Raw genomic sequence first — 225769 nt, forward strand, 5'->3', positions numbered from 1 at the left:
TTGATCAAGGGGTTTGTGTCGGGGTTGATCTCCACTTGGGACACAAACTCCTTGATCACCGACCGCGGCGGCGGGTCGGTCCGGCAAGAGGCGGCCGGGTCGGGATGGCGATCATGAGGTTGGCGGGGGTTGGGGTCCGGAATGTCGGGGTTAACTTCATGATCGACTTCGAAGTGCGGAGGCGGCCGGAGGTGGCGGGTGTGGGTGTCTCGGGATTCGGGAGAGGGCTCTGGGGTGACGGCGGGTGATGGCTGTCATTTCTTGCGCAAGGAATGCTTGACTCTTGCAGGGCCGTGGCGGCATCCTTCTCAGACACCCTGCGCCGCACCAGAAGCCGCCACAGAACGGGATCGACAGCGATGACCTCCGCCCCCAGCACCACCCCACGCACCGCCGACGACGACTGGTGGCGGTCCGCTGTTGTCTACCAGGTGTACGTCCGCAGCTTCGCCGACGCGAACGCCGACGGTGTGGGTGACCTCCAGGGCATCCGGCAGCGCCTGCCGTACCTGCGCGATCTCGGCGTGGACGCGCTCTGGCTGACGCCGTTCTACACCTCGCCGCAGGTCGACGCCGGCTACGACGTGGCCGACTACCGGGACGTCGACCCGCTGTTCGGCAACCTGACCGACTTCGACGAGATGATCACCGACGCGCACGCGCTCGGCCTGCGGATCATCGTGGACATGGTGCCGAACCACACCTCCAGCGCGCACCCGTGGTTCACCGCGGCGCTCGCCGCCGGACCCGGTTCGCCGGAGCGGGAGCGCTACCTGTTCGCCGACGGCAGGGGCGAGCAGGGCGAACTGCCGCCGAACGACTGGGAGAGCATCTTCGGCGGCCCGGCGTGGACGCGCGTGGTCGACGGCCAGTGGTACCTGCACCTGTTCGACCCGGCCCAGCCCGACCTGAACTGGCGACACCCGGAGGTGCGGGCCGAGTTCGAGGACGTGCTGCGCTTCTGGCTGGACCGGGGCGTGGACGGCTTCCGGATCGACGTGGCGCACGGCATGATCAAGGCCGAGGGCCTGCCGGACGTCGGCTTCAACTCGATGACCACCGGCCAGCGCCAGTCCGAGCTGCTGGGCAAGGGCCGGCTGCCGTACTTCGACCAGGACGAGGTGCACGACATCTACCGCGCCTGGCGGCCGATCCTGGACAGCTACCCGGGCGGCCGGATGGCCGTGGCCGAGGCGTGGGCCGAGACGCCGCAGCGGCTGGCCCGCTACATCGGCCCGGACGAGCTGCACCAGGCGTTCAGCTTCGACTTCCTCGACGCCACCTGGTCGGCCGACTCGTTCCGCAAGGTGATCGACACGGCGCTGGCGGAGTCCACGATCGTGGGCGCGCCGACCACCTGGGTGCTCTCCAACCACGACCGGCAGCGGCACGTCACCCGGTACGGCGACGGCGAGGTCGGCCTGCGCCGCGCCCGCGCCGCCGCGCTGCTGATGTTCGCGCTGCCCGGCTGCGCGTACGTCTACCAGGGCGAGGAACTGGGCCTGCCGGAGGTGCTGGACCTCCCCGACGAGCTGCGTCAGGACCCGGCGTTCCGGCGTACCGGGGAGAGCCGGGACGGCTGCCGCGTGCCGATCCCGTGGGGCGGCGAGCTGCCCCCGTACGGCTTCGGGCCGGAGGGCAGCGAGCGGAGCTGGCTGCCGGCGCCGGCGACCTGGCGGTCGCTGTCGGTGGCCGCCCAGACCGGTGCCGCCGGGTCGACGCTGGAGCTGTACCGGGCCGCTCTGCGCATCCGGCACGAGCACCCCGCGCTGGCCGGCCTGGACGGCATCACCTGGCTGGAGACCGAGCCCGGCGTTCTGGCGTTCCGCCGCACCGCCGGGGACGCCGAGGTGACGTGCGTGGTGAACATCAGCGGCGCCGCCGTGACGGTGAGCGGCCACGGCCGCCCGCTCGTCGCCAGCGCCGACCTCACCGAGCGGGGCGACGGGTACGTCCTGCCGGTGGACGCGGCTGCGTGGTTCGAACGGCGCTGAGCCGGGTAACCCGCCAACGACCTGGCCGTCCGTTGTGCCCCGCGCCGACGGGCGGCTGGGCTGCCGACCCCTTGTGGTGGGGGGTGAGGTGGCCCCGGCCCCTCGGGATGCGCTCCCGGGGGGCCGGTGTCCATCGGGGAGCACGGGGTACCACCGGGGGATGACCGCACACGTGGCGCAGTACACCCTCGACGTCACCGACCTGGAACTGATGGCCCGGTTCTGGTCCGCCGCCCTCGGCTACACCGTCTCCCAGGGCGGCGACGGCAACGCGAAGCTGTATCCGCCGCCCGGCCGGGCGGGCCCGACCGTCTGGTTGCAGGGCTGCGGCACGCCGAAACCGGGCAAGAACCGGCTCCACCTGGATCTGGTCGCCGACGGCGGCCAGGCCGCCGAGGTCGACCGGCTGATCGGACTCGGTGCGCGGCGCGCCGACGTCGGCCAGACCGGCGCGGAAGGCTTCGTGGTGCTCGTCGACCCGGAGGACAACGAGTTCTGCGTGCTCGACGGGCCGCCGCGCTGAGCGTCCTCAGCCGCCCTTGGCGGTGAGCAGTGCGGCGATCCGGGCGAACCCGGCCCGGATCTCCTCCCGGTCGGGCGCCTTCGCCGGCTCGGGCTCCGGCTCACGCTCGGCGGCCAGCTCCAGCTCCTCGTCGATGACGTCCTCGAAGTCGCCGTAGAGGTCCGCCTGGTCGATCTCGGCCGCCTCGTCCTCGGCGGCGATCTGCGCGGCGGCGATCTCGCCGCGGATCTCCTCCGGCGTGAGCGCCGGCAGCAGCGGCTCCACCACCGCCATCAGCTGCTCGTCGGCCACCACCGCCTCGGCGAGCGCCAGCGCGTGCGGTCGCTCGTACGGGCCGCAGACCACCGGCTCCCAGTCGTCCTCGGTGCCGAGCGGGCCGAACGTGATGATCCACGGCAGGCCCCGGATCGGGGAGTCGTCCGGCAGGTCCAGTGTCACGAGTGCGCCCACCGGCCCATCATGGTCGCCACGCGTCGGCCCGGGGAACGCAAACATCGGACTCTCCCCGCTTCGGGGACCACGCTCAGCCACGCGTACCGGCGTCCAGCGCCGCACGGACCAGCGCCACCGCACGCTCCGGCGGGACGCCCAGGCGACGTGCCTCGTCGGCGTACCCGGCCGCGGCCCGCTGCAGCCGGTCGGTGGCGTCGTCCCGGCCGGGGGCCACCACCGTGCCGTGCCGGCCGCGCGTCTCGACCAGCCCGGCGCCCTCCAGTTCCCGGTACGCCCGCGCCACGGTGTTCACCGCCAGCCCCAGGTCGGCGGCGAGCTGCCGCACGGCCGGGAGCCGGGTGCCCACCGGCAGCCGCCCGTCGCCGATGCGCGCGGCGAACTGCGCCCGCACCTGCTCGTACGGCGGCACCGCCGAATCGGCGTCGATCCGGATCCGCGCGCTCATCCCGCTCCTCCCGGCGTCCCCGGTTCGGTTTCCTCGTCGAGCAGGTCGGCCTCCACGTCCACCTCCCGGGCCCCGCCCTCGGCCAGGTCCACCACCCGGCCGTACCGGCTGGTGGCGGCGAGCGCGGCGCCGAACAGCACCAACTGGTTGAGCAGGTAGAGATAGAGCAGCAGGCCCACGGCGGTGGCGACCACGGTGTACGCGGGGTTCCGCTCGGTGCGTACCACGTAGTAACGCCCCACGGTGTTGAGCAGGGTGATCCCGACGGCGATGGTCAGGATCGCCGGACGCAGCCGGCGCCGGCTCATCCGCAGCCGGGGCACTGCGAGCAGCAGCGCGGCGGCGAGCACGGCGTTGACGAGCACGCTCAGCACCGCGCTGATCGTGGTCAGGCCCACCGAGCCGGTGCTGCGCAGCAGGAAGCGCAGCAGCGACTCCAGCGCGTCCACGGCCGCGACCGAGACGAACAGCAGCACGAAGACCGCGACCAGCACGCCCAGGTCGACCAGGCGCCGCACGACCAGGTTGCCGGGCTGCTGGTTGAAGCCGTACATCAGCCGCTGCGAGGAGCGGATCGCCTCCACCCAGCCGATGCCGGTGAAGACCAGGATGACCAAGCCGACCACGCCGACGGTGCCGCTGCTCTCGGCGATCTGCGCCGGGTCGAGGAAGGGCAGGTTCTCCTCCAGGAAGTGCGCCGCGCCGCGGCTGACCTCCTCGTTGTCGCGCAGTACCGCACCGAAGATCCAGTACGCGACGAGCGCGAGCGCGAACACGGCGAAGAAGCCGTAGTACGCGATGGCGGCGGCGAGCCGCCCGGCGAGCAGGTCGGCGTAGAGCGTCCCGGCCCGCCAGACGTGGTCGAAGACCGACGAGCGGCTCCGGGCCGCGTCGATGCGGCGCCCCACCGCCGCCTCGATCCGGCCGAAGACGTTCACCCCGTCATCCTCGCCGATCTCCGCCCGTGACGGAGGTGGCCCGGCCGGTCGGATGTTCAGTGCCGGCCGCCGAGCCGGAAGTCGCGGCGGGGCTGCCACCGGGTCGCCTCGCTGTGCGAGAACAGCGTGAACGCGTCCACCTGGAACAACGCGGAGAAGTCCGCCAGATCCTCGTACGCCTTGTCGAGCACCTCGGGCGGTACGTCCTGCGCCACCGTGACGTGCGGGTGGTACGGGAAACGCAGCTCGCGGCGCAGCTCGGGAGCGGAGTTGATCGCGGCGGCCAGCAGTTCGCACTCGCTGATCCCGGCCGCCACCGCCACGAAGACCACCTGGGTGACCGGGCGGAACGTGCCGGTGCCGCGCAGGTGCAGCGTGAACGGCAGGTGCGCGGCGGCGACCCGGGCCAGGTGCTCCTCGACGGCGGGCAGCGCGCGTACCGGGATCTCGGTGGGCCCGAGGAGGGTGACGTGCGCGGGGACGGCGAGCGGGTCGCCGGCCTCGACCCGGCGGCGGGTGAGCATCCCGCCCCAGGGCTCGGGGACGTCGACAGCGATCCCGATCTGGATCGTGTCCGCGCCGCCCGGCGCCGTGTCACTGCCCGCCACGTCGCGCGCCACCCCTCCGGCCACCGGCTGCGTCACCCGTCTCCGCCCGTCCGGGCCGTTACTCGAACCGCACCGGCGGGAAGAAGCCGACCCGCTCGTACACGTCCCGCAGCGTCCCGGCGGCCACCGCCCGGGCCTTCTCCGCGCCCCGCACGAGCAGCTTGTCGAGCTGGGCCGGGTCGTTGAGGTAGGCGTTCGTGCGTTCCTGGATCGGCGTGACGAACTCCCGCACCACCTCGGCGAGGTCCTTCTTCAGGTCGCCGTAGCCCTTGCCGTCGTACGCGGCGACCAGGTCGTCGATGGACCGGCCGGAGAGCGCGGAGTAGATGGTGAGCAGGTTGGTGATGCCCGGCTTGCCCTCGGCGTCGAAGACGATCTCGCGGCCGGTGTCGGTGACCGCCGAGCGGATCTTCTTGGCCGAGCGGGCCGGGTCCTCCAGCAGGTCGATGATGCCGGCCGGCGAGGACGACGACTTCGACATCTTGGCCGTCGGGTCCTGCAGGTCGGTGATCTTCGCGGTGTCCTTCACGATGTGCGGGGCGGGCACGGTGAAGGTGCGGCCGAACAGCGAGTTGAAGCGCTGCGCCAGGTCGCGGGAGAGCTCCAGGTGCTGCCGCTGGTCCTCGCCGACCGGCACCGCGTTCGCCTGGTAGAGCAGGATGTCCGCGGCCTGGAGGATCGGGTACGTGAACAGGCCGACGCTGGCCCGCTCGCTGCCCTGCTTCTGCGACTTGTCCTTGAACTGGGTCATCCGGCCGGCCTCGCCGAAGCCGGTGATGCAGCCGAGCACCCAGGCCAGCTGCGAGTGCTCGGGCACCTGCGACTGCACGAACAGCGTGCTGCGTTCCGGGTCCAGGCCGAGCGCGAACAGCTGCGCGGCGGCCACCCGGCTGCGACGCTTGAGCACCTTGGGGTCGTGCCCGGCGGTGATCGCGTGCAGGTCGACGACGCAGTAGTAGGCGTCGTGGCTGTCCTGCAACGCCACCCAGTGCCGCAGCGCGCCCAGGTAGTTGCCGAGGTGGAACGAGTCGGCCGTCGGCTGGATGCCGGAGAAGACGCGCGGGCGGGCGGGTACGTCGGACATGGCGGCAATTCTGTCAGCAAGCCCCGGCGTCCGTCATGACGGGCCGGTGGATCGGGCGGGTACGGGCGGAAGCGGACCGTTCACCTCACGTCGGGGCTCGGGCAGCCGCGCGGCGGAGACCGCCAGGCGGGACACGCGGCGGCCGTCGAGCGTGAGCACCCGCAGCAGCCAGCCCGCCGGATCGGCGGGCACCGATCCGGTGGCCGGGTCGACAGCCACCGGCACCTCGTCGCCCGCCACCGGCAGCCGGCCCAGCGCGGCCATCACGTACCCGCCGACCGTCTCGTACGGCCCGGCGGGCAGCGACACCCCGGTGCGCTCGGCGAAGTCGGTCAGGTTGAGCCGGCCGTCGACGACCGCGGGCAGGCCGGCGGGTTCCGGTTCGAGCGGGCCGTGCCCGTCGTCCCGGATCTCCCCGACCAGTTCCTCGACCAGGTCCTCGCAGGTGACGATGCCGGCCGTGCCGCCGTACTCGTCGACGACCACGGCCAGGTGGTGGCCCTCCCGGCGCATCTCGGTGAGCGCAGCCAGCACGCGCTTGCTGTCCGGCAGGCGTTTCACCTCCCGGATCAGCTCGCCGACCAGCAGCGGCCGGTCCGCGTCCGGACGCAGCAGCACGTCGCGCAGGTGCACCAGGCCGACCACGTCGTCGTGGGTGCCGTCGACCACCGGGTAGCGGGTGTGCGGGTCGGCCCGGACCAGCCGCTGCGCCTGCGCCAGCGGGAGCGCGGCGCTGAGGAAGACCACCTCGGTGCGGGGCACCATCACCTCGCGGACGAGCCGCGCGCCCGCGACCAGCACCTCGTCGATGATCCGCCGCTCGTCCGGATCGAGCAGGGTGTTCGCCGCGACCAGGTCCCGCAGCTCGGCCTCGCTGATCCGCTCCCGCCCGGCGGTGGGGCTGGCCCCGAGCAGGTCGGTGACCAGGCGGGTGGCGCCGTCGGCGCCGCGCACCACGAGACGGGCCACGCTGCGGGCCAGCGGGCCGGGTTCGCGTCGAGGCCGCCCCGACGGTCGCCGCCGGGGCCCGGGACCACCACCCTCCCGCATGAGAAGGATGGTAGACAGCGACCACCGTACGCTCGGGCGAATGTTCGGATCTGTTCAATCGTGGAGGATTATGATGGAATAGAGGAGGGCTCGACTCGACAGCCGCGACACAGTCCCCGGCCGTAGGGTGAGCGCGGGACGGCCGCCGCGGGACGCGGCCCAGGCAGGAGGACCGACGTGAAACTGCTCGTCACCGGCGGCGCCGGCTACATCGGCAGCGTGGTGACCCGGATGCTGCTCGACCACGGCCACCAGGTGACCGTGCTGGACGACCTGCGCACCGGTCACCGGGAAGCCCTCGCCCCCGACGCCACCCACGTCGAGCTGCCGGTGCACGAGGCCGCCCAGGTGCTCACCCCCGACGCCGGGTTCGACGGCGTGCTGCACTTCGCCGCCCTGATCGCCGCCGGCGAGTCGATGATCCGCCCCGAGCTGTACTGGCACACCAACACCGTCGGCTCGATCGCGCTCATCGACGCGGTCCGCGCCGCCCGGGTGCCGCGGATGGTCTTCTCCTCCACCGCCGCCGTCTACGGCAACCCCACCGAGCTGCCCATCCCGGAGACCGCCGTCAAGGCCCCCACCAGCACCTACGGCGCCACCAAGCTGGCCGTCGACATGGCGCTCACCTCCGAGGCGATCGCGCACGACCTGGCCGCCGTCTCGCTGCGCTACTTCAACGTCGCCGGGGCGTACCTGCGCGACGGGCAGGCCATCGGCGAGCGGCACGACCCGGAGACGCACCTCATCCCGATCGCGCTCGACGTGGCCGCCGGCCGGCGGGAGAAGCTCCAGCTGTTCGGCGACGACTACCCCACCGTCGACGGCACCTGCGTCCGCGACTACATCCACGTCGAGGACCTGGCCCGCGCCCACCTGCTCGCGCTCGACGCCGCCACCCCGGGCCGGCACCGCATCTACAACCTGGGCAACGGCAACGGCTTCACCAACCGGCAGGTGGTCGACGTGGTCCGCGAGGTCACCGGGCATCCGGTACCGGTCGAGGTGGCCCCGCGCCGCGAGGGCGACCCGGCCGAGCTGGTCGCGTCCTCCGCGCTGGCCCGCGACGAGCTGGGCTGGACGCCGGCCAAGCCGACCCTGCACGACATGGTCGGCGACGCCTGGGCGTTCTACCGCGAGCACGTGGCGGGCCGGCCCTCATGAGCGTCGCCGACCGCGCCACCGCCGGCTTCCGGCAGCGGTACGGCGCCGAGCCGGCGGGCCGCTGGGCGGCTCCCGGCCGGGTCAACCTGATCGGCGAGCACACCGACTACAACGACGGCTTCGTGCTTCCCTTCGCGCTGCCGCTGCGTACCGTGGTCGCCGCCGCGCCCGCCCCCGACGGGCGCTGGACCGTCTGGTCGGAGCTGGACGACGAGCCGGTCGAGTTCGGCGCGGCGGAGGCCGACGAACCCGGCCGGGTCGACGGGTGGGCCGCCTACGTGGCCGGGGTGGTGTGGGCGCTGCGCGCCGACGGCCACGACGTGCCGGGCGCGCGGCTCGCCGTGGCCTCCGACGTGCCGGTCGGCTCCGGGCTCTCCTCGTCGGCGGCGATCGAGTCGGCGGTGCTGGCCGCCCTGGTCGACCTCGGCGGGCTCGACCTGCCCGCCGGGCGGTGGCCGCGGCTCGCCCAGCGGGCCGAGAACGACTACGTCGGCGCGCCCACCGGGATCATGGACCAGTCGGCGGTGATCCGCGGCCGGGCCGGGCACGCCCTGTTCCTCGACTGCCGCACCGAGGAGATCGAGCAGATCCCGTTCGACCTGGACGACGCCGGGCTGGCCGTGCTGGTGATCGACAGCCGGGCGCCGCACCGGCACGCGGACGGCGAGTACGCGGCCCGGCGCCGTAGCTGTGAGCAGGCCGCCGCGACGCTCGGGGTGACCGCGCTGCGCGACGTCGGCGTGGCCGACCTCGACAGCGCGCTGACTCGCCTCGACGACGACGAGACCCGCCGCCGGGTGCGGCACGTGGTGACCGAGAACCAGCGGGTGCTCGACACCGTCGCGCTGCTGCGCGCCGGGCGGGTCCGCGACACCGGTCCGCTGCTGACCGCCTCGCACGCCTCCATGCGCGACGACTTCGAGATCACCGTGCCGGAGATCGACACCGCGGTCGAGGCCGCGCTGGCCGCCGGGGCGTACGGCGCGCGGATGACCGGCGGTGGCTTCGGCGGCTGCGTGCTCGCCCTGGTCGACGCGGGCGCCGCCGACGCGGTGGCGGCCGCCGTCACCCAGGCGTACGCGAAGCGCGGCTTAACCGCCCCCGGCACGCTCACGGTGCTCCCGGCCGGCGGCGTCACCCGGCTGTAAGGAAGGGCCCCTTCTTAACGCCTGCGGTAGAGGAAGGGCCCCTTGTTAACAGCAGCTGTCAACAAGGGGCCCTTCCTTGCACGCAGGGGTCAGCCGGCCTCGACGATCATGCCGGCACCGACCGTACGGTTCGTCGACTCGTCGATGATCACGAAGCCGCCGGTGGTGCGATTGCGCCGGTACTCGTCGGCGAGCAGCGGAACCGTGGTGCGCAGCCGCACCCGGCCGATCTCGTTGAGCTTCAGCTCAGCGGCCGTCTCGTCGCGGTGCAGCGAGTTGATGTCCAGCCGGTAGTGCAGCCCGCGCACGATCGCCCGCGCCGAGCGGGTCGTGTGCTTGATCGCGTACCTGCCGCCGACCTGCAACGGCCGCGTCTCGTCCATCCAGCAGACCATCGCCTCGATGTCCTGCACGGGCGTCGGGGCGTTGTTCGGCCGGCAGATCATGTCGCCGCGGGAAATGTCCAGCTCGTCGGTCAGCCGGACCGTCACCGACATCGGCGGGAACGCCTCGTCGACCGGGCCGTCGGCGGTCTCCACCGCGGCGATCCGGCTGGTGAACCCGGACGGCAGCACCATCACCTCGTCGCCCGGCTTGAGCACGCCCGAGGCCACCTGGCCGGCGTAGCCCCGGTAGTCGGTGACGGTGGTGGACTGCGGCCGGATCACGTACTGCACCGGGAACCGCACGTCGACCAGGTTGCGGTCCGAGGCGATGTGCACCCGCTCCAGGTGGTGCAGCAGCGACGGGCCCTCGTACCAGGGCATGTTCTCCGAGCGGGTGACGATGTTGTCGCCCTGCAGCGCGGAGACCGGCACCACTGTCAGGTCCGGCACGTCGAGCTTCGCGGCGAACGCGGTGAACTCGTCCGCGATCCGCTCGTAGACCTCCTGCGACCAGTCCACCAGGTCCATCTTGTTCACGCACAGGACCAGGTGCGGCACCCGCAGCAGCGAGCAGAGGAACGCGTGCCGGCGGGACTGCTCCACCAGGCCCTTGCGCGCGTCCACCAGGATCAGCGCCAGGTCGGCGGTGGAGGCGCCGGTGACCATGTTCCGGGTGTACTGGATGTGCCCCGGGGTGTCGGCGATGATGAACTTCCGCCGCGGGGTGGCGAAGTAGCGGTACGCCACGTCGATGGTGATGCCCTGCTCCCGCTCGGCGCGCAGGCCGTCGGTGAGCAGCGCCAGGTTGGTGTACTCGTCACCCCGCGCGGCGCTGACCGCCTCGACCGCGGCGAGCTGGTCGCTGAACAGCGACTTGGTGTCGTAGAGCAGACGGCCGATCAGCGTCGACTTGCCGTCGTCGACGCTGCCCGCGGTGGCGAACCGCAGCAGGTCCATCGGCCGGGTGGTGTCGCTCTCGGCCGGGGCCAGGGTCTCGACGCTCATCAGAAGTAGCCCTCTCGCTTGCGGTCCTCCATGGCGGCCTCGCTGACCCGGTCGTCGCCGCGGGTAGCGCCGCGCTCGGTGATCCGCGTGGCGGCCACCTCCTCGATCACCTTCTCCACCGTGTCGGCGTCCGAGCGGACCGCCGCGGTGCAGGAGGCGTCGCCCACGGTCCGGTACCGCACCTGTTCGGTGAACGGCTGCTCACCGGCGCGGGCCCGGAAGAACTCGTTCACCGCGTAGAGCATGCCGTCGCGCTCGATCACCTCGCGCTCGTGCGCGTAGTAGATCGACGGCAGCGGGATCCGCTCCCGCGCGATGTAGTGCCAGACGTCCAGCTCGGTCCAGTTCGACAGCGGGAACACCCGGATCGACTCGCCCGGGTGGTGCCGGCCGTTGTAGAGCGCCCACAGCTCGGGACGCTGGTTCTTCGGATCCCACTGGCCGAACTCGTCGCGGAAGCTGAACACCCGCTCCTTGGCCCGCGCCTTCTCCTCGTCGCGCCGGGCGCCGCCGAACAGCGCGTCGAAGCGGTGCTTCTCCACCGCCTCCAGCAGCACCGGCGTCTGGATCCGGTTGCGCATGCCGTCGGCGGACTCGCGGACCAGGCCCTTGTTCAGCGCCTCCGGCACGCTCGCCACGATGAGCTGCAGGCCCAGCTCGGCCACCCGCTGGTCGCGGTAGGCGAGCACCTCGGGGAAGTTGTGGCCGGTGTCCACGTGCATCACCGGGAAGGGGATGTTGGCCGGCGCGAACGCCTTCTGGGCCAACCGGAGCATCACGATCGAGTCCTTGCCGCCGGAGAACAGCAGCACGGGCCGTTCCATCTCGGCGACGACCTCACGCATCACGAAGATGCTCTCCGCCTCGAGCGCGTCGAGGTGCGACACCTGGTACGCGGCGGGGGACGTCATGACACGAACTCGATTCGCACGGATCCGTACATCGGATTCCAGACCTTTCAGGTCGGACTCGTGAAGAAGAACGCTCAGGTTACCCGGAATGCCGCTGCAACGCTGCAAGCAACCGACTCGCGAGATCCTTGCGGCAGACCAGCAGATCCGGTAGGCGCGGGTCGGCCCCGTTGTATTTCAGCGCAGAACCGTCGATCCGGGAAGCATGCAGACCGGTGGCCGTCGCCACAGCGACCGGAGCGGCCGAATCCCACTCGTACTGACCGCCCGCGTGGATGTACGCGTCGACCTCACCGGTGACCACGGCGGCGATCTTCGCGCCCGCCGAGCCCATCGGAACCAGATGAGCGCCGACGTCCTCCGCCAGGTCGGTCAGGAAAACCGGCGGACGGCTACGGCTGGCCGCCAACCGGATGACCCGCGCGCCGGCCCCGGTGGCCGCCTCCACAGTCATCGGCGGGTACGCCGGCGGGTGGTCCGTGCCGAGCACCCGGTGCTGGGCCGGCAGGGCCACCGCGCCCGCCACCAGGCCGTGCGGCGTCGACGCGTTACGCGACCAGAGCGCCACGTGCACCGCCCAGTCCGCGCGCCCCTCCTCCGCGTACTCCCGGGTGCCGTCCAGCGGATCGATGATCCAGACCCGGTCGGCGTTCAACCGCGACGACGCCTCGTCCGTCACCTCCGCCGTCCAGGCCAGCCGCGACCCCTCGTCCTCCTCGGACAGCACCGCGTCGGCCGGCCGCCACTTCGCCAGCTCGGTCCGGATCACGTCGTGCGAGACCTTGTCCCCGGCCGACCGGAGCGCGCCCGCGTCGGCGAACCCCATCTCCGCGCGCAGGGCCGTCAGCGCCTGACCGGCCCGGGCCGCCAGCCAGCGGGCGAAGCCGCCGTCGATCATCGGAGGACTACCCATGCTGCTCCCGTCGCCCGCTCCCGTCACCAGAGCCGCAGACTACCGATCGCCGCTCAAGCCCCGTGGTAGAGGTTCTGCGTCGGTTCCACGCCCTTGAGAACGACGGACTCCACCACGTCCGCCGCGCGGTCCACCAGGAACTCCAGCTCCTTGCGCTCCGCCGAGGAGAAATCCGAGAGTACGTAGTCAGCCGGGTCCTGCCGGCCCGGCGGCCGGCCGATGCCGAACCGCACCCGCACGTAGTCCTTGGTGCCGAGCGACTTCGACATCGACCGCAGGCCGTTGTGCCCGCCCTCGCCGCCGCCGCACTTCACCCGCACCTGCCCGTACGGGATGTCCAGCTCGTCGTGCACCGCGATCACGTGCGCCGGCGGGATCTTGTGGAACTGCGCCAGCCCGGCGACCGGGCCGCCGGAGAGGTTCATGTACGTCAACGGTTTGAGCAGCACCAGCTTCGGGCCGCCGAACCCCAGCCGCCCCTCGGCGGCCTCGGCCATCGCGCGCTTGTGCCGCCCGAACTTCGCGCCCACCCGGGCCGCCAGCAGGTCGGCCACCATGAACCCGACGTTGTGCCTGTTGTTCGCGTACTCCCGGCCGGGGTTGCCCAGGCCGACCACCAGCCACGGCCCCGCCTCGTCCGTCACCCGACGCCCCTTCCCGCTCGTTCGCCCGACCAGCCGTCCCGATACGCCGACAGGCGCCCCCGGGAACCGGGGACGCCTGTCGCACAGCCTTGCGGACCGGTCAGGCCTCGGTCTTCGCCTCGGCCGGGGCCTCCTCGCCCTCGGCGGCCGGAGCGCCCTCGGCACCCTCGGCGGTCTCCTCGCCGGCCTCGGCCTCGGCCTCCTCGGTGGCCTCCTCGACCTCGGGGAGGGTGGCCTCGAGCTGCTCGGCGGTCGGAGCGGCGGTCACCGAGGCGACAGCGGTCTCCTCGTCGGTGGCCAGCTCGACGCCGGACGGCAGCTGGACGTCGGCGGCGGTGATCGTGGTGCCCGGCTCGGCGCCCTCGATCGACGCCTCCAGGTGGTCCGGCACCTTGGTCGCGTCGGCGGTCACCGACAGCGTGTCGTGGTCGTGCACGATCAGCGTGTCCTTCGCGGCCTCACCGGTCAGCTGGACCGGGACCTCGACGGTGACCTTCTCGCCGCGGCGGACCAGCAGCAGGTCCACGTGCTCGAAGGTGTCCTTGATCGGGTCACGCTGGATCGCCTTCGGCAGCGCCAGCACCTGGGTGCCGTCGCTGACCTCGATCGCGAAGAGCTGGTTCGCGCCGCCCTTGCGGATCGCGGCGGCGAACTCCCGCGCCGGAAGCGCGATGTGCTTGGGCTTCTCGCCGTGGCCGTACAGCACGGCGGGCACCTTGCCGGCCCGGCGGGTACGACGGGCACCACCCTTGCCGAACTCGGTACGGGGCTCGGCGCTGATCTTTACCTCGGACACGGGGAAACTCCTGATGCTTCGCTGCGGCGGCTTGTCGTCTGGCGGTGCTGGGGCGAGGGGCTCGCTGGGGCTAGGGTCATGAACGACCGCCCGGAGCACCGCGTCGATGACGGCGCCTCCGTGCGGTGCTTGTCAGCAGCCCGCCGGGCACCCTCGCCGTGGCAACCGCACCAGTCTACCCGAGGGATTTCCCGGCTCTCCGGCAGTCCCCCATATCACCGCTCCACCGGTTCCGCAGGGCATCGGCCCGGCCGCCGGAGCACCGGCGGCCGGACCGGCGCGCTCAGCTCAGGCCACCGAACAGGGTGGTCACCGAGCCGTCGTCGAAGACCTCCCGGATCGCCCGCGCCAGCAGCGGGGCGATCGACAGTACGGTCAGCTTGTCCAGCTGCTTCTCCGACGGCAGCGGCAGCGTGTTCGTCACGACCACCTCGCTGATCGGGCTGTTCTTCAGCCGCTCCGTCGCCGGGTCGGACAGCAGCGCGTGGGTCGAGGCGACCACGATCTCCGCCGCGCCCTGCTCCTTGAGGATGTCCGCCGCCTTGGTGATCGTGCCACCGGTGTCGATCATGTCGTCCACGATCAGGCACACCCGGCCCTCGACCTCACCGACCACCCGGTTCGCCACCACCTGGTTCGGCTTGAGCGGATCGCGGGTCTTGTGGATGAACGCCAGCGGGCAGCCGCCCAGCCGGTCGGTCCAGCGCTCCGCCACGCGTACCCGGCCCGAGTCCGGCGCGACCACAGTCATCGGCCGGCCCGCGTACTTGTGCTCCACGTACTCGGCCAGCACGTCCATCGCGAACAGGTGGTCCACCGGGCCGTCGAAGAAGCCCTGGATCTGCGCGGTGTGCAGGTCGACGGTCAGGATCCGGTTCGCACCGGCGGTCTTCAGCAGGTCGGCGATCAGCCGCGCCGAGATCGGCTCCCGGCCGCGGTGCTTCTTGTCCTGCCGCGAGTACGGGTAGAACGGCAGGACCACGGTGATCCGCTTGGCCGAGCCGCGCTTCAGCGCGTCGACCATGATCAGGGTCTCCATGACCCAGGTGTTCACGCCGTGCGTCACGGACTGCACCACGAAGGCGTCCGAACCACGGACCGAATCCTTGTACCGTACGAAGATCTCGCCGTTGGCGAAGTCGTACGCGTCGGCCGGCGTCGGCGCGACGCCGAGCACCTCACCGATCTCCTTGGCCAGCTCCGGAAAACCCCTCCCGGAGAAGAGCATCAGGCTCTTGCGGTTTTCGGCGACGATGCTGCCCATGGGCCCGTCTGCTCCCGTATGTCGGTGGTGCCCGGCGGCGGTGGGGCCGGGGACTGTTCGGTTGCAGTATGCCCCCGGTTCAGCGATCCACCCACGGCCCGGCGATCCCCGTGGAGTCAGTCACCTTCGCTTGCGGCGCCGCCCGTGTCGGGCGCACCCTCACCGGCCCGCCGCGCCGCCTCCGCGGCCTCCGTACCGGCCCGCTTGCGCAGCACCCAGCCCTCCACGTTGCGCTGCTGACCCCGCGCCACCGCCATCGCACCCGGCGGCACGTCCCCGGTGATCACCGAACCCGCAGCGGTGTACGCGCCGTCGCCCACCCGCACCGGCGCCACGAACATGTTGTCCGCTCCGGTACGCGCGTGGCTGCCGATGGTGGTGTGGTGCTTGCGTACCCCGTCGTAGTTGACGAAGACGGTCGCCGCGCCGATGTTGCTGTGGTCCCCGATCGTCGCGTCGCCCACGTACGACAGGTGCGGCACCTTCGAACCGTCACCGATCGACGCCTTCTTGGTCTCCACGAACGTGCCGACCTTCGCCTTGCGGCCCAGCCGCGACTCGGGCCGCAGGTACGCGTACGGGCCGACGCTCGCCTGCGGGCCCACCTCGGCGCCGAGCGCGTGGCTGCGCACGATGCTCGCGCCCGCCCCCACCACCGTGTCCACCAGCGTGGTGTCCGGGCCGACGAGCGCGCCCTCACCGACCACGGTGGCGCCCTGGAGCTGCGTGTTCTGGTCGATCACCGCGTCCCGCTCGACGGTCACCGTCACGTCGATCCAGGTGGTGTGCGGGTCGAGGATGCTGACCCCGGTCCGCATCCAGCCCTCGTTCACCCGGTCGCGCAGCAGCCGGCGCAGCGCGGCCAACTCGACCCGGTCGTTGCAGCCGAGCGTCTCCACGTGGTCGGCGGCGCAGTGCACCGCCACCGGCTCCCCCGCGTCGCGCAGCAGCGCGAAGACGTCGGTCAGGTACTCCTCGCCCTGGTCGTTGTCGGTGGAGAGCTTGCCCAGCGCCTCCCGCAGCCGGGCCGCGTCGAACGCGTAGATCCCCGCGTTGATCTCCCGCAGCGCGCGCTGCTGGGGGGTGGCGTCGCGCTCCTCGACGATCTGCTCCAGCTGCCCCTGCACGTCCCGCACGATCCGGCCCAGGCCGGTCGGGTCGGGCACCTCGGCGGCGAGCACCGTGGCCGCGGCCGCGGCCTCCTCGTGCGCCTCGACGAGCGCCTGGACCGTCTCCGGCCGCAGCAGCGGCACGTCCCCGTTGATCACCACGACCGTGCCGGCCGCGTCCGGCACCGCGTCCAGCGCGATGCGGACCGCGTGGCCGGTGCCGAGCTGGCGTTCCTGGAGCACCGGCGTGGCACCGGGGGCGACGTCGGACAGGTGCTCCCGGACCTGGTCGGCGCCGTGGCCGACCACGACCACGGTGCGGTCCGCGCCCAGCGGCCCGGCCGCGGCCAGGACGTGACCGAGCAGGGTACGGCCGAGCAGCGGGTGCAGCACCTTGGGCAGGGACGACTTCATCCGCTTGCCCTCACCGGCGGCGAGCACGACAACGGTGCGGAGGTGGGGCTGGGACACGACGTGGCTCCCGTCGGGACGGCGACAGTCTCGCGGTCATGCTAACCAGAGCAGCCCGCAGGTTGCCGCGTACCCCAAGAAGGGCACCTATACCTGGAATTGCTCGGCCGCCAGGATTCGAACCTGAAACACAAGAACCAAAATCTTGGGTGTTGCCAGTTACACCACGGCCGAAGGGACGCAGACAGCTTAGCGGGTGTCGTCCACCTCGGGAGGTCTCGGATCGGGGGCAGAGGCCGCGGCCATGCCCTCCACCACGCCGGTCATCCACAGGTACAGGTCGCGCGACCGCGGCACTCTCACGACGAGACATCCCCGGTAGTCCGCCCCGACATTGGTCCGCGTGGTCCGGGGATGGTGTCTCTTCAACGTCGGGCGCTGGAAACCACCGACGTCCACGCCCAGTTCGGCCGCCCACCATCGACCGGCCGCCTCGGCGTCCGCGTTCTCATGGATGGCCACGCGGTATCTCAGCTCATGGCGGCTTCGCCCGGTCGTCTCGACGAAGCGGACGAACAGTTCCACCAGGCGGATGTCGCTGTTGGTGAACGTCAGGTCGTATCGGGGATTGGCCGGTTTACTCTTCGTGCCCTCGCACATGTAGAGCACCGCACCGACGAGTAGCAGTTCCCGCGACGCGAGCGCTCCGACCCAGTCGGCCGCCCGTCTCCGCGCCTCGCACTCGGCCGCCTCGCGCAGCGTCCGCTTCCCCGCCCATCTGAGCGCACGCCGGGCACCGGCCGCCCGACGGCGCTGCGCTGCGGAGTCGGAGGAGGCGTCGAGCGGTATGTGTCCCACCCAGCGATAGGCGGTCGACTTGGCGACGCCGAGCCGGTCTGCGATCTCCCCGACGGTGCAGCCCTCCTCGCGCAGCCGATCTGCGGCCACCTTCAGCTCCGCACGCCGGCCGCGGTCACCGTTGGCATCCGGCCGATCACTCATCTCGCGCCTGTTCCACCGCGCGCCCGACTTCGGCCATCACGCCCTCGATGCGCCAGTAGAGCCACCGGCTGCGCGGAACGGTGATCACCAGGCAGCCGTGGTAGTCCGCCCCGTTGTTCCGCCGCACCGTCGCCGGATTGTGCCGCTTGAGGGTCGCCCGGCCGAACCGCGCCGGCGGAAGAGCCAGTCGCTCCACCCACCAGCGCTCCGCCGCCGCGACATCGGCGGACTCATGGATCAGGAGCCGATAGGCCGGCAGGTCGCGTTCGATCCCACAGCAGGCCAGAAACGCGAGGAACAGGGCGAGCAGCCCGGGGTCGCTGTTGACGAACTCCAACCGGCCCTGGGACCGCCAGGGCTTCGACTTGGCGCCCTCGCACCAGTAGATCGCCGCGCCCAGCATCAGCAGATCCCGCTCGCTGAGCCCGCCGACCATCACGGCCGCCCGGGCGTGTTCCGCGGCCTGCGCGGCGTCCCGCGACTCCCGGTACGCGCTCCAGCGCGCCTCCGTCATCACCTTCGAGTGCTCACGGCGCCGCTCCGCACTCGCGTCGTCGGGATCCAGCGGCAGGTGCCGCACCCACTGGTAGGCGGTCGACTTCGCCACCCCTAGCCGCACCGCGATCTCGTTGACCGACCGGCCCATCGCGCGCAGCCGCAGGGCCTCGGCACGGGCATCGTCCCGGGCTCGCGGCCGCCGGGTCCACTCCGGCGGCGGGATGCCGCGCAGCAACGCGTACACCCGGTCGCGGCCGATGCCCAGGCGAGCCCGGATCTCGGCGACGGAGAGCTGCTCGTCCACGCGTAGGCGCCGCGCCTCGGCGGCGAGCGGGTCGGTCACCGGCACAACGTAGAACGTACGTACGACAGCGGCCGGTCGGACCGGGGACGCCGCGCCTGGCAGGATGGACGGGTGACCGACGTTTCCGGCAGCGACCGCACCCGTCGGCGGCCCGTGCCGGCGACGAAGCCCTCCCGGGTGCGGATGTCCGCGACGCAGCGGCGCGAGCAGCTGATCTCGATCGCCCGGCAGATCTTCGCCGAGAAGGGCTTCGACGCGACCTCGATCGAGGAGGTGGCGGCGCGCGCCAAGGTCTCCAAGCCGGTGGTCTACGAGCACTTCGGCGGTAAGGAGGGGCTCTACGCGGTCGTGGTGGACCGGGAGGTCCGCGCTCTGCTGGACCGGATCACCACGGCGTTGACCGCGGGCAACCCGCGGGAACTGCTGGAGCAGGCCGCGTTGACGCTGCTGACCTACATCGAGGAGGAAACCAGCGGTTTCCGGGTGCTGGTCCGGGAGTCGCCGCTGATGTCGGCGACGGGCAACTTCAGCAGCGTGATGAACGACGTGGCGCACCAGGTGGAGCACATCCTGGCGGGCGAGTTCTCCATCCGGGGGTACGACCCGAAGCTGGCGGAGCTCTACTCCCAGGCGCTGGTGGGCATGGTGGCGCTGACCGGCCGCTGGTGGCTGGAGGTACGCAAGCCGCGCAAGGAGACGGTGGCTGCGCACCTGGTGAACCTGGCGTGGAACGGGTTGTCGCACCTGGAGTCGAAGCCGGGCCCGATCCCCCGCGGCTGAGGCCGCTTCAGCACACGACGACAGCCGCTCAGCGCTCGCCGATCGGGTGGTAGCGGCGCTGCCGTTCCTCCTCGGCGTGCTCGGCGGTGCCGACCTTGTCGTAGAGGCCGGTGGCGAGCAGGACCAGCCCGAACAGCAACGACACGATGACCGTCGACATCGAGAAGTTCAGGAAGTTCGCCGAGGTCTGGAGCACCGACATCATCAGGATGCCGGTGACCAGGAAGACCACGCCGGCGGTGAGGTTCATGTAGTGGCCGAGGTTGTTGCGGCGGGACGCGCCGACCAGCAGGACCGCGCCGAAGACCACCGAGACCAGCGAGAAGGCCAGGTTGGTGCGCAGGCCCAGCGCCCAGTTGCTGCCCCGGCCGAACAGTCCCTCGCCCCAGGTCAGGAAGACGCCGTAGACGCCGAAGACCAGGATGTAGAGGCCGATGAGCCCGGACAGCACCCGGTACAGCGGCCGCGCGGGGTGGTTCACCGGGAAGTGCGCCATGATGCCCTCCAGCCGTATGACTGATTCGGGGCAATTGTCGCTTGGGTTGTCCGCTCCCGTCCGGAAAACACCGAAGGCCCGGCGCGCCGCGCCGGGCCTTCGGTGGGAGACGGGATCAGAGCACCAGGCGGGCCTTCTGCCAGGCCTCGTGCTCGTCGTCGGAGCCGACCTTGCCGTACATGCCGACCATCAGGAGCACCAGCGACAGGGTCAGGACCACGACGTCGGTCATGATCGAGAAGTTGAAGATGTTGGCGTCGGTCTGCAGGAACGCCAGCGCGGCCAGGCCGATCACCATCAGCGTGTAGGCCAGCCACTGGTTGATCGCCACGTCGAGGTTGCGGCCGATCGCGGTGCCGACCAGGATCACGACGCCGAACAGCACCGACAGCAGCGAGAACGCCATGTTGGTGCCCTGGCCGAGGACCTTGGTGTCGTCCTGGGCGAGGAAGTCGTTGCCGGCGCTGGCGATGATGCCGAGGCCGCCGAAGACGACGAAGTACAGACCAACGAGCCCGCCGATCGCCCGGTAGATCGGCCGCGCGGGGTGGTTGACGGGGGTGTGGGCCATCTCTGCGTCTCCAAAGACCGTTCGGACGAGGGTTCCACCGGTGATTGTCCCGTACGCCGGTCAGTGACGCCGCACACCCCCCACCCCGGCGGCAGGTCAGCCGCCCGGCAGTTCCTCGGCGAGAGCCAGCCAGGTCTCCTCGGTGCGGTCCCGCTCGGCCCGTACCTCCTTGAGCTGTGCGTCCAGCTCGGCGACCCGGGCGTAGTCGGTGGCGTTCGCGGCGAGCTGCTCGTGCAGGCCCGCCTCCTTCTGTTCGAGCTTGGCGATCTGCCGTTCCAGCCGGTTCAGTTCCTTCTTCGTGACGCGTACCTCGGCCGCTGACATGCCCTCGCGCGCCGGCGCCGCCGTGGCCGGGGTGAGATCGGCGGGCGCCGGGCCGCCGGCCGCGGCGGCGCGTGCCAGGTACTCGTCGACGCCGCCGGGCAGGTGCACCAGCCGGCCGTCACCGAACATGCCGTACGCGACGTCGGTGACCCGCTCGATCAGGTAGCGGTCGTGGCTGGCCACGACGATCGTGCCGGGCCACGAGTCGAGCAGGTCCTCCAGCGCGGCGAGCGTGTCGGTGTCCAGGTCGTTCGTCGGCTCGTCGAGCAGGAGCACGTTGGGTTCCCCGGCGAGCAGCCGCAGCATCTGCAGGCGGCGGCGCTCGCCACCGGACAGGTCGCTCACCGGGGTCCAGAGCCGCCTGTCGTCGAAGCCGAAGATCTCGGCGAGTTGGGAGGCGCTGATCTCCCGGTCGCCGAACTGCACGCGCCGGGCCACCTCCTCGACGGCTTCCAGCACGCGCAGGTGGCCGGGAAGCTCGGCGAGTTCCTGGGACAGGAACGCGGGCCGCACGGTCTGCCCGGCGGCGAAGCGCCCACCGTCGGGGCTCGTCACCCCGGCGAGCAGCCGCAGCAGGGTGGTCTTGCCGGCGCCGTTACGGCCGAGGATCGCGACCCGGTCGCCGGGACCGACCTGCCAGGTCGTGTCGTGCAGGATCTCCTTCGGACCGGCGTACAGCCGGACGCCTTCGAGGTCGTACACCTGCTTGCCGAGCCGGGCGGTGGCGAGCCGTTGCAGCGACATGGTGTCGCGGGGTTCCGGCACGTCGGCGATGAGCGCGTTCGCCGCGTCGATGCGGAACTTGGGCTTGGAGGTGCGGGCCGGCGCCCCGCGGCGCAGCCAGGCGATCTCCTTGCGGAGCAGGTTCTGGCGGCGGGCCTCGGTGGCGGCGGCGACGCGCTGCCGCTCGACGCGGGCGAGCGTCCACGCGGCGAAGCCGCCCTCGTACGCCCGGACGGTCTGGTCGGCGACCTCCCAGGTAGTGGTGCAGACGGCGTCGAGGAACCAGCGGTCGTGGGTGACCACGACGAGCGCGCCCTTGCGGGTGACGAGGTGCCGGGCCAGCCAGTCGACGCCGCCGACGTCGAGGTGGTTCGTGGGCTCGTCGAGGACGAGCAGATCGGCGTCGCGGACGAGCAGCGCGGCGAGCGCGACCCGGCGGCGTTCCCCGCCGGACATCGGGCCGACCGGGGTGTCCAGGCCGAGGTGGGGCATGCCGAGGCCGTCGAGGATCGCGCGCACGCCGGCGTCGCCGGCCCACTCGTGTTCGGCGCCCATGCTCTCGCCGAGCCAGGCGGTGCCGAGCACCACGTCCCGCACTGTCAGTTCGGGGGCCAGGTCGAGGCGCTGCGGCAGCCAGGCCACCCGCAGGTCGCGGCGGTGCGTGACGCGGCCGTCGTCGGGTTCCTCGGTGCGGGTCAGCAGCCGCAGCAGCGTCGACTTGCCGGCGCCGTTGAGGCCGACCACACCGACCCGGTCGGCGTCGTCGAGGCCGAGCGAGACGTCGGTGAGCAGCGGCCCCGCGGCGCCGTACCCCTTGGACACCCGGTCCAGGTTGACGATGTTGGCCACTGACCCACCCCTCACGACTCAGGCGTCCCGGGGGCCCGGGACGCCTGAGTCAAGGGTACGGGGCGTCAGACCACGCGGGCGCCGGCGACCGGACCGTGCGCGACGCGGGCCTCCCGGCACACCCCGGCGGCGGTGATCTCGGCGGCGATCCGGACCGCGTCGGACTCACCGGTGGCCAGGAAGACACAGGTGGGCCCGGAGCCGGAGACGAGGCCGGCGAGCGCCCCGGCCGCCTCGCCGGCCTTGAGCGTCTCGGCCAGCGACGGGCGCATGGTCAGCGCGGCGTCCTGGAGGTCGTTGCCGAGCGTGGCGGCGAGCACCCGCGGGTCGCGCTGACGCAGCGCGGCGAGCAGCGCGTCGGTACTGCCCAGCGGCGTGCCGGCGGCTCCGGTGTCGCGCAGCCGGTCCAGTTCCCGGTACGCGGCCGGGGTGGACAGGCCGCCGTCGGCGATCGCCACCACCCAGTGCCAGGAGGTGGGGCGGGCCAGCACCGGGCTGACCGCCTCGCCCCGGCCGGTGCCGAGCGCGGTGCCGCCGTGGATCAGGAACGGCACGTCGGAGCCGAGGTCGGCGGCGATGCCGGCGAGTTCGTCGCGGGACAGCCCGGTGCCCCAGAGCGTGTCGCAGGCGACCAGCGCGGCGGCGGCGTCGGCGCTGCCGCCGGCCAGCCCGCCGGCGAGCGGGATCTGCTTGCGCAGGTGCAGCCGGGCGTGCGGGGCGACGCCCGCGTAGCCGGCGAGCGCGTGCGCGGCCCGCAGCACCAGGTTGGTGTCGTCCAGCGCCAGTTCGCCGGCGCCCTCGCCCTCCATGGTGAGGGTGAGCGTGTCGCCGCGACGGGCGGTCAGCTCGTCGTAGATGGAGATCGCGTGGTAGACGGTGTTCAGCTCGTGGTAGCCGTCACGCCGCAGCGGCCCGACCCCGAGGTGCAGGTTGACCTTGGCGGGCACCCGCACCTTCACCGGGCCGCTGGACCCGCGCCGCTGCCCGTCCTCGTCCTCCGGTCGCCATGCCTCGGTCACCGGGCGGACTCCACCGGACGTGGGCGGATGTCGAACGGCTTCGGCACGGTCAGCTCCTCGGCGAGGGGTCGGGCAACGGCGCCAGCCTACTGCTCGCCGCCGTGGGCGTCCGGGGCCGACGCGGCGATGGCGGCGAACTGCTCGACGGTGAGCGATTCGCCCCGGGCGCCCGGATCCACGCCGGCGGCGGTGAGCGCCGCGGCGGCCCGGTCCGCGCCGCCGGCCCAGCCGGCCAGGGCGGCGCGCAGCGTCTTGCGGCGCTGCGCGAACGCGGCGTCGACGACCGCGAACACGGCCTTCCGGGGTACGTCCGGCCGGGGCGGCTCGCGCCGGGTGAACGCGACCAGGCCGGAGTCGACGTTCGGCACCGGCCAGAACACGTTCGGCGGGACCTTGCCGGCGGCGCGGGAGCGGGCGTACCAGGCGAGTTTGACCGACGGGATGCCGTACACCTTGGAGCCGGGACCGGCGACGAGCCGGTCGGCGACCTCCTTCTGCACCATCACCAGGCCGTGCCGCAGCGTGGGCAGCTCGGCGAGCAGGTGCAGCACGACCGGCACGGCGACGTTGTAGGGCAGGTTCGCCACCAGCGCGGTCGGCGCCGGGCCGCCCAGGTCGGCGGCGGTGACCCGCAGCGCGTCGGCCGGGTGGACGGTGAGCCGCCCGGCGGCCTCGCCGGCGAAGCGCGCGGCGGTCTCCGGCAGCGCGGCGGCGAGCGCCAGGTCGAGTTCCACGGCGTGCACGTGCGCGGCGACGGGGAGCAGGGCGAGCGTGAGCGAGCCGAGCCCCGGGCCGACCTCCAGCGCCACGTCGTCGGGGGTGAGCCCGGCGGTGGTGACGATGCGGCGGACCGTGTTGGGGTCGTGCACGAAGTTCTGGCCGAGCTTCTTGGTCGGCGTGACGCCGAGGCGCGCGGCGAGTTCCCGGATCTCCGCCGGGCCGAGGAGTCCGGTCACGCCCCGTAGCGTAAGCGCCCCCGGCCGCGGGGAAGGAAGGGCCCCTTCTTAACGCCTCGCGATATGGAAGGGCCCCTTCTTAACGCCACGGCCCGAACGCGCGCTCACCGTTCGTGGAGATGGTGGCGCAGAGGGTGTCCAGGTCGGCCCCGGTGGTCTCGGCGAGGAAGCGGACCGTCAGCGGGATCAGGTACGACGCGTTGGGCCGTCCCCGGTGCGGCATCGGGGTGAGGTAGGGCGCGTCGGTCTCCACGAGCATCTGCTCCGGCGGGGTGACGGCGGCGGCCTCGCGCAGCGCGGCGGCGCTGCCGAACGTGACCGTGCCGGCGAAGCTGAGCAGGAACCCGCGCCGGACGCACTCGCGGGCGAAGTCGGCGTCGCCGGAGAAGCAGTGCATGACCACGGTCTCCGGGGCGCCCTCGTCGTCGACGATGCGCAGGACGTCGGCGTGCGCGTCCCGGTCGTGGATGACGAGTGCCTTGCCGTGCCGCTTGGCGATGGCGATGTGCGCCCGGAAGCTCTCCTCCTGCGCGGCGCGCCCCTCGTCGCCGGTACGGAAGAAGTCCATCCCGGTCTCGCCGACGCCGCGGACCCGGTCCCGGCCGGCGAGCGTCTCGATCTCGCGCAGCGCCTCGTCCAGGTCGGCCAGCCGGGGCGCCTCGTTCGGGTGCAGCGCGACGGTGGCGAGCACCGGGGCGTACCGGTCGGCCACGTCGGCGCTCCACCGGGACGACTCGACGTCCACCCCGACCTGCACGAGCCGGTCCACGCCGACGCGGGCGGCGACGTCGATCGCGGCGGCCACCGGGTCGTCGCCGGGGGTGCCGCCCGGCGGCGTGCCGAACTCGCCGACGGTGATGTCGAGGTGCGTGTGGCTGTCCAGCACGGGCACGGGCAGCGGCTCGGGGGCGGGCGGGAACTCCCCGGCCCGGCGGGCGGCGCGCTGCTTGCGGGTCTCGGTCTGCTCGGTCATCGCGGCCAGCATCACACACCGGCCCGGTGCGGCGTTCCCGGACCGCCACCGCCTGTTCACGTGCCCCACATCTGGCGGGCTTAGCGTCTTGGAGTGACAGTCACCGACCAGGCCGGCGGGCCCGCCTCCGACCGGGCCGGGTTGCGCGTGACGTACGGCGGCCGGGTGCACCCGGCCGAGGAGATCGCCCGGGGCGCGGCGTACGAGTTGTTCAGCGCCGACGAGGCACCCGGGTTCGAGTGGTGTCCCCGGCCCGGGGGCGGCTATCCGTGGCGCCGGTTCGTGCACGCGACCGAGGTGGACGCGGTGCACGGGGGCGCCGGGCCGGCCGACGACACGGACGCGCCGCTGCTGATGCCGGTGCACCGGGACCGGGGCTGGGCGTACGTACACCGGCTCAGCCAGCAGCCTGGTGCGGCGGCCGATCCGACGCTGGCCGCGGTACGGGCGTCGGCGGTGATCCGGCCCGGTACCCGGATGGTGAAGGTGCTCTCGGCCCGGCAGTTCGCCGGGTACGTGCGGGGCTGGCTGCCGCACGGCTTCTGCTACCGGGAGCACGACGTGGCGCACCTGCGGACACCGGCCGGGATGGCGGTGCTGCGGGGCGATTCCGAGGGCGGTGACGTGGCGTACGCGCTGCGCTGGCGGGCCGCCGACCCGGCCGACTACGACGTGCCGGTGGGCGCGGCGCACCGGGGGCTGATGGCGTTGCCGCCCCGGGACCGGCTCGGGCCGCCGGTGCTCGGTACCGGGTTCGTGCCGAGCAGCGCGCAGCTCGTGCCGGAGTTCGTCACCCGGGAGTTCGCCGACCTGCCGATGCCGGCGAACGCCACGCTGCTGGCCTACCCGGCCGAGGGGGTGGAGGTGGTGCTCTACACCTACCAGGCGGAGCAGCGGGGCTGGCTGCGCCTGGCGGGTCCGCAGTGGCGGCACCTGCTCGCCGCGGTGCCCGGGCTTTCCGCCGACCAGGAGTACGTGCCGACCGGCGACGCGCCGCGCTCCACCCGGCTCGTCGGCACGTACGCGGGTTCGGAGTACGAGGCGGTGGCCGACCAGCCGGGCGGGTTCCGGGTGCTGGCGATGACCCGGGCGGCCCGGTACCCGGTGGACGCGGCGGCCCGCCGGGTGCGCACGGCGGCGTGGCGCGGCGCGCCGTGCCTGGTGCTGCGGGAGGAGGGCGGCTGGTTGCGGTTGCGGCTGCGCCGCCCGGATCCGGACGCGGTGGCCGCGACGGGTGCGCAGTGTCTGGAACGTGGCGTGTACGAGGTCTGGGCGCCGGGCGCCGAGCTGACCGACGACCGCGTGGTGGACCTGCCGTATCCGGCCCGGCACGCATAGACGGGGGCACGTCGGGAAGGCGTGGGGCGTCCGAGAAACCCGCGCGAGGGGGAATCCCGACATGCCTTTCGTCACCGTCGGTACGGAGAACTCCGCACCCATCGACCTGTACTACGAGGATCACGGTTCCGGTCAGCCGATCGTGCTGATCCACGGTTTCCCGTTCAACGGGGCGACCTGGGAGAAGATGAGCGGTCCGCTGCTGAACGCCGGATACCGGGTGATCACGTACGACCGGCGGGGGTTCGGCAACTCCGCCCAGCCGGCCATGGGCTACGACTACGACACGTTCGCCGCCGACCTGGACGTGTTGATGACCGAGCTGGACCTGCGCAACGCGATCCTGGTCGGGCATTCCATGGGCACCGGTGAGGTGACCCGCTACCTGGGCGCGTACGGGTCGGACCGGGTGGACCGGGCCGTCATGATGGCCCCGTTGGCGCCGTACCTGCTGAAGGCGCCCGAGGACCCGGAGGGCGTCGACAAGAGCATGTTCGAGGGGTTCCAGAAGGCGATCATCCAGGACCGGTTCGCCTACCTGACCCAGTTCTGCGACGCGTTCTTCAACGCCAGCGAGAACCGGGGGAAGCTGGTCAGCGACGAGGCGTACCACGCGCACTGGCAGATCGGCGCGCAGGCGTCGGCCAAGGGCACCCACGACTCGGTGGACGCCTGGCAGACCGACTTCCGCGGTGACCTGCCGAACATCGACGTGCCGGTGCTGATCATCCAGGGCGACAAGGACAACGTGCTGCCGTACCCGGTGACGGGCCAGCGGCTGGTGAACATGCTGCCCGACGCCAAGCTGGTCACGCTGAAGGGTGCGCCGCACGGCACGCCGTGGACCCATCCCACCGAGGTCAACAAGGCCATCATGGAGTTCATCGGCAAGCCGAGCATGGCGACCGCCTGACCCGGCGGACGACCGCGGCCCCGGGGAGATCCCCGGGGCCGCGGTTCGCGCGCGTGTTCAGCCGGCCAGGCGGGCCAGCTCCTCCTCGACGATGGACGGGTCGAGCTTGCGGAACACCGGCTTCGGCGCCGCGAGCGGCCGGCCCACTTCCAGGGGTACGGACTCCCAGCGCGCGCCGACCGTGTAGTCACCGGTCAGCACCGGGTACGACGGTCCGCCGTCGAGGTCGTCGACCTCCTCGATCACCGGCATCGGGGCGTGCGTGCCGGTGCCGCCGAGCAGCTCGTGGATCTTCTGGGCGGAGTGCGGCAGGAACGGGGTGAGCAGCGTGTTGGCGTCGCTGACCACCTGGAGCGCGACGTGCAGGATGGTGCCCATCCGGGGCTTGTCGTCCTCGCCCTTGAGCTTCCAGGGCGCCTGCTCGGAGAGGTACTTGTTGGCTTCGGCGACGACCTTCATGGCTTCGCCGATGGCCTGCTTCTGCCGGTGCCGGGCGATCAGGTCGCCGACGGTGGCGAAGCCGGCCTTCGCGGTGTCCAGCAGGGCCTGGTCGGCCTCGGTGAGCCCGGCCGGGTCGACCGGCGGGATCGCGCCGAAGTTCTTCGCCGCCATCGACACCGACCGGTTGACCAGGTTGCCCCAGCCGGCGACCAGCTCGTCGTTGTTGCGGCGCAGGAACTCGGCCCAGGTGAAGTCGGTGTCGTTGCTCTCCGGGCCGGCCACCGCGATGAAGTAGCGCAGCGCGTCGGCGTCGTAGCGCTCCAGGAAGTCCCGGACGTAGATGACCACCTTGCGGGAGGACGAGAACTTCCGGCCCTCCATGGTCAGGTACTCGCTGGACACGACCTCGGTGGGCAGGTTGAGCCGGCCCAGCTCGCCCGGCTCGCCGTCGCGGGCGCCCTCGCCGGAGTAGCCGCCGAGCAGCGCCGGCCAGATCACCGAGTGGAAGACGATGTTGTCCTTGCCCATGAAGTAGTAGGAGCGGGCATCCTTCCCCTCCCCGTCGGCGGACCACCACTTGCGCCAGGCCTCCGGGGCGCCGGTGCGCCGGGCCCACTCGATGGAGGCCGACAGGTAGCCGATGACCGCGTCGAACCAGACGTAGATCCGCTTGTCCGGGCGGTCGCGCCAGTCGTCGAGCGGGATCGGCACGCCCCACTCCAGGTCGCGGGTGATGGCCCGGGGCTGGAGGTCGTCGAGCAGGTTGCGGGAGAACCGCAGTACGTTCGGGCGCCAGCCCTCGCGGTTGTCCAGCCACTGCCGCAGCGCGTCGGCCAGGGCGGGCAGGTCGAGGAAGAAGTGCTCGGTCTCGACGAACTCCGGCGTCTCCCCGTTGATCTTCGACTTGGGGTCGATCAGGTCGATCGGGTCGAGCTGGTTGCCGCAGTTGTCGCACTGGTCGCCGCGCGCGCTGTCGTAGCCGCAGATCGGGCAGGTGCCCTCGATGTAGCGGTCGGGCAGCGTCCGGCCGGTGGACGGGGAGATCGCCCCGGTGGTGACCTTCGGGACGATGTAGCCGTTGCGGTAGAGACCCGTGAACAGCTCCTGCACGACCGCGTAGTGGTTGCGCGTGGTGGTGCGGGTGAACAGGTCGTACGACAGGCCCAGCGCCCGCAGGTCCTCGGCGATCACCCGGTTGTAGCGGTCGGCCAGCTCGCGTGGGGTGACGCCCTCGGCGTCGGCCTGCACCTGGATCGGGGTGCCGTGTTCGTCGGTGCCGGACACCATGAGCACGTCGTGACCGGCCATCCGCATGTACCGGGCGAAGACGTCGGAGGGAACGCCGAATCCGGATACGTGGCCGATGTGGCGCGGGCCGTTGGCGTAGGGCCAGGCGACCGCGGCGAGAACGTGACTCATGAGCAGCAAGCCTAGTGATTGCCGTGGGTGCGCCGCGAACCAATGGGCGGCAGGCTCCGACCGTACGTCCGATTTGTCGCCGACACGCGGCGTGAGCTTCACCGCAAGCCGGGCGTATCGGTGTGAAATGAACATCGTGACCAACAGACCAGCGGCGCCGGAGCCGTCGGCGGCGACCACCCGGCGGGCGCGGCCCGCTCCGGCGGGCGCGCCCGTCGCGCCGCAGCCACGGCTCGACCCGGCGGATCCGCCGGTCGAGGTGGAGCCGACCACCGGGGCGCCGGTGGACGCGGTGCCGAGCCGGGTGCCGGTACGCCAGCCGCGCTGGCAGCGCGCGGCCGCGCCGTCCGGCGGCTGGGCGCCGATCGAGGAGGTGCACTGGGACGGCACCCCGCTGCGCGACGAGCCGCGTCCGGGTCCCGACCGGCTCCCGGCGCGGCGGGAACGCGCCCGCCCGGTCGCGCCGCCGAGCCCGCCCGCCGGCCTGGCCGTGCTACTGACGCTGAGCCTGCTCGCCGCGTTCTTCGCCTGGGTGAGCGCGGGCCCCTTCTGGCTGGCGGCCGGGCACTCGACAGGCGGCACCGTGATGATCACCGAATGCGCGGGGAGCGGGCTCACCCAGCGCTGCCGGGGCATCTTCTCGGCCGACGGCGACCGGTTCCAGGCCCACGGGGTACGGGTCAGCGGCGTACCGGCCGCTCGCACCGACACCGGCAGTTCCCTGCGGGCGCGGATGACCGGGCCGGACGGGTCGACCGCGTACGCGGACACCGGCGTCGGACGGCACCTGCGCTGGCTGCTGGGGCTGGCCCTGGTGGCCGGTTGCGCCGCCGGGATCGCCCGGTGGACCGGCGCGACCCGGCTCGCGGACGAACGGCAGCGGCGCTGGGCGGTCGGCCTGGCGCTCGCCGGACCGGCGTTGATCACCGTCGGTTTCCTGGCGGCCGCCTGGTGAGGCGGGGTGTTAAAAGGGGGCCCTTCCTCTACCGCAGGCGTTAAGAAGGGGCCCTTCCTTTCAGCTGTGCACGACGGCGTACACCTCGCGCCGCCGCAGCCCGTACGCGGTGGCGACCTCGGTGATCGCGTCGCGGCGGGACAGGCCGCCCGCCTCGCGCTCGGCCACCGCGGCGCGCAGCGTCTCGTCGTCCGGCCGGACCGCGGGCGTGGCCGGTGCGCCCGCCACGACGAGCGTGATCTCGCCCCGGGGATCCCCCTCGGCGGCCCACTCGGCCAGCTCACCCAGCGGCCGGCGGACGACCTCCTCGTAGGTCTTCGTCAGCTCGCGGCAGAGCGCGGCGGGCCGGTCCGGACCGAACGTCTCGGCCAGGTCGGCGAGCGCACCGGCGATGCGGTGCGGCGCCTCGAAGAACACGAGCGTGCGCTCCTCGGCGGCGAGCGCGCGCAGCCGGGAACGGCGGGCCCCGGGGGTACGCGGCAGGAAGCCCTCGAAGCAGAACCTGTCGCAGGGGAGCCCGGACAGCGCCAGCGCGGTGGTGACGGCGCTCGGCCCGGGCGCGGCGGTGACCGGCACACCGGCGTCCAGCGCGGCCCGCACCAGCCGGTATCCGGGGTCGGAGACGCTCGGCATGCCGCCGTCGGTGACCAGCGCGACCGTGTAGCCGGCGGCGAGCACCTCGGCCAGTTCGGGGGTACGCCGCTCCTCGTTGCCCTCGAAGTACGAGACGATCCGGCCCGGCACCGTCACGTCCAGGTCGCGGGCCAGCCGGGTGAGCCGCCGGGTGTCCTCGGCGGCGACCACGTCGGCGGCGGCCAGCACCTCGCGGAACCGGGCGGACGCGTCGGCCGGATTACCGAGCGGCGCACCGAGCAGCACGAGTCGCCCGACCTCGGACATTTCCCCCACGGCGTGTGCTCCTTCATCGAAGGTCGTACCAATTTCGGAGACGACAGACGCCACCGGGCACCCTCGCAGCCTACGATCGCCGGGTGACGAGTGCGTCGACAGCACAGAGCGCGAACCCGGACCCTTCCACCACCGACCGGGGCGACGGCGCCGGGCGCGGGCTTCCCGCCGCCGTACGGCGCCGGCTCGCCACCGTCGACGACCGCATCGGCAGAGGTCAGGCGTGGCTGGCGACCGCGGTGGTGGTGGCCGTCGCGGCGATCCTGCGCTTCGTGGGGCTCGGTTTCCCGCCCGGGAAGATCTTCGATGAGACCTACTACGCCAAGGACGCGTACGGGCTGATCGACCGCGGCTTCGAGTGGAACTACAAGGACAACGGCCCGTCGTACGTGGTGCATCCACCGCTGGGCAAGTGGATGATCGGCATCGGCGAGTGGGCCTTCGGCTACCAGGACGCCGACAGCGGCGTCTCGGTGCCGGGCCACCTGATCACCACCTCACCGGAGTTCGGCTGGCGCTTCGGCGCGGCGGTGGCCGGCACCCTGTCGGTGCTGCTGCTGGTCCGCATCGGGCGGCGGATGTTCCGCTCCACGGTGCTCGGCTGCGCGGCCGGTCTGCTGCTCGCACTCGACGGCTACCACCTGGTGCTGTCCCGCACGGCCATCCTCGACATCTTCCTGCTGCTGTTCGTGCTCGCCGCGTTCGGCGCGCTGGTGCTCGACCGGGACGCCCGGCGGCGGCGCTGGGCACGGGCGCTGGAGGCCGGGCTCGACCCGACACAGCCGGGCCGGGCCGGACGGCCGTCGTCGGGCTGGCGGGACTGGCCGTGGTGGCGGCTGGCGGCCGGTGTGCTGCTCGGCTGCGCCTGCTCGGTGAAGTGGAGCGCGGTCTACTTCGTACCGGCGTTCGCGTTGCTGGTGCTGCTCTGGGAGGTCGGTGTCCGCCGCTCGTCCGGGGTACGCCGGCCGTGGCGCGACGCCGTGCTCGACGAGCTGCCGTGGCTGCTCGCCGCCGGCGTGCTGATGCTGGTGACCTACGTGGCGACCTGGTCGGGCTGGCTGCTCGGCCAGGACGGCTACTACCGCCTGGCGGAGCGCTACCCGAACAACCCGGAGCTGAGCGACACCCCGTTCGTCGGGGCGCTGATCAACCTGTGGGAGTACCACAAGGCCGCGTACGGCTTCCACACCCAGCTCGACGACCCGCACAAGTACCAGTCCTGGCCGTGGCAGTGGCTGCTGCTCGGCCGCCCGGTGGCGTTCCACTGGTCCGGGGACGGCAGTTGCGGCGCGCCGAGCTGTGCCTCGGAGGTGCTGCTGCTGGGTACGCCGCTGCTGTGGTGGTCGTTCCTGCCGGCGATCGCCGCGACCGCCTGGCTCGGCCTGGCCCGGCGCGACTGGCGGGCGGGCGCGATCCTGCTCAGCGTCGCGGCCGGCCTGCTGCCGTGGTTCTGGTTCGCCCTCGACGGCCGGACGATGTTCTCCTTCTACGCCGCCCCGGCGGTGCCGTTCCTGGTGCTCGCGGTGGTCTACGTGCTCGGCGCGATCGCCACCCCGGCGCCGGTGACGAACCCGGCCGCGCCACCGGACCCGCAACAGGTCCACGACCGGCGGTTGGTGGGCGGGATCATCGCGGGCGCATACGTGTTGCTCGTGGCGCTCTGTTTCGCCTACTTCTACCCGATCTTCGTGGGCCGGGTGCTGCCGTACGCGGACTGGTCGGCCCGGATGTGGCTGGACGGCCGCTGGATCTGAGGCGGGGCGCCGGGCACTGCACGGCGCCGGGCACATAGAAGCGCGCCCCGATCGCCTGCCACGGGGGAAGCGGGCGATTGGGGCGCGCAAGACAGAGCTTAACCACACTCCGGCAACCGCACAACGGGTGCGGGCCGGTCAGATTTCCGACGAGTACCCCACCGGCCGAAAGGTTTACATGGTGCAGCTAACGGTGGGTGGCCGAGCGCGGCCGTGACGGCCCCGGCGGACGCCGGAAACCGGGCTTCGGCGGGCACCCCGACCCGGATGATCTTCCAAAGTGGATCTCACTACACTTCGCCCGGTGATCAACAAGAGACGATCGACGGCTGTCCTCATCGGACTGCTGGCGGCGGCCGCGCTGATCGGGCCGAGCCCCGCCGGGGCCGACGACGAGACCACCGAGCCCGTCGCCGAACCACCGAAGGTCGAGCTGGTCCTCGACGTCAGCGGATCGATGCGGGCCCGCGACATCGACGGGCGCAGCCGGATCTCCGTCGCGCAGCAGGCGTTCAACGAGGTGGTCGACGCCCTGCCGGACGAGACACAGCTCGGCATCCGGGTGCTCGGCGCCACCTACCGGGGCAAGGACAAGAAGCAGGGCTGCCTGGACACCCAGCAGATCGTGCCGGTCGGCCCGGTGGACCGCACCCAGGCCAAGGCCGCCGTCGCCGGGCTGCGCCCGACCGGCTTCACCCCGGTCGGGCTGGCGCTGCGCTCCGCCGCGCAGGATCTCGGCACCGGCAGCACCACCCGGCGGATCGTGCTGATCACCGATGGTGAGGACACCTGCGCCCCGCCCGACCCGTGCGAGGTGGCTCGCGAGCTGGCCGCCCAGGGCACCCGCCTGGTGGTCGACACGCTCGGCTTGGCGCCGGACGAGAAGGTACGCAAGCAGCTGCTCTGCATCGCCGGCGCGACCGGAGGCACCTACACCGCCGCGCAGAGCGCCGACGAGCTGACCGGCCGGATCAAGCAGCTGGTCGACCGCGCCCGGGACACGTACACCGCCACCCCGGCGGTGGTCGGCGGCGGCGCGGCGTGCGAGGGCGCCCCGCTGCTCGCCCCCGGCGTCTACAGCGACCGGGAGGCGTTTTCCGAGCACCGCTGGTACCGGGTGCCGGTGCGTGCCGGGCAGGAGCTGCGCGCCTCGGTCAGCGTCGCGCTGGACCGGCCGGTCAACCCGGACTACGGCGTGCTGCTGCGCGCCACCGCGCCGGACGGGCGGGAACTCGTCCGGGGCGTCGACGCCGGCAGCGGGCGTACCGACGTGGTCTCCGCCGGGCTGCGCTGGTCGGCCGCCGACGAGGACGAGGACGGCCCGAGCCCCGAGCCGAGCGCCGGCGCGGAGCAGACGACCGTCTGCCTGGTGGTCAGCAACTCGTTCGCGGCCAAGCCCGGCACCCGGGCCCGGCCCGGCATGCCGGTCGAGCTGACGGTGGACGTGGTTCCCGCCTCCCCCGCGCCGGACGGGCCGGACCTCGGCCGCGGCTGGGTGCTGCTGCTTCTGCTCACGCTGGCCGGACTGCTCACCGGGCTGGTCGCCGGGCTGCTCACCCGCTGGTGGGTGCACACGTGGAGGGTGAACTGAGCATGCGTACGCTGATCCGCGCCGCGGCGGCCACGACCGTCGCGGGACTCGCCCTCACCCCGGCGGCGGCCCTGGCCGCGCCCACCCCGTCGCCGGGCGCGACCCCGGTGACCAAGGCCGGCACCTCGTTCCTCACCGCCACGACCGTCACCGCCGGCCAGCCGGTGCAGGTGGGCGCGTCGACGGGTGACCACCTGTACTGGTCGTTCCGCGCCGACGCCGGGCAGGTGCACGAGATCACCGCCACCGTCACCTTCCCGAAGGCACGCGGCGGCGCGTCCACCTGGACCGTCGACGTCTTCGACGGGTTGCGCCGCCGGCAGGCGTGCACGGCGGGCGCGCAGACCCCCACCGCGGACGCCACCGCGACGAGCGTCGCGCTCGGCTGCACGCTGCGCCGGGTACGGCCGTGGGCCGAGCCCTGGTCGGGTGACCCGCTGCCCGGCACCTACTACGTCCGGCTCTCCGTCACCGACCTGCCCGAGCCCGACCTGGGTCAGCCGATCGAGGTGGAGATGCTCGTCGGCGCGACCGACGAGGGCGGAGCGTCCGGCGACGACGGCGAACTGGCCGCGCCGCTGGTGCCGAACACCAGGGCCGGCACCGTGCTCGGCGCGGAGCCGACGCCCGAGCCGGTGGCCGACGAGGAGATCGACCTGACCGGATGGCTCCCCGAGGCCGGATCGCGCTGGGTGTGGACAAGCGTGGGCGGCGTGCTCGCCGCCGTGGCCGGCGTGGTCGGCTTCGCGCTCACCCGGCGGCCCCGCCGCCCCTGAGAACCGCCGCCCCTGAGACCGCAGCCGGTGGCCGCCGCGAACCCGACGCGGCGGCCACCGGACGCGCTCACGCCTCGGCGATACGCGGACCGCGCGGCACCCAGCCGATGAACCGGTCCTGGAGCGCGGTGACCGGCACGGAGCGCAGATCCTGCGTCGCCGCGGCGAGGCAGGATCCGAGATAGACGCTCAACGACGCCCGGTCCACCTGGTACTCGCGCAGCAGGTGATGACGTTTCGTGGCACAGGGCCAGTCGTCACCGCACGAGCCGCAGGTCCAGTCCGGGGTCACCGGCACGTGCTCGCCGTCGGTACTCCCCGAAACCTCCGCGCCAGGCGTCATCGGCCGCTCCTTCCGAGTCAGGAATGGTGGTGATGGACCGGTTGCCTCCCCGCAACGTTCCTTCAGCGCCGCGGCACGCCCCACCGTTACGGTACGTTCACCGCGTGTCCCCGTCATCCACCTCTCGTGCGTGATCTGCTTCCGGCCGTGGTCGCCGTGGCGGTGGCCGGGCCGGCCGACTGGGCCGGTGACCTGCTCCCGGCCGAGCTGGCGGCCCTCGGCGAGCGCGCGGTGTCCGGCCGTCGCCGCGACTTCACCGCCGGGCGGGTCTGCGCCCGCCGGGCACTCGCCGCGCTCGGCCTGCCCGCCACGCCGGTACCCGCCGGCGCCGACCGGGCCCCGATCTGGCCGCGCGGCGTGGTCGGCGCGATCACCCACACCCGCGACTACTGCGCCGCGGCCGCCGCCCGGGCCGCCGACGTGCGCGCCGTCGGCATCGACGCCGAGCGCCACCGGCCGCTCTCCCCAGGGGTACGACGAAAGGTGTGCCGCCCCGACGAGGAGGCGGACCTGGCCCGGCTGCCGTCCGGCACGCCCTGGCCGACGGTGCTGTTCAGCGCGAAGGAGACCGTCTACAAGGTCTGGCACCCGCTCGTCGGAACGTGGCTGGGCTTCGCCGACGCGCGCGTCACGCTTGACCCGGAGGCGGGCACGTTCCACGCCGAGATCGCACCGGCCCGGCTCGCCGCCGCGCCGGTGCCGGATCCGCCGTCAGCGGTGACGGGGCGGTTCGCCGTGGACGACGACCTGGTCCGCACCGCTGCCGTCCTGCCACACCGATGAGGCACCACCGGCCGGTTGCCCCCTGCCGGTACCGTCGTTGCGACTGAAAATCCAAAGGCGCCCCTAGGAGTACGGTGAGCCACCCTCAGCCTCCATCCGGGTCACCGGACCCGAACCAGCAGCCGCCGGAACCGCCGACGCAGGCGTTCCCCACCACACCGATGCCGCCGGCGCCGGACAGCCCGTACGCGCCACCGCCCGTCTCCGGTCCGCCGCAGCCGCCGGTGTCCGGGGCGCCCTATCCGCCGCCGGGCAGCGAGTACCAGCCCCCGGGCGGTACGTACCCGCCGCCGGGGTCCGAGTACCAGCCCCCGGGTGGCGCGTACCCGCCGCCGGGTTCCGAGTACCAGCCCCCGGGCGGGACGTACCCGCAGGCGGGGTCCGGATACCCGCAGGCGGGTGGGGCGTACCAGCCGCCGGGCGCCTATCCGCCTCCGGGCGGTTACCCGCCGCCGGGTGGTGGCGCGTACCCGCCGCCGCCGGGAGCGCCGTTCGGGCCGCCGGCGAAGAAGTCGAACAAGAACGTCTGGATCACGATCGGCGTCGTCGCCGTGATCCTGCTGCTGCTGTGCTGCGGTGGCGGCATCTTCGCCATCTACAGCGGCGCGCAGAAGACGCAGGATGCGATCGACTCGCTGCCCACCCCGGGCGTCACCGAGGGCCAGCCGACCACTGCCGCCCCGACGGGTGCGCCCGCCACCACGTCGCCGGGCAACTCCGACGGCAAGACGTTCAACCTGCCGGCCGGCGAGAAACTGTCCGTCAACGACGACCGGGGCACCATCGAGATCACCGTCGGCAACTTCCGGACCCGGAACGCCGCCTGCAGTGAGGTCATGCCCGGGCCGAAGAACGGCATGTTCCTGATCGCCGACGTGACCGCCGAGATCGTCGAGGGCACCGGCTCGATCAACCCGTTCTACTTCACCTGGGTCGCCGCGGACGGCACCGAGGAGAGCGGCATCGGCGGCGCCTTCTCCGGCTGCGGCAAGCTCATGACCTCGGGCACCAACCTGCCCGCGGGTTCCAAGCGCAGCGGGCAGCTCATCTTCGACGTGAAGGACCAGAACGGCGTCGTCGAGTACCGGCACCTCTTCCGTCCCGCCGGTTCCTGGAAGCCCTGACCCACACGTGACCCCGCACGGGGGGCCGGTCCGCAGCGGACCGGCCCCCCGTGTCCGTTCGGACGGCGCCGACAGCCGTTCGGACATTTCCATGGGCGCATCACGGCTCTCGTTCGCCAGGCTCGGAGCATGGCGAACGAGACGACAATTCCCCTGCTGCCCTGCCGCTCTGTGGACGACGTGGCGCCCTTCTACCAGGCCCTCGGCTTCGAGGTCACGTACCGGCAGGAGCGCCCGAACCCGTACGTGACGCTGCGGCGGGAGGACCTGCACCTGCACTTCTTCGGGGTGCCACAGTTCGATCCCGCCGACTCGTACGGCTCCTGCCTGGTCCTGGTGGACGATCTGGTCGACATCCACAGTGCCTTCGCCGACGGCATGCGTGCCACGTACGGCAAGGTGCTCGTCTCCGGCGTACCCCGGATGACCCGGCCCCGGCCCCGCCGCAACCAGGAGGGCCACTTCGGGTTCAGCATCGTCGACCCCGGCGGCAACTGGATCCGGTTCGTCGGCCGGGCCACCCCGCCGGAGACCGACGACAGGGGCGGTCTGGCCCGTACGCTGCACAACGCGGTGGTGCAGGGCGACTCGCGCGGCAATCCGGCGCAGGCCGCGCGGATCCTCGACGGCGCGCTGGGCCGCCCGGAGGCCGACGACGACCCGGCCGTCCGGGTGGAGGCGCTGGTCTACCGGGCGGAGCTGGCACTGCAACTCGACGAGCCGGAGTCCGCGCGGGAGCTGGTGCGGCAGGCCCGTTCGATCCCGCTGGACGACGGCGCGCGCGACGCGCTGGCCGACACCCTGCGGCACGCCGAGGACCTGATCGCCGGCCTGCCACCCGCATGACGTCAGCCGGGCCGGTGGCGGCGGTTTGCCGTCCGGGTCAGCGGGGACGCGAGGCGGCAGGCGGCGAGCGCCGCCACGCGACGATCCGGGGAGGCGGCATGAGCGTCGAGCGCGCGAGGAACGACCTGGAAGACCTGGCCGGTCCGGCCCGGGCCCGGCTCGGTGACCTGAACCAGGACGAACACGCCGAAGCGGACCGGGTACGCGAACAGGACGAGATCCGGGGCAAGCGCCCCGGCGAGCACATCCAGGCGGACGCCCGCGACGCCGACGACAACTTCTCCACCTGACCCGGTGCCGCCAGCGATCTGGCGTGGAGGAGCGGTGTCGGGGGTGGTTCCTATCCTGGGGCGATGGTTCTCACCGACGTCACCGGGGCCTGGGCCGGCACCAACGGGTTCCGGCTGATGCCCGCCGATCCGCTCGCCGAGTCGCCGGCCGCGCTCACCGTCGCCACCGCCGCCGGCGGTCACCTGACCACCGTGTCGTACTCGTGGGCCCATCCGGACGACGGCCCGCAGGACGGTCTGCTGGTGATCGCCGCCGGCGACCGGCCGGGCTCGCTCGTCGCCTGGTGGGGCGACTCGTGGCACCAGCAGCCGACGCCGATGACGCTCACCGGCACGGCGGGCGGCGCGGCGGCGGTCCAGCTGAGCGCCGGCTACGGCGACGGCTGGGAGTGGCGGGTCGTCCTCGACACCGCCGACCCGGCCCTGCTGCGGCTACGGATGGAGAACGTCGTCCCCGCGGACCAGGCCGGGCCCGGCACACCGGCCGGGCCCTACCCCGCGATGCTCACCGAGGTGCGCCGGGCCTGAACTCGATCAGGCGTCGAGGATCTCCCGCAGCCGGCGCGCGAACGCCTCCGGCTGCCCGGCGTAGCCCATCCCCTCGCCGAGGAACCCGCCGTGGTGGCTGGGGAAGACCGCGGCCTTCCCGCCGAGCAGCTCGGCCGTGGCCACCGACGTGCGTCCGGTGAGGGTGTCCGCCGATTCCTCGCCCACCGCGACGACGACCCGGGTACGCGCCGCGCGCAGCGCGTCCACGTCCGGCCGGAAACGGGTGACCGCCGCCGCACGGTCGGAGAGCAGCGGGTCGTCCCGGCTGCCGTCGTCCTCGGTCGGCATGCCGAACGCGGCCGGGTCGGGCAGCGGCTGGGCGAAGTACTCGTCGGTGAACTCGCCCCGCCACGACGTCATGGCCACGAACGCCGCCATGCCCGCGCCCCAGCCGCTCTTCTGGTACGCCTCCTGGCAGACGGCCGTGGCTCGGCGGGCAGCCTCGGCGTCGGGCAGCACCTGGATCAGCGGTGGCTCGTGCGCCACGAGCGTGGCCAGCGCGTCCGGGTACGCGGCCACCAGGGCGAGCGCCGTGACCGCGCCGCCGCTGCTGGCGAACATGTCCACCGGTCCCGCGCCGAGGGCCTCGATGATGTCGCGTACGTCCCGGGCCTGGACCTCGGGCACGTCGTCGCCGCGGCCGTCCTTGCGGACGCTGCGCCCGAGCCCGCGCGGGTCGTACGTGACGACGGTGCGGTCCGGGAAGTACGACGCGAGCGTGGTGAAGCCGTCGGCGCACATGGGCTGGCCGATCATGAACAGGGGACGGTGCCCGGTCTCGGCCGCCGTGGGGGCGTGGACGTCGTAGACGAGGTCGACCTCGGGCGTCTGCAGAGTGAGCGTCTTCATGCCTGTGTCGACCGGCGCCGGCCGGAAAACTCATCGGTCCTGCGGAAACGTGTGCCGGGCGCGGCTCGCGGCGGTGTCGACGCCCACCGCCGCGAGCCGTGCCGTTGCCGTCAGCTCACCGTGCCGGTGACGGTGCTGCCGGACCTGGTGACGTAGTAGGTCAGCTTCGTGCCGCTCCAGAAGTGGAACGTCAGGGTGACCCGCTGCCCGTCGTTGACCTCGGCGAAGAACTCCGGCTTCAGCGCGATCGTGTTGCCGGTGTAGTTCGGCGCGAACGTCACGTCGAACTCCTTGTACGAGGTCCAGTTGTGCGGTCCGGCGTTGCTGCCGTCGGCGTACTTCGCCTCCATCGTGGCGAGCTGGTCGCCGCGGAACTGCGCCGGGAGCGTGAACGCGGCGGTGGTGCCGGTCGCGTTCGACAGCACCGGCGGGTCGTACGTGATGATGCTGATCCGCCACGGCACACCGGCGGAGAAGCGGGCCTGGAGGTTGGCGTTCACCCCGTACGCGCGGGAGCCGACCAGCCGGGTCAGCGCCGACGCGGTGAGCGTGAGGGTGCTGCCGGAGACCGTGTAGTCGGTGCCGTTGACCAGGTCGGTGGTGCCCTGCCGCAACCCTTGGAACGTGGTGCCGTTCAGGTTGAGCGTCAGGCTCTTGGCGGTGATCGAGCCGGTACGCGGCACGTACACCTGGTCGCTGGACGCGGTGCCGGAGCGGGTGGTCCAGCTCGACTTGATCTGCGCGAACAGCTCCGGGTCCTTCCAGACGAAGGACGTCCGGTCGAAGTGCTGGCCGTTGTCCCAGAGCTGGGTGGTCAGTTTGCGGCTGCGCGCGTAGTGGCCGAGGAACTCGAAGAACTTCAGCTTCTCGCCCTGCTCGATGGTGCCGGTGTGCCGGTCGAAGCCGAGCAGCCCGTACTCGCCGATGATCACCGGGATGTTGCGGGTGACGAAGGCGTTGTAGACGCGGTCGAACTGGTCGGTCAGGTCCTGCTGGACCGTGGCGTCGAACCGGGTGCCCCCGGCGACGTTCACGCTGAACGGCCAGTACCCGTAGAAGTGCACGGTGGCGATCAGGTTCGGGTCGTTCAGCGTGTTGAACGTGCTGACCAGCTCGTCCACCCGGGCCTGCTCGGCGGAGGTGTGCAGGGTCGGCAGCACCAGCAGCCGGGTGGCGTTGTTCCCGCCGGACTGGCGGACGATGCGGTGGAACGAGGTGTTCAGCTCGTTGAGCAGCGTGGCGTTCTGCGCGTCGCCGGAGCTGCCGGTGAACTGCGGCTCGTTGACGCTCTCGAAGGTCAGCTTCGGCGAGGAGTCCTTGAACGCGGCGGCGATCTGGGTCCAGAGCGCGTTGTAGCGGTTCAGCACGCCTGTCCGGTCGGTGGGCATCGTGTTGATCCACTGCCACGAGTCGTGGTGGATGTTGAGCACCACGTAGAAGCCGTCGGCGAGCGCCCAGCCGACCACCTCGCGTACCCGGCTGAGCCAGGCCGCGTCGATCGTGTAGTTCGGCGCGGCGCCGTGGTGGTTGCTCCAGGTCACCGGGATGCGGATGCTGTTGAAGCCCTGCGCCCGGACGTTGTCGAGCAACGCCTCGGTGACACGCGGGTTGCCCCACGCGGTCTCGTCCGCGCCGACCGCGTCGAAGGAGTTGCCGAGGTTCCAGCCGGGCTGCATGGCGGCGACAGCGGCCATGGCGTTGCCGGCCGGCGGCGGCGTGGTGGGCGGCGGCGTGGTGGGCGGCGGGGTGGTCGTGGGCGGTGGCGTGGTGGGCGGCGGGGTGGTCGTGGGCGGTGGCGTGGTGGTCGGCGGCGGGGTGGTCCCGCCGACACCGCCGGTGCAGGCGACCCCGTTCAGCGAGAACGCGGTGGGCGCGGTGTTGGTGCCGGCCCAGGAGCCGTTGAAGCCGAACGAGACGCTGCCGTTCGTGGCGATGGCGCCGTTGTAGCCGACGTTCGTGGCGGTGACGTCGGCGCCGGAGGAGGTGACGTCGGCGCTCCACGCCTGGGTGACCCGCTGGCCGGACGGGAACGTCCAGCGCAGGGTCCAGCCGTTTATCGGGTCACCGAGGTTGGTCACGTCGACGTTCGCGGTGAAACCGCCGGGCCACTGGCTGGCGGTCGTGTAGTTGACGCGGCAGCCGGCCGCCGCCTGGGCGTTCGTCGCCATCACGGCGGTGCCGGTCACGAGCGTGGCGGCGGTCGCCGCGACCAGGCCGACCCGCAATCGGGCGGTACGGGGAGAGCGGAACATGGTGGTTCCTTCGTGGTGGGTGGGGGCGCGTGGACGGGGAAGGCGGGGCGCGCACCCGCCCAGCGCGAGAGTAAGTTTGGAATCTAAACATTGTCAATCGGCAGACGTGGATGCGGCAACCCGTCGGGGCCCGTCAGGCGGCCGGCGGCGTCTCGACGGTGAGGTGCGCCGACAGCGCGCGCAGGAAGTCCGGCGCGTCGAAGATCCGCCCGGCCGAGGCGACACCGGTCGCCCGCGTCCGCCCGGTCAGGATCCGGTGGACCGCCTCGACCGCCAGCGGCGCGCTGATCGCGTAGATGTCCTGCCCGTGCGCCACCACCCGCCGACGGACGTCACCCGACCGCACCACCACGTCGACGGTGAACGTCTGCGCCGACCGGCCGCGCTCGTCCACAGCGGCCGGAGCGTCCCCGGCGGCCAGATCCCCCGCCGCGTTCGCGGTCATGTAGGTGCACACCTCCGGGATGTCCAGGTGGCTCGGCACCGTCACCACGTCGGCCATGGTGAACTCCCCGAGCACCGGCCGCACGCCCAGCGGCGCCGGGAACTCCCAGTCCCGCCGGGGCAGGTCGCCGTCGGCGTACACCAGGCGCCCGCCGGTGAAGCGGACCCGCCGGCCGTCGCGGCGCTCGCGCGAGACGACGCCGGAGGCGACCGTCCCGGCCGTCGGGTGCCAGCTGCTCAGCCCGTACGCGACGTGCGCCTCGTCGGCCGCCGTCCAGTCCCCCGTCGCGGCGGTGACCAGCAGGTCCCCGAGCCCGCCGAAGAACGCCATGGCGGGCACCACAGCGACTCCGGCGGCCTCGGCGCGCTCGGCGTAATCGGCGAACGTGTCCCGGTTCGCCTCGATCTCGGCCGCCACGTCGACGTAGGGGATCCCGGCCCGCATCGCGGCCTCGATCAGCGGCCCGGCGGTCGAGGCGAACGGTCCGGCGCAGTTGACCACCGCCGTCACCCCGGCCAGCGCCTTGTCCAGCGTGGCCGGGTCGTCGACCGACGCCACCCGCTGCTCCGTCCCCGGAAACGCCGCCGCCAGCTTCCCGGTGTCACGCCCCACCGGCAGCGGCTCGTACCCCCGCTCCCGCAGCTCCGCCACCACGAACCGTCCGGTGTGCCCGTACGCCCCGAACACCGCCACCTGCATGACACTCCCCCTCGAAGATCGACTGGAATGATCCTCGCCGGGATCCGAGGGCCGGGCCAGTGTCGCAAACGCCAATGCCCGTACAGTTTCGGACATGACCCTGATCGCGCTCGCCGCCACCGACGGGATGCTGCACTTCGAGCTGGCAGCGGCCTGCGAGATCTTCGTCCGCGACCCGACCGGCCTCGCCGACCCCTGGTACGACCTGGTGGTCTGCGCTCCCGGCCCGGTCGGCGTCGGCCGGTTCGCGGTCACGCCCGACCACGGGCTGGACCACCTCGCCCGCGCCCACACGGTGATCGTCCCGGCGATCGAGGAGACCGACGCCGAGCCGCCGTCCGACCTGGTCGAGGCGGTCCGCGCCGCGCACGGGGCGGGCGCCCGGATGGTCTCGTTCTGCACCGGCGCGTTCGTGCTCGCCGCCGCCGGCGTCCTCGACGGGCTGCGCGCCACCACCCACTGGGCGCACACCGACGCGCTCGCCGCCCGCTACCCGCGCGTGCAGGTCGACCCGGACGTGCTCTACGTGGACAACGGCGACGTGCTCGCCTCCGCCGGGAAGGCCGCCGCGATCGACCTGTGCCTGCACCTCATCCGCCGCGACCACGGCTCGACTGTCGCCAACGCCGTCGCCCGCCGCCTGGTGGTGCCGCCGCACCGCGCCGGCGGTCAGGCCCAGTACGTCACCACCCCGGTCCCGGCCCGCGAGGACCACCCGCTCGCCGCGCTGCTCCCCTGGGCGATGGCGCGGCTGGACCGCCCGCTCACCGTCGCGGACCTGGCCCGCCGGGCGAGCATGAGCACCCGCAACCTGGTCCGGCACTTCACCGCCGCGACCGGCGCCACGCCGTCGCAGTGGCTGGCCACGCAGCGCATCCGGCGGGCGCAGGAACTGCTGGAGAACACCGACGACAGCATCGACGCCGTCGCGGAGGCATCAGGCATGGGTACGGCGACGACACTGCGCCGGCACTTCCAGCGCACAGTGGGCGTGCCGCCGGACACCTACCGCCGGACCTTCCGCCGCGGCTGACCGGGTTGCCGCGGTGTCCCGCCGGGTAGCAGAGGCGTCATGGATCGACGTACCCGATCGATGCAGAACCGGTGGAACACCTACCCGGAGGCCACCAGCGGGCAGCGGACCACAGCGATCGTCCTGGCCCTGGCCCTGTCGGTGCCGACAACCTTCCTCTGCGTGTGGCTGGCGATGTCGCTGCTGAGCGGCACCCACTGGCTGCTCCAGACGCTCGCCTTCGCCGTCGTCGGTCTCGTCATCGGCGGCGGCGCCCTCGTCCTGCTGTCGAAGCTCGCCGGGCGCGGCGGGCGCCGGGCGGCCTGAACGAATCTGCCGTCTGCCTGCCCTACGGGGCCCGGGCGTTCCGGCCCGAGGGCTATGGTCGGTTCGTGCCGCCCGACGGGACGGTCGCCTGACACTCGGCACGGGGGATCGTGTGTTCGACGTGATCGTGGTCGGCGGTGGGCCGACCGGCATGATGCTGGCGAGCGAACTGCGCCTGCAGGGCGTCGGCGTCCTCGTGCTGGAGCGGGACGCCGAACCGCCGCCGTACGTGCGCTCGCTCGGGCTGCACGTCCGCAGCATCGAGGTGATGGACCAGCGCGGGCTGCTGGAACGGTTCCTGGAACACGGCGGCACGCACCCGATCCGGGGCTTCTTCGCCGGCATCGACAAGCCCGCGCCCGCCGACCTGGACACCGCCCACCCGTACGTCCTCGGCATCCCGCAGACGCTCACCGACCGGCTGCTCGCCGACCACGCCGCCGAGGTCGGCGCCGAGATCCGGCGCGGCCGTGCGGTCACCGGGCTGGAGCAGGACGACGACGGCGTGACGGTCCACCTCGACGACGCCGGCGCGCCACCGCTGCGCGCGCGGTTCGTGGTCGGCTGCGACGGCGGGCGCAGCACGGTCCGCAAGCTGCTCGGCGTCGGATTCCCCGGCGAGCCGTCGACGATCGACACGCTGCTCGGCGAGATGGAGGTGACAGCGCCGCCGGACGAGATCACCAGGATCATGACCGAGGTACGCCGCACCGAGAAGCGGTTCGGGCTCGGACCGTCCGGCAGGCCGGGCGTGTTCCGGGTGGTCGTACCGGCGACCGACGTCACGTCGGTGCCGCCGACGCTCGACGACTTCAAACGGCAACTGACCGCGTACGCGGGCACCGACTTCGGCGTGCACTCGCCCCGCTGGCTGTCGAGGTTCGGTGACGCGACCCGCCTGGCCGAGCACTACCGGGCCGGGCGGGTGTTCCTGGCCGGCGACGCCGCGCACGTCCACCCGCCGCTCGGCGGGCAGGGGCTCAACCTGGGCATCCAGGACGCGTTCAACCTGGGCTGGAAGCTGGCGGCGACGGTGAACGGCTGGGCGCCGGACGACCTGCTGGACACCTACGAGTCCGAGCGGCGCCCGGTGGCCGCCGACGTGCTGACGAACACCCGCGCGCAGATGCTGCTGACCACGAACGAGCCGGGACCGCACGCGGTGCGTGAGGTGCTGACGCAGCTCATGGACTTCGACGAGGTCAACCGATTCCTGATCGAGAAGGTCACGGCGATCGGCGTCCGGTACGACGTCGGCGAGGGGCACGCCCTGCTCGGGCGGCGGCTGCGCGACGTACCGCTGCGGGAGGGGCGCCTGTACGAGCTGATGCGTACCGGCGGCGGGTTGTTGCTCGACGGGACCGGGAAGCTGTCGGTGGACGGCTGGGCCGACCGGGTCGGGTTCGTCGCCGGTACCGGCGACGAGCTGGACGTGCCGGCGGTGTTGCTGCGGCCGGACGGGCACGTGGTGTGGACGGGCGACGACCAGCGCACGCTGGACGACGCTCTGGCCCGGTGGTTCGGCGGCGCGACGCGGTGAGCTGCGACCGATCGCCCGAGGGCGCTCAGGGTTCGGTCGTCTGGTAGCTGCGGAGCGCGGCTTCGGCGAGTCGGGTGAGGTGATCGTCGCCACCGGGCTCGTTGCCCTGCTCCTGAACGACCACCAGGGTGGAGCCGACCCGGACGAGGATGCTGTCCCATCCCAGGGTGACCGATCCAGTCGGCCGCCGGCCGCGGGCCGGCTGCCGGACGGGGCGGGGGCGCCTCCGCGCTCCCCTATGCTGCGCCGCGTGACGGTTCTGATGATCTACAGCGGTGACACGGCGCCGGATGCGCCCGGCACGCGTACCGGTGGTGTTCCGCTCGTGCCCGCGGACTTCGACTGGCCACTGTGCGGCGAGTGCGACGGGCCGATGCAGTTCCTGGCCCAGGTCCGGCTCGACGACATCGACGCGGCCGAAAACGAACTCCTGTCGGTCTTCATGTGCCAGAACGATCCGGGCCTGTGTGACGAGTGGGATGCGACAGCCGGCGGCAATCGCGCGTTCGTCTTCCCCCTGGGGGCGTTGGCTCCGTCTGCCGTGCCCTCCGGCGACACCGTCCTGGTGGCCGAGACGTCCGCCGTCACGTACGCGCCGATGCAGGACTCCGACGGTTACGACGAGGCGCGCGAGCGCTGGCGCAGTGAGTCCGGCCGACCGCTGCGAGACGTCCTGGGGCAACTCGGCGGACTGCCGGCGTGGCTCCAGTTCGACCAGACGCCCACCTGTCCCGCCTGCGCTCTGCCCATGTCGTTCGTCGTCCAGCTGGAGGAGGGCCACGATCACCGCACCGGCTTCAACTTCGGTGGCGGTGGCTGCGGGTACGGATTCCGCTGCCGACCGTGCTCGACGGCGGCGTTCCTGTGGCAACAGTGACCCGCTTTTCCGGCTTGACGAACGCCAATGGTAAGCCGTAGCTTACCGTTCGTGGCTACTTACCGAACCGAGGACGGGTGGGACGCCTTGGGCGACCCGACACGGCGGGCGATCATCGCGTGTCTCGCGGAGCGGCCGCGGGCGGTCGGCGAACTGGCCGCGGTGCTGCCGGTCAGCCGGCCGGCGGTGTCGCAGCATCTGCGGGTGCTGAAGGACGCCGGCCTCGTGACGGACCGCACCGCGGGCACGAAGCGTGTCTACCGGCTCAATCCCGCCGGCGTGGCCGCCCTACGAGATCAGCTCGACACCTACTGGAGCCGCGCGTTGGACGGCTTCAAGGACGTCGCCGAGCGCCCTGACGAGGAGGAATCATGAGTGGAACGGATGCGGTGGTACGGCGGCAGATCGTGGTCGACGCGCCGGTCGAGCGCGCCTTCGCGGTGTTCACGGAGCGGTTCGGCGACTTCAAGCCGAAGGAGCACAACCTGCTGTCGTCGCCGATCGCGGAGACGGTGTTCGAGGCGAAGGTCGGTGGGCACATCTACGACCGCGCCGAGGACGGCAGTGAGTGCGCCTGGGCGCGGATCCTCGTCTTCGAGCCGCCGGACCGGCTCGTCTTCAGCTGGGACATCAGCCCGGCATGGCAGCTCGAACAGGATCTGGACAACGCCAGCGAGGTCGAGGTCCGGTTCGTCGCCGAGACACCGCAGCGGACCCGGGTCGAGTTGGAGCACCGCAACCTGGACCGGCACGGTCCGGGCTGGGAGTCGGTTCGTGACGGCGTCGGCCACGACGAGGGCTGGCCGCTGTACCTGAACCGCTACGCCGACCTGTTCACCGAGGCGAGATAGCGCAGACCCTGCGCCGTTGCCGCAAGAGCCGACGCGGCGCAATAGGCTCCGGATCGTGCACGGATTCACCGACGTCGACCGGCAGTCAGACCCGGACTCGTGGGTCGGCGTGCTCGACCGCCTCGCCGACGAGCCCTTCTACCAGGCATATCAGCATCGGGTCCGCGAGCTGCTCCATCCGGTGCCCGGCCGGCGCTACGTCGAGGTCGGTGCGGGCACCGGGGCGAGCGCGGCCCGCCTCCGAGACGAACACGACGCCGGCGTGGTCGCCGTGGACCGCGCCGCGACCATGGCTGCCGCCATGCAGGCGCGCGGCTTGACGCAATGCGCCGTCGCCGACGCCCACCGACTGCCGTTCCTCGACGACTCCTTCGACGGCGCCTGGTCCGACCGCACCGTGCAACACCTCGCCGATCCCCGTGCCGCGATCGGGGAACTCGTCCGGGTCGTCCGGCCGGGTGGCCGCATCGTCCTCGCGGACCCCGACTACGACACGCAGGTGCTCGACATCGCCGACCAGGATCTGGCGCGACGTGTGCTGCGGTTCCGGGCGGACGTCCTCCTCCGCAACGGCACCCTGGCCCACCAGCATGCCGGCATTCTCGCCACGCTTGGCCTGACCGACGTCACCGTCGAACCCCGAACGCTGCTGGTTCGCGACCCGGCCGCCGCCGACAACGTTCTGGGCCTGCGCAGCTGGGCCGCCACAGCGGCTCAGCGCGGCGTACTCGAACCCGGCGAAGCTCGCTCGTTCGAAGACCAGTTCGACGAGGCCGTCGACGCGGGCCGGTTCACCTACGCGGTCACGTTCTTCCTCACCGCGGCCACCGTCACCTGAGGCGGACGTCGGCCACGGCAGCGACCGCCCCGAGACCTCGGACACACTGACCCGCCTTCGTGGGGCAGTGAGCGGGCCGACACCTGCCGGGGTGTAGGCGAACGGGATGCCGGGTACCTCGCGCCTTACCCCGCACCCCTGCCCAGGAGGACCATATGACCGTCGTACTCGCCGTTGTCTGCAAAGACGGGGTGGTGATCGGCGCGGACTCCCAGATCACCGAGAGCGATCGCGGTCTGAGTTTCCCCGCCCAGAAGCTGCACCCCCTGGGCGACTGCGCCGCCTGGGGCGGCAGCGGCGCGCGGGGGGTACTCAACGACCTGCGCCCCCTTCTCCAGGACTCGGCCACCGCCATCCTCGAAGCACCGGACATCGGCGACGAGTTGCAGGAGCGCGTCCTGCCCGTCTTCAAGAAGCACTACGAGAACTACATCCCGGACGTGCCCGGCGAGGGCAGCGGCGGCGGGGTGTCGGCGTACCTGCTCGCGGCCGGCTACAGCCAGGGCGGGCCGTGGATCGTGGAGATCAACCCCAACGGGCTCATCGGCCGCTACGAGGACGTGGGCTTCCACGCCATCGGCTCCGGCGCGCCCATGGCCCAGCAGGCCGGCGCGCTGCTGTCCCACTTCCGGATGACCACGCGCACCGTCGAGTACGGCGTGGTGGGCGTGGTGCGGGTGCTGGAGGCGCTGGAGCGGACCTCGCCGTCGGTCGGCGGGCCGTTCAGTGTGGCGTGCATCCGCGAGGAGGGCGCCCACCACCTCGACGAGAAGGAGATCGCCAAGGCGCTGAAGGACGCCGAGCGCTGGCGCGACCTGGAACAGAAGGCGCTCGACGGCCTGTTCGACTGACGGCGGCGTGTCGGGCGGCCGGGTTCGGAACGTCAGCGGAGCAAGGGCCGCGCGCGCCCAGGTGATAGCGCGTGCGGCCCGTCCAGGGTTGCCCTGACAACGCCCAGCGGAGTCTGCTGCTGCACGTGCTGACGGAAGACATTGCCCGCGCTGACGACCTGCAGGGCGAGGGCGTCTGCCAGAGCCGACGCAGCGGAGGCCAGGTCGACGACCGGTCCGGAGATGAGGGCCACGTTGGGCATGTGTGCTCCCCTGTTGCGCGCCGAAGAGAGCCAAGCCAGCAGTGCACGTGGTTTCGGTGGGCTGCCCCGCACGATCGAAAAAGGCCGTCTCCGACTGGCGGAAACGGCCTTTGAACTGGGTGGAGCTGAGGGGATTTGAACCCCTGACCCCCTCGATGCGAACGAGGTGCGCTACCGGTCTGCGCCACAGCCCCTCCGCCGGCGAACCGGCGTCGGTCCCACCCAGCTTTCACCGGGTGGGCCGGCGACAAGGCTAACAGGTCGCGGCCCCGCGATGCGAACCGACCCACCGCCCCCGTAGATCTTGGAAGCAAGTGGCCCCCAGAGGGGCCCAATTCCTCCAAGATCGCCACCAGGCCCACGCTCGCGAGGCAGGTGAGGGGGTCAGGCGCCTCGGCCGGACTGGTAGGGGCGCCCGCGCAGGCCACCGGCCCGCCGGTAGGACACCGAGCCGCCGCTCGCCGCCGGCGGCAGGTCGGCCGGGCGGTCCAGCCCCATCGCCGTACGCCGGACCGCCTCGCGCTGGGCGGCCAGCCGGCGCTGCGCCTCCCGCCGGGCCGCCGCGCGCCGGGCCTGCTCGCGGCGCACCTCGGCCTGGCGGGCGGCCAGCCAGGCCGCCTCGCGGGCGTCCGCGCGCCGCCGCCGACGCTCGGCCAGGGCACGCTGCCGCAGGTGTACGACGTACGCGACGAGCAGCGCGCCGGTGACCGAGACGCTGATCCAGAACCCGGGTCCGACGAGCACCACGCCGCCCAACTCGACCAGGTTGAGCAGCAGCAGTGCGGCCAGCACCCGGCGCCGCCGGTAGATCGCCGGGGTGTGCCGCCGCCGGGGCGGGTGCCGTCGGCGGGACTGGGCCGGCACCGCGGAGACCGGCCGCAGTCGCCCCGAGCGCAGACGCAGCGGTGGCGCGGAGACCGGCCGGGCGAGACCACCCGTGTCGGAGTCTTCACTGAGGGTTACTACGAGGGAGCGCGGCGGGTGCAGCGGTCGCCGCCCGGGCACGGTGCGCCGTCGACGCCGGCGCTGAAGCACCCGCGCCGTCGACTGCGCCCGCTCCGCCACCAGCCGCTCGGTGGCGTCGTACCGGCGGACCAGCGCCGGAGCGAGGGCGAGCAGACCGGCGGCGGCGAGGACGGCGAGGAGCACCGACGTGGGCACCCTCACCCCTCCCGTCACCAAAGTTCGCCGGCTAGCGCCGCCCGCCGCAACTTCTTCCGTCGGCCGTCGTTTACGGCGCACTTCGTGCGGGCGGGCAGCGCTTGCCGCAGCTTGCAGTTACTTGAGGTTACGGGCCGCCGACCCGGTTCACAGTGCGCCGCGCCGGGCGTTCGCCTCAGCGGCGGTTGTCACGTACGCGGTGCCACCGCGCCAGCAAGCCGCCCTCGGCGACGACTTCCTCGCCCGTCATCGCATATCCGATGTGGTCGCGCCACGCGCCGTCGATGTGCATGTAGCGCACGTGATAGGCCTCCTCGCGGAAGCCGAGTTTCTCCACCACCCGCCGGGACGGCGTGTTCTCCGGCCGGATGTTGACCTCGATCCGGTGCAGGCCGCCCGGCCCGAACGCGTGGTCCACGGCGAGCGCCACAGCGGTCGGGATCACGCCGCGACCGGCCACCCTGGAGTCCACCCAGTAGCCCACGTACCCGGAGCAGAACGCCCGCCGCACGATGCTGCCGATGTTGACGTGACCGACCAGCCGCTCCCGGCCGTCCTCGCGCAGGCAGACCGCGAACGGCATGCCCTCACCGGTACGCGCGGACTTGCGCTGGTCGGCGTGCACCAGGCGGAACGCAGCAGGGGAATTCGTCTCGTACCAGCCGCCGGGCACATGGGACTCCCACGGCGCCAGCCAATCCCGGTTGGCGCGCCGGATCTCCGACCAGGCGACGGCGTCCGAACGCCGGTACGGCCGCAGCACCACCGGACCGTCCACCAGCACCGCCGGCCACCCCGGCGCCCGCCGGAACCTCACCGAGCCGGCCCTTCGCTCGCGACTGCGGGGCTCGCAAGCTCACTCCTCGCGCTCACCGAGCTTGCCTTTCGCTCGCGACTGCGGGGCTCGCAAGCTCACTCCTCGCGCTCACCGGCGCCGGTCCAACAGGAGCACATCCACGGTAGACCCGGCAGCGGCCGTGGTGACCCGCTCGCCGAGCACCAGCAGGCCGTTCGCGTCGGACAGGCCGGACAGCGTGTACGGGCCCCCGGCGAGCGGCTGCACCGTGTACCCGCCGCCGCGTCGCTCGGCCACGTGCGCGGGCCGGAACTCGCGCAGCCCGACCGGGGACGAGACCGTCTCCAGCAGGTGCGCGCGGACGCTCGGCCGGAACACCGGTTCGGCGCCGGCCAGCAGCTGGATGGCCGGTCGGGCCAGCACCTCGAAGCCAATCAGCGCCGCGCCGGGCTCACCGGGAAGACACACCACCGGCACCTCCTCGGCGCCGACCGTACCGAACCCGAGAGCCGTTCCGGGATAGAGGGCCACCTCGGTGAAGGTGACCGGCCCGGCCCGGCCGCCGTCGCGCCGCGACAGGATGCGGCGGACCATGTCACCGGGGCCGGTGCCGGTGCCGCCGGTGGTGATGATCAGGTCGGCGCGCAGCGTCTGGTCCTCCAGCAGGCCGCGCAGCGCCTCCGGGTCGTCGTCGCAGATCCCCACCCGGTACGCGAGCGCGCCCGCCTCCGCGGCTGCCGCGGTCAGCGCGTGCGAGTTGGTGTCCACCACCTGGCCTGGCTGGCTGCCCCGGCCCACGTCCACCAGCTCGTCGCCGGTCGCCACGATCACCACGCGCGGGCTGGGCCGCACCACCACGTGCCCGATGCCGGTGGCGGCGAATACCGCTACCAGGGCCGGGGAGACGTACGCGCCGGCGCGGGCGAGCAGCGTGCCGGCGACCAGTTCCTCCCCGGCGCGGCGCAGGCCGTACCCCCGTTTGGGGGCGCGGAAGATCTCGACGGCGGCCATGCCCTGGTCGGTCCACTCCACCGGGACGACCACGTCGGCGCCGATCGGCAGCGGCGCGCCGGCCGCCACCGAGAAGCAGGAGCCGGGGGTGAGCCGCACCGGCCGCCAGCTGGCAGCGCCCAGGTCACCGACCACGTTGAGCCGGATGCTGCGGCCACCGGGCATACCGGAGGGGGCCGGGACGTAGCCCGGCCCCCGACTCCCACCGGAGATGTCCTCCCAGCGCGCGGCGTACCCGTCCACCGCCGCCTGGTCGAAGGCGGGGTACGAGTGCGGGGCGACCACGTCCTCGGCGAGCACGTTGCCGTACGCCTGGGTCAGGTCGAGGTCGAGTGGAGGCAGCGCGCGTAACCTGCGCAGCACACTGCCCAGGTAGTCGGCGAGCGGCGTCAACTCGTTCGCGGCCGCCTCGGCGTCGGCCGTCGCGGTCATGTATCGGCACCGCCGGACGCGTCGCGGATGCCGTTGAGGACCGCCGCGGTGACCGTCTCGTCGCCCTTGTTGACGAACTCGGCCAGCCACTTGCGGAACTCGGCGCCCAGGTCCTCCCGCTCGGCGGCGATCTGCACCACGGTCTGGAGGTAGCCGAGCGGCATGCCGGTGTCGTACCGGGTGCCCCGGTAGACGATGGCGTGCACCGGCACCCCCTCGGTACGCAGCAGCTCCATCGCGTCGGTCAGCTGGATCTCACCGCCGCTGCCCGGCTCGGTACGCCGGATCGCGTCGAAGATCTTCCCGGGGAGCACGTACCGGCCGAGGACGGCGAGGTTGCTGGGGGCGTCGGCCGGGCTGGGCTTCTCCACCATGCCGGTGACCTTGACGACCTCGGCGATGTCGGAGTATTCCGACTCGGCCGGCTCGACCGACGCGATGCCGTACCGGCTGGTCTCGGCCGGGTCGACCTCGAAGAACGCGAGCACCACGCCGCCGGTGCGGGCCTGGAGTTCCAGCATGGCCGGCAGCAGCGGCTCGGACGGCTTGACGAACTCGTCGCCGAGCAGCACCGCGAAGGGCGCGTCGCCGACGTGCGACTCGGCGTACCCGACGGCGTGCCCGAGGCCGAGCTGTTCCGGCTGGCGGACCGTGTAGATCGCTGCCAGTTCCTCGGTGCGCTTGACCTCGGCCAGCAGCTCGGGCTTCTTGGCGAGCCGTTCCTCCAGGTCGGGCCGGCGGTCGAAGTGGTCCACCATCGAGGTCTTGCCGCGACCGGTGATCAGCAGGATGTCGTCGATGCCGGCCTGGGCGGCCTCCTCGACGATGTACTGCAGCACCGGCCGGTCGACGACCGGCAGCAGTTCCTTCGGAACCGCCTTGGTGGCCGGCAGGAACCGGGTGGCCAGGCCGGCGGCCGGGATCACGGCCTTGACCGCGCGGGAGCGACCGTGGGCCGCTGAGGGGTTCGCTGAGTGCTCCGACATGTCGCGAGACTATCGGCCACGGCTCTGCCGCGGCGGGTGAGGACCGGAAGACGCGCCGCCCTGGACGATGCCCGCCGGGTCCGCCGCGCCGGCCCGGGGCAGCCCGTCCGGCGGGCTGAGACCGGCCGCCACCACCGGGATCTCCTGGGTGGGCACCGGATCGGGCGCCGGCGCGAGCCGGTAGCCGTCGCGTCCGGCGGCCTTCGCCGCGTACAACGCGTCGTCGGCGGCGTCGAGCACCTGCTGGCCGTCGGCGGCGTGGTCCGGGTAGACGGCGATGCCGATGGAGACGGTCACCGGCACCCGCACCGGATCGTCGCCGCTCCCCTCCACCGTGACCGGCTGGTCGCGTACCACCGCGCCGAGCCGCTCGGCGACGATCGTGGCGCCCCGGGCGTCGGTCTCCGGCAGCAGCACCACGAACTCCTCGCCGCCCTGCCGGAACGCCAGGTCCACCTCACGGATCACGCCGCGTACCCGGCGGGCGAACTCGACCAGCACGGCGTCCCCGGCCGCGTGCCCCCAGGTGTCGTTGACGTTCTTGAACCGGTCCAGGTCGAGCGCGAGCACGCTGAGCATCCGGCCGAACCGGTTCGCCCGTTCCACCTCCCGGCGGATCGACTCGCGCAGGTAGCGGTAGTTCCACAACCCGGTCAGCGGGTCGGTGAGGGAGAGCCGTTGCGCCTCCTCGTGCACCCGGACGTTCTCCACGGCGACCGCGGCGTGCCCGGCGAACGTCCGTAGCGTCACCACGTCGTCGTCGTGGAACTCGTGCCCGCCGAGCCGGTCGTAGAGGACCAGCACGCCGAGCGCCGCGCAGGCCGAGCCGGGCGGGTCGCCGTCGGCGGGCGGGTGGCCGGGCCGGTCCGGGCCGCGCGGCTCGGTGCCGCCGGGGGTGGCGAACGGCACCGCCACGTACGTCTCGCAGGACGGCTCCCCGGTCGGTACGTCCGGCGGCGTCCACCGTCCGCGCCGCGGCTCGCCGGTGGCGGCGACCGTGCCGAGCACCCCGGCGCCGACCGGCACCCGCAGCGTCGCCGGATCGGCCGGATCACCGGTCGGCCGGCGTCCGGCCATGCCTTCCACGCACCGGCCGACGAGGACGCCGTCGCCGTCGACGAGCAGCACCGCGCCGGCCCGCGCACCGGTGGCGGCGATCGCGCTGTCCAGGATCACCCGCAGGATGCGTTGCAGGTCGTGCGTGCTGGCGAGCGTGTCGCCGAGCACGGCGAGGTGATTGCGGAGCTGGTCCCGGCTGCTGGTCAGCGCCGACACGTAGCTGCCGGTCTCCCGGGTCATCCGGTTGAACGCGCTGGCGAGCCGCCCGATCTCGTCGCGGCTGCGCACCGGCACCCGGGCGCTCAGGTCGCCGCGCGCCACCCGGTCCACCGCGCCGGCCAGCTCACCGAGCGGCCGGGTGGTCACCCGGGCCAGCCGCCAGGCCGCGAGCACTGCCAGCAGGGCGGCGAGCGCGACCGCGGCGATCAGTGCCCCGTACAGGCCGGGCGCACGTTCCCCCGGCACCGACAGCACCAGCGGCAGCGGCTGACCGGGAGACGGACCGACGCGCCGCACGTACCGGCCGTCGCCGGTGCCTGTCACCCGGTTCCCGTCCGCCTTGCCGGCGGCGGCCAGCACCGCTGCGCGTACCCCCTGCTCCTCGGTCGTGTGGGTGATGCCGCCGGGGTTGTCGAGGAGGGTGACCCCGACGCCCGTCACGGCGGCGAGCCGCGCCACGAAGGCCCGGTCGACGGGCTGGGCGGCGGCGACCGCGCCCAGGTCGGTGCCGGCCGGGTCGCGGAGCCCGACCTGGGCGGAGAGCGCCCCGACTCCGCTGGCGGGCGTGCCGGCGCAGTCCTGCCAGCGCCCGGCCGGCCCGCCGGCCGTGGCGTAGGTGGTGCGGCCGGCGGCGTCGGCCATCCGCACGGCGGCGGCCAGGCCCCGGGCGACCACCTGGTCGGCCGCACGCGACCGGACGGCCGGGTCGCCCACCAGGGCGACCGCGTCGGCCGCCGCGCGGAGTTGCTGGCAGAGCGCGTCGATCGAGGTACGGACGCCGGCCGCGGCCAGGCCCAGCCGTTCGGTGGCGCGGCTGTGGTCGACGGCGCTGAGCGTGGCCCCGACGAAGAACGCGCCGAGCAGGACGGGGCCGAGGACCACCGCGAGGAAAGCCGCCGTCAACCGCCCGCGTAGCGTCAATCTTCCCCCCGGAAGTTCCGCTCCCTTGGTGCGATGCTGACACAGAGCGACCATTAGGCAAGCGTTGCGTCAGGAGTGTTGCGTGCCGGAATTTTCGGATGAAGCGCACGATGCGAAGCGGGAGATGCGCATCGCGCTACTCGCCGCGCGCCGGTCGCTATCCGCGGCCGACCGCGCGGTCGCGGCGGCCGCCGTCCAGGCCGAGCTGGTGACCCTGGTACGACGGCTGCGACCGGCCCGGATGAGCGCGTACGTCCCGGTCGCGTCCGAGCCCGGCGGGGACGACCTGCCGGACGTGCTGCGCGCCGCGCTGCCGCCCGACGCCGAGTTGCTGCTGCCGGTGCTCCGCGACGACCTGGACCTCGACTGGGCCCCCTACACCGGCCCGGAGTCGCTGCGCGCCGCCGGCCGAGGGCTGCGCGAGCCGACCGCCCCGCCCCGGGGGCGTTCCGCCGTGGCCGGAGCCGGCCTGGTCGTGGTGCCGGCGGTGGCGGTGGACCGCCGGGGCATCCGGCTGGGCCGGGGCGGCGGCTCGTACGACCGCGCGCTGGCCCGGGTGCCCGCGACAGTGCCGACCGTGGCGCTGCTGCACGACGGCGAGCTGGTGGAGGCGGTGCCCGCCCTGCCGCACGACCGCCCGGTGCACTGCGTGATCACCCCGGCGGAGGGGCTGGTGGCGGTCCCGGGTGTGGGCCCGGGCGCTTCCGCTGGACGAACCCGGGGGTCATGACGCACCATTGGCACTCGAAGACCAGGAGTGCCAACAGGCCGTGCCGAAGATCCGGAGGAGAACGTGCCCACGTACCAGTACGCCTGCACCGCGTGCGGCCACCAGCTCGAGGCGGTGCAGTCCTTCTCGGACGAGCCGCTGACCGAGTGCCCGGCGTGTGAGGGGCGGCTGCGCAAGCTCTTCAACTCGGTAGGCATCGTGTTCAAGGGCTCCGGCTTCTACCGCACGGACTCCCGTACGTCCGGCTCCGACAACGGTGCCTCGACCACGAGCAAGCCGGCCAAGTCCGAGTCGTCGTCCTCGTCGTCGGACTCCTCCTCGTCGTCGTCCTCGTCGTCCGGTTCGTCCTCGTCGTCTTCGTCGTCCGGTTCGGGATCGACGGCGAGCAAGGCACCGGCGGCGTCCAGCTCGTCCTGACCCCCCTTTCGCACGCGACAACAGGTGGCCGTCCCCGTTCGGGGGCGGCCACGTCTTTGCGGGTTGCCGTTTGCCACTCGCAGGTGGCCGGGTGGTTGTTGCCGGGTGATCCGCTCGTCGCCGCTTGCCTGGCGGATCCGCCGTTCTCCGCCGTCGTCAGCAGGCCGCGCGAGGGCTCACCGTCGGCCACTTGATCGGCGCGTGGGTCCGGGCTTCGGTCGGCAGGCTGACGTTGTCCACAGGGCGGCGGGTTATCCACAGGGGCGGGCGACGGGGCGGCGCGCGCCGGAAGGCCGGGCCTAGCCTGCGGTCGGACGGTAGGTCGGCGGCGGGAGGCAGCGGTGACGGATGACGAGGGGACGTTGCGTCCGGTCCGCTGGCGCGGCCTGCCGCGGCGCCGGACGCTGCTGCGGGTGACACTCGTCGCGGTGCTGCTGGGGTTGGCCGCGGCGGTGCTCCAGACGCCGCCGTCCTGCCCGCCGCCCGGCTCGTCCCCGGCCGCCTCGGCGGCGGCGTCACCGTCCGGCGGCATCCCTGCCCTGCCGGCCGGCGCGGTGGGCGTCCCGATCCGGCTGGCCGAGCCGGCGGCCCTCGCGGTGCTGCGCCCGGGTGCCCGGGTCGACCTGCTCGTCGTGCCCGCCGGCGGTACGCCCGACCCCACGCTGCTGGCTCCCCGCGCGCTGGTGCTCGACGTGGTCGGCGCCACCGGAGCTGTCGACGGCTCCTCGGCGCTCTACCTGGCGCTGCCGCCGGAGCAGGCCCGGCGGGCGGTCGGGTTGCCGGAGGGCAGCCGCTTCGCCGTGGTGGTACGCGGCTGACGCGAGGCCGCGGTCAAGGGCCGCCGCCCGGCGCGAAAGCCCGGCGCGGGCCGAAGACGATCAGCTCCAGTGCGGCGGGCGCTCGGCGAGCAGCCAGTCGTCGTTGCCGCCGGGGCGCTCGCCCCAGCCGCGATCGGTGTCGTCGCTGGTCTGCTCGGGCAGCACCACGAAGTCTTCGCTGAGGTCGACCACGCGGTCGTCGTCGCCGCGCGGTGTCCGGATGACGGGGTCGGTCACGATCAGCAACGATACCGCCGAACCGGCCGCCGGCTCGATCCCGGAAGCGTGGCGGGCCGGGCGGCGGTGATCGACGCGTCGGGCGGCCGACCGGCCGGGGCGTTGGTAGCGTCGGACGGCGTGACGACGCCGAGCGGTGGCAGCCGCGACGACGAGACCTGGCGACGCCCGGAGGGCCATGATCCGGACCGCACCGACGATCCGACAGTGACCGCCGGGCAGCCCGAGCCGCGCACCACCGCCGCAGACCGGGCCGTCGCCGGCGGGATCGACACCGCCGGAGCCGCCACCGGAGCCGCTGGAGCCACCGGAGCAGCCGACACGCCGGAAGCCGCCGGGGCGGCGGACACGCCGGAAGCCGCCGAGGCGGCGGAGACGCCGGAAGCGGCCGGGAACGCCAGCCCGTGGTCACGCGAAGCGGCCACCGAGAGTCCGTGGGCGCGTCCGGAGGCGGCAGGCGGCTGGACGGTGGCCGGCGGCGCGTGGCCGGGCTCGCCCGGCGGTGGCCCGCCGCCCTCGGGTTACGCGGGACCGCCGCCGAGCACGCCTCCGCCGCCCGGCTGGCGGCCACCGGTACACGTGCAGCCGTCACCGCCGCGCCGGCTCCCGCCGCAGGACATGGCCGCGATGGACCAGGCGGAGCAGCGCGCCCAGCGGCTCACCTACGGCATCGGAGCGGCCGTGGCGGTGGTGCTGGTGCTGCTCACCTGCCTGCTCTGCTCGCGGGTGCTGTTCTGACCCGCAGCGGTCAGACCACGCCGTCCCAGACCACCTTGGCGCCGCTGTCCCCGGTCAGGTAGACGTACACGAGCGCGAAGACCGCGAGCACCGCCACCACGACGGTGAGCACCACCGGGAGCCAGCGGGGCAGGTTCCGGCCCGCGACGAAGCGGCTCGTCGACAGCACCAGCAGCAGCGCCGCGACGCCGAGCCCGAGCGCGTACCAGAACAGCGTGTCGCCGTACGACGCGTGCTCGTGGATCTGCTGGAGCCGGTCCGGCGGGTAGCCCTTCGCGCGCAGGACCCCCTCGAGTTCCTCACCGGACTCGGTCGCCACCCAGGCGAGGATCGGAGTGATCACGGCGAGCGCCGCGACCGCCCAGTCGAGGCGGGGCCGCCAGCGGGGCAGCACCCCGTACGCGACGGCGAACAGTGCCAGCAGCGGCACCAGCACCACCACCGCGTGGATGACGAGCACATGGACCGGCAGACCGTTGATTTCCCTGAACACCGACACCTCCGGCGAGTGCGTGGTTTGGCGCGCTCAGCGTACGGCGTGACGCCGCCTACCTCCGATACACGCGATTGCGGCGGCGCCGGTTCACCTGTGGCCCCGGCCACGGGTGAACAACGCTCGCTTGTCGGCCCGCCTGCCCCGTGCTGTCATGGATCCATGTCCACGGGTGAGGAGTTGCTCCGGTCGAGGGGCCTACGGGTCACCCGGCCGCGTCTCGCCGTGCTGGACGTGCTCTCCGCCGGCGGTCACCTGGAGGTCGACGAGATCACCCGGCGGGTCCGCCAGCGGATCGACTCGGTCTCCACCCAGGCCGTCTACGACGTGCTCGGCGCCCTGTCGCGGGCCGGGCTGTCCCGCCGGATCGAACCGGCCGGCAGTCCGGCGCGGTACGAGGCCCGGGTCGGCGACAACCACCACCACGTGGTGTGCCGGGGCTGCGGCGAGATCGCCGACGTGGACTGCGCGGTCGGCAGCGCCCCCTGCCTGGACCCGAACGTGGCGCACGGCTTCGAGCTGGACGAGGCGGAAGTGACCTTCTGGGGCCTCTGCCCGGCCTGTCAGTCCCGCCGCTCCGCCGACGACTGACCGCCGCACCGAGGACGGCCGCACCCACGACTGATCGCCTCACCGAGGACGCCCGGCGACGGCGCGTGGCACTCTTGATCGGTGGACACCGAAGATCTCGGCCTCTTCGGTCCGGGATCGGTCACGTGGAAGGTGCACGAGGAACCGATCCTGATCGTCGCCGGCCTGCGCTCGCTCTACCTCCAGGCGCTGCATCCCCGCGCGATGGCCGGCGTCGCACAGAACAGCAACTACCGCACCGACGCCTGGGGCCGGCTGGTCCGCACGGCGAACTACGTGGGCACGACGATCTACGGCACCAGGGCCGAGGCGGAGGCGGCCGGGCGGCGGCTGCGGACGCGGCATGCCCGGATGCGCGCCACCGACCCGGTCACCGGTGAGGAGTTCCGCATCGACGAGCCGGAGCTGCTGCGCTGGGTGCACGTCACCGAGGTCGAGTCGTTCGTGAGCACCGCCCGGCGGGCCGGGCTGGCGCTCACCGACGACGAGGTGGACGGCTACTACTCCGAGCAGCGCCGGTCAGCGGCCCTGGTCGGGCTGGACCCGGACGACGTACCGGGCACCGCCGCCGAGGTGGCGGACTACTACCGGGACGTGCGCCCGCAGTTGCGGATGACCCGCGAGGCGGCCGAGACCGCGGTGTTCCTGACCGCGCCGCCGATCCCGTGGAAGCTCAGCATGCCGGCGCGGGTCGGACTGAACCTGGGGCCACCGCGCTGGGCGTACTTCGGGATCGCCGCCACCGCGCTGGGGATGCTGCCGCCCTGGGCGTTGCGGCTCTACGGCGGGCTGGGCCTGCCCACCACCGCCCTGTCGGCGGACCTGAGCGCGCGGGCGCTGCGACTGGCGCTGGCCGCGGTGCCCCGGCGCTACCGGGAGGGCCCGCTGCAGCAGGCCGCCAAGGAACGCGCCGCCCGCCTGGCCGCGGCCTGACGGCGACCCGCGTTCACTCCGGGTCGGTGAACCGCTCGACGGCCGACCAGGGCTCCTTGCCGGGGGTCTGCGCGCCGGTCGGGCACGTACGCCGGTAGTCGCACCAGCCGCAGCGCGGACCCGGCTCGGTGGGGAACGCCGTGTCGGGGTCGGTGCCGTCGGCCACCGCGCGCTCGGCGGCCATGATGTCGCGTGCGGTGTCCTCGGCGCGGGTGAGCTGCCGGTGCAGGGACTCCGGAGTGTGCTCGTGGGCGGCGACGGTGCCGGTGGGCAGGTGGTGCAGCTCGACCCGGCGGCACGGCTTGCGGAACACCCGTTCGGCCGCGTACGCGTAGAGCGCGAGCGCCTGCGAGCCGCGCGCGTCGTCGGCGTCGAGCCCGGTGCGGCCGGTCTTGTAGTCGACGATGACCAGCTCGGGCCGCCCGTCCGGGCCGGGACGCGAGTCGATCCGGTCGGTGCGGCCGTTGAAGGCGAGCACCGCGGTCTTCACCGCGACGACCCGTTCCACGCCGACCGGCTCGTCGGCCGGGTCCAGGCCCGCCACGTAGCTCTCGAGCCAGGTCAGGGCCCGCCGGAAGGCGTCGCGCTCCTGCTCGTCGTCGCGGTAGCCCTCGCGGACCCAGGTGCCCTTGAGCAGCGTGCCGAGCACCTCGGGGCGGCGGCGGTCGGGGGCCAGCGCGTACCAGTTCTTCAGCGCGGTGTGGACGCTCGCGCCGAGCGAGTTGTGCGCCCACGGCGGGCCCTTGGGCGGCGCGGGGCGGTCGACGTAGGCGTAGCGGTAGCGGCGGGGGCAGTCCGCGTACGCGCCGAGCTTGCTCGGTGTGCAGACGAACAGACGCTCCGGCATGCCCTCGAAGCCGAGCTGCTCGGACTGCTCGGTGCGGGGTCGGGGAGCCCGGGAGCCACTGGCTGCTGACTGTCGTCGCACCCGGCAATCCTGCCATCCGGGTATGACACCGGACGGACCCGCTCAGGCGTTGTTGAGGTACTGGGTCACGAAAGCGGCGATCGCGTCGGCGATGAGCTGCACGGCGATGGCGGCCAGCAGCAGACCGGCGATCCGGGTCAGCACCTCGATGCCGCCGGGACGCAGCACCTTGACGATGCCGCCGGAGAAGCGCAGTACCACCCAGACCGTCACCATCACGGCGACGATGGCGAGCCCGATGGCGAGGTAGTCGACGGCGCCGCCGGCCTGCTGCACGAACAGCATGGTGGCCACGATGGCGCCCGGCCCGGCCAGCAGCGGGGTGCCGAGCGGCACCAGCGCGATGTTCGAGGTGACCTGCTGGCTCGGATCGTCCGCCTTGCCGGTCAGCAGCTCCAGCGCGACCAGGATCAGCAGCAGCCCGCCCGCCGCTTGGAGGGCGGGCAGGTCGACGTGCAGGTACGCCAGGATCGTCTGCCCCGCCACCGCGAAGATCACGATGACCCCGAGCGCCAGCCCCACGGCCTGCCAGGCGGCCCGGTTCCGGTCACGCGCGGGCAGCGGCCCGGTCAGCGCGAGGAAGATGGGCATCATTCCGGGCGGGTCGACGATCACCAGCAGGGTCACGAAGACCTCGCCGAAGAGCTTGAGATCCACGCGGACACGGTAGCCGTGCCGTCGGATCGCTTCAGCTCGAAGCGACAGGGGTCACCCCGCGGGCCAGCGCGACGATCCGCTCGTACACCTCGGGCCCTGTGGTGTGCGCGCCGAGCCGGACGGTCTTGTGCGTGCCGTGGAAGTCGGAGGAGCCGGTGACCAGCAGTCCCAGGTCGGCGGCGAGCCGGCGGACGTGCGCCCGCTCGGCCGGGTCGTGGTCCTCGTGGTCGGCCTCCAGGCCGGCCAGGCCGGCCGCCGCCAGGTCCGCGACCAGCTCGTCCGGCACGATCCGGCCGCGCCTGCTGGCCTTCGGGTGGGCGAAGACGGGCACGCCGCCCGCCGCCCGCACCAGCGCCACCGCCTGGAACACCTCGATGTCGTCCTTCGGCAGCCGGTACCGCTCGCCGAGCCAGTCCGGCCCGAACGCCTCGGTGGTGGTGGCGACCAGGCCGGCCCGGATCAGCGCCTGCGCGATGTGCGGGCGGCCGACGGTGCCGCCGCCCGCGCCGGCCAGGATCTCCGTCCAGCTCACCGGGATGCCGTCGGCCTGGAGCAGCCGCACGATGCGCTCGCCGCGTTCCTCGCGGGCCCGGCGTACCCGGGCCAGTTCCGCGGCCAGTTCCGGCTCGTCCGGGTCGAACAGGTACGCGAGCAGGTGCAGCGGGAGGGCCGGCTCGGCGCCGAACCACCGGCAGGAGATCTCCGCGCCGCGGATCAGGGTGAGCCCGGGCGGCAGGGCGGCGACGGCGGGCGCCCAGCCCGCGGTGGTGTCGTGGTCGGTGAGTGCCACCACGTCGAGCCCGGCATCGGCGGCGGCCCGGACCAGCTCGGCGGGGGTCAGGGTGCCGTCGCTTGCGGTGGAGTGGGTGTGCAGGTCGATGCGGGCCGGGACGCTCACCCGCCCGACGCTACGCCCCGTCCGGCACCGTGGGGACGTCGGCCACCACCACCGGGCGGTCCTCCGGCGCCAGCCCTTCGACGCGCGAGGCCGTCGGCCGGTCACCGGCCAGCACCCGCTCGGGCTTGACCCGGACCAGCCCGCCGGTCGCGTCCACGTGCAACGCCACCCCGGCCCGGGTCCAGGACACGCCGCCGGCCAGCAGCGGGCCGGCCGGGTGGGTGACCGGGCTGGCCGGGTCGCGCAGGTCGACCAGGAGAGCGGTGCGCGACGTGCCGTTGGCGAGCAGCCACCGGCCGTCGAAGGAGACGGCGCCGAGCCCGTCGGTGGCCAGCTTCAGACCGCATCCGGTACGCACCGGGGCGAGGTCGCGTGCCGGGTCCAGCAGGGCCAGGCAGAGTTGCTCGTCCCGCCCGGCGGCGACCAGGCCGACCACCCGGCCGTCGGGTCGCGTGCCGTAGACGGTGCGGACGTCCGGGTTCACCGGGCCCGGCTGCCCGCCCAGCGCGCGGTCCCACACGCTCATCCCGCCGTCGCCCGGCTGCTGGATCAGCACGGCGTCGCCGGCGAATCCGACCGGCACGGCGCCCTCCGGCGCGGCGATCCGGACCGGCGCGATGAGCTGGCCGGCGACCACACCGGCCGCGATCAGGTCCGTGCCGTCCCGCCAGGCGACCTGGCGTCCGTCCGCGGAGACCGCCACCGCGTCCGCGGCGGCGAGCATCACCTGGGGCGTGGCGCCGCTGACCGGCACCCACCAGAGGGTACGGCCGGCGACGGTGGCCGCCGAGGTGAGCAGCCAGCCTTCCTGCTCGTGGATCCGCTGCGCCCGTTCGACGCCGCTCACACCGGTCAGCTGCCGCCGTTCGCCGCCGCTGGTGTCCAGCCGGTCACCGACGAGCAGGTCGAGTTCGGCGCGGACCGGCCCGAACCGGGTGATCGAGGACGGCCCGGCGGTGTCCGGGGACGGGTAGAGGACGGGCGGGTCGCCGAGCACCACAGTGGGCGTGCCGCCGTCGCCGCCCGACGCGCTGAACTGGGCCACTCCGGTCGTGATGAACACGGTGGCGACCCCGGCCAGGGCCAGGCCGGTGAGCGTACGCCGCCGGCCCGTGCGCCGTGCCCGGCGCAGGATCTCCCCGGCCGGGTCGACGGGCAGCGGGCGGGGCGTGGCGACGCGGCGGGACAGGGTCTCCCGCAGCGCCCGCTCCAGCTGGTCGTCGCTCACGGGGAATGGACGCTCCGGGCTGCCCGTCCGGTTGTCACTGTGCTGCCGGGTGCCGCTCATCGGCTCTCCGCCGCGATCGGGACTGCGGGACGGACCGGAGTCGCGGGCGGGGCCGGTCGCGGCACCCGGGCGGCGGGCCGCCGTGCCGGGGTACGGGCCGGCTCGCCGCCCCGGGCCGGCGGGACGGACCGGCCGGACGTGGCGGGCGCGGTCGGGGCGGCCGGGTTGGGCGTGGGCGCGTCGGCGGGCGTGGGCAGGCTCAGCGCCGCCTCGGAGCCGAGCCGGCGGCGCAGCGTGTTCAGCGCCCGGGAGGTCTGGCTCTTCACAGTGCCCGGGGAGATCTCCAGCAGGGCGGCGGTCTGCGCCTCGGACATGTCCTCGTAGAAGCGCAGCACCAGCACGGCCCGCTGCCGGGCCGGCAGCGCCTGGAGGTGCCGCCAGAGCGCGTCCCGGTCGAGTTGCTGCTCGATCTCGTCGACACCGGCCCGCTCCGGCAGCACCTCGGTGGGGCGCTCGCCGTGCCAGCGGCGCCGCCACCAGCTGGTGGACGTGTTGACCATGACCCGGCGGGCGTACGGCTCGATGGCGTCGATCCCGCCGAGCCGCTTCCAGGCCAGGTAGGTCTTCGTGAGCGCGGTCTGGAGCAGATCCTCGGCGGTGGCCCAGTCGCCGGCGAGCAGGTAGGCGGTGCGCAGCAGGGCGCCGGAGCGGGCCGCGACGAACTCGCGGAACTCCTCCTCCAGCGGATCTCTGCTCACCACCACACCCATTCTCCCCCCGTCCTGCCTGGCAGAATGCCACGGCCGGGCCGCCCGGGTCGATGGCGGAAGGTGTGCAGTTCATCCGATGTTCGGACGAAAAGTTTCAGGCTCCGTCGTCGGCCTTGGCCTCGTCGGCCTCCTTGCCCAACCGCGCCTCGACCGCCTGCGGCTCGTACATCTCCTCGACCACACGCAGGTAGAGCTCGTTCGGGTTGGGCAGGTTCTTGATCACCCGGAGCGCCTGTTCCTGGCCGGCCGACTCCAGCACGAACGTGCCGTAGTTGAGGGCACGGCCGGTCGGGCTCTGCTCGTACTTCATGTCGGTGACCCGGGTGAGCGGCATCATCGCGACCTGCCGGGTGATGATCCCGTTGACCACCATGACCCGCTTGTTGGTCAGGATGAACCGGTCGTACCACCAGTCGGCGACCTTCCAGGCGACCCAGCCCATCACGCCGAACCAGAGCAGCACGGCGACGGTGGTCAACGCGCCGACGTCCCGCCCGGCGAGGAAGCCGGACAGGTAGCCGAGCACGAACGTGGCCGCCACGCCGACGATGATCGGGGTGGTGAGGTGGATCCAGTGCCGCTTCCACTCGCCCCGGTAGCGCTCGGTGGGGAAGAGGTAACGCGCCACGAGTGAGCTGGGCTCGTCCTCCAGCGGCAGCACCCGGCGGGGTGCCATGCCGGTGGCGTCGGACCGCAGCCCGGCCAGCTCCTCCTCGGAGATCGGCTGGTCCGGGAAGCCGTCCGTATCGCGCGCCCAGGCCCGGCCGGACCGCCCCTCACCGGCATAGGCGCTGCCGTAGCCGGCGTCGTCCGCGTCCGCGTACGGGCCGGGGCCGTAACCGGCCGGGTCGTCCGGGTCGATCCGGGGGATCGGCTCGGTGTCGCGTTCCCGGCGTGCCCGGTCGGGGTCGTCCGGGTCGAAGGGTGGACCGGAGGGGCTTCCCATGGGCGGCTAGGCGACGAGGTTGGTGAAGAAGTCGCCGAAGCCCTGCGCGATGTCCATGATGCCGCCACCGAGAGACTTGAAGACGTCGGCGGCGGAGTTGGGCCGGTACGCAACAAAGAAGATCAAGAATGCGATGCCGGCCCAGGTGAGGACCTTCTTGACCATAGCGGGCCATCCTCTCGCGCGGCGCCGGGTCCGTTTACCGCAGCGGCACCCAGAGTATCAGCATGGTGTCTTACCGTGAATATCTGCGTCCGCTCCCCGACTCGCCGTGACGGGCCGGTCAGGCCCGCCCGTGCAGATACGGAGACGGTGCGCCGTACACGAGTTCGGGCGGTGTCCACTCGGTGAGGTCGTGCAGCACGACTTCTTCCGCGAGGAGGTGACCCGCACTCGCCGGCCAGGCTATCGCATGGAGCCACATTCCCCGAGCCTCGCCGGCGTACGCGCTTCGATCCGTTTCGGAGCGCACCAGCCACAGTGGAGTTGGGTGACCCCCCACCCGGATCTTCGCGTGCGGCAACCGCTCGGGATGACCAGGGCCGGGATCGGTGAGCGCCTCCTCCACCTGCGGGCCCGGATCGGGTCCGGGCAGTCCCGCGAAGCGGGATCCGAGACCGACGCCGGGCTCCTCGGCGACGAAGATCAGATCGGCTGGCCCACCGTCCAGGGGGGCCGGTCCGGCACACGCGACCAGGGTGGCCCGGACACCGCCGCGGTCGTCGCCCGCCCAGGCCACACCGGTGAGCGTCCAGCCCGGAGGCAGCGGCCACGGGCACCACAGCGGCATCCGGAGCCGACCGGCCGGGTCGGGGTCGGCGGCCATCCGCTCGACCACGCTGGCCATGATCTCGGCGCTGATGTGCTCCGGCACGTGCAGCGGCGCGATCGGCCCGCACCGCACGCACCGGTGATCGGCGTGCATCAGGTCCGGCTCGCGCACCGGGCCCGCGCACTTCGGACAACTCACCGCGACAGTCACACCCTCACCGTCGCCCCGGACCGGCGAGGCGTCAAGCGGGGCGGGCCGACGAGCGTGGGATTTCCATCCGGTGGTGGAACCACGCCGAGTTCAGTCGGGCGGCGGGCCGGCGTACGACCGGATCCAGGCGTGCATCGCGATGCCGCTGGCCACGCCCGCGTTGATGGAGCGGGTCGAGCCGTACTGGGCGATGGAGAACAGCGCGTCACAGGCCGAGCGGGCCACCGGCGACAGCCCCGGCCCCTCCTGCCCGAACAGGAGCACGCAGCGGCGCGGCAGCACCGCCGTCTCCATCGGCCGGGAGCCGGGCAGGTTGTCGATGCCGACCACCGGCAGCCGCTCGTCGCGCGCCCACGCGACGAACTCCTCGATCGTGGCGTGGTGCCGGACGTGCTGGTAGCGGTCGGTCACCATGGCGCCCCGCCGGTTCCACCGCCGCCGTCCGACGATGTGTACCTCGGCGGCGAGGAAGGCGTTGGCGTTGCGGACCACGGTGCCGATATTGAAATCGTGCTGCCAGTTCTCGATCGCCACGTGGAAGTCGTGCCGGCGCCGGTCCAGGTCGGCCACCACCGCCTCGCGCCGCCAGTAGCGGTAGCGGTCCACCACGTTGCGCCGGTCCCCGGTCGCGAGCAGCTCCGGGTCGTAGCGCGGGTCGTCCGGCGGGTCACCGGGCCACGGCCCCACACCCACGTCGAGCTGGTCGTCGGTCACGGTCTGCAGAGGGTACGGCCCGGCGGCGTCATCGGTCAGCGCAGGTCGAGCGCGCCGCCCAGCCGGTCGAGGAAACGCGTGTCGGCGGGACTCGGCACGGTCTCCCCGGTCCGGCACACCCGGGCGGCGACCGACTCCACCCACTGCCGGTAGGCCGCCGAGTCGGCCGGATCGGCGCGGCGGCGCAGCACCCGTACCGCGGCCCTGGCGGCGGCCAGCAGGTCGACCAGGTCGGTCAGGCGCTCGTCCCGCTCGGCGGCGCCGTCGTGGCGGGCGTAGATCGCGGCCACCACCGCGCGGACGAGATCGCTGTCGAAGGCCCGCCCGGCGGCCACCGCGTCCAGCCCGGCCAGGCCGGCGGCGACGCCGCGCGGCGGACGACCGGGACCGGCTGAGGCGGCGGCGACGAGGACGCGGCCCGGCAGGTCGGTCAGCAGGTCCCACTCCGCCGCGGAGTAGGCGGCGGTGGTGAGCGGCGCGGCGCGGCGGCCGGCGGAAGGCGGCTCTCCGGCTACGGAGTGGCTCATCGGCAACCTCCAGCCCGAGCATAAGCCCCCGGACGAGGTCCGGGCCCCGTCCCCGCCGAACGGAGAACGAGGCCCGGTGAGCCGGGGAGACGCGAGGTCAGCGCGGCTCGGGGAAGCTGGGACGCTCCGGGTCGACGCCGTCCGGTACGGCGGCGGCCGCGTACTCCTTCTTGGGGACCATGACCTTGCGGCGGAACACGCAGACGAGCGTGCCGTCCTGGTTGTAGCCGCGGGTCTCGACCGCCACCACGCCACGGTCGGGCTTCGAGGCCGACTCCCGCTTGTCCAGCACCGTCGTCTCGCCGTAGATGGTGTCGCCGTGGAAGGTCGGCGCGACATGGCGCAGCGACTCGATCTCCAGGTTGGCGATCGCCTTGCCGCTGACGTCCGGTACGGACATGCCCAGCAGCAGCGAGTAGATGTAGTTGCCGACCACCACGTTGCGCTTGAACTGCGAGGCGGACTCGGCGTAGTGCGCGTCCATGTGCAGCGGGTGGTGGTTCATGGTGAGCAGGCAGAAGAGGTGGTCGTCGTACTCGGTGACCGTCTTGCCCGGCCAGTGCCGGTAGACCGCGCCGACCTCGAACTCCTCGTAGTAGCGGCCGAACTGCATCCTTGTCCCCTTCACGGGCGGCGATGGAGTTCGGCACAGCATGCCTTATCGCTTGTTAAGGCGAGGAGCGGGGCGTTCGCCCGGCGGAAATGTCACACCGGGGGTCCACCGAGGTCCGGACGCAATGAGCGGCGGGGCCCTCCCCGGCACCCGCCGCCCACGCTCTGATGCGAAGAATTCTGCCGTACGACCACCCGCCGCCGACAGAGACGGAGGTCACATTTATCTTTTCGTAACACTACTCAGTGTAATCGACGCGAGGTCGGTAAGCGATCTCCGCAGGCTGGATAGATGCTCGTCAAGGCCAAAGTTACCGATACGTAGCCGCAACTGAGCGTGATCTCCTTGGAAACGCTCCCATCACGTCCCGTCACGCAAGTGCGGTGTGCATTTGCGTTCCGCACGGGCCGAGGGAACAGATGGTGTTCGATGTGCCCAGGGTCACCATCCGGGCGCTCAGCGTTTCGTCACCCGCACGGCGGGAATTCGGACGGACCGACCCTGGTTCCACCGGACGTACGACAATCCGCGGTGATCGGAGAGAGCAAATGGCAACGGTTGAGCTGACCACGGCCAACTTTGACGAGGTGACCGGGCGCGACGGGATCGTCCTGCTCGACTTCTGGGCGGACTGGTGCGGCCCGTGCAAGCGCTTCGCCCCGGTCTACGAGCGCTCCTCGGAGAAGCACCCGGACATCGCCTTCGGCAAGGTCGACACCGAGGCGCAGCAGGAGCTGGCGGTGAAGTTCAACATCAGCTCCATCCCGACGATCATGGCAATCCGTGACGGCGTGATCGTCTTCGCCCAGCCGGGCGCGCTGCCGGAGTCGGCGCTGGAGAACCTCATCGAGCAGGTCCAGGCGCTGGACATGGACGACGTCCGCAAGAAGCTGGCCGAGCACAACCACTGACGTTCCACACGCCGCCGGCCGATCCCACCCGGGACCGGCCGGCGGCGTTCTCGCGCCTGCCGGACCGGCGGGACGGACAGTGAGGAATGGCCGACTGAGGGACACTTTCGGCCGCTTCACTCCCGTATCGTCACCACGCGATGGAGACCTTGACCGCCCGCGGGCGCGCGGTCCGAGTAGGGGTCACCCTGCTCGGCCTGGCGCTGCTGCTCCTGGGCACCGTGCGCGGCACCGACGACGACTTCCCGTTCGGGCCGTTCCGGATGTACTCCACCTCCGACCCACCGAACGCGCCCGCCCCGGACACCCGGGTCGAGGGCGTGGACCGCACCGGCGCGGTGGTCCCGCTCGGCCAGGAGGCCACCGGCATCCGCCGCGCCGAGATCGAGGGCCAGCAGGGCCGGTACGCCGCCGACCCGAGCCTGCTGCGGACCGTCGCCGACGCGTACGCCGAACGCCACCCCGGCGCCCCCGACCTGGTCGAGGTGCGCATCGTCATCCGCTGGTTCGACATCCAGGGCGGCCGCCCGACCGGCAAGTGGACCGACGAGACAGCCGTGCGCTGGGAGACCGGCGGATGACCGCCTGGCTGACCGAGGCGGTCCCGCGCGGCCGGATCGCCGCCTTCCGCACCCTGGTCTACCTCTTCGTCGCCGCCGACCTGGTGATCTTCACCCCCTGGGTACGCACCCGGGTCGACGTACCCGGCGACCTCTACCAGCCGCTGCTCGTCGGGCGGCTGCTCCCGCTGCCCACCCCCACCCCCGCCCTGGTCGGCGTGGTGTTCTGGGCGCTGCTGGTCACCGCGCTGCTCGCCGCCACCGGCCGGGCGCACCGGCTGCTCGGCTGGACGGTCTTCGCGCTGTACTTCGAGTGGATGATCGTGGCGATGAGCTACGGCAAGGTCGACCACGACCGGTTCGCGCTCCTGGTGGCGCTGGCCGTGCTGCCCACCGCCGGCCGCGCCCGGCACGGCGATCCGACCCGTACCGAGGCTGGCGGCTGGGCGCTACGGGTCACCCAGATCTCGGTCATCTGCACGTACTTCCTCGCTGCCTGGGCCAAGTTCCGCTTCGGCGGATGGGACTGGGCGAACGGCTCGGTGCTGGCCCGGGCGATCATCCGGCGCGGCACCGACCTCGCCGACCTGATCGCGCAGGTGCCGCACCTGCTGATCGTGGCGCAGTTCGGCATCCTCGCGTTCGAGTTGCTCAGCCCGCTGGTGTTCGTGCTGCCGTCGCGGTGGCGGACGACGACCGTCGGCTTCTTCTACTCGTTCCACCTGGTGACCATCGCGACGATCACCATCTCGTTCGCGCCGCACCTGGTGGCGATGACCAGTTTCCTGGCGCTGGAGAAGGTCCGCCCGGTGGTGTTCGTCAGGCGCCTGCTCGGCCGCCCGCCGCCCGCCGCGCCCACGTCGCCGGCGACGGCACCGCTCTCTTCCGCGCCGGCCCCGTCCTCAACCGCCTGAGCACCGGCACGCAGCCGCTCAGGCGGTCGGCCCCGGACGGCCGGTCGGCCCGTACAGCCGTTCCCGGGCCTCCTGGGGCAACGCGCAGGCGGCGGTGCCGCCCGGCATGCGGTGCCGGTTGCGGGCCACCCAGCGGTACGCGGGCCAGGCCGCCGCGCGGACCGGCGGGAGGCGCAGCCCGGCCCCGGCGAACCGCCAGAGCGGCCCGCTGTCGCCGAGCAGCCGGGCGATGGCGTCCGGCCCGGCGGCGCGGGAGCCGTCGGCGCCCACCCACTGGACCGCCTCCTCGCACTCGGCCTCCGTCAGGCCCAGCGCCGCCAGGTCGGCGAACTGCCACGGCACCACCCGGGCGCCGGTCGGGATGCGACGCTCGATGAACTGCGCGCAACTGGTGCAGAAGGCGCAGTCGCCGTCGTAGACGAAGGTCGACGTCTTCATGCCACCATCCTGCACCCGTCCCGGGCGCGGCGGCGCGCGGTGTCCGGAGCGTCACTTGCGCTTTGTTCGTACACATGTTCGAATGAGGTCCATGCGCTGGGACAACCTCTCCGCTCCCCCGGACGAGGGGACTCCCGATCGGGCGGCGCCGGCGGCTCCACCCCTGCCGCTGGCGCTGCCCGGCGCCGTCACCCGCACCTTCGACACGCCGGACTTCGCCGGCATGACCTTCTACGAGGTCCACGCCAAGTCGATCATCAACCGGGTGCCCGGCGAGTCACGGGTGCCGTTCGAGTGGACGATCAACCCCTACCGAGGTTGCTCGCACGCCTGCGTCTACTGCCTGGGCGGCGACACCCCGATCCTGATGGCCGACGGCCGCACCAAGGCGATCAGCGAGCTGGAGCCCGGCGACCGCATCTACGGCACCGCGCGGCGCGGCGCCTACCGCCACTACGTCGTCACCACCGTGCTCGACAAGTGGTCCACTGTGAAGCGGGCCCACCGGGTCACGCTGGCCGACGGCACCACGCTCGTCGCCAGCGGCGACCACCGGTTCCTGACCGAACGCGGCTGGAAGCACGTCACCGGCACCATGCGCGGCGGCGGGCGCCGTCCCCACCTGACCACCCGCAACCGTCTGCTGGGCACCGGCCGGTTCGCGGTGGCGCCGAAGCGCTCGGCCGACTACCGCATGGGTTACCTGCACGCCCTGATCCGCGACGACGACCGGGCCGGCGCCCGGTTCCGGCTGGCCACCGCCGAGTCCGAGGCGCTGGACCGGGCCGAGCGCTACCTGACCGACGCGGGGGTCACCGTCGAGCGGGCCACCGTCGCCCGGGTCGGCCGCCGGGCGACGACCACTGTGGTACGCACAGCCGGCCCGGCCGAGGTGGTCACCGGGTTGTTCGAGCCACCCGACGAGACGACTGACCTCTGGGCGCTCGGCTACCTGGCCGGCATGTTCGACGCCACCGGGACGTGCCACCGGGGCGTGTTCCGGATCGGCGTCGCCGACGACGAGAGCCAGGCCCGCGCCGCCGGGGCGCTGGACCGTTTCGGTTTCACGTGGGCGCTCGACGTGCCGGGTGCACGGGGCGCGGCGCGTCAGCTCCGGCTGACCGGCGGGCTGCCCGAGCGGCTGCGCTTCTTCCACCTCACCGACCCGGCCGTCACGGCCCGGCGCTCGATCGAGGGCATGGCGCTCAAGTGCGCGGCGCGACTCCAGGTGACCGCCGTCGAGGATCTCGGCCTCGACCTTCCGCTGTGGGACATCACCACGGGCACCGGCGACTTCATCGCCAACGGCGTGGTCAGCCACAACTGCTTCGCCCGCAATACACACACCTATCTCGACCTCGACCCGGGCGCGGACTTCGACCGCAAGGTGATCGTCAAGGTCAACGCAGGCGAGCTGGTCCGCCGTGAGCTGGCCGCCCCACGCTGGCGCGGCGCGCATGTCGCCATGGGCACCAACGTGGACTGTTACCAGCGGGCCGAGGGCCGCTACCGCCTGATGCCGCCGATCATCGAGGCGCTGCGCGACTTCGCGAACCCGTTCTCCATCCTGACCAAGGGCACCCTGCTGCTGCGCGACCTGCCGCTGTTGCGTCAGGCGGCCGAGGTGACACGGGTCGGGCTGTCGTACTCGGTGGGGTTCGTGGACGAGACACTCTGGCGTGCGGCCGAGCCGGGTACGCCGAGTCCGCGCCGCCGCCTGGACGCGGTCCGCCGGCTCACCGACGCCGGATTCTCCGTCGGCGTGCTGATGGCGCCGATCCTGCCCGGTCTCAGCGACGACGAGGAGTCGATCGACGCCACGGTCGCGGCCGTCGCCGCCTCCGGAGCGGCGAGCGTGACGCCGCTGCCGCTGCACCTGCGGCCCGGCGCCCGTGAGTGGTACGCGCGCTGGCTGGCCCGGGAGTTCCCCCACCTGGTCCCCCGCTACCGGCAGCTCTACCAGGCCGGCTCGTACGCGCCGCAGGCGTACCAGCGGGAGGTGACAGCGCGGGTACGGATGGCGGCACGCCGGCACGGGCTGCACCGGGGCGAGAGCGGCGACAATCGCCGGCTACCGGAGACGCCGCCGCCCGCCCCGGCCGCGGAACAGCTCTCCCTGCTCTAGCGGGGAGAACCCGCACCGGCGAGGCTAGTCTCGGGGAATGCGTTCCGCTCAGCAGATCCTCGCCGACTCCGCCGTGATCGCCGTCGTGGGCGCCTCCCGTGATCCGGGCAAGGCCGCGCACCGCGTGCCGCTGGAGATGCAGCGGCACGGTTGGCGGATCATCCCGGTCAACCCGACGGTGGACGAGTTGTTCGGCGAGAAGGCGTACCCGACGCTCGCCGACATCCCGCACCCGGTCGACCTGGTCGACGTGTTCCGCCCGGCCCGGGACGCGGTCGACGTGGTCCGCCAGGCGGTGACGATCGGCGCCCCGGCGGTGTGGCTGCAGCTCGGGATCTTCTCGGACGAGGCGCGCCGGATCGCCGAGGAGGCCGGCCTCGACTACGTCGAGGACAGGTGCCTCATCGTGGAGCGGGCCGCCGCCGGACTGACCCGGCGCGCCTGACCGGTTCGCGCTACTGCTTGTACTGCTTGAGCAGGCCGCGCGAGATGATCGTCTTCTGGATCTCCGAGGTGCCCTCGCCGATCAGCAGGAACGGCGCCTCGCGCATCAGGCGCTCGATCTCGTACTCCTTGGAGTAGCCGTAGCCGCCGTGGATCCGGAACGCCTCCTGGACCACCTCGGCGCAGTACTCGGAGGCGAGCAGCTTCGCCATGCCGGCCTCGACGTCGTTGCGCTGGCCGGCGTCCTTGAGCCGGGCCGCGTTGACCATGAGCGCGTGCGCGGCCTCGATCTTCGTACCCATCTCGGCGAGCTTGAACGCGACGGCCTGGTGCTTGGCGAGCGGCTGGCCGAAGGTGTGGCGCTGCTGGGCGTACGCGACGGCCAGCTCGAACGCCCGGATCGAGATGCCGCAGGCGCGGGCGGCCACGTTGACCCGGCCGACCTCGATGCCGTCCATCATCTGGTAGAAGCCGCGGCCGACCTTGTCCTCGCCGCCGAGCACGGCGGAGGCGGGCACCGTGACGCCGTCGAGCACCATCTCGGTGGTCTCGACGCCCTTGTAGCCCATCTTGTCGATCTTGCCGGGGATGGTGAGGCCGGGCGCGGTCTCGCCGAAGCCGGGCTCCTTCTCAAGCAGGAAGGTGCTCATGTTGCCGTAGACCGAGTCGGCCCCGGTGTCGGTCTTGACCAGGGTGGCCACCACCGACGAGTACGCGCCGTTCGTCAGCCACATCTTCTGGCCGTTGAGGACGTAGTTGTCGCCGTCGCGGACGGCCTTCGACTTGATCGCCGAGACGTCCGAGCCGCACTCGGGCTCCGACATCGAGAACGCGCCGCGCACCTCACCGGTGGCCATCCGGGGCAGCAGCCGGGCCTTCTGGTCGGCCGAGCCGTGCTGGGAGATCAGGTACGCCACGATGAAGTGGGTGTTGACGATGCCGGAGATCGACATCCAGCCCCGGGACAGCTCCTCGACCACGAGGGCGTAGGTCAGCAGGGACTCGCCCAGGCCGCCGTACTCCTCGTCGATGGTGAGGCCGAACAGTCCCATCTCGCGCATGCCGTCGAGGATGTCGCTCGGGTACTCGTCGGCGTGCTCCAGCCGCTGCGCGTGCGGGATGATCTCCTTGTCGGCGAACTCCCGGACGGTTTCCAGGATCGACCGCTGCACGTCGGTCAGTCCGGGTGTCTGGGCGAGTCGGGCCATCTCAGCCTCCGGGGTCGGCGCCTTACTCATGGGTAACTGAACGCTCGGTCAGTATCGGCCCCGGGACCGGCCCCGCCAAGGTGACCAGTCCACACAACCGCTGTGAAAAGGTTCACCGCTGCGGGTAGCGTCCGCAAGTAAGAGGGCCGTTGACCTGGGGGAAGGGGCGCTGGTGACCGACGAGCAGCCACCGTCGCCGTACGAGCCGCCGTCGCACGGCCAGCCGTACGGGCAGCCGCAGTACGGCCAGCAGCACCCGCAGTGGGGCCAGCAGCCGCCGTACGCGCCGCAGCCGCCCTACGGCCAGTACGGGCCGCCCGGCCAGGGGCCGGGACCCCGTGGCACGAACGTGCTCGCCATCCTGTCGCTCGTCTTCGCGTTCGTCTTCGCGCCCGCCGGCATCGTCTGCGGCCACCTGGCGAAGCGGCAGATCCGGCAGACCGGCGAGGACGGCGACCAGCTCGCCAACTGGGGCCTGATCCTCAGCTACATCTTCACCGTGATCGGCATCCTGGTCTGCTGCGGCTGGATCGGGCTGGCGTTCTGGGCCAACTCCGACACCAGCACCTACTGACGGTCAGCGGAACTGCGCCTCCCGGACGCTGTTGCCGCCGTCGACCACGAGCATCTGCCCGGTGATGTACGAGGCGGCCGGCGAGCAGAGGAACGCGATCGCCGCGGCCACCTCGTCCGGCGTGCCGGGACGCCCGACCGGCGTACCGAGGCCCTGCTTGATCTCCGCCATCGTGGACGCCGCCGTGTGGATGATGCCGGGCGCCACCGCGTTCACGGTCACCCCGTCGGCGATCATCTCCATCGCCAGCGCCCGGGTCAGCCCGACCACGCCGGCCTTCGCCGCCGCGTAGGCCGCCTCGGTGGGCAGCGCGTTGACCGGCCCGGCGGTGGCGGCCAGGTTGACGATCCGGCCCCAGCCCCGCTCGGCCATGCCGCCGATGAACGCCCGGCTGCACAGGAACGCGGTGGTCAGGTTGCGGTCGATCTCGCCACGCCACTCGTCGTACGTCAGCTGGGCCACCGGCCGCAGCACCTCCGGGCTGGCCCGGCTGGCCAGGCCCGCGTTGTTCACCAGCACCTCTACGTCGCCGAGCTGCTCGGCCACCGCGTCGGCGAGCGCGCCCACCTCCGACTCGTCGGTGAGGTCGGCGACGAAACCGGTGACGCCCAGCTCGCCCGCGCGTTCGTGGATACGCCGGGTGGTGGACACGATCGCCACCCGGGCGCCCAGGTCGGACAGCCGGCGCGCGGTCGCGTACCCGATGCCGTCCGGGCTGCCCGCGCCGGTCACCAGCGCGACCCGGCCGTCCAGGCGCATGGTGGCCGGTTCCGGCAGCGGCGCCGGCCGTTCGGAGTCGGCGGGGCCGACCGGCTCGCCGCCGCGCGGGCGCCGCACCGACCCCGGCCGGCTCATGTCCCGTCGCGACCGACCCCCACGCGCGTCAAGTGCCATGCCGAGGATCCTGCCCGGTGCCGAGCGCACGGGCAACGCGCTGGCCGGAAAGGGGACGTCCGTGTCGCGCGCCGGGTGGCTACCCTGAGCGCGACCACGTACCTGGAGATGATCAGATGACCTATCCCCCACCGTCCGGTGGCTGGCAGGACCCGTTGGCGGCCGGACAGCAGTCGAGCCCGCCGGCCGACCCGATGACGCCGATGGCCGGCAACCCCATCCCGACCCAGCCCACCTCGGCGGACCCGTACGCGTCTCCCGACCCGTACGCCGGCATGAAGTCCGCCGACCCGTACGCGGCGGCCGGTTACCCGCCGGGCGCCTATCCGCAGCCCGGCGGGTACCCGTCCCCGGCTGGTTACCCCGGATACGGGTACGCGCCCGGACCGAAGCAGAACGGCCTGGCCATCGGCGCGATGATCGTCTCGATCATCGGGGCGCTCGGCCTCTGCGGTTACGGCCTCGGCGGCTACATCGGCCTGGTGGGCGCGATCCTCGGCCACGTGTCCCGTAAGCAGATCAGGGAACGCGGCGAGGGCGGCGAGGGATTCGCCACCGCGGGCATCATCGTCGGCTGGATCTCCACCGCGCTGGCCGTGCTGGCCACCGCCGCCTTCGTGATCCTCATCATCTGGGCGGCCAACCAGGACTCGTCCGGCTACGGCAGCACGAACTACTGAACTCGGCGGGCCGCCCCGCGAACTCGGGGCGGCCCGGGCCGGTCACTCCGAGGGCGGGGTGAACGAGGACGTACGGGCCATGCCGGCGGCCCGGCCCTTCGCGGCGATCACCAGCGCCATCTTGCGGGACGCCTCGTCGATCATCTCGTCGCCGAGCATCACCGCGCCGAGCTTTCCGCCCGCCTCCGAGGTGTAGTAGTCGTACGCGTCGAGGATCAGCTCGGCGTGGTCGTAGTCGGCCTGCGCCGGGGAGTAGACCTCGTTGGCGGCGTCGATCTGGCCGGGGTGCAGCACCCACTTGCCGTCGAAGCCCAGCGCCGCCGAGCGCTTGGCCACCTCGCGGAACGCGTCCACGTCCCGGATCTGCAGGAACGGACCGTCGATGGCCTGCTTGTCGTGCATCCGCGCGGCCATCAGGATGCGCATCAGGATGTAGTGGTACGGGTCACCCGGGTAGTCCGGGATCAGCGCGCCGACCACCAGCGACTTCATGTTGATCGAGGCCATGAAGTCGGCCGGGCCGAAGATGATCGTCTCGACCCGGGGCGAGGCGCCGGCGATGGCGTCCACGTTCACCAGCCCGGCCGCGTTCTCGATCTGCGCCTCGATGCCGATCCGGCCCACCTCCAGGCCGAGCGTCTTCTCGATCTGGGTGAGCAGCAGGTCCAGCCAGTGCACCTGCTCGGCGTTCTGCACCTTCGGCAGCATGATGCAGTCCAGGTTCGCCCCGGCGCCCTCGACCACCTCGATGACGTCCCGGTAGGTCCACGGCGTGGTCAGGTCGTTCACCCGGACCACGCGGGTCTTGCCCGTCCAGTCGCCCTCGTTGAGCGCGGCCACGATGTTCTTGCGCGCGTCCGGCTTGGCCAGCGGGGCGACCGCGTCCTCCAGGTCCAGGAAGACCTGGTCGGCGGGAAGGCCCTGGGCCTTGCCGAGCATTTTGACGCTGGAGCCGGGCACCGCCAGGCAGGATCGGCGGGGACGACCGACAGCGGTCATGGATGCGCTCCTTCCAGCGTCCGGCGCGGGTGCCGGCGCAGCGGTGGATTTCGAGAACTTAACGATCCCAAAGGGCGTGGTGACGCCACGGTAACCTCGTGCCGTGACCGGGGTGAATGGACCTGTGGAAGATCTCACTGAGCGTCGGATCGTGGTGCTGACCGGGGCGAGCTCCGGCATCGGCCTGGCCGCCGCGGAGGAGCTGGCGCGCCGCGGCGACCAGGTGGTGCTGGTCGGCCGCGACCCGGCCCGGCTGCGCGCCGCGGGCGAGCGGGTCCGCGAGTGCTGCGGCGAGCAGCCGGAGCTGTTCCGCGCCGACTTCGCGGTGCTCGACGACGTGCGCGGGCTCGCCGAGCGGCTGCGCGAGCGGTACGACCGGATCGACGTGCTCGCCAACAACGCGGGCGCGATCGTGCTGGAACCGATCACCACGGTCGACGGTTTCGAGCTGAGCATGCAGGCCAACCACCTCGCCCCGTTCCTGCTCAGCAACCTGCTGCGAGACCGGATCGGGCGGATGGTGGTCACCGCCTCGGACGCCCACCGCAGCGGCGTGCTCGACCCGGACGACCTCAACTCCGCGCTGCGCTCGTACCGGCCGTTCCGCGCGTACGGCACCAGCAAGCAGGCGAACATCCTGTTCACCGCCGAGGCGGCCCGGCGCTGGCCGGAGGTGCCGGCGCACGCCTTCCATCCCGGCGTGGTGCGGACCCGCTTCGGCAACGAGAGCCGGATCGTGGCGCTCGGCATGCGGCTGCTGCCGTTCCGCAGCCCGGAGAAGGGCGCGGAGACGCTGGTGTGGCTGGCCTGCCAGGATCCGTCCCGGCTGACCGACGGCGGCTACTACGCGGACCGCAAGCCGCACCGGTCCCGGGCCAAGGCGGCCGACCCGGCGCTGGCCGCCCGGCTCTGGACGGCCAGCGCGAAGGCCGTCGGCGTCGACGCCTGAGCGGGTCACCACGACCGCCGGTCCGCTGGGACACTCGACGCCATGACGACGGGAAACGAGGTCCTGCTGGTTGCGCTCGTCGACCTGAGCGCCGACGTGGACGCCGGACAGCGGTACGAGGACGCGGTGCTGGCGCTGCTCGGCCGGCACGGCGGCGAGTTGCAACGGCGGCTGCGTACCGGCGACGGGGTGACCGAGGTGCACGTGATCCGGTTCGCCGCGCGCGCCGGGCTGGACGCGTTCCTTGTCGACCCGGACCGTGTCGCGCTGCGCGCCAAGCTCGGCGACGCCGCACCCGCCACCCGGGTGCTGGAGGTACGCGACGTCTGAGGTCACGACACGTGCACCGGGACGCTCGTCACCACCACGCCGGGCAGCGCGCGCAACGCCGCCCGGAGCCGCTGCTCGGCGCGGCTGTGCAGCAGCCGGTACCGACGTCGGCGCAGCACCACCTCCGGCACGATCACGGTGAGCGTCAGGTCCGGGTTCGCGGCGTGCAGCGCCTCCAGGTAGTGCGCCAGCGGCCCGATCACCGACCGGTACGGCGACACGATCGTTTCCAGCTTCAGGTGGTCGCCCCAGGCCTGCCACTGTTCCCGGAACCGGTCCGCCTCGGCCTCCTCCGGGGCGAGGTGCACGGCGAGCGTGGGCCGCCCGAGTGAGGTCGCGTACGCCAGCGCGCGCAGCGACGCCCGGTTCAGCCGGGCCACCGGCACGACCACCAGGTGGCGTACCTGCTGGGGCAGTTCATCGCACTCGGCGGGCGGCGCGGACGGCGGCGGGTGCAGCGCCAGCGCGCGGTGCAGCCGGTCGTAGTGCCTGTGGATCCGGCGGAACAGCAGCACCAGCAGCGGCACGGCGAGCACCACCACCCAGGCGCCCTCGGTGAACTTGGCGACCGCCGCGGTCAGCAGCACCAGCCCGGACAGCGCCGCGCCGACCGCGTTGACCGCGAGCCGGCGGCGCCATCCCGGCCCCCGGCGGCGCCGCCAGTGCACCACCATCCCGGTCTGGGACAGCGTGAACGCGAGGAACACACCGACCGCGTAGAGCGGGATCAGCCGCTCGGTGTGCCCGCCGAACGCGACGAACACGACCGCTGCGGTCAGCGCCAGCGCCACCAGTCCGTTGCTGAACGCCAGCCGGTCGCCCATGTGCAGGAACCGGCGTGGCGCGTGCCCGTCCCGGGCCATGAAGAACAGCAGCCGGGGGAAGTCGTTGAACGCCGTGTTCGCGGCGAGTAGCAGGATCAGCGCGGTGGTGGCCTGGAGGATCGCGTACCAGGGCCCGCTCGGGAACGTGACCCGGCCGAGCTGGGACAGCAGCGTCTCGTCCGCCCGGGGCACCAGGCCGTCGAGGTGGATCAGCCCGACCAGGCCGGCGAACAGCGTCACCAGCATGGCGACCATCCAGCCGAGCGTGGTCCGGGCGTTGCGCCACTCGGTCGGGCGGAACGCCGGCACGGCGTTGGAGACCGCCTCGATGCCGGTCATCGACACCGCGCCGGAGGAGAACGCCCGCAGCACCAGCAGCAGGCCCAGGCCCTCGGCGGCGGGCACCGAGGGCGGCGGCAGCGGCGCGAAACCCCGCGAGGCGGCCTTCGCGTACCCCACCGCCAGCACCGCAACCAGCACCACCACGAACGCGTACGTGGGCAGCACGAAGATGTTCCCGGCGGTGCGTACGCCGCGCAGGTTCCCGGCCAGCAGCATGGCGATCACCAGCACGCCGAGCGGCACCGCCCACCGGTCGAGCCCGGGTAGCGCCGAGGTGACCGCGTGCACCCCGGCCGCGATCGACACCGACACGGTCAGCACGTAGTCGAGCATCAGCCCGGCTGCGGCGGCCAGTCCCGGCGTACGCCCGAGGTTGTCCCCCGCGACGATGTACGAGCCGGCGCCGTGCGGATAGGCCGGGATGGTCTGCCGGTAGGACAGGCCGACAGCGACCATCAGCACCACCAGCAGGGCGGCGAGCGGCAGGGCCAGACCGAGCGCGGCGCTCCCGGCCAGCACCAGCACCGCGAGCATCGCCTCCGGCCCGTACGCCACGGAACTGAGCAGGTCGGAGGAGAGCACCGGCAGCGCGACCAGTTTGCGCATCCGCTCGTACAGCACCGACGCGCTGGACAGCGGCGGCCCGAGCAGCGCCCGGCGTACCCGGGCGACCGACCGGCCGGTCCGGTCGCCGGGCAGGTCGGCCGCGCCGGTGGCGACCAGTTCGTCCGGCTGCGCCACGGTGAACATGTCGATCGGCGCCAGCCGCCCGAAGCGGGTCGGCGCCGGGTGATGGTCGTGCCGCCCGAGCGTCGGGTCGACCGGCAGGTCGTCGGCGCGGCGCGGGCCGTGCCAGCGCTCGCCGATCCGGCCGAGCGCCGCGCGTTCCTCGTCGCCGAGCGGCGGGAACTCGGCCGAGGGCGTGACGACGGTGCCCGTCTCCGCCGCGTCGTCCCGGTCCGCCCCCACCCTGAGCACTTTCGTGCAAACCGGGCGGCCCGGTGGCCGGAACGGCGCGAGATCGCCCCGACCGGCTCAGTCGGGCGCGGTGCCGGGTCGCCGCGTCTGTTCCGCGTCGCCGAGCGGCGTCGGGTCGGCCGGTGCGGCGACCGGCGTGACGCGGCGACCGGCCCGCGCACCGCCGAGCACCACCACCGCCACGCCGGCCAGCAGCAGCGCCAGACCCGGCAGGGCCAGCGGCCGGGGCAACTGTCCCAGCCACACCCAGCCGATCAACGCCGCGCCGGGCGCCTCCAGCAGGATCAGCACGCTGACTGTGGTCGCGGAGACCCGGTGCAGGGCGTAGTTGAACATCGAGTGGCCGAGTAGTTGGGCGCCCGCCACCAGGGCGAGGATCGCCAGCCAGGTGGGGCCGTCGAAGCCGTGCAGGCGTACCCCGCCGACCAGGCACACCACGAGCAGGACCGCCGCGCAGACGCCGTAGCAGACGGTGGTGTAGGTGGTGGTGCTGATGCTGGCCCGGGCCCGCTCGCCGAAGGCGGTGTAGACGGCCGCGAACAGGCCGCCGACCACGGCGAGCAGGTCACCGGCGAACGCCCGGCCGGAGACGCCGAAGTCGGCGCCGGTGGCCAGCACCGCGCCGAGCACCGCCACCCCGATGCCGGCCCACACCGCCGCCGGCAGCCGCCGTCCCTGCCCACGGGCGATCAACCCCTGCCACACCGGCTGCGTCGCACCGAGCGCGGTCGCGGCCGCCACCGAGGTGAGCTGCGCGCTCGGCATCCAGGTGGCGAAGTGGGCGGCCAGGGCGACCCCGGCGAGTACGCAGTAGAGCCCCTCGCGCCGGGCCGGCCCGACGGTCAGCGCGCGGAGTTCGGCGCGCCGCCGGATCAACGCGACCGGGCCCAGGACCGCCGCCGACAGCGCGGTACGCCAGAACGCCACCGCCAGCGCCGACGCGGCGGCGAACGCCACGAGCGGCGCCGAGGACGAGACCGACGCGACGGCCAGGGCGAGCGCGCCCACAGTCAGCGCGTCGATCGGCGGGCGTTGCGGAACGGTCGGCACGAACGGTAATCCTCACACGGACACCCGGCGGACACGGAACGTCAGCACTCGGTTACGATCATGCGTCCCGGCGATCTCCCCCCTCGACGTCCGGAGGCGTTCCCTCATGCCCGGATTCCAGGCGGTGCTGTTCGACTTCTTCGGCACCCTGACCCATGGTGTACGGCGCGGAGCCGCCCACCGCGCCACCGCCGACCTGCTCGGCTGCTCCACCGAGGCCCTGGTGGAGGTGCTGGACAGCAGCTTCCACGAACGGGCAAGCGGATCCTTCGGGGACGCCGAGTCCACCATGCGCTGGGTCTGCGACCGGCTCGGCGTGCGCCCGTCCGACGCGGAGGTCCGCGCCGCCGTCGCCACCCGGCACCGGGCCGTACGCGCCGACACCCGGCTCCGCACGGAGGCGGTACCGGTGCTGGCCGCGCTGCGCCGCCGGGGCGTGCGCACCGGGCTGGTCAGCGACTGCACGCACGAACTGCCGGCGTTCCTGCCACAGCTCGCCGTGGCGCCGCTGCTCGACGCCCAGGTCTTCTCGGTACGCCTCGGCCGCTGCAAACCGGACCCGGCGCTCTACCTGGCCGCCTGTTACCGCCTCGGCCAGCTCCCGGCCGACTGCCTCTACGTCGGTGACGGCGACAGCCAGGAACTGACCGGCGCGGAGCGGGCCGGGCTGAGCGCGGCCCGGCTTGCTGCCCCGGACCTCGCCGACCACGTGGTCCTCAACGCCGACCACGGCTTCGACGGACCGTCGTTGACCTCGCTGACGGATGTGCTCGACCTGCTCGACCCGGTCCCCGTCGCCTGACCGGGCTTGTCGAACGCGGCCCCGCCCGCCGGACGCGGCGGGGTCGCATCGGGCGTCGGCCGCCTGACACCCCGGTGGTTCGCGGTCAGCGGCGGCGGACGCGGTGCAGGCGGAACGGCTTGCGGACGGCCCGTACCGCAGGGGCCGGGCGGGGCTGCTCGCTCAGCGAGCCGTCCGGCAGGTCGGCGCCGGACACGGCGGTGCCGGCCGGCGCGAGCCGGTTGAGCGCGCACCCCTGCGCCGCCCACCGCTCCACCAGCTCCGTCGCGGAGCCGGAGGCGTTGAGCCGCTTCGCCGCGACCAGCGGCGCGACGGTGTCCCACTCCTCGGTGCCGGGTCGCAGCCGGGTCACCCGCGCAGGCCAGGTGACGATCCGGCCGCCGTGGTCGCCGCGCAGCGTCACGTCGGCCGTGTCGCTGTCGGCGAGCCCTGGTGCGGCCTGCTCACCCGGACCGCTGACCACGAGCAGGGTGCCCTCCAGCGGCAGGCACCACAGCGCGTACGCCGGGCCGGCACCGGTGCTCACCCAGCAGACAGCGGCCTTCTTCACCGCCTCGTCCACCAGGGGCGGCGTCACCCGCTCGTCCACCTCGTCACTCACTCCGCCATCCTCCCCCATCCCGGCCCGTCCCTACCGCCCTCACCCGCCCACCCGCCCCGCCCTCGACCGGTTGATCAAGGAGTTTGTGTCCTCCAGGGGCCGGTTCGCCGACACAAACTCCTTGATCACCGAGGTAAGGCGTCCGGGCGGAGGGCGGCGGGCGGAGGGCGGCGGGGCAGAGGGCAGGGGGGTCAGCCGATGAACGGGGGGACGGTGATCTCGCCTCGGGCCACCGGCATCACCTGGCCGGAGACCGTCGCGCCCAGGGCCAGCCCGCCGGAGGCGGTCACCGAGCAGGCAAGCGTGGAGGGGCGGTTGATCTCTATGCCCTGCCGGACGGTGTACTCCGCACGCCCCTCGCCGGGCAGCAGGCCGCTGGCGACCAGCCACACGCCCAGCCCCAGGGCGGCCGAGCCGGTCGCCGGATCCTCCGGTACGCCGAGCCCCGGCACGAAGACCCGGGCGTGCGCGGTTTGCGAATCGGCGTCCCAGGAGAAGAGGCTGACGTGCTCCACTCCGTACCGCTGCGCCGCCGTCGTGTTCAACCGTGCCCGGCCCACCGCGTCCGGGCGTACCGGAAGGTAGGGGAACTCCAGACCACACCCGGCGACCCGCGGTGGCGGTCCGACGTGGTCGGGGCCGGTCAGGCCGACCATCTCCAGCAGCGGCTCCGGGTCGAGTTCCGGGCCGAGCGTGGGCGTACCGCCGGTGAGCGTCGCGCCGGTCGCCGTCACCTCGATCGGCAGGACGCCGGCGCCGCACTCCTGGGTGACCCGGCCCGCACCGATGACGCCGCGCCGGCTCGCGGTCACCGCGGCGCCGACGCTCGGGTGCCCGGCGAACGGCAGCTCGTCGGCGGGGGTGAAGATGCGGGCCCGGTAGGTGGCGCCCACCTGCGTCGGGGGCAGCACGAAGACCGTCTCGGACAGGTTGAACTCCAGCGCGAGCGCCTGCATCTGCTCGGTGGCGAGCCCTTCCGCGCCGAACACCACGGCCAGCGGGTTGCCGGCGAAGGGGCGGTCGGTGAAGACGTCCACGATCTCGTAGCCCAAGGTCGACATGTTGTTAGAGGGTAGGCCCTTAGGCTGGTGGCCGTGAGCACGCCGAACCGGGTCTACCTCGCTCGACTCGCCGGAGTCGCCGTTTTCGACCCGAACGGCGACCAGGTCGGCCGTGTCCGGGACGCGGTGGCCCGGATGCGCGCGACCCAGCGACCGCCGGAGGTGGTCGGACTGGTCGCCGAGATGCCGATGCGGCGCCGCATCTTCCTGTCCATCAACCGGATCACCTCCATCGATCCGGACGGAGTGGTGCTCGGCAGCGGCACGCTCAACCTGCGCCGCTTCGAAAAGCGCCCGAACGAGCTGCTGGTGCTGCAGGAACTGCTCGACCGCCGGGTCCAGCTCGACAGCGGGCAGGCCGGCTCGGTCGTGGACGTGGCGATGGAGTGCAGCCGCGGCGGCGAGTGGGCGCTGAGCCGGGTCGCCGTCCGCGAGCAGACCGGCCGGCTCACCCGCCGCGGCCATCTCCACCAGGTCGACTGGGACCGGGTCCACGGCCTGGGCGCGGTCGGTGACAACCGCGGTACGGCGAACCTGCTCGCCGTCCTGGAGGACATGCGCCCGGCCGACCTGGCGAACGCCCTCCAGGACCTGCCGGACGCCCGGCGCAACGAGGTGGCCGCCGCGCTCGACGACGAACGCCTCGCCGACGTGCTGAGCGAGCTGCCCGAACGCGACCAGGTGGAGATCCTCGCCGCGCTGGACCGGCAACGCGCCGCCGACGTCCTGGAGGAGATGGAGCCGGACGACGCGGCCGACCTGCTCAACGAACTGCCCCCACCGGAGCAGGACGTGCTGCTGGACCTGATGGAACCGGACGAGGCCGACCCGGTACGCCAACTGCTGCGCTACGCCTCCGGCACCGCCGGCAGCGTGATGACCTCGGAGCCGGTGATCCTGCCGCCGGACGCCACGGTGGCCGAGGCGCTGGCCCGGATCCGGGAGCCGCAGCTGTCGCCCGCGGTGGCCGCCCAGGTCTTCGTGACCCGCGCCCCACTGACCACGCCCACCGGCCGCTACCTGGGTATGGTGCATTTCCAGCGGTTGCTCCGGGAACCTCCGGCCGATCTGCTCGGCGGCATCGTGGTCAACGACATCGACCCGTTGCGGACGTCGACGCCGCTGCCCGAGATCACCCGCCGGATGGCGACGTACGACATGGTCGGCATGCCGGTGGTGGACCGGAACAACCGCCTGGTCGGCGCGGTGACAGTGGACGACGTACTCGACCACTCCCTGCCGCGGGACTGGCGGGACCGGGACGCGGCATCCCCCTCGTCCGCCACCCACGACGGCATCCTGGACGGCGACGATGAGTGATCAGCGACGGGGCGAGCGGCTGGACCAGCCGCGCACCCCGCGGAACCTGCGCCTGCGCCGGATCGACGCGGAGACCTTCGGCCGCTGGGCCGAGGGCATCGCCCGGGGCATGGGTACGGCGAACTTCCTCGTCTACATGACGCTGATCCTGGTGGCCTGGTTCCTGTGGAACACGCTGGCGCCGGCGAATCTGCGCTTCGACCCGTACACCTTCACGTTCCTGACCTTGATCTTGTCGTTGCAGGCGTCGTACGCGGCGCCGCTGATCCTGCTCGCGCAGAACCGGCAGGCGGACCGGGACCGGATCGCGCTGGACGAGGACCGGCGGCGGGCCACGCTCCAGAAGGCCGACACGGAGTACCTGGCGCGGGAGATCGCCGCGCTGCGTATCGCGATGGGTGACGTGGCGACCCGGGACTTCCTGCGCTCCGAGCTGACCCGGCTGGGTGAGGAGCTGGACGAGGCGGCCGAGCGGCGGCGGAAGCTGGAGCGGCGGCAGCAGGAGCGCGAGGGCCGCCGTACGGGCGGCGGCGAACCGCTGGACGAGCCCCGGGACGAGCTGGACGGCGACTACGTGCGGGACGGCCGGCGCGACGGCTGAGCGGCCATCGAATCGCTCACACCGCCCCCGCCAGCGGCGGTGGCCGATGACCCGCGACGTAGCATTGCGGGCATGTCAGCACCCGTCAGCACCGTCTCCGACGCGATCCAGGCCGCCCTGGCCACCGTCAACGACCCGGAGATCCGCCGGCCGATCACCGAACTCGGCATGGTCCAGTCCGCCGAGCGCGGCGAGGACGGCGTGGTCCGGGTGGAGCTGCTGCTCACCGTGGCCGGCTGCCCGCTGAAGGACAAGCTGCGCAGTGACATCACCGCCGCCGTCGGCGCGGTACCGGGCGTGAGCGGCGTCGAGATCATCTTCGGTGTGATGAGCCCGGAGCAGCGCCAGGAACTGCAGTCGAAGCTGCGCGGTGGCGGCGCCACCGCCGAGCCGGTGATCCCGTTCGCCCAGCCGGGCTCGCGGACCCGCGTCTACGCGGTCGCCAGCGGCAAGGGCGGTGTCGGCAAGTCCAGCGTCACCGTCAACCTGGCCGCCGCGCTGGCGTCCCGGGGCCTGTCGGTGGGTGTGGTGGACGCGGACATCTACGGCCACTCGGTGCCCCGGATGCTCGGCGCGGACGGCGCGCCGACCCGCGTCGAGGACATGATCATGCCGCCGCAGTCGCACGGCGTGAAGGTCATCTCGATCGGCATGTTCACGCCCGGCAACGCCGCCGTGGTCTGGCGCGGCCCGATGCTGCACCGGGCGCTTCAGCAGTTCCTCGCCGACGTCTACTGGGGTGACCTGGACGTCCTCCTGCTCGACCTGCCGCCGGGCACCGGCGACATCGCGATCTCGGTGGCCCAGTTGCTGCCGAACGCGGAGATCCTGGTCGTCACCACCCCGCAGGCGGCCGCCGCCGAGGTGGCCGAGCGAGCCGGTGCGATCTCGCTGCAGACCCACCAGCGGGTGGTCGGCGTGATCGAGAACATGTCCTGGCTGGAGATGCCGGACGGCTCCCGGATGGAGGTCTTCGGGTCCGGTGGCGGCGCGGCGGTGGCCGAGTCGCTGACCCGCACGATCGGCGCGCAGGTGCCGGTGCTGGGGCAGATCCCGCTGGACACCCGGGTCCGCGAGGGTGGCGACGCCGGCCAGCCGATCGTGCTGGCGCAGCCGGACGCCCCGGCCGCGAAGGCCCTGTTCCAGGTCGCCGACCGCCTCGCGGTGCGCCGCGAGTCCCTGCTCGGCAAGCCCCTGGGCCTCAAGCCGGCCGGCCGCTGACCCCCCCCCCCCCCCCCCCCCCCCCCCCCCCACCCGCGCTCCTCACCGCCCCTTCCCGCCGCACGCGGGAGGGGGCGGTCCCGTTTCCGGCGTCGATCATGAGGTTGGCGGTCGCCGGACCGGCGTGTCGCGCCGTCAACCTCATGATCGACGGCGAAAGCGGGGGCCTCAGGTGGCGTCGTCGTAGGACGGGCGGGGGGCCGGCGGCGCGGGGGTGGGGGTGGGGGCGCTGGTCGCGACGCTCGGGGTACGCAGGTCGGCGGCCTTCGCCACGTCCTTCAGCTCGTCGTGCACGCCTGTGACGTCCGAGCGCAGGTTGTCGTACATGCTCTGCAGCGGCTTGCGGATCGCCTGCTCGTCTTCCTCGCTGAGCAGGTGCTTGCGGATGAACGCCTTGGGGTGCAGATCCTCCAGCTGAATGTCCGTGCCCAGCTCGCGGCTCAGGTCGCCGGTGGCGTTGCGCGCCATGTTGCGCAGGTTGCGGACCATCCGGAGACCGTCGTTGATCACGTTGGGCAGCCGGTCCCCGAAGATCAACAGCGCCAGGAGCAGCAGGACGCCGATCTCCCACCAGTTCAGGTTCTCGAACACCGCGGCCTCCTCGTCCGTGTCAGGGCAAGACTACGCACGTCAGGTGACCATCGGGGAGGGGGTGACGGGTCCTCACTTCGCATCCGCGGCGAGCGTCACCGACGCGTTCTGCCGCGACGACCCGCGCCGGTACTCGACCGTCACCACCGAACCGGGCGCGTACTTGCGTACCAGGGCCACCAGATCGGTCGGGTCGGTCATCGGGTGGCCGTCCAGCCGGAGCACCACGTCCCCGGTACGCAGACCGGCCGCCGCCGCCGGGCCGGCCGGCTCGACCGCGTTGAGGCGTACCCCGCCGCCGGTGGCGCCGGTGCCGCCCACCTGGGCGCCGATGACCGTACGCCGGGCCTTGCCGGTGCCGATGATGTCCTCGGTGATCCGCTTCGCCTGGTTGATCGGGATGGCGAAGGCGAGGCCGATGTTGCCCGCCTCCTGCCCGTCGGCCACCAGCGACTTGATCGTCGAGTTGACACCGACCACCCGCCCGGCGCCGTCCACCAGCGGGCCGCCGGAGTTGCCGTGGTTGACCGCGGCGTCGGTCTGGATCGCCGCGTAGTAGCGCGTCGGCCCGCCCGGCTCGCCGGCCTGCATGGTCCGGTCCAGCGCGCTCACGATGCCGGCCGTGACGGTGTTGGCGAGCGACAACGGCGACCCGATGGCGAGCACCGGGTCACCGACGGCGAGCGCGTCGGAGTCGCCGAACTGCACCGGGGTCAGCCCGCTGCGCGAGACCTTGATCACTGCGAGGTCCGACTCCGGGTCCTGGCCGACCACGGTGCCGGCGGCGGTGCTGCCGTCGTTGAACACGACGGTGGCCTTGCCGGGGCCGTCGGCGACCACGTGGTCGTTGGTGATGATGTGGCCCTCGTTCGTCACCACGAAGCCGGAGCCCTCGCTGGTGCCGCCGAGACTGACCACCCGGATGGTGACCACGCTCGGCAGGACCCGCTCGGCCACCCCGGCCAGTGACTCGGGCTTGCGCTGGGCCAGCGCGGGGGCCTGGCCGCTCTGCGCACCGATCGTCGGCACGTCACCGCCGCGCAGGAAGGCGTACGTCAGGGCGCTGCCCAGGGAACCGGCCAGCAACGCGGTGACCAGGGAGATGAGCACGACCTGGCGCAGCCCGGGCCGGGCCGGCAGGTCCGGGTCGGTGACCGGCTCCGGCTCCCCCGCCCCCGGCGTCGGCGCCGCCGGAACCACCACGGCGGCGGGTGCGTACGGGTCCCGCCAGGGGTCGGCCAGCGCGTCGGACCACCACGGCGACGTCGCCTGATCCGGGGCGTTGCGCGGCGGTCGTCCGGACGCCGGCCCACCCGGTGCCGGCGATCCGCCGGGCCGCCGCCAGTCCCAGCCGTCGGTCACGTCGGTGCCTCCCACTCCGTCCCGCTGGCCCCGCGCCGGCGACCGGCGGAGCCGGACGACAGTGACGCGCGGGACACATCCAGGATTACACGGATGGCGCGAATGGAGTCAGGGGTTGCCGTCCGTGATCGTCCGACGGCGGACTCGCGGCTGCGCCGGTACCGCCCCGCCTCTACGCTCACAGTGCATACCGCCCCTCGCACCAGTCCGCCCCTCGGAGGTGTCCCATCGCCACGGTCGCCGGTCACGGCAGTTCGACGGCCCAGGCGCTCCACTTCGCCGAGTCTTTCGTCACCGAGGATCTCGTGCTGCGCACGGCCCGCGCCCTCGCCCACGAGGTGGGGGTGGAGGCGGTCACGCCCGGGTCGGGTGCCGCGCTGCGGCTGCTCGCCGCCGCCGGGAACGCCCGGGCGGTGGTGGAGATCGGCACCGGCACCGGGGTGAGCGGCGTGTGGCTGCTGCGCGGCATGCGGCCCGACGGCGTGCTCACCACGATCGACGTCGAGGTCGAATACCAGCGCATCGCCCGGCGGCTGTTCCAGGAGGCGGGCTTCCCGTCGGGGCGTACCCGGATCATCACCGGCCGCGCCCTCGACGTGCTGCCCCGGCTCGCGGATGGTGCCTACGACCTGGTCTTCGTGGACGCGGTGTCGACCGGCTTCGCCGCGTACGTGGACGCGGCGCTGCGGCTGCTGCGCCCCGGCGGGGTGCTCGCGCTCAACGGCGCGCTGGCGGCCGGCCGGATCGGCGATCCGGCCGCCCGGGACGTCGAGACGGTCACCGTGCGGGAGACGATCAAGGCGATCCGCGAGTCGGAGCACTGGGTGCCCGCGCTGCTGCCGGTCGGCCACGGCCTGCTCGCCGCCGTGAAGGCCTGACAGCAGGCCCGGCGCACCGGAACGTCAGCCCAGCGTCGCCAGCCAGCGCAGCAGCCCGCGCACACCCCAGCCGGTGGCGCCCTTGACCAGCTCGCCGTGCGTGTCGTCGGACCACGACGGCGCGGACATGTCCAGGTGTACCCACCGGTCCCGCAGGTCGCCGGTGAACTCCCGCAGGTACAGCGCGGCGACCACCGAACCGGCGCCCTGGGCCGGCGAGCTGTGCAGGTCGGCGACGTCGCTGGCCAGGTATTCCACGTAGTCGTCGGCGAGCGGCATCCGCCAGGCCCGCTCGCCGGCCGCGGTGATCGCGTCGAGCAGGCCCGCCGCGAGCGCGTCGTTCTCGCTGTAGAGCGCGGCGTGCCGCTTGCCCAGGGCGACGGCGTTCGCGCCGGTGAGCGTCGCCAGGTCGACAAGCAGGTCGGGCTTCAGCTCGCGGACCGCGTACGCCAGCGCGTCGGCGAGCACCAGCCGGCCCTCGGCGTCGGAGTTGGTGCTCTCGCTCGTGAGCCCCCCGTAGTGCCGGATCACGTCGCCGGGGCGGAACGCCGAGCCGCTGACCATGTTCTCGGCGAGCGGGGCGAGCGTGGTCACCCGTACCGGCAGGCGCAGCTCGGCGGCGCCGAGCGTCGCGGCGATCACGGCGGCGGCGCCGGCCATGTCCTTGCGCATGAGCTTCATGGCGGGCACCGGCTTGATCGAGATGCCGCCGGTGTCGAACGTGATGCCCTTGCCGACGAGCACCACGTGGGTACGCGCGCCCTCCGGCCGCCAGTCCAGCTCCACCAGGCGCGGGCCGCTGGCGGAGCCGCCGCCGACGGCCAGGATGCCGCCGAAGCCCTCGGCCGCCAGTTCCTCCGGGCCGCGTACCCGCAGGTGCAGGTCGGGCCGCCCGGACGCGGCCTCGGCCACCTGGGCGGCGAACCACTCCGGGTTCTTGGTCGACGAGGGCATGTTCGTCAGGTCCCGGGCGAGCCGGGTCGTCTCGGCGGTGGCCCGGGCGGCGGCGAGCGTGCCGGCGAGTGCGTCCGGGTCGTCGACGAGCACCTCGACCTCGGCCAGGGCGGGTCGCCCGCCGGCCTCGGTGAGGCGGAAGCGGTACGAGCCGAGCAGCAGCCCTTCGGCCAGGCCGCGAAGGGCGGTGGTCGCCTCCGCCGGAAGCGCGATGGTGATCTGCGTCTCATCCTTCGCCGCGCGGGCCAGCGCGGCGCCGGCGGTACGCCAGTCGCGCTCGTCGCCGTCGCCGACGCCCAGCAGCCACAGCCGCGACGGAGATCCGCCGGGACGCAGGTGCTGGCGCACCTCGCCGGCCGAACCGGTGAGCCGGGCGGCGGGCAGTACGGCGGCGGCCTCGTCCCGGACGTCGTCACCGGGCGGCACGGCGGTCGGGACCAGCTGGGCCGAGGAGGCCGGGGCGGCCGGCGAGTCCGGCGAGTCCGGCCCTCCGGGACGGACGGGCAGGACGAGAGCGTCGGGCCCGGCGGGCCCACTCACCAGACGAATGACCAGCACGCTGGACCGTACCTCCGAAATGGGTGGAACGGGCACGTTCTGCCACGCGCCCGTCGAGGAAAGACCCTGAGCCACCGGGGATCCCGGTGGCTCAGGGTAGGACGAACCGCCCGCGCGGCGGACGCCACGCGGGACACTCCTCGAATCAGCCCGCGGCCGCCTTCAGCGCGTCACCGAGCGCGGTGGCCTCGTCGGGAGTCATCTCGACGACGAGCCGGCCACCACCCTCCAGCGGGACTCGCATGACGATGCCCCGGCCCTCCTTGGTGACTTCCAGCGGACCGTCGCCCGTCCGCGGCTTCATCGCCGCCATGTTGTCTCCCCTCAGACCTACACCAGGGTCGGTGAGTTGCCCCACAGCCACTTCGCCATCGCCTTCCGCAACCCTCGCGGAAGGCTCGACCAACGATTTTCCCTGATGAACACCGCCGGACCCAAACCGAAGCAGCATTGATGTAACAGCATCTAGCTTATCTTGGATAGGCCTGTCACAATGTGCGGTCATGCAGGCACGGTCGGCACTCTTCGACCTGTACGGCGACCACCTCCGGGCCCGGGGCGGCCGCGCACCGGTCGCCGCCCTGGTCAAGCTGCTCGCCCCGCTGGGGATCGCCCCACCGGCGGTACGCACCGCGGTGTCCCGGATGGTCCGCCAGGGCTGGCTGGAACCGCTCCGGCTCGCGTCCGGACCGGGATATTCGATCACCCCGAAGGCGGCTCGTCGACTCGACGAGGCGGCGTCCCGGATCTACCGGACCGGACGGCACAGCTGGGACGGGCGGTTCGATCTCCTGGTGCTCACCGCGCCCTCCTCCCGCCGGGACCGGCAGCGGCTCGCCGCCAACCTCGCCTTCCTCGGCTACGGCACGCTCGACGACTGCACCTGGGTGGCCACCCGCCCGGGTGAGGACGTCGACCTGCTGCTCGACGAGGCGGGCGTACGCTACGAGCGCTTCACCGCCGCGCACGCGGCCGGCACACCGGGTGCGATGGGCGTGGTCCGCCGCGCCTGGGACCTGGCCGAGATCGGCCGGGCCTACGAGCGCTTCGTCGCCGAGCAGAAGCCGCTGCTCTCCGGCGTCACGGTGCGCAGCAGCGACGAGGACGCGTACGCGGCCCGGTTCCGGCTCGTGCACGCGTGGCGTACGTTCCTGTTCCGGGACCCGCAACTGCCCCCGGCACTGCTGCCCGAGCGCTGGCCGGGCACCAGCGCGGCCAGTTTCTTCGACCGGCACGCGGCCCGGCTCCGGCCGGCCGCCGACCGGTACGTCGAGCAGTGCCTCGACGCCGGCAACCGCCTCGCCCGACAGAAGGGTCGTTAGAACGTGACCGAGCCGCTCCTCGTCGACCGCACCGACGCCGTCGTCACCCTGACGCTGAACCGCCCGACGGCGATGAACTCGCTCGACGTGGCGCTCAAGGAGGCGCTCCGGGACACCCTGGCGGAGCTGGAGACCGACAGGTCCTGCCGGGCGGTCGTGCTCGCGGGTGCCGGCGGCTCGTTCAGCGCCGGGCAGGACCTGCGCGAGCACGTGCGGACGCTGGAGACCTCGGACGCCGACCCGCTGGGCACGGTGCGGGCGCACTACAACCCGATCGCCGCCCGGCTGGCCAACCTGCCCAAGCCGGTGGTCGCCGCGGTGCGCGGGATGGCCGCCGGGGCCGGCGCCTCGCTGGCGTTCCTCGCCGACTTCCGCATCGGCGGCCCGAAAACCCGGTTCCTGATGGCGTTCGCCGGGGTGGGGCTCGCCGCCGACACCGGCGCCTCCTGGACGCTGCCCCGGCTGGTCGGCCACGCCAAGGCCGTCGAGCTGCTGATGCTCGCCGAACCGGTCGGCGCCGAGGACGCCTGCCGGCTGGGCCTGCTGACCAAGCTGGTGGACGACGACGAGCAGGTGCTCCCCAGCGCGCAGGAACTGGCCGCCCGGCTCGCCGCCGGCCCCACGATCGCGTACGGGGCGATCAAGCGCCAGCTCTCCATCGCCGACGCGGGCACGCTCGCCGACGCGCTGGCCGCCGAGGCGCAGGCACAGGCGATCTGCGGTGCCACCGCCGACCACCGGGCCGCCACGAAGGCGTTCGTCGACAAGCAGAAGCCGGTCTTCGAGGGGCGCTGAGCGCCCCTGCGGGCACGGTGGGGTCAGTCGTCCTCTTCCGGATCCTGGTTGGCCTCGACGCCGAGCACGAACGCCTGCATGGCCAGCTCGTCGCCGTAGGGCGAGACGAACGCCGGCAGCTCCCGCGGGCCCAGCTCCTGCACGTAGGACCAGAAGATCCGCACCGCCTCGGCGCGCGACGCGGCCTCGATCGGCAGGTCCAGGCTGACCAGCCAGGTGCTGCGGGCGGGCGGCGGACCGAGCCGGTCGGCCAGCGACCGCCAGCGGGCCGGGTCGATCGCCACGACCGGGCCGTCCGGCGCCGGGCCGTCGACGGGCACCGGCTCGTCGAGCACCCGCCGGGTGTACGTGACCACGAGCGGCCCGGCCGCCGCGTCGGACTGCGGGTCGTCCGGGTCCTCCGCGGTCTCGGACGACGCGGGTGCGACCCGGCCGAGCGCGACCAGGCGCAACGGCTCGTCGACGAGCACCGCGACCCGGTCACCGGGCCGGGGGCGGGCCGCCTCGGACAGACCGGTCAGCTCCAGCAGGTCGTGGTGCACCAGCCGCTCGGCCTCGAAGCGCTCGGTGGGCAGCAGCACCGCCCAGGCTCCGGTCGTGGTCGCACCGTCTGTCGTCCCGCTCGTACGCGGCTCGGTGTCGGTCATGCCCCAATCCCATCACGTCGGCGGTGGCGCGCTCCGTCACACCCCGGCCCGGTCACCGCTCACGTGGCAGTCGGCCAGGTGGTCGTCGACCATGCCGGTGGCCTGCATCAGCGCGTAGGCGGTCGTGGGGCCGACGAACCGGAAGCCCCGCTTCTTGAGCGCCTTGGCCATCGCGACTGACTCCGGGCTGGTGGCCGGCACCTCGGCGAAGGACCGGGGACGCGCCGCCCGGGGCGGGGGCGCGAACGACCAGAGCAGCGCGGACAGGCCCTCGGGCAGCTCCGACGCGGCCCGGGCGTTGGCGATCGCCGCCTCGATCTTGGCGCGGTTGCGGACGATCCCGGCGTCGGCCATCAGCCGGGTCACGTCGGCCTCGCCGTAACGGGCCACCGACTCGATCCGGAACCCGGCGAAGGCGTCCCGGAACGCCTGCCGTTTGCGCAGGATGGTCAGCCAGGACAGGCCGGACTGGAACGCCTCCAGCGTCAGCCGCTCGTAGAGCGCGTCGTCGCCGCGCAGCGGCCGGCCCCACTCCTCGTCGTGGTAGACGGCGTAGTCGGGGGTGCTCGCTCCCCACGCGCAGCGCGGCAGCCCGTCGGCGCCGGTCACCAGGTCAGTCACGGCGTCCACGATAGGCCGGGCCACCGACAGTCCCGCCGCGCCGACGACCGCCCGTCAGGGCAGGCGGCCCTGCTCGACCAGCCGGGCGAACTTCTTGAGCGCCTGGGTCAGGCTGAACTTCGAGCCGGGCCAGAGCACCGGCCAGGCCACCCGGCCGGCCCGCCCGCCCGGCAGGTGGAACCACTCGTGCCAGACCACCTGCGTGCGGTCGCGGTCCATCGGGGTGCAGCGCAGCACGCCGGGCCCGCGCAGCAGCTTGCCGCAGTGCACCACCCCGACCTCGTACGGCGCGTCGACCCGCACCACACGCATCTCGTCGCGGAGCACTGCCGGACCGAGCGCGGTGACCGCCTCGACCAGGCTGCCCTCGCCACCGTCGCCCTCGACCACCCGGACCCGGGTCAGCGGGATCCAGTCCGACTGCCGCTCCCACGCGGTGAGCGCGGCGAAGACCCGGTCGGCCGGGGCCTCGACGATCACCGTGGCGGTGACCTCGGCGGCGCCCCGGCGGGACGCCTCGGTGAAGTCGTCGGCCGACGGGCCGGCGCCGGTCACGCCGACTCCGAGCGGACCACCGAACCGCGCTCCCGGTCGGCGTCGTCATCGGCCGGCCCGGCCGCGATCCCGTTCGCCGGGGAGACGGTGTCCTCGGTCGCCGCGGCGGCGGGGGCCTCGGCCACGCCCGCCTCGGCCGGGGCGCGTCCCGGCCGGCCGTCGGCGTCGGCCCGGCCCGGCTGCCCGTCGGCGTCGGCGCGGGCCGGCTGCCCGTCGGCCCCGGCACGGGCCGGCGACTCCGGCTCGGACAGGTCGATCACGACCGGCTCGGTGGACGGGTCGGGTGCCGACTCGGCCTCGGGGCGGGTCGCGGCGGCCTCCTCACGGGCCCGGCGCAGCGCTTCGGCGTCCTCGGTACGCCCCTCCCGCAGCGCCGCGTTCTCCGCCTCCAAAACGCCGATCAGCTCGGTCTTGTAGCCGATGTCGTACGCCGCCCGGCGCAGCGCCGCGTCGACCTGGTTCATCCGGTAGCCGCGCAGCGCCGTGTCGAAGCGGACGTCGGACACGTCCGACTCGTCGAGTGGACGGCTGCCGGGCAGGGGCACGGCCCGCCCGTCCGGCTCGGCCGGCGTGAGACCCGGATCCTTGCCGGAGACCAGCACCGTCACCCCGAACACCACAGCCGCGACGGTCAGCGCGACGACCAAGAGGAGCAGAACCTCACCCATGCACAGATCGTGGCATGCGGGGCGGGATCGGGCGAGCCCTCCGAGACGTCCGGTCGCCAAATGCGTCCGGCGCACGGGACCGGCACGGGCGGCGCGGCCGGGACCGGATAGCGTCGGACCGGCCGGTGCGGTCCGGCGACGAGGAGGCGGGCATGACCGGGGCGTTACGGCTGGGCGGACGGACGTTCGGCCCCGGTGAGCTGGTGGTGATGGCGATCGTCAACCGCACGCCGGACTCGTTCTTCGACCGGGGTGCCACCTTCGCCCAGGACAGCGCGCTGCGGGCGGTGGAGCGCGCGGTGGACGAGGGCGCCGAGATCATCGACATCGGCGGGGTGAAGGCCGGGCCGGGCGACGAGGTGGACGTGGCCGAGGAGATCCGCCGGACGGTGGACACCATCGCGGCGGTCCGGTCCGCCTTCCCCGACGTGGTCGTCTCCATCGACACCTGGCGTGCCGAGGTGGCCGTGGAAGCGGTGGCGGCCGGCGCGGACCTGCTCAACGACACCTGGTCGGGGGCGGACCCGGCGCTGGCCCGGGTCGCCGCGGCGACCGGCGCCGGGCTGGTCTGCTCGCACGCCGGCGGGCTGGCCCCGCGTACCCGGCCGCACCGGGCCGCCTTCGACGACGTGGTGGCCGACGTGGTCGGCACCGTCACCGGGCTGGCCGAACGCGCGGTCGGGCTGGGTGTGCGCCGGGACGGCATCCTGATCGACCCGGCGCACGACTTCGGCAAGAACACCTGGCACTCGCTGGAGATCACCCGGCGGCTGGCGGAGCTGACCGACACCGGCTGGCCGCTGCTGGTGGCGCTGTCGAACAAGGACTTCATCGGCGAGACGCTCGACCTGCCGGTGCCCGAGCGACTGGAGGGGACGCTCGCCGCCACCGCGGTCTCGGCCTGGCTCGGCGCCCGGGTGTTCCGCGCCCACCAGGTCCGCGAGACGCGCCGGGTGCTGGACATGGTGGCGTCCATCCGGGGCGACCGGCCGCCGGCGGTGACCCGGCGCGGGCTGGCCTAGCCGGGCGCGGTGCGTCAGGTCCAGCGCAGGACGCCGCGCCGCCACGCGTAGAGGATGCCGAGCGCGACGATCGCCACGAAGACGCCCATCTCCACCACGGTGGTGGCGCCGAAGCCGGGCCGGTCGAAGACCAGCGCCCAGGGGAACAGGAAGACCGCCTCGACCGCGAAGAGCACGTAGAGGTACGCGTAGACGTAGTAGCGGATCTGCATCTGCGCCCAGTCGCCGCCGACCGGGTCGAGACCGCACTCGTAGCTGGCCCGCTTGCCCCACGGCTCGGCCGGCCGGCTCGGACGTAACACCCGGTTCGCCGAGAACGCCGTCACGAAGAAGAGCACGGCCGCGAGGAGCAGCAGACCGAGCGTGGCGTACGAGCCGAGATATCCGGTCACGACCGGAGCGTACCGGTCCCCTCCAGATGTCCCGGACACGTTACGAATTCGTTTCCTCGCAGGACTAGTGCTTGATGGCAAGTATCACCGAATAATGGGATCCCGTTGATCGTCCCGGAGGACAGATGGCCCGCCCCCGCGTTGCACCCGATCGGTGGGTCGCGCTCCGCCGTACCCTCGCGCTGCTGACGCCCGCGCTCGTCGCGGCGCTGGTGGCGGTGGGACCGGCCGGAGCCGTCGCCCACCCGGGGCCGGCCGCCGCGCTCCGGATCGTCGAGCCGGTGGAGCCGGGCGGCGACCCCGGCGGCGAGCCGACCGAGCCCGCGCCCACCGGCGAGCCGACGACCACGGCGACGGCCCCGCCGCCCACCGAGCCGCCGCCTCCGGCGACCGAACCGCCGGCGCCGATCACCACCGCACCGCCCCCGCCGCCGCCGACGAGCGCGCCCGCCGAACCGGCACCGACCACGGCCGCCCCGGCCACCACGGCACCCGCGCCCCCGCCGGTCGTGCCGCCGGTCAAGACCCCGCCGCCCCCGCCGGCGCAGCCGGCCGGCGGGCCCCTGGGGGTACGCGTGACCACCGAAGACGTGGTCCTCCCGCCGGCCTACTGGAACGCCGACGCCACGGTGGCCACGTTGCGGGTGACGGTGACGAACACCGGCGGGCGGGCGGAGCGGATCAGCCTGGGCTACACGCTCCCACCGGGGCTGACCGACGCGGGCACCCCGGGCTGCGAGCCGGCAGGTGGCGCCGACCACCGCTGCGTCGGGTGGGACGCCGAGCCGGGCGCCCGGTTCAGCGCGACCATCCGGGTCCGGGTCGACGGCGACGCCTGGCGGACCATGCCGCTGGCCGGATCGGTCCAGGTCACCGCCGTCGCACCCGGGGTGACGGGCGCGGCGTACGACGACGAGGGCTTCGCAGTGCTGTTCCCGCCCGGGCCGCCGGTACCCGGCATCTCGCTGCGCGCCGACGAGGTGCTGTTCGACATCAGCGGCGCGCCCAGCGCGCTCACCGTCCGGCTCGGCAACACCGGCAAGGTCGACGCCGCAGGCCGGGTCGAGGTGCTCCTTCCCGAAGGGGTGAGCGTGGCCGGCGCCGAGAGCGGCTGTGCCCCGGTCTCGGCCGACCGGACCCGCTGCGAGCTGGGCTCCCTGGCGGCCGGGCGGACCGCGACCGTACGGCTGACGCTCGCCGCCTCGGCGGAGGCCCAGCGGCGGGCGCCCCTGTCCGGCGCGGTGATCGGCCGGCTGGACCCACGCAGCGGGCGGGACCGGCAGGTGCAGATGAGCTTCCGGATCAGCGCCGCGGCGGCGGACGCCTCCCCGCCGGTCGGCGCGCCCGCCCCGACCGGCTCGCAGGGTGTGCTCGTCGCCGCCGGCGAACGGGACGGCGGTGACACCTCGACCCGGTGGGCCGCCGTCGCGTTGATCGCGGTGTCCGGTCTCCTGGTCGTGCTCGCGCTGACGCTGGCGACCCGTTCGCTGCGCCGCCGCAGCGACATCACCGTGCCGGAGCGTCCGGTCACCGACCGGTGATCATGAATATATGGTGATCTGGGTTACGGGCCCAGGTACTAAACGCTGCAAAGCAGGGCATACAGCGGCCCGATCCAGTCCCATACGTCGGACCTCGACCAAGGTGGCCCTAACGTGGCGACGTAGGCTCTGACGTGAGAATCGGAGCGGGCCGGGCCGGCGAGGGCGACGGCGCTCAGTTAAGCGAGGTGCGGGTGTGACCAAGCAGATCCGTCAACTGGACCGGGTGGTCATCCGGTTCGCCGGTGACTCCGGCGACGGCATGCAGCTCACCGGCGACCGGTTCACCTCGGAGACGGCGCAGCTGGGCAACGACATCTCCACGTTGCCCAACTTCCCCGCCGAGATCCGCGCTCCCGCCGGGACCCTGCCCGGCGTGTCGAGCTTCCAGGTGCACTTCGCCGACTACGACATCCTGACCCCGGGCGACGCGCCGAACGTGCTGGTGGCGATGAACCCGGCCGCGCTCAAGGCCAACCTGGCCGACCTGCCGCGCGGGGCCGACATCATCGTCAACACCGACGAGTTCACCCGGCGCAACCTGGCCAAGGTGGGCTACGCGACCAGCCCGCTCGACGACAACTCGCTCGACGGGTACGCGGTGCACCCGGTGGCGCTCACCTCGATGACGATCGGGGCGCTGGCCGAGCACGACGTGTCCAAGAAGGACGCCGAGCGGGCCAAGAACATGTTCGCGCTCGGGCTGTTGAGCTGGATGTACTCCCGCCCGTACGAGTCCACGCTGCGCTTCCTGGAGCGCAAGTTCGCGGCCCGCCCCGAGCTGGTCGCGGCGAACGTGGCCGCCTTCCGGGCCGGCTGGAACTTCGGCGAGACCACCGAGGACTTCTCCGTCCGGTACGAGGTCAAGCCGGCCAAGATGCTGCCCGGCACCTACCGGAACATCACCGGCAACGCGGCGTTGTCGCTGGGCCTGGTGGCCGCCGGGGTGCGCTCCGGGCTGCCGGTGTTCCTCGGCGCGTACCCGATCACGCCGGCCTCGGACATCCTGCACGAGCTGAGCAAGCACAAGAAGTTCGGCGTGGTCACCATGCAGGCCGAGGACGAGATCGCCGCGGTCGGTGCGGCGCTCGGCGCGTCGTACGGCGGCTCGCTCGGTGTCACCACCACGAGCGGCCCGGGCGTGGCGCTCAAGAGCGAGACGATCTCCCTGGCGGTGGCGCTGGAGCTGCCTCTGGTCATCGTCGACGTGCAGCGGGCCGGGCCGTCCACCGGCATGCCCACCAAGACCGAGCAGGCCGACCTGAACATGGCCCTGTACGGCCGGCACGGCGAGGCGCCGGTCGCGGTGATCGCGCCGAAGTCGCCGTCGGACTGCTTCCACGCCGCGCTGGAGGCGGCCCGGATCGCGCTCACCTACCGCACCCCGGTGATCCTGCTGTCGGACAACTACGTCGCCAACGGCTCCGAGCCGTGGCTCCTGCCCGACGTCGAGTCGCTGCCCGACCTGCGGGTCGAGTTCGCCACGAAGCCCAACGGCGAGGACGGCACCACGTTCCTTCCTTACCTGCGGGACCCGCAGACGCTGGCTCGCCCGTGGGCGGTGCCCGGCACGGCCGGTCTGGAGCACCGGATCGGCGGTCTGGAGAAGGCCGACAAGACCGGCGACATCTCGTACGACCCGGCCAACCACGACTTCATGGTGCGGACCCGGGCGGCCCGGATCGAGACGATCCCGGTGCCGGACGTCGAGGTGGAGGATCCGGACGGCGACGCCCGGGTGCTGGTGCTGGGCTGGGGCTCGACGTACGGGCCGATCGGTGCGGCCTGCCGTGGCCTGCGTCAGCGCGGGCTCTCGGTGGCGCAGGCGCACCTGCGGCATCTGGCTCCGATGCCGGCCAACCTCGGCGAGGTGCTGGGCCGCTACGACAAGGTGGTCGTGCCGGAGATGAACCTCGGCCAGCTCGCCCACGTGATCCGGGCGAAGTACCTGGTCGACGCGATCGGCTACAACCAGGTCCGCGGCCTGCCGTTCACCGCCGCCGAGCTGGAGACGATGCTGGAAGAGGTCCTGAAGAATGTCTGAGCCCGTCGCCCTCAAGCTCACCGCCAAGGACTTCAAGTCCGACCAGGAGGTGCGCTGGTGCCCCGGTTGCGGCGACTACGCCATCCTGGCGGCCGTGCAGGGCTTCATGCCGGAGCTGAACATCCCCCGGGAGAACATCGTCTTCGTCTCGGGCATCGGCTGCTCGTCGCGTTTCCCGTACTACATGAACACGTACGGCATGCACTCGATCCACGGCCGCGCCCCGGCGATCGCCACCGGCCTGTCGGTGTCCCGGCCAGACCTGTCGGTGTGGGTGGTCACCGGTGACGGCGACGCGCTCTCCATCGGCGGCAACCACCTGATCCACGCGCTGCGGCGCAACGTGAACCTCAAGATCCTGCTGTTCAACAACCGGATCTACGGCCTCACCAAGGGTCAGTACTCGCCCACCTCCGAGGTCGGCAAGATCACCAAGTCGACGCCGGTGGGCTCGGCGGACGCCCCGTTCAACCCGCTGTCGCTGGCGCTTGGCGCCGAGGCCACGTTCGTGGCCCGGACGATCGACTCGGACCGCAAGCACCTCCAGTCGGTGCTGCGGGCCGCCGCCCAGCACGAGGGTTCGGCGTTCGTGGAGATCTACCAGAACTGCAACATCTTCAACGACGGCGCGTTCGACCCGCTGAAGGAGCCGGCCACCCGGGACGACTTCCTGATCCGGCTGGAGCACGGGCAGCCGATCACGTTCGGCAAGGACGGGCAGTTCTGCGTCGTCCACCCGCCGGGTGGCTTCGGGCTGGAGGTCCGGGAGACCGCGAACACGCCGGCCGACCAGATCGTCGTGCACGACGCGGGCGTGGCCGACCCGGCGTACGCCTTCGCGCTGTCCCGCCTGCCGGGCCTGGACCTGAGCAACACCCCGATCGGGGTGTTCCGGTCGGTCGACCGCCCCTCCTACGACAGCGTGGTGCAGGAGCAGGTCGCGGCCGCCAGGGCCACCGTCGACCAGACCCCGGAGCAGCAGCTCGGCGCGCTGCTCGGCAGCGGCGACACCTGGACGATCCTCTGATCCGCCGCTGACCCGTCACGGACGAAGGGCGGGCCGTTCCGCGGGGGGAACGGCCCGCCCTTCGCGGTGTGTGACAGCCCGGTCAGGCGGCCGCCGAGGCGGGCACCCACAGCTCGTCGACGGCCCGCTCGGCCGCGGCGAGGCTCTGCTCGAACAGCGGGATCAGCTCGGCCATCGCCGGGTTGACCGGGGCCAGGGTCAGCTCGGCGCAGATGAACCGCGGCTCCAGCCCGGTCAGGGAGAGGCCGTGCGGAAGCCACGGCTCGGCGTGGTCCCAGCCCTCCCGCGGGGTGCCCGGGCCGTACCCGCCGCCGCGGCTGACCAGGACGACGAACTGGCGGTCGCCGAGCAGCCCGGCGTTCGTCACCGGGTCGTACGCGATGCCGGGGGCGATCAGGTGGTCGACCCAGGACTTCACGCTGCTGGGCGCGCCGTAGTTGTAGAGCGGCAGCCCGAGCAGGACGGTGTCGGCCTGCCTCACCTCGGCCACCACCTCCTCGGTCAGCTGCCAGGAAGCCCGCTGCTCGGCGGTGTGCTGATCCGGGGGCACCATGCGCGCGAGGCCGCTTGCGGTGTTCAGGTGCGGCAGCGGGTTCTGACCCAGGTCGCGGTAGGTGACCGTGCCGTCCGGGTGGGCGGCGCGCCAGGCGGCGGCGGCGCGGGCGGTGAGCCGCCGGCTGATGGACCGCTCCCCGGTGATGCTGGAGTCGATGTGCAGTAGGTGTGCCATTGGTGATTCCTCCTCCGACGATCGTTCGTGTAGGACCAACTATTTATAGCAGGTCGATGTTCCTCGGCTCGCGTAAACTGGGTCACATGTCCGCCGCACCGGTCGAGGAGTCCGAGCGCCGCTCCGGGCCCCTGCTCGATCACCTGGCCCGGCGGATGCGGCTGCGCTCGGAGTCGGTGCTGGCCCCGCTGGGTCTGCGCCCCCGCCACCTGGTGGCGCTCACCGTGCTGCGCGACTCCGGCGGCATCAGCCAGCAGGCGCTCGCCGGCACGCTCCAACTCGACAGCACGAACGTGGTCGGGCTGCTCAACGACCTGGAGGCGGACGGCCTGGCCGAGCGCCGCCGCTCCCCGGAGGACCGCCGCCGGCACGAGGTACGCCTCACCGAGGCGGGCACGAAGCGACTACGCGAGGCCGAGTGTGCGCTCGCCGGAGCCGAGGAGGAGGTTCTCGGCGCGCTCGCTCCCGGCGAGCGGGACCTGCTCTACGAACTGCTGCGACGGGCCACCCAGGGCCGGTCGTCGACCTGCGGTGAAGTGCTGGCCGAGGGCGGCCCGGGCGCCTGCTGACCGCAGGTGCTCAGCGGGCCCCGGTCAGATCGCGGTGGTGGCCTGCGGCCGGTCGTCCCGGACGTGAACGAGCATGTCGCCGGTCTCGATCACCGAGGCGGCCCGGTCGTTGAGCGTGACCACCTTGCCCCGGCGGACCAGCGCGATGACCAGCGCCTCCAGCTCGCGCGGCGAGCGGCCCACCTCGCTGCGCTCGGCCGAGCGCATGGCCAGCGCCATGCCCTGACCCGGGGTGAGCAGGTCCTCCACCACGTCGATCAGGGGCGGGGCCGAGGTCGACAGGCCGAGCAGCCGGCCGGCCGTGGCCGACGAGACGATCACGTGGTGCGCCCCGCTCTGCTTGAGCAGCGGCGCGTTCTCCGCCTCGCGTACCGCCGCGATGATCCGCACCTGGCCGGCGGTGAGCTGCCGGACCGTGAGCGCCACCAGCACCGAGGCGTCGTCGCTGTCGGTCGCGATGATGACCGACTTCGCGGTACGCACGTGCGCCTGCTCCAGCACTGACGAGCGGGTCGCCGAGCCCTCGATCGTCACCAGCCCGTTCGAGGTGGCCTGCCGCAGCGCCGGCCCGCTCCGCTCGACCACCACGATCTTGGACTTGTCGGTACCGTTCTCCAGCAGGGCGGAGACCGCGCTGCGGCCCTTGGTGCCGTAGCCGCAGATGATGACGTGGTCCTTCACGGTTCTCCTCCACCGCGACAGGCGACGGCCGGTGCGGTACTGCTCGGTCAGGACTTCCAGGGTGGTGCCGACCAGGATGATCAGGAACAGCACCCGGGCGGGAGTGATGAACAGGACGTTCGCCAGTCGCGCCGACGAACTGACCGGCGTGATGTCGCCGTATCCGGTGGTGGAGAGCGAGACCACCACGTAGTAGAAGCAGTCGAGCAGGGTCAGGCCGGTGTCGTCCACGTCGCGGTAGCCGTCGCGGTCGAGCCACACCACGAACACCGTGGCGAAGACCAGGCCCAGGGCGGCGAGCAGGCGCAGGCTCAGCGCGCTCAGCGGCCCCCGCCGTTGCGCGGGAAAATGGATCACCGTCGGTCCTGCTCCGCCACCTGCACGCCCACAAGATAACGGGTACGCCGGGATCCGGCCCGCCGGGTGACGATCGGTACCCGGCGGGGCCGCTGCCGGCGACGCGGACAGGGCATGATGGGGACGTCGGGACGGCGACCGCGAGGAGGCCGGCATGTCGTTGCTGCGACGCGTGATCGGCGGCGTGCTCCGGCGCATCCGCCTGCGCCAGGGCCGCACGCTGCGCGAGGTGGCCCAGGCCGCCGGCGTCTCCCTGCCCTATCTCTCCGAGGTCGAGCGCGGACGCAAGGAGGCCTCCTCCGAGGTGCTCGCCGCGATCTGCCGCGCGCTCGGCATCCACCTCGCCGACCTGCTCGAAGAGGCCCGCGACGAGCTGCGCCGCGAGCGTCCGGCTCCGGTCGGCCCCGGGATCTCGGCGGCCCGCTTCGACCGGGTGCCGACCGCCCGCACCGGTCCGCAGCTGCGGGTCGGCGCGCCCCGGCTGTCCGTCACGCGCCGTCCGGCCGTGTCGTCCCGGCTGCCCGTGTCCCGCCGGCCTGCCGTCTCGCTCCGGCCGCACGTCGCCCGCCGGCCGGTCACCCCCACGCCGCTGCTGGGCGGCGGGCTGCGGCCCTTCGGCCTGGTGCCGACGCCGCTCGGCGCGCCCCTCGGCGCCGCCACGCCGATCGGGTTCGGTGGCGGCATCCGGATCTGGCCGGCTCCCTCCGCCCCGGCCGTCCGCCCCCGTCCGCGTACCTCCGTCACGCTGGCGCGGCGGCGAGCCCGCGCGGGCCGGCGGCGGCCGGTCGCCGCGTAGCTTCTGCCGAGGGCGAATCTGCCCGGGGCAGAAAGCCTGGGCCGCGTGGGTGCGCCCGGCGGACGCTGGAGACCGCCGGGTTCCCGGGCGGTCCCCCGCCCACCGGCGGCACGGAGGTGGGCGGCGATGAGTGGCATCTGGATGCTCGACGAGGGCCAGCCGGCGTTCGGCGACCGGGTCTTCGAGCGACTGCTGAGGGAGCGGATCATCTTCCTCGGCACCGAGGTCACCGACGCGTCGGCCAACCAGATCTGCGCGCAGATCCTGCTCCTCGCGGCCGAGGACGCGGAGCGCGACATCTTCCTTTACATCAACTCGCCCGGCGGCTCGGTCAGCGCCGGGATGGCCGTCTACGACACCATGCGGTACGTCAAGAACGACGTGGCGACGCTGGCGCTGGGGATGGCCGGGTCGATGGGGCAGTTCCTGCTCTGCGCCGGGGCGGCGGGCAAGCGGTTCGCGCTGCCGCACTCGCGGATCATGATGCACCAGCCCTCCGGCGGGATGGGCGGCACCGCCGCGGACATCACCATCCAGGCCGAGAACATGCTGCACGTGAAGCGCACCATGCAGGAGCTGATCGCGCAGCACAGCGGGCGGACGCTGGAGGAGATCCAGCGCGACTGGGATCGCGACCGCTGGTTCACCGCCGAGCAGGCCCGGGAGTACGGCCTCGTCGACCAGGTGCTCACCCGCGTCGACCAGCTCGCGGCGTGAGCGGGTGCGGCCCGGCCGGTCCCGCACCGGCCGGGCCGCCCTCGCGGTCAGGGGTAGCTGATCACCGTGCTGGTGCCGTACGAGCCGACGACGGGCGTGCCGATCTCGTTGATGGTGCGCTCGATGCCGCCGCTGCCGTCCAGGAACACGGTGATCGCGTCGTGGAACCGCACCCCGGCCCGGCGCGGCGCCTCGATCCCCCTGTCGCAGCGGATGTCCACGCCCTGGTTGAAGTACGAGTACACGCCCAGTCCCCACGCCTCGTGCGTGCGGACGTGGTCGGCCACCTTGTACGAGGCCCAGCCGTTGCCGGTCGGACTGCGCCAGGCCGCCTGGCTCGGCGGGTCGTAGGGCAGCTCGCTCTGGTAGAACACGGTCCGGCCGCGCTCGCCGTTCCAGATCGTCTGCCAGCGCTGGTAGTGCTCGACGAACAGCCCGTACGCGGTCACGTCGTCGCCGTTGACGATCACGCCGGTGGCAGCGGTGTTCACGGTCCAGCCGATGGTGCCGGCCCGGCCGTGGTCGCCACGCCAGGCCCAGATGTTGTCGATCAGCGTGTGCCGGCTGTGTACCACCAGGCTGGTCACCGCGCGTCCGGCGTACGGGCCGCCGATGCGGAAGAAGACGTCCTGCAGCGAGATCGGGTTCGTGGCGTGCGACCGGTGGCAGTGCCGCGTACCGACCTCGACCAGCACCGGCGACTCGACCGGCCCGGCGTCCACGAGCACCCCGGCGATGCGGACGCCGTCCACGTCCTCGATGCGCAGCGCCGCGTCCCCGCGGTCCGGCACCAGGCTCGGCATGCCGAGGCCGAGCACCACGGTGTCCGGGCGGCGTACCCGCAGGGCCCGGTCCAGGTGGTAGACGCCGGGGGTGAGCAGCAGGTGCCGGCCCCGGGCCAGCTCGGCGTTGATCCGCTTCGCCGAGTCGGTGGGCCGGGCCAGGAAGAACGCGGACAGCGGCAGCGACGGCACCGGCGCGCCGCCGGTGGCCCAGGTGGTGCCGGCGGTGTTCCGGCGCAGGCGCGGTACGGCGACCCGCCAGGCACCCCGGGCGTCGACGAACAGGTACGGCTTCTCCCGGGTCACCGGGCTGGTCGGCAGCGTGGTGTAGGGCGGGTCGGGGAAGCCCTGCGCGGGCGCGCCGATCACGCCGGAGAAGACCTGGTTCCACACACCGTTGGTCCACTCGCCGCCGAGCTCGCTGTCGCGGGTGAGCCACTGCTGCTGGGAACCGTTGATGGTGATGCCGTCCACCTTGGAGTCCGCGATGTAGCCGCCGCTGGAGTAGCCGCCGTTGCCGGGTTCCAGCCACAGCACGCCCTTGACGTGCACCCGGCGCATCGGTGACGCCTGCGAGACGGCCCATTGGTTCGACCAGTCGGTCGGGGTGACAGCGAGGTTCTCCGCCGAACGCCAGAAGTTGGTGAGCGCGGAGATGCCGGCGGGCGAGTTCGGGTCGGGCTGCCCGATCACCCGGACCGCGCCGTGGATCTCCACGTCGTCCGGGTGCGCGCCGAGACCGGCGACAGTCGTGTAGTAGCCGAGCCGGGCGTCCACCTCGTAGCGGCCGGGCTTGAACAGCACGGCGTACCTGTCGAGGCCCATCTCGTTGCGTTCCTGGGCGGTGAACAGCCGGTCCAGCGTGGACTGGATCTCCTCGACCGGCGTGCTCGGGTCGTACACGAAGACGTTCGGGCCGAAGTCGGGCTCGCGGGCGGGTCGCGCGGCCGGCGACGCGGCCGGGGACGCGGCGGCGGCACCGGCCGGGAGGCCGAGGGCGGTGAGTGAGGCCGCGGAGGCGGTGAGCGTGAGGAAACGGCGGCGGGAGGGGTCGGATGATCGCATCTGCCTGCCTGTTCGGTGATGGGACGGGAGAGCGCTCTCTCGGCTGTTCCTACCGCATCACCGTCGATACCGCCAGAGCCCGCCGGTTCCGGAACCGGCGGGCTCTGCTGCGGGCTGTGCTCAGGCGCGCTCGGCGCGCTGCTTCACCAGGTCGTCGACGAGCTTCTCGACGTAGTCGGCGGTCTCCTCCCAACGGGTGACCGCGACGCAGCGGATGCCCATCGCCTTGACCGGGTAGTCGTTGCCACCGACGTCCAGCCGGTCACCCACGAAGAGCACGTTGTCGATCTTCAGATCCAGGTGTTCCAGCAGCTTCCGCATGCCGTACGCCTTGTCCACACCCTTGCGGGTGACGTCGATCGAGGTCGAACCACCACCACGGACCTCGAGGTCGGGCAGCTTCGCCGCGACCGCGTCCCGCAGCCGCCGCTTCTTGTCGCCGTCCGGGTCCCAGCCGTACTTCTCGGCCGGCGGGGCGGACTGCCCCAGCGCCGAGAAGGTGATCTGGCTGCCCCGGTCCTCGATGATGTCGCCCCAGGTCTTCGCCTCCCACAGGCCCAGCGCCTGCGCCGACTCGGTCAGCGCCGTGACGACGCGGGCCTTGTCGGCCTCGGTGAGATCCTCCGCGTAGACCTGCCGCCAGTCCCCGTCGGACCAGCGGTAGTAGCGGGTGCCGCAGGTCGGCATCAGGTGCAGCCGGTCGCGCTGCTCCTCGGTGAGGTCGAGGTGGGCGAGCACCTGCGACTGGAACTGCTCGAACCGGCCACCGGAGATGACCAGTACGTCCACCTCGGTGAGCAGGTGGCCGAGCAACTCCGCCATCCGACGATCGATCTGGGACTTGGAAATCGCCAGGGTGTCGTCGAGATCGAACGCCACCACTCGAAGATCGTTCACGAATACCTCATGTCGTCGCGGACAGGCCAGGACCTGCCAGGGTACCGACGGGTCCTGGCACCGGCCTGAGGGCCCGGCGGGTGACACGTCCCCTCGACGGAGCGTAACGCGGCAGGCCTCCGGGCGGCCCCGCTTCCCGCTCCCGGCTCCAGCACTCCGCCGTTGACGGCATCGCTGACCGTCGATACCGTTCCTCTGATAATTACCTTCATCAATCAAGGAGTGCCGGTGAAATTCTTTCGATCGCGCGGAGGGCTCGTCGCCCTCGCCGCGGCCGCCCTGGTAGTCACCCCGGCGGCGGTTGCGCCCGCCGCCGCATCCGCCGACGACCTGTCCACGCTGGCGAGCTCGTCCACCTTCCCGCTGGCCGACCCGGACACCCTGCTGGCGAAGGACGGCTCGTACGTCACCTACGGCACCACAGTCGGCGCCGGGACCGGCGCGCGCTGCGGCGCGACCGGCAGGTTGTACGTACCGGTCCTCGTCCACGGCTCCGGCAACAGCGTCGGCATGGCCGACTGCGCCTCGCACGACGCGCTGCCGTCCGGCCCCGGCGCCTGGGCGGAGCCCGGCGGCGCGATCTGGGCACCGGGCGTCGCCCGCTTCGACGGCCGGTTCTTCATGTTCTACACCGCCTCCCGCAAGGGCTCCGGGCAGAAGTGCATCGGCCGGGCCGTCTCCGACAGCGCCCGCGGCCCGTTCCAGAACCAGGGCGAGTGGGCCTGCCCGGACGCCGGCCGCTGGGCACTCGACGCCAACCCCTTCGTGGCCGGCGGGAACCTGTACGTCACCTACCGGGACGACGCCATCGCCTCCGGCGCCGAGACCGGCATCTCCACCGTCCGCACCGACGGCGAGGGCCGCGCGATCTGGGACACCCGCCGGGACATGCTCAAGAGCACCGACATCACCTGGGACACCGCCAAGACCAGCGGCGGTACGCACGTGGTCGAGAACCCGTCGATGTGGAAGGCCGCCGACGGCGACTGGTACCTCATGTACTCCGGCAACAACTGGGACAGCGCGCGTTACTCCACCGGCATCGCCCGCTGCGGGGCCAGTCCCCTGCCCGGCTCCCGCTGCACCCCCATCCGCGAGGGCGTGTCCCGGCCCTTCTTCGGCTTCACCGGAAGCGCCGGCCTCAACCCGATCCGCGACCTGCCCGGCAACCACCAGGGCCCCGGCGGGATGGACGTCTTCGCCGCCGCCGACGGCAGCGAGCGCGTGGTGTGGCACTGGTGGAACGGCTCCACCCGCTTCCCGATGACCGGCGTCCTGACCCGCCCCTCCACCGGCTTCCTCGTCTCGTAGCCGTGCCCCTCCACCTCGTAGCCGAACCAGTAAGGAGTCGCATGGAACGCGTCAGCAGACGACAGGCACTCGGCCTCGCGGGCGGCGTCGCGCTCGCCGGCACGCTCGGCCTCCCCGCACCCGCCGGTGCGGCGACCGCCTGGCGGAACCTCGGCGTCGTCACCGCCAACATCGGACGCGCGAACCTCGAAAAGCGCAAGGCCGCGATCACCGCGGTCCGCAACGCCCTCGGCATGACCGGCCCCGAGGACCGTCCGCTCGTCGGCTGGCAGGAGATCGGCGGGGGTGACGGCGACACGAAGGAGAAGGGCTGGATCAACGATCTGTTCGGCGAGCACTACCGCAACGTGCACCTCAACGACGGCGGGCACTACGTTCCGATCTCCGCGCCCAGGGTGTACGACGTGCTCGACAAGCGCGTCACACCCGTACACGACGGTCTGGCGGGTGTCTCGGTGAACCGCGTCATCTCCGAGGTCCTGCTGGCCGCGAACGACGATGCGGCGCTTCAGTTCGCGTTCCTCAACACGCACTTCGTGGCCGGCGCGTTCAACGGCCAGGAAGATCCGCACGAGGCGTGGCGCCGGAGCAAGTGGGCGCTCCACTTCGATGTCCTCCGGGAGCGGATCTCCAGTTGGCAGGACCGTGGCTACCCGGTGATCTGGACCGGCGACACCAACCGCAACCCGATGCCGAAGCTGTTCCCCGCGAAGGAGACGCGCGCCTTCGACGCCGGCATCGACCAGATCGGCTGGCTCCAGGGGTCGAACGGGGTCCAGATCCAGCTGCGCAACCGCAAGACGGTGCCCATGCACGTGGACGGCCACGACGCCCGCGTGGCGGTGCTCCAACTCCGCCGCGCCTGACCACACGCCTGCTCACCGTAAGCTTCGAGCTGGTCACTTTCGGTAGAACTCGTTCACGGAAAATTGCATTTGGCAAGAGATGGCACCGAAATTTTCTCGATGCGATGCATCTGCTTGTCAGGTACCCGACAGTGAATTACGCACTCTTGTGCTAGCTGTCCGTCGGGAGGATGCTCGAACCGTCGAACGGCACTGCGTCGCCTCGCACAGAGGGCGGCGCCCGGCTGCCACCGGACGCCGCATTCGACTCCACCGCTGCAACGGAAGGAGTCACGTTGACTGTAATCCCTCACGGGTCAGACTTCGAGACACCAGAGGACGAGGACGAAACCGTTGCCGAGCCGACCGACCGGCACCGGCTCATCCTGGCGTACATCAAGACGCTCAGTCCGATCATCGCCGCCGTCGTCGCCTGTATCGGGACGCTGGTGGCGGCGCTGGTCCGCTGACCCGCCGGCCCCGCGCTCCGGCTCCGGCCGGACGCGGGGCCGTCCCGTACCCGAAGGTCTGGCACACTGCGGCGATGCCGACGTTTGATCGACTCTTCGCCGAACATGTCGGCACCGGTCTGGCCCGCCAGTTGGCGCTGGCGGACCTGCTCGGCGAACGTGACTGGCAACTCGACGTGCCCGACGGCACCGTGACGTTCGGGACCGACCTGCGGTACCGCGTCCAACTCCTCGGCACCGAGAGCCACGACGACGGCACCTGGCTGTGGGCCTGGGCCAACGAGGCCAGCAACCTCCCCCGTCGCTGCTCCATCTCGCCGGCTGGGTCCGCGAGTACGGGCACCGCCAAGGGGTCGCCGAACTCACCGAGCCCACGTTCCCGCTCCAGCGCGCAGACGGTCACCGCCTCGCCCTGCTGGCGTCCGGCCTGACCGGCCGCTGCTACTACCGCGGGCCGTACGACGGCGGCGCCGTCTTCTTCCACCTCGACGACGCCCCGCCGCAGATCACCGCGCCGGTCCGGCCGGAACGGGTGCTGACCGTCCTGACGCAGGTCCTGCAGTCCTTCCCGGTGGAGCACCGCGTCGCCGTCGAGTCGTTCCTGCACCAGCAGGGATGGCGGCTGGATCGGGCGCCCATGTCGGTGACGGCGCAGGACCGTGGCGGCTCGGTCCTGCGTGTCGACTTCGACGCGATGGGCCGGGTCAGCAACCTGTCGGGAACGGTCAGCCCGTAGGCGGAATGTGGTGCCCCCGGCAGGATTCGAACCTGCGACACACGGTTTAGGAAACCGATGCTCTATCCCCTGAGCTACGAGGGCGCGAGGGCCCAGTCTAGCGACCTGGGGGTTCACCTGGGGTGGCAGGGAGTGGCCCCCGTTCACCCACGTTCCCCGGACCGCCGTTCTCGCAGCCCAGGAGCACACCTGGAGCACACAAACCCCGGTTTGCGACCGGCGGTCGGCTGCGGCGACCCGCGTTGGCACCGGTTCACCCAGGGTGGCATCCGCTAGGGAGCACACACCGCGCACATCATCGAAGGTCACGAGTGCAGCTTCCCGGCCCGGGACCCGCTGGCCGTAGATCGGGCACCGGCGGCGATGACCGACGCGCTGTCAGCCCTAACTACGCGCCTCGAACCGGTACCGGTGGGAGCAGCCGTAGCTCGGGTCAGGCCAATCGCCGACACGGTGAATGTCAGGTGCGTGCCGGCGATGTCTTCGGGCACAGTAAGCAAATGCGCTCGATCTACCTCAGCGCGGACACCCCGCGCTGGACTCCGCGCACGGAGTCCGACCTCCAGTCCGCGCTCGACCAGGGCCTGCTAAGTGAGTCGCACTACACGGACTTCAAGCGGGGGCTGAGCGCCGGAAGAAGCGCCAACAGAGAACTGGCACGCGACCTGGCGTCCTTCGGCATCGACGGCGGGACCCTCATCGTAGGCGTCGAGGAGAATCGGGACGGCTCGTTCGGCTTGTGTCCCGGACCGCTCCAAGGCTTGGCCGAGCGAGTAGAGCAGGTCGCCCTAACGATCCCGGATCCTCCGCTGCCCGTATACACGGAGATTATCCCCTCGGATGCCAATCCGGACGTCGGCTACCTCTTCGTGCACGTGCCGCCGAGTCCGACGGCACCGCATATGGTCGACCATCGCTACTTCGGTCGAGGCGACAAGACGAAACACCACCTCGCCGACGCAGAAGTGCGCCGCCTTCACGACCTGCGCCGGCTCACTGAAACCGACACGCTCACTCTCCTAGACGCCGAGTTCGACCGTGACCCGGTTCCGGTGGAACGCCGGTCGCAGTCGCACCTGTTCTTGCTGGCCGAGCCGGCCAATGGCCGCCCAGAGATGCTGCTGAGCCTCGTCTCCGGCCGTGAATGGCCACAACGCATGCTGCTGTTCACCCGCGGCGCGATCCTGAACCAGCCGACGAGCAACCTCAAATTCGCGCCCGAACTACTCTCCGCGACCGCCCATGCGCGCCGGGCCGCCGGTGCGGCGCTAACGAGCTATGAACTCACTGCGGACCGAAGGCTGCGCGAAGACTCGTACGACGAGGACGCCGTCGAGCTCGAAATCCACGAGGACGGCGGTCTCCGCATCTTCATGAGCCGGCTCAGCGACCAGATGACCAACCCAGATGAGCAGGTCGTCTTCGACGCCGGAGCGGTCATGTACACGCGACATTTAATCGCACTGGTGCTCGCGGCCGCCGACCAGGCGGGCTACGTCGGCAACTGGGCACTCGCGGTCGGCGCAACCAATCTCCGCGGTCGCCGCTCGTACGAGTATCGCAATGGCTGGAGTGCGACGGACGGTCCGCGATTCGGCGAGGACACCTACCGGAAGGCCGCCGTCGTCTCACACGCACAACTGCTGGCTACGCCCGGACAGGTAACCGGTCAACTCCTAGCGCGGCTGCTGCGAGCCCTAGGGACCGACGACAAATTTGCACCTTTACTGACTGACACGACTGAGAACTCCTAGCTCTTTGAGCGTTGGAGTCGGCGCCAGCAAACGATGGCACCGGCGAGGGTGAGGAACGCTTGGTGGATGTCGTCGCGGATCTCCCAGCGGGTGCGCAGGCGGCGGAACCAGTGCAGCAGGGCGATGGTCTGCTCGATGACCTGTCGGGTGCCGGGGCCGGAGCCGGTGTAGAGCACGAACAGGATCCCGCGCAACACCCCGCGGTCATCCAAGGGCTTGCGGCCCGGGAACCGATGCCGCCGGGCGGACGGGGTGGTAGCAGCGGTGCGATCTCGGCCCAGCGTTCGTCCGAGACTATCCACATCGGCTACTCACCCCTCCTCACGTTGAGAAAGCAGATGATCGCGCACCCGGCGCACAAGGGCGCCGCTACGAGAGGGAGAGGGGCGGGTTAACGCTATGGAGTCTTAGCGAGACAACAGGTAGCTTGGTCGCACCGCAAGCTGTGCGGACGCCTCATCACGGCGGGGTGCTTGTCGGCAGCGCATCAGACGCTGGAGGTGATTATGGTCGCCCGGATCGACCCGGCTTGGTGGACGTCGGGCACCTGGGAGGGGCGGCCGATCAGGCAGTTCCTGGGGAAGCGCGATGTCGCGGTGATCTTCAGGTTCCTGCACGCTCGCGGTGTGTCCTACGGGGCGATCGCCGCTCTGGTCGATGTCTCCGCCAACCGCGCCGCCGAAATCGCCAAGGGGGCGCGGCAGGTTACGGCCTACGAGGTGTTGGAGCGGATCGCCCTCGGTCTGAACATCCCGCGGGCTGCCATGGGTCTCGGCCGTGAGCAGGACGTGCCAGCCGTTCGAGAGGTTCGGTCATTACGCGCGCAGGTACCCAAGGGCGTCCCGCATTCACCCCAGCTGATGGGTGAGCGTCCATCCGCTGACGTGGGCGGTCTCGCTCGCCTGCGCGCGGAGCTGGACGAGGCACTCTCGTCCTCCACCGTGTCGCCTCGGCACCTTGAGTTGGTTGAAGAGTCGACGAGCGAGCACATGCGGGTCTATCCCTCTGCGGCCCCGACCGTCATGCTGTCGAGACTCGCGGGTGAGTGTGCCGAGGTGCAGGTCCTGTCGCGCCGGCGGCAACCCGCGACGGTTCAGGCCCGCCTGTCGGGCGCCGCAGCTCTACTGGCGACGATGTGTGCCGACGCGCTCATGCGACTGGGTAACGCCAGTGAAGCGCGGTTGTGGTACCGGACGGCGATCCACGCCGCGGACGACAGCGCGGACCCGCGGCTCCAGGTGTTGGCGCGCGCCCAGGCGGCGATGCTGCCCTACTACTTCGGTGACCCGCACCAGACGGTGGCGATGGCGGATCAAGCGCTCGCCATCACGACTTCGGCGTCGCCGTCCGGCGCACTGGCAGCCGCCGGACGTGCAAGGGCGTTGGCCCGCCTCGGGGCGGCTGACCAGGCGAGAGCGGGGATCGAGCAGGCGCACCGCATGTTCGACGAGGCAGGGGACGACGACAGCGACGCAGCGTTCCGCTTTCCCGCGAAGCGGCTGCTGTTCTACCTGTCCGGGGCAAGGACATGGCTTGGCGATACGAAAGAGGCGTACCGGATCCAGGACGAAGCTCTGAGCTTGTACGGTCCCAGGCCGAGGGTGCCGATTGATCCTGCCCTTATCGCCCTGGACCGTGCCCTCTGCCTCGTGCGCGACCTTCGATTCGCGGAGGCGGCAGTGGCCGCCTGCGCCGCCGTCTCCGGGCTGCCCGAGCTGCAGCGCACGGAGATCGTCCTGTCCAAGGCGGCTGAGGTCGTATCAGCGATTCCGCAACCCGCACAGGGCAGGGAGGTGGTGGAGCTGGCGGAGTACGTGCGGGCGTGCCGCGAGCGGAGCCGTACGCTGGCAGCCGGAACTGCTGTGCGCGAACCCTAGGGGCCACATGTTCGTCGAGGCACGAACGCGTCCGATGCTCGCCGAGGTGTGTCGGGGATTGGGCTGCTCTGCTGCCGACGCGCAGTTGCTCCGGCATCACACGAACGCTGTGTACGCCGTGGGCGACGTAGTAGTCAAGATCGCTCCGCTGGAGTTCGGACTCGACCGCTCACGGACGGTGGTGGCGGTCGTTGACTGGCTGTCGGCCAAAGGCTTCCCGACCGTGGGTCTGTGCTCCCAGGTGCCGGCTCAACCGCTCGTGGTCGACGGGCACGCCGTCACGGTGTGGCAGCGTTTGGACCCGGCGGACGACAACCCCGTCACCACTGCAGAGCTCGGGCAACTCCTGCGGGAACTGCACGGCTTTCCGATGCCGCCGGTGGAGCTGCCAAGGCTTCAACCAGCCGAGAGCGTCCGCAGATCCGTGGACAACGCCCACCTCATCGACGATCTGGACCGCGACCTGTTGCTGAACCGGCTCGAGGATCTCAAAGCGGCCTGGTCGTCGATGGCGTTCCCGCTGGGAGACAGCCTGATCCAGTCCGACCCCCAGACCCGCAACGCTCTACGACGGTTCGACGGTACCCCGGTGCTGGCTGACTGGGACGGTATCGCGATCGGGCCGCGAGAGTGGGACATCGCCACCGTCGCGGTTCACTGTCGGCGATTCGGTGGCGGCCGGCAGGCCTTCGCGGACTTCACCGCCAGCTACGGCTGGGACGCCACCACCTGGTCGGGCTTCGAAGAGCTCTGCCGATTGCGTGAACTCCAGATGATTGCCACCAACGCGCGCAAGTCCCGGCCCGGCACGTCGGCAGCCTCCGAGGTGCATCGCCGGCTTGACGGCCTTCGCAACGAGAATGGCACCGAGCTGCGTCGCTGGCAGATTCTCTGACCGGAAGACAGACGGCGCTCCACCCTGGCGCGCCCGGACGCGGAAATTCGGCCCGGGATATGCGGTTAAGCGACCGCCTCGAATCGGTACGCTGCGTGCATGGCATCGCCAAACTCCCCGGTCCGCGTTCGATTTGCCCCATCGCCGACAGGCATGTTCCACGTGGGTAATGCCCGCTCGCTGCTTTACAACTGGGTGCTGGCCAAGCAGTCCGGCGGCACGATGGTGCTGCGGATCGAGGACACGGACGCCGAACGCAGTAAGCCGGAGTGGGTGCAGGGCATCATCGACGCCATGGCGTGGCTCGGCGCCGGCCCCGATGAGTACGAGGGCCCCCTGTTCCAGTCCGCCTATGTCCAGCACCATCGCGACGCCATCGCGAAGCTGCTCGCGGCAGGTCAGGCCTACTACTGCGACTGCGTGCGTACGCAGGTCGTGGAGCGAACCGGCAGCGAACACAAGGGGTACGACGGTTACTGCCGCGACCGCGGGCTGGCCGCGACCCCTGGCAGCGCGGTGCGGTTCCGGACGCCGGACGAAGGTCAGACAGTCGTGCGGGATCTGGTGCGCGGCGAGCCCACGTTCGACAACGCCACGATCGAGGATTTCGTCATCGCACGTGGTGACGGCTCCCCGGTGTTCCTCCTCGCGAATGTCGTCGACGACATGGTCATGGGCATTACCCATGTCATTCGCGCCGAGGAGCACCTGCCGAACACGCCCAAGCAGCAGTTGTTGTGGGTGGCGCTCGGGCACGAACCGCCGGTGTGGGCCCACGCGCCGATCCTGGTCAACGAGAAGCGGCAGAAACTGTCCAAGCGCCGGGATCGGGTCGCGCTGGAGGACTTCCGCGCCGAGGGGTACCTGCCCGATGCGATGCGCAACTACCTGATGCTGCTCGGCTGGGCCCCCTCCGGTGACCGGGAGATCGTCCCCTGGGACGACATCGTGACGGAGTTCCGGATGGCCGACGTCAATCCGTCGCCGGCGTTCTTCGACGTCAAGAAGCTGCGGGCCTTCAACGGCGACTACATCCGCGCGTTGAGCACAGAGCAGTTCATCTCGGCTTGTCAGCCGTGGCTGCGCGGTGAGTACGCCCCGTGGCGGGCTGAGGACTACGATGACGTCGCCTTCGCCGCTGTCGCACCCTTGGCGCAGACCCGGGTCGCGGTGCTCAGCGAGATCGTCGCCATGGTCGATTTCCTGTTCCTGCCGATCCCGTCGATCGACGAGGCGGCTTGGAAGAAGGCCATGACCGGGGAGGCTCTGGCGCTACTCACCGAGGTGGCTACCGCTTTCGAAGAGGTGGAGTGGGATGCCGAGTCGCTCAAGCGCACGGTCGAGAAGTTGGGGGCAGTTCGCGGGCTGAAGCTGGGTAAGGCGCAGGCGCCGGTCCGGGTTGCCGTGACCGGCCGTACCGTCGGGCTGCCCCTGTTCGAGTCGTTGGAGGTGCTCGGTCGGAGCCGTACTGCCGCGAGGATCAGGAGTGCGATCGACCGGCTCTCGTAGGGTCTAGGTGGTGCCGCTTCTCTGAGTGGGGGCGGCGCCGCTCCCTACGGGTGGCGGTTGCAGGTCGCCGATTCCGGTGCCGAGGAGTTCGTCAGCCATTCGGAGAGCTACCACGACGCTCTCCTGCTGCGAGATGCCCACGGGCAGGTGCTTCCGCGCGAGTTGAGCCCGAAGAGCGGTCCCCCGCGGTCCGTTGATGACCTCGATCGAGCCGTGCGCCTCGTCGGGCCGGCACGCTTCAAGCCCGCGATCGCGCCAGCGAACGTGTCGCCTCGCCAACGGGACCGGTTGCCCGATCATCGCGAGCAGGTTGAGGTCGGTGGTGTCGTTCAGGGCGCGATGCACGCTCTCCGTCAGCCCGGGTCCGGCCGCGTCGACGCCGCGCAGGCCCTCCCTGGCGAGGAGCGCGCTCGCGTGGACGCGGACCCGCAGAGGTGGCGGTGCGGCCTCGAAGGCCGAGGTCACCCTGGTGTTGAGGTCGGTGGGGCGGAACCCGCTCCGGGTGAGGATTCCGTCGACGGAGAAACCGCCGCGGTAGCCCAGCCGGCGGCGCAGGGCCTCGCCCGTCCACCGGGTCAGCTCGATCAGGCCTCGCTGTCGGGCCACGGGCATGGGTGCGGTGCCCGCGCAGAGGAAGGTCCCGTCGGCGGGCCGCCGCGGTACGAGAAGCTCCAGTGGGGTGAACGCGACAGTCGACTCGACGAGCACCAATCCGTGCAGGCGGCAGGGCACGCCGGGGAGCATCGGCATGACGCGGATCCGCCGTCGCCCTGCCGACTCCGCCCGCGGGCTGGATGTGCCCGCGCTCGACCATCGGATGTCTCCACCGCCGGCCGAGGGCTCGGCCCTGCACGTCTGCCCCGCGGAGACGATTTCGGTCCCCGGCGGGAGGACAGGCTGCCACAGCGATCCTGGCTCGTCGTACACCACTGATTCGGCGCGCGGCAGGCCGATCGAGTCCCACAGCACATCCACCACGCTCTTGTGTTCGAAGAGGCTCCAGCTCGGGTGCTTGATGCCGATGCGCGGCCGGCTGCCTGTCACCGGCGGGTTCAGAGGGTCGGTGACGAAAAGTGCTGCTCGCCTGTCGGGATCGAAACGATCCACGAGTGCGCTCAGCGGTGAGTCCGTCGCGAGGGTGGCGAGGAGAGCGTGCCGGTCCGCGAGCAGTTGGGCTGCGCTGCGGGTGCCGGGCGGGCTGGGCAAGGAGGCGAGGAGATTGCCGTCGAAGGCCAGGACCAGGACGTCGGCCGCGCCCGCAGCCGCCAGCAGATTTCGCCAGTGCGGCTCGTCCGCGCTGTGGGAGCAGAAGACCACCGCACTCTCACCGGTCACCTTTGGCCGGATCGCGGTGGCGAGCGCTTCGAGGAGATCCTCATCTCGCATGGCGCCACCGTCGCTGGCTCACCGGATCCAGCCCTCGCAGGACGAGGTTGGCTGGAGTTCGATGTATGAGCTCGAAGCGATCAGCCCCGAGAGCGCGGATGATCCGCTCCTCACTGCGGTCAGGGTCTCGGGAGTCGTACTCGATGATGACGATCCCCGGGCAGTGCTCGGCCGGGTCGAAGGACGACCAGACGTCCAGCTCTGTGCCTTCGACATCGATGTTCAGGAGGTCGACCCGCTCGATTCCGAGGTCGTGGAGCAGGTCTCCGAGCCGGAGGCAGGGAGCGGTGCCCACGGTGTAGCCCTGGCCCCGGTCACCCAGGCCGGACCAGGAGGGCTTGGCGTCGTACTGGCTGAAGGTCTGCTCGCCGGCGGTGTTAGAGATGGCGCAGTGGCGTACCACGCAGTGGCGTCTCGTCAGGGACGCGCGGTTCCGCGGATCAGGATCGACGCACAACCCCGTCCATCCTCGCCTCTCGAAGTAGAGGGTGTTGCTACCCCGAACCCCGTCGCCTGCCCCGACATCGACGAAGACGCCACGCGCCGGAACGGCCAGGTGTTCGACGAGCCAGCGGTCCTCGCCCCACTGACCGAAGTACGGGTGCGGTTGGGTGTACGGCGGGTCGAAGGCGCTGATGGTCGCTCGGTCCGGCGGATTCGGTGCGGCGGTCATGAGCCGCTCGCCGAGTAACCGAGAACCAGCAGTCGCCGCGGTCTGTCGGTGCTGTTCGGCCCGCTGGCGTGCACGAGCGCGGCATCCCAGGCCAGCAGTGATCCCGCTGATGCCTCCAGCGTCACCGCCTGATCGTCGGGCGCGTCATCGTCCGGGACGACCGGCCCCTGGTTCGGTGTCGGCTCGTGTCGCACAGGGCGTCGGTGACTGCCGGGCCAGACCTGCAGCGCCCCTGCGGCTGCGGCGCAGTCGTCGAGACACAGCGCCACCGTGATCACCCGGTCGTAGCCGCGCGCCGCGAAGTACGAGGCGTCGGAGTGTTTGCGGACGTCCTCGCCGAGAACCGGCAGGTCGGCCCAACCGGCGGGGTCGGCGAGTGCCGCCTTGTAAGTGACCTTGTCCTCCATCAGCGTCGCCTTGGCGGAGAGCATCGACGAGGCGAGGAATCCGATATCTTCGCTCGCCGCCATACCCGCGAAGGCCGGTGCGAGATCGACGACAGGTTTGATCTTGAAGACGTACGGTCGGCCGTCCGGCAGGCGCCACCAGGTGAGACGAGGATGCGCCGTCCGCAGCGACTCGGTCTGGCTGATGATCTGCTCGAATGCCAGGTCGGCGGCGGCGCGCAGCTGGGACAACGTCTCGCGCTCCAGGAATCCCTCGATGGCGAGGTAGCCGTCCTGGCGGAAGCGGTGCCGGAGGTCGTCGCCGGTCACTCGCATCATTGGACCCCTTTCCGGGCGCACGGCACGAGGAAGTCACCCGTCGGCTTCGTCCAGCCGCTCGGCAGTTGATTCGCAGGGATGGTTACCTTCGTTGCGCTCCAGCCCGGGAGGAAGTGGTCCAGCACTTCGGCGCGCGCTTCGGGCAACTCGGTGCCGCTGTGGAAGAAGCTGAAGCGGCCTCCGGGCCGCAGGACAGGGATCGCTACCCGTTCCACGAAACTGGCGAAATCGGCGTCGGCGTGCCCGTCGGGCGGCCAGGTGTCGTACATGATCGCGTCGATGCTCTCCGGCTCAAGATCGAGCACCTGCCATGGTTCTACGACAACCGTGACGGGACATGACAGGTACTCGTGGACTCTCGGCGCGACCAGGTCCACGACCGCCGGATGGGGTTCGACGGCGGTGTAACTGGCGGGTCGCAGCGGCGCGATCTGCTGGGCGAAGACGCCCAGGCCAAGGCCGATTTCCAGCACGTGGGCTCCGTGTTGGTCTCCGAGTAGCGCGGCGGCGTGCTCAGCCATCAGGGCGGACTCGGCGAAGAACATCACGTACGTGCCTCCGAGGCGGAGGCCTTCGTCATCGATCATGGCCGGGCGGGCGCACAGCTCGCGGAGATGACGGAGATGAACCTCGTCCAACGCCGGCGGCATCAGCACGGCTCCTGCACGCGGAAGCGACTCACCGGGTCGGTCTCCAGGAACCGCTGGATGTATCCAGGCGCCGTCCGCATCGCTGCCCGAGCGAGTGCCTCGCCAGCGGCCCCGATGGGCGCCTCGGACCGGATGAGCACGTACGCCGGATCGTCCAACTGGCCGCCGTTGCGTGCCGCGATGAGCACCTCGGCGTACGTCCCGAGCTCGGCCATGATGCGTCGTGCCAGTTCGTCGGCTACGGCCGTGTAGATCTTCCCGACGTGGTGAAGCGGGTTCTTGCCTGCGGGCGCCTCGCCGCTCGCCGGACGAAGGGGCTCGATCGCCCCGTTGTACCGGTTGCCCCGTCCGACAGCGCCACAGTCTCCCTTGCCCAGTGAGGTGCCGAAGGGTGCGAGGTAGCCACGACCGGGCACGTCCTTGGTGTTCAGCGACAGCCGTGCCCCAGTTGCCGTCGGTGTCTCGTCGAGCACCCGCTTGAGCTCACCCTCGATCTCGTCGCGGATGGCGTCCAGCGCCGTCCGATACTCCGACCAGCCGTGAACGCTGGCGGGATGGAAGGGCACTGCCGCGGTCACGTCCAGTTGGCCACGGTCGCGGACCACCATGACTTTGACGTCGGTGCCGGTCTGGTAGCGGGTTCGGAAGGTGGCGCCGGTCAGCAGCGTCTCCAGTCGGACCGCCGTCCGCGCCGCGATGCCACGAAGGCTCGTCCCGGCGCACACGACGGTGTCGTTGGCGACGGCCTCACTGGCGAGTACCTTCGTGATCCCGGCAGCCGTCCGAGGCTGGTAGAACTCCCTGTCGTGATCGACCCCGGTGCCGGCGGTGTTGTTCACGTGAATGCGCAGGTGCCCAAGGATTGCCGGGTCGTCCAACGTACTGGTGAGAACAGCGCGGACCGTGTCGTCGAACAGTTTGGCGACGGATACATCGTTGCCGTCGATCCGCTCCGTGACCTTGCCGAAGAGGTAGCAGTCGACCGGCTTGCGGATGTCGTACCCACCGAAGCGAACGTCGGCGGCCGCGCCCACCAGCGTCACCTTGTCCACCCAGTGGTTCGGCACCGCACCGAAGCGCTCCCGGCAGGTTGCGGAGTAGCGGCGGGAGAAGCTGTCGGCGACCAGGTCCGCGAGGCTGTCAGGGTGGCCGATGCCCTTGCGCTCCGCGACATCGAACGGTGACTGGTCGGGGTGTACCGCTCCGAGGCTGGTGATGACCTGCATGGCGCTTTCTCCTCTCCTCACGAACGCGACGGGGCAGCGGCGGCGGACGCGGGCTGTGGCGGATCGACGAGGTACGCCATGCACTGCGACAGGACCAGGACACGCTTCGCCGGGCACGGCTCCGGTGCGGAGGCGGGCCGGAAGGTCCCGTCGTAGAGGTTCCCGTAGCTGGTCGGCACAGAAGCACACCGCCGGACCTCACCGGTCACGGTCACCTTGAAGGAGGTCATCCCCGCCGTGCAGGGCTGGCCGCGGAAGGCGAGCATCCCGTCGAGGTACGGCCGGTTGAAGGTGTACTCGCCGGACTTCTCCAGGATCAGCTCACGCTCCGCGTCGGTGTACGCCTCGGGGTACCGGCGACCGTCGTAGACGCCCTTGAACACCTTGGCCCGCAGCGGATCCACCCCGAGAGCCGCCAGCGACGCCAAGTCGTCGCGTAGTCGCGGGAGCAGCGGCGGGAAGAGCACGTAGAGTGCCACCACGTCGAAGCCGGCCCCGCGCAGGATCCGGAACGACTCGGCGTACTCCGTCATCGGCAACCCGAGGCGTTCCCGCTCCGGTACGTGCAGGGCCGCCACGATCTTCGCCACCCGCGTCGGGTCCACCTCGTTGGCGAAGCGGGTGACCAGCTCGGGCGACGCCAGGTTGGTGTTGATGCTGATCCAGTTGCGGCGGGTCAGCCCGGCGCAAAGTTCGACGAACCCGGGAAACAGGAACGGCTCTCCGCCCGACATGTGCACGAGACTCGTGCGGTCGAGATCCTCGAAGCGCCGCACCACCAGGTCGGCGTCAGGCTCGTTCAGGTGCTTCTTGTTCAACACGTGACGAATCTGCGGATGGCAGTACTCGCAGAAGAAGTTGCAGCGGTTCGTCAGGTGCCAGTCGAACTCCCACTCCCACGGCGCCGGGTCCGACGTCATCGCTGACACACGCACCGGTCCCACCTCCCCACGCTCGGCCGCCGACATCGATTCGACGGATACCGATGTCAACTCTGGCGTTGAGGGTGTTGACCGGGACACCTCACGGTGGGGTCCCACGGTGGCCCCTCACCGTGGGCTGTCCCACCTGCCGTGATCACGTAATCGTTCATTCGTCCTGCGCTGCCAGGGGTGCAGAACGGATCACCGGGGCGCAGGCACACGTAGGGCGCGTGAGTTACGAGAGGCAATCCTCCGCATGCGCCCTCATCCAGTGCCGATGCAGGAGGAGGGCATCGAATGTTTGAACAGAACGACTTGGCCCGTTACGGCTATCGCCAGGAGTTGGCTCGGAGGTTGCGCTTCCGGGACCTCTTGGCCTACGGCCTGGTGTACATGGTGCCGATCGCGCCGATGGCGATCTTCGGCAGCGTGTACGCCGGTTCCGGCGGGATGGTGGCCCTGGCGTACGCGGTCGGTGTGGTCGCGCTGGTGTTCACCGCGTTCTCGTACGCGCAGATGGTCAAGGCGTTCCCCATGTCCGGCAGTGTCTACAACTACGCGGGCCGAGGTATCAGCGCGCCGGTCGGGTTCCTGGCTGGCTGGGTGATCCTGCTCGACTACGTCCTCGTACCGGGCCTGCTGTACCTGGTGGCGTCGGTGGCGATGCACTCCACCGTGCCCGCGGTGCCGGTGTGGCTGTGGTTGCTCGGGTTCGTCGCGGTCAACACGGTCGTCAACTCGGTGGGGATCCGGATGACCGCGATGGTGACCCGGGTGATGCTCGTCGGCGAGCTGATCGTCCTGGCGATCTTCCTCGCCGTCGCCGGTTGGGCCCTCGCCTCGGGCAGGGGCCGGTTCAGTTGGGATGCGTTCTACAACGCCGACACCTTCACGTGGTCGCTCGTCGCGGGGGCGGTGTCGATCGCGGTGCTGTCCTTCCTCGGCTTCGACGGGATCAGCATGCTGGCCGAGGAGACCAAGGGCGGTTCCCGGCAGATCGGCCGGGCGATGGCCGCCGTCCTCGTCTTGGCCGGCGTGCTGTTCATCGCCCAGACCTGGCTGGCCGCGATGCTCGTCGCCGAGCCAGCCTCGCTGCTCAGTGACGGTGATCCAATCGGCACCGCCTTCTACGACGCGGCGCAGGTGGCTGGCGGAGGCTGGCTGGCAACGTTGTGCGCGGTCGCGACAGCCATCGCGTGGGGCCTGCCGAACTCGATGGTCGCGCAGGTCGCCACGTCCCGGCTGCTGTACGCGATGGCCCGCGACCGGCAACTGCCCGGCTTCCTGGCGAAGGTGTCGATCCGCCGGAACGTGCCGATCAACGCCACCCTGCTCACCGGCGCCGTGTCCCTCGCGCTGGGCCTGTTCATGGCGACCCGCGTCGACGGGATCACGCTGCTGTCGTCGCTGATCAACTTCGGGGCGATGGTCGCGTTCCTGGTCCTGCACGTCTCCGTCGTCGTGCACCACCTCATCCGCCAGCGCAGCCGCAACTGGTGGGCACACCTCGTCATGCCCGGTATCGGCTTCGCGATCCTCACCTACGTGGTGGTCAACGCGAACATCGCCGCGCAGCGCCTCGGCCTGGCCTGGCTCGCCCTCGGCATGGTCGTACTCGCCGGCCTGTACCTGTCCGGCCGCCGGCCCGCCCTGTCGGGCCTTGCGCCCGCGCAGCCGCAGGCCCGCCACGTCGGGCGGGTGTAGCGACCATGGACACGATCACCTACCGGCCCGCCCGCGACGAGCTGGCCTACACCTTCGGTGGCCGGATGCCGGTGGCCCACGTCCGCTCCGGCGACGTGCTTCAGGTGCACACCGAGGACTGCTTCGGCGGGCTCGTCCGCGGCCCGGCGGACCTGCCGTCGCAGGTGTGCCGCATGCCGTACCTGAACCCCGTGTGCGGGCCATTCTTCGTCGAGGACGCCGAGCCAGGTGACACCCTCGCCGTTCACCTCGCCTCGATCGTTCCGGCCCGCGACTGGGGAGTCTCCTCGACGTTCCCGCACTTCGGGGCACTGACCTCCACCTCGCACACGGCGACCCTGCAGCCGCCTCTCGAGGAGCGGGTGTGGGTGTACGACATCGACCAGCAGGCCGGCACGGTCCGCTTCCACGCCACCGACAGCGATCACACGGTTGACCTGCCATTGGACCCGATGATCGGCACTATCGGGGTGGCCCCGGGCGGTTTCGAGGCGCGTTCGACCATCGTGCCCGACAGCCATGGCGGGAACCTCGACACACCGGAGCTGCGCGCCGGCACCACCCTGTACCTGGGCGTGAATGTGCACGGGGCGATGCTCGCCCTCGGCGACGGCCACGCCCGCCAGGGCGAAGGTGAGGCCTGCGGCGTCGGGGTGGAGATCGCCACAACCACCACCCTGATCATCGAGGTCATCAAAGGCGTCCCGACGGTGTGGCCCCGCCTCGAGACCGACACGTCGATCATGTCGGTCGGCTGTGCCCGCCCGCTGGAGGACGCCTACCGGATCGCGCACCGCGACCTGGTCGGCTGGGTGGGTGACCTCACCGGCCTGGAGCAGCTCGACGCCTACCAGCTGGTGTCGCAGGCGGGACGGGCGCCGATCGGCAACGTCTGCGACCCGAACTACACGATCCTCGCCGCCGTCGACAAGCTGCTGCTTCCGCAGCCGCAGGCCGCCTACGCCGGGGTGCACGCCCGCCTGCGGCAGCACGCCAGCGGGCCGCGGTAGGGGACGGAATCGAGATGACCTCGTCCATCCCGCAGTTGCCTTTGCGGGACGAGTTGTTCCTGCTGGGCCACGACGACGACACCGGCCAGCCGCACATCCACCGCCAAGCCCTCGCCCTCGGCCTGGCTGGTGCGGTTCTCATCGACCTGTTCCTCGCCGGGCGGATCGCCCTCGACACCACCGATGACACCGGGCCGGGCGGGGAGCAGCGGCTGTGGCTGCACCTGGACCGCCCGGTCGGTGATCTGATCGCCGACACCGCCCTGGCATCGATCCGCTACGCCCATCCGGCCCCGCCGCTGCGGGGGTGGCTGCGCGGGTTCGCCGCCGACCTGTACGACCGCACCCGCGCCGGCCTGCACGCCGGCGGGATCCTGCGCCACGACGTGCGCCGCCGCCTCGGCGGGCTCGCCCGCACCGACCGCTACCTGCCCACGGACCTCAAGTGGCCGGTCGTCGCCCGCGCCCGGCTGCACTACATCGCCGCCGGCCGTGACCAGCCCGACAACCACACCGCCGCCCTCGGCGGCCTCGTCGCGACCCTCGGCCTGACCAACCACCTGTACCTCGCCGACGACACCGCCGCCCTCACCGTGCAACTGCGCACCATCGCCGCGCAGCACCACCGGCAGGTACGCGACATCACCGCCGCCGTCGACGCCGCCGTCGGTGACCTCGCCACCGCCACCTACCGGTAAGCCCGCCCCACCCACCCGCTGCCCTTGGAGGCATCCCATGGACGTCATTCCGCGTATCCGTGCCGCCCGGTGGGCGGACAAGGAACCGGTCGCCGCGCTGATCGCCGACGCCCTGCATTCCGGCCCGCTCGCCCAGTGGCTGGTACCCGACCCGACCTGCCGGCGGCGGATCCTCACCGACGTGGCGGTCATCTGGGTGGAACACGCCATGTTCTTCGGCGACATCCAGATCACCGACGACCTGAGCGCCGCGGCGATGGGGTTTCACCGCTACCGCAGCATCCCGCCACCGTCGAACTACCACAGCCGACTGACTTACGCCGCCGGCCCGCACGCGCGGCAGTTCGAACTCCTCGACCAACTACTCACCAAGGTCCGACCCACCGAACCTCACTACCACCTGGCAGTTCTCGCCGTTCTTCCCGCCGCCCAGCGGCGCGGTATCGGCGCGGCGGTGCTCACCCACCATGAAAGCCGCGTCGACCGCATCGACATGCCCTCGTGGACCGAAATCGCGCCCGACAGCCAGGACCTGTACCGCGGGCACGGCTACCTCCCGAGACCCGCGCTCACCCTGCCCGACGGGCCGGTCCTCGCCCCGATGCGCCGCAACCCTCACCCGAACCGCAGCTCCTGGCCTCTGAACACCGCCAGGCCGGCACCCGTCACCGCCGCGGCCCGCGCCCAGTCCGACGCCCAACGCTAGGCCCTGGGTTTCGGTAGCCAGGTCCGGCTACCGGCTAGCACCGCCCCTCTCTGTCGCCGCCCCGCGTCGTCGCCCACCCTCTGCGTCGGGCCCACATCGGTGCGTCCAAGCCGGTCGCCCGCCCGTAGAGGGAGGGCAGCGGCGACCGACGTGGCCGGCGACGACAGCCCCCCACTGTCGTCGCCGGCCACACCCTCCGCTCACATGCACCGTCTGCGGATCATTACGAAATTCACAAACCCGGCGCCGCTCCCACCGTCTGAACGCAACCATGAACCCCAAGGAAGGAACGCCGATGCCGACGCGGACGACAGCCATCCCCGCGTGGACACCCGCCTTCGTCGCCGAGGTCGTCGCCGCGACCATCGAACAAGCCGCCGTCCACGGCCTGCACCAAGCGCCCCGGGACGTTGCCCGCAGCCACCACCTGTCGCCCGCGACGGTTGAGGAATGGGTCTCGCGGGCCCGCGCCGTGCAGGCCGCGCCCGTCCCACCCGGCCTCCTGGCCTGCCACACCTGCGCGCGATCCATGATCCTCATCCAGCTGCCCGGCAGCGGCAGGGCATACCTGTGCGCGCCGTCCTGCGGGCGCACACCGGTGCCGGCCGACGAGATCCGCGACGCCGTCGCTGCGGTGATCCTGCACCGCACCCCACACCTCGTCCCACCCGGCAAGACGACCCAGGCCGCCTCCTACGCGCTCGGCCCTATCCAACGCGTCACCGTCGGCGCGACCGGCACAGACCTGCACATCACCTGGAGAGCCGTCTCCCTACAGGTCACCGGCCCGATGATGGCCATGGCCCAGCGTCTACACCTAGCCCAGCGCCACGCCGCCGACAACAAGCCCGAGCGTGCCATCGACGTCCTGCGCAGCGGGCTCCTGCACATCGACCCCACCAACAGCCGGCTCGCCCTGGACACCGCGACCGCCCGCGCCGCCGCGCTTCTGGCCGCCCTCACCCTCACCAACGGCGATTCAGCCGCCGCGCTCCCCTGGGCCCAGTGGGGACACCGCAGCCTGCGCCACCTCCTCCGAGACCCCACCAACCCGGAAGTCCGCGCCGCCCTGCGCGTCCTGGCCGCCACCCACCGCGCCGCCGGGAACCTCACCGCCGCCGCCGACTGCTACAGCGACCTCATCCGCCACCACACCCAGGCCGACGGACCCTACGCACTACCGACCCTCGCCACCCAAGCCACCCTCGCCGTCGTCCTGTACGAACACGGCCGCCAGGAACCGGCGCAGCAACTCCTCGCCCGGACCATCGCCGATCACCGCCGTGTCCATCCCCGCCACCCCGCCATCGCGCGCATGACAGCCGTCCTATACCGCATGCACACCACAGCTACCGTCCCTCGGGAAGGCGGTGGCGCAGACCGCCAGGTCGAAGGTGTCGTCGGGTAACGGCACGGTGGTGAAGTCGCCCTCGACGACGGTCACGTCCTGGCCGGTCAGGTTCGTTCGCAGCCGGGCCACCAGCCGGCCACCGAGTTCCACCGCCAGCACCGACGTGCAGGCGTCCACGAGGGGACGGGTCATCTGCCCGGTTCCAGGTCCGATCTCCAGGACGCGCGCACCCGTTCGCAGCCCGCGCTCGGCAAGCACCTCGTACACCCGCGGCGGGTGTCCCGGCCGGGCCGTTTGGTAGTTGTCCGGGTCCTCGTCGAAGCTGCCCCGCCGGCTCAGCCGCTGGTCGTCACCGCTCACGTCGCGAGCGTATTCGCTCAGGTGACCGGGTCGGGCGTGGCCGCACGCGGTCGTCCGCTGCCGCTTCGATGGAGGTGGGTCTCACCCCGCCTTGCGGCGCTTCCGGTTGATCTTCTTGGCGACGGCATCGGCGGCGTCCTGGTGCATCCGTTTGGTGACGCTCTGGTAGGTGTCGCGGGTCAGGGTTGTGGTGGAGTGGCCGAGTTGCTCGGAGATGACCTTGATGTCGATGCCGGCGTCGAGGGCGATGGTGGCGGCGCTGTGGCGCAGGTCGTGCAGCCGGATCGGGGGTAGCCCGGCTTTGCGGACGAGTTTGCGGAACCGTTGGGTGACGGCGTTGGGGTGCCACGGCTTGCCGTCGGGGCGGACGAAGAACAGGCCGGTGTCGGGCCATGTGTCGCCGGCGGCGAGTTGCCAGGCGGCGCGGCGGGCCTTGTATGCGGTGAGGACTTTGGTCGTGTCGGTGTCGAGGGCGACGTCGCGGTTTCCGGCCCTGCTCTTCGGTGGTTTCTGCACGGCGGTGTAGCCGTGGGTGGCGATCTGGTTGTTGATGGTGGTCTCGCGGCGGTGCAGCCGCACCTCGCTGTCCCGCAGGCCGCACGCCTCGCCGCGGCGGGGTCCGCGGTAGGCCATGTAGTGCCACATGGGGTGCAGGTCGGGGGCGTGTGCGGCTGCGTAGTCGAGGAACTGCACGACCTGGGCGTCGGTCCAGACCATCACCGGTCCGGGGACTTCGCCGGTGGTCTTCCACCGCTGTACGCGTTCGTCCTCCCACACGATTGGTAGGGGCCGGTCGGCGGGGACCTTGATCAGGGCGGCGGGGTTGGCGCCGACGAGGAGTTCGTCGGCGAGGGCGTCGTTGATCGCTTTGCGCAGGCAGGCGCGGATGCGCTGGCGTGTGCTGGCACCAGTGGGTCGCACGCCGGTGACCGACGCGCGGATCGCTGGGTCGCTGCTCGCCTTCGCGGCGGCGATCTCGTCGTTGCGGCGCTCGATGGCGGCGAACATGGCGCGGATGTGGGTGGTGCGCAGCTTGTCCAGCGGGATGTCGCCCAGGTGTGGGATCAAGTGGACCCGAGCGATCGATTCGTAGCCGCGCTGCGTGTTCGCGTCGATCGTGAGGTGGGTCAGCCAGCCGGTGAGGTACTCGGCGACGGTGGGCATGTCGGCGAGCGCACCGTCGCCGCGCAGCCGCTGGCGGATGCGGTCGACCTCGGGCAGGGGACGTTTGGCGCGTACGGCGGTTTGCAGCAGGTCGGCGATCTCGGTACGGCGGCGCCGGTCACCGTCGGCGAGGGCGAGCAGGTCGCGGGCCTGGTCGAGTTCGTCGGCGGCGGCACGCCGGGTGGGAAAGCTGGAGCGGCGTAACTGCCGGCGCCCGCCATCGGTGGTGGGTGGCAGTTCAAGTTGGTAGGCCCAGTGGCCGTGGTCGGAGCTCCAGGCGCGGTTCGCGCGGCGTAGTTTCGGGCAGTCGTTTCCCAGCGGCTTGCCCGTGTCGGGGTGGCGGCAGCCGCAACGCTTGAAGATGCTTCCGTCTGGCATCAGAGGTGGTGCTCCCGTTCATCCTCGGTGGTGGGGCATCGGTTTGGTCGATCGACATCCACGCGTGACCGGCGGCCACAATCAAGTCACCGCGGTGCCAGGTCCGGTGGGTGGTCCATGCGCTGGGGCCGGTGACCGGCGAACGTCAGATGCACCCTGCTGCGGAGTCTGGGATCCTGTCTGGTTCGCGTGAGATCGGGCATGGAGGACGGCCAATGGTGGCGGCAGATGACGTGGCGAGGGGCCGGGCGCGACGCCCACAGCTGCACGCGGCAGTGGGCCAGCTGATGGCGGCGGTGCTCGGCGACTTGGCCGCTCGCGACGGCGTGCCGGTGTTCGCGACCGTTCCCGACTTCGGCGAGTGGCACCGCCACGGGCAGGAGTCGTTCGTCGCGATCCGCCGCGGCGCCTGGCAGATGCCGGCCCGGGTCACCGACTACCGATTCTTGGACACCTTCGCCGAGATCGGGGCGGTGCGGGCGGTCGTGGCCGCCGACGAGGTGCTGCGTGAGCGGGTGGACTGCCTCGTCGGGGTGGAGTTCGCCCTCACGCTCCGGCAACTGGGGCCGACGCTGGTTAAGCACGTCCTCGAACCCATGGTTGCCGCCGTCGGGGGTTACCGGTTCGACCAGGAGGCCTTCGACGCCGCGTACAGCAGGTTGGAGGACGGTCTGCTGGCCACGCGGGCGCGGCTGGTCGAGGTGGTCCCGCTCAACGCCTTCACCCCCACCGCGGGCATCGAGGCGGTCACGTTGCCCGACGGCCTGGTACTGCAAGCGATGAGCGACCGGCAGATGAGCGCCGCGATCGGCTACCTCGCGGTGCCGATCGCCTTCGCGGGCGGCCCGACCTCGGTGACCGTGTCGCGGTTCCACCAGTGGGCCCTGACCCGCTGCACCTCGTACCCGGTGTGCTCGGCCATGGACGTACCCGCCCAACCGACGGCGCCGGAGTCTGGCGCGCTGGTCGAGCCAGCCAGCCGTCTCGTGACCGCGCTGCGGCTGGTGTGCGGTAGGTCCGTCACCGCGACTCGGGCGATCCGCTGCCCACCGGACGACGACTTTCCCCAGGGGCTGGGGCCGACGGCGTCACTGTCGGCGCTACCCGCCTTCGACGAGAAGCGACCAACGATCCTTGGGCAAGAGCAGGTCGAGGCGGTGCGCGAGGCATACGACCTCCTCGCGCATCCCGCAGCACGGGAGAATCGGGGTCTGCAAACCGCGCTGCGCCGGCTGGTCCTGGCCGGGGCCGACCGGGTACCGACCGACCGGCTCATCGACCTGATCGTCTGCGCCGAAGTGCTGTTCATCAAACTGCCAGGCCTGCCAGCGGATCGTTGGAAGCAGGACAAGATCGTTGACGGAGCGAACGCGCTCTTGGCGGACGACCCTGTCCTGCAGGCGCCGCCCGAGCGACTCGAGGCCCTCCTGCGTCTGGGATACCGGCTCCGCAACGACGAGATGCACGGCGACGACCCGAGCAGGCAGGAACTGCACACCCTCACCGGGCAGCCGGCAGATCGCCTGTCAGCGGTCGTGGATGACATCGAGCGGGTGTTGCGCCGCGCTCTGGTCCGGCTTCTCTCCCGCGTCGTCGAGCAGTAGCCAGGGCGACTGCACCGGCACGGCGTACGAAGCCGTGCCGGCGAACAATGCGTACTACCCGGGCGGGGTTACGGCGGGGGCCTGCAGCCCGTGGTGTCCCTGTCCGCGCCCGAATGCCCGCCGTCCCCGTCGGCACCCGCCCCGCCGGTGTCACCAGATGTCGGTACCGGTGGGGACTCGAGGTGCAGTTTCCGCAGGATCGGGGCCGTCGGGACGCGGTAGTGCGCGCCGGCCCGGAACAGTGGCACCGGGAACGCGTCGCGGGCGGCCAGCTTGTAGGCCGCCGAGCGGGAGATGCCGAGGATGGCGGCGGCGGTGGCGAGGTCCGTGGTCGCCCCGAGCGCCAGGATGCGCTCCGTGGTCCACGTGCAAGCTGCGGCGTCGCTCCGTGGGTTGGCGGCGGGGGCGGGCCTGCGGGTTCGTCGTGCTGATCGCATGAGCGGTACCGGCGGGTCGCCGGCGACCAGGTCGGTCGATGTCGGATCGACCCCGGCCGGCGGGCCGGTGTCGGCGGTGGGATCGGGATGCGGGTTGTGGTGCTGCGGCGTGTGGTCGGTCATGTGGTGTCGGCTCCGCGCCGCGCCGTGGTGCGCTGACACCCTCAAACCGGTGTTTGTCAGCCGTGGCGAACACCTGCCCCCCTCACGGGGATCTCGCAGATGTCTGACAGCGGATTTCCGTCCGCATGGCTGTCCTGACAGCCCCGGGGGACACCCTTGCAGACGCCGGCGCCACGACGGTCGATCAGCGTCAGGAGACTGTCAGAGCCCACCATCAACCCAGCTCTGTCAGACACCCGGGGTTACGACCACGTCGGCCACGACAGCGACGTACGCCGATGACATAGGAGTGCTAACCGGCGTTGTCAGACCACTGTCCGGGTCCCCCAGGGCGGCAGCGGCGTCACCGAGGACACCGGCTCCGGGCCTGCCATTCGGACGGCGGCTCGTCAGACCGTCACGGCCCGCCGGGCGGACGCTGCCGGCCGGGCACGCCGACGCGCGGCGCCTGAGGGGATGCCGATAGGCGGCGGTGAAGCCGGTCGCGGTCTGACACCGCTGCGCCTTATGGCGCTGTGAGATCGTGTCAACGGGCAGGTCAGCGTGGCTTTGTCGAAACGATGACGCACGTCGAAGTCGATCGTCAGTGAGCGGTGCACGTGGGGCGGCTGACATCGTCGACCCGGTGTCCATGCCTACGCAGCCTGCACTGTCAGGAGTCCGTGAGACCGGGACGGCGCAATGCCGGTCAGGCGCGCCCGCCGCAGCGCTCCGACCGTCATCGACACTCGTCGCTGGCATGGGAGTTTGTGACATGACACCCTCCGCCACCGGCTGGCCTGGCTCGCCTCTGGATGCCGTGGACTCCGCCTTCGCCGATCTGACCTGCGGCCCCGACCCGTTGTGGACCTCGGTCCGCTGGCCGGGCAGCTCGGCGATGACACCGGTCTGCTCGGTGGTGTCAGCGCGTTGCCGGCGTTGCGGCAGTGGTTGCTGGAGCATCCGCGCGCCTACACGGTGCGGGACGTGGTGTGGCTGATCCGCCGCGCCCGTCTCGACGGGCCCGCTTGGGTCATCGCCGCGGTCGCCTTGGCGATGCCCGCGCTGCGCCGCTACGCCGGCCGGCTGGGCCGGCGACGCCCACGACCTGGACGCCGAAATCCTCACCGGCTTCCTGACCGCTCTACGCGACCAGGTCGACCTGGCCCGCCCGGCACCAAACGCGGCGCTGCGTGGCCGCGCGGCGGGCCGGCCACGAACTGCGGCAGCGTGACGGCTACCGGTGGACGACCTCGAACACGTTACCGGCCCCGTATCCCGAAGCGGCCCTACGGGCATCCGGACCTCCTCGTACGCCGCGCCGTCGAGCTGGGCATCGTCGACGAGTGCGATGAGCAGCCCTACATCGACCTGCGGCTGGGTCACCGGGCCAATCGAGCCCATCGCCGTCCGGCTCGACGTGGAGGTCGACACGCTGCGGCGGCGCGTCGAGCGCATCGACGTCCGCGTCACCGCGGCGCTCGCCGCCGGGCTCCTCACCGAGGTGACCTCACCGCAGGTGCGGGAAACGTCATCGCGCTCACTGTCGGATCGCCCGCCGGAGACCTCACCGAGCTGACAGCGACGCCCGCGGGACGACGTTCGGCGGCTGTGAGGCTTCCGCGCCGACGCCCACAGCGGTCCGCCCCGGAGCGACATGAGCGTCAGGCCGGTCGCTGACCAGCGCTGTCAGACATGGGTGAGGTTGTGTCGGAACGGTGTGGGGCCGGCAGGTGTTCGCCACGGCTCACAAACGCCGGTTTGAGGGTGCGGAACTCCTCCGGCGCCACCACGGCGTCACCCGGGGCCTGGTTGCGCCCGCCGCCGGGCCGGGACATCTGGCCGACACGGGACCGGGCGCCTGGGGTGCCGCGCCAGGTTGATGCGGTGACACCTCATCGATCGCCGCCAACCCGAGCGGGGGGACGAGCTCCTGCCGAGGTTCGCCGCGCTCCCCTGTCCGACAGGTGTCTCCCGAGCCCGGCGACCGGCTCCCCGACCACCGTTCGACGATCGCCCCGGCGTCAGCCGGGGGCGGTAGGTGCAGCCACCCATATCCCCCTACCGTGGGCGCGGTCCCGTGCCCTGACCACCACGCTGTCCACGCCTCACCGCATCGCCCGGGTCGCCGCGCCCGCCGCGGCTGCAGTCTGATCGTCCGCCACCCCTCCGCGCTCCGGGTGGAGAGCAGCCGAGGCGTTGCCTGCACGGGACATCAGCGCCGTGTTCGGCTCGGTTCGGGTTGCTGTCCGTGTTCCGGTCCGCGCCGCCCAGCAGTTCGGGGTCCAGCTTCAGGTGGACGGTGACACGGACCCGCACCGGCGTCTGTCAGCGCAGCACCGGGCCGGTGTGACAGTCCCGGCCCGCTGCTCAGAGACACCACCGGTGTCATCTCTGCCCTACCACGAATCCGAAAGGAAACCCTCGTGCCTGACCACGTCCTCCGCGTGCAGTCCGTACTCACCGCCCGCGACCATCTCCTCCTCGAATGGCTCACCGACCACGGCGTGTTCACCACACCGCAGCTCGCCCACGCCCTGTTTCCATCCCTGGACTTCGCCCAACACCGACTCGCCCGACTCACCGCCCTACGGGTCGTGGACCGGTTCCGGCCCTTCCGCCCCGACGGCGGCTCGTTCCCGTTCCACTACGTCATCGACCAACTCGGCGCGGAAGTCGTCGCCGCCCAACGCGACCAACCCCCACCCCGCCCCGGCCACGCCAAAACCAACCGGCGGCGATGGACCGCCGCCCGCACCCTCGGACATCGGCTCGGCGTCAACAGCTTCTTCACCGACCTCGCCGGCCACGCCCGCACCCACCCCGCCCACGCCCTCACCCGCTGGTGGCCCGAATCCCGCTGCGCACAAACCGGCGCGTTCGCCCGACCAGGCGACCCCGTGGCCCTGCACGCCCTGACCGCGCCGATCCACCCCGATGGCCACGGCATCTGGACCACACCCAACGCCCACGTGCCGTTCTTCCTCGAGTACGACACCGGCACCGAACCCCTGACCGAACTCATGCGCAAACTCATCGGCTACACACAACTCGCCGCCGCCGGCGGCCCCCGCTGGCCGGTGCTGTTCTGGCTCCACTCCGCTACCCGCGCCCACCACCTCCACCAACACCTCGCCGCCACCCCCGTCACGGTTCCCGTGGCCACCGCCAGCCGCGACCATGCCACCCATACCGGCCACAGCCCCGCCGGACCGCTCTGGCAACTCCACGGCCAGCCCGGCCCACTCCCCCTCGCCGACCTCGCCACTGCCATCTCCACCACGCCCACCACCTACAAGCCACCGGCCTGACCACGCCGGCGATGATCTGCCGGCGACTTGACCTTGAGCAAGAGATGAGCGTGAATGGCTCCCGCCAAAGCCGACGCGCGGCGACACCACGACCAGCGCGAATCAGGCGGCCCGCCCATAAGCGTGGCCCTCGACGAAAGGTCTACCGATGCCACAGCCTCACCGCGAACGACCCGGACGCCTCGCCGCAGTACCCGACGACATCACCGATCCCCTGCTGTGGCGCCTCGCCATCGACGTCCTCGCCGCCCACCAACCCGGACACGACGGCAACTGCCGCAACCTGCAGTGCGCCGGACAAACCGGCATCTGCGCCGCGGCATCCCACGCCCGCCGAGCGCTCACAGTCGCCCGAACAGCCACACGCCCCGCCAACCCCGCACCCCGCGAAGCGGCACCAAGACCACCCGCGCCACGCAGCGTGAATTTCATCGGCTGGTTCACGACACCGAAGCCGGCCACCACTACCGAACTGCCTGATTCTGGATCGCCACGGAGACCCATCACATCACTGCGACACGCCGCATAGCACCGACACCCCACAGGCCGCCCCTCAACGACCAGCGCCTGGCTGATACTGCTACGCCTGCTTCCGCGCCGCCGCCATCCCGCGCCAACAAGCTCATCGCCCTCGTTGAATCCCGCCGCTCCCGGCTCACTCTCGACTTCGGTCTGTCTCGGCGGCTGCGGTTACCACGACATCCAGTTGGCTCAATGGTTTGATCAAGACGGGCGCATAACCGCGCCGAGTCACATATCTGCCGCAGCAGCCGCAAGGCGAGAATGATCCGCATCATCGCAGCCGTAGGGTGCCTACCAAGACGGCGCACACTCGCGAGGGGCGGTTGACACGTTGTCGACGCTAATTCAGCTGACGGCCGAGCAGGTCGAACTCGTCCGGTATGGTGTCCTGTCCGATGCCACCTTCCAGCCGATGCCGATGGCAGCGGTCAAGTCGTTCGAGTCGGCACGGGAAGGAACCCGGCGCGCTCGTCGCGCACCGGCCCGGAAAGCAGCTGAGCCTCGCCGGCGCATTGACTCCCTAGACCGCAAGGTCGCCGCCGAATACTGGAAGCACCAAACGATCGAGCTGGCCCTGCTGATCGGCAACGTCGACCTGCCCGGCTCACAGGGCTCCGGATGGGCGGTGGTGGCGCTGGCCCGGGCGCACGCCCTCGGCAGGCTCGGCAGCGGGACGACCGGCGTACGCAATCTGGAGATCCGGAATTGGACCGTGCTGGCCACACCAATCCCGGTGGATGCCATCATCAGCGGGCTGCCGGTCAACGAGGCCCACTGGTGGCGGCGGAATCTGCACGCGTCGGCGAGGCCCATCCCGCCCAGCACCAACGAGGCGACTCTTCGCCAACTGCGGCAACGGATCACCGGCTTCGACGAGATAGTCCGGACCGTGCTGCTCCCACCCGCCCCGGCCGGTGGCGCCGCCGTCGCAGGGCGGCCCGCCCTGCAGGAAGCCCGGGACGCCAACATGACCGCGGCTCGCCTGTTCTCCCCGGACTGGCGTGACCTCGAGCCGGTCCCGCTATCCGACGAGCCGCCAGCCGAGGCAGCGGCTTTCGTCGCAGAACTGAGGCCGGACGAGAACGACCTAATCCAGGACGACATCATTCCCTTCGAGGGCTGGGAGCAGCATCGGTCGCAGGGCGGCTGGGTGGAGTTTCAGTCCGAGGGGCGCCGACTGCTGGTGAAAAACATCAACTTCAAGCGGGCTGAAACGCAGACCGGCGCGGACCTGGTCTACTGGCGCAGCGAGCCGGACGCCTTCGTCATCGTGCAGTACAAGGTGCTTGACCGTGACCGTGAAGGACTGATCCACCGGATCAATGGCAACGACCGCCTACTCGGCCAACTCGAGGCGATGCTGGCCTGCACCCGGCCGGACGGCGTCCCGCCCGCGAAGGTCGCTGACTTCCGGCTGGCCGGCACCAGCGCGTTCGTCAAGTTCGCCCATCCAATGACCAAGCTGCATACCGACCACCAGCTGATCGACGGGCATTATCTTCCCGCAGAGCTGGTCCAGCTCATGTATGCGGAACCGGATCAAGGGCGCGACGGCGGCAAGATGCTGCGCTTCCCACCAGAGCGCAGCATCGACCCTGAAACCTTCTCCCGGCTGGTCCGCGACTGCTGGATCGGCACCTCGGGCAAGGCCAGCGATGCCCTCCACCGGTTTCTACCGGGCCTCCGCGCGATGCCTCCCGCGCACCTGGTCATCGCCTACGATGAACGTCGCCGCTGACGATGCTCTTGCCTCGGGTTCGCGCAGCAGGCCGGCATGTCGAGACTGGCCGGCCTGTTCCTCTCGCGTGAGGGCCAGCAATACGATCCTGACACTGAGCGAGGCAGGCACATCAATGCGGCTCTGCCGCTCAGGCTGGACGGCTACTCGGGGTTGTTAGAGCCCCACGTGTCCCAGCGGAGGTCGTTAGGCCATGTCCGTAGCAACTGCCCGTAAATGACGAATGCGATCAGTCATTGGCGATGGCTGCTCCGCCGCTTTACCGCCGGCTATGAGATTGAGTGTTGGGCGGTCGGTGACAGCACCAAGTAGTTGCCGGATCCGCTCCACCGGCCAGCGCAGTTCTTGCGCCAGCGCGGATATGGTGAGCCCATGATCGGCAGCCAGTTCGAAGGCTCTTCTTAGGAGTGTCGGCTGTTCGCCGGGGAAGCCGTCGATAGGTTCCAGGGCTAGTTTGGATTGGTTGAGGCGTTGGTAGGCGCGTGCCGCAGTAGTGTCCGTGTAGACGCCTACTTCTCGGCAGCGGTAGATGAGGCTCTGGATCGACGTACCCCACGTGCGCTGGAGCTCAGCGAACGCCGCAAAGTTCACCCTCGCGGGCAGGAGGGGGCTGATGCTGTCGCGCGGAGTGAGGAATTCCGCGGCGAAGGCGTCGGCGTCCCGTTCATGCCTGGAGTCACCGGGAAGGGCGTCGGCGTGGAGTACGAGGTGGGCGAGTTCGTGCGCGGCGGTGAAGCGCTGCCGGTATACATCCTGGGATCGGTCGCGACTGATGACGATGAATGGCCGCGGTAGCCGTGAGGTCGAGAAAGCATCCACGGTACGGAAGTCGCCATCGGCTGGCGCATGGACGACGACGATGCCGTGGACCTCGAGAGTGCGCACGAGGTGCGGAATGGGCGCGGCGCCGAGATTCCAGTGCTGACGAAGAGCTTGGGCGGCCTGGACTGGCTCGGTGGGAAGGCTCGCGCCGGGATGAATCTCGCCGCCGGCGAACCCGGGAAGGTCTACGTGGGGCAGGAAGACGCGCCGTTCGAGGGCGTAGATGAGTTCCCAGACCTGCTCGGTAAAGGAGACGGCCTTGGCGCGCTGGTAGGAGCGTGTCTCGCGGAGATGGCGGAAGTGCGCTGCGGAGGAGTCGAGGCGGGCGTAGGGACGCCCGACCTGGAAGAAGCCAACGGGGTAGCCGAGGTGTTCGGCGAGGGCGATCAGAATCTCGGGTCGTGGCCGCGCCCCCGATTCGTACTGGCCGATGGCCGCGGCGCTGACCCCGACCCGGTCGGAGAGTTCCTTCTTGGTCAGCCCGGCGAGCTGGCGAGCTTGTGTCAGGCGTGCCGAGTCGAACTGCCTGGCGACAGCACTCGCTGACCCCGAGGGCGGCTCCACGGGAAGGCCGCCGGCAGAGAACAGGTCATCGGGCTCGTCAGTTCTGGGCATCGCTTCGCTGTTGGTGGTCGCTACGTTCGGCTACGGGGCTAACGGTGGCCTGCTCAGCGGCGGTACGGGCGCGCAGCGTCGGGCTGGCCAGCTCCGCCTGGTCGAATCGCGGCGACACGGTCGAGGCCGACGGCTGAGTCATCAGGCGTAGCCCAGGGATCGGGTCTGCGGACGGGACGAGGAGGGGTTGTGCGGATACCCAGCTCGCTGTGCCGGTCTGGCTCACGCTGATCTGGCCCCATCCGATGTTGAGCAGCCCGTGCCGCTCGTGCGCCGCGTAGTAGATGATCACGATACCGTCTGGTTCCAGCCCTCGCAGAACGTCGGCGGCATGGGTGTCCGACTCGGATTCCATCCCTTCGAAAGCCGGCTGCTCATGATCGGGTTTGGGGCCGAAGAGCCGCGCCAGCTCCAGCGTCGTCTTGTTGATCTTCTTCAGGGCGCGAGGGCTGTCGTAGGCGGTCGCGAGGTCCTTCGCGTACTCCACCGGCAGCACAGCGACGTTGTTGATGACGACGATGCGGTAGCTCTTGCCCAGTGGGCGCACTGTCTGGGCGCCGGGGACCTCACCGAGGTGGTTGACCAGTTCCTCGTACCGCGCCGGCCAGCCTCCGCCGAAGGCGTGGCGCGACGTCAGGCGGACCGCGTGGTGGCCGTCCATCTGCCGTCCGACGGCGGCCTGAATGGCCGCCGGGATGGCCTCCGTCAGCGTGGATGCCACGTCGCGGCCGAACAGCGATGCCGCCCACGCTGCCGGCCGGATCTTCTTCGACACGGTTCTCCCCTCTGCTTTACCTGCGTGCAGAAGACTAGCATTTGTGCTTTAGTTTTGAGCGCGATCACGCCACTTTGATGGCGCTGAGCGTGTTGCCGCAGATCACGCCGCCTTCTGTGTGGCGTGATCTGCGGTGCGCGATCTTGGCGGACGTCGAGCGGGCCGCGCCCGGTGTCCGGTGCGGCGTTGCGGGTCGCCCAGGATGAGCGGCCGGGGAGGAAGGGGACGCATGACGGCGGATCTGACCAGGTTCGGCCGGGACGCAGTCGTGACCACGGTGACGCAGGCCGCCAGTGTCTGGATGTCGCCGGGACCGCCCGGCGAGCGCTGGCGGCAGGTGGCCGAACTGCACGGACGGGTCGCGCTGGCGCACCTGGCGCACGGTGAACCTCTGCTGCCCCTGGTGGCCTTCACCGACTTGTTGACCGGCTCGCTGTCCGGGCTTCCGCCGGACGGAGAGTGTGGATCTAACGGCTCTGTCTCACATTCGGTGGTGACGGAGGGTGCTGGTTAGCCGAGCAGGATGCGGTGTCGTAGGAGAGCGAAGCCCGCGCGTCCGTACATCTGTCGCTTGATCAGTTTGGTTTTGGTGTTGACGCCTTCGGTGCCGCCGTTGTGGAAGGGGGAAGTCAGGGCGGCGTTGACGGCGTCGCGGTCAAGAGCGAGGCCGCGGGTGAACGTGTGCAGGTGGGGCAGGGCCGTGGCCTTGACGTCGGCGATCCACGTGGTGAGGCGGTCGCCGTTGCCGCCTGCGGGTGTGAGGAGCGCGGCGAACGAGCCGATGAAGCCGGCCAGCGCGGTCATCTGTGGGCACGCGCCGGTGAGAGCGTCGACGAGGGTCCGCTGGTGTTCTTTGAGCTGGTCGGGGGCGGTGAGGAGGTAGCGGGTCAGGCGCCTGGGCGAGATGGCTGGGCGGGCCGAGGTTGAGCCGGCGGGCGCATTCCAGTAGGCCGACGCCCTTGTCGAGCAGGTCGTGGACCTGCTGCCACCGCTACCGGGTGGTCACGGCCCGAATGCCGTCCTGCGGCGGGCCGGCGGTGGCCCAGCAGGAGCTGTGTGCGGTGACCTCCTTGCGCACGGCCTCGGCGAGGTTGTGCCACAGGTGCCAGCGGTCCGCGACCTGCACCGCGCCAGGTAGGGCGCGGCGGACCGCTTCGGCGTAGGCGCCGGAGGAGTCCCGGCACACCACCTCGACACCAGGATGCTCACGCAGCCACGTCTGCAACGTTGCGGCCTTGCGGTCGGGCAACACATCGATCCGCTGGCGGGTGACCGCGCCGATCAGGACGGTGGCGTAACGGCGACGCCGGCACAGCGCGAAGTCGTCCACCCCGAGCACCCGGGGCACCCGCCGCTCGGGCAACGGCAGACGCAGCAGCGCCCGCAGGGCCGTGTGCCGGGACACGACCACCGCCAGCGCCAGCGCCAGCGCCCGGGTGCGGCCAGCCAACTGCCGCACCACCGCACCGACCTGGGAGATCAGCCGAAAGGTGCGGCGCTGGTAGTGGTTCAAAACCCCGGGCAATTGTTCCCGGAACGTCCGAGGGGCAGCCCGGGTCGGGCACACCAGACGACGTACACGCACCCGAAGTACCACCGGCCGGGCATCGACCGGCACGTCCGCCACGGTCCGCTGGTGCTACCCGTGCACCCGGCCCGTCACGGCCGCGCAGCCCGGACAGGCCACCGGACCCCCGGGAGTCCGAGCCCGCACCAGAATCCGCTCGCCCTCGTCCGTCACGTCGTCGATCACCAGCGGAAACAGCCCCGAGAACACCATCTTCGTAAGATCACCGATCTCGCATACATGATCTCAACGACATCGGCCACCTTCCGTCACCACCGAATGTGAGACAGAGCCGTTAGCGAGACAGCCCCATAGGGAATCAGTCGGCGGCGACTGCGGTCTTGGTACTGCCGCCGTGTTCGGTGATCCGCGGCCGAATGTGTGCCTTAACGGCGCTGCGGCTGAAGGCTGGATCGGTCGCCTTGCCTGACCAGATGTAAACCTCTCCTCGTCCCAGCGCTGCCATCTTGGCCGGCGTTAGATCGGCGAGAGCGGCGTTGGCCTTCTGCAGATGCTTTAACCAGGCTGGAGAGGTGAACCGGTGCAAGATGAGTTGGTTGGAGAGCTCGATGAGGGCTATCGGCACTGATGCTGGTTCCTGGCTCGCCACCAGGATGCTCATCCCCTTGTGTCGCATCTCTCGCACGCTCTCGATCAGCCCGGCGGCGAGATCCGGGCTGTCGATGAACTTGTGTGCCTCGTCGAAGACGACGAGTTTGTTGAACCGACGCCCGGCGCTGGTGGCTTCCGAGAACAGCTCCATGAGTACGACGAACAGGCCGAGAGCCTCGTCCTTCTCAATCAGTTCGTCTCGAAGATCCACAATGATTACCCGACCGGGGCGGACCAGGTCCTGAATGCGGGCCGTGTCGTCGATGTAGTCGGCGGCGAGGTCCAGACGCTGGTGGGCCAGCTGTTTGATGGGATCCGACAACGACGATTGGTCGACCCCGGCGCGCAGAGCGTCGATGGACAGGTTGTTGCGGTGCGCCTTCATGATCCGGCCGAGTTGGCGGATGTAGGTGGACTGGTTGCCGACCGCTCCCATCAGAAAACGCCAGTGTGCGGCCCGTAGCTCCGTCGAGCTGAATTTGAGTGCCCGCAGCTCGATGCCGGGATATTCGTTCCGACGTTGCTCCAGTTGGTCTTCGGGGACCAGCATAAGCACATCGTCGAGCCCGGCCGGCGCTACGCCGTAGCGGTCCCGCAGACGTTGGACCTGCGTCGCGTCGGAGTTGGGGGCGACCAGGCTGGTGAACTCAGGTACGTAGCTCAGGATCGGACTGTAGTGGAAGATGATGGTGGCCAGCGGCTGCGGCAGCCGGTTGACCGGTGGCGTGGCGAGGGAAGCAGCTTCGACGATGGTGCCCAGCGTGTAGCTCTTCCCAGCGCCCTGCACGCCGAACAGGCTGATGGTGTGGGTCTCGTTTAGGTCGAGAGCAATATGCCGCCCGCCGTACTCGCCGATGATGCCGTACTGGGGGGACGGACCGGCTGCGCCGATGTAGATGTCAGGCTGAACCGATGGAGCCGGTGGGTCGGGCACAGGCTGTTCTGACCGGTCTGTCGACTCCAGCAGTTCCGCTGGTCCGGTGGATTCCACCGGCTCCGGCCCAGTTGGCGTTGCATCGGTGATCGCATCGTCTCGGTCGTTTGGGGTCTCGGGGGCGCGGTCGCTCGGTGGCCGACCCTGCGGCACGACATGGTCGCGGGCAGGTGCCCGGAACGCGGCCTGTGGCAGATGTGCGACGGTGGACTGACGTGTTCCGAAGGTCCCCTCGGAGTGGGTGTCGGTCGGCGAAGCCGCCGCAAGAACCGGATCGGTGGCGATGCCGCCGAGTAGTTCGCTGATGACGTCGCGGCCGACGCGGTGAAACTCGACCTCGCCCTCGTCGTCTTGGTCAGTTCCGCTGCCCCGCAGGTCGAAGATGAGTCCGGTCTGGGTGAAGCTCAGCTGATATCCCCAGTCGAGGTGGTCCAACATCCAGTGAGCTTCTTCCGTGATCTCACTGGCACCATCGATGATGCCGTGGCGGACCGCCCGGCCGAGATAGAAGCGCAACAACGCGGCGAGCTCCGCGTTGCGGCTCGCCCGATCGGGACGATCGGGCTGGTAGTACGCGGGGTCGAAGCCCTCGGCGAGCACGTCTCTGCTGCGGCTGAGCTGCTCGGTGATCTCGTTTCGGACCTTTTGCAGGTCCGCGATGCTGGTCAGCGTGCTGTGACACTTCACTTCGACGAGCCGGCAGGTGATGGCGCGTCGCTGCGCGTCGAGACTGAAGAGGGCAAGGTCGGTGCGTCGAAGTCCGACGCTTTCGGCGACTTCGTCGGCTCTGCGGCGAGCGTCGCGGTATAGCTCCAGGTGGGAGTCGAGGGGGACGAGGATCTGGTCGCCCAGGACTCCCTGGTGCGACAGGTAGAGCCGGGCGAGCGCCAAGCCCAGGACTTCGGTCCGCTGGTTCGGTGCGGTGGACGCGATCTTGAAGGCCAGCCTGCCGGACAGTAGCCGAAGCTGGTCGAAGAAGGTCCCAGCGTGTCTGCGGTCGACCTGGAATCCGTGCTGATCCAGCATTGGACGCAGCAAGGAGCGCAGCTCGTCGACCGACCTGGAGCTGACCACCAGTTGGTGGCCGAGGCCGTCTGGTCCGGTGCTGGCGAAGTCGATGATGTAGTCGGTTCGGCGGGAACTTCCTGGGCTGTCGAAGTACTCGACGCCCAAGGTCCGGTCCACGGTGATGACCCAGTCGCTGCAGCGGTGTGCCTGATGTAGCAGGCTGGCGTCGGCGGCGGTCAGGTTCAGCGTTATCCGTGGCACCAGCCCGGTTCCTGCTTCGCCGGTGGCCACCGTCGCTGTGGCGACCGAGATCGTCTGGGGAAGTGCGGTGAGCAGGTCGGAGTATTCCTCGGACCCTGGAATGTCCCGGCCAGGGCCGTGCCGGGGCTGCTTGTGCCAGGCCACGATGCCGTCGGTGGTGTCGACGTAGTCGACGGTCAACTCCTGGACCAGCCCGTGCAGGGGTGCTGTCGAGTCGGGGCGGGCCGGACCGACACCGAGATCTTCGCCGCTGAAGGCGTCGAAAAGCAACGTGAGGTGTGCCGTGTGCCGGCTTGTCGCCGAGCGGAAGTCGTCGAGCGGCAGCACCGCGACGGCGAGTTTGGGCGCCAACCCGGCGCTTGTCGGTGTGCAGAACGTCTCCGCCTCGGCGGTGGTGCTCCACTCGCCGCTGAGCAGTTGAGCGAGCGCCACACCGATGCCGGTCTGCTGCGGGTCTGCCGCGAACAGTCGCAGGTCGTACGAGAGATGCCGAAGGTTCTTGCGGCGTTCCAGCTCGATGAGGGTGTCCGCCAGCTGCTCCGCGCGCCCCGGGTTGACCACGCACAGGACCAGGGTGGCGACGTAGGGGTGCATCCGGACGTAGCGCTCGATCCGGTCAGCGAGTTGTCGGGCGGTGACCGTCAGGGCCGCGCTCGGACTGTCCGGCACGCCGAGCGCCGATGCCACGTCGGCCAACAGGGTCCGCGGGTCGCCCGTTTCCGCCGGCAGGTAGACCCCCCAGTGGGTGGCGAAATCGACGGTAGCGGCGCTGAGCCGGCGGTCGGTGCCGACGGCGGTCAGCGGGAAACCGGTCGGTGCCAGGGCGAACAACCGCTCGGCCGCCGCCCGTACCCGGTCCTTGTCACCCGCGTGAACGAGCGGGGCGACGGACGAGGCTTCCGCGAGCCAGTGTCGCCCAAGCCGGGCCCAGGTGACCATCCACAGCAGACGCAGTGGGTGGGTGGGGGCGACCAGGGTGAGCTGGTGCAGGTTGCCCCGGATGTCCTGGTGCTCCACCACGACGGTGTCGATCTGCAACAACGTCGTCAGTTGCCGCGTCAGCTCGGTGTCAGCGATCCGCCCGGTGCTGTGCAGCGATCCGTTGAGCAGCTCGGTGTATGCCTCCGCGTAGGCGAGTACGGCGGTGTCGATCCGGCTCAGATCACGGCCGGCAACGACCATGCCATCGTCACCACTGATCGCGGTCAGGACGGCGACCCGGGTGGCGAGGAACGTGTCGAGCCGTTCCGAGGCAGCCAACGGTGGGTGCTGATGCTCGACCTCGACAAGGCGCGGCGATTGCCCGGCCGCTGTGCTCAACTGACGGCCGGCGAGCCGGGTGGGCTCGGCCAGGATCTGCCGTTCCAGCTCGGCGAGGATCGGAGCGAGCGCCACCTGCGCGGTGCCATGCCCGCCGAAATCGGCCTCGACGATGGTGCGGGCCGGATCCTTCCATGACGTCTGCTGGCAGCTGACCTCCTGCCAGTCCCGCCCGTCCGCCGACGCCTCGAACGCCAGCCGGAGCAGCTCCTGGGTCACTCCGGCGGTCCGGCGGTTGTTGGGTTGGCTGGGCGGCTCGTCGAGGTCGTTTTCCGCGACCACGTAGAACCGGTGACTCTCGTTGTCAGGGTGGCTGGGCGGAAGCTCGGATTCCGGCTGGTCGCGGCGGCTTGCCGGCTGGGAGGTCTCGACCGGCAGCGGCACGCCCGTGTTGTCCATCGGCGTGACCCGGATGTAGTGCCAGCCGTGGTCGAGCCGGGCAGAGCGCAGCCGCTTCAGCACCGCCTTGTACGCCTCCCGTCGGTTGGTGCCGACCTTGACGGTGGTGTGTATCCCGGTCGGGCCGGACTCCTCGGACATCAGCTGGACGGAGAAACTGGTCAGGCCACGGACCTGTCGGGCGTCCGGGGTCACCCCGAAGACCACCGACAGCTGGTTGTGGCCGGATGCGCCGCCTGGCAGGTAAGCCTGGCCGGAGATGCTGCCCAGGACCGGGTGGTCGCGGTGCTCAGCTCGCCCGCCGGCCCGCGGCAGGGGCAGCTCATCGATGGTGATGCGTACGGCCGATGCGACCCGGTCCTCCGGCAGCGGCCAGCGGTGGAACGACAGCCCCCAGTTGGCGCGGTCGACGACGATCCGGCGGGTCCACTCCGGGGAGGTGTCCTGGCCGACGTCGGCCAGGAATTCGGCCACCTTGGCGCGGAACGCGGCGTCGGTGAGCCGCAGGTCAACGACGCGTTGCCGGACCGAGCGGTCGGCGCGGTTCAGCGCCTGGATGGTCCGGGCGTTGCGGGTCGCCCGGGTGCGCACCTGGGCGGGGTCGGCGAACAGCTCGAAGTCGGGGATGAGCCCGAGCTCGAACAGCGCGCCCCCGACGGCCTGCCGGTCCCGGTCATTGTGTTCGACGGTGAGCAGGAACCGGGCCCGCTGTAGCGGGCCGGCGACGACCCCGTACGCCTCGGTTGCCTGCTCGTCGAGCACGCCGAACAGTTCGCTGATCGCCGTGCGCAGCCCGTCGGGTAGGGCGGTCTGCAGGCGGGTGGCGAGCTCCTGGTAAACGTCGCCGGGTTCACTTTGCTCGAAGGTGGCGACCCCAAAGGAGTCTTCGGCGCTGGCGTGTGTGCCGGGTGGAATGAACACGAGCAGCGGTGGGCGCTGGCGGTCATCGGCGTCGGGGTTGCGCAGCTCGACAAGCTTGGTGCCGCTGATCGCCACATCGTCGGGCACCTGGGGTGGCTGTCCGAGGACGTGGACCTGGGCGGCGGCACCGGCCGCGCCGCGTAGCCGGCGACACAGCTGGGCGGCCAGCGGCGCGCCGAGGTCGGTCACCCGGACACAGTGCCCCGGTGCGCGGGCGGCGAGCAGCGCGGCGAACCGGGGCACCAGGACCCGTTCGAGGGCTTCGTCGAGGTCGGTGTCGGTGACTTCGCGCAGTCCGGTGCTCATCGTGGCGCTCCGTCGGGCTCGAGGCGATAACGCGGGGTGATGGTCTGGGTGAGGTAGGCGTCGGAGAGGTCGGTGTAGAAGCCGATCTCCCGCAACCGGGCGACGAACGCGGCCCGGTTCTCCCGAAGCGCCCGGTGGTCGATGATGCTGGGCTGGCCAAAGCCGTCCCCTGGCGGAAGCTCGTCGATGTATAGCCCATACCGGTCGCGTAGCACCGCGAGGAATTCGTCGACTCGGATCGCAGCGGTCCGCAGCGCCCCGGCGCCGTCGGGCCGCAGCAGGGCCAACTGGAGGAGCACTTCGAGTAGTCGGCTGTCGAGCACGAAGCGGCGCTGTCCGCGACGCGGCTGGGTGAGCATCGCGCCAGGACGGTGTTTGAGCAGCAGGCTGTCGAGGCAATCGGTCAGGTAGCCACGGTGGAACTTGATCCGGTAGGCGGTGATGATCTCGATGTAGGTGGCGAACGGGTCGAGCTTCAGCTGCAGCAGGTCGGCGATCTGCGGATCGAGGCCGTTGTCCTCGCCGGATGCCGCCTCCACGACCCGGGCCAACCGGGCTTCGGCGAACCGGCCCCGGTCGGCCTTGTGCGCCGGGCCCAGCAGCGACAACAGTTGCTCGATGAGGAACATGCCATCGGCCGGCTTGCGTAACTTGCCGATCTTCACCAGGTGCCAGCCGAAGTCGTCGAGCTTCTTCACGGTGAAGGTCGCCTGCACGAACGCCGGGATCCGGTCGTACCAGACCTGGGCGCTCGTTTCGGCCAGCCGGGCGGCGGGTGTGCCGGGCACTCCCGCGACGTCGAGGAAGAATCCGCCACCGAATCCGACGCGGTCGCCGGTTGTCCAGATCGGCAACGTCTTCATGATCCGGAAGTGGTACCGTGCCAGGTGGAAGGCGAACAGGATCTTCAGGTGGTCGACCAGCACCGATCGGGGTACGACTCCCCGGTGGTACAGCAGCCGGGTGACGTCCTGGGTGAGTAGCTCGGCGGCGGCGGTGTCCAGCGGTGGGTAGATCTTGCGGACCCGGCTGCGGTCCTCCCGGTCGGTGACCTTGGTCTTGGCCGCCTCGCAGAGGTTGATCAGGGTCTGGGTCTCGACGTCGATCTCGGTGGCGTCACCGACGCCACCGATCCGTTGGTCGACCCCCGCGAAGAAGAAACGTTTCAGCTGCTCCAGCACGGTGCCACGAGTTGTCGAGCCGTGATGGAGCATCCAGTAGAGCTGTTCGTCGGCGCCGTATGGCCGGGATCGGCGCGCTACTCGGAAGCGGTAGGTGAAGCCGTGCAGCGGACGCAGCCCGGCGATGGCCTGGCCAGGTTTGCCCCGGTTTACCAGGTCGAGCAGGTGGGTTTCCAGCCAGCGGGCGGTGACCTCCGGGTCGAATCCGACGAAGTGATCAGGATGCTTGGTGATCTCTTCGACGAAGACGTCGACGCTCAGATCCGCCCCCGAGCCGACCAGCACGCTCGGCGAGCCCTTCCACCGCAGCCGGGGCAGCAAGGCGGTGAGCACCCGGTCCATGTCGAGCTGTTTGTAGTCGAGGTAGCTGACCGCCGGGTGGCGGAACTCCTTGTCGTCCTTGTGTAGCCCCACTACGACTCCTCCCGTGGGGCCACCGGCTCCATCCGGATCTGCCCAGTTGGCTCCCGCAGCACCCGCCACAGCTCCCGCCCGGTCACGGTGAGCAGCAGTTCCTGGTACGGGGCGGCGGACAGCTCGTGCTTGAAGATGGTCAGGCCGAGATGCAGCCCTTGGCGTTCGGCGATGCCGGGCAGGTAGCCGTCCCGCAGCCGGTTGAGTAGCTCGAACAGGTCGAGCCGGATCCGCAGCGCGGCGTGCTGGTCGGCTGCGCTCCGGTAGCCCAGCACCAGCTCCTGGGCACCACCCTCCAGGTAGGGCGACTGCGGCGCACCGTCCGCACGCAACGACAGCTGCCCGGCGGGGAACAGCCGGTAGCTGCGGATCCTGCCGTCGGGCACCGCTCGGACCTGCAACGCCAACGCGTCGGCGATCCGGGCGGCGTCGCCGAGTCCTTCGCTGCGGTTCAGCGCGCCGATGAGCTCCGGCAGCCGAGACGGCAGGTCGTCCGGGCGGGCCAGCAGGCTCAGGAAGTCCGATGCCGAGCGGTACGGCAGCATCCGACGTGACCGTTCGTCGTCGACGCACTCGAAGTAGAACCGGCGACGGGCGGCGGCGAGGTAGCGGCGGTGCGCCTGGCCGGTGGCTGAGCTCAGTGCCGTGCCACGTGGCAGATCGCCTACCAGGCGTTGCAGCAGCTGCAGGTCGTATTCACCGCGCTGGTCGACCGTCATCAGGGCGCGGCCGGCGTCCGGGCCGACGTAGTCGAGCCGGCGGTCCAGGCCCGGATCGGCGACCGCAGCGATATCGACTTGGGTCAACAGGTTCAGTAGTCGGTCGGCGCCGTCGACCGGCCCGGCCCAACTGTTGAAGTAGAAGCCGTCGAGCACCTCGGTGAGCTGGTCGCTGGCGTACAACTCGTGGATGTCCGCGCAGTCGAGACCGGAGGTGAGCATGAAGGCCAGCGCCGACTGGACGTCGCGGACGGTGATGTGCGCGATGCCGCGCAGCTCGGTCAGGCGGTAGAGCATCCGCAGCCGTGCCGTGATCTTCGGCCCGATCGCCGGGTGCGCGAAGGTCTGGGCGTTGTGCCGGGCGTAGCACTTGTCGACGAGCACACACCCGTCGCACCCCTCCCACCGTTGGGGGTGGGTCATCCGGCTCAGCATCCGGTCGAAGACGGCACCGTTGAGCTCGTCGGAGTCGTCCAGCAGGCTGCGGCGGTTGAGGTTGATGACCACGACGCCTGACTCAGCGGCACCTGGACCAGCGGCACTCGTGTCAGCGCCGGCGGTCGGCGCTTCGGACCGGCCGTGCAGACCGGTCAGCACCTGGTCGGCCAGGGTCGGGAACGTCGACCTGTGGGTGTCGAGGAAGTCGACCAGCCGACCTTCGTTGATCGCGATCAGCCGGGTTTCTCCGGCGACCCCAGCCAGGTCGGCACCGGCGAACGGCGCGAAGAAGTCCAGCAGGACATCGTCGTTGTGCTTGTCCGACTCGTCCTGGCTGCCGTCATGGTTGGTCCGCAGGACCAGGCCGGTCGGGGTCTCGAAGTCCGCTCCGTTGGCACGCCGCACGGGGATGCGCGGCCCGTCCTTGGTGGCGACCGTCAACAGCCGTTCCAGGAACGCGGTCTTGCCGTCGCCAGCGTTGCCAGTGATGATCACCAGCCGGTAGGTGCCGGCCAACACGTCGGGGGTGAGCTTGTCGTCCAGCGCGGTGGTCACGTAGAGATCGAACGCCGGGTTGCCGCCGGCGCGGGTGCCGGCGTTGCTCCGGACGCTTTGGCTGTAGAGCGTCTGCAGGTGCCCGACGAACGAATTGCTGCCGGCCGACGACGGCGTGGGCGGCGGGAGCACCGGGTCGGCGGGCTCCGGTCGCACCGGCTCGAACACCTGGTCGCCGAGGTCGCGCAGCGCGTCGCGCAACTGCTGGGCGCTGGTGTACCGCTCGCTGCGCAGTGGGGCGATGGCGGTCAACAGGGTGTGGACGAGTCGTTCGGAGAGGTTGCCGAGCCCTGGCACCTGGCGTGGGTCGTCGGGCCGCCGACCGATGGTGGCGGCGCGATCCGAGAACGGCCACTGACCGGTCAGCACCTCGTAGAGGGTCAGCCCGAGCGCGTAGACGTCCCGGTCGATGAGGTCGGCGCGGGTGACCGGCCCGCCGACGGCGAAGTCCGGCGGGGCGTAGCGGGCGGTGCCACCGGTGCGCGACAGGCTGGAGTCGTCGGAAACCGCCACGTTGAAGTCGATGATCTTGCAGCCGTTGTCGGTCCGCAGCAGGTTCGCGGGCTTGATGTCACAGTGGTAGATGCCGTTGTCGTGCAGGTAGGTAAGCCCGTCGGCGACGTCGATGCCGAGCCGCACGGTGTCCGCCGGCCCCAGCGCCCGCTGACTGACCAGCTCGGCTACCTGCTGACCGTCGACGTATTCGAAGACCAGGTACGGGATCTCGCCGCCGTCGAGGAAGTCGGCGCTCTCCACCTTGACCACACTGGGATGTGCCGGCAGCCGCAGCAGCAGTTGATACTCGACCCGCAGCCGTTCGATCACTGAATCCCGGTCGCGGTGCACGATCTTCACCGCCCGGTCGAGGCCGGCAAGACGGTCGTACGCCTGGTAGGCGGTGCCGTAGGAGCCCGGCTTGCCGAGCCGGCGGCGGATGGTGAACTTGTGCGTCAGCTGGTGACCTGGCGGCAGGTCCCGGAATTCGGGCTGCGGCGGCGTCGGCGTGGAGGCAGCCTCGGCCCGCCTGGTGTTGCCCGGTCGGATCAGCCACCCCAGGTCACGCAGGGCCTCGGCGGTGGTGGGCCGCGCCGATGGCGCCAACGCGCACATCCGGCGCAGCAGCTCGGCCAGCGCCGGACTGAGTCCGGCAGCGGTCATCACCTCCGGCGGCAGTACGCTGCCCCGGCGGATCTGGTCGTCGGTGGTGGCGAATGGCAGCTCGCCGGTGAGTAGCCGGTACGCGATCACCCCGGCGGCGTACACGTCGGACGCTGGGCTCATCGCCTGGGCCCGCCGCTGGCATTCGGGGGCGACGTAGGCCGGGTCGAGCACGTCGGCCAGCCGGTCGATCACCGAGTGGTCTCGTGGCCCCTGTGGCCGGGCGTAGTCGAACCCGGTGAGCACGCCACGGTTGTCCCGGGTGACCAGCACCGACGCCGGGGTCAACGCCCGGTGCAGCACCCGGTGGGTGTGCGCGTGGGTGAGCCCACGCAGCAGGTCCGCGACGATCCGCAGCCGCACGTCGGCGCTGAGCGCCTGCCGTGGGTCGGTCAGGTGCACGGTCAGCGGTTGGCCGTCGACGTCGTCGAGGACGAGGACGAACTGTCCTTCGTCGTCGGTGGGGAAGAAGTCGCGTCGACCCACGATGTGCGGGCTCGGCGGCATCTTCGTCAGGACCTCGTACGCGTTGCCGATCGCATGGCGCTGCATCGCCCGCTGATCGGCGGGCAGGAACGGGTCGGCCCGGTAGACCCGCAGCAGCACGGTCTCCGAGGCGACGATGGTGGCGTTGCGGGCCCGGTACTCGGTGACCTCCTCGTCCCCGCCGAGCCGTTCGCAGACCTGCCAGTTGCCGAAGTGTCGGGGCCCGGTGCGACGGCGGACACCGCTGCCCAGGGCGTTGAGGACGGTCGCCTGCTGGGCTCGGATGTCGCGGATCATGCCGGCCCGGATCCGGGCCGGGTCATCGAGGGCCGGTATCAGGCTGGGCAGGTCGACGACGTCGATGGCGTCGGCGTCGGGGCGGTCGCTGGGGTCGACCAGCCGGGCGTCGCGACCGGCCAGGACCACCAGGTGGCCCACGTAGACCTGGGAAAGCTCGGGTCGGGCCCGCTCCAATATGCCTTTCAGGGCCCTGGCGTGCCCCCGGAGTTTGCGCACCGGCGAGGCGAACGAGTCGCGGCCCTGTGGATACCACCGGACGCCAGCGACGTCGATCCGACCGGCGGTGCCCTTTACGTCGATCAGGTGTACGGCCCGGGTGGTCACCACCACCAGATCCACTTCGTACGCGGTGCCGCGCACCGGGATCTCGATGTTGTGCAGCACGAACCAGTCGCCGGGAGCGTTGTCCCGCAGGTGCGCGATCACTCGGCGTTCCCCGTCGTTGGCCGGGGTGGACCCACCAACGATCTCAGCCACGATCAGCGAGCCGCCTCTCGCACCGCCTTGTCGAGCAGAGCAAACGCCTCGTCCTCCTTGCGGTCCGCGTCGTCGCGGTCACGATACGCCTGCCGGACAACCCCAGCGATCCGCTCCCGGTCCGCCGCCGCCGCCATCGGCACCGGTAGGTCACGAAGCAAGGACGGGTGATACTCCTGTTGCTTGCCGCCAACGCTCATCGACCGAAGTATGCGGAAAGCCGCATCTGTGCGGAAGAATGCGAACAAGTAAGCACCAGGCGCATCCTCCTGGCCTGAGACGACGCGGACGAAATCCTGACTGTATGCGTTACTCAGGGCGCGTCCTGTTGCCAGGAGAGAGCGGCCGAATACCTCACGTTCGCCAAGTGTGCCGTGTGCGGCGATCAGGACAGTCTCATCAGTCATGTGGATATCGTCCGGAGCTAGCTTGGGATTGATCCAGCGCCCCGACGGGCGCAGCCAGAATGCCTGCCGTTGTCCAACGAGCCTTACCCCGTGATGCGAATCGGAGTCGTATCGTTTGAACCGTGCTCCGGTTCGAAGCGATCCGCCGGTGCAGATGTCGCCGAGGGGGCGGTGGGTGACCGAGCGGAGGGCGTCGATGATGCGGCGGGCGCGGGGGGAGTAGTTAAGGGCCCGCAGGGACAGAGCGGTGGGCCGCTCGATGGTGAAGGCTAGGTCACGCTCCCGGTCGTGCCAGCGCAGGTCGAGCAACTCGGGGATACCGGCGCTGACGAAGAGATCGCGGGTCGCCTCCCGTACCCCGTCTTCGTAGTGCTGCCGCAACTGCATCGCCTCGGTGATCAGGGCGTCAATCCGCTGCTCGACGCCGCCACCGAAGCGGGGCACCGGCAGGTCGGCGATGTGGCTCGGCTCGATGTGCTTTACGCTGGTGCCGTAGATGCCGCCCTTGATCACCGGGATGCCAAATGGGCTGGCCAGGAAGGTGTAGAGGTAGCCCGCCGGGATCCGGACGAGGTCCGGCACCACCCGGAGAACGTCCTCGCTGCACGCCGCACCGGCCATGCTGAGCCGAGCGTAGGTGACCCGGCCGGCGGTCATCCCGGAGCGAGTGACCAAGGTCCAGCCCGGCTCCAGCGGCAGCTTCGGGTTCTTATCGAATGACCGCTTGGTGATCATCGGCAGGTTGGCCAGGTCGGCCTCGAAGATGTCCGCGCTGCCGAGGAACGGCACCCCGTGCGCCGGGTCGGTGGTCCACTCGCGTGTCACTCGGCCGGCGTGGAAGACCCGTGCGGTGACCGAGTGCAGCGGCTCGCTGTGCGGCATCCGGTGCAGGTATTTGCGGGCGGCGTAGGCGTCGGAGACGTACGGCCCCGGGTCGAGGCGGAACCCCTGCTCGGCCAGCCAGCTCGCCTGGACGGGATTGTCTGGGCTGGCCAGCTTCACAGCTCCTCCTCGGGGAACCAGTCACGTAGCGTGTCGCGCAGTTTCAGGAACGCCGGATCGACGCAGCCCCTGACGGAGATCCCGGCCGCCAGTCGCTTGAACAGCGCCGGTGAGCGGTCCACCTTGTACCCGTCGCGGCGCAGGTCGCGGTAGCGATTGCGCAGATGTTCGAGGGCTTCCTTCGGTCGCGCCGGTTTGGCCCGGTCGCGCGGCCAGTGGCCGCTGTCGGCCAGGATCTGCCGGAAGTTGGCTGGGCAGTTGAGTGCCTGGGCGACTCGGGGGTTGTCCTGCCAGACCCACGCCTCCAGCTCGGGCTCGATCACGATCACCGCGAACTCCGCCCAGGTGTCGCGCATCCGTTGGTTGAGATCGTTGTAGATCTTTTCCGGCCCGGGGGTGCCCTGCCAGTCGTTGTCCAGCATGATCACCGCACGGTCGTGGCTGCGCCGGTATCTGCGCAGCAGCTCCGGCCCTTGCCGGTAAACCCCGGGATCCTTGGTGGGGGAGACGAACACATCGTCGCGCGGATCGAAGGCGAACCGTTGGCAGCCCACGCTTCGGTGGAACTCGGGTCGCCCGAGGAATCCGTGCAGCAGCTGCTGCATCGAGCCGTCGGCGACCAGGAAGATCACGTCACGCATGGGTGGGGGCATCCGGGGGGTGGGAGGGTCACGAGAGCACTCCTGAGGCGAAGAGGGTGCCGATGTCGACGCTGCCGCGCCAGTCCTGCATCCGAGGGTGCGCGGTGCCGGGGATGACCTCGACCGCGCCGTCGCCGTCGAGCCGGGCGAGCACGATGTTGGCGAGGTCGGTGTTGGCCAGCACGATCGGCGACTGGGTGGAGATCCACACCTGGTCGTCGGTGAGGGCGGCCAGTGACTGCACCACGGTCTCGATGGCCCGTGGGTGGATGCCGTTCTCCGGCTCCTCGGTAACCAGCAGGCGGGGCCGCGCGGAGCTGGGCAGGTAGGGCAGCAGCGACAGCGACAGGATCCGCAGGGTCCCCTCGGACAGCCCGGACGAGGTGACCTGGTAGCCGCCGACGTACTCCACCGACAGGTAGGCGTAGTGGTCGTCGGCACGCTCAATCGCGGTGACCCCGGTGATCTGCGGCAGCGCCGTCTGCAGGTGATCGATCCAGTAGCCGAACCCTTGCGGATCTTCCTGTTGCAGGTGCAGCACCAGCCAGGGCAGGTTGCGCCCGGAGGGCAGCACCCGCAGCGGGTCACCGGGCGCGGCGGCCTGGCGCAGCTGTGCCCAGTCCGGATCGAAGAAGACGGCACCTTCACGCAGCAGGTTGGCGAACCAGAGCGCCGCCGGGAACAGCTCCGGATCGGCCGGCACGGCGGCGAGCGCGACCTGACTGGCCGGCACTCGGAAGTCCGGCACCTTTGGGCCTCGGGTGGTCGTCTCGGCGGTGAACGCGGTCGGCTCGCCCGGCCCGCGTTGGATGACCGGCTGGGCGGCTTGGCGGGCGGACCGGCCGCGCCTGGGCAGGTTGGCTCCCTGCATCGCGATGCCCGCCGCCGGGCGCCGCCGGTCGGCGGCGGAGAAGAGGTAGAGGTATTCCTCGTCGACCTGCAACTCGTCGTTGAAGATCCGCAGCCGCAGCTCGTACCGCAGACGATCCGGGATCCGGTGCATCATCGCCGCGGTGCTGCGGCTGGCCATGGTGTTGACGATGTCGGCGGGCAACGCGGCCTCGATGGTGAAGGCCACGCTGTCGCCGCGGCCCTGGTGCACCAGCTCGGTGAGGGTGTGCGCCCGGGGCACGCCGCGCCACTCCGGTGGGCGGAGGAAGGCGTCGGCCACCCGCTGCTGGGCGAGCAGGTCACCGAGCAGCACCGGGATGTCCAGCAGGGTGCTCTTGCCGGCACCGTTGGCACCGGCGAGCACGTGGAACTCGCCCAGGTCGATGCTGAGCTGTGCGAAGCAGCGGTAGTGGTAGGCCTCGATCCGGGTGATCATGTGCGCTCCCCTGGCTCGGGGTGCTCCGCGCGAAATCGCCGGTAGGCTTGGACGATCTCCGGCAGGTCGTTGTCGACGACCTCCTTCTTGCGGGTGACGTCTCGATAGCTGCTGCCGCCGTTGCGATAGACCGGGATCCGCTCCACAGTGTCCTGCAGGATCGGCACGCCGTCCGGCCGGCACTTGTAGATCTTGTTGCCGCGCCGGTCCACCCCGACCTTCTCCGCCACCGCCATGAAGACCGGATAGTCGGGCTGCTCGCCCAGCTCGGCTGCCAGCTTCTCCCGGTCGGTCTTCTTCTTGAGCAGCAGCACCGAGGTGAGGATGTTGACGTGGGCGTCGACGATGAAGGTCTCCACCGGCAGCTCGACGCTGGCCAGGATCCAGCAGTTGTCCAGCACCCAGCGGCGGATCCCTTCGTCCACCGGGCCGGGGTTGGACAGGATGCCATTGGGCAGCACGATGCCGATCCGCCCGCCGGGCCGGACCCATTCGACCGCCCGTTGGATGAACAACTGCTCCGGCGACATCGCCGACACCCGGCCAGGCCCGGCCTCGACCTGGCCGGTCTGCCGGTTGCGGACCCAGGACTGGGCCACCCCGTCGCGGTACGCGTCGAGGATGTCCGCGTCTTCGATCTTGATGTCCGAGCCGAACGGGGGGTTGGTCATCAGGACGTCGATGCTGCCCAGCGGGATCTTCTCGGCTGCGGCGTGCCGTTCGGTCAGGTGGCCGCCGGGGAAGGCGAGGGAGTCCAAGTGGAAGACGTTGCCCTCTTCGCCGGTGGAGAGCATGACGCTCATCTGCGAGGCACGCACCAGGAATGGGTCGAAGTCGGCCCCGAACAGATGCGTCCGCGAGTACTGGGCCAGCCGCTCCTGGTGCTCGATCAACTGTGCCTCGGTGTCGGGCAGACCCTTGGTGCCCGCCGCTGCACGCCACTGGTCGAGCAGATAGCGCAAGGGCTCCCGGAGGAAACCACCGGTGCCACAGGCCGGGTCGAGGATGGTTTCGTGCTCCTTGGGGTCGAGCATCTGCACCATTAACTCCACGGCGCCCTTCGGGGTGAAGTACTGCCCCCGGTCGCCGCGCAGGTTGATGCCGACCAACTCCTGATACGCCATGCCCTTGACGTCGATGTCGGTGCCGGCCAGGTCGTAGGAGGCGAGCTCGCCGACGATGAAGGCGAGCGCACGCGGCGAAAGGCTGATCTGGTCGCGGTCGGTGAACAGCGGGTAGTTCTTCTTCACCTCGTCGAAGAGCTCATGAATGCGCCCGGCGATGTCGGCTCGGCCTTCGTTGGTGAAAGGTTCGGCCGGCAGGGCGTAGAACCGGGGTGCGCGGTGCTGTCGGCGGCTGATCCGCTCGTCGTGCACCTTGGCGAAGATCAGGTAGAGGAACTGCCAGAAAGCGGCATCCTTGGGCAACCCTTCGTTGCCGTGCACGTAGTTGTGGCAGCGCCGGAAGGCGGTCTTGAGCATGGCTGCCTCGCCTCGGCGGAGCCGGGCTGCAGAGCCGCTCGCGGCGCCGAAGCTGCTGGCGGCGTCGATCGGCCAGTCGGCCCGCGCCGGGAATTTGACGCCGAATCGGGTGTTTTCCCGCTGCAGGAAGAAGAAGTCCAGGCCGTTGGTCCACAGGCCGTACTGCGCGTTGGGGGTAGCCGGCGTGCCGAGTAGATCCTCAAGCTCCTCCAGATCCTGCCGGGCCTGCTCATGTGTCCTGATCTTGGTGACGGCCCGGCTGACCTTCGGCTCCGGCTTGCAGATCACCACCCGTTGCAGGTTCTCCAGGGTCTGCTGCGCGCCAGGGGTGAAGACCGCGATATCGGCCTTGCGGATGCGCCGGCGTCGCCCCTCGATGTCGACCGGGATCGGGAAGTCGCGCGCCATGTCGTCGACCGAGATGCCGTACTCCACGGCCAGAGCTCGGGCGATGCGCTGGCGGACCTCTTCGTTGCCGCGCAGCCGGACCGGCTTGTTGGTGATGAAGTCGATAGTCTCGTCTGTTGCCAGGGACTCCGGCCCAGCTCCGGCAACCGCTGCCGTGCTGGGTTCGTCGCCCGACGCGACGTCATGGTCCCTGTCGTCAACCATCCGCTGTGCCAACCCCTCTGAGCCGATCAAGTCTCGATCATTGTCGCCTGTGTGACCGACACTCCCGCGCGACACCCCCGGATCTGCCCGGGGTGACGAGGGCCGAGCCGGAGGTGGCCAGCACAAGAGGTGGTCAGCGGTGGGTGCTGCCCGGGGTGACGAAGGCCGACCAGGCGGTCGGGCCGAAGGTGAGGGTGCCGCCCGTGCGGTCCTTGCTGTCGCGGACCAGCACCCGGCCCGGCAGGTTGGCGTCGGTCTCGACCCAGTCGCCGCCATTGCTGCCGCTACGGGTGCTCTTGTGCCAGTTTGGTGCGTCGCTCATGATCATGGATCACCCTAAGGATCAAGTCGCGGGACAGATCACAGGGTAGCGCTCACGCGCAGATGGCTTCTCAGACAGTTGCCGCGTAGTGCACGTCCTTCATCCTGGTGCCGATCTCACCCCCACCAGGGTGTCGAGGCATACCACCGGCGATCCGTCCGGAAGAGTGGCGATTGCAAAAGCGCCCGTGAGCCCGGCGTGCACGCCTGCCGTGAACGGGATCACCCGGACGTGTACGTTCGGCCCTGCGGCCCACGTGAATCAAGCGCCTCAGTTGATCTTGCGTTATTCGCGTGCCGCCGTGATGTAGGGCCGTTTCTCCGGGGACTGCGGTCAGCCTCGTGCATTCACGGGGTTTGTGATGGGTGCGTCCGGGCCGTCCCTGGAGTGAGGAAGGTGCCGTCCCGGTGATTCAGGGAGCTGGTGTGGCCGAAAAGACTTTGCAAAGGTCATGGGTCGGGGGGCGGGCCACCGTCGCTGCCCGCTCGGCGCGGGCAACATCGCGGTCCATGTCGCGCAGGGGTTTTCACCACCAGCGGCGCCTGACCTCGATCTCGCGTACGGGTATCTCGGAGGGGTGTAGGGGGCGTTCGACCACGGGGCGGATCGTGTGGGGTGTGATTCGGTCGCGTTCGTGTTCCTCGGCGAACCGGGCGGCCTGTTCGTGTTCGCCAAGATTGTCCAGGGCCTTGAGGAGGTCTGTCACCAGGATGTCGAGGCGGTGGGTTTCGGCTTCGGCGGCGAGGAACCGTTCGTGGTGGGTGACTGCCCGGTGGCCGCACCACTGGCGTAGGAGCTCGTGACGGGGCCGGTCGTGGCGGCGGTACCAGTCGTACTCCCATTCCGGTGTCGTCGACCGGCTGTCGCGGCCGACGCGGTGCTCATCGCCGAACTTGCATTTCTGGCGGGAATGGGCTTCCTGCTCGATGACGATTTCGAGGACCTGGGTCGGATGGGCACGGCACGCGGCCTCGACCAGTTGGAGGGTGCCGGCCGGTGACAGGATGGTCCGGCCGTCTTGGTCGAACCATTCAGCCGAGGCGAGGATGTCGTCGGCCGGGCCACCGATGATCTCGCTCAGCCGGGCCCTATCGTGGATGTCGGTGGCGCATGACACCGGGGACCAGAGCAGCTCGGCCACGTCATCGCTGATTAAGAGGCCGAAGATCTCCTCGACGCAGGCTTCCTCTGTGCGATCGAGGCTCAGATCATCGATGCGTTGCCAGTTCGCCATCAGCGCGTCGAAGGTCCCGACCTCGCTCCACGGCACCCGCAGCCGCGACCCGGGGACCTTCTCCACCCGCTCGTCGGGGTCGTCGAGAAATCTGATCTCGAGGCGGGCGCTGGTCTTCTTCGGCTCGACGGCCAGGATGCGGACGCGTTCGGACGGTCCGTGGTCCGACTGCCGGTACGCCCATTCGTCGCCGACGGTGAAGCGGGAGGGGTCGATTCTCATCCAGCCGTCCTTCGGGTAAGCGTCACTTGTTGCGTGGTACCGGGTCGTGCTGGCGGTTCGCGCCGCGATGGCGGCAGGTCCCGGCGCAGGCTCGTGCGCATCCGGCCGGAGTGTGGTGGCGGTTGAGGTGCCACCGCACTTCAGGCGCCGCGGTCGAGCAGCCCGTGGTGCCACGAATCGGCTTGCCGGCGGATGCCGGCGTGGGCCTGCCGGTCGTGATCAGGGCGGTGCTCCTTGCGTGGTCCGTGAGGGCTCCAGCCATTGAGGAACGGGCGCAGGTCGTCGGGTCCGAGTTCGGGGTTGTAGTCGATGTCAGCCAGCACGCGGGGATTGCGGATGGGGTCGATCCGGTCGGCGGCGGCCCTGCCCCACGCGACCCATCTGGCGAGGTACCCGCCGGCGCCGGTCCGCCCCTCGGCCGCCTGTTCGAGGGCGGTGCAGAAAGCGCGGATGTCAGCTGCGGTAGTCCACGCCTGGTAGGCGTTGCGGAAGGTTTCCGCGCGGATGTTGTCCGCGGCCCGGACGCGCGCGTCGGCCATCGCGGCGTGCCATTGGGCGAGGGTGGCCTCCTCCTGCCGTCTGCGCCCGGCCGCTGCTTCCTCCTGCCGCCGCCGGTGCTCGGCCTCGGCTGTTTCCCGCGCGGCTTCGGCTGCCCGCCGTTGCTGTTCGTCGGCGGTGACGCCAGCCTCGAACCCTTGGATGATCTGCGCGACGCGCTGTTCCAGACGTACGCGTGGAGTGTCGGTCCAGGTGTCCCGGTTGTCGTGTCCGGCCCGGGCGATCTCCAAGCGGAGCCTGCCGGAGTCGACGACGTCGAACTCCGCGGGTTTCATCCACGGCCGCAGGCGCAGCACCTTCAGCTCCTCGGCGGTGGGTTCGTGCGGGACCTGGTCGCGTTCCTCGGTCAGGGTGACCGTGCGTCGAACCTGCCCGGCCTGGAGGAACACCCGCGGGTGTTTCGCCTTGGTGTTGACCCCGAGCCGGTGCCCACGCCGGGCCGCCTCGCCGGCGAGCTGCCGGATCAACAGCAACGCCCGGGGCAGTAGGTCCGAGCTGACGGCGAGGTTAGTCGGATCGGCTTCGAGAGCGCTGAACGCCAGATGCGGGTCGGTGGTAACACGTCGGGTGTTGAGCCGGATCCGGTTCCAGTCAGTCTCGTCCGCACCGGCACCGGCGTACAGGCGGATAACGATGTCCCCGGCGTCACGGCCAGTGTGACGCAGATGGTGACCCGATGGCACAAGTCCCTGCTGCTTGAACGCGTGAATGATCCGGCGGTACCGGGCCCGCGTCCCACTGTCGGGACTCTCGATACGGACCATGCCGCCCTCGTGCTGTAGGCGGTCGAGCAGTTCACGAGCCGATCGCAGCAGGTCCTCCGACGAAGCGCCGCCGGCGATGCCGCCGGGTGCCGGCGTCTCGGACCGCGGGAGGGAAGCACGGTGGTCGGGATGATCGGGATGGTGGCCATGCTCAAGGTAGAAGCGGCCGGCGTCGGTCGAGCATGCCCTCCACACCCCTGCCTTGCGTGTCACCGTCACCAGGTTCCGGTCCTGAAGCGCACGCGCCGACCGGCGGTACTCGACGCCGTCCGGGCCGCTGAGGTCATTGCCGCCGTGGATCCGGCGAAGCAGGTCGAGCTGCCGCTCATTGAGCGAATCCCATCGCTGCACCACCCGACAGTAAGGGGCACGACGTAGTCGATGGAGCTGAACACGGCCGTATATGGCAGCCCGGACCGAAGAACGAACCGAACTGTCGGCTCCGCCTGAAACTGACCCGTGGTGGTCAAGTCCGACCGGTACTCCCGAGCAAGGGGCGGCTCCAGTAGACACCCCGCCCCTGACACTCTCGGGGCCCACACGCCCGCGGCTTCCCGTTCGGCCGCCCTCGACGCACCGGGGAATCTCAGGCCGTTCGACGGCTGGCTCCATGTCGGACCCTGCTGGTTCACTTGGCCGCGAGTGACTGACGAAAGAGGCGTGGAGTGACCGATCAGCCGGACGAACCCTCGCGGCAGCACCCGAGCCTGCTGCGGGTCGCCGCGTGGATCCCTGACGTTGACGAGAACCTGGAGCGGTGGGAGGAACTCGAGCAGATTGCGGTGCAGTGGATCGAGGAGCAGGCTGCCGTCGACGGGGTGACCCCGGTGGTGTTCTACAACGCGGCGAAGGCGCACGGGGGCCCTGGCCCGGTCCACCGGCTGGCGAGCCGCTACCGGTTCAGCTACCCGCTCGACTCAGACCGGCCACGTGGTGCTTTGGTGGCCTACCACCCCGACGCCCGGTCCCTGCGACGAGCGGCTGACCTGGCGCGCGGATCGGCGCTGGTGGTCTTGGAGAGCGCGATGACCCCCCTGGCCGGATGGGCTGCCGGAACCCGGGCAGAGGACTTGTCCGGGGTGTATCCGCAGGTGCCGGTGCTGGACCCCGAGGCGCAGAAGGCTCTCGACCGGGCCGTGTTCTTCGGCGGGCACAACAACTGGACCGGAAGTCACGAGCGTGAGCACGCCCGCAAGGTATTGGACGCCGTGCTGCGCGGCGGGCTGATCGACGTCGACACCGCTGTGGGGTATGCCCTGGCACACGCCGGGGTCTCGGAGGTGGGCGCGAAGAACCTCCGCAGCAGCCTGGAACGCAAGAGGCGGTAGTTCCACCCCGGGGAGACAGAGCAGATGAAAGGTACCGAGCCGGCTTCACGTGCCGAGGCCGACGCGCAGCTGCGTGACCGGGCCGAGCGCCTCGTCCGGGCCCAGCTTATGACCCGGGAGGATCAGGACTTCGCGCGCAGCCAGAAGAGCATGGTCGGCCAGACGATGCGGGAGTACGGCGGCCGCTTCCTGTTCGAGCTGATCCAAAACGGGTACGACGCGCAGCCGCCGGACGCCGGCAGCGGGCGCATCGCGGTGGTGCTGGCGCGCGGCGAGGGCACACACGGCACTCTCTACGTCGCCAACACGGGGCGCGGATTCACCGCCAGCAACGCCCGGCGGATCCGCTCACTCGGGCTGAGCGACAAGCCGATCGGCGAGGGCATCGGCAACAAGGGGGTCGGCTTCAAGAGCGTCCTCCAGATATGCGCGACTCCGGAGGTCTACAGCACCCTCGACAGCGGAGACCCGGGGTTTTGCTTCCGGTTCGCTACCGAGGACGACGTGCCAGGGCTCGTCGGCGCAGATCCAGTGCTCGCTCGGCAGATCATCGACGAAGTTTCGCTCTACAGCATCACGTTGCCGGCCGAGGGGACGCCCGCTCGGGTGGCCACGCTCTGGGCCGACGGCTATGCCACCGTGGTGCGGTTGCCGCTCGACGAGGGCGCCGCCGATGCGGTGGCCGAGCGCCTCGACGAGCTCGAAGCGTCAGAGGTGCCGCTCATGCTGTTCCTGAAGCGGCTGGAAAGCGTCACCGTCCGGAGAGAGGACGGTTCCGCCAGCGAAGAGCGGGTGCTGACCCGGGTACGCGGCAGCGCGCCGGTGGCGGCCGATGACTTCACCTGCGACCTTGTCACGTTGGACGAGGACGGCACATATCTGGTGCTGTCTCGGCGGGTCGATCCGGCCGCCTACCGGCGTGCGGTGCAGGAAGCGATCGACCGGCGTCAGCTCGACCCCAGGTATGCCGAGTCGACGGCGGCGGTCGAAGTCTCGGTCGCGGTGCCGTACGCGGCTGCGGACGCGCACGTCGGCCGGTGTTACACCTTCCTGCCGATGGGCCGTAAGGCGCCGTCGCCGTTCGCGGGGCACCTCAACGCGCCGTTCTTCACCGACCTGTCCCGCACGGACATCGACGAGACGAATCCGCTGAACCGGCTGCTGCTCACCGCGGCGGCGGAACTCTGCCTCGACGCGGCCGAGGCGCTCACCGGCTGGCCGGACAATGCCGCCCCCACCGCTGTACTCGATCTTTTGTGCTGGGACGACGACCGTCTGGGGCTGCTCACCTCTCGCGCGGAGGAGCAGGGCCGACCGCTGGGCGAACGCCCGCTGTTGCCCGCACAGGCGCCCGGCCGCTGGCTCACACCAGCCGCGGCATGGCGCTGGCCCGTACCCGACACAGGCATGCTGACCGCAGCGTTTGCGACAGCAGCCAGCGGCGCCGAGTTCCTGCGGGAATTGCCGACGCGCCGGCAGGCGCGGCTGAGGAGCCTGCTGTCGCGGCTCGGACTTGACGTGACGCCAGAGCCGGAGCGTCTGGCCGGCTGGGTCGAGCAGATGATGGCGGTGATGCAGCGCGACCGCCGCCCGATCAGCGACTGGGACCAGGCCTACGCGGACGTCGCGCGCCTCTTCGAGAAGGCGCCCGAGGCGTTGCGGGCGCGGCGCATTCTGCTGACCGACTCGGACGAGCTCGCGCGGTGCGCCGGCCGGCGGACCGGCGAGACGCCCGCGAGCCGGGAGGCCGCGCCTTTCTTTCCGCCGACGACCCAGCGGATCGCCGACGAAGACGACGTCGACCCCGGCGCCGACCTGTCGCTGCCGGCAAGCCTATCCAACCGGCTGTTCTATCTGCACGGCGATCTGACCTGGCACGTCAACCGGCAACAGACCCCGGCGCGCAAGTTTCTGCAGGACAACCGGCTTGTGCGCGGCTTCGAGACGCGGGGCATCCTCGAACACATCCGCGCCGTGCTCGCCGACAGCCGGGCGCAGCGGGTCGCCCGGGACGCGCTGACGTTCGTCTTCAACCTGAGCCGCAGCGGTGCCCGCATCAAGACCGACCTGGCCGCCTTGGGCCTGCGACTGCCGACCGCGAGCGGCGCTTGGATGGCCGCCGAGGGCTGTCTGTTCTCGTCCGATTGGCCGGGTACCACCGGGAAGGAGCTGTCCGCGATCGCGGCCACTCCAGAGGACCGGTCGGCCGAGTTGTACTCGCTCGCAGGCCGGTTGCTGGCACCTCCGGCGCAGGTCATGCGAGCCGGCGACCATGTTGCCGACTGGGTTGCCTTCCTGCGGCGCATCGGCGTTGGCGAGGTGGTGCCGCTAAAGTCTGTATCCGACGGTCGCGGGATCTACGGCAGCAACTTGACCCGCGATCGGCTTTCGGCCGTGCCCGGGCTGCCCGATCCGGTCCGCGACCAGTGGGCGAAGGTCCTGCCGACGACGTCCGCTGCGTGGTATCCGTCCACCCCCTACGTGGTGAAAAGCCCGCTCTGGTGGATGCCGGGACAGGCCGACTGGGAACGGCTGACCGACCGGGTGCGCTTGCACCTGGCACGGCAGATCCTGCGCGGACTCAAGGGCGCCTGGCCGGCCGACGCCTTGACGGCCGTCTGGGAACGCGACCGGCCCGGCGACAAGAACCCGCAAGGGCGATGGACGCCGCTCGGCGCGTTCCTGCGTACGGTGGCCTGGTTGCCGACGCAACGACCCGGCCAGAGCGGCGGGGCTTTCGCGACGCCGGCCGAGTGCTGGACGTTTCCGGTTCGCAGTGACGACGTGCCGCCGCGGTTCGCGACGCTGCTCGCCAAGCCGATGCGGGATCTGCTCGACGACGACCCGGTGGCGCTGCGGCGGCTGACCGAGCTGGGTCTGGGCGTGTGGGGCCGGGACGCCGATGCCCCGCGCCTGGTGCGCCACCTGGGCGCGCTCTTTCACACCGGCGCGGTTGCCGAGATGCACGCGGCGCAGTTCCACAACACGTACCGGGCGGCGTGGGCGGCCTGTGCCGCCCGTGGCGCCGACGTGGAGCCGTTCCCGCCGGACACCCAGGGCTACCTCGTTGTCGACGTCGGCGGCTCGTCGACAGCCCTGCCGCTCGAGCCGGCCGGTGGCGGCCAGGAGCCGCCCGACGTGGTAGTCGCGTCGCGGGACGACGAGCAGAGCCTGCTCCGGCTGATGGCCGACTTCGGGTGGCGGGTCCTCGAAGTAGACGCGCATCCCGAGACGGTGACCGCCATCTTGCGCCGCCGCCTCGGCGACCGGGTTTCACGTGCCAGCGGCGTCACGCCGGTCGTGCTGCTGGACGGACACGAGTTCGGGCCGCCGGCCGTCGCCGGCGCCCGACCGATCGTCGGCATCCTGCCGTGGCTGCCGCTGTTCGTGGCGACGCTGCTCGAACACCAGCGCAGCCAGTTCAGCCGCCTCGGTCAGCGGGCGTTCGACGACACGCTCGACGCGTTGCGGCGGGTGCGGGTCGCCTTCGCTGGCACGGTCGAGGTGCGCCTCGGCGAGGAAACCCGGCGGCTTCCGGACCGGCTGCACGGGGTGCTGCCGATGCCGCACGCCGCGCATCCGTCCCTGATCGTCGAGGGCGCGGAGACGGAGCTGGACTGGGACATGCTGGAGGCGATGGCGGAGCCGCTGGCATACCTCATCGGCCGGCGGGACTACGCCCGCACCTTCCGGTGGGCCGCAGAGCGGACCCGGCGGGTCGGCGTCCCCGTCGCCCAGCTCGCCAACGACGACGTGGCCGAGATATGCGACGTCACGGCCGAGAACGTCCGGACGATGGCGCGGCGAATCCAGTCTTCCCTGCGACCCTTACTACATAGGCTCTATCCCGTCGCCGCGCATTACCTGAACGCCGAGTCGGCCGCGCCGTTCGACCCCGACTCACCGTCGGTGGAAAGCGAGCAGGAGGCCCGAGACCGGCTTACTGTGCTGGCCGACCGACTCGACCACGAGCCGGACGAGCTGTTTGCCGCCGCGCTCGACGCTCCGACGCTCGCGGCGCTCCAGCAGCAGCTGAAGATCCCGGTACGCGAACTCAACGCCACCCTGTCCGGCATGGGCGGACGCTATCCGCTCATCGACTACGGCACGCAGCACTCCGAGGACTTCGCCGACTACGTACGCCACCATCGCGACTCCCTGCTTGACCGGCTGCGCTGGCACCGGTGGGACCGCTTCGCGGCCTGCGACCCCCAGCCGGACTGGCACCAACTCCGGCGGGTTGAGTTGCTCGCCCCGGACCCGGAGTGGGGCACCACCGTTGACGTCCTCTCGACCGATCTCATGGCGGCGCGCGTCGAGGAGGAACTCACGGCGCGGCTGGGCGAACAGCCGCCAGAAAGCGGCCCCCCTCTGCCGCGCCGCAGCGACTGCGCCAAGGCCAACGCCGAGTTGGTCGACACCGCCGCCGGCAGGCTGGCCAAGCTCGTGCGCGCCTGGCTCGAACGGCACAGCCGCCCGGTCCCCGCGCCGTGGACGGACGAGGCGTCGGCAGGCCCGGCGCTGCGCGCAACGCTCGACTCGGCCGGCGCGCTTGACTTCGCCATGCTGAGGCTTCCGGACGTGCTCCGCTGGCTGCAAACGCTCGGCGTCTGGCCGACGGACATGCCCGCGACCGACGACGTTGACGCGCTTGGTCTCACCCCCGACGACCTCGACCGCCAGAAAGCCGAGGAGCGGCAGCAACGCGCCGAACGGGAACGGCAGCGGCGGACCGTGAACATCGACGACAAGCCATTCGACCTGGACGACGGCTTCACCTCGCTACGCGCGGCTCTCGACAATTCGCTGGACCGAACACCCGCGTTCCTGGCCACTCAACGCAGGTTCACCGGCCTCAAGGCAACCGACGCTCGGTCCGGCCCCGGCGGCCGGATCGCGGGTGGCGGCTTCGGCGGCGGTGGGTTCGCGTCCGAGCTGTCAAGCCTGCAAAAGCTGGGGGTGGGTTTCGCTGGCGAGTGGTTCGCTTATCGATGGCTGGAGCGGCAGTACGGCGCCGACTTCAGCCCGGAATGCTGGGTGTCGGGATACCGTGAGCGGGTCTTCCCCGGCACCGGTGACGACAGCCTGGGCTGGGACTTTGAAGTCCCCGGCCGGCGCGGCACCTGGTACTACGAGGTCAAGGCCACCCTCGCCGAGGGCGGTCGAATCGAGCTGGGCGAGACTCAGGTCATCGCGGCGCAGGAGAACGCCCGGAACCGGCGGTGGCGGCTCCTAGTGATCACCAACGTCATGAATGAGAACCGCCAAATCCGTATGCTCCCGAACCCGTTCGACCCGGCGAGCCGCGGCCGGTATCGCTTCGTCGGCCAGGGTCTGCGTCTGGAGTACCACTGGTCGTGACCGCCCGCATCTACACGGGTATCCCTGAACTTCGCTGTCGCGTAGAGTTACTGAGCGGCTTCGGCTCGTGTGACCGAACGCTTCTTAACCACGCCGCCCTGCAGTAGCGGAGCCCGACATCGGCCGATGATGCCGAAGGGCTGAGACCCCGCCAGCGGCAGCCCTCACGCCTCGTCCACGCGCTCACGCATGAGCCGGTCGTTCTTGCTGTCCTTCCCGCCGCAGGCTGCCTGCCGGTCATTGACCAGGCCGTGTTGGAAGCCGCACTGGCGTGCCCTCCTGCCGAGGAGTGTCCGATGGATGTGTTCCGCCCCGACCTCGAGCCGTTGTCGTCGAAACGGTGGCTTGCCCGCCGTTTCCCGTACCGCGAGGAGCTGATCGCCGACCTACGCCACCGCATCCGCCGCGCTCCTGCGCCGATCACCGTGTGCCCGCCGAATCCGCGACACTTCGGCCACGCTATCGAGAAGACCTTCGCACTCGACCTGTGCGACACCCCGCCGTACCCACACCTGTTCGCCAGCCTGCCCAAGACCGAGCGCCAGACCCTCCTCACCACCGCCGGATACCGGCCCGACCACCGGAGAGGCGACGCGGCGTGGCGCAGGACCAACTCTGAAGTGCCAGGTGCCCGCCTGCTCACGGTGGGCAGCGTGCTCACCATCCTCGAACAAGCCCTGCGACAGCTTCCCATCACCACGCCGGACGGGGTCCATGCCGCGCTGCAAGGTCCGCTGCGGCATCGCCGGACCATCGCCATCTGCGCGACCGCGACCCGTGCCGCCCGACCAGCATTTGCCGCCTTCTGGGCCAGCTACCTCAGCGGATTCCGTGCTGCGCTGCGTAGCTACGGCCCCCTTACCGCCGGTCCCGCCCTACTCGATGGGCTGAGGGTCGCCGACCTACTCGCCGGCGCCACGATCGTGGAAGTCAAGACCGGCCACCTCACCGAGACCCACCAGTTCGAGGGTCTCATCGACCAGGTCCTTACCTACACACTGCTCGCTGCCGTGAGCGGTTACCAGGTCTCCGCGGTTGCGGCGTACCTGGCCCGCTACCACGTACTTGCCCGCTACCCGATTGATGCACTCACCACCGAGTTGGCCGGCGGACCTGTCGACACCACCGAAGCCGGCAACCACCTCGCCACCCTCATCCGGGCCGAGTATCCATAAGCCGCCGCAGCGCTATACGAGACGGCTGCGCAACGGTCCCACTCGGGGCGGTGAGGCGGAAGCCCGCAGGATCGTGCCGGCCCCCAAAAACCTGGTGCCGAGGTAGGGCTCGGGCTTCTTCCGTTTGGGGTTCTCGGCCAGGTCTTTGGGCTCGGTGAACAGCTGGGCTGCCTCCAGCACTGCAGGCGTCGGTTGGTGCGGACGAAGGCCCTCTTCAGGCCAGACTGCGGGTCGATGAGCCTGGCAGGTTGGAAGAAGGCGGCGTCCTTCAGTCCGACAATGGCGCCCAGACGGTCGTGCTCCTGCCGAGAACATCCCTTGCGAGGCGGTTGGTGTGCAACTGGAGCGTGGCGTCGCCGGTCTCCTTCTTGTCCGGGTCGGGTCCGGACACTGGCCCCGACCTCGGCGCCGTTGCGCAGGCGGACGATGATGTTGAGGTCGTCGTGAAAGCGGACCGCGCTGTCGTCGGCCAGGTCGGACTCGCGTGCGAGGCCGAAGTAGTGCTCCAGGGTCGCCAGGTGATTCGTAATGAGCCGGAGCACTCGGACCAGTGGTGGGCCTATGCGGTGTTCGGCGGGGACGGTCTTGCTGATCCGGTGCATCACCGCAATGATGGTGGCGCTGGCCGGATGAAGTCTCTGCCCCGCAGGCTCCTTGCGACCGAACCGCGGCGGCCCTGCCACCTGTCTTGGCTCTAAGCTTGGTCGGCAAGTGGGGGAATCGCGAAGTTCGCGATACTCAAGATCATTTTTGGTCATGTCGCACAGGGAAGTCAGTCGTTGACGCTAGGGTCAGGTCAGCGTCTGCGGCGGCTTCATGCACGGCAGCTGGGGGAGGTGCGGCGTACGTGGCGACAGCTGATCAAGTCAAGGCCCTGGTCAGAAGCCATGGCGAGGGTGACGATGCCCGCTTCTACTCGGTAGCCCTGCAGGTAGCCGCGAAGGCCGCTCGAAGCGGTCAAGCGCACTTCGCCCAAGAGCTGCGAGATCTAGTCGATGGACTCCGAGCAACTTCTGAGAGGGCAGACAGGCCAGTTAGTCGCCCGGTTCCTGTCGCTCGACCACGAGGTGAGCTAGCTGACCTCCTGAGCGTCGCCTACCCGACCACGCGTTTGGCAGACCTCGCGCTGGAGCCGGAAGTTCGGCAACGGTTGGAGCGTGTCTTGCTTGAGCAGCGACAGCAAGACAGACTCCGAGAACACGGCTTCGACCCTCTGCGTCGCCTCCTACTAGTCGGCCCGCCCGGGACCGGAAAGACGATGACGGCGCGCAGCCTCGCCGGCGAGCTTCGACTACCACTCTTCACCATCCGCTTGGACGCCCTGATCACCAAGATGATGGGCGAGACGGCTGCAAAGCTGCGGCTTGTGTTCGATGCGCTAGCGGAGACCCGGGGAATCTACCTGTTCGATGAGGTCGACGCTCTTGGGGGAGAGCGCTCCAGGACCAACGATGTTGGTGAGATCCGACGCGTGCTGAACTCCTTCTTGCAGTTCTTGGACCAGCAGGACTCGGACAGCCTCTTGGTGGCCGCGTCGAACCACCCTCAACTGCTCGACCGCGCGCTGTTCCGGAGGTTCGACCTCGTTGTCGGGTATCCGCTACCCACGCCGGAGGTCAGCAGGGCTGTTATCCGCAATCGGTTGGCTACGATGGGGCCCAAAAAGTGGGCTTGGAGTGCTATCGACGAGGCCGCAGCAGGCCTGAGTCACGCCGAGATCACAGTCGCCTGCGAGCTAGCCGCCAAGGAGGCCATCCTGTCTGGTCAGCAGCACGTCACTCCTGCCACCCTGGCGGCAGCCCTGCGTGATCGGCAGAACATGGCCCACGAGAAGCAGTAAAGATGGCCCCTCGAAACCGCCCCCATCTCCTCCTCACGCGAGCCGCCACTGCCGAGCCATACCGCCGCCCCGGAAGCGGGGGCGACAACGGCACCGTGGCGGCACCCTCGGATCGTCAGGCTCACGCGCAACGGCTCTCCGAGCAACTGAGAGAAGTCGACATAGCCGCACAGGCTAGGCGTGCGGAACGAGAGGCGACCGTCGAAGGAGCAATCGACGGCCTGTATCTAGTGTTCGAGAGCTTTCCTGGCGTCGGCCTAGCACTCCAATCGCTGGAATCGCAGCGCAGGGGTCTCCAACCAGAACTGGTCTCGGTCCATGAAGTCGAAACGCCAACAGGACCGGTGGAGCAGGCGACCGTCTTCGTCCCAGACGGCAAACTTGGTCACTTCTTGTCCAAGCTCGAGGGCTACGCTGAGACCACTAATGACGCCAAGCCGAAGAACGCCAACCTCGTCGACCGGATCGCAGCGGTTAGGCTAGCTTCAGTCGAGGCGCTATGGACCGATCCGCCAGAGCAATTTCCAGAGCCGGATGCGCGCGTCTGGTGGGAAGTGTGGCTGCGTCGCCGCGACGGCAACGAGATCGGCCGTCTTCAGCAGTTCGCCGAGCGGGCGAGAGTCCGGATGGGCCCGCGCACCCTGGGCTTCTCGGACAGAACGGTCGTCTTGGTCGAAGCGACCGCCCGGGATCTGGCAACCGCCCTAGACGTGCTCGATGACCTCGCTGAGCTACGTCAACCTCATGAACTCGCGCAACAAATTGCCTCTGAGCCCGCCAGCGAACAGCGTGAGTGGGTAGACCAACTCGTCGACCGAACAAGCGCTGCTTCAGCCGAAGCCCCCACCGTATGCATCCTCGATACCGGTGTTCACAAAAACCATGCGCTCTTGGAACACTCACTCGACCTAACTGACTGCCACTCTTGCGATCCGAATTGGCGGCTTGACGACCACGGTGGCCATGGTACAGAGATGGCCGGCCTCGCTCTCTATGGCGATCTTGGCAAGGTTATACGATCAGCGGGACCAGTAAAGCTTCGGCACCGCCTAGAGTCCGTCAAGCTGGTACCGCCGCCTCCTCAGGCGCATCCACCCGAGCTGCATGGTGCAGTTACCGCCACAGCGGCGAGCCTTGTGGAGGTTCAAGCCCCTGCGCGTCGCCGGGTGTTCTCGATGGCTGTTACGGCAAAAGGAGGACCGGTCCGAGAGGACGGCAGCCGCCGTCGCGTGACGGGCGAACCGACGTCGTGGTCTGCAGCTGTCGATGCGCTCGCGGCCGGAAGAAGCATCGACGTCACCGACAACGGCTTGGTCTATCTTGACCAGGCCGAGGAGGCAGCTCGTCGCCTCTTCCTCATTAGCGCCGGGAACGTGGAGCGCACCAAGTTCCAGCAGGACTACCTGACCCGAAACGATGTCGAGCCGGTCGAGGACCCCGGACAAGCGTGGAACGCGTTGACCGTGGGGGCCTACACAAGCCTGGATAATCTCGCATCCGCAGGGCAAATGTGGGACGGCTGGATACCGCTTGCCCCCCGCGGTGAGCTATCACCACACAGCCGAACTTCCGTCCCGTTCAGCCGTAGATGGCCGGTCAAGCCCGACATCGTGCTCGAAGGCGGCAACGTCGCCTGCTCGCCCGCAGGAACGAGCTATGACACTCCAGAGGCCCTGCAGGTGCTGACCACCCGACACCCGGGCGTCGATGCACGCCTCCTCACAACCACCTGCGCAACCAGCGCCGCCACAGCCCAGGCTGCTCACCTAGCCGCATCGATCCTTGCTGACTACCCGACACTTTGGCCTGAGACGGTTCGTGCCCTGATCGTCCATTCTGCGGAGTGGACGACTGCCATGCAACAGCGCGTCGACCGAGCCCGCAGGGTAGGCAAGGCCGCGGTCCATCAGCTCCACAGACGATACGGAATGGGCCTACCCAGCCTAGATCGTGCGACCCGCAGCGCGAGCGACGCACTCACCCTTATCGTTCAGGACACAATCCACCCTTACCGCGACGGAACCATGAGGGAGATGCACCTTCACAACCTGCCATGGCCCACTGACGTTCTGACAGGACTCGGAGCCGCGCAGGTCAGGATGCGCGTGACATTGTCGTACTTCATCGAGCCCAACCCCGGACGCCGCGGTTGGCAACGGAGATACAGCTACGCATCCCACGGCCTTCGCTTCGACATCCGGCGGCCTACAGAGTCCACTGATCTTTTCCGCAAGCGCATTAATCAACGAGCGCTAGCCGAAGAGGAGCGCCGACCAAGTAGCACCAATGACGCCAGGCAGTGGATCTTCGGGAGTAATCAACGAACCGCAGGCTCCCTCCATACCGATATCTGGGAAGGATCAGCGGCGGATCTCGCCGGGTGCGGCGCCATAGCCATCTTCCCCGTGACTGGATGGTGGAAGGAGAACCCCAAGCGTGACGGCAGCGACTCCGGCGCACGCTACGCTCTCGCCGTATCCATCGAGACCCCGGAACAAGACGTCGACATTTGGACACCCGTCGCCCAGCAGATCGGCGTTCCCGTCGCAATCCAAGTCTGATCGGACTCATTACTGCCTGCGCGTCCCCCGCAAGAGCCCGCGGGCTTGACCAAGCCCGCAGCAGGAGCGCGACCAATCGCACGCACCGCCTCGATTGCTGACCTCCAGCGAGCGAGCCCCGCCACACCACGCGACGAGTACGACCAGCTCCGTGCCGCCCTTCACAACAACCGCCCGGAGCGGCCTCGCCCTGCAGAGCCGGACCGGCCACCCCGACTTCGCCCAATATCTCACCGGACGAGCTCTGGGTCGGTCACCACCACCCGGCACGCGCAGCCAAACCCGTCACGCTGCTGACCCCGGCCTTCGCGGCACCGTAGACTGACGCGGCGCGGCAACTTCACCGGATTCCGGCATGAACGCGTCGGCCCGACCAAAGTACGGCCTGAGCAGGACTTACGTCAGCTCTGCTGATCTTCAGCAAGCGACCACAGCAACGCGCGCGTGCGACCCACTGAAGTGAATACAAAATAGGAACCCGCAGGTCACCAGCCTATAGGTAGAGATAGAGCGTCGTCTTAGGAAACCGATGCTCTATCCCCTGAGCTACGAGGGCGCGAAGGCCTAGTCTAGCGACCTCGGGGTTCACCAGGGTAAAAGGGAGTGGCCCACGTTCCCCTGGCCGCCGTTGTCGCAGCCCAGGAGCACACCCCGCGCACACGAACCTCAGGTTCTGACCGGCGGTCGGTCGCGGCGACCCGCGTCGGCACCGGTTCACCCGGGTTGGCATCCACTGGGGAGCGCACACCGCGCACCTCATCGGAGGCTAACGACGTTCCGCCGCGCGGCGCACAATCAGAATGGTGCGGGCCCGTGGCCTTGCAACGACACCAGCACCTGCGTGGCGAGGAGCTTGCGCATGCCGGTGACGGCGACAGTCCCCACCCGATCGTAGGGCAGCTCCAACTGCAGCCCTTGGGCTGCGTTGCGAAGGTCTGCCGTGATCTCATCCGGACGAAACGTGCCGCCCCAGCCGTTGAGTCCTCCGCGCTGGTTGGTGCTGAGGGAAGCCATGCCGGAGATGCAGGCGCCGTCGACCAGGATCAGCCTCGCCGGACCCGAGTAGTTCGTCGTCATGGTCATCAACCCTTCAAAAGGTGACGCCGTGCACCCCCGGGTCCGGGCGATGCGGTATTCGGCTCGTTAGGGGTAAGGGTCGATGCTTGGCAGGCCGGCGCCGGAGATCGGGTGCGAGGCCGAGCCGGCTCCCGACCGAGACGACCCGGCGTGTTGCCGGTCAGACGGTCTTCGCTTGCCGTGTGGCGAACGCTTGAGACGCCGAACGACGGCCCGCTGAACCAGTCGGGCCGCCGCTTGCAGAGCGTGGATCAGAGCGGGCGAATGTTCTCCGCCTGCGGGCCCTTCTGGCCCTGGGTGACGTCGAACTCCACCTTCTGGTTCTCGTCCAGGCTGCGGAAGCCGCTCGCCGAGATCGCGGAGAAGTGGGCGAAGACGTCGGCGCCGCCGCCGTCCGGGCTGATGAAGCCGAAGCCCTTGTCGGCGTTGAACCACTTCACGGTACCTGTAGCCATGTCTGCTCCTTCGCAGGCTGTGAGAGACCGCACTCTGCGGACCCTTACGCCGCCGCGTTGATCACCCGCATCGAAACGACACGAAAAACGAAAAGGCGCCTGGACGGGTTTCAGATACCCATCAGGCGCCCAGAAAACGTCTACGGAAATCAAAACTGCAACGCGGCAACCATAGCACGTGATCCGGACGCCAACTCCGTCGGCCGCGGCCTGAACCGCCCCGGAGCGGGCCGGCCAGCTTGGCCATGGCCCCCGCTACCGCTTTTCGTTCTGCCGCAGGGCCTCCTCGAGCTGGTCTTCGAGGATGATGATCCGGCAGGCGGCTTCGAGGGCGGTGCCCTGATCCACCATTTCGCGGGCCCGCGCGGCCAGACGCAACTGGTAGCGGGAGTAGCGGCGGTGCCCGCCGGCAGAGCGGTGCGGGTTGATCAGCCTGGCCTCGTCCAGGCGGCGCAGGAAGTCCTGCGTAACGCCGAGCATCTCCGCCGCCTGACCGATCGTGTAGGCCGGCGTGTTCTCGTCGCCGAACATGTCATCGAGGTTTTGCCCCATCTCACCTCCACGTCGAGGGCCCCGGCGCGCAAGCGCCGGGGCCCAGGGTTACGGGTCAGAACACCATCTACCGACAGTTACGTCGGCTTGTCGTATTCGCACCAGCCACTGAAGGCTTCGGGTGCGAGGATCGCATATGCGTGACCGGAGACCACCTCTCGTTCGATGGAAACTGCGGTGTCCGCCGAGCCTGGAGTGACGGCTGTCGGCGGGCGATCCAACGGTGTACGGCCCTCCCTTTCCTCTGCGTCCACTTTCCCTTTGGTCGTACGGTCCGCCAGCACCGGAGCCCACGCGACTTCATGGCCCCGGCACGTGCGACGAACATCAGCTGGAGCCCTGAGCAAGCTTCGGCCCCACCTGCGTGCCCCTCGCGCATCATGCGTTTGGGGCTGTCGTGCTCCCACTACTGCTGCGGAACGAATTCCGCTCTTGCCGTCCGTCGTGACCTCACGCCCGGGCGGCCCGTCCGCATCTTGACGGATCTTTCTTCTCGACTCGAGGAAGATTATTCCACACCGTTGAGGATGTCTAGTCGTTCCAGCCTAGATTTTCTGGTCGCCCCCCTTCAGGGTCACAGCGAGACCCACCACTACCAGGGCAGAGGGCCTTCGGCGTCGAAGTAGCCTCCGGTCGGACCGTCCGGACCCACCTGCGCCATCCGTACGATGATCTCGGCGCCCTGCTCGACGGTCTGGATGCCGGTGTTGCCGTTCAGGTCGGTCCTGGTGAAGCCGGGCTCGACCGCGTTGATCCGCATGGCCGGGAACGCCTTCGCGTACTGCACGGTGATCATGTTGACGGCCACCTTCGAGACCGGGTAGGCGATCCCGGGGTACGCGTACGTGGGGGTGCCCGCGTCGGTGACCCGGGTCAGCGACGCCAGCCCGCTGCTCAGGTTGACCACGACCGGGGCGGCCGAGCGCTGGAGCAGCGGCAGGAAGGCGTGGGTGACGCGTACCGTGCCGAAGACGTTCGTCTCGAACGTCTCCCGCATCATGTCGGCGGTCACGTCCGCGGCGCCGATCACGACGTTGCCGGGGCCGCGTCCCTCGACGCCCGCGTTGTTGATCAGTACGTCGAGCCCGCCGGCGGCCTCGATGACCTTCGCGGCGGCCCGCACCGAGGCGTCGTCGGTGACGTCGAGCTGGACGGCCCGCGCGCCCAGCTGCTCGGCGGCGCGTCGCCCGCGTTCGATGTTCCGGCTGCCGACGTAGACGGTGTGGCCCGCGGCGACGAGCCGGCGGGCGGTCTCGAAGCCGAGGCCCTTGTTCGCTCCGGTGATCAGTGTCGTCGTCATGGAGCCAGGTTCTCGCCGGGTGGGACGGTCAGCCAGTCACCCGGTCTTCCTGGGACTGCCGATACCAGTCAGGGCCGCGGGCGGCGGAGCAGACTGGGGGCATGGCGACGAGCGAGTTCGGGCGGGCGGTGCGCCGCTGGCGTGACCGGGTATCGCCCGAGGATGCCGGGCTGCCCGCGGGCGGGCACCGGCGCGCGGCCGGGCTGCGCCGTGAGGAGCTGGCCTTGCTGGCCGGGATCTCCGTCGACTACGTGACGCGCCTCGAACAGGGTCGCGCGTCGAACCCGTCGGCACAGGTCGTCGAGGCACTGGCTCGGGCCTTGCGGCTGTCGGGCGACGAGCGCGCGCACCTGTTCCGGCTGGCCGGGCTGGCGATGCCGGGCCCGGCGGCGGTGCCCGCCTACATCTCCCCGAGCGTCCAGCGGATGCTGGACCGGCTGACCGGGACACCGGTCGCGGTCTACGACGCGTCCTGGACGCTGCTCGTGGCCAATCCGCCGTACGCGGCGCTGATGGGCGATCCGTCCGGATGGCGCGGCAACGAGCGCAACGCCGCATGGCGGCACTTCCTCGGCCCGGGCAGCCGGGCCCGGCACACGTCGGAGTCCCTGCGGGCGTTCGAGACCGCGCTCGTCGCGGACCTGCGCGCGGCCGCCGGCAGGTATCCGGCCGACGAGCGGCTCCGGCGGCTGGTCGCGGAACTGCGGGCGAACAGCGACCGCTTCGCCGGGCTGTGGGATTCCGGCGCCGTCGGGCGGCACGAGGCCGCCCGCAAGACCATCGATCATCCGTACGTGGGACCGCTGACCCTGGACTGCGACGTGCTCACCGTGGCGGGCAGCGACCTGCGCATCATGATCTACACGGCCGAGCCGGGCACCGAGGACGCCGACCGCCTCGCCCTGCTCACGATCGTCGGCACCCAGGCGCTCGCCGGGTAGCGGCGCCTGTCAGCCGCGGGATGAGCGGTGGTCGGTTGCGATGTCGAGCCCGGTTACCCTCCGGCGCCGGGGTGCAGCGCCGCGACGGCCCGCATGGCGACGTCGACGGAGGCCTGAAGATCCTCGCGGCTCGCGCCGGCCGCGGCGTGGACGGCATGCCCCTCGCTGAGCGCCATCACGAAACGGGCGAGCGCCCGGCTGTCCAGGCCGTCCGGGAGATCGCCCTCCTTCGCCGCACGGGACAGCCGTTCTTCGAGCGCCGCCTCGGTGGCCGCCCGGCCGGCGGCGAGGATCTCGGAGATGCGGGCGTTCTCCGGGGAGCAGGCCAGGCCGCCCTGGATGGAGAGGCAGCCGGCGGGGTGGCCGCCCGCGGTCAGGTTGTCGGCACTGGCGCGCAGGAAGGCTTCGATCGCGGCGTACGCGGTCGGCTGTTCGAGGGCGGCGCGCGCGTTCGCGAGGTTGGTCTCGCGGTAGCGGTCGAAGGCCCGCCTGAACAGTTCCTCCTTGCTGCCGAACGCCGCGTAGAGACTGGGCCGGTTGATGCCCATCGCCCTGGTGAGTGAGCTCAGCGACGCGCCCTCGTAGCCCTGCTGCCAGAAGACCTCGGCGGCCCGGTCGAGGACCGTCTGCTCGTCGAAGGCCCGCGGCCGCCCCGGGGTCGGAGTCTCAGCGCTCATGGCTCGACTATACCGCTCGGTACAGAAGTGACCCAACCCACCAACCGATCGGTACAGAAAGCTGTTACGGTGATCCACGAACCGATCAGTACAAAACTTCGCCACGAGGGAAGAGCATGACCATCACGTTGATCACCGGCGCGAACAAGGGCATCGGTTTCGCGACCGCCAGACAGCTTCTCGACCTGGGACACGTCGTCTACGTCGGAGCGCGCGACACCAGGCGAGGCGAGGAGGCCGCTTCGGTCCTCGGAGCGCGGTTCGTGCCCCTCGACGTCACCGACGACGACTCGGTGACCAAGGCGCTGGCGACCATTGACGCCGACGAGGGGCGGCTGGACGTCCTCGTCAACAACGCGGGCATCGCCGAGCACGGCGTCGTCGACGGGCCGAGCGCCCTGCGCGTCTTCGACACCAACGTGGTCGGGATCGTCCGCGTCACCGAGGCGGCGCTGCCCCTGCTGCGCCGGTCGTCGAATCCGACTGTGGTCACGGTGTCGAGCAGCGCCGGCTCCTTCTGGGCGGTCACCAACCCCGACCGGCCGGAGTACGACCTGACGTCGCCGCTCTACTCGGCGTCGAAGTCCGCCGCCACGATGATCACCCTCCAGTACGCCAAGTCCCAGCCGGGCATCAGGTTCAACGCGGTCGAGCCGGGCTACACCGCGACCGACCTGACCGCCGCGATCGGCGGCGGCAGGGCTCCGGCGCAGAGCGCCCGGACCGTCGTACGCCTGGCGACGCTTCCCCCCGACGGCCCGACCGGAACCCTCCAGGACGACTCCGGGCTCCTGAGCTGGTAGCCGTCCACCCCGACCGCGCTCCGCACATCGAAGGAAGAGTGACATGACTCAGCACGATCTCCGCGACTGGTACCTGCGCTACGTCGCCGCGCTCAACGCCCACGAGTTCGACGGCATGGACGAGTTCATCAACGACACGGTGATGCTGAACGGCGAGCCGGGCACCCGGGACGACGTCATCGCGGTGCAGAAGCATGACGTGGACGCCGTTCCGGACCTCCGCTGGGAGGTCAAGGAACTGCTGTTCGACCGCGACCGGATCGCCGTCCGCGCGATCAACTACGGCACCCCGGTGAAGGAGTGGCTGGGCGTACCGCCCTCCGGCGCCTCGTTCGAGATCGTCGAGTACGCCATCTACAAGGTCAGCGACGGGCGGTTCGTGCAGATGACCGCCCTGCACGACTCGGCCGAGATGCTCCGGCAGCTCACCGCCGCCGCTGACGGCGACCGACGATGACAACCATCGGCATCATCGGCGCCGGTGAGGTCGGCAGCCAGCTCGCCCGCGCGGCGGTAGCGACCGGATACACGGTCGTGATCGCCAACTCGCGAGGGCCGCACACGCTGACGGACCTGGTCGCCGAACTCGGTCCGTCGGCGCGGGCGGCGTACGCGCCGGAGGCGGCGGCAGCGGGCGACTTCGCGATCGTCGCCGTACCGCTGAAGGTCGTGAACGACATGCCGGTCGAGGAGCTGGCCGGCAAGGTCGTGCTGGACACGAACAACTACATGGTCTGGCGGGACGGGAACATCCCGGTCCTCGACTCGGGCGAGAAGACGGTCCACGAGCTGCGCCAGGAGCAGCTCCCCACGTCGAAGGTCGCCAAGGCGTTCACCCACATCCAGGCGCCACGCCTGCTCACCTCGGCCCGGCCCGCCGGCGCGCCGGACCGGCTGGCGCTCTCCGTCTCCAGCGACCACCCGGAGGCGGTCGAGCTGGTGACGCGGCTCTACGACCGGTTCGGCTTCGACACTGTGGACAACAGTCCGCTGAGCGAGTCCTGGCGTACCGGCCCGGGCCAGCCGGCGTGGATCCGCCACGCACACCAGAACCGCGAGGAGTTGGCGCTCAACCTGAGGAGGGCGCGGCGGTTCGCCGCCGCCTGACTCCGCTCGGAGGCTGATGCTAGTCGGGATCGGACTGTCGGGGTCCTGGACGGTGGACGTTGCAGGCGGTTGTGGAATCGACGCTGACGTCCGCAGACCGTGTGTAGCGGGCGACTCCGGCGTGGTGCGTACCGATGGACGAGGGCGGCCCGGCGTGGAGGAGTTCCTCCACGCCGGGCCGCGACATGAGGGTCGGTCGGGTTTGGTCAGGCGGCGCAGGTGGCGGTGGCGCCCTGGCCGGTGCCGGTGCCCTGGAAACCGAAGTTGGTCGTCTGGCCGGCGCCGACCTGCCCGTTGTAGCCCACGTTCGTGAACCGGACGGTGCCGCTGGTGCCGCTGGCCTGGGCGTTCCAGGTGCCGGTGATCGCGGCGCCGCCAGGCAGCGCGACGGTCACGGTCCAGCCGTTGATGCCCGCCGAGCCGGCGGTGACGTTCACGCTGGCGGTGAAGCCGCCGTTCCACTGGTTGATCGCGACCGCTGCGGAGCAGCCGTTACCGCCGGGCGGCGGCGTGGTCGGCGGCGCGGTGGTGGGCGGTGCGGTCGTCGGCGGCGCCGTGGTGGGCGGTGCGGTGGTCGGCGGGTTGGTCGTCGGCGGCGCCGTGGTGGGCGGGTTGGGCGCGCCGTTCGCGAGGCTGAAGGCCAGGTCCGGCTGGAACGAACCGGCCGTGTAGCGGCAGCCGTCCGCCTCACCCGGCGGCTTCACCCAGAGGTACGCGTCGATGTTGGCGTCGCCGGTGTTCGTCGTCGGGTACTGCCCGATGCGCCGGTCGGTGTTGTCGTCTGCGCACCAGTCCCCGGCGGCTCCGCCGTTGCGGCTGGTGTCGATGACCTGGCGCTTGCCGGAGATGCCCATACCGTTGAGCGCGGAGATGACCGCCCGGCCGAAGTTCGCCTCGCTGGAGGTCGGGTTGAAGTTCGACACGTTGGTGAAGAACCCGTCGGCGTACTGCACGCCGGCCGCGCGCAGCCGGTTGGCCGTGTCACTGGCGCTGTTCCAGGTCGAGTGACCGCCGTCGAGGTAGACCTTGGCGTTCGGGTTGCCCGACTTGATGGTCTGGGTCGCCGTGGTGAGCGCCTGGTTGCGCGCGCTGAGTTCGCTGGGGCTCAGGCAGGTCTGGAGCGCGAGCGAGTCGGTCTCCAGGATGATCAGGACCGTCTGGTTGCCGAGCCCTCTGGCGAAGTTGGACACCCAGGTCTGGTACTGGTTGAGGTCCGGCGCGCCACCGGCGCTGGCCCCACCGCAGTCCCGGTTGGGGATCTCGTAGACCGACAGCACCGGGATCTGCTGTGCCGCGTTGGCGGCGCCGATGAACGAGGAGACCTCGGACTGGATGGTCGACGGGTTGAAGTTGGCGTACCAGCGCGCCTGCGGCTGGCTGGCGATCTTGTCGCGGATGACGGCGGCGCGGGAGTCGCCGGGGTTTGCGGCGACCCAGCGAACCACCGCCGAACTCGGGTCGCGGTAGAGCGATCCGGACACGGTGCCGGCGGACGCGCCGCCGACGGCGAGACCGACGCCGGCCGCGGCGAGCCCCGCGACCGCGGCCACGCTGATGGCCGCTGAACTGCGGCGGGACGAGAGGATAGCCACGTCGTGTTTCCTCCTGATCACATAGACGTATCTAAGTTCATGGGAGCGTTCCCACGACGGTAACGGAGGCGGGCGTCGATGCCAAGATGTGAACGCCTGCCACTGCCCCGTAATGTGGCAGCGATCGACGAGGCAGGCGTGGGAGGAAGACCAGGCATGACGGCGCTACCGGGCCAGCAGGCGAGCTCGTCGGTCGCCGGGCAGCCCGCCGACGAGGATCTACGGGCGCTGTTCGGGCAGTCCATCGCCGTGTTCGCGGCGCTTGCCGGGCCGACGCACGTGGTGGAGGCGGCGAACCCGGCGTTCTTCGCCGCCATCGGCGAGGAACGCGCCCGTACCGGGGTCGCCCTCGCCGAGTTGATGCCGGAACTGGACGGCCAGGGCTTCATCGCCCTGCTGGACGAGGTCTACCGCACGGGCGACGCCTACACCGGCCACGACGCCCGGATCATGCTCGGCACCGGGTCGCAGGCGCGGGAGGCGTTCTTCGACTTCACCTACGAGGCACGCCGCGACGCCACCGGCACGGTGACCGGGATCCGCGTGATCGGGGTGGAGACCACACAGGTCAAGCACGCGCAACGGCTGATGGCCGAACACCGCGCCATGCTGGAGCAGATCGCCCGGCAGGCACCCCTGACCGAGGTGCTCGACGGGATGGCCCGCTGCATCGAGAACCTCGCGCCGCAGGAGGTGCTCGTCTCCGTCCTGCTCGCCGACGCGGACGGCCGGCACCTGCGCCACGGCGCCGCGCCGAGCCTGCCCGACTTCTACAACGAGGCCATCGACGGGATCGCCACCGGTGAGGGTGTCGGCTCGTGCGGCACCGCCGCGCACCGGCGGGAACCGGTCGTCGTCACCGACATCGCCACCGACCCGTTCTGGGCCGACTTCCGCGACCTGGCCGAGCGGGCCGGGCTCGCCGCCTGCTGGTCCACGCCGATCCTGGCGCGTGACGGCAGCCTGCTCGGCACGTTCGCCATGTACCACCGCACCCCGCGTGTCCCGCGCGACGCCGACCTGGCCCTCGCCCGGGTCTTCACCGGCACCGCCGCCCTGGCCATCGAACGTCACCACATCGAACAGGCGAAGGCCGAAGCGGACGCCCGGGCCCGGGCCGCCCACGACGAGCTGGCCCGGGTGGTGCGGGCGGAGCGGGAGCTACGGGCCGAGGCGGAACAGCGCGCCGCCGCGGCGGCGGAACTCACCGCCCGGCTGCGCGCCGCCGCAGCCGCGCAGGCCGCCACTCCCCGCCCCGAGCAGTGTCAGCTCGGCGGTGGCGACGGCTGCACGGCACCCGCCGAAATCAAGATCGCCGATTCGTGGGGCGACTCGGCGTGGGGCTGCCCGCCGCACGTCGAGGAGGCGATCATCAACGTCCGTTCGGTCTTCATCGCCAACGAGGAACTGGGCGGCCTGTCCGCCTACCTCAACCGCTGACGTGACCGCGCCCGGCGGTCACGTCGGGCACCGGTGCGCACGGCCGGGGCCGCCGCCCGGGTGAAGGTTCAGCGTCGGGCGGGCTCGCCGGCCGGCTCGCGAGCGGGACGCGCGGCGTCGAACGGGCTGCGCAGGCGGGTCATGGATTCGGCGCTGACGTCCGCGACCGGACTGGGCGCGTCGTCGGTGGCCCCGAGCCCTTCCACACGGAAGGGGTTCAGGGCGAACGTGTCGTCGGGCACGAGGTGCTCCAAGGGAATCTGCACGGCAGCGCTCGACTCAGTCATCGCGGCTGGGAAACCGTGGGAGAAGCAAAGGGGTGGCGATCATCGGTACCCCGCGTCGTCAGCCTAGCGCGCATCGGCCGAGCGGGCGCGTCACGGTCGAAATCGGCGACGTCCTCAGAGCTGGACGACGTGGCCCACCCGGGGCGGCGTACGGCCCGCGAGCACGTCGAGCCATGCGTCCCGCAGCGCCTCCGGGCCGGTGCCGACCCGCACGTCGAGCCATCCGCTCACCACCTGGGAGAACCGCTGCCAGGCGTCGGCGAACCGCTCGTCGAGGCCGGTCCGGCCCCAGTCCTGGCTCCGCTTGCGGATGCGCACCGGCGCGAAGAAGACCTCCCCGGCGGCACCCGCGTTGGGCATCTGCTGGGTGAGGCCGACGGCGATGTCCCGGACGAGCAGATCACCGAGGTGCGCGCGCAGGGCGGCGCGGGTCGTGGGTGAGCCGGACAGGTCGAGGTAGACGGTCGGAACCGCGTCGAGCGTGCCGATGTCGTCGTAGGAGAGGACCTCGTCGTAGCAGCCCAGCGACCGGGTGAAGGCGAGGTTGCCCCGCGACGTGAGCCCGATCAGGCGCGGGCCGCGGCCGTGCAGTTCGAACGCGGTGGCGTACGCCGTCTTGCTCGACGCCGACGACAGCACCAGCGACCGCGCCCCGTAGCCGTCCTCGTCGATCACCTGGTCGGCGAGCATGAACGAGGTGAAGAACAGTGGCCGGAACAGGATGAGCAGGTCCTCCTGCTCCGCCCGGTACGCGGGATCGCCGTCGGTGGACCGGTAGGCGTTGTACGGCGAGGGCAGGCCGGCCCGGTGCGTGCTGGCGTCGCGGAATCCGGACTCGTCCACCCGGTCCGGGCGTACCACCAGGTGACCGGCGGGCGGCAGGTAGCCGTAGACCCGCCGGCCCGGCTCGACTCCCGACACTGTGGATGCAACGACCTCGGCGAAGCCCCACAGCGGCGGAAGACCCCACCCACCGTCGATCCCTCGGGGCTCCGGCGGGAAGAACTCCCAGTAGCGCATCGCCTCGCCGAGCACCGCGTACGTGACGTTGTTGGCGGTCAGGCCGACGCGGTCCACGCGCAGCAGCACCTCCCCGTCGGCGAGGTCGGGCACCGCGCCGTCGACGAGTGTGGTGCGAGCGAGGTCGTCACGGGCCACTGCGAACGTCCACGAGTCAGCCATGGCCTGACGCTAGGCAGACGCGGAACTCCAGACAAGTGCACTGGGAGTGCAAAATCCCACTCGGCCGCGTCGTTGCGCGCCACCGGTTCAGAGGTAACGAACACCGGTCAGCTCCGCCGCCGCAGCCCAGAGGCGTTTTCCGACGGCCGGGTCGGCGGCCTGCCGGCTGAGCCGCGCCTCGGTGACCGGACCCCACGTCTCGAAGAACCGGGACGGACCGAAGAACTGGCCGCCGCGTACCTCCGGGTCGGTCGCGGCCCGCAACTGCGGCAACACGCCCCGCTCGACCGGCTGGGTGGCGAGCGATCCGAGCCGCCCGATCATCCGGCCGAGCCGGCCGCGGTGTTCCCAGGCGCGCGGCGTGAGGTTGCTGCGGGTGAGGCCGGGATGCGCCAGCGCGCTGACGACCGGCGACCCGGCCGCGCGCAGGCGGCGGTCCAGTTCGACGCCGAAGACCGTGGTGGCGAGCTTCGACCGGCCGTACGCGGCAGAGGCCCGGTAGTCGCGCTCGGACATCAGGTCGTCGAAGTCGAGCCGCGCGTTGCGGTGGGTGAGGGAGCTGAGGCTCACCACCCGCGGCGCCCGCGCCTCGGCGAGCGCGTCGAGCAGCAGGCCGGTCAGCGCATACGGGCCCAGCATGTTGGTGGCGAACTGCAGCTCGAAGCCGTCGGCGGAGGTACGGCGCGGTCCGAGTAGCACCACACCGGCGTTGTTGACCAGCAGGTCGATCGTCGGGTGGTCGGCGGTCAGCTTCGCGGCGAACGCGCGTACCGATTCGAGCTGGGCCAGGTCCAGCTCGCGTACCTCGGTGTCGCCGCCGATGCGGCGGGCGGCCTCCCGGCCGGCGACGGTGTTCCGCACGGCCAGTACGACGTGGGCGCCGCGGCGGGCCAGTTCGGTGGCGGTGACCAGGCCGAGGCCCGAGTTCGCGCCGGTCACGACGGCGACCCGGCCGCGCTGGTCGGGGATGCGATCGGTGGTCCATCCGGTCATCTGCTGCTCCTCGGGTACGGCGGTTCGCGATCAGCGATGACGCTAGGAGCGATCCGGGCGGTCTCGGTCGTTCGCGTTTGCCTAGGTCCGCGGGACCTACCCTGGGCGTGCGGCGTCGCGGCAGACTGGCGGCATGAGCAGCCCACATCCGTACGCACGCGAACTGGGCGCCTTCCTGCGCGCCCGACGTGGCCGGCTGCGCCCGCGCGACGTCGGCCTGGAGCCGGGCGGGCGGCGCAAGGTGACCGGCCTGCGGCGGGAGGAACTGGCCCTGCTGGCCGGGCTGAGCACCGACTACTACCAGCGGATGGAGCAGGGCCGGGAGGTACGCCCCTCCGACGACGTCCTGGACGCGCTCGCCGGCGCCCTCGGGCTGGACGACACCGAACGTCGGCACCTGTTCACGCTGGCCCGGGCCGCCCGGCGGCCGATGCCCGCCCGTGTCGACCACGGTCCGGAGCGGGTGCCGGACGGCACCCGACGGCTGCTGCGGGTGATGGACACCCCGGCGGTCGTCCTCGGCCGGCATCTGGACCTGCTCGACTGGAACCCGATGGCGCAGGCGCTGCTCGGTGACCCGGCGGACCTCCCGCCCGGCCGGCTCAACATGCTCCTGCTGCTGTTCGACGACGTGCTGACCGGGGGACGGAGCTGCCCGGACTGGGAGCGGCAGGCGCTGGACTACATCGGGATGATGCGCGCCGCCGTCGCCGACGACCCGACCCATCCCCGCGCCACCGCGATCGTCGGCGAGCTGAGCATCCGCAGCGCGGAGTTCCGGCGGCTGTGGGCACGGCACGACGTCCGCGCCTCGGTCAGCGGCACCAAGACGTTCCGGGTGCCCGGGCTGGGCGACATCGTCCTGGACTGGGACACCTATCCGCTGCCGGGCAACCCCGGCCCGGTCGTGCTGGTCTTCACCGCCGAGCCGGGCAGCCCGGACGCTGACCGGCTACGGCTCCTGGCGTCGTGGCGCGCGACCCGCCCGGCGTCCACCGGCGTCGACCCGGCCTGATCCGGTCACCGTCCCCGGTTGAGGCCGACGATCGCGCCGTTGAGGGCGGTGGCGAAGAGGGTCCACGCGACGTACGGGGCGAGCGCTGCCCCGGCGGGGCGGTCGGTGCGCGCCGCGCGGCGCAGCAGCACCAGATTGGACGCGTTGAGCGCGGCGATCCCGGCCAGCGCGGCGCCGGGCTTGCGGGCGCCGAAGAACAGGGCGCTCCAGCCGGCGTTGAGCGCCAGGTTGAGCGCGTAGTCGCGGGCGAAGGCGGCGCGCTCGGGCCCTTCGGAGCGGTCGAGCGCCCGGGCGCCGGCCACCGCGATCAGCCCGTACAGCGGGGTCCAGACCAGGGGGAACGCGGCCGACGGCGGCTGCCAGGCGGGCTTGCGCAGGCGGCGGTACCAGCGCGACGAGGTGCCGGTGGAGGTGGCGGCGGCGCCCGCGGCGGCGGTCGCGGTGACTGCCGCAGCGGTCTTGACCAGGGTCGGTACTCGCATCCCGCTCAGCTACCCGGCCAGCGGCGACTCAACCCACCACCGCCGGAAGATCCACTTCCGGATACGCCCCGATGCACAGATCCTTCACCGTCGCGCCGAGAGTCGTAGACAACTTTCACCACCGTCGATAGCCTCTCCATTCAGTGACAGATGTCGATAAGGAGGCTCCATGCGACGGCTCATGCTCTCCTGCGCCCTAACGGCCATCGGTGCCTGGGCGGTGGCGCCGGCACCCGCCACTGCGGCACCTCGCGCGACACCCGGACCCGTCGCCGACGCCGTGACCGCGAAACTTCTCGGCTCGGCCGACGCGGCCACCGCCCGCACGGCGGACGCGCAGCAGGCCCGGATCACCGTCACCCGCGCGAACGGCCGGTGGGCCTTCGGCACCGCCGTGCTGCCGGCGGACCGGGCCGCGGACGCGCACCCCACCGGTTCGGTGTTCCTCGCCCGGGCCGACGCCAAGGGCTGGACCGTCGCGTTCGACGGGGAGGCCGCGTTCGGCGACCTGGCCGCCACGTCGCCGCTGGTGAGCGCGACCGAGAAGGCCGTCTTCACCACGCCCGTCACACCGATGTACGCGGGCGGAGACTTCCGCACCGGCATGGCCCTGCCGTTCGCGGTGGGGCAGACGTGGACGCTCACCTCGGGGCCGCACGGCTGGGGCGGCGCCGCCGCGCCGTGGAGTTCGGTGGACCTCGCCGGTGGCGACCAGGTGGTCCGGGCCGCGCGGGCCGGAACCGCGTACACGATGTGCACCGGCTGGATCCGGGTCATCCACGACCGCGGCTACTCGACCGACTACTACCACCTGTGGAGCAGCATCTCCGTGAACGGCGCGGGCGTCTCCCAGGGCACGGTCCTGGGCAACACCGGCACCGACGTCACCTGCGGCGGTTCCGCCACCGGCCGGCACGTGCACTTCGGGCTGCGGCAGAACTCGGCGTACGTCCCGATCGCCGGGCACGGCATCGGCAAGTGGGACTTCGTCAGCGGCGCGGCGGCGTACCAGGGCGGCGCCCGGCACGGGTCCGCCTACGTCGGCGGCGGTGGCGGCGTCTACAACTACGGCGCGCTGGGCTTCAACCAGGGAGTCGTCGACGCCAACGGCGGCGGCACGCTGACGCGGCGCTCCGGCCCGGGAACGGGGTACGGCGCCCTCGGATCGGTCGCCGACGGCGCCACAGTCACCATCTCCTGCTCCGCCAACGGCACCTCGCACACCGGCCGCTACGGCACCACCGCGCTGTGGGACCGGCTCAGCGACGGCAGCTGGGTGTCCGACGCCTACCTCTCCACCGGGGTCAACGGGCCGATAAACGGCTGGTGCTGACCGTGCGCGTGGATCATGGCACTGCTACCTTCCGGACGCATGGACGACTCCCCTCGCTGGTACCGCCCGGCCCCCGACGTGCTGCTCACTGTCGGCAGCGCCACCGCGCTGCTCGGCTACCTGATCCCGTGGTTCCGCGCCAGCCGCCGCCACCAGTGGTCGTACTCGGGCTGGGCCTACCTGGAGACCGAGGGCGGCTGGACCTGGCTGGTCGTGGTGTCCCTGGTGATCGCCGTCCTGGCCGGCCTCTGGGCCGGGCGGAGCGTGGCGTGCGCCAAGCTCGCGATCGGCGCGGCGGTGGCCGGGATGTTCCTCGCCAGTGCGGTGGTCGCGGTGAGCCTGGGCGCGCTGCCGGAACGCGACAGCATCAACTGGGTCGGTGAGCTGCCGTTCGAGATGGGGATGCCGCTCATGGCGGTCGGATTCGGGGCCGTCGTCGCCGGGGCGCGGGGCACCGTACGCCGCCCCGCCGAGGAGTGACGCGACGTCACGCCGCCGGCAGGTCCACCACCCGGGTGGCCCAGCGGGCCATCAGCGCCGGGTCGTGGGTGATGACCAGGACCCCGGCGCCCTGCCGGCGCTGGTAGTCGGTGACGACGGCGGCGACGTGCGCCTGGGTGGAGGCGTCGAGCATCGCTGTCGCCTCGTCGCAGAGCAGGTAGTCCGGCCGGTGCACCAGGGCGCGGGCCAGGCAGGCGCGTTGCAGTTGCCCGTCGCTCACCGCGTGCGGGCGGCGGGTCAGCAGGTCGGGCGTCAGTCCGACCAGGTCGGCCAGCTCCGCCGCGCGGGCCGCCGCCTGCTCGCGCGGTGTGCCGGTGGCACGTAGCGGCTCGGCGACGATGTCGGCGAGGCTGAGCCGCGGGTCGGTGGCGGCACGCGGGCTCTGGAACAGGACCGCCACGCGGGTGCGCAGTTCCGCCGGCAGGCGGTGGCGGACGCCGCCGAGCGGTCGCCCGTCGATCGCCACGTGACCGCTGTCCGGGGCGTGCAGCAGGGCGAGGACGCGGGCGAGCGTGGACTTGCCGCTGCCCGACGGGCCGCGCAGCCCGACCGTCTCACCGGGGGCGATGTGCAGGTCGACCCGGTCGAGGACGCGCTGCCCGCCGTACGCGACGGAGACCTGGTGCGCGGCGAGCCCGGCGGCCGGCGCGTCGCCCGGGGCGGCGGCGCCGGTGGTGCCGGGAACCGTGACCGTCATGCCGGTACCTCCTCGCGCAGCGGGTGGTGGCAGGCGACCCGGCCCGCGCCCTCGGCGTCGAGACGGGGCACTGTCGCGCAGGTGTCGGTGGCGCGGGCGCAACGCGGGGCGAAGGCGCAGCCGCCGGGCAGGTCGGTGAGCGCCGGCGGGTGGCCCGGCACCGGCACGAACGCGCGGTCGGGCAGCGCGTCGAGCAGCCCGGCGGTGTACGGGTGGGCCGGGTCGTCGAACAGCGCCTCGGCCGGGCGATGCTCGACGATGCGGCTGGCGTACATCACCGCGACCGTGTCCGCGACGCGGCGCGCGGCGGCCAGGTCGTGCGTGATGAGCAGGACGGCCGCGCCGGTGTCGCAGCGGCGGCGCAGCAGGTCCAGCGTGTGATCGACGAGCGGCCGGTCCAGGCCGGTGGTGGGTTCGTCGGCGAGCAGCACCGGCGGGTCCGGTGCGAGAGCCAGCGCGGTGGCGAGCCGCTGGGCCATGCCGCCGGAAAGCTCGTGCGGGAACCGGTCCAGGTCGGCCGGGTCGAGACCGACGTCGGCGGCGATCCGGTCGGCGGCGGCCTGCGCGTCGCGGCGGGCGTGCCCGTGCGCGCGCAGCGTCTCCTCCAGCAGCTTCCGCCCGGTACGCACCGGGGTGAGCGCGGTGGCGGGACTCTGCGGGACCAGGCCGACGCCCCGGCCGCGTACGTGCCGGGCGAGGTGCCGCTCCCCCGCGCCGATCAGGTCGACCTCGGCGCGGCCCGGCGCGTGCAGGCGGGCATGCCCGGTGACCGTGGCGTTGCGGGGCAGCAGGCCGAGCAGGGCGTGCGCGAGGACGGACTTGCCGCACCCGGACTCGCCGACCACCGCCAGCAGCTCGCCGGGCCGCAGCGTGAGGCTCAGGTCGGTGACGGCGTGCACGAGCGCGTCGCGCAGCCGGAAGCGGACGGTCAGCCCGTCGACTGTCAGCAGCGCCGGGGCGGTCACAGGTGCAGCTCCGCCCGTACGCGTGGGTCGAGGCGGTCACGCCACCGGCCGGTGAGCACGGCGAGCGCCAGCGTGGCCGCCACGAGCAGGAGGCCGGGGACGATGCTGGCCCACCAGGCGCCGGTGAGCAGCGACCGCTGCCCGTCGTTGATCATGTTGCCGATCGAGGCGAGGTGCGGCGGCAGGCCCAGGCCGAGGAACGACAGCGCGGTCTCGTGCCAGACGGCGTGCGGCACCATCAGCGTGGTCGCCAGCGCCAGGCGCGGCAGCACGTGCGGCAGCAGGTGCCGGGTCAGCACCCGGACCCGCCCGGCACCGCCGGAGATCGCGGCGTCGACGAACGGCCGGTTGCGCAGGCTGAGCAGCTCGGAGCGGACGATCCGGGCGGTGGACAGCCAGTGCGTCAGCGCGATGGATGCGATCACCGCGCCGAGGCTGGGCCGCAGCATCGCCACGATGAAGATGCCCAGCAGCAGGTGCGGCAGCGCGGCGACGGTGTCCACGACGCGCATGAGCGCCCGGTCGACCCAGCCGCCGGCGCTGCCGGCGACGGCGCCGACCAGGCCGCCGATGACCGCCGCGACGAGCGCGGCGACCGCGCCGACGAGCAACGAGACGCGCAGGCCGTAGAGGCTGCGCAGAGCCACGTCGCGGCCGAGGTCGTCGGTGCCGGCCAGGTGCTCCGGCGAGGGCGCGAGGCGGGTACGGGAGAGGTCGACGGCGCTCTGGTCAAGTGGCCACAGGAGCGGGGCGAGCAGCGCGGCAGCGACGACACCGGCGAGCACGACGACGGCGACGGTCGTGCCCACATTGCCGGGGCGGCGCAGGCGCCGGACGCGCGCGGGAAGGGCGAGGTCAGTCATCGAGGCGTACCCGGGGGTCGGCGGCGGCGTAGGCGAGGTCGGTGAGCAGGTTCGCGGTCAGCACCACGACGGTGGTGGCCAGGGTCGTGGCCGCGAGCAGCGGGAAGTCGGCGCCCAGCGCGGCCTCGACGGTGACCGCGCCGAGCCCGGGCAGGGAGAACACGGTCTCCACCAGGACCGCGCCGCCGACGAGTTCGGGCAGGTGCGTGCCGACCAGGGTGAGGAACGGCAACAGCGCGGTACGCAGCGCGTGTCCGAACAGGACGACCCGGCCGGGAAGTCCTCGGGCGCGGGCGGCCAGCACGTGGTCGTCGCGCAGGCTCTCGGCGACCGCGTCACGGACGAACAGGACGAACCACGGCGCCTGGGAGATCGCCAGCACCGTCACCGGGAGCACCAGGTGCCGCGCCACGTCGGCCGGGTCGGTGCCGGTGGCGGTGATGTCGGTGAGCCCGCCCGCGGGCAGCCAGCCGAGGCTGAGGGCGAACACGGCGATCGCCGCGAGGCCGATCCAGAACACCGGCATGGACTGCACGGCGTACGCGACGGCGCGCAGCGCCCTGTCGAACCAGCCACCACGGCGGTACGCGGCGAGCGTGCCCAGCAGGACGCTCGCCACCAGCACCAGGGCGAGCGCGGTGCCGACGAGCAGCAGCGTCCACCCGGCCCGGGCGGCGAGCACCGAGGTGACCGGCTCGTGCCGGCTCGTCGACCAGCCCAGGTCGCCGCGCAGCAGGTTGCCGATCCAGCGGGCGTACTGCACCGGCAGCGGGTCGTCGACGCCCCAGTTGGCGCGGATCTGCGCGAGGTTCTCCTCGCTCGTGGTGAACGCCGCCGCGCCCGCGTACTGCTGGGCCGGGTCGATCGGGGAGGCGGCACCGAGGGCGAACATGCCCATGCTGGTGGCCGCCAGCACCGGTACGGCGACCAGCAGCCGCCGCCGGATCACGACGCCCGCCCCGGCCAGTCGCCGCCGGCCGGTCACGATTCTTTCGTCCAGGTGTGCACGTTCCACCAGATGCTGTTGGCGACGTCGTGCTCGTGCGGCTCGACCCGCGGCGTCACCCCGGTCACGGCGTCCTTCAGCACGTAGGTGTGCTGGAGGTAGGTGAGGAACACCCACGGCACGTCGGTGGCGAGCTGCTTCTGGAACGTGGCGTACGCGGCCTTGCGGGCGGCCGGGTCGGCGCTGTCCCGGCCGTCCTGCAACGCGGCATCGGTGACAGTGGACCGGTACGAGCCGGGGTTGAAGAAGCCCTGCCCGGCGAAGGCCGAGCTGAACAGCTTGTAGGAGACGAAGTCCGGGTCGTACGGGGTGCCGTAGCCCATGATCAGAGCGTCGTTCTTCATCCGCGGGGTGATCGCGTCCCAGGTCAGCCCCTCCGGCGTGACCTTGATGCCGACCTTCTTCGCGTCGGCGGTGACGGCCAGCGCGAGTTCCTTGCGCAGGCTGTCGGTGGCCGGGTACATGAGCGCGAACGCGGCCTGCCGCCCGTCCTTGACGCGGATGCCGTCCGGGCCGGGCTTCCACCCGGCGGCGTCCAGCGCGGCGGTGGCCGCGGCCACGTCGGCGGCGGGCCGGCCGGCGATCGACGGCTCCGCGTATTCCGACGTGGGCGGCACCGGCCCGAACGCGGGCTCGCCCGCACCGCCGAGCACCCCCGTCACCATGGCCTGCCGGTCCACGGCGACGTTCAGCGCCCGCCGGATCGCGAGGTCGCCGGTGACCGGGTGGCCCATCGGCAGCATGACGCCCCGGTAGTCGGCGGTCGGCACCTTGTGCACCCGGTAGCCGCCCCGGCCGTCGAACCCGGAGGCGAGCTTCGGCGCCAGCTCCGCCGCGTCGAACTCGCCGGCCCGCATCCGCTGGGCCCGCACGTTGTCGTCGGCGACGAACGCCACCACCACGCCGGAGTTCGCCGGTTTGCCGTCCCAGTACGTCTCGTTCGCCGCGAGCACGAGCCGGTCACCAGGGGTCCAGGAGGTGAACCGGTACGGGCCGGTGCCGACCGGCTCGCGGTTGAACGCGGCCTTGTTGACGTCCTGCCCGGCGAACGCCTTCGCCGGGACGATCCCCAGCGCCAGCCGTTGCAGGAACGGCGCGTACGCGTACTTCAGGGTGAACACGACTGTCGCCGGGTCGGGCGCGGCGACAGAGGCGAGCATGTCCAGATCGGAGCGCAGCGTCGAGTCGACGCCCGGATCGAGCACCGCCTGGTAGGTGAACACCACGTCCTGGGCGGTCAGTGGGCTGCCGTCGTGGAACAGCACGCCCTCGCGCAGCTTCGCGGTGACCGTCTTCCCGTCCGCCGAGACGGTGGGAAGCTCGCGGGCCAGGGCGGGCACCAGTTCGTTGCGGGCGTCCCGGGCGACCAGCCCGTCGAAGATCAGCGACGCGCCGTCGACGCCGTAGTTGAGCACCGGGTTGAGCGTGTCCGGCTCGCCCGCCGTGGCGACCACCAGCGTCCCGGCGTTGTTCGTTCCGCCGGTCGACGCCGTGGGCGACGAGCAGCCCGCGACGGCGAGCAGGGCGGCGGCGAGCATCGCGGCCACGCGTACGGGCTTGGGCTTGATCGCCACCGGCAACCCCTCGAACTCGTCCTGCGGCAGGGCGGGCGCTCCGGCGAAGAACAGATCATCGCGTGCCCGAGCGCCCGCCCGCTTCTGCCACTATTCGGTAGTTGCCAAGCATATGCAATAGAGGGCCATTGACGGTGTGCGGCCCTCCGAGCGCGACGTCCGCTCGTAAGGCGGCCGCGCGGCGCGCTGAATATGCTCAGAGCATGGAGGACAGCGAGCAGGCGGTGCTGGCCGGGATGTTGCAGGCGGCCGAGGACGCCGCCCCCGTGCAGGCGGTCGAGGCCGTCACCGGCGCCATCGCCACGGCGTTGGACGCGCGCGGCGTCTCGCTGCTGATCGCCGACCTCAGCGGCCGTGCGCTGGTCCGGCTGACCCACCAGCCGGCCGCCGGTGGCCCCGGCCGCCGCCAGGGCGAGGAGTCCGCCGAGATTCTCCCGTTCGACGGCGGGCCCTACGAACAGGCGCTCCGTCAGCAGACTCCCCGGGTCGTCCCCGGCGACGGCACCTGGACCGTCGTGGCACCGGTCACCGACCGCGGAGAGGCCATCGGCCTGCTGGAGATCGACCTGCCCGACGAGCCGGACGAGGACGCGGTGGCCCGGATCGCCCGCGCGGCGCACGCGCTGGCGTTCGTCGTCATCGCCAACCGCCGCCACACCGACCTGTTCGAGTGGGGGCAGCGGACCACCCCGTTCAGCCTCTCCGCCGAGATCCAGCGCCGTCTGCTGCCCGCCTCGTTCACCTGCGAGGGCGGCGCCTTCACCCTCTCCGGCTGGCTGGAGCCCGCCGCCAGCGTCGGCGGGGACACCTTCGACTACAGCCTCGCGCGGAACCTGCTGCACCTCAGCGTCACCGACGCGATGGGCCACGGCGTGGCGAGCGCGCTCACCGCCACCCTCGGCGTGGGCAGCCTGCGCAACACCCGCCGGCGCGGCGGCAGCCTGATCGCCCAGGCCGAGGAGGCGAACCGGGCCGTCGCGGAGCACGCGAACGTACGCGGCGCGTACGTCACCGCCGTGCTGGGCCGCATCGACCTCACCACCGGCCGCTGTGAGCTGCTGAACGCGGGACACGTCCCACCGCTGCTGGTCCGGGACGGCCGGGTCCTGCCCGTGGAACTGCCCGGCAACTTCCCGCTCGGCATGTTCCCCGGCGAGAGCTACCGCAGCGGAGAGCTGGCTCTGCTGCCCGGCGACCGGCTGGTGGTGGTCACCGACGGCATGCGCGAACGCAACGCCGCCGACCTGGACCTGCCCGGGGAACTGCTGCGCCTCGCCCACCTGCATCCCCGCGAGGCGGTGCGGGCGCTGTCCGACGCGGTGCTGGCAGCCGCCGGGCCGGTCCTCGACGACGACGCCACGCTGCTCGTCATCGACTGGTACGACGGCCACGGGCCACGGCGCAGCACCTCCGGCGCCGACACCGCCCGCGTCAGCTCGGACGAGGAACGCTCAGCGCACCGCCTTGGGTGAGCCGTCCTCGGCCTCCCGTACCGTGCCGAAGAGCGGGATGACGCGGTCCACCGAGGTGATCGAGAAGACGTTGCGGATCGACTGGCGGACGACGGCCAGACCGAGCCAGCCGTCGCGCTCCCGCAGGTTCTTGTAGACGAGCACCAGTGCGCCCAGGCCGCTGGAGTCCACGAACCCGACCCGGGTCAGGTCGACGACCACCGTCCGGGCACCGGTCTCCGCCACCTCGAGCAACCGGTCACGCAACGTCGGTGCGCTGGCCATGTCCAGATCGCCGGCGACCTCGATCACCGGGCCGACACGCCCCTGCCTGGTCGTCACCGAGAACTCCACCACTCCCCCTCAACCGCACCGCCGAGAACATCTCACCCCTGTCCACCGTGCCAGAGATCCGCCCTGATCGCCTGCCGTGGCTGCGCGTCGGCTCAGCGGCCCCGCCGCGAAGTGGTGGAGGACACCTCAGTGCCGATCCGGTCACGCCGTCGTCTCGGTGCCGGTCCGCCGCACCGGCGCGGGGATCCGCAGCTCGGCGGCGGCCCGGCGCTCGGCGAGGCGTACCGCCGGCCGCATGGCCAGGCCGGCGACCACGAACAGCCCGCCGAGCACCAGCCAGCCCGGGGTGCCCCAGCCGAGCAGCAGCGAGGTCAGCAGCGCCGGGCCGAGCATCCGGGCCAACTGCGGCGCCATGGCGAAGAAGCCCTGGTACTGCCCCTGCCGGTCGGGGCGGGCCAGGGTGAAGCCGACCTCCCAGCCGCTGGCCGCCTGCACCATCTCGCCGAACACCTGCACCAGGGCCGCGCCGAGCAGCACCGCCGAGGCCACCCACGCGCCGCCGACCATCCCGGACACCGCGTACGCGCCGCAGGCGACCAGCAGCACCCAGCCGGCATGCCCGCTGGCCCGGGCCGCCGTGCCCGGATCGGTCACCCGGCGGGCCACCCGGACCTGCCACAGCACCACGCACAGCATGTTCACGGTGAGCACGATCGCGCCCATCGACGCCGGGGCGTCGGTCCGCTCCGCGATCCACAGTGGCAGCGCCAGGCTGAGCAGCGGCATGTTCAGGCACATCACCGCGTTCAGCAGCGTGATCAGCGCGTACGGACGGTCGCGCAGCACGGCCAGCCGGCCCGGCTCGGGTCCGGCCGGGACCGGCGCCGCCGCCTCGGGCAGCCGACGCACCAGCAGGGCGGCGGCCAGGAAGCTCGCCGCGTCGAGCGCGAAGGCCGACAGGTACGCCGGGCTGGAGTCCGCCCAGAGCACGAGCGCGCCCAGTCCGGCCCCGGCGGCCAGGCCGGCGTTCGAGACCGACTGCAACCGCGCGCGTACCGCCGTGCGCCGCGCGGGCTCGATCAGCCCGACCAGCAGCGCCTGCCGGCTGGCGGTGAGCCCGGCCTGGCAGACGGCGTAGCCGCAGGCGAGCAGCACGAACAGCGGGAAGGAACGGATCACGAGGAAACCGCCGAGCGCGGCGGCGGTCGCGACCGCGAAGACGCCCGTCATCCGCCGTGCGCCGTAGCGGTCGGCCAACTGGCCGGCGGGCACCCCGGCGAGGATGCCCGTCGACCAGCCCACGGTGAGGGCGATCCCGACCTGCGCCGGGGACAACCCGACCACCCGGATGAAGAACAGCGCCGAACAGGCGTAGAACGCGCCGTCGCCCACCGAGTTGGCGAGCTGCGCCAGGCTCAGCACCCGGACCCGTCGGCCGGTGTCGACATCGGTCATTGCCCGCCCCCGTTCGCCGATCTCCTTCACTCCATCCAAGACCTGCGAATTGGCTCACAGAAGCGCCGATTCCGGGCTGTTTGATTGGGCCAATGTAGTGTCGTCGCGGTGGACGTACACGTCAGCCTGGCCGGGCCCGGCGACCGCGCCACCCGGATCCACAGGCAGTTGCTGGAGGCGGTCCTGGACGGCCGCCTGCGGCCCGGCGACCGACTGCCACCGACCCGCGAGCTGGCCCGGCGGCTCGACGTCTCCCGCAACACGGTCGCCGTCGCCTACGAGCGGCTGGCCGCCGAGGGCCTGCTCACCGCCCGGGTCGGCGCGGGCACGTTCGTCGCCGACGAGCTGGTCGCCCGCGCCCGGCCGCGTCCGGCACCGGCCGGTGGGGTACGCCCCCGCGCGTTCTGGGCGTCCGCCGAGCCGGCCCCCACCGCCGCGCCCCGCCCGGGTCACGACTTCCGGGCCGGCACCCCGGACACCGGGCTGTTCCCGCTGGCCACCTGGCGGCGGCTGGTCGCCGGGGAACTGCGTGGCGCGACGATCCGGGGCGGTTACGCCGACCCGGCCGGGCACGAGGGCCTGCGTACCGCCGTCGCCCGGTACGTGGGGCTCGCCCGCGCGGTACGGGCCGCGCCGGAGGACGTCGTCGTCACCCAGGGCGCGCAGCAGGCGCTGGACCTGATCGCCCGGGTCGTGCTCGAACCGGGCGACCGGGTGGCGGTGGAGGATCCCGGCTATCCCCCTGCTCGGCGGCTGTTCGCCGGCCACGGCGCGCGGGTCGTGCCGGTGCCCGTCGACGACGAGGGGATCGACGTACGTGCGCTGCCCGGGGACGCGCGGCTGGTCTACGTCACCCCGTCCCACCAGTTCCCGCTGGGCGTCCGGATGTCACCGGCCCGGCGGGCGGCACTGCTGGACTGGGCGGCGACCCGGGACGCGGTGGTCGTCGAGGACGACTACGACACCGAGTTCCGCTTCTCGGCGCGCCCGCTGGATCCGCTGCAGACGCTGGACCGGGCCGGGAAGGTGGTGTACGTCGGCACGTTCTCCAAGACCCTGCTGCCCATGCTGCGCCTCGGTTTCCTGGTCGCCCCGGCGTCGCTGCGCCCCGCGCTGCTGGCCGCCCGGCAGCTCACCGACTGGCACGGCGACCACACCACGCAGGCCGCGCTGGCCCGGTTCATCGACTCCGGCGAGCTGCCCCGGCACATCCGCAAGGCGACCCGGGTCTACGCCGAGCGACGCGAGCTGATCGACGCCGCGCTGCGCTCCGACCTCGCCGACTGGCTCGACCCGGTGCCGTCCACAGCCGGCCTGCACCTGTGCGCGCGGCTGCGCCCGGAGGCCGGCGTCGACCTGCCGGCTGTCGTCGCCCGGGCGGCCGAGGTCGGCGTCACGGTACGCGAGATCGCCGGCTACCACGCGGGCCCGCCCGGCCCGGCCGGTCTGGTGCTCGGCTACGGCGCCGTCGCCACCGCCGACGTACCCGAAGGGCTCCGGTTGCTCGCGCGCAGCTTCCGCGGCTGACCGGCGGCGACGCAAATTTCTCCGGATTTCGAGCAACCCCGGGAGCCACACCTGGCGTGACTGTCCCGAACCTGATCGGGGGCTTAACCTTCGGTAACCCCGGGGGTGGGCGCGCCTGAACTACCCTCGCGGCCGTGGACACTGTGGAGATCGATGCGCCTGTCGTCGGCGTGACCGTCTACCCGGACCGCGCCCGGGTCACCCGCCGCGGCCGCGTCCGGCTGACCGCCGGCGACCATCGGGTACGCGTCGCCCCGCTCCCGCTGGGCCTGCGCCGGGACTCGATCCGGGTAGGTGGCCGGGGCGCGGTGACCGTGCTCGGGGTGGACGTGGCCGCGTGGCGGCAGGCCCGCAGCACCGACGCCCAGGTCGTCGAGCTGGAACGGCGACGGCGCGAACTGGCCGACGAGCTGGCCGAGGTCGCTGACACCGACGCGATCGAGGACCAGCGCGGCGAGTTCCTCACCCGGCTGGCCGAACGCGCGGGTGGCACGTACGCCCGGGCACTGGCCGCCGGCGACGCGGCCCCGGCCGACGTCGCGGCCTTCACCGACTCGGTGTCCGGTCAGCTCGCCGAGTCCCGGGCCCGGCGGCGCGGGCTGGCCCGGCGGCGCACCGAGCTGGCGGAGGAACTGGCCGCTGTGGACCGGGAGCTGGACGCGGCGCGCGGCAAGCGGCAACCGGACCGGCTGGCCGCCGAGGTGTCCGTCTCGGTGGACGCCGACGACACCGAGGTGGAGCTGGAGCTGACGTACCTGGTGGACGGCGCCCGCTGGACGCCCTCCTACGACCTGCGGCTGGTCGAGGACACCATGACTGTCACCTGGTTCGGGCTGGTCAGCCAGGGCACCGGGGAGGACTGGCCGGAGTGCGAACTCCAGCTGTCCACCGCGCGGCCGGCGGCGGCGAGCGGCGTACCGGAATTGTCGCCCTGGTATCTCGACCGGCTCCGCCCGGCGCCGCCGATGGGTGTCTCGGCCGCGTCGTTCGACGGCATGGTGCCGCCCCAGGCGCCCGGCGCGGCACCGGCGGGCCGTCCCCGCGCGGCGCGGTCCGCGGCGCCTGCGGTGCGGGAGAGCGTCGCCGAGGTGGAGCAGGGCGTGACCGCGGCGACCTACCGGCCCGCGCGGCCGGTGGCGGTGCCCGCCGACGGCAGCGCGCACCGGGTCACCATCGCGGTGCTGGAGCTGCCGGCCCGGCTGGATCACGTGAGCGCGCCGGTGCGCGCGGCCGAGGCGCACCTGCGGGCCACCGTCCGCAACACGTCGGACCACACGCTGCTGCCCGGCCCGGCGTCGGTCTTCCACGGCGCCGACTTCGTGGCGGCGACGCGGCTGACGACGTGGGCGCCGGGCGAGGAGACGGAGCTGGCGCTCGGGGTGGACGACCGGCTGCGGGTCGAGCGGAAGCTGTCCCGGCGCACCGAGAGCAAGGCCACGCTCGGGTCGACGCGGCGGCGGGAGGTGGAGTACCGGATCACGGTGGCGAACCACACGCCCCGGCCGGCCACCGTCGAGGTGCGGGACCAGCTACCGGTGTCCCGGGACGAGGCGGTGGTGGTACGTGAGACCGCGCTGACGCCGCCGCCCGCCGAGCGTACGGAGCTGGGCGAGCTGACCTGGCGGCTGTCGCTGGCGCCGGGTGAGAGCGGCGAGATCGCGCTGGGCTTCCGGGTGGAGCTGGCGAAGGGCGTCGAGCTGACCGGCTGGCGGGAGTAGCCCCGGCGCGCGTCAGGAAGGGCCCCTTCTTGTGCAGAATGCGTCAAGAAGGGGCCCTTCCTTCGGTCTCAGATGCGGCGACGTCCGTACAGGCCGGCGAAGACGGCGACGCCGATGGCGGCGAAGCCGACCTGGAGCACCAGCTCGATCCAGTCGATGCCGGGGGTGTCGTCGACGCCGAACGCGCCGGCCACCAGCGTGCCGACGAGCGCGGCGACCACACCGATGAGCAGGGTCAGCCAGATCGGGATGTTCTGCTTGCCCGGCACCACCAGGCGCCCGAGCGCACCGATGACGAGGCCGATGATGAGCGCGGTGAAGAAGCCCGTGATCTCCACGAGAGGCGTCCCTTCCCTCAGATGTGTTGACGCCTCGCTGGTTGCCCCGATCAACGACTTACCCAAACCTGGGAGCCGCTTTCGTCACGGAACTGTCATGACCGTCAGTGATCAGTGGTCCGAGGGCTGGCGGCGGCGCGGCGCGCCGGGCGGCTCGTCCCGGTCGATGCGCAGTTCCCGCTCCAGTTCGGCGATGACCATGCGCAGGTCGTCCAGGCGCTGGCTGATCGCGATCCGGTCCACCTCGTCCGGTATCCCGTCGCCGTCTTCGTCGTAGTCCGGCGCCAACCCTTCGGTCATCTCCAGCCGGCGCGCCTCCTCCATCGAGTTGACGATGACGGCGATGAGGATGTTCAGCAGCAGGTTGACCGCGATCATCACGAAGCTGACGTAGTAGAGCAGCGTCCACGGTGACACCTCAAGGCCCTGTTCCAGCAGGTCCGGCAGCGTCTCCAGGGACAGCAGCACGAACAGCGTGACGAGGGATCGGCCGATGTCGCCGTACTGCTCGGGGTAGCGGGTACCGAAGATCAGCCAGCCGGCCATGCCGTACACGTAGAGCGTGACGGCGGCGAGCGCGAGGAACCCGGCCACGCCGGGCAGGCTGCGCCACAGCGCCGTGACGATGGTCCGCAGGCCGGGCGAGAAGCGGACCAGCCGCAGCACCCGGGCGACCCGGATGAACCGCAGCACCCCCGAGTCGCCGTGCAGCCCGGGGATGAAGATGGCAATGGTCACCAGCAGGTCGAAGACGTTCCAGCCGTGCCGGAAGAAGTCCTGCGGACGGCGACCGTACGCGAGCACCCGGATGGTGATCTCCACGACGAAGATCGCCCGGAACGTCCACTCCGTCCACCGCAGCACCGGCCCGGCGGCGCCCAGGTTCGGGTACGTCTCGATGCCCAGCACCACGCCGTTGGCCATGATGAGCACCACGATGGCCACCTCGAACGGCCGGGACGCGACGATCCGGGCACAGTGGCCGGCCAGCCCGCGCTTTCCGTTGCTGGTCCGGCGCCCGCCACGCGGGGCCGGAACCGTGTCCCCGATCAGCGTTCCCCTCCGGCACACGAGAGCCGGACGACGCGCGGACGACAGGGGGTAGCCACCCGGACACTTTAGTGGATCACCGACGGCGAACTGCTCCGGCCAGGGCGCGCCCGGCCCGGCTCAGAGCCAGCCGCGCCGCTTGAACAGCAGGTAGAGCGCGCCGCAGACGGCGAGCATCAGGGCCACCGCGAACAGGTAACCGAACCGCCACTCCAGCTCCGGCATGTGGGTGAAGTTCATCCCGTAGACGGTGCCGATCAGGGTGGGCGCGAACAGGATCGCCGCCCACGCGGAGACCCGTTTGATCTCCTCGTTCTGCTCGAAGCTGGCGGCGGTCAGGCTGCGCATCTCCTCGTTCTGCGCCTGCGACACCAGTGTGGCGTTGACGGTGAGGATGTTCTGGAGCAGGTGCCGGAACCCGTCCACCCGCTCCACCACCTGGGTGAGGTGGTCGGCCACGTCGCGCAGCCGGCGGCGCAGTTCCTCGTCCGTGCCGTACCTGTCGAAGCCGTGCGTGAGCGCGTCGACCACCTTCAGCAGCGGCCGGGCGGCCCGCTGGAACTGGATCACCTCGCGGCTCAGCTCGTAGATGCGGCGGCTGGCGTTCGGGTCGCCGCCGAACACCTCGGTCTCGATCTCGTCGATGTCGTTCTCCAGCCCGGCCACCACCGGCGCGTAGCCGTCGACCACCCGGTCCAGTACGGCGTAGAGCACGGCTTCCGGGCCGAGCGCGAGCACCTCGGGTTCGGCCTCCAGCCACCGCCGTACGCCGGCCAGGTCGGGTGTGCCGCCGTGCCGCACGGTGATCACGAAACCGGGCCCGAGGAACAGGTGCAGCTCGGCGAACTCGACCGCGTCCCGCTCGTCCAGGTAGCGGGCGGCGCGCAGCACCACGAACAGGGTGTCGCCGTAGCGTTCCAGCTTGGGGCGCTGGTGGGCGTTGATCGCGTCCTCGACGGCCAGGTCGGGGAGCTGGAACTCGGCCGCGAGCGTGGCGACCTCCTCCCGGCCCGGCCGGCGCAGCCCGATCCAGGCCATCGCGTCGTCGAGCTGTTGCAGGCAGCGGAACGTGTCGGCGAGGCTCACCGGCGACGCTCGGCGTACGCCGCCGACGTAGACGCCGCTGTCGACCAGTCCGTCGGTTCGCTCCGGCTCGGCCGCGCCCGCGTCGATGGCGTGCTCGTCCAGGCGCCGGCCGAACCCCTCCGAGGACCGGTTGTCCGCCATGCCCCTCCCCCGCTGCTCGGCCGGGTCGCCGAGTCCCCCGCCCGCGCTCGCGCAAACGTCAGGGGCGGTAGCGGTAGCCCATGCCCGGCTCGGTGATCAGATGCCGGGGCCGGGCCGGGTCGTCCTCCAGCTTGCGCCGCAGCTGGGCCATGTACTGCCGCAGGTAGTTCGTCTCGTGGTGGTACTCCGGCCCCCACACGTCGTGCAGCAGCTGGCGCTGGCTGACCAGCTTGCCGGGGTTGCGCAGCAGCTTCTCCAGCATGGCCCACTGGGTGGGGGTGAGCTTGACCTCGACGCCGTCGTCCCGGGTGACGGTCCGGTCGGCCAGGTCGACGGTGTTGCGGCCGATCCGCAGCGCGGGCACGGCGGGCGTGGCCGGGGCGAGCCGCCGGGTCACCGCGCGGATCCGGGCGAGCAGCTCGTCCACCCCGAACGGCTTGGTCACGTAGTCGTCGGCGCCCGCGTCGAGCGCGGACACCTTGTCCTCGCTGCCGGCCCGCCCGGAGAGCACGATGATCGGCACGGCGGTCCAGCCGCGCAGGCCCCGGATGACCTCGGTGCCGTCCAGGTCGGGCAGGCCGAGGTCGAGCACCACCAGATCCGGCGGGTGCGCGGCGGCGGCCTTGAGCGCGGCGGCGCCGCTGTCTGCCACCTCGACGTCGTAGCCCCGGGCGCGCAGGTTGATCCGCAGCGCGCGCAGGATCTGCGGCTCGTCGTCGACGACCAGGATCCGGGTCATTCCCGCTGCCCCTCCGGCTGGCTGGCGGCCGGCAGCCGCAGCACCATGGTGAGACCACCACCGGGGGTGGTCTCCGGGGTGATGCTGCCACCCATCGCCTCGGCGAGCCCACGGGACAGCGCGAGCCCCAGCCCCACCCCGGTCTGGTTGTCCCGGTCGCCGAGGCGCTGGAACGGCAGGAAGACGTGCTCCCACTGGTCCTCCGGGATGCCCGGCCCGGTGTCGATCACCCGCAGCTCGACCTGCCCGGCGTGGGCGCTGGCGGTGATCGTCGGCGGCCTACCGGGCGGGCTGTGCCGCAGCGCGTTCGCCACGATGTTGACCAGCACCCGCTCCAGCAGGCCCGGGTCGGCCAGCGCCGCCGGCAGGTCGGCCGGGATGTCGGTGGTCACCTCGGCCGCCGCCGGGCCCAGTTCGTCGAGCGCCAGGGGTACGGCGTCCTCCAGCCCGATCGCGGTGGCGCTCACGCCCAGCGCGCCGGCCTGCAACCGGCTCATGTCGAGCAGGTTCGCCACCAGCCGGCCCAGCCGGTCCAGCGACTCGTCGGCGGTGGCGAGCAGTTCCTCCCGGTCGTCCGCGTCGAACTCGACGTCGTGGCTGCGCAGGCTGCTCACCGCTGCCTTGGCCGACGCCAGCGGCGTACGCAGGTCGTGGCTGACCGCCGCGAGCAGCGCGGTCCGCATCCGGTCGGCGGCGGCGAGCGGACGGGCGGTGGCGGCCTCCTCGGCCAGCCGCTCCTGGCGCAGCGCGACGGCCGCCTGCGCGGCGAACGCCTCGACCACCCGCCGGTCGGCCGCCTCCAGCCGCCGGCCGGCGAGCACCACGCTGAGCCGGTCGTCGACCGGCACCACGGTCTCGCCCGCGCTCGGGCTGCCGGGCGGCCGCTCACCGACGCTCGCCACCACCCGCCAGGCGTCCGCCTCCCGGGCCCGGGCCGGGCGTCCCCCGGCCTCGTCGGTCAGCTCCAGCACGCTCACCGCGCGCAGCCCGAACGTCTCCCGCAGCCGGTCCAGCAGCGCGGGCAACGGCCGCTCGCCGCGCAGCACGCTGCCCGCGACGGTGGCCAGGGTCTGCGCGTCGGCGGAGGCCCGGGCCGCCTCCCGGGTACGCCGGGCCGCCACGTCGACCACCCAGCTCACCGCGATGGCGACGCCGACGAACACGCCCAGGGCGAGCAGGTTGTCCGCCTCGGCGATGGTGAGCGTCCGGTACGGCGGGGTGAAGAACCAGTTGAGCAGCAGCGAGCCGCCGAGCGCGGCGACCAGCGCGGGCCACAGCCCGCCGACCAGGGCCACGCCCACCACACCGGCGAGGAACAGCAGGATGTCGTTGGTCAGGGTGAGGTCGGGCAGCGTCCGCAGCAGGAGCGTGAGCGCCGGCATGCCGAGCACCGCGAGCGCGTACCCGATCAGCCGACGCCGCCGGGACAGCGCGGCGGGCACCGCCGTGCCCCGGCGCCCGCGCCCCGCCTGCGGGTGGGTGACCAGGTGCACGTCGATCGGGCCGGACAGCGCGGTGGTGGTCACCCCGACGCCCCGGGCGAACACCTGCGCGAACCGGCCCCGGCGGCTCGCGCCGAGCACGAGCTGGGTGGCGTTGACGCCCCGGGCGAAGTCCAGCAGCGCCGCCGGGATGTCGGTGCCGAGCACCTGGTGGTACGTGCCGCCGAGGCTCTCCACCAGCACCCGCTGCCGGGCCAGCTGGGCCGGGTCGGCGCCGGCCAGCCCGTCGCTGCGGGCCACGTGCACGGCGAGCAGGTCGGCGCCCTTGCTGCGGGCGGCGATCCGGGCGGCCCGCCGGATCAGCGTCTCGCCCTCCGGGCCGCCGGTCAGCGCGACCACCACTCGTTCCCGCGCCTCCCAGGTGTCGGAGATGCCCTGCTGGGCCCGGTACGCGTCGAGCTGCTCGTCGACCTTGTCGGCCAGCCAGAGCAGCGCCAGCTCGCGCAGCGCGGTGAGGTTGCCGACCCGGAAGTAGTTGCCGAGCGCGGCGTCGATCTTGTCGGGCCGGTAGATGTTGCCGTGCGCCATCCGGCGGCGCAGCGCCTCCGGCGTCATGTCCACCAGCTCGACCTGCTCGGCGGCCCGGACCACCTGGTCCGGCACGGTTTCCCGCTGGGTGGTGCCGGTGATCTGCGCGACCACGTCGTTCAGTGACTCGAGGTGCTGCACGTTGACGGTGGAGAGCACGCTGATCCCGGCGTCGAGCAGTTCCCGCACGTCCTGCCAGCGCTTGTCGTGGCGGGACCCGGGCACGTTCGTGTGGGCCAGCTCGTCCACCACGACGACCTCGGGCCGCCGGGCCAGCACCGCGTCCAGGTCCATCTCGGTGAACTCGACGCCCCGGTACGTCATCGACCGGCGCGGCACCACCTCCAGGTCGCCGATCATCTCGGCGGTGTGCTGGCGGCCGTGCGTCTCGACCAGGCCGATCACCACGTCGGTGCCGCGCTCGGCCCGGCGCTGGGCCTCCTCGAGCATGGCGTACGTCTTCCCGACGCCCGGAGCGGCACCGAGATAGATCCGCAGTTCACCCCTGCCCACGCACCCCATCCTCCCCGAGTGGAAGGAAGGGCCCCCTGTTAACGCCTCGCGAGGTGGAGGGGGCCCCTCTTAACACTTCCGTCAGCGCGCCGGGAACGCCTCGTCCAGCGCGAGGTTGAGTTCCAGCACGTTCACCGCGGGCTCACCCATGAAGCCCAGCGCCCGGCCGGTGGTGTGCTCGGCGACCAGCCGCCGTACCGCCGCCGGGTCCGCGCCGCGCTCCCGCGCCACCCGGGCCACCTGGATCTGGGCGTACGCCGGGGAGATGTGCGGGTCGAGGCCGCTGCCACTGGCGGTGACCGCGTCGGCCGGCACGGCGGGCCGGGCCGGGGCGTCCCCGCGTACCGGGGTGACGATGCCGCCCTCGGCCACGTAGTCGTGGCCGGGCTGTGCCGCCTCCACCGGTACGCCCTGCCAGGTGGCGACGAACGGTGTCGCGGGCGCGGCCTGGTTGACGCTGACCACGCGGGTGATCGGGCCGGTGAGGCCGTCGGCGCGGAACACGGCGAGCACCGCGCCCACCCCGTCCGGCGTGCAGTACGGGCGCCGCCCGTCGACGCCGTCGAGTTCCCCGACCGCCCTGCTGCGGGCGCAGACCTGGGTGAGCAGGCTCTGCGCCGAGGTCTCCTCGTCGCCGGTGAGCGTGTCCACCACGCTCTCCGGGCCGAGGTTGCCGGCCGCGGTGGCGGTCGGGTCGTAGCCGTCCCCGGCGGCCGACGGGCGGGACTGGAAGTAGCGCGGGACGGGATTGCCGTCCGCGTCGGTGAACGACTGGCCGATCAGCGAGCTGCCGACGGTCCGGTCGCCGACGGTGAGCAGTGAGCCGTCCGCCCTGCCGTCGAGGCCGGGCAGCCGGCCCACGGCGACCAGGGCGAGCGGGTAGACCAGGCCGAGCAGCACGGTGAAGACGAGCACCGCGCGCAGGGCGGCCAGGTGCTGGGAGAGCCAACTGGGAAGGCGCATCACGAGATCCCCGGGACGAACTGGACGAGCAGGTCGATGAGCTTGATGCCGACGAACGGCACCACGATGCCGCCGAGGCCGTAGAGCCACAGGTTGCGGCGCAGCAGCGTCGAGGCGCCGGCCGGGCGGTAGCGCACGCCGCGCAGGGCCAGCGGGATCAACGCCACGATGACTATCGCGTTGAAGACGACGGCGGAGAGGATCGCCGACTCGGGACTGGCCAGGCGCATGATGTTGAGCCGGTCCAGCGACGGGTAGATGCCGGCGAACATGGCCGGGATGATCGCGAAGTACTTCGCGATGTCGTTGGCGATGCTGAACGTCGTCAGCGCACCCCGGGTGATCAGCAACTGCTTGCCGATCTCCACGATCTCGATCAGCTTGGTCGGGTCGGAGTCGAGGTCGACCATGTTGCCGGCCTCCTTCGCGGCCGACGTGCCGGTGTTCATGGCGACGCCGACGTCCGCCTGGGCCAGCGCGGGCGCGTCGTTGGTGCCGTCGCCGGTCATGGCGACGAGCCGGCCGCCCTCCTGCTCCTTCTTGATCAGCGCGAGCTTGTCCTCCGGCGTGGCCTCGGCGAGGAAGTCGTCCACGCCGGCCTCGTCGGCGATCGCCTTCGCGGTACGCGGGTTGTCACCGGTGATCATCACGGTCCGGATGCCCATCCGGCGCATCTCGTCGAAGCGCTCCCGCATCCCGGCCTTCACCACGTCCTTGAGGTGGATGACGCCGAGCGCCCGGGCCGGTTCCCCGGCCACGTGCTCGGCCACCACGAGCGGCGTGCCACCGGTGCCGCTGATCGCGTCGACCAGTTCACCGACCTGCTCGGTCGGGTGGCCGCCGTTGTCGCGTACCCACTTCATCACCGCGGCGGCAGCGCCCTTGCGGACGTGCCGGACGCCGCCGTCGGCGTCGAGGTCGACGCCGCTCATCCGGGTCTGGGCGGTGAACGGTACGAACGTGGCGTGCGGGATCAGGCCGGGCTCGCGCTCGCGCAGCCCGAAGTCGTTCTTCGCGAGCACCACCACCGAACGACCCTCGGGCGTCTCGTCGGCCAGGCTGGACAGTTGCGCCGCGTCGGCGAGCGTGGCCGCGTCCACGCCGGTCACCGGCAGGAACTCGGCGGCCTGCCGGTTGCCGAGCGTGATCGTGCCGGTCTTGTCCAGCAGCAGCGTGTTCACGTCGCCGGCCGCCTCGACCGCCCGGCCGCTCATCGCCAGCACGTTGCGCTGCACGAGCCGGTCCATGCCGGCGATGCCGATCGCGGACAGCAGCGCGCCGATGGTGGTCGGGATGAGACAGACCAGAAGCGACACGAGTACGACGCCGGTGACGCCGGAGTCGGTGATCGCCGCGGTGTCCGGCGCGGCGGCCTGGTATCCCTTGGCGAAGATCGCCATGGGCTGGAGCGTGACGACGGCGAGCAGGAAGATGATCGTCAGCGCGGCCAGCAGGATGTTCAGTGCGATCTCGTTCGGCGTCTTCTGCCGGTTGGCGCCCTCGACCAGCGCGATCATCCGGTCGATGAAACTCTCGCCCGGCTTCTGGGTGATCCGCACGACGATCCGGTCGGAGAGAACCCGGGTGCCGCCGGTGACCGCGCTGCGGTCGCCGCCGGACTCCCGGATCACCGGGGCGGACTCGCCGGTGATCGCCGACTCGTCGACGCTGGCGATGCCCTCGACCACGTCGCCGTCACCCGGGATGACCTGCCCGGCCTCGACCAGGACGACGTCGCCCTGCCGCAGCTGCGGCGCGGGCACCGCCTCGTCCCGGTACGCGTTCGCGGCGGCGCCGGGCGTCCAGCCGACCAGGCGGGTGGCGACGGTGTCCTGCTTGGCCCGGCGCAGCGTGTCGGCCTGCGCCTTGCCGCGCCCCTCGGCGACCGCCTCGGCCAGGTTCGCGAAGATCACGGTGAGCCAGAGCCAGACGGTGATCGCGATCGCGAAGACCGACGGGTCGGCCACCGCGAGCGCGGTGGTGAACAGCGCGCCGATCTCCACGATCAGCATCACCGGGTTGCGCCACAGCGTGCGCGGGTCGAGCTTGCGCAGCGCGTCCGGCAGCGACGCGATCAGCTGGCGCGGGTCGAGCAGCCCGCCGCCGACCCGGTCGTCGCGGCGCCCCGGCGTGCCGGCCAACGGTGTGTCGGCGGTCTGAACAGGTGCGGTCATGTCCTTGTCTCTCATGGTGGTCACAGCCCTTCGGCCAGCGGGCCGAGTGCGAGTGCGGGAAGGAAGGTGAGGGCGACGAGGACCACCGTGACGCCGACGACCATGCCGACGAACAGCGGCCGGTGGGTCGGCAGAGTGCCCTCGGCGGCGGGTGTGGGTTGCTGCCGGGCCAGTGAGCCGGCCAGGGCGAGTACGAAGATGATCGGCAGAAACCGGCCGAGCAGCATGCAGAGCCCGAGTGCGGTGTTCCACCACGGCGTGTTCACGGTGATGCCGGCGAACGCGGAGCCGTTGTTGTTGCTCGCCGAGGTGAACGCGTAGAGCACCTCGGACAACCCGTGCGGCCCGACGTTGAGGCGTGTCGAGTCGTTGCCGGTGGCGAACGCGGCGGCGGTGCCGGCGAGCACCAGCGCCGGGGTGATCAGGAAGTACATCGACGCGAACTTGATCTCGCGCGAGCCGATCTTCTTGCCCAGGTACTCGGGGGTGCGCCCGACCATCAGGCCGGCCACGAACACCGTGATCACCGCGAGGATCAGCAACCCGTACAGGCCGGCGCCGACACCGCCGGGGACGACCTCGCCGAGCATCATGTTGCCCAGCGTCATCATGCCGCCCAGCGCGGTGTACGAGTCGTGGAACGAGTTGACGGCGCCGGTCGAGGTGAGCGTGGTGGCCGCCGCGAACGTGGCCGAGTTCGACACGTCGAAACGCACCTCCTTGCCCTCCAGCGCCGCGCCGACCGCCTGCGGCACCGTGCCGTCGCCGGCCAGCTCGAAGACGTTGGTGAAGGCGACACTGGCGAACGCCAGGATCGCCATCACGGCGACGATCGCGTAGCCCTGCCGCTTCTGCCCCACCATCCGGCCGAAGACCCGGGGCAGGCTGAACGGGATCACCAGGATCAGGAAGATCTCCAGCCAGTTCGTCCAGGCGGTCGGGTTCTCGAACGGGTGGGCGCTGTTGGCGTTGTAGAAGCCGCCGCCGTTGGTACCGAGCTCCTTGATGACCTCCTGGCTCGCCACCGGCCCGCCGGTGACGGTCTGGGTGCCGCCGGTCAGCGTGGTCACGTCGGTGCCGCCGGAGAGGTTCTGCACCACGCCGCCGAGCATCAACACGAGCGCGCCGAGCACCGCGATCGGCAGCAGGATCCGCAGCGTGACCCGGGTCAGGTCGACCCAGAAGTTGCCCAGCTCGCCGGTACGACTGCGGGCGAAGCCCCGGACCAGCGCCACCGCCACGGCGATGCCCACCGCCGCCGAGACGAAGTTCTGCACTGCGAGGCCGGCCATCTGCACCAGGTGGCCCATCGTCGACTCACCCGAGTACCACTGCCAGTTCGTGTTGGTCACGAACGACACTGCGGTGTTCCAGGCGCCGTGCGGCACCACCGGGTCGAAGCCCAGCGACAGCCACAGGTGGTTCTGCAGGCGCTGGAACGCGTACAGGAACAGCAGGGACACGGCCGAGAAGGCCAGCACCGAGCGGGCGTACACGCCCCAGGTCTGCTCGGCGGCCGGGTTGACCCCGACCAGCCGGTAGATGCCCCGCTCGACCCGGGACGACCGGGTTCCGGCGACCACGCGGTACATGTGGTCGCCGAACGGCCGGTGCACGGCGACCAGCACCGCCACCAGCGACAGGACGAAGAGCACTCCCGCTGTCGTCATGTTCATCAGAAGCGCTCCGGGAACAGCAGGGCGGCGACCAGGAACACGCCCAGGCCGATCGCCAGCACCAGGCCGACGGCGTTGACGGCGTTCACAGCTTCTCCACGCCCCTCACCACGAGGGCGAGAGCCGCGAACAGCCCCACCGTCAGCAACACGAACAGCACGTCAGACACGGCTGATCTCTCCTAGCGGAAGTTGTCCTCGCGACCGCCTCCCGGCCGCGCCGGGCAATCACAGCGCCGTATCCGGCGGACGGACAGGGGTCTTGACGCGACCATCACGCGCGGCCACGTTTTCTTGACGCGCTTTTCACGCCGCTCTCCGGGCCGGTGATCCGGGTCACCGGACGGGCCTCGGCACCGATCGACCGGAGGTGGCGGTAACCGGCACCGAGCACCGCGGCGAACCCGATCGCCACCGCCTGGGACCAGGCGTCACCCGAGCCGGTCAGCTCGCCGTAGCGGTGCGCGAGGAACCCGACGAAGACCGCCGCATCCAACGCGGCCACCGCCGCGACCGCGCGCAGGTCGGCCACCACAGCGGCGTACGCCCCGACGACGCCCGCCATCACCAGGACCCGCCCCGGCAGCTCGTCTGGTGCGAACGCCCCGGCCGCCACCAGCGCCGCGCCGACCACCACTGCGGCGCCGGCGGCCACCCGGAATCCGGTGCACCCGTCCGCCCGTTCTCGTCCCATTTCCGCCTCCCGCGTCGGTACGTCCTTCGCAGGCCATACCAGCCGGGCCGGGTGCGCACGGTCGACTGCTTTGACGGATCCGGTACGGGCGGGCCGGGGCTTTTCACGCCGCCTTCACGCAGCGTCCGGCGCGGGGCCGTCACGAGCCGGTCCGCCGCCTACGCTGGCCCGGTGACCACCGAACTGACCCTGCTGTCGGACGTGGTCTGCCGAGGGGTGCCGGTGGGCGGCGCACGGCTGCGCGGGCTGCTGGCGCTCCTGGCCGGCCGGCTCGGGTCCGGCTGCGGCACCGGCGCGCTCGTCGATGCGCTCTGGCCGGACGACCCGCCCCGGCATCCGGTCAAGGCGTTGCAGATCCTGGTCTCCCGGGCCCGCGCCGAGCTGGGCGCCGACCTGATCGTCCGGACCGCCACCGGTTACCGGCTGGCGCTCACCGACGCGCAGGTGGACGCGGCGGCAGTGCTGCGGCACGCCGCGGCGGCGGCCCGGCACGCCCGCGCGGGTGCGCACGCGGAAGCCCTCGCCGAGGCGGAGGCGGGCCTGGGGAACTGGTCCGGGCCGCCGGCCGACGACCCGGGCGAGGGCGATCCACTCACCGCGTTGCGTGCGGAGAGGGCGGCCACGCACCGGGAACTGTCCCGGGCGCGGGCGCTCGCGTTGTCCCGGCTCGGACGGTCCGCGGAGGCGCTGCCCGGGCTCGCCGCGCTGGCCGCCGGGGGTCCGCACGACGAGGAACTGCTGGCCGAGCTGCTCCGCTGCGAGGCAGCGGTGACGAGCCGGTCGGCGGCGCTGAACCGGTACGAGGACTACCGCCGCTCGCTCCGCGACGAGCTGGGCGCCGAGCCGGGAGCGGCGCTGCGCGAGCTGCACCGGGAACTGCTCGACGGGGAGAGCCGGGTGGCCCGGCCCGGCATCCCGTACGAGCCGAACCCGCTGCTGGGCCGCGAGGGCGACCTGGCCTCGGTGGAGTCCCTGCTGGCCGGTTCCCGGGTGGTCTCCGTCGTCGGCCCGGGCGGGCTGGGCAAGACCCGGCTCGCGTACGCCGTGGCCCGGCGCGCACCGCAGCGCAGCGTACGTCTGGTGGCGCTCGGCGCGGTCGCCGTCGACGGCGACGTGTCGGAGGCGGTCGCCGCGGCGCTGGGGGTGGGCGAGCCGGTGGCCGGGCCGGTCGGCGCGCTGCCGGTGCCCGCCGACCCGGTCGCCGCGATCGTGGCGGCGCTCGGACCGGGGCCGGTGCTGCTGGTGCTGGACAACTGCGAGCAGGTGGTCCGGGGCGTCGCCGAGCTGGTGGCGGCGCTGCTGGCGGCGACCCGGGAGCTGCGGGTGCTGACCACCAGCCGTACCCCGCTGGGATTGACCTCGGAGGCGGTGCACGCGCTGCCCGAACTGCCGCTGGACACGGCGGTGCAGCTGTTCACGCAGCGGGCCCGCGCCGCCCGGCCGGGCGTTGTGCTGCCCGCCGACCAGGTGGCCGAGGTGTGCCGGCATCTGGACGGGATGCCGCTGGCGATCGAGCTGGCCGCAGCCCGGGTGCGGGCGATGAGCGTGCCGGAGCTGGCCCGCCGCCTCGACGACCGGTTCGGGCTGCTGCGTGGCGGCCCCCGGGACGCGCCACCACGCCACCACACGCTGCACGCGGTGGTCGACTGGAGCTGGAACCTGCTGCGGCAGGAAGGGCGGGCGGCGTTGCGGGCGCTGTCGGTGTTCCCGGACGGGTTCAGCACGGAGGCGGCGGACCGGGTGCTCGGCGAGGACGCGCTGCCGGTGCTGGAACATCTCGTCGACCAGTCACTGCTGCGAGTGGAGGAGACGCCCGACGCGATCCGGTTCCGGATGCTGGAGACGGTGCGGGAGTTCGGCGCCGCCCGCCGCGCCGAGGCCGGCGAGGACGAGCGGGTGGTGGCGGCGTTCCTCGCCTGGGCCCGCGAGTTCGGCCTCGGGCACCACGAGGCGCTGCTTGGCGCCGAGCCGTTCACCACGGTCGCGACGGTCCGCGCCGAGCAGGACAACCTGGTCGCCGCGCTGCGCCTGGCAGTGGCCCGGTCCGACGCGCCGACGGTGGCGGGTGTCGCCGCCGCGCTGGCCGCCGTGTGGACGCTGGACACCAGCTACACCCGGATGCTCGCGCTGGTCGCCGACACCGACTTCCTGCTGTCCCACTACCGTCCGGCGCCGGAGTTCGTGGCGCCGGTCCGTACCGTCGCCGTGCTCGGCGTGGCGCACAACCTCATGATCGCCGGGCGTCGCTCGACCCGCTCGCTGGTCGTGCTGCGCCGCCTGCCGCCACCCCCGCCGGACACGGTCGCCGGTGCGATGGCGGTGGTACTGGGCGCGCTCCCCGAGATCGGCGCCGACCCGGCCGTGCTCACCGTGCTGCGCGCGCACCGCGAACCGCTTGTCGTCGCGATGGCGAACGCCCTGGCCAGCTACCTGCTGGAACAGGCCGGCCGGCCCGACGACGCGCTCGACGCGGCCCGGCGGATGCTCGACGCGGTGGCGCACCGGCCGCTGCGGTGGCTCCTGGTGCTCGCCCACTCCCGGGTCGGCGAACTCTGCATGCAGGCCGAACGCTCGGCGGAGGCCCGGGACAACCTGACCGCCGCGCTGGACCTGCTGGCCGACTCCGGCCCGTGGTGGGACCGCCTCCAGATCCGCTGGAGCCTGGTGCTGGTCAACCTGGCGCTGGGCGAGGTCGACGAGGCGGAACGCTGGCTGCGGCTGGCCACCACCGATGCCTGCGACAGTCGGTACGACGCCGTGCCGGTGCCGGACGACCAGTACGGCATGCGGGCGTACGAGCGCGGCATCCGGGCCGAGTTCGCGCTGGCCCGGGGCGATGTCGAGGCCGGACTGGCCGGCTGGCGGGAGGCGCTGGACGGGCTGCGTCAACCGTCGGATCCGCTCGTCTGGTCCGGCCCGCCCGGCGACGCGCCGTGGCATCTGGAGATCCGGGCGGCTGCCCTGGCCGCGCACGCCCGGTACGGCCGGCTGGACCTGGTGCCGGGGCTCGCCGAGACGTTGCGCCGCCGGAGCGTGACCCTGCTGGCCGACCCGATCACCGACCCGCCCGGTTTTCTCGTGCAGCTGCCGCTCCACGGGTCGCTGCTGCTCGCCCTCGCCCTGGTCGAACTGGACCGGTCGGGCGATACCGGCGACGGAGCCGCCGGCGCCCGGCTGGTCGCGCTCGCCGAACGCTTCGGCTACCTGCGCAACTTCCAGCCCACCATGTCCTCGGCGGCGGCCCTCCGCGCGGCGCGCGACGCGGACGCGGCGGCGTACGACGCGGCCAGCGCGTCGTACGCCGCTCTCGACCACGACGAGCTGCGGCTCGCCGCCGTGGCGGAACTCAGCGGGAGGGATCCCGGTCGTACAGCCGGCGCGCCCACAGGTAACCGAGCAGGCTGATCCCGGCGCACCACGCCACCGCCACGAGCGCGTCACCGCCGTCGACCGGGCCGGCCAGGAGCAGGCCGCGCAACGTCTCCATGATCGGGGTGAACGGCTGGTGCTCGGCGAACCAGCCGAGCCACCCGGGCATCGAGCCGGTCGGCACGAACCCGCTGCCCAGGAACGGCAGCAGCAGCAACGGCATGGGCAGGTTGCTGGCGCTCTCCACGCTCTTGGACACCATGCCCAGCGCCACCGACAGCCAGGTGATCGCGAACGCGGTCAGGGTGAGCAGCCCGACGGCGGCGAGCCACTGCGCCGGGGAGGCGTCCGGCCGGAATCCGACCAGCAGCGCCACACCGACCACCACCGCCAGGCCGAGCAGCGTCTGCGTCACCGCGCCGACGACGTGGCCGGTGAGGACCGCCGCGCGGGCGATGGACATGGTGCGGAACCGCGCCACGATGCCCTCGGTCATGTCCATGGCCACCGCGATCGCGGTGCCCTGCGCCGCGCCGGCCATGGCGAGCAGCAGGATGCCGGGAGTCACGTAGTCGGCGTACGCGGACCGGCCCCCGGCCACGTCGCCGAGTCCGTTGCCGAGCGTGCCGCCGAAGACGTAGACGAACAGCAGCAGAAAGATCACCGGCAGGGCGATCACCACGACGGTCAACGACGGGTAGCGCACCGCGTGCTTCAGGTTGCGGCGCAGCATGGTCGCCGAGTCGCCGACGGTGTGGGCGAGCGTGCTCATGCGGTCACCTTCTCCTCGGTCGGGTGGCCGGTGAGGGCCAGGAAGACGTCGTCCAGGTCGGGGGTGTGCAGGCTCAACGAATCGACAGCGACACCGGCGGCGTCGAGCCGGTCGAGGAACCCCCGCACTCCGCTGACGCTCCCGTCGCCCGGCACCCGCAGGGTGAGGTCGTCGTCGTGCCGGGTGGCCGCCGGGAACAGCCCGGCCGCCGCGGCCAGGTGCGCCGCGTCGGTGAAGTGCAGGCGTACGTGGCCGCCGGGCACCATCCGCTTCAGCTCGGCCGGGCTGCCCTCGGCGACCAGCCGACCGCCGTCGAGCAGCGCGACCCGATCGGCCAGGTGGTCGGCCTCCTCCAGGTACTGGGTGGTGAGGAAGACGGTGGCGCCCTCGGCCACCAGCTCACGGACGATCTGCCACATGGCCCGGCGGCTGCGCGGGTCCAGGCCGGTCGTCGGCTCGTCCAGGAAGATCAGCCGGGGGCGGCCAACGAGCGTCATCGCCAGGTCCAGCCGGCGCTTCATCCCGCCCGAGTATGTCGCCACCGGCTTGCCCGCCGCCTCGGTCAGGTCGAAGCGGGCCAGCAGGTCGTCCACCACCCGCCGTCCCTCGGTCCGGCCCAGGTGCCGCAGGTCGGTCATCAGCCGCAGGTTCTCCGCGCCGGTGAGCAGCGCGTCGACGGCGGAGAACTGGCCGGTCACGCCGATCGCGGCGCGTACCCGGTCCGGTGCGGCGGTCAGGTCGTGGCCGGCGATCCGGACGGTGCCGGCGTCGGGGCGGATGAGCGTGGAGAGGATCTGCACGGTGGTGGTCTTGCCGGCGCCGTTCGGGCCGAGCAGGGCGAACACGGTGGCCTCGGGTACGCGCAGGTCGACGCCGTCGAGCACCACCTGTCTCCGGTACGCCTTGCGCAGCCCGGACACCTCGACCATCGCGCCGGGAGAGTTCGTCGTCGTCATGCCCGCAACCGTGGCGGCCGGCGGGATCAGCGTGGTTTCACGACGGTTTCACGCCCTGCGACGAGGGGTGGAACTCAACGGGCGGCGGCGCGGGAGACGAGCGCCTCGGCGACCTCGCGCAGCTTACGGTTGGAGTCCTGGGAGAGCTTGGCGAGCAGCGTGAACGCCTCGTCGGCCGAGCAGCGCCGCTGCCCCATGATGATCCCCTTGGCCTGCTCGATCACGGCCCGGCTGCGCATCGCCTCCTGCATCTGCCGGGCCAGCGTCGCGGTGCTCTCGTAGAGGTGCGTGTTGGCGAGCGCCACCGCCGCGTACGCGGCGAACTCCTCGGCCAGCTCTATCGACGCCTTGTCGAACGCGTGCGGCACGCCGCCGTAGACGTTGAGTGCCCCGGTGACCGCCTCCTGGATCGGCAGGCCGATCGACAGCGAACTCTCCACGCCCGAGGCCCGGGCCCGCGCCGCCCAGCCCGGCCAGCGCGGCTCGTCGGTCAGGTCGGGCAGGGAGACGCTCACCGCGCTGACCGAGGCGTCCAGGCAGGGGCCGTCGTCGTGCTCGTACTGCCACTCGTCGAGACTGCGCGCCAGGTCACTGGTGTAGGCGATCGCCCGGTTCGCCCCGGCCCGCACCAGGGAGACGGACACGTGCACGCTGCCCGGGACGGCCCGGTTGGCCAGTTCGGCGACGCGTGCCAGGACGTCGTCGAGCGCCACCTCGTCGAGCCGGATCCGGCTCAGCTCCGCGAGGGCTTCGCCGGGCTCGATGCGGGGGGCTTCCATGCTCTCGTCCTGTCCTGGTGAAGGTCATCGGCAGTGGTCGTTCCGATGACGGTACCCGGGACGGACCCGTACGAACGCCTCCCACGCTGCGATGTCCACCCGCTCGGCGTATCTTCGGATACGGGTCAAGACATGCGCCCTCCTGCTCCCGGCGAGTGCCGCCGGGAGCCTCCTCGGACGTTGAGGTGGGGGTGCCGTGTCCGACGAACAGCCGATCATGTGGCTGAGCTGCCACGCGGGCACGGACGTGACTCAGGTCTCGGTGGCCGGCGAGGTGGACCTCAGCAACGCGCATCTGCTCACCGAACTCGTGGAGACGGCCGTCGCGGCGCCCGCCCCGCTCGTGGTGATCGACCTCGCGGAGGTCAGCTTCTTCGGCGCGTACGGCACGAACGCGCTGGTGCTGGCGCATCGGATGCTCACCCGGCACGGCCGGCGGCTGATCCTGCACCGCCCCTCCCCGGTGGTCCGGCGCGTCCTCGCCGTCACCGGCACGCTCGGCGCGTTCGAGGTCGTCGATCGCCCGGCGCTACCGGCCGCCGGCCACGCGTCGGCACGTCCCGTCGTACCGGCCCGTTCCGGGTCGTAGAGTTGTACCGGTAGTCGACGTCCCGTCCGGGGCGTCACGAACGAGCGTCAAGAAGCGGCGCGGTCCCGATCTCCGTCAGGAATCGGGACGCCGGTCCGTCACCACGGGCCGATCCCCACCACCAGCCGTCGCGCCCCTCGTGGGCCGGCGGCGTCGCTTCGCACAAGGACGTCACCGCTCATGCCGCAGGACCACCCCGACCTCGCCGCAGCCTTGATCAGGCTCGGCCGGATCAAGTACGACGAGGTCGACCTCGACGTGGTGTTGTCGACCATCGCCCAGGTCGCCAAGGACACCCTGCCCGGTACCGCCGAGGTCTCGGTCACCCTGGTCCAGGGCACGCAGGCGCACACCGCCGCGTACACCGGTGAGCTCGCGCTGACGCTCGACGAGTGGCAGTACGCGCAGGGCCGTGGCCCGTGCCTGGACGCGGCCACCACCGGCACCGCCATGCTGGTGCCGGACATGGCGGCGGAGAGTCGCTGGCCGGAGTGGGCAGCACGCGCCCACGAGGCGGGTGCCGCCAGCTCGCTGTCCATCGGCCTGCCCATCCAGGAGGCCGTGGTCGGCGCGCTGAACATCTACGGCGCGTCGCCCGGCGTCCTCGACGAGCAGGTCGAGGACGCGCAGACGCTGGCCGGGTACGCGGCGATCGCGCTGGCGAACGTCCACCTCTACGAGAGCACGGCGACGCTGGCGCAGCAGATGCAGGAGGCGATGCAGAGCCGGGCCGTGATCGAGCAGGCGAAGGGCATCATCATGGGGCAGCGGCGCTGCTCGGCCGACGAGGCGTTCGCCATCCTGGCCCGGGTGTCGCAGGACTCCAACCGCAAGCTGCGCGAGGTCGCCGAGTCACTCGTCGATCGCGCGGTGCACGGACCCCGTGACTGAGCGTGAGGTCAGCGCGGCATCTCGCGCCAGCCGGAGCCGCTCGCGCGCCACGCCCCGGCCAGGATCGTCGCTGAGCCGCGACTCGGGCACTGCTGAATCTTCGACCGGCCGCTCGCCCCGCCGATCTGCGCCTGGACCTGCCACTGGCTTCCGTCGGTGCGGATGTAGACGTCGCGCCGTCCGCGAGGGTTGCTGACGCCGTTCCACCAGTGTTCCTCGACCACCATGCGGTGACCGTACCCCAGGAGACCCGGACCGGCCCAGACCGGAATTCCGTTGCTCCGCGTCACCGGGCGGCGGCACGCTCCACTGATGACCTCACCAGACCTGCCGCGACAGTTCACCATCCGCGAAGGCGAGCTGCGCATCCTCAACCCGTTCGACAACGTCAAGCTGGCCACACTGGGCCGGGCGATCCGGTTGCGCTCCGGCGACGAGCTGCTCGACCTGTGCAGCGGCAAGGGCGAACTGCTCTGCACCTGGGCCCGGGACCACGGGATCACCGGCACCGGGGTCGACATCAGCACCGCCTTCACCGCCGCCGCCCGGGAACGCGCCGCCGAACTCGGCGTGACCGAGCGGGTACGGTTCGTGCACGGCGACGCCGCCGCGTACACCCCGGAGCGGCCGGTCGACGTGGCCGCCTGCGTCGGCGCGACCTGGATCGGCGGCGGGGTGCCCGGGACGCTGGAGCTGCTCGACCGGGCGTTGCGGCCGGGTGGCATGGCGCTCGTCGGCGAGCCCTACTGGCGGCGTGACCCGCCGGACGACGAGGCGGTCACCGGCTCGCACGCCGGGTCCCGCGACGAGTTCACCGACCTGCCCGGCCTGGTCGCGTCGTTCGGCGAGTGCGGCTGGGACCTGGTCGAGATGGTCCTCGCCGACCAGGACAGCTGGGACCGGTACGCCGCCGCGCACTGGCTGAACCTGCGCCGATGGCTGGACGCCAACCCGGACGACGAACTGGCCCCGGAACTGCGGCGGGAACTGACCGAGGATCCGCTGCGATACGTCCGTTTCCAGCGCGAGTACATGGGGTGGGGCGTCTTCGCGCTGCTGCGGCGCTGACCTGCTTAACGAACGGCTACGCAGGGTAAAGCCAGATCATGGGACAGTTGCGCACCTCGCCGCCGCCGCCACAGGCCACCGAGCTGGAGCGGTGGGTGCTGGACAGTCCCGAGGATCTGCGCGGCCTGCGCGCGTCGCTGCGCGAGGCGCTGAACCGGCACGGCCTGGTGCAGGGTGAGGACCTGGACGAGGTGCCGCACCTGGTCGTGCTGGTCGCCACCGAGCTGGCGAGCAACGCGCTGCGGCACGGTCGCCCGCCCACCATCATCACGCTGCTCGCCACCGACGACCGGTTCCTGCTCGACGTGGCCGACCACGACGTCAGCACCGTGCCGGAGCTGACCGACATCAGCCCGACGGACTCGGGCGGGCGGGGCCTGTTCCTGGCTCAGTCGGTCTCGCTCGACGTGGGCTGGTACGCCACCGAGAAGACCAAGAACATCTGGGCCTCGTTCTCCCGGTGACGGCCCGGCCGGGCCGACGGGTCGGCCCGGCCACCGGCCCGCTCAGCGGTCCCCGGCCGGGATCGGGTCGTCGTACTGGCCGGGCGGCCCGGACAGCGGTTCGCCGTCCACCAACGGCCACGCGTTCGGGGTACAGCCGTGCAGGCCGAGCGTCTGCTGCACCATCACCGGTGCCGGGCCGCCGGCCCGGGGGCAGCGCTCGTGGCCGCGACCCAGCCGGTGGCCGACCTCGTGGTTGAGCAGGTACTGCCGGTATAGGTCGAGATCTTTGACGTGCGGCACCCCGTACGCCCAGCGGGCCACGTTGATCACCACTTGGTCGCCGTTGCGGCAGGACGTGTAGCGGTCGCTCGGGTCGCCGCAGAGACGCCCCCGGGTGACCGGCGTGGTGAGCAGCACGGTGAAGTCGGCCCGGTCGTCGCGGCCCACCCGTTGCAGCCGCCACCGGCCGTCGCCGGTCCAGCCCCGCCGGTCGGCGAGGGTGGCGGCGACGTCCCGGGCGAACCGCTCCACGTCCACGTTGCGGATGCCGTCCTCGACCGCGACCCGGTAGCGCAGCAGCTCACCGGAGCGGCCGGCGACCGCGCCGACCGTGTCGGCGGTCCGGAACGTGCCGGCGCCGCGTGCCGGGTAGCCGATGCCGGGGGCCACCCGGCCGGCCGCCGG

General features: G+C 71.5%; 213 protein-coding genes, 3 tRNA genes and 3 pseudogenes (1 of these 219 running past the window's edge). 93 read left to right on the forward strand and 126 right to left on the reverse strand.

What is annotated here, in order from left to right; genetic code table 11:
* The first annotated feature begins 359 nt into the window (after positions 1–359).
* Together O7604_RS05670 and O7604_RS05675 are read left to right on the forward strand one after the other, a co-directional pair.
* A complete protein-coding gene (locus tag O7604_RS05670) occupies positions 360–1994 on the forward strand; it encodes a glycoside hydrolase family 13 protein (protein ID WP_281579048.1) in 1635 nt (544 codons plus the stop codon).
* 160 nt (positions 1995–2154) lie between these two features.
* Positions 2155–2517, forward strand: a complete 363-nt coding sequence (locus O7604_RS05675) for a VOC family protein (protein ID WP_281579049.1) — start codon at positions 2155–2157, stop codon at positions 2515–2517.
* Between the two features lie 6 nt (positions 2518–2523).
* Here O7604_RS05675 and O7604_RS05680 read toward each other — a convergent pair whose 3' ends face one another.
* From O7604_RS05680 to O7604_RS05705, 6 genes are all read right to left on the reverse strand, one after another.
* A complete protein-coding gene (locus O7604_RS05680) occupies positions 2524–2967 on the reverse strand; it encodes a hypothetical protein (RefSeq protein ID WP_281579050.1) in 444 nt (147 codons plus the stop codon).
* 73 nt (positions 2968–3040) lie between these two features.
* Positions 3041–3415 (reverse strand): GntR family transcriptional regulator, encoded by a 375-nt coding sequence (locus O7604_RS05685; protein ID WP_281579051.1) that lies wholly within the window; start codon positions 3413–3415, stop codon positions 3041–3043.
* The gene (locus tag O7604_RS05690) at positions 3412–4353 is read right to left on the reverse strand and encodes a YhjD/YihY/BrkB family envelope integrity protein (RefSeq protein WP_281579052.1); all 942 of its coding nucleotides are present in this window, start codon (positions 4351–4353) and stop codon (positions 3412–3414) included. Before O7604_RS05690 ends, O7604_RS05685 begins: the two co-directional genes overlap by 4 nt.
* A gap of 56 nt (positions 4354–4409) precedes the next feature.
* The gene (locus O7604_RS05695) at positions 4410–4985 is read right to left on the reverse strand and encodes a 2'-5' RNA ligase family protein (RefSeq protein ID WP_281579922.1); all 576 of its coding nucleotides are present in this window, start codon (positions 4983–4985) and stop codon (positions 4410–4412) included.
* A 34-nt stretch (positions 4986–5019) separates the two neighbouring features.
* Positions 5020–6045: a tryptophan--tRNA ligase gene (gene trpS, locus O7604_RS05700; RefSeq protein WP_281579053.1), complete on the reverse strand. Its 1026-nt coding sequence runs from the start codon at positions 6043–6045 to the stop codon at positions 5020–5022.
* A 33-nt stretch (positions 6046–6078) separates the two neighbouring features.
* The gene (locus O7604_RS05705; protein ID WP_281579054.1) at positions 6079–7095 is read right to left on the reverse strand and encodes a hemolysin family protein; all 1017 of its coding nucleotides are present in this window, start codon (positions 7093–7095) and stop codon (positions 6079–6081) included.
* 177 nt (positions 7096–7272) lie between these two features.
* Between O7604_RS05705 and galE the strand changes: the two genes are divergently transcribed.
* On the forward strand, positions 7273–8259 hold the full coding sequence (gene galE, locus O7604_RS05710; RefSeq protein ID WP_269702326.1) for a UDP-glucose 4-epimerase GalE: 987 nt from the start codon (positions 7273–7275) through the stop codon (positions 8257–8259).
* Positions 8256–9407 carry a galactokinase gene (galK, locus tag O7604_RS05715; protein ID WP_281579055.1) on the forward strand — a complete coding sequence of 384 codons (1152 nt, stop codon included), beginning with the start codon at positions 8256–8258 and terminating at the stop codon, positions 9405–9407. The genes galE and galK overlap by 4 nt, the downstream gene beginning before the upstream one ends.
* A gap of 89 nt (positions 9408–9496) precedes the next feature.
* On the opposite strand, the gene O7604_RS05720 is transcribed toward galK, so the two are convergent.
* From O7604_RS05720 to O7604_RS05765, 10 genes are all read right to left on the reverse strand, one after another.
* Positions 9497–10798: a GTP-binding protein gene (locus tag O7604_RS05720; RefSeq protein ID WP_269702330.1), complete on the reverse strand. Its 1302-nt coding sequence runs from the start codon at positions 10796–10798 to the stop codon at positions 9497–9499.
* On the reverse strand, positions 10798–11709 hold the full coding sequence (gene cysD / locus O7604_RS05725) for a sulfate adenylyltransferase subunit CysD (protein ID WP_269702332.1): 912 nt from the start codon (positions 11707–11709) through the stop codon (positions 10798–10800). The genes O7604_RS05720 and cysD overlap by 1 nt, the downstream gene beginning before the upstream one ends.
* 79 nt (positions 11710–11788) lie before the next feature.
* Positions 11789–12622, reverse strand: a complete 834-nt coding sequence (locus O7604_RS05730) for an inositol monophosphatase family protein (RefSeq protein WP_281579056.1) — start codon at positions 12620–12622, stop codon at positions 11789–11791.
* 53 nt (positions 12623–12675) lie between these two features.
* Complete coding sequence (gene pth, locus O7604_RS05735) at positions 12676–13266, reverse strand: aminoacyl-tRNA hydrolase (RefSeq protein ID WP_269702335.1); 591 nt, start codon at positions 13264–13266, stop codon at positions 12676–12678.
* A gap of 100 nt (positions 13267–13366) precedes the next feature.
* The gene (locus O7604_RS05740; protein ID WP_281579057.1) at positions 13367–14062 is read right to left on the reverse strand and encodes a 50S ribosomal protein L25/general stress protein Ctc; all 696 of its coding nucleotides are present in this window, start codon (positions 14060–14062) and stop codon (positions 13367–13369) included.
* Between the two features lie 283 nt (positions 14063–14345).
* Positions 14346–15326: a ribose-phosphate diphosphokinase gene (locus tag O7604_RS05745; protein ID WP_013283956.1), complete on the reverse strand. Its 981-nt coding sequence runs from the start codon at positions 15324–15326 to the stop codon at positions 14346–14348.
* Between the two features lie 116 nt (positions 15327–15442).
* Entirely contained in the window at positions 15443–16906 is a 1464-nt protein-coding gene (glmU, locus tag O7604_RS05750; RefSeq protein WP_332367301.1) for a bifunctional UDP-N-acetylglucosamine diphosphorylase/glucosamine-1-phosphate N-acetyltransferase GlmU, read from the reverse strand.
* A gap of 102 nt (positions 16907–17008) precedes the next feature.
* Positions 17009–17080, reverse strand: a tRNA-Gln gene (locus O7604_RS05755).
* 15 nt (positions 17081–17095) lie between these two features.
* A complete protein-coding gene (locus O7604_RS05760; RefSeq protein WP_281579058.1) occupies positions 17096–17848 on the reverse strand; it encodes a resolvase in 753 nt (250 codons plus the stop codon).
* Positions 17841–18689: a helix-turn-helix domain-containing protein gene (locus tag O7604_RS05765; protein WP_281579059.1), complete on the reverse strand. Its 849-nt coding sequence runs from the start codon at positions 18687–18689 to the stop codon at positions 17841–17843. Before O7604_RS05765 ends, O7604_RS05760 begins: the two co-directional genes overlap by 8 nt.
* 72 nt (positions 18690–18761) lie before the next feature.
* Between O7604_RS05765 and O7604_RS05770 the strand changes: the two genes are divergently transcribed.
* Positions 18762–19430: a TetR/AcrR family transcriptional regulator gene (locus O7604_RS05770; RefSeq protein ID WP_281579060.1), complete on the forward strand. Its 669-nt coding sequence runs from the start codon at positions 18762–18764 to the stop codon at positions 19428–19430.
* A gap of 28 nt (positions 19431–19458) precedes the next feature.
* On the opposite strand, the gene O7604_RS05775 is transcribed toward O7604_RS05770, so the two are convergent.
* The 6 genes from O7604_RS05775 to O7604_RS05800 all read right to left on the reverse strand — a co-directional run bounded on the left by O7604_RS05775 (position 19459) and on the right by O7604_RS05800 (position 25353).
* Positions 19459–19926: a DUF4383 domain-containing protein gene (locus O7604_RS05775; protein ID WP_104113785.1), complete on the reverse strand. Its 468-nt coding sequence runs from the start codon at positions 19924–19926 to the stop codon at positions 19459–19461.
* Positions 19927–20041: 115 nt separating this feature from the next.
* Positions 20042–20497: a DUF4383 domain-containing protein gene (locus O7604_RS05780; RefSeq protein WP_269702345.1), complete on the reverse strand. Its 456-nt coding sequence runs from the start codon at positions 20495–20497 to the stop codon at positions 20042–20044.
* A 96-nt stretch (positions 20498–20593) separates the two neighbouring features.
* Positions 20594–22393, reverse strand: coding sequence for an ABC-F family ATP-binding cassette domain-containing protein (locus tag O7604_RS05785; RefSeq protein ID WP_269702346.1), 1800 nt, complete (start codon positions 22391–22393; stop codon positions 20594–20596).
* 65 nt (positions 22394–22458) lie between these two features.
* Positions 22459–23412 carry a 4-(cytidine 5'-diphospho)-2-C-methyl-D-erythritol kinase gene (locus O7604_RS05790; RefSeq protein ID WP_269702348.1) on the reverse strand — a complete coding sequence of 318 codons (954 nt, stop codon included), beginning with the start codon at positions 23410–23412 and terminating at the stop codon, positions 22459–22461.
* An 86-nt stretch (positions 23413–23498) separates the two neighbouring features.
* The gene (rsmA, locus tag O7604_RS05795) at positions 23499–24368 is read right to left on the reverse strand and encodes a 16S rRNA (adenine(1518)-N(6)/adenine(1519)-N(6))-dimethyltransferase RsmA (RefSeq protein ID WP_269702350.1); all 870 of its coding nucleotides are present in this window, start codon (positions 24366–24368) and stop codon (positions 23499–23501) included.
* A gap of 79 nt (positions 24369–24447) precedes the next feature.
* Positions 24448–25353, reverse strand: coding sequence for a TatD family hydrolase (locus O7604_RS05800; RefSeq protein WP_269702351.1), 906 nt, complete (start codon positions 25351–25353; stop codon positions 24448–24450).
* Between the two features lie 81 nt (positions 25354–25434).
* On the opposite strand from O7604_RS05800, the gene O7604_RS05805 reads away from it, so the two are divergent.
* The gene (locus O7604_RS05805; RefSeq protein WP_281579061.1) at positions 25435–26679 is read left to right on the forward strand and encodes a hypothetical protein; all 1245 of its coding nucleotides are present in this window, start codon (positions 25435–25437) and stop codon (positions 26677–26679) included.
* Between the two features lie 61 nt (positions 26680–26740).
* Complete coding sequence (locus O7604_RS05810) at positions 26741–27592, forward strand: alpha/beta hydrolase (protein WP_269702353.1); 852 nt, start codon at positions 26741–26743, stop codon at positions 27590–27592.
* 57 nt (positions 27593–27649) lie between these two features.
* Here the strand turns inward: O7604_RS05810 and metG are convergent, their stop codons facing one another.
* Positions 27650–29452, reverse strand: a complete 1803-nt coding sequence (metG, locus tag O7604_RS05815; RefSeq protein WP_281579062.1) for a methionine--tRNA ligase — start codon at positions 29450–29452, stop codon at positions 27650–27652.
* 127 nt (positions 29453–29579) lie between these two features.
* On the opposite strand from metG, the gene O7604_RS05820 reads away from it, so the two are divergent.
* A complete protein-coding gene (locus tag O7604_RS05820) occupies positions 29580–30407 on the forward strand; it encodes a hypothetical protein (protein WP_281579063.1) in 828 nt (275 codons plus the stop codon).
* 60 nt (positions 30408–30467) lie between these two features.
* Here the strand turns inward: O7604_RS05820 and rsmI are convergent, their stop codons facing one another.
* A complete protein-coding gene (rsmI, locus tag O7604_RS05825) occupies positions 30468–31316 on the reverse strand; it encodes a 16S rRNA (cytidine(1402)-2'-O)-methyltransferase (protein ID WP_269702357.1) in 849 nt (282 codons plus the stop codon).
* Positions 31317–31399: 83 nt separating this feature from the next.
* Between rsmI and O7604_RS05830 the strand changes: the two genes are divergently transcribed.
* The 3 genes from O7604_RS05830 to O7604_RS05840 all read left to right on the forward strand — a co-directional run bounded on the left by O7604_RS05830 (position 31400) and on the right by O7604_RS05840 (position 35437).
* Positions 31400–33070 carry a phospholipid carrier-dependent glycosyltransferase gene (locus tag O7604_RS05830; RefSeq protein WP_269702358.1) on the forward strand — a complete coding sequence of 557 codons (1671 nt, stop codon included), beginning with the start codon at positions 31400–31402 and terminating at the stop codon, positions 33068–33070.
* A gap of 304 nt (positions 33071–33374) precedes the next feature.
* Positions 33375–34661: a VWA domain-containing protein gene (locus O7604_RS05835; RefSeq protein WP_269702360.1), complete on the forward strand. Its 1287-nt coding sequence runs from the start codon at positions 33375–33377 to the stop codon at positions 34659–34661.
* Between the two features lie 2 nt (positions 34662–34663).
* Positions 34664–35437 carry a peptidase gene (locus tag O7604_RS05840; protein WP_269702361.1) on the forward strand — a complete coding sequence of 258 codons (774 nt, stop codon included), beginning with the start codon at positions 34664–34666 and terminating at the stop codon, positions 35435–35437.
* A 67-nt stretch (positions 35438–35504) separates the two neighbouring features.
* Here the strand turns inward: O7604_RS05840 and O7604_RS05845 are convergent, their stop codons facing one another.
* Positions 35505–35780, reverse strand: a complete 276-nt coding sequence (locus O7604_RS05845) for a hypothetical protein (protein WP_269702362.1) — start codon at positions 35778–35780, stop codon at positions 35505–35507.
* A 126-nt stretch (positions 35781–35906) separates the two neighbouring features.
* Between O7604_RS05845 and O7604_RS05850 the strand changes: the two genes are divergently transcribed.
* From O7604_RS05850 to O7604_RS05870, 5 genes are all read left to right on the forward strand, one after another.
* Positions 35907–36563, forward strand: coding sequence for a 4'-phosphopantetheinyl transferase superfamily protein (locus O7604_RS05850; protein ID WP_281579064.1), 657 nt, complete (start codon positions 35907–35909; stop codon positions 36561–36563).
* Positions 36564–36637: 74 nt separating this feature from the next.
* Positions 36638–37687, forward strand: a complete 1050-nt coding sequence (locus O7604_RS05855; protein WP_281579065.1) for a hypothetical protein — start codon at positions 36638–36640, stop codon at positions 37685–37687.
* Between the two features lie 129 nt (positions 37688–37816).
* Positions 37817–38533, forward strand: coding sequence for a VOC family protein (locus O7604_RS05860; RefSeq protein WP_281579066.1), 717 nt, complete (start codon positions 37817–37819; stop codon positions 38531–38533).
* A 98-nt stretch (positions 38534–38631) separates the two neighbouring features.
* Positions 38632–38823, forward strand: coding sequence for a general stress protein CsbD (locus O7604_RS05865; protein ID WP_269702368.1), 192 nt, complete (start codon positions 38632–38634; stop codon positions 38821–38823).
* Between the two features lie 63 nt (positions 38824–38886).
* Complete coding sequence (locus O7604_RS05870) at positions 38887–39351, forward strand: hypothetical protein (RefSeq protein WP_281579067.1); 465 nt, start codon at positions 38887–38889, stop codon at positions 39349–39351.
* Between the two features lie 6 nt (positions 39352–39357).
* On the opposite strand, the gene O7604_RS05875 is transcribed toward O7604_RS05870, so the two are convergent.
* The 3 genes from O7604_RS05875 to O7604_RS05885 all read right to left on the reverse strand — a co-directional run bounded on the left by O7604_RS05875 (position 39358) and on the right by O7604_RS05885 (position 43617).
* Positions 39358–40221, reverse strand: coding sequence for an alpha/beta hydrolase (locus tag O7604_RS05875; RefSeq protein ID WP_281579068.1), 864 nt, complete (start codon positions 40219–40221; stop codon positions 39358–39360).
* Between the two features lie 110 nt (positions 40222–40331).
* Complete coding sequence (locus tag O7604_RS05880) at positions 40332–42473, reverse strand: cellulase family glycosylhydrolase (protein WP_281579069.1); 2142 nt, start codon at positions 42471–42473, stop codon at positions 40332–40334.
* 133 nt (positions 42474–42606) lie between these two features.
* On the reverse strand, positions 42607–43617 hold the full coding sequence (locus O7604_RS05885) for a saccharopine dehydrogenase NADP-binding domain-containing protein (RefSeq protein ID WP_281579070.1): 1011 nt from the start codon (positions 43615–43617) through the stop codon (positions 42607–42609).
* A gap of 94 nt (positions 43618–43711) precedes the next feature.
* Between O7604_RS05885 and O7604_RS05890 the strand changes: the two genes are divergently transcribed.
* The 8 genes from O7604_RS05890 to O7604_RS05925 all read left to right on the forward strand — a co-directional run bounded on the left by O7604_RS05890 (position 43712) and on the right by O7604_RS05925 (position 49913).
* The gene (locus tag O7604_RS05890) at positions 43712–44650 is read left to right on the forward strand and encodes a helix-turn-helix domain-containing protein (RefSeq protein WP_281579071.1); all 939 of its coding nucleotides are present in this window, start codon (positions 43712–43714) and stop codon (positions 44648–44650) included.
* A 39-nt stretch (positions 44651–44689) separates the two neighbouring features.
* Positions 44690–44956 carry a hypothetical protein gene (locus O7604_RS05895; RefSeq protein WP_269702377.1) on the forward strand — a complete coding sequence of 89 codons (267 nt, stop codon included), beginning with the start codon at positions 44690–44692 and terminating at the stop codon, positions 44954–44956.
* 112 nt (positions 44957–45068) lie between these two features.
* On the forward strand, positions 45069–46496 hold the full coding sequence (gene rox / locus O7604_RS05900; RefSeq protein WP_281579072.1) for a rifampin monooxygenase: 1428 nt from the start codon (positions 45069–45071) through the stop codon (positions 46494–46496).
* A 250-nt stretch (positions 46497–46746) separates the two neighbouring features.
* Positions 46747–47373 carry a DUF1963 domain-containing protein gene (locus tag O7604_RS05905; RefSeq protein ID WP_269702379.1) on the forward strand — a complete coding sequence of 209 codons (627 nt, stop codon included), beginning with the start codon at positions 46747–46749 and terminating at the stop codon, positions 47371–47373.
* Positions 47374–47400: 27 nt separating this feature from the next.
* Positions 47401–47748, forward strand: coding sequence for a metalloregulator ArsR/SmtB family transcription factor (locus tag O7604_RS05910; RefSeq protein WP_332367302.1), 348 nt, complete (start codon positions 47401–47403; stop codon positions 47746–47748).
* On the forward strand, positions 47745–48224 hold the full coding sequence (locus O7604_RS05915) for an SRPBCC family protein (RefSeq protein ID WP_269702382.1): 480 nt from the start codon (positions 47745–47747) through the stop codon (positions 48222–48224). Before O7604_RS05910 ends, O7604_RS05915 begins: the two co-directional genes overlap by 4 nt.
* Positions 48225–48279: 55 nt before the next feature.
* Positions 48280–49062, forward strand: coding sequence for a methyltransferase domain-containing protein (locus O7604_RS05920; protein ID WP_269702383.1), 783 nt, complete (start codon positions 48280–48282; stop codon positions 49060–49062).
* Between the two features lie 155 nt (positions 49063–49217).
* Positions 49218–49913 (forward strand): proteasome protein, encoded by a 696-nt coding sequence (locus O7604_RS05925; protein ID WP_269702384.1) that lies wholly within the window; start codon positions 49218–49220, stop codon positions 49911–49913.
* 32 nt (positions 49914–49945) lie between these two features.
* Here O7604_RS05925 and O7604_RS05930 read toward each other — a convergent pair whose 3' ends face one another.
* The 7 genes from O7604_RS05930 to O7604_RS05960 form a co-directional block, all read right to left on the reverse strand.
* Complete coding sequence (locus O7604_RS05930; protein WP_281579073.1) at positions 49946–50155, reverse strand: hypothetical protein; 210 nt, start codon at positions 50153–50155, stop codon at positions 49946–49948.
* Positions 50156–50275: 120 nt separating this feature from the next.
* Positions 50276–50349, reverse strand: a tRNA-Ala gene (locus O7604_RS05935).
* A gap of 190 nt (positions 50350–50539) precedes the next feature.
* The gene (locus O7604_RS05940; protein WP_269702409.1) at positions 50540–51322 is read right to left on the reverse strand and encodes a hypothetical protein; all 783 of its coding nucleotides are present in this window, start codon (positions 51320–51322) and stop codon (positions 50540–50542) included.
* A gap of 169 nt (positions 51323–51491) precedes the next feature.
* Positions 51492–52100 (reverse strand): GNAT family protein, encoded by a 609-nt coding sequence (locus O7604_RS05945; protein WP_269702411.1) that lies wholly within the window; start codon positions 52098–52100, stop codon positions 51492–51494.
* 141 nt (positions 52101–52241) lie between these two features.
* A complete protein-coding gene (gene glp, locus O7604_RS05950) occupies positions 52242–53555 on the reverse strand; it encodes a gephyrin-like molybdotransferase Glp (protein WP_135243213.1) in 1314 nt (437 codons plus the stop codon).
* Entirely contained in the window at positions 53552–54541 is a 990-nt protein-coding gene (locus O7604_RS05955) for a UTP--glucose-1-phosphate uridylyltransferase (protein WP_269702412.1), read from the reverse strand. The genes glp and O7604_RS05955 overlap by 4 nt, the downstream gene beginning before the upstream one ends.
* A gap of 9 nt (positions 54542–54550) precedes the next feature.
* Complete coding sequence (locus O7604_RS05960; RefSeq protein WP_281579074.1) at positions 54551–56740, reverse strand: diguanylate cyclase; 2190 nt, start codon at positions 56738–56740, stop codon at positions 54551–54553.
* A 124-nt stretch (positions 56741–56864) separates the two neighbouring features.
* Here O7604_RS05960 and O7604_RS05965 point away from each other — a divergent pair, with 124 nt between their 5' ends.
* Positions 56865–57470: a 5-formyltetrahydrofolate cyclo-ligase gene (locus O7604_RS05965; protein ID WP_269702416.1), complete on the forward strand. Its 606-nt coding sequence runs from the start codon at positions 56865–56867 to the stop codon at positions 57468–57470.
* Positions 57471–57533: 63 nt separating this feature from the next.
* Positions 57534–57674 (forward strand): annotated as a pseudogene (locus O7604_RS05970) (FmdB family zinc ribbon protein); the annotation flags it as partial.
* A gap of 14 nt (positions 57675–57688) precedes the next feature.
* Here O7604_RS05970 and O7604_RS05975 read toward each other — a convergent pair.
* Positions 57689–57901 (reverse strand): hypothetical protein, encoded by a 213-nt coding sequence (locus O7604_RS05975; RefSeq protein WP_281580039.1) that lies wholly within the window; start codon positions 57899–57901, stop codon positions 57689–57691.
* Between the two features lie 327 nt (positions 57902–58228).
* Here O7604_RS05975 and O7604_RS05980 point away from each other — a divergent pair, with 327 nt between their 5' ends.
* Positions 58229–58705 (forward strand): flagellar biosynthesis protein FlgA, encoded by a 477-nt coding sequence (locus tag O7604_RS05980; protein ID WP_269702418.1) that lies wholly within the window; start codon positions 58229–58231, stop codon positions 58703–58705.
* A gap of 60 nt (positions 58706–58765) precedes the next feature.
* Here O7604_RS05980 and O7604_RS05985 read toward each other — a convergent pair whose 3' ends face one another.
* Positions 58766–58942 (reverse strand): hypothetical protein, encoded by a 177-nt coding sequence (locus O7604_RS05985; RefSeq protein ID WP_269707123.1) that lies wholly within the window; start codon positions 58940–58942, stop codon positions 58766–58768.
* Between the two features lie 120 nt (positions 58943–59062).
* On the opposite strand from O7604_RS05985, the gene O7604_RS05990 reads away from it, so the two are divergent.
* Positions 59063–59680, forward strand: coding sequence for a hypothetical protein (locus O7604_RS05990; RefSeq protein ID WP_269702420.1), 618 nt, complete (start codon positions 59063–59065; stop codon positions 59678–59680).
* 10 nt (positions 59681–59690) lie between these two features.
* Here the strand turns inward: O7604_RS05990 and O7604_RS05995 are convergent, their stop codons facing one another.
* Positions 59691–60173, reverse strand: coding sequence for a DUF2231 domain-containing protein (locus O7604_RS05995; protein ID WP_281579075.1), 483 nt, complete (start codon positions 60171–60173; stop codon positions 59691–59693).
* 162 nt (positions 60174–60335) lie between these two features.
* Here O7604_RS05995 and O7604_RS06000 point away from each other — a divergent pair, with 162 nt between their 5' ends.
* Complete coding sequence (locus tag O7604_RS06000) at positions 60336–60764, forward strand: Fur family transcriptional regulator (protein WP_030501115.1); 429 nt, start codon at positions 60336–60338, stop codon at positions 60762–60764.
* 81 nt (positions 60765–60845) lie between these two features.
* On the forward strand, positions 60846–61697 hold the full coding sequence (locus tag O7604_RS06005; RefSeq protein ID WP_281579076.1) for an oxygenase MpaB family protein: 852 nt from the start codon (positions 60846–60848) through the stop codon (positions 61695–61697).
* Between the two features lie 13 nt (positions 61698–61710).
* Here O7604_RS06005 and O7604_RS06010 read toward each other — a convergent pair whose 3' ends face one another.
* From O7604_RS06010 to O7604_RS06060, 11 genes are all read right to left on the reverse strand, one after another.
* Positions 61711–62544: a PD-(D/E)XK nuclease family protein gene (locus O7604_RS06010; protein ID WP_281579923.1), complete on the reverse strand. Its 834-nt coding sequence runs from the start codon at positions 62542–62544 to the stop codon at positions 61711–61713.
* 123 nt (positions 62545–62667) lie between these two features.
* A complete protein-coding gene (locus O7604_RS06015; protein WP_281579077.1) occupies positions 62668–63282 on the reverse strand; it encodes a MarC family protein in 615 nt (204 codons plus the stop codon).
* A gap of 31 nt (positions 63283–63313) precedes the next feature.
* Positions 63314–64180, reverse strand: coding sequence for a PHP domain-containing protein (locus tag O7604_RS06020; RefSeq protein WP_281579078.1), 867 nt, complete (start codon positions 64178–64180; stop codon positions 63314–63316).
* 10 nt (positions 64181–64190) lie between these two features.
* Positions 64191–65408 (reverse strand): hypothetical protein, encoded by a 1218-nt coding sequence (locus tag O7604_RS06025; RefSeq protein ID WP_269702427.1) that lies wholly within the window; start codon positions 65406–65408, stop codon positions 64191–64193.
* Positions 65409–65464: 56 nt separating this feature from the next.
* Positions 65465–66178 carry a SigE family RNA polymerase sigma factor gene (locus tag O7604_RS06030; protein WP_281579079.1) on the reverse strand — a complete coding sequence of 238 codons (714 nt, stop codon included), beginning with the start codon at positions 66176–66178 and terminating at the stop codon, positions 65465–65467.
* A 94-nt stretch (positions 66179–66272) separates the two neighbouring features.
* Complete coding sequence (locus tag O7604_RS06035; protein ID WP_281579080.1) at positions 66273–67124, reverse strand: PH domain-containing protein; 852 nt, start codon at positions 67122–67124, stop codon at positions 66273–66275.
* A gap of 6 nt (positions 67125–67130) precedes the next feature.
* On the reverse strand, positions 67131–67289 hold the full coding sequence (locus O7604_RS06040) for a hypothetical protein (protein ID WP_013283898.1): 159 nt from the start codon (positions 67287–67289) through the stop codon (positions 67131–67133).
* Between the two features lie 118 nt (positions 67290–67407).
* Positions 67408–68106 (reverse strand): DUF6758 family protein, encoded by a 699-nt coding sequence (locus tag O7604_RS06045; protein WP_332367305.1) that lies wholly within the window; start codon positions 68104–68106, stop codon positions 67408–67410.
* 90 nt (positions 68107–68196) lie between these two features.
* Positions 68197–68820, reverse strand: coding sequence for an RNA methyltransferase (locus tag O7604_RS06050; protein ID WP_269702431.1), 624 nt, complete (start codon positions 68818–68820; stop codon positions 68197–68199).
* Positions 68821–68855: 35 nt separating this feature from the next.
* Positions 68856–69347: a hypothetical protein gene (locus O7604_RS06055; RefSeq protein ID WP_281579081.1), complete on the reverse strand. Its 492-nt coding sequence runs from the start codon at positions 69345–69347 to the stop codon at positions 68856–68858.
* 97 nt (positions 69348–69444) lie between these two features.
* A complete protein-coding gene (locus tag O7604_RS06060; protein WP_013283894.1) occupies positions 69445–69960 on the reverse strand; it encodes a MaoC family dehydratase in 516 nt (171 codons plus the stop codon).
* Between the two features lie 548 nt (positions 69961–70508).
* Between O7604_RS06060 and trxA the strand changes: the two genes are divergently transcribed.
* From trxA to O7604_RS06075, 3 genes are all read left to right on the forward strand, one after another.
* A complete protein-coding gene (gene trxA / locus O7604_RS06065) occupies positions 70509–70871 on the forward strand; it encodes a thioredoxin (RefSeq protein ID WP_269702434.1) in 363 nt (120 codons plus the stop codon).
* A gap of 140 nt (positions 70872–71011) precedes the next feature.
* Positions 71012–71452, forward strand: coding sequence for a hypothetical protein (locus O7604_RS06070; RefSeq protein WP_269702436.1), 441 nt, complete (start codon positions 71012–71014; stop codon positions 71450–71452).
* Positions 71449–72345 carry an HTTM domain-containing protein gene (locus tag O7604_RS06075; RefSeq protein ID WP_269702437.1) on the forward strand — a complete coding sequence of 299 codons (897 nt, stop codon included), beginning with the start codon at positions 71449–71451 and terminating at the stop codon, positions 72343–72345. Before O7604_RS06070 ends, O7604_RS06075 begins: the two co-directional genes overlap by 4 nt.
* Before the next feature lie 18 nt (positions 72346–72363).
* On the opposite strand, the gene O7604_RS06080 is transcribed toward O7604_RS06075, so the two are convergent.
* Positions 72364–72783 (reverse strand): DUF393 domain-containing protein, encoded by a 420-nt coding sequence (locus O7604_RS06080; RefSeq protein ID WP_269702439.1) that lies wholly within the window; start codon positions 72781–72783, stop codon positions 72364–72366.
* Between the two features lie 91 nt (positions 72784–72874).
* Between O7604_RS06080 and O7604_RS06085 the strand changes: the two genes are divergently transcribed.
* Together O7604_RS06085 and O7604_RS06090 are read left to right on the forward strand one after the other, a co-directional pair.
* Positions 72875–74908, forward strand: a complete 2034-nt coding sequence (locus O7604_RS06085; protein WP_281579924.1) for an intein-containing Rv2578c family radical SAM protein — start codon at positions 72875–72877, stop codon at positions 74906–74908.
* Positions 74909–74945: 37 nt separating this feature from the next.
* Positions 74946–75353 (forward strand): CoA-binding protein, encoded by a 408-nt coding sequence (locus O7604_RS06090; RefSeq protein ID WP_281579082.1) that lies wholly within the window; start codon positions 74946–74948, stop codon positions 75351–75353.
* Positions 75354–75363: 10 nt separating this feature from the next.
* Here O7604_RS06090 and O7604_RS06095 read toward each other — a convergent pair whose 3' ends face one another.
* Positions 75364–76560: an acyl-CoA dehydrogenase family protein gene (locus O7604_RS06095; protein ID WP_269702442.1), complete on the reverse strand. Its 1197-nt coding sequence runs from the start codon at positions 76558–76560 to the stop codon at positions 75364–75366.
* A 172-nt stretch (positions 76561–76732) separates the two neighbouring features.
* On the opposite strand from O7604_RS06095, the gene O7604_RS06100 reads away from it, so the two are divergent.
* On the forward strand, positions 76733–77134 hold the full coding sequence (locus O7604_RS06100; protein ID WP_269702443.1) for a DUF4190 domain-containing protein: 402 nt from the start codon (positions 76733–76735) through the stop codon (positions 77132–77134).
* A 3-nt stretch (positions 77135–77137) separates the two neighbouring features.
* On the opposite strand, the gene O7604_RS06105 is transcribed toward O7604_RS06100, so the two are convergent.
* Positions 77138–77989, reverse strand: a complete 852-nt coding sequence (locus tag O7604_RS06105) for an SDR family NAD(P)-dependent oxidoreductase (RefSeq protein WP_269702444.1) — start codon at positions 77987–77989, stop codon at positions 77138–77140.
* Between the two features lie 155 nt (positions 77990–78144).
* On the opposite strand from O7604_RS06105, the gene O7604_RS06110 reads away from it, so the two are divergent.
* Positions 78145–78708 (forward strand): DUF4190 domain-containing protein, encoded by a 564-nt coding sequence (locus tag O7604_RS06110; RefSeq protein WP_269702445.1) that lies wholly within the window; start codon positions 78145–78147, stop codon positions 78706–78708.
* A 42-nt stretch (positions 78709–78750) separates the two neighbouring features.
* On the opposite strand, the gene O7604_RS06115 is transcribed toward O7604_RS06110, so the two are convergent.
* Positions 78751–79707: a CoA ester lyase gene (locus O7604_RS06115; RefSeq protein ID WP_269702446.1), complete on the reverse strand. Its 957-nt coding sequence runs from the start codon at positions 79705–79707 to the stop codon at positions 78751–78753.
* Positions 79708–79831: 124 nt separating this feature from the next.
* On the opposite strand from O7604_RS06115, the gene O7604_RS06120 reads away from it, so the two are divergent.
* Complete coding sequence (locus tag O7604_RS06120) at positions 79832–80656, forward strand: SDR family NAD(P)-dependent oxidoreductase (RefSeq protein ID WP_269702447.1); 825 nt, start codon at positions 79832–79834, stop codon at positions 80654–80656.
* A 42-nt stretch (positions 80657–80698) separates the two neighbouring features.
* Positions 80699–80986, forward strand: a complete 288-nt coding sequence (locus O7604_RS06125) for a hypothetical protein (RefSeq protein WP_281579083.1) — start codon at positions 80699–80701, stop codon at positions 80984–80986.
* A 2-nt stretch (positions 80987–80988) separates the two neighbouring features.
* Here O7604_RS06125 and O7604_RS06130 read toward each other — a convergent pair whose 3' ends face one another.
* Both O7604_RS06130 and O7604_RS06135 read right to left on the reverse strand, forming a co-directional pair.
* Positions 80989–83121 (reverse strand): APC family permease, encoded by a 2133-nt coding sequence (locus O7604_RS06130; protein WP_281579084.1) that lies wholly within the window; start codon positions 83119–83121, stop codon positions 80989–80991.
* Between the two features lie 66 nt (positions 83122–83187).
* The gene (locus O7604_RS06135) at positions 83188–84180 is read right to left on the reverse strand and encodes a DMT family transporter (RefSeq protein ID WP_281579085.1); all 993 of its coding nucleotides are present in this window, start codon (positions 84178–84180) and stop codon (positions 83188–83190) included.
* Between the two features lie 106 nt (positions 84181–84286).
* On the opposite strand from O7604_RS06135, the gene O7604_RS06140 reads away from it, so the two are divergent.
* Positions 84287–84982 carry an HAD family hydrolase gene (locus O7604_RS06140; RefSeq protein WP_281579086.1) on the forward strand — a complete coding sequence of 232 codons (696 nt, stop codon included), beginning with the start codon at positions 84287–84289 and terminating at the stop codon, positions 84980–84982.
* 85 nt (positions 84983–85067) lie between these two features.
* Here O7604_RS06140 and O7604_RS06145 read toward each other — a convergent pair whose 3' ends face one another.
* A complete protein-coding gene (locus O7604_RS06145) occupies positions 85068–85601 on the reverse strand; it encodes a hypothetical protein (RefSeq protein ID WP_269702452.1) in 534 nt (177 codons plus the stop codon).
* A gap of 173 nt (positions 85602–85774) precedes the next feature.
* The gene (locus O7604_RS06150) at positions 85775–86644 is read right to left on the reverse strand and encodes a PhzF family phenazine biosynthesis protein (protein WP_281579087.1); all 870 of its coding nucleotides are present in this window, start codon (positions 86642–86644) and stop codon (positions 85775–85777) included.
* A 33-nt stretch (positions 86645–86677) separates the two neighbouring features.
* Here O7604_RS06150 and O7604_RS06155 point away from each other — a divergent pair, with 33 nt between their 5' ends.
* From O7604_RS06155 to O7604_RS06165, 3 genes are all read left to right on the forward strand, one after another.
* Positions 86678–87964: a CBS domain-containing protein gene (locus O7604_RS06155; RefSeq protein ID WP_281579088.1), complete on the forward strand. Its 1287-nt coding sequence runs from the start codon at positions 86678–86680 to the stop codon at positions 87962–87964.
* Positions 87957–88565: a DUF1003 domain-containing protein gene (locus O7604_RS06160; RefSeq protein ID WP_269702455.1), complete on the forward strand. Its 609-nt coding sequence runs from the start codon at positions 87957–87959 to the stop codon at positions 88563–88565. The genes O7604_RS06155 and O7604_RS06160 overlap by 8 nt, the downstream gene beginning before the upstream one ends.
* A gap of 72 nt (positions 88566–88637) precedes the next feature.
* On the forward strand, positions 88638–89786 hold the full coding sequence (locus tag O7604_RS06165) for an Mrp/NBP35 family ATP-binding protein (protein WP_071096918.1): 1149 nt from the start codon (positions 88638–88640) through the stop codon (positions 89784–89786).
* A gap of 168 nt (positions 89787–89954) precedes the next feature.
* Here the strand turns inward: O7604_RS06165 and O7604_RS06170 are convergent, their stop codons facing one another.
* Both O7604_RS06170 and O7604_RS06175 read right to left on the reverse strand, forming a co-directional pair.
* Positions 89955–90377, reverse strand: a complete 423-nt coding sequence (locus O7604_RS06170) for a preprotein translocase subunit TatB (protein ID WP_269702456.1) — start codon at positions 90375–90377, stop codon at positions 89955–89957.
* Between the two features lie 72 nt (positions 90378–90449).
* Positions 90450–91754, reverse strand: coding sequence for a trypsin-like peptidase domain-containing protein (locus O7604_RS06175; protein ID WP_269702458.1), 1305 nt, complete (start codon positions 91752–91754; stop codon positions 90450–90452).
* Positions 91755–91966: 212 nt separating this feature from the next.
* On the opposite strand from O7604_RS06175, the gene O7604_RS06180 reads away from it, so the two are divergent.
* Positions 91967–92617: an O-methyltransferase gene (locus tag O7604_RS06180; protein ID WP_081636063.1), complete on the forward strand. Its 651-nt coding sequence runs from the start codon at positions 91967–91969 to the stop codon at positions 92615–92617.
* Positions 92618–92641: 24 nt separating this feature from the next.
* Here the strand turns inward: O7604_RS06180 and O7604_RS06185 are convergent, their stop codons facing one another.
* Together O7604_RS06185 and O7604_RS06190 are read right to left on the reverse strand one after the other, a co-directional pair.
* Complete coding sequence (locus O7604_RS06185) at positions 92642–94129, reverse strand: leucyl aminopeptidase family protein (RefSeq protein WP_269702460.1); 1488 nt, start codon at positions 94127–94129, stop codon at positions 92642–92644.
* 145 nt (positions 94130–94274) lie between these two features.
* Complete coding sequence (locus O7604_RS06190; RefSeq protein WP_013283866.1) at positions 94275–94442, reverse strand: DUF3117 domain-containing protein; 168 nt, start codon at positions 94440–94442, stop codon at positions 94275–94277.
* Between the two features lie 190 nt (positions 94443–94632).
* Between O7604_RS06190 and O7604_RS06195 the strand changes: the two genes are divergently transcribed.
* Both O7604_RS06195 and O7604_RS06200 read left to right on the forward strand, forming a co-directional pair.
* A complete protein-coding gene (locus tag O7604_RS06195) occupies positions 94633–95451 on the forward strand; it encodes a PaaX family transcriptional regulator C-terminal domain-containing protein (RefSeq protein ID WP_018788949.1) in 819 nt (272 codons plus the stop codon).
* A gap of 3 nt (positions 95452–95454) precedes the next feature.
* A complete protein-coding gene (locus O7604_RS06200; protein WP_269702462.1) occupies positions 95455–96246 on the forward strand; it encodes an enoyl-CoA hydratase-related protein in 792 nt (263 codons plus the stop codon).
* Positions 96247–96269: 23 nt separating this feature from the next.
* Here O7604_RS06200 and O7604_RS06205 read toward each other — a convergent pair whose 3' ends face one another.
* From O7604_RS06205 to O7604_RS06220, 4 genes are read right to left on the reverse strand one after another with little or no spacing between them, the layout of a single operon-like run.
* A complete protein-coding gene (locus O7604_RS06205; protein WP_269702464.1) occupies positions 96270–96893 on the reverse strand; it encodes a hypothetical protein in 624 nt (207 codons plus the stop codon).
* A gap of 36 nt (positions 96894–96929) precedes the next feature.
* Positions 96930–97514 (reverse strand): DNA-3-methyladenine glycosylase I, encoded by a 585-nt coding sequence (locus O7604_RS06210; RefSeq protein WP_041784439.1) that lies wholly within the window; start codon positions 97512–97514, stop codon positions 96930–96932.
* A 54-nt stretch (positions 97515–97568) separates the two neighbouring features.
* Positions 97569–98069 (reverse strand): SRPBCC family protein, encoded by a 501-nt coding sequence (locus O7604_RS06215; protein ID WP_269702467.1) that lies wholly within the window; start codon positions 98067–98069, stop codon positions 97569–97571.
* Positions 98066–98737, reverse strand: coding sequence for a DivIVA domain-containing protein (locus tag O7604_RS06220; RefSeq protein ID WP_281579089.1), 672 nt, complete (start codon positions 98735–98737; stop codon positions 98066–98068). Before O7604_RS06220 ends, O7604_RS06215 begins: the two co-directional genes overlap by 4 nt.
* A gap of 152 nt (positions 98738–98889) precedes the next feature.
* Between O7604_RS06220 and folP the strand changes: the two genes are divergently transcribed.
* A complete protein-coding gene (gene folP, locus O7604_RS06225) occupies positions 98890–99759 on the forward strand; it encodes a dihydropteroate synthase (RefSeq protein WP_269702471.1) in 870 nt (289 codons plus the stop codon).
* A 14-nt stretch (positions 99760–99773) separates the two neighbouring features.
* Here the strand turns inward: folP and O7604_RS06230 are convergent, their stop codons facing one another.
* On the reverse strand, positions 99774–100151 hold the full coding sequence (locus tag O7604_RS06230; RefSeq protein WP_030273665.1) for an NADH-quinone oxidoreductase subunit A: 378 nt from the start codon (positions 100149–100151) through the stop codon (positions 99774–99776).
* A 125-nt stretch (positions 100152–100276) separates the two neighbouring features.
* Here O7604_RS06230 and O7604_RS06235 point away from each other — a divergent pair, with 125 nt between their 5' ends.
* The 3 genes from O7604_RS06235 (at position 100277) to O7604_RS06245 (ending at position 104763) form a co-directional block, all read left to right on the forward strand.
* Entirely contained in the window at positions 100277–101692 is a 1416-nt protein-coding gene (locus tag O7604_RS06235; protein ID WP_281579090.1) for a hypothetical protein, read from the forward strand.
* 196 nt (positions 101693–101888) lie between these two features.
* Positions 101889–103736 carry a 2-oxoacid:acceptor oxidoreductase subunit alpha gene (locus tag O7604_RS06240; protein WP_269702474.1) on the forward strand — a complete coding sequence of 616 codons (1848 nt, stop codon included), beginning with the start codon at positions 101889–101891 and terminating at the stop codon, positions 103734–103736.
* Complete coding sequence (locus O7604_RS06245) at positions 103729–104763, forward strand: 2-oxoacid:ferredoxin oxidoreductase subunit beta (RefSeq protein ID WP_281579091.1); 1035 nt, start codon at positions 103729–103731, stop codon at positions 104761–104763. Before O7604_RS06240 ends, O7604_RS06245 begins: the two co-directional genes overlap by 8 nt.
* A gap of 82 nt (positions 104764–104845) precedes the next feature.
* Here O7604_RS06245 and O7604_RS06250 read toward each other — a convergent pair whose 3' ends face one another.
* Positions 104846–105493 (reverse strand): NAD(P)H-dependent oxidoreductase, encoded by a 648-nt coding sequence (locus O7604_RS06250; protein ID WP_281579092.1) that lies wholly within the window; start codon positions 105491–105493, stop codon positions 104846–104848.
* A gap of 86 nt (positions 105494–105579) precedes the next feature.
* On the opposite strand from O7604_RS06250, the gene O7604_RS06255 reads away from it, so the two are divergent.
* Entirely contained in the window at positions 105580–106062 is a 483-nt protein-coding gene (locus O7604_RS06255) for a MarR family winged helix-turn-helix transcriptional regulator (protein ID WP_281579093.1), read from the forward strand.
* Between the two features lie 24 nt (positions 106063–106086).
* Here O7604_RS06255 and O7604_RS06260 read toward each other — a convergent pair whose 3' ends face one another.
* Complete coding sequence (locus O7604_RS06260) at positions 106087–107100, reverse strand: potassium channel family protein (protein WP_269702482.1); 1014 nt, start codon at positions 107098–107100, stop codon at positions 106087–106089.
* Between the two features lie 154 nt (positions 107101–107254).
* On the opposite strand from O7604_RS06260, the gene O7604_RS06265 reads away from it, so the two are divergent.
* Both O7604_RS06265 and O7604_RS06270 read left to right on the forward strand, forming a co-directional pair.
* The gene (locus O7604_RS06265; RefSeq protein ID WP_269702484.1) at positions 107255–107896 is read left to right on the forward strand and encodes a helix-turn-helix transcriptional regulator; all 642 of its coding nucleotides are present in this window, start codon (positions 107255–107257) and stop codon (positions 107894–107896) included.
* A 126-nt stretch (positions 107897–108022) separates the two neighbouring features.
* Entirely contained in the window at positions 108023–108613 is a 591-nt protein-coding gene (locus O7604_RS06270) for an ATP-dependent Clp protease proteolytic subunit (RefSeq protein WP_269702486.1), read from the forward strand.
* Between the two features lie 47 nt (positions 108614–108660).
* On the opposite strand, the gene O7604_RS06275 is transcribed toward O7604_RS06270, so the two are convergent.
* Positions 108661–110460, reverse strand: coding sequence for an adenylyl cyclase (locus tag O7604_RS06275; protein WP_281579094.1), 1800 nt, complete (start codon positions 110458–110460; stop codon positions 108661–108663).
* A 120-nt stretch (positions 110461–110580) separates the two neighbouring features.
* Complete coding sequence (locus O7604_RS06280; RefSeq protein WP_145754543.1) at positions 110581–111357, reverse strand: HAD-IIB family hydrolase; 777 nt, start codon at positions 111355–111357, stop codon at positions 110581–110583.
* A gap of 228 nt (positions 111358–111585) precedes the next feature.
* On the opposite strand from O7604_RS06280, the gene O7604_RS06285 reads away from it, so the two are divergent.
* The 5 genes and pseudogenes from O7604_RS06285 (at position 111586) to O7604_RS06300 (ending at position 114719) form a co-directional block, all read left to right on the forward strand.
* A complete protein-coding gene (locus O7604_RS06285; RefSeq protein WP_269702491.1) occupies positions 111586–112668 on the forward strand; it encodes a family 43 glycosylhydrolase in 1083 nt (360 codons plus the stop codon).
* A 41-nt stretch (positions 112669–112709) separates the two neighbouring features.
* Positions 112710–113534 (forward strand): hypothetical protein, encoded by an 825-nt coding sequence (locus O7604_RS06290; protein ID WP_269702493.1) that lies wholly within the window; start codon positions 112710–112712, stop codon positions 113532–113534.
* Positions 113535–113809: 275 nt separating this feature from the next.
* A complete protein-coding gene (locus tag O7604_RS06295; RefSeq protein ID WP_013283846.1) occupies positions 113810–113983 on the forward strand; it encodes a hypothetical protein in 174 nt (57 codons plus the stop codon).
* A 74-nt stretch (positions 113984–114057) separates the two neighbouring features.
* Positions 114058–114210 (forward strand): annotated as a pseudogene (locus tag O7604_RS29565) (DUF6882 domain-containing protein); the annotation flags it as partial.
* A 38-nt stretch (positions 114211–114248) separates the two neighbouring features.
* Positions 114249–114719, forward strand: coding sequence for a DUF6882 domain-containing protein (locus O7604_RS06300; protein WP_281579095.1), 471 nt, complete (start codon positions 114249–114251; stop codon positions 114717–114719).
* An 8-nt stretch (positions 114720–114727) separates the two neighbouring features.
* Here O7604_RS06300 and O7604_RS06305 read toward each other — a convergent pair.
* Positions 114728–114803 (reverse strand) — tRNA-Arg (locus O7604_RS06305).
* Between the two features lie 416 nt (positions 114804–115219).
* On the opposite strand from O7604_RS06305, the gene O7604_RS06310 reads away from it, so the two are divergent.
* A complete protein-coding gene (locus O7604_RS06310; RefSeq protein ID WP_281579096.1) occupies positions 115220–116473 on the forward strand; it encodes an ATP-binding protein in 1254 nt (417 codons plus the stop codon).
* Here O7604_RS06310 and O7604_RS06315 read toward each other — a convergent pair.
* The gene (locus tag O7604_RS06315; RefSeq protein ID WP_281579097.1) at positions 116470–116670 is read right to left on the reverse strand and encodes a hypothetical protein; all 201 of its coding nucleotides are present in this window, start codon (positions 116668–116670) and stop codon (positions 116470–116472) included. The genes O7604_RS06310 and O7604_RS06315 overlap by 4 nt on opposite strands.
* A gap of 276 nt (positions 116671–116946) precedes the next feature.
* Between O7604_RS06315 and O7604_RS06320 the strand changes: the two genes are divergently transcribed.
* The 3 genes from O7604_RS06320 to gltX all read left to right on the forward strand — a co-directional run bounded on the left by O7604_RS06320 (position 116947) and on the right by gltX (position 120754).
* Complete coding sequence (locus O7604_RS06320; protein ID WP_281579098.1) at positions 116947–118350, forward strand: hypothetical protein; 1404 nt, start codon at positions 116947–116949, stop codon at positions 118348–118350.
* Between the two features lie 7 nt (positions 118351–118357).
* Positions 118358–119245 (forward strand): phosphotransferase, encoded by an 888-nt coding sequence (locus tag O7604_RS06325; RefSeq protein ID WP_281579099.1) that lies wholly within the window; start codon positions 118358–118360, stop codon positions 119243–119245.
* A 99-nt stretch (positions 119246–119344) separates the two neighbouring features.
* Positions 119345–120754: a glutamate--tRNA ligase gene (gene gltX, locus O7604_RS06330; protein ID WP_281579100.1), complete on the forward strand. Its 1410-nt coding sequence runs from the start codon at positions 119345–119347 to the stop codon at positions 120752–120754.
* 3 nt (positions 120755–120757) lie between these two features.
* Here the strand turns inward: gltX and O7604_RS06335 are convergent, their stop codons facing one another.
* From O7604_RS06335 to O7604_RS06360, 6 genes are read right to left on the reverse strand one after another with little or no spacing between them, the layout of a single operon-like run.
* The gene (locus O7604_RS06335) at positions 120758–122140 is read right to left on the reverse strand and encodes a hypothetical protein (protein ID WP_281579101.1); all 1383 of its coding nucleotides are present in this window, start codon (positions 122138–122140) and stop codon (positions 120758–120760) included.
* A complete protein-coding gene (locus tag O7604_RS06340) occupies positions 122130–122813 on the reverse strand; it encodes an FkbM family methyltransferase (protein WP_281579102.1) in 684 nt (227 codons plus the stop codon). The genes O7604_RS06335 and O7604_RS06340 overlap by 11 nt, the downstream gene beginning before the upstream one ends.
* Complete coding sequence (locus O7604_RS06345) at positions 122810–123529, reverse strand: phytanoyl-CoA dioxygenase family protein (protein ID WP_281579103.1); 720 nt, start codon at positions 123527–123529, stop codon at positions 122810–122812. The genes O7604_RS06340 and O7604_RS06345 overlap by 4 nt, the downstream gene beginning before the upstream one ends.
* A gap of 5 nt (positions 123530–123534) precedes the next feature.
* The gene (locus O7604_RS06350) at positions 123535–124188 is read right to left on the reverse strand and encodes a class I SAM-dependent methyltransferase (RefSeq protein ID WP_281579104.1); all 654 of its coding nucleotides are present in this window, start codon (positions 124186–124188) and stop codon (positions 123535–123537) included.
* Positions 124188–125414, reverse strand: a complete 1227-nt coding sequence (locus O7604_RS06355; protein ID WP_104115139.1) for a methionine adenosyltransferase — start codon at positions 125412–125414, stop codon at positions 124188–124190. The genes O7604_RS06350 and O7604_RS06355 overlap by 1 nt, the downstream gene beginning before the upstream one ends.
* Positions 125415–125431: 17 nt before the next feature.
* Complete coding sequence (locus O7604_RS06360; protein WP_281579105.1) at positions 125432–126349, reverse strand: radical SAM protein; 918 nt, start codon at positions 126347–126349, stop codon at positions 125432–125434.
* 285 nt (positions 126350–126634) lie between these two features.
* On the opposite strand from O7604_RS06360, the gene O7604_RS06365 reads away from it, so the two are divergent.
* From O7604_RS06365 to O7604_RS06385, 5 genes are all read left to right on the forward strand, one after another.
* Positions 126635–128041: an APC family permease gene (locus O7604_RS06365; RefSeq protein ID WP_281579106.1), complete on the forward strand. Its 1407-nt coding sequence runs from the start codon at positions 126635–126637 to the stop codon at positions 128039–128041.
* Between the two features lie 5 nt (positions 128042–128046).
* Positions 128047–129051, forward strand: coding sequence for an acetamidase/formamidase family protein (locus O7604_RS06370; RefSeq protein ID WP_281579107.1), 1005 nt, complete (start codon positions 128047–128049; stop codon positions 129049–129051).
* Positions 129052–129065: 14 nt separating this feature from the next.
* A complete protein-coding gene (locus O7604_RS06375; RefSeq protein ID WP_209959900.1) occupies positions 129066–129749 on the forward strand; it encodes a GPP34 family phosphoprotein in 684 nt (227 codons plus the stop codon).
* Between the two features lie 37 nt (positions 129750–129786).
* Complete coding sequence (locus O7604_RS06380) at positions 129787–130455, forward strand: GNAT family N-acetyltransferase (protein ID WP_281579108.1); 669 nt, start codon at positions 129787–129789, stop codon at positions 130453–130455.
* A gap of 271 nt (positions 130456–130726) precedes the next feature.
* On the forward strand, positions 130727–131863 hold the full coding sequence (locus tag O7604_RS06385) for a tetratricopeptide repeat protein (RefSeq protein ID WP_281579109.1): 1137 nt from the start codon (positions 130727–130729) through the stop codon (positions 131861–131863).
* Here O7604_RS06385 and O7604_RS06390 read toward each other — a convergent pair.
* Together O7604_RS06390 and O7604_RS06395 are read right to left on the reverse strand one after the other, a co-directional pair.
* The gene (locus O7604_RS06390) at positions 131783–132166 is read right to left on the reverse strand and encodes a methyltransferase domain-containing protein (protein ID WP_281579110.1); all 384 of its coding nucleotides are present in this window, start codon (positions 132164–132166) and stop codon (positions 131783–131785) included. The genes O7604_RS06385 and O7604_RS06390 overlap by 81 nt on opposite strands.
* An 81-nt stretch (positions 132167–132247) precedes the next feature.
* Positions 132248–133708 (reverse strand): site-specific integrase, encoded by a 1461-nt coding sequence (locus O7604_RS06395; RefSeq protein ID WP_281579111.1) that lies wholly within the window; start codon positions 133706–133708, stop codon positions 132248–132250.
* A gap of 275 nt (positions 133709–133983) precedes the next feature.
* Between O7604_RS06395 and O7604_RS06400 the strand changes: the two genes are divergently transcribed.
* Positions 133984–135312: a hypothetical protein gene (locus O7604_RS06400; protein ID WP_281579112.1), complete on the forward strand. Its 1329-nt coding sequence runs from the start codon at positions 133984–133986 to the stop codon at positions 135310–135312.
* A gap of 68 nt (positions 135313–135380) precedes the next feature.
* Here the strand turns inward: O7604_RS06400 and O7604_RS06405 are convergent, their stop codons facing one another.
* Positions 135381–135749 carry a DNA-binding protein gene (locus tag O7604_RS06405; RefSeq protein WP_281579925.1) on the reverse strand — a complete coding sequence of 123 codons (369 nt, stop codon included), beginning with the start codon at positions 135747–135749 and terminating at the stop codon, positions 135381–135383.
* Positions 135750–137202: 1453 nt separating this feature from the next.
* Here O7604_RS06405 and O7604_RS06410 point away from each other — a divergent pair.
* The 3 genes from O7604_RS06410 (at position 137203) to O7604_RS06420 (ending at position 141422) form a co-directional block, all read left to right on the forward strand.
* Positions 137203–137430, forward strand: coding sequence for a hypothetical protein (locus tag O7604_RS06410; RefSeq protein WP_281579113.1), 228 nt, complete (start codon positions 137203–137205; stop codon positions 137428–137430).
* An 847-nt stretch (positions 137431–138277) separates the two neighbouring features.
* Positions 138278–139162, forward strand: a complete 885-nt coding sequence (locus O7604_RS06415) for a replication-relaxation family protein (protein ID WP_281579114.1) — start codon at positions 138278–138280, stop codon at positions 139160–139162.
* 853 nt (positions 139163–140015) lie between these two features.
* Positions 140016–141422, forward strand: a complete 1407-nt coding sequence (locus O7604_RS06420; protein ID WP_281579115.1) for a hypothetical protein — start codon at positions 140016–140018, stop codon at positions 141420–141422.
* 186 nt (positions 141423–141608) lie between these two features.
* Here O7604_RS06420 and O7604_RS06425 read toward each other — a convergent pair whose 3' ends face one another.
* On the reverse strand, positions 141609–142859 hold the full coding sequence (locus O7604_RS06425) for an XRE family transcriptional regulator (protein WP_281579116.1): 1251 nt from the start codon (positions 142857–142859) through the stop codon (positions 141609–141611).
* Positions 142846–143634, reverse strand: a complete 789-nt coding sequence (locus O7604_RS06430) for a hypothetical protein (protein ID WP_281579117.1) — start codon at positions 143632–143634, stop codon at positions 142846–142848. Before O7604_RS06430 ends, O7604_RS06425 begins: the two co-directional genes overlap by 14 nt.
* Before the next feature lie 229 nt (positions 143635–143863).
* On the opposite strand from O7604_RS06430, the gene O7604_RS06435 reads away from it, so the two are divergent.
* Positions 143864–144148, forward strand: coding sequence for a hypothetical protein (locus O7604_RS06435; RefSeq protein WP_281579118.1), 285 nt, complete (start codon positions 143864–143866; stop codon positions 144146–144148).
* On the opposite strand, the pseudogene O7604_RS06440 reads toward O7604_RS06435, so the two are convergent.
* The 11 genes and pseudogenes from O7604_RS06440 to O7604_RS06490 form a co-directional block, all read right to left on the reverse strand.
* Positions 144145–145414: pseudogene (locus O7604_RS06440) on the reverse strand (ISL3 family transposase). The gene O7604_RS06435 and the pseudogene O7604_RS06440 sit on opposite strands and share 4 nt — an antisense overlap.
* 106 nt (positions 145415–145520) lie before the next feature.
* Complete coding sequence (locus O7604_RS06445) at positions 145521–150962, reverse strand: hypothetical protein (protein ID WP_281579119.1); 5442 nt, start codon at positions 150960–150962, stop codon at positions 145521–145523.
* Positions 150959–152557 carry a hypothetical protein gene (locus tag O7604_RS06450; protein ID WP_281579120.1) on the reverse strand — a complete coding sequence of 533 codons (1599 nt, stop codon included), beginning with the start codon at positions 152555–152557 and terminating at the stop codon, positions 150959–150961. Before O7604_RS06450 ends, O7604_RS06445 begins: the two co-directional genes overlap by 4 nt.
* The gene (locus O7604_RS06455; RefSeq protein ID WP_281579121.1) at positions 152557–156690 is read right to left on the reverse strand and encodes a protein kinase; all 4134 of its coding nucleotides are present in this window, start codon (positions 156688–156690) and stop codon (positions 152557–152559) included. The genes O7604_RS06450 and O7604_RS06455 overlap by 1 nt, the downstream gene beginning before the upstream one ends.
* Positions 156691–156692: 2 nt before the next feature.
* Positions 156693–158099 (reverse strand): hypothetical protein, encoded by a 1407-nt coding sequence (locus tag O7604_RS06460; protein ID WP_281579122.1) that lies wholly within the window; start codon positions 158097–158099, stop codon positions 156693–156695.
* Positions 158096–158740 (reverse strand): hypothetical protein, encoded by a 645-nt coding sequence (locus O7604_RS06465; protein ID WP_132404518.1) that lies wholly within the window; start codon positions 158738–158740, stop codon positions 158096–158098. The genes O7604_RS06460 and O7604_RS06465 overlap by 4 nt, the downstream gene beginning before the upstream one ends.
* A gap of 28 nt (positions 158741–158768) precedes the next feature.
* The gene (locus O7604_RS06470) at positions 158769–160067 is read right to left on the reverse strand and encodes an AAA family ATPase (protein WP_281579123.1); all 1299 of its coding nucleotides are present in this window, start codon (positions 160065–160067) and stop codon (positions 158769–158771) included.
* Positions 160064–162160 (reverse strand): N-6 DNA methylase, encoded by a 2097-nt coding sequence (locus O7604_RS06475; protein WP_281579124.1) that lies wholly within the window; start codon positions 162158–162160, stop codon positions 160064–160066. The genes O7604_RS06470 and O7604_RS06475 overlap by 4 nt, the downstream gene beginning before the upstream one ends.
* A gap of 133 nt (positions 162161–162293) precedes the next feature.
* Positions 162294–162482 carry a DUF397 domain-containing protein gene (locus tag O7604_RS06480; protein WP_281579125.1) on the reverse strand — a complete coding sequence of 63 codons (189 nt, stop codon included), beginning with the start codon at positions 162480–162482 and terminating at the stop codon, positions 162294–162296.
* 526 nt (positions 162483–163008) lie between these two features.
* On the reverse strand, positions 163009–163938 hold the full coding sequence (locus O7604_RS06485; protein WP_281579126.1) for a hypothetical protein: 930 nt from the start codon (positions 163936–163938) through the stop codon (positions 163009–163011).
* A 140-nt stretch (positions 163939–164078) separates the two neighbouring features.
* On the reverse strand, positions 164079–165611 hold the full coding sequence (locus O7604_RS06490) for a hypothetical protein (RefSeq protein ID WP_281579127.1): 1533 nt from the start codon (positions 165609–165611) through the stop codon (positions 164079–164081).
* Between the two features lie 314 nt (positions 165612–165925).
* Here O7604_RS06490 and O7604_RS06495 point away from each other — a divergent pair, with 314 nt between their 5' ends.
* From O7604_RS06495 to O7604_RS06515, 5 genes are all read left to right on the forward strand, one after another.
* On the forward strand, positions 165926–166588 hold the full coding sequence (locus O7604_RS06495) for a hypothetical protein (protein WP_281579128.1): 663 nt from the start codon (positions 165926–165928) through the stop codon (positions 166586–166588).
* 24 nt (positions 166589–166612) lie between these two features.
* Complete coding sequence (locus O7604_RS06500) at positions 166613–171949, forward strand: ATP-binding protein (RefSeq protein ID WP_281579129.1); 5337 nt, start codon at positions 166613–166615, stop codon at positions 171947–171949.
* Between the two features lie 296 nt (positions 171950–172245).
* Positions 172246–173124 carry a hypothetical protein gene (locus O7604_RS06505; protein WP_281579130.1) on the forward strand — a complete coding sequence of 293 codons (879 nt, stop codon included), beginning with the start codon at positions 172246–172248 and terminating at the stop codon, positions 173122–173124.
* Between the two features lie 1162 nt (positions 173125–174286).
* Positions 174287–174964: an ATP-binding protein gene (locus O7604_RS06510; protein ID WP_281579131.1), complete on the forward strand. Its 678-nt coding sequence runs from the start codon at positions 174287–174289 to the stop codon at positions 174962–174964.
* Between the two features lie 95 nt (positions 174965–175059).
* Entirely contained in the window at positions 175060–177525 is a 2466-nt protein-coding gene (locus O7604_RS06515; protein ID WP_281579132.1) for a S8 family peptidase, read from the forward strand.
* 795 nt (positions 177526–178320) lie between these two features.
* Here the strand turns inward: O7604_RS06515 and O7604_RS06520 are convergent.
* From O7604_RS06520 to O7604_RS06535, 4 genes are all read right to left on the reverse strand, one after another.
* Complete coding sequence (locus O7604_RS06520) at positions 178321–178602, reverse strand: hypothetical protein (RefSeq protein ID WP_281579133.1); 282 nt, start codon at positions 178600–178602, stop codon at positions 178321–178323.
* 251 nt (positions 178603–178853) lie between these two features.
* Positions 178854–179057, reverse strand: a complete 204-nt coding sequence (locus O7604_RS06525; protein ID WP_135243079.1) for a cold-shock protein — start codon at positions 179055–179057, stop codon at positions 178854–178856.
* Positions 179058–179312: 255 nt separating this feature from the next.
* A complete protein-coding gene (locus O7604_RS06530; RefSeq protein ID WP_135243078.1) occupies positions 179313–179609 on the reverse strand; it encodes a helix-turn-helix domain-containing protein in 297 nt (98 codons plus the stop codon).
* A 592-nt stretch (positions 179610–180201) separates the two neighbouring features.
* Complete coding sequence (locus O7604_RS06535) at positions 180202–180909, reverse strand: SDR family oxidoreductase (protein WP_281579134.1); 708 nt, start codon at positions 180907–180909, stop codon at positions 180202–180204.
* A gap of 101 nt (positions 180910–181010) precedes the next feature.
* Here O7604_RS06535 and O7604_RS06540 point away from each other — a divergent pair, with 101 nt between their 5' ends.
* Positions 181011–181850, forward strand: coding sequence for a helix-turn-helix transcriptional regulator (locus O7604_RS06540; protein WP_281579135.1), 840 nt, complete (start codon positions 181011–181013; stop codon positions 181848–181850).
* A gap of 53 nt (positions 181851–181903) precedes the next feature.
* Here the strand turns inward: O7604_RS06540 and O7604_RS06545 are convergent, their stop codons facing one another.
* Entirely contained in the window at positions 181904–182527 is a 624-nt protein-coding gene (locus tag O7604_RS06545; protein WP_281579136.1) for a TetR/AcrR family transcriptional regulator, read from the reverse strand.
* A gap of 116 nt (positions 182528–182643) precedes the next feature.
* Here O7604_RS06545 and O7604_RS06550 point away from each other — a divergent pair, with 116 nt between their 5' ends.
* Genes O7604_RS06550 through O7604_RS06560 form a run of 3 tightly spaced genes read left to right on the forward strand, consistent with a single transcriptional unit; the run spans position 182644 to position 184437 of the window.
* On the forward strand, positions 182644–183330 hold the full coding sequence (locus O7604_RS06550) for an SDR family NAD(P)-dependent oxidoreductase (protein WP_269702517.1): 687 nt from the start codon (positions 182644–182646) through the stop codon (positions 183328–183330).
* 43 nt (positions 183331–183373) lie between these two features.
* The gene (locus tag O7604_RS06555) at positions 183374–183787 is read left to right on the forward strand and encodes an ester cyclase (RefSeq protein WP_269702518.1); all 414 of its coding nucleotides are present in this window, start codon (positions 183374–183376) and stop codon (positions 183785–183787) included.
* Positions 183784–184437: an NAD(P)-binding domain-containing protein gene (locus tag O7604_RS06560; RefSeq protein WP_269702519.1), complete on the forward strand. Its 654-nt coding sequence runs from the start codon at positions 183784–183786 to the stop codon at positions 184435–184437. The genes O7604_RS06555 and O7604_RS06560 overlap by 4 nt, the downstream gene beginning before the upstream one ends.
* A 206-nt stretch (positions 184438–184643) precedes the next feature.
* Here O7604_RS06560 and O7604_RS06565 read toward each other — a convergent pair whose 3' ends face one another.
* Complete coding sequence (locus O7604_RS06565; protein WP_269702520.1) at positions 184644–186029, reverse strand: glycoside hydrolase family 6 protein; 1386 nt, start codon at positions 186027–186029, stop codon at positions 184644–184646.
* 156 nt (positions 186030–186185) lie between these two features.
* Between O7604_RS06565 and O7604_RS06570 the strand changes: the two genes are divergently transcribed.
* Positions 186186–187469, forward strand: a complete 1284-nt coding sequence (locus O7604_RS06570) for a GAF domain-containing protein (protein WP_269702522.1) — start codon at positions 186186–186188, stop codon at positions 187467–187469.
* Between the two features lie 68 nt (positions 187470–187537).
* On the opposite strand, the gene O7604_RS06575 is transcribed toward O7604_RS06570, so the two are convergent.
* From O7604_RS06575 to O7604_RS06585, 3 genes are all read right to left on the reverse strand, one after another.
* Positions 187538–187756 (reverse strand): hypothetical protein, encoded by a 219-nt coding sequence (locus O7604_RS06575; RefSeq protein ID WP_269702524.1) that lies wholly within the window; start codon positions 187754–187756, stop codon positions 187538–187540.
* Positions 187757–187870: 114 nt separating this feature from the next.
* Positions 187871–188938 (reverse strand): DUF2855 family protein, encoded by a 1068-nt coding sequence (locus O7604_RS06580; protein ID WP_281579137.1) that lies wholly within the window; start codon positions 188936–188938, stop codon positions 187871–187873.
* 87 nt (positions 188939–189025) lie between these two features.
* Positions 189026–189931 carry an oxidoreductase gene (locus O7604_RS06585; RefSeq protein ID WP_281579138.1) on the reverse strand — a complete coding sequence of 302 codons (906 nt, stop codon included), beginning with the start codon at positions 189929–189931 and terminating at the stop codon, positions 189026–189028.
* Between the two features lie 133 nt (positions 189932–190064).
* On the opposite strand from O7604_RS06585, the gene O7604_RS06590 reads away from it, so the two are divergent.
* On the forward strand, positions 190065–190946 hold the full coding sequence (locus O7604_RS06590; protein WP_269702530.1) for a helix-turn-helix transcriptional regulator: 882 nt from the start codon (positions 190065–190067) through the stop codon (positions 190944–190946).
* 5 nt (positions 190947–190951) lie between these two features.
* Here the strand turns inward: O7604_RS06590 and O7604_RS06595 are convergent, their stop codons facing one another.
* Positions 190952–191428: a TspO/MBR family protein gene (locus tag O7604_RS06595; RefSeq protein ID WP_269702531.1), complete on the reverse strand. Its 477-nt coding sequence runs from the start codon at positions 191426–191428 to the stop codon at positions 190952–190954.
* A gap of 169 nt (positions 191429–191597) precedes the next feature.
* Between O7604_RS06595 and O7604_RS06600 the strand changes: the two genes are divergently transcribed.
* Together O7604_RS06600 and O7604_RS06605 are read left to right on the forward strand one after the other, a co-directional pair.
* Complete coding sequence (locus O7604_RS06600) at positions 191598–192761, forward strand: peptidoglycan DD-metalloendopeptidase family protein (protein ID WP_281579139.1); 1164 nt, start codon at positions 191598–191600, stop codon at positions 192759–192761.
* Between the two features lie 39 nt (positions 192762–192800).
* Positions 192801–193241 (forward strand): hypothetical protein, encoded by a 441-nt coding sequence (locus O7604_RS06605; protein ID WP_269702534.1) that lies wholly within the window; start codon positions 192801–192803, stop codon positions 193239–193241.
* Between the two features lie 7 nt (positions 193242–193248).
* Here the strand turns inward: O7604_RS06605 and O7604_RS06610 are convergent, their stop codons facing one another.
* Genes O7604_RS06610 through O7604_RS06630 form a run of 5 tightly spaced genes read right to left on the reverse strand, consistent with a single transcriptional unit; the run spans position 193249 to position 198367 of the window.
* Positions 193249–193959 carry an ATP-binding cassette domain-containing protein gene (locus O7604_RS06610; RefSeq protein WP_269702535.1) on the reverse strand — a complete coding sequence of 237 codons (711 nt, stop codon included), beginning with the start codon at positions 193957–193959 and terminating at the stop codon, positions 193249–193251.
* Entirely contained in the window at positions 193956–194924 is a 969-nt protein-coding gene (locus O7604_RS06615) for an ABC transporter ATP-binding protein (protein WP_269702536.1), read from the reverse strand. Before O7604_RS06615 ends, O7604_RS06610 begins: the two co-directional genes overlap by 4 nt.
* Positions 194921–195787, reverse strand: coding sequence for an ABC transporter permease (locus tag O7604_RS06620; RefSeq protein WP_281579140.1), 867 nt, complete (start codon positions 195785–195787; stop codon positions 194921–194923). Before O7604_RS06620 ends, O7604_RS06615 begins: the two co-directional genes overlap by 4 nt.
* The gene (locus O7604_RS06625) at positions 195780–196802 is read right to left on the reverse strand and encodes an ABC transporter permease (protein ID WP_269702539.1); all 1023 of its coding nucleotides are present in this window, start codon (positions 196800–196802) and stop codon (positions 195780–195782) included. Before O7604_RS06625 ends, O7604_RS06620 begins: the two co-directional genes overlap by 8 nt.
* Entirely contained in the window at positions 196769–198367 is a 1599-nt protein-coding gene (locus O7604_RS06630) for an ABC transporter substrate-binding protein (RefSeq protein ID WP_281579141.1), read from the reverse strand. The genes O7604_RS06625 and O7604_RS06630 overlap by 34 nt, the downstream gene beginning before the upstream one ends.
* Before the next feature lie 203 nt (positions 198368–198570).
* Between O7604_RS06630 and O7604_RS06635 the strand changes: the two genes are divergently transcribed.
* Positions 198571–199839, forward strand: a complete 1269-nt coding sequence (locus O7604_RS06635) for a PP2C family protein-serine/threonine phosphatase (RefSeq protein ID WP_281579142.1) — start codon at positions 198571–198573, stop codon at positions 199837–199839.
* Here O7604_RS06635 and O7604_RS06640 read toward each other — a convergent pair.
* Positions 199819–200160 carry an STAS domain-containing protein gene (locus O7604_RS06640; RefSeq protein ID WP_281579143.1) on the reverse strand — a complete coding sequence of 114 codons (342 nt, stop codon included), beginning with the start codon at positions 200158–200160 and terminating at the stop codon, positions 199819–199821. The genes O7604_RS06635 and O7604_RS06640 overlap by 21 nt on opposite strands.
* Positions 200161–200313: 153 nt before the next feature.
* Positions 200314–201567, reverse strand: coding sequence for an MFS transporter (locus O7604_RS06645; RefSeq protein WP_281579144.1), 1254 nt, complete (start codon positions 201565–201567; stop codon positions 200314–200316).
* A 108-nt stretch (positions 201568–201675) separates the two neighbouring features.
* On the opposite strand from O7604_RS06645, the gene O7604_RS06650 reads away from it, so the two are divergent.
* Both O7604_RS06650 and O7604_RS06655 read left to right on the forward strand, forming a co-directional pair.
* Positions 201676–203094: a PLP-dependent aminotransferase family protein gene (locus O7604_RS06650; protein WP_281579145.1), complete on the forward strand. Its 1419-nt coding sequence runs from the start codon at positions 201676–201678 to the stop codon at positions 203092–203094.
* A 134-nt stretch (positions 203095–203228) separates the two neighbouring features.
* On the forward strand, positions 203229–204812 hold the full coding sequence (locus O7604_RS06655) for a mucoidy inhibitor MuiA family protein (RefSeq protein WP_281579146.1): 1584 nt from the start codon (positions 203229–203231) through the stop codon (positions 204810–204812).
* A 68-nt stretch (positions 204813–204880) separates the two neighbouring features.
* On the opposite strand, the gene O7604_RS06660 is transcribed toward O7604_RS06655, so the two are convergent.
* The 10 genes from O7604_RS06660 to O7604_RS06705 form a co-directional block, all read right to left on the reverse strand.
* Positions 204881–205150: a GlsB/YeaQ/YmgE family stress response membrane protein gene (locus O7604_RS06660; protein WP_281579147.1), complete on the reverse strand. Its 270-nt coding sequence runs from the start codon at positions 205148–205150 to the stop codon at positions 204881–204883.
* Positions 205151–205261: 111 nt separating this feature from the next.
* Positions 205262–206221 (reverse strand): ion transporter, encoded by a 960-nt coding sequence (locus O7604_RS06665; RefSeq protein ID WP_281579148.1) that lies wholly within the window; start codon positions 206219–206221, stop codon positions 205262–205264.
* 99 nt (positions 206222–206320) lie between these two features.
* Positions 206321–207427 carry a magnesium and cobalt transport protein CorA gene (locus tag O7604_RS06670; RefSeq protein WP_281579149.1) on the reverse strand — a complete coding sequence of 369 codons (1107 nt, stop codon included), beginning with the start codon at positions 207425–207427 and terminating at the stop codon, positions 206321–206323.
* A gap of 58 nt (positions 207428–207485) precedes the next feature.
* Positions 207486–208166, reverse strand: coding sequence for a response regulator (locus tag O7604_RS06675; RefSeq protein ID WP_269702555.1), 681 nt, complete (start codon positions 208164–208166; stop codon positions 207486–207488).
* Positions 208163–210709, reverse strand: coding sequence for a DUF4118 domain-containing protein (locus O7604_RS06680; protein WP_281579150.1), 2547 nt, complete (start codon positions 210707–210709; stop codon positions 208163–208165). The genes O7604_RS06675 and O7604_RS06680 overlap by 4 nt, the downstream gene beginning before the upstream one ends.
* Before the next feature lie 81 nt (positions 210710–210790).
* Complete coding sequence (locus tag O7604_RS06685) at positions 210791–211672, reverse strand: potassium-transporting ATPase subunit C (protein ID WP_269702558.1); 882 nt, start codon at positions 211670–211672, stop codon at positions 210791–210793.
* Positions 211672–213846 (reverse strand): potassium-transporting ATPase subunit KdpB, encoded by a 2175-nt coding sequence (gene kdpB / locus O7604_RS06690; protein ID WP_281579151.1) that lies wholly within the window; start codon positions 213844–213846, stop codon positions 211672–211674. Before kdpB ends, O7604_RS06685 begins: the two co-directional genes overlap by 1 nt.
* Positions 213847–213866: 20 nt before the next feature.
* The gene (gene kdpA / locus O7604_RS06695) at positions 213867–215522 is read right to left on the reverse strand and encodes a potassium-transporting ATPase subunit KdpA (RefSeq protein ID WP_281579152.1); all 1656 of its coding nucleotides are present in this window, start codon (positions 215520–215522) and stop codon (positions 213867–213869) included.
* A complete protein-coding gene (gene kdpF, locus O7604_RS06700; protein WP_036311210.1) occupies positions 215522–215611 on the reverse strand; it encodes a K(+)-transporting ATPase subunit F in 90 nt (29 codons plus the stop codon). The genes kdpA and kdpF overlap by 1 nt, the downstream gene beginning before the upstream one ends.
* A gap of 184 nt (positions 215612–215795) precedes the next feature.
* Positions 215796–216215 (reverse strand): hypothetical protein, encoded by a 420-nt coding sequence (locus O7604_RS06705; RefSeq protein WP_281579153.1) that lies wholly within the window; start codon positions 216213–216215, stop codon positions 215796–215798.
* A 171-nt stretch (positions 216216–216386) separates the two neighbouring features.
* On the opposite strand from O7604_RS06705, the gene O7604_RS06710 reads away from it, so the two are divergent.
* Complete coding sequence (locus O7604_RS06710) at positions 216387–219620, forward strand: BTAD domain-containing putative transcriptional regulator (protein ID WP_281579154.1); 3234 nt, start codon at positions 216387–216389, stop codon at positions 219618–219620.
* Here the strand turns inward: O7604_RS06710 and O7604_RS06715 are convergent.
* The 3 genes from O7604_RS06715 to O7604_RS06725 all read right to left on the reverse strand — a co-directional run bounded on the left by O7604_RS06715 (position 219562) and on the right by O7604_RS06725 (position 222091).
* A complete protein-coding gene (locus O7604_RS06715) occupies positions 219562–220356 on the reverse strand; it encodes an ABC transporter permease (protein WP_281579155.1) in 795 nt (264 codons plus the stop codon). The genes O7604_RS06710 and O7604_RS06715 overlap by 59 nt on opposite strands.
* Positions 220353–221312, reverse strand: coding sequence for an ATP-binding cassette domain-containing protein (locus tag O7604_RS06720; protein WP_281579156.1), 960 nt, complete (start codon positions 221310–221312; stop codon positions 220353–220355). Before O7604_RS06720 ends, O7604_RS06715 begins: the two co-directional genes overlap by 4 nt.
* A gap of 74 nt (positions 221313–221386) precedes the next feature.
* On the reverse strand, positions 221387–222091 hold the full coding sequence (locus tag O7604_RS06725) for a GAF and ANTAR domain-containing protein (RefSeq protein WP_269702565.1): 705 nt from the start codon (positions 222089–222091) through the stop codon (positions 221387–221389).
* A 196-nt stretch (positions 222092–222287) separates the two neighbouring features.
* Here O7604_RS06725 and O7604_RS06730 point away from each other — a divergent pair, with 196 nt between their 5' ends.
* Both O7604_RS06730 and O7604_RS06735 read left to right on the forward strand, forming a co-directional pair.
* The gene (locus O7604_RS06730) at positions 222288–222680 is read left to right on the forward strand and encodes an STAS domain-containing protein (protein ID WP_281579157.1); all 393 of its coding nucleotides are present in this window, start codon (positions 222288–222290) and stop codon (positions 222678–222680) included.
* 180 nt (positions 222681–222860) lie between these two features.
* The gene (locus tag O7604_RS06735; RefSeq protein ID WP_281579158.1) at positions 222861–223571 is read left to right on the forward strand and encodes a GAF and ANTAR domain-containing protein; all 711 of its coding nucleotides are present in this window, start codon (positions 222861–222863) and stop codon (positions 223569–223571) included.
* Between the two features lie 8 nt (positions 223572–223579).
* Here the strand turns inward: O7604_RS06735 and O7604_RS06740 are convergent, their stop codons facing one another.
* Complete coding sequence (locus tag O7604_RS06740) at positions 223580–223798, reverse strand: hypothetical protein (RefSeq protein ID WP_120574013.1); 219 nt, start codon at positions 223796–223798, stop codon at positions 223580–223582.
* A gap of 85 nt (positions 223799–223883) precedes the next feature.
* Here O7604_RS06740 and O7604_RS06745 point away from each other — a divergent pair, with 85 nt between their 5' ends.
* Together O7604_RS06745 and O7604_RS06750 are read left to right on the forward strand one after the other, a co-directional pair.
* Positions 223884–224639 carry a class I SAM-dependent methyltransferase gene (locus O7604_RS06745; protein WP_281579159.1) on the forward strand — a complete coding sequence of 252 codons (756 nt, stop codon included), beginning with the start codon at positions 223884–223886 and terminating at the stop codon, positions 224637–224639.
* A gap of 38 nt (positions 224640–224677) precedes the next feature.
* Positions 224678–225103 (forward strand): ATP-binding protein, encoded by a 426-nt coding sequence (locus O7604_RS06750; protein ID WP_281579160.1) that lies wholly within the window; start codon positions 224678–224680, stop codon positions 225101–225103.
* Positions 225104–225145: 42 nt separating this feature from the next.
* Here O7604_RS06750 and O7604_RS06755 read toward each other — a convergent pair whose 3' ends face one another.
* Positions 225146–225769, reverse strand: partial view of a DUF3152 domain-containing protein gene (locus tag O7604_RS06755; RefSeq protein ID WP_281579161.1) — the 3' portion only. 159 nt of this gene lie beyond the right edge of the window; the window shows 624 of its 783 coding nt (coding positions 160–783); its start codon lies beyond the right edge, outside the window; it ends in the stop codon at positions 225146–225148.

Origin of the sequence: Micromonospora sp. WMMA1947, from assembly GCF_027497355.1 — a bacterium.
In the GTDB taxonomy this organism is placed as follows: domain Bacteria; phylum Actinomycetota; class Actinomycetes; order Mycobacteriales; family Micromonosporaceae; genus Micromonospora.

Bases quoted from the DNA above. Each gene is read 5' to 3' on its own strand.
- O7604_RS05670 (WP_281579048.1), top strand. From the start codon at position 360: ATGACCTCCGCCCCCAGCACCACCCCACGCACCGCCGACGACGACTGG.
- O7604_RS05675 (WP_281579049.1), top strand. From the start codon at position 2,155: ATGACCGCACACGTGGCGCAGTACACCCTCGACGTCACCGACCTGGAA.
- O7604_RS05685 (WP_281579051.1), bottom strand. From the start codon at position 3,415: ATGAGCGCGCGGATCCGGATCGACGCCGATTCGGCGGTGCCGCCGTAC.
- trpS (WP_281579053.1), bottom strand. From the start codon at position 6,045: ATGTCCGACGTACCCGCCCGCCCGCGCGTCTTCTCCGGCATCCAGCCG.
- O7604_RS05705 (WP_281579054.1), bottom strand. From the start codon at position 7,095: ATGCGGGAGGGTGGTGGTCCCGGGCCCCGGCGGCGACCGTCGGGGCGG.
- galK (WP_281579055.1), top strand. From the start codon at position 8,256: ATGAGCGTCGCCGACCGCGCCACCGCCGGCTTCCGGCAGCGGTACGGC.
- O7604_RS05720 (WP_269702330.1), bottom strand. From the start codon at position 10,798: ATGAGCGTCGAGACCCTGGCCCCGGCCGAGAGCGACACCACCCGGCCG.
- cysD (WP_269702332.1), bottom strand. From the start codon at position 11,709: ATGACGTCCCCCGCCGCGTACCAGGTGTCGCACCTCGACGCGCTCGAG.
- O7604_RS05730 (WP_281579056.1), bottom strand. From the start codon at position 12,622: ATGGGTAGTCCTCCGATGATCGACGGCGGCTTCGCCCGCTGGCTGGCG.
- O7604_RS05745 (WP_013283956.1), bottom strand. From the start codon at position 15,326: ATGGGCAGCATCGTCGCCGAAAACCGCAAGAGCCTGATGCTCTTCTCC.
- O7604_RS05760 (WP_281579058.1), bottom strand. From the start codon at position 17,848: ATGAGTGATCGGCCGGATGCCAACGGTGACCGCGGCCGGCGTGCGGAG.
- O7604_RS05775 (WP_104113785.1), bottom strand. From the start codon at position 19,926: ATGGCGCACTTCCCGGTGAACCACCCCGCGCGGCCGCTGTACCGGGTG.
- O7604_RS05780 (WP_269702345.1), bottom strand. From the start codon at position 20,497: ATGGCCCACACCCCCGTCAACCACCCCGCGCGGCCGATCTACCGGGCG.
- O7604_RS05800 (WP_269702351.1), bottom strand. From the start codon at position 25,353: ATGCTGGCCGCGATGACCGAGCAGACCGAGACCCGCAAGCAGCGCGCC.
- O7604_RS05810 (WP_269702353.1), top strand. From the start codon at position 26,741: ATGCCTTTCGTCACCGTCGGTACGGAGAACTCCGCACCCATCGACCTG.
- metG (WP_281579062.1), bottom strand. From the start codon at position 29,452: ATGAGTCACGTTCTCGCCGCGGTCGCCTGGCCCTACGCCAACGGCCCG.
- O7604_RS05820 (WP_281579063.1), top strand. From the start codon at position 29,580: ATGAACATCGTGACCAACAGACCAGCGGCGCCGGAGCCGTCGGCGGCG.
- O7604_RS05840 (WP_269702361.1), top strand. From the start codon at position 34,664: ATGCGTACGCTGATCCGCGCCGCGGCGGCCACGACCGTCGCGGGACTC.
- O7604_RS05845 (WP_269702362.1), bottom strand. From the start codon at position 35,780: ATGACGCCTGGCGCGGAGGTTTCGGGGAGTACCGACGGCGAGCACGTG.
- O7604_RS05860 (WP_281579066.1), top strand. From the start codon at position 37,817: ATGGCGAACGAGACGACAATTCCCCTGCTGCCCTGCCGCTCTGTGGAC.
- O7604_RS05865 (WP_269702368.1), top strand. From the start codon at position 38,632: ATGAGCGTCGAGCGCGCGAGGAACGACCTGGAAGACCTGGCCGGTCCG.
- O7604_RS05870 (WP_281579067.1), top strand. From the start codon at position 38,887: ATGGTTCTCACCGACGTCACCGGGGCCTGGGCCGGCACCAACGGGTTC.
- O7604_RS05875 (WP_281579068.1), bottom strand. From the start codon at position 40,221: ATGAAGACGCTCACTCTGCAGACGCCCGAGGTCGACCTCGTCTACGAC.
- O7604_RS05880 (WP_281579069.1), bottom strand. From the start codon at position 42,473: ATGTTCCGCTCTCCCCGTACCGCCCGATTGCGGGTCGGCCTGGTCGCG.
- O7604_RS05885 (WP_281579070.1), bottom strand. From the start codon at position 43,617: ATGCAGGTGGCGGTGTTCGGGGCGTACGGGCACACCGGACGGTTCGTG.
- O7604_RS05890 (WP_281579071.1), top strand. From the start codon at position 43,712: ATGACCCTGATCGCGCTCGCCGCCACCGACGGGATGCTGCACTTCGAG.
- O7604_RS05895 (WP_269702377.1), top strand. From the start codon at position 44,690: ATGGATCGACGTACCCGATCGATGCAGAACCGGTGGAACACCTACCCG.
- O7604_RS05910 (WP_332367302.1), top strand. From the start codon at position 47,401: ATGGTAAGCCGTAGCTTACCGTTCGTGGCTACTTACCGAACCGAGGAC.
- O7604_RS05915 (WP_269702382.1), top strand. From the start codon at position 47,745: ATGAGTGGAACGGATGCGGTGGTACGGCGGCAGATCGTGGTCGACGCG.
- O7604_RS05925 (WP_269702384.1), top strand. From the start codon at position 49,218: ATGACCGTCGTACTCGCCGTTGTCTGCAAAGACGGGGTGGTGATCGGC.
- O7604_RS05930 (WP_281579073.1), bottom strand. From the start codon at position 50,155: ATGCCCAACGTGGCCCTCATCTCCGGACCGGTCGTCGACCTGGCCTCC.
- glp (WP_135243213.1), bottom strand. From the start codon at position 53,555: ATGACCGCGACGGCCGACGCCGAGGCGGCCGCGAACGAGTTGACGCCG.
- O7604_RS05955 (WP_269702412.1), bottom strand. From the start codon at position 54,541: ATGTCGGAGCACTCAGCGAACCCCTCAGCGGCCCACGGTCGCTCCCGC.
- O7604_RS05965 (WP_269702416.1), top strand. From the start codon at position 56,865: ATGCGCATCGCGCTACTCGCCGCGCGCCGGTCGCTATCCGCGGCCGAC.
- O7604_RS06000 (WP_030501115.1), top strand. From the start codon at position 60,336: ATGTCCACGGGTGAGGAGTTGCTCCGGTCGAGGGGCCTACGGGTCACC.
- O7604_RS06010 (WP_281579923.1), bottom strand. From the start codon at position 62,544: ATGCCGGAGCGTCTGTTCGTCTGCACACCGAGCAAGCTCGGCGCGTAC.
- O7604_RS06030 (WP_281579079.1), bottom strand. From the start codon at position 66,178: ATGGGTGTGGTGGTGAGCAGAGATCCGCTGGAGGAGGAGTTCCGCGAG.
- O7604_RS06035 (WP_281579080.1), bottom strand. From the start codon at position 67,124: ATGGGAAGCCCCTCCGGTCCACCCTTCGACCCGGACGACCCCGACCGG.
- O7604_RS06040 (WP_013283898.1), bottom strand. From the start codon at position 67,289: ATGGTCAAGAAGGTCCTCACCTGGGCCGGCATCGCATTCTTGATCTTC.
- O7604_RS06055 (WP_281579081.1), bottom strand. From the start codon at position 69,347: ATGAGCCACTCCGTAGCCGGAGAGCCGCCTTCCGCCGGCCGCCGCGCC.
- O7604_RS06060 (WP_013283894.1), bottom strand. From the start codon at position 69,960: ATGCAGTTCGGCCGCTACTACGAGGAGTTCGAGGTCGGCGCGGTCTAC.
- trxA (WP_269702434.1), top strand. From the start codon at position 70,509: ATGGCAACGGTTGAGCTGACCACGGCCAACTTTGACGAGGTGACCGGG.
- O7604_RS06070 (WP_269702436.1), top strand. From the start codon at position 71,012: ATGGAGACCTTGACCGCCCGCGGGCGCGCGGTCCGAGTAGGGGTCACC.
- O7604_RS06075 (WP_269702437.1), top strand. From the start codon at position 71,449: ATGACCGCCTGGCTGACCGAGGCGGTCCCGCGCGGCCGGATCGCCGCC.
- O7604_RS06080 (WP_269702439.1), bottom strand. From the start codon at position 72,783: ATGAAGACGTCGACCTTCGTCTACGACGGCGACTGCGCCTTCTGCACC.
- O7604_RS06085 (WP_281579924.1), top strand. From the start codon at position 72,875: ATGCGCTGGGACAACCTCTCCGCTCCCCCGGACGAGGGGACTCCCGAT.
- O7604_RS06090 (WP_281579082.1), top strand. From the start codon at position 74,946: ATGCGTTCCGCTCAGCAGATCCTCGCCGACTCCGCCGTGATCGCCGTC.
- O7604_RS06095 (WP_269702442.1), bottom strand. From the start codon at position 76,560: ATGGCCCGACTCGCCCAGACACCCGGACTGACCGACGTGCAGCGGTCG.
- O7604_RS06105 (WP_269702444.1), bottom strand. From the start codon at position 77,989: ATGAGCCGGCCGGGGTCGGTGCGGCGCCCGCGCGGCGGCGAGCCGGTC.
- O7604_RS06110 (WP_269702445.1), top strand. From the start codon at position 78,145: ATGACCTATCCCCCACCGTCCGGTGGCTGGCAGGACCCGTTGGCGGCC.
- O7604_RS06115 (WP_269702446.1), bottom strand. From the start codon at position 79,707: ATGACCGCTGTCGGTCGTCCCCGCCGATCCTGCCTGGCGGTGCCCGGC.
- O7604_RS06125 (WP_281579083.1), top strand. From the start codon at position 80,699: ATGACGACGGGAAACGAGGTCCTGCTGGTTGCGCTCGTCGACCTGAGC.
- O7604_RS06140 (WP_281579086.1), top strand. From the start codon at position 84,287: ATGCCCGGATTCCAGGCGGTGCTGTTCGACTTCTTCGGCACCCTGACC.
- O7604_RS06145 (WP_269702452.1), bottom strand. From the start codon at position 85,601: ATGGGGGAGGATGGCGGAGTGAGTGACGAGGTGGACGAGCGGGTGACG.
- O7604_RS06150 (WP_281579087.1), bottom strand. From the start codon at position 86,644: ATGTCGACCTTGGGCTACGAGATCGTGGACGTCTTCACCGACCGCCCC.
- O7604_RS06160 (WP_269702455.1), top strand. From the start codon at position 87,957: ATGAGTGATCAGCGACGGGGCGAGCGGCTGGACCAGCCGCGCACCCCG.
- O7604_RS06165 (WP_071096918.1), top strand. From the start codon at position 88,638: ATGTCAGCACCCGTCAGCACCGTCTCCGACGCGATCCAGGCCGCCCTG.
- O7604_RS06190 (WP_013283866.1), bottom strand. From the start codon at position 94,442: ATGGCGGCGATGAAGCCGCGGACGGGCGACGGTCCGCTGGAAGTCACC.
- O7604_RS06195 (WP_018788949.1), top strand. From the start codon at position 94,633: ATGCAGGCACGGTCGGCACTCTTCGACCTGTACGGCGACCACCTCCGG.
- O7604_RS06205 (WP_269702464.1), bottom strand. From the start codon at position 96,893: ATGACCGACACCGAGCCGCGTACGAGCGGGACGACAGACGGTGCGACC.
- O7604_RS06220 (WP_281579089.1), bottom strand. From the start codon at position 98,737: ATGGGTGAGGTTCTGCTCCTCTTGGTCGTCGCGCTGACCGTCGCGGCT.
- folP (WP_269702471.1), top strand. From the start codon at position 98,890: ATGACCGGGGCGTTACGGCTGGGCGGACGGACGTTCGGCCCCGGTGAG.
- O7604_RS06235 (WP_281579090.1), top strand. From the start codon at position 100,277: ATGGCCCGCCCCCGCGTTGCACCCGATCGGTGGGTCGCGCTCCGCCGT.
- O7604_RS06245 (WP_281579091.1), top strand. From the start codon at position 103,729: ATGTCTGAGCCCGTCGCCCTCAAGCTCACCGCCAAGGACTTCAAGTCC.
- O7604_RS06250 (WP_281579092.1), bottom strand. From the start codon at position 105,493: ATGGCACACCTACTGCACATCGACTCCAGCATCACCGGGGAGCGGTCC.
- O7604_RS06255 (WP_281579093.1), top strand. From the start codon at position 105,580: ATGTCCGCCGCACCGGTCGAGGAGTCCGAGCGCCGCTCCGGGCCCCTG.
- O7604_RS06265 (WP_269702484.1), top strand. From the start codon at position 107,255: ATGTCGTTGCTGCGACGCGTGATCGGCGGCGTGCTCCGGCGCATCCGC.
- O7604_RS06270 (WP_269702486.1), top strand. From the start codon at position 108,023: ATGAGTGGCATCTGGATGCTCGACGAGGGCCAGCCGGCGTTCGGCGAC.
- O7604_RS06275 (WP_281579094.1), bottom strand. From the start codon at position 110,460: ATGCGATCATCCGACCCCTCCCGCCGCCGTTTCCTCACGCTCACCGCC.
- O7604_RS06290 (WP_269702493.1), top strand. From the start codon at position 112,710: ATGGAACGCGTCAGCAGACGACAGGCACTCGGCCTCGCGGGCGGCGTC.
- O7604_RS06310 (WP_281579096.1), top strand. From the start codon at position 115,220: ATGCGCTCGATCTACCTCAGCGCGGACACCCCGCGCTGGACTCCGCGC.
- O7604_RS06325 (WP_281579099.1), top strand. From the start codon at position 118,358: ATGTTCGTCGAGGCACGAACGCGTCCGATGCTCGCCGAGGTGTGTCGG.
- gltX (WP_281579100.1), top strand. From the start codon at position 119,345: ATGGCATCGCCAAACTCCCCGGTCCGCGTTCGATTTGCCCCATCGCCG.
- O7604_RS06335 (WP_281579101.1), bottom strand. From the start codon at position 122,140: ATGCGAGATGAGGATCTCCTCGAAGCGCTCGCCACCGCGATCCGGCCA.
- O7604_RS06340 (WP_281579102.1), bottom strand. From the start codon at position 122,813: ATGACCGCCGCACCGAATCCGCCGGACCGAGCGACCATCAGCGCCTTC.
- O7604_RS06350 (WP_281579104.1), bottom strand. From the start codon at position 124,188: ATGCCGCCGGCGTTGGACGAGGTTCATCTCCGTCATCTCCGCGAGCTG.
- O7604_RS06355 (WP_104115139.1), bottom strand. From the start codon at position 125,414: ATGCAGGTCATCACCAGCCTCGGAGCGGTACACCCCGACCAGTCACCG.
- O7604_RS06365 (WP_281579106.1), top strand. From the start codon at position 126,635: ATGTTTGAACAGAACGACTTGGCCCGTTACGGCTATCGCCAGGAGTTG.
- O7604_RS06370 (WP_281579107.1), top strand. From the start codon at position 128,047: ATGGACACGATCACCTACCGGCCCGCCCGCGACGAGCTGGCCTACACC.
- O7604_RS06375 (WP_209959900.1), top strand. From the start codon at position 129,066: ATGACCTCGTCCATCCCGCAGTTGCCTTTGCGGGACGAGTTGTTCCTG.
- O7604_RS06380 (WP_281579108.1), top strand. From the start codon at position 129,787: ATGGACGTCATTCCGCGTATCCGTGCCGCCCGGTGGGCGGACAAGGAA.
- O7604_RS06385 (WP_281579109.1), top strand. From the start codon at position 130,727: ATGAACCCCAAGGAAGGAACGCCGATGCCGACGCGGACGACAGCCATC.
- O7604_RS06395 (WP_281579111.1), bottom strand. From the start codon at position 133,708: ATGCCAGACGGAAGCATCTTCAAGCGTTGCGGCTGCCGCCACCCCGAC.
- O7604_RS06405 (WP_281579925.1), bottom strand. From the start codon at position 135,749: ATGCGATCAGCACGACGAACCCGCAGGCCCGCCCCCGCCGCCAACCCA.
- O7604_RS06410 (WP_281579113.1), top strand. From the start codon at position 137,203: ATGAGCAGCCCTACATCGACCTGCGGCTGGGTCACCGGGCCAATCGAG.
- O7604_RS06425 (WP_281579116.1), bottom strand. From the start codon at position 142,859: ATGCCCAGAACTGACGAGCCCGATGACCTGTTCTCTGCCGGCGGCCTT.
- O7604_RS06435 (WP_281579118.1), top strand. From the start codon at position 143,864: ATGACGGCGGATCTGACCAGGTTCGGCCGGGACGCAGTCGTGACCACG.
- O7604_RS06445 (WP_281579119.1), bottom strand. From the start codon at position 150,962: ATGAGCACCGGACTGCGCGAAGTCACCGACACCGACCTCGACGAAGCC.
- O7604_RS06465 (WP_132404518.1), bottom strand. From the start codon at position 158,740: ATGCGTGACGTGATCTTCCTGGTCGCCGACGGCTCGATGCAGCAGCTG.
- O7604_RS06470 (WP_281579123.1), bottom strand. From the start codon at position 160,067: ATGATCACCCGGATCGAGGCCTACCACTACCGCTGCTTCGCACAGCTC.
- O7604_RS06475 (WP_281579124.1), bottom strand. From the start codon at position 162,160: ATGGTTGACGACAGGGACCATGACGTCGCGTCGGGCGACGAACCCAGC.
- O7604_RS06480 (WP_281579125.1), bottom strand. From the start codon at position 162,482: ATGAGCGACGCACCAAACTGGCACAAGAGCACCCGTAGCGGCAGCAAT.
- O7604_RS06485 (WP_281579126.1), bottom strand. From the start codon at position 163,938: ATGAGAATCGACCCCTCCCGCTTCACCGTCGGCGACGAATGGGCGTAC.
- O7604_RS06500 (WP_281579129.1), top strand. From the start codon at position 166,613: ATGAAAGGTACCGAGCCGGCTTCACGTGCCGAGGCCGACGCGCAGCTG.
- O7604_RS06505 (WP_281579130.1), top strand. From the start codon at position 172,246: ATGGATGTGTTCCGCCCCGACCTCGAGCCGTTGTCGTCGAAACGGTGG.
- O7604_RS06520 (WP_281579133.1), bottom strand. From the start codon at position 178,602: ATGACGACGAACTACTCGGGTCCGGCGAGGCTGATCCTGGTCGACGGC.
- O7604_RS06525 (WP_135243079.1), bottom strand. From the start codon at position 179,057: ATGGCTACAGGTACCGTGAAGTGGTTCAACGCCGACAAGGGCTTCGGC.
- O7604_RS06530 (WP_135243078.1), bottom strand. From the start codon at position 179,609: ATGGGGCAAAACCTCGATGACATGTTCGGCGACGAGAACACGCCGGCC.
- O7604_RS06535 (WP_281579134.1), bottom strand. From the start codon at position 180,909: ATGACGACGACACTGATCACCGGAGCGAACAAGGGCCTCGGCTTCGAG.
- O7604_RS06540 (WP_281579135.1), top strand. From the start codon at position 181,011: ATGGCGACGAGCGAGTTCGGGCGGGCGGTGCGCCGCTGGCGTGACCGG.
- O7604_RS06545 (WP_281579136.1), bottom strand. From the start codon at position 182,527: ATGAGCGCTGAGACTCCGACCCCGGGGCGGCCGCGGGCCTTCGACGAG.
- O7604_RS06550 (WP_269702517.1), top strand. From the start codon at position 182,644: ATGACCATCACGTTGATCACCGGCGCGAACAAGGGCATCGGTTTCGCG.
- O7604_RS06555 (WP_269702518.1), top strand. From the start codon at position 183,374: ATGACTCAGCACGATCTCCGCGACTGGTACCTGCGCTACGTCGCCGCG.
- O7604_RS06560 (WP_269702519.1), top strand. From the start codon at position 183,784: ATGACAACCATCGGCATCATCGGCGCCGGTGAGGTCGGCAGCCAGCTC.
- O7604_RS06570 (WP_269702522.1), top strand. From the start codon at position 186,186: ATGACGGCGCTACCGGGCCAGCAGGCGAGCTCGTCGGTCGCCGGGCAG.
- O7604_RS06575 (WP_269702524.1), bottom strand. From the start codon at position 187,756: ATGACTGAGTCGAGCGCTGCCGTGCAGATTCCCTTGGAGCACCTCGTG.
- O7604_RS06580 (WP_281579137.1), bottom strand. From the start codon at position 188,938: ATGGCTGACTCGTGGACGTTCGCAGTGGCCCGTGACGACCTCGCTCGC.
- O7604_RS06585 (WP_281579138.1), bottom strand. From the start codon at position 189,931: ATGACCGGATGGACCACCGATCGCATCCCCGACCAGCGCGGCCGGGTC.
- O7604_RS06590 (WP_269702530.1), top strand. From the start codon at position 190,065: ATGAGCAGCCCACATCCGTACGCACGCGAACTGGGCGCCTTCCTGCGC.
- O7604_RS06595 (WP_269702531.1), bottom strand. From the start codon at position 191,428: ATGCGAGTACCGACCCTGGTCAAGACCGCTGCGGCAGTCACCGCGACC.
- O7604_RS06600 (WP_281579139.1), top strand. From the start codon at position 191,598: ATGCGACGGCTCATGCTCTCCTGCGCCCTAACGGCCATCGGTGCCTGG.
- O7604_RS06605 (WP_269702534.1), top strand. From the start codon at position 192,801: ATGGACGACTCCCCTCGCTGGTACCGCCCGGCCCCCGACGTGCTGCTC.
- O7604_RS06610 (WP_269702535.1), bottom strand. From the start codon at position 193,959: ATGACGGTCACGGTTCCCGGCACCACCGGCGCCGCCGCCCCGGGCGAC.
- O7604_RS06620 (WP_281579140.1), bottom strand. From the start codon at position 195,787: ATGACTGACCTCGCCCTTCCCGCGCGCGTCCGGCGCCTGCGCCGCCCC.
- O7604_RS06635 (WP_281579142.1), top strand. From the start codon at position 198,571: ATGGAGGACAGCGAGCAGGCGGTGCTGGCCGGGATGTTGCAGGCGGCC.
- O7604_RS06645 (WP_281579144.1), bottom strand. From the start codon at position 201,567: ATGACCGATGTCGACACCGGCCGACGGGTCCGGGTGCTGAGCCTGGCG.
- O7604_RS06670 (WP_281579149.1), bottom strand. From the start codon at position 207,427: ATGGCGGACAACCGGTCCTCGGAGGGGTTCGGCCGGCGCCTGGACGAG.
- O7604_RS06675 (WP_269702555.1), bottom strand. From the start codon at position 208,166: ATGACCCGGATCCTGGTCGTCGACGACGAGCCGCAGATCCTGCGCGCG.
- O7604_RS06685 (WP_269702558.1), bottom strand. From the start codon at position 211,672: ATGCGCCTTCCCAGTTGGCTCTCCCAGCACCTGGCCGCCCTGCGCGCG.
- kdpB (WP_281579151.1), bottom strand. From the start codon at position 213,846: ATGACCGCACCTGTTCAGACCGCCGACACACCGTTGGCCGGCACGCCG.
- kdpA (WP_281579152.1), bottom strand. From the start codon at position 215,522: ATGAACATGACGACAGCGGGAGTGCTCTTCGTCCTGTCGCTGGTGGCG.
- O7604_RS06705 (WP_281579153.1), bottom strand. From the start codon at position 216,215: ATGGGACGAGAACGGGCGGACGGGTGCACCGGATTCCGGGTGGCCGCC.
- O7604_RS06715 (WP_281579155.1), bottom strand. From the start codon at position 220,356: ATGAGCACGCTCGCCCACACCGTCGGCGACTCGGCGACCATGCTGCGC.
- O7604_RS06720 (WP_281579156.1), bottom strand. From the start codon at position 221,312: ATGACGACGACGAACTCTCCCGGCGCGATGGTCGAGGTGTCCGGGCTG.
- O7604_RS06725 (WP_269702565.1), bottom strand. From the start codon at position 222,091: ATGGAAGCCCCCCGCATCGAGCCCGGCGAAGCCCTCGCGGAGCTGAGC.
- O7604_RS06735 (WP_281579158.1), top strand. From the start codon at position 222,861: ATGCCGCAGGACCACCCCGACCTCGCCGCAGCCTTGATCAGGCTCGGC.
- O7604_RS06740 (WP_120574013.1), bottom strand. From the start codon at position 223,798: ATGGTGGTCGAGGAACACTGGTGGAACGGCGTCAGCAACCCTCGCGGA.
- O7604_RS06745 (WP_281579159.1), top strand. From the start codon at position 223,884: ATGACCTCACCAGACCTGCCGCGACAGTTCACCATCCGCGAAGGCGAG.
- O7604_RS06750 (WP_281579160.1), top strand. From the start codon at position 224,678: ATGGGACAGTTGCGCACCTCGCCGCCGCCGCCACAGGCCACCGAGCTG.